Raw genomic sequence first — 220,669 nt, forward strand, 5'->3', positions numbered from 1 at the left:
GCCGAGCGGCTCGCGAGCGAGGCGATGTCGCTCGCCCAGCGCGACGTGGGCGGCTTCGGCGGCGGCATGGGCGGGTTGGGAGAGCTGGGCGGCTTGGGCGGACTGGGCGGCAGCGCAGCGGGGCGCGGCTCGAGCGGCGGCGACATCTTCGGTGCGGTGCTCGGCGGCATCCTCATCGATTCGGTGCTCGGCGGGGGTGGCGGCGGCCGCCGCGGCGGCGGCGGTTTCGGCGGCGGCGGTTTCGGCGGCGGGGGCCGCAGTTCCGGCCGATCGCCCGGCAGCTTCGGGGGCTCGGGCACGCGCTCCCGTCGCGGAAGCGGAGGCCGATTCTGACCTCCCGCGCCCTCCGGCCGAGCCTGCGATCCGCGCGCGACCACTGAAGACCGGCTACACCCGACACGACGACCACGACGACCACGACGAAAGGAACGACCATGGCAAAGCAGTCCATCTTCGGACGGATCTCGCAGCTCCTGCGAGCCAACATCAACGCCCTCATCGACCAGGCTGAAGACCCGCAGCTCATGCTGGACCAGATGGTGCGCGACTTCACCAACAGCATCGCCGACGCCGAGGCCGCGATCGCCGAGACGATCGGCAACCTGCGCCTCCTCGAAGACGACCATCGCGAAGACATCGAGGCGGCGCGTGAGTGGGGCGACAAGGCCGTCGCGGCGAGCCGCAAGGGCGACGAGCTGCGCAGCTCCGGCGACGCCGCCGGCGCCGACAAGTTCGACAACCTCGCCAAGGTCGCGCTCAGCCGCCAGATCTCGTCGGAGAACGAGGCGAGGGCCGCCGAGCCGCAGATCGCCGCGCAGACCGAGGTCGTCGACAAGCTGAAGTCGGGGCTGAACGGCATGAAGGAGAAGCTCGTTCAACTGCAGAACAAGCGCTCCGAGCTCGTCGCACGGGCGAAGACCGCCCAGGCCCAGCGCCAGGTGCAGGACGCCGTCAAGTCGATCGACATCCTCGACCCCACGAGCGAGATCGGGCGGTTCGAAGACAAGATCCGTCGCGAGGAGGCCGTCGTGCGCGGACAGGCCGAACTCGCCGCCTCGAGCCTCGACGCCCAGTTCAACGAGCTCGACGACCTCGGCGAGCTCACCGAGGTCGATGCCCGGCTGGCCGCCCTGAAGGCCGGCGGCACCGCTCAGGGCGCCATCTCGCACTGAGCGGATCCGGCGACGGCCGCGCAGCGCGATCGACTCGCGCGGCGCGGCCGTTCGCATGCCGGCGCCCCGCGGCATCCGCCGGTCAGAACGGGCGCTGCTTCGAGAGCGTGAACTCGGGGCTCGCGAGCGACCCGCCCATCGGGCCGCTCGTGACGGGCGCGGGCCGGCCCGGAATCTCGTCGCGGTGCCGGGATGCGTCGTCTTCGGGCTCGAACCCGAGGCGCCGCGCGGACTCGAGGTCGAACCAGCCGTCGCGATTGTCGGAGGTGGCGAACGCGGTCTCGAACCCCACCGGCTCGTGGCGCATCGCAGCGAGGAACGCGCGCGCCGCGTCGGCCGGACTCAGCCAGATGCTGAGGTCGCGAGCACCATCGGGCAACTCCTTGAACCCGCCGATGCGGAGCGCGACGACCTCCATGCCGAACTTCTCGGCGTAGAGGCGGCCGATCTGCTCGGCGGCGACCTTCGTCACGGCGTAGAGGCCGTCGGGCCTCGGCGGCATCGTCACGTCGACCTGCTGTCCCGCCTCGTACATGCCGACGACACGGGCGGTGCTCGCGAGCACCACTCGTCGCACGCCGGCCTGCCGAGCCGTCTCGAACACGTGCCACGTGCCGATGACGTTCGCCTCGACGAGGTCGTGGAAATCGGCCTCGTCGGGAACCGCCGCGAGGTGCACGACGCCGTGGACTCCCGCGAGCGCGGACCGCAGCGCCGCCGGATCGGCGAGGTCGACCTCGAATGCGCGCTCGCGCGGGTCGACGCCCTCGGGCGGCACGGCGTCGATGAGCACGAGCCGCGACACCTCGGGCAAGAGGGCCGCGCGCAGGGTCGTGCCGATTCGCCCGGATGCCCCCGTGATCGCCCACACCTCATCGCGGAGCGGCCGCGCGTTCGTCTCCATGGGGCAACGCTAGCGCCGACCCCCGACGACCGGCGTCCGAATTCGCGCGCACTGGCCGACGGGCTCCGCGCGGCGCGATACTTGGAGTCATGCCCGCTACTTTCGTCGTCGTGCCCATGTGGCAAGGTTCCGTGTCCGTCCGCGCCATGAGCCACGCCGACGGCGCCATCGCCATCCTCGGCGACCTTCCCTCCTCTGCGACGGAGCTCGTCGAGGTGCCGATCGAGGCGGGCGAGGCGCTCGGCACGGGCGTGCTCAGGTACAGCACGCTCCTGCGGGTGCGCGAGCTCACCGCGAGGGCACTCGATCAGGTGCGCGACCTCGCGATCACGATCGGCGGCGACTGCGGGTCATCCGTCGCCGCGGTCGCACACGCCTCGGCCCGCACCGGCGGCGATCTCGCGGTGCTCTGGCTCGACGCGCACCCCGATCTCAACACGCCCGAGTCATCCCCCTCGGGCGGCTTCGGCGGCATGACGCTGCGCGCGATCACCGGTGAGGGCGCCGACGGACTCGCCCTCGACGAGTCGACGCGAATCTCCCCCGACCGGCTCGTGCTGGGCGGCATCCGCGCGATCGACGACGAGGAGCGCCGCTTCATCGACGAGCACGGCGTGAGCGTGCTCACCGTCGAAGACCTCTCCGACCCGACCGTGGTGATCGCCGCGCTCGAGGCGACCGGCGCGTCGCGCGTCTTCGTCCACGTCGATCTCGACGTGCTCGACCCCTCCGCGCTCGCCGGTCTCTCGTATCCGATGCCGTTCGGCATCGCCGCCCCCGAGCTCGCCGCGCTCCTGCGCGCGGTGGTGGCGCGATTCCCGCTCGCCGGCGCCGCGATCGCCGGGTTCGCACCGAGCTCGCTCGACGCGGCCGCCGACGACCTGCCGACGATCCTCCGCCTCGTCGCTGCGCTCACGTCGGGAGCCACCGCCGACGTCGCGTGAATCGCGGATGCCCCGAGCCCAGCATCTGCCTAGGCTTGAACCCAGGCGTGCTCGGCGTGGGCCGGCCAGCCGGAAGGAGTCGGGATGGAGCGGGAGGTGGACGTCGTCGTCATCGGCGGCGGACCGGTCGGAGAGAACGTCGCCGATCGGGCGAAGGCCGCGGGGCTGGAGGTCGTGCTCGTCGAACATGAGCTGCTCGGCGGTGAGTGCACGAACTGGGCGTGCGTGCCGTCGAAGACGCTGCTCCGCAGCCCCGCTGCGCTCCGCGCCGCGAAGCGCGTCCCGGGGGCCGCAGAGGCGATCACCGGCGAGCTCGATGTGGCCGCCGTGCTGCGCCGGCGCGACTACTGGGTGTCGGATTGGAAGGATGACGGCGACGTCGAGTGGCTGGCGGGCATCGGCGCCGACCTCGAACGCGGCCACGGCCGCCTCGACGGGCCGCGCCGCGTCATCGTGGAACGGCCCGACGGCACCGAGCTCACGCTCGTCGCCCGTCACGCGGTCGCGGTGGCGCCCGGCTCCGACCCGGTCGTGCCGCCGATCGACGGGCTCGCCGACTCCCGGCCGTGGACGAGCCGGGACGCCACGAGCGTGAAGCACGTGCCCGCGCGGCTCGCGATCATCGGCGGCGGGGTCGTCGCGGTCGAGATGGCGACCGCCTACTCAGGGCTCGGCGCCGAGGTCGCCGTGCTCGCCCGCAGCGGCCTGCTCGGCGCGATGGAGCCGTTCGCCGGGGATGCGGTGGCGCACGGGCTCGAGGGGCTCGGGGCATCCGTGCGTCTCGGGGTCGAACCGGTGAAGGTCGAACGGAACGACGCCGACGAGGTCGTCGTGACGCTCGGCGACGGCTCAACGGTCACGGCCGACGAGGTGCTCGTCGCGACCGGCAGGAAGCCGCGCACCGGCACGCTCGGCATCGAGACGGTGGGGCTCGAGCCCGGCGCCTGGCTCGAGGTCGACGACACGATGCTCGTGCAGGGCCTGAGCGACGGCGACGGGGACGACTGGCTCTACGCCGTGGGCGACGTCAACCACCGCGCGCTCCTCACCCATCAGGGCAAGTACCAGGCGCGCGCCACCGGCGACGTGATCGCGGCACGCGCCCTCGGCCGCCCCGTCGACGCCGCACCGTGGGGCGCGCACGTCGCGACGGCCGATCACTCCGCGGTGCCGTGCGTCGTGTTCTCGGAACCCGAGTGTATCTCGGTCGGACTCACCGCCAAGGGCGCGGAGCGAGCCGGCCGATCGGTGCGCGTCGCCGACGTCGATCTCGGTGCCGTGAGCGGTGCCGGCATTCTCGCCGACGGATACGAGGGGCACGCCCGTCTCGTCGTCGACACCGAGCTCGGCACGGTGGTGGGCGCCACCTTCGTCGGCCAGGATGTCGCGGAGCTGCTGCAGGCCGCGACCATCGCGATCGTCGGCGAGGTGTCCGTCGACCGGCTCTGGCACGCGGTGCCCGCCTTCCCCACCGTGAGCGAGGTGTGGCTGCGACTGCTCGAGGCACTCGGCCGGCCCGGCGCCGTGAAGCCGGCCGAGTCCGAAGAGCACGAAGAGCCTGCTGAGACCGAAGAGACCGCGGCGTGAGCGGCCGGGTGCTGCGCGTGCGGCTCACCGACTCCCCCATCAGCCGCGCCGGCTACTGGTACGCGACGCTCGTCGGCTTCACCTGGGGGTTCCTCTGGAGCACGGGGCCCGTCGAGGTGCGTGACGGCCTCCTCATCTTCACCGGCATGCCGAAGTGGACGTTCGGCCGGGGCGGTTCGTGCGTCGGCGGCTGCTACCTCACCGATCGCAACACGGGCGTTCACGTGCTCGGCCATGAGGCCGTGCACAAGCAGCAATGGCAGCGCTACGGCATGCTCTTCCCGTTCCTCTACCTCATCGCCGGCCGCAACCCCCTGAAGAACCGGTTCGAGATCGAGGCCGGGCTCGAAGCCGGCGGCTACCTGCCGAGGCGACGCGGGGCGCGGTGAACCGCGAACGGCCCGGACCCTGCCGTGCAGCAGGTCCGGGCCGGGTCGTTGAGCGGTGCGCAGCCCGGTCAGGCCGCGGGCTGCACCGCGGCGGACAGCGACGCGACGAGCTCGTCGAGGCCGTAGGTGAGCGAGAGCGCCGTCGGCGGCGAGACCGCGGCGACGAGCTCGGAACCGATCACCTGGGCGACCTGGCCGCGCGCCACGGCGGGGATCGCCTGGATCGGCGCGGAGGCGAGGAAGGCATCGGCCTCGGCTTGCGTGTCGTGGTAGCTCACGATGACGTCGCTCTCGAGCTTGTCGAGCTCCTCGTAGCTCAGTGTGTAGTAGAACGAGGAGTCGCCGTTCGCGAGCTCGTCGACTGCCGGCGCGTTCACGAGTCCGAACCGGGTGAGGAACTCGGCGCGCGCATCGGCGACACGGTACACGTAGAACGTGCCCGCGACATCCCACACCGCGGCGACGGTCTTGCCCTCGAGCTCGGGGTGCGCTTCGGCTTGCGCGGCGACCTGTGCGTCGAGCTCGTGGAGCACGGCCGCGGCCTCTGCGTCACGGCCGAGGGCGGCGCCCACCGTCGTCACGACGTCTTCCCACGGAGTGGTCCACGCCTCGCCCTCGTAGGCCACGGTCGGCGCGATCTCGCTGAGCAGTTCGTACTGCTCCTCGGTGATGCCCGAGAACGGCGCGAGGATGAGGTCGGGTGCCGCCTCGATGAGCTCCTCGTAGGGCGGCGCCTCGCCGTCGTCGGTGAGCACGACGGGCGTCTCCTCGCCGAGCTCCTCGAGCTTGTCGGCGACCCAGGGCAGCACGCCCTCGTCGTTCGCCGCATACGTCTGCTCGGCGATCGCGACCGGCACGACACCCACGGCGAGCGCCGCCTCGGTGCTGCCCCAGCCCCAAGTCGCCACGCGTTCGGGCTCTGCGGTGATCTCGGTCTCGCCGAAGACGTGCTCGATCGTCACGGGGAAGGCGCCGTCGGATGCCGCGCCCCCCGTGGAGTCGGCTTCACCCGCCGTTGCGCAACCGGTGAGGGCGAGGGCGGCGAGTGCCGTGGCGGTGATGACGGCGAAAGTGCGTCGGAACTGCATGTGTTCCCTTTCTTGGTGGTGGTCAGGGTCGATCGAGTCAGAACTCGCCCCGGTGGAATCGGCCGATGGGCACGACGAGCGGCGAGCCGGCGACCGGATCGAGGGTGACGACGCACTCGAGCCCGAACGCGTCGCCGACGGTCTCCGCGGTCATCACGTCGCCGGGTTCGCCTTGTGCAGCGATGCGTCCGCCATCGACGACGACGAGGTGATCGGCATAGCGCGCCGCGAGGTTGAGCTCGTGCAGCACCATGACGACCGTCGTTCCGTGCTCGCGGTTCGAGTCGGTGAGCAGGTCGAGCAGCTCGAGCTGATGGCTCGCGTCGAGGAAGCTCGTGGGCTCGTCGAGCAGCACGATGTCGGCCCGTTGCGCGAGCGCCATCGCGATCCAGACGCGCTGGCGCTGCCCGCCCGACAACTCGGAGACGGCACGGCCCGCGAGCTCGGCGGTGCCCGTCGCCTCGAGCACCTCGGCGACGATGCGATCGTCGTCGCTCGAGCGGCCGCCGAACCAGCCGCGGTGCGGATGCCGCCCGCGGGCGACGAGCTCGGCGACGAGCACGCCGTCGGGCGACACGGGCTGCTGCGGCAGCACGGCGACCCGGCGGGCGAACTCGCGTGCGCCGTAGGAGCGGATGTCGCGCCCGTCGAGCGTCACGCGCCCCGATTCGGGCCGAATGAGTCGCGCGAGGCCGCGCAGCAGCGTCGACTTGCCGCTCGCGTTCGGACCCACGATCGAGGTGATGCGTCCGTCGGGGATCTCGAGGTCGAGGCCGTCGATCACGACGCGGCCGTCGTAGCCGAGCGTGAGCGACTCAGCGCGCAGTGCGTGCGGTGCGGAGCGGGTCATCCGTCGGATCCTTTCCGGTTTCCCCTCGCGATGAGCCAGAGGAGGTAGGGGGCGCCGATGAGGCCCGTGACGATGCCGACGGGCACGGCGAAGCCCACGAACGCGTGTTGCGCCACGAGGTCGGCGACGAGCACGATCACGGCACCGACGAGAGCTGAGGCGGCGAGCGCAGCCTGCCCGTGGCCGATGAGCGCCCGCGCGACGGGCGCCGCGACGAGCGCGACGAACGCCACCGGGCCCGCGAGGGCCGTGGCGACGGCGACGAGGGCGACACCGAGGAGCACGGCCATCGCCCGTGCCCCGGTGGCATCGAGTCCGAGCGAACGCGCGCTGTCGTCGGAGAGGGCGAGCAGCCGCATCCGCGGAGAGAAGACCACGGTCGCCGCGAGCAGCACGGCGAGCGCCCCGCCCGAGGTGACGAGTTCGCTCCACCCGGTGCTCGCGATGCCGCCGACCATCCAGACGAGCGCCTCGGATGCCTCGCGCACCTCCGCTCGCGTGATGAGCCAGCCGAGGAGCCCCGACGCGATCGAGGCGAGGCCGATGCCGACGAGCACGAAGCGGATGCCGGTGAGGCCGCCGCGCCACGCGAGCGACCACATGAGCCCGGCGACGACGAGTGCACCCGTGAACGCGGCGAGCGCGACCGCGGGCCCCTCGAGACCGAGCAGGAGCATTGAGCCGACGGCGGCGAGGCTCGCTCCGCCCGTGACGCCGAGGATGTCGGGGCTCGCGAGCGGGTTCCGGAGGGTCGACTGGAAGAGCGCGCCGCCGAGGCCGAGCGCGCTGCCGGCGATGACGGCGGCGAGCACCCGCGGCAGCCGCAGGCGCAGCACCACGAACTCGGCTTTCGGCGATCCCTGCCCGACGAGGGCGGCGAACACGTCTGCGATCGTGAGTCCCGCCGCGCCGAGGAGGAGCGACGTGGTGGCGGCGGCGAGCACGAGCATGCCCGCGGCGAGGAGCACGGCCGCCGTGCGACGGCGCCGCCGAGCGCGCACCGCGCCGATCCGGAGCGCGACAGCCTCGACCGACGCGGTGCGCCCGGGTCGGGCGATGCCCGGCTCGGTGCGGCTCCCGAGCGATGTGCCGATGCTCACAGCCCGCCCCCCTTGGTGCGGCGCACGAGCGCGATGAGCACGGGTGCGCCGACGATCGCCGCGACGATGCCGGCCTCGAGCTCGGCGGGCGCGACGACGACGCGGCCGATCACGTCGGCGGCGAGCAGCACGATGGCGCCGAGGACGGCGGCCAGGGGCGTGATCCACCGGTAGTCGCCGCCGACGAGGCCTCGGGCGGCGTGCGCGACGGCGAGTCCGAGCAGCGCGATCGGCCCGGCGAGGGATGTCGCGGTGCCCGCGAGCAGGATGACGGCGATCGCCGTGACGAACCGCGTCGTGCCGAGCCGCACCCCGAGGCCGCGGGCCACGTCGTCGCCGAGGGCGAGGAGGTTCAGCCGGCCCGCGAGCCACGCGGCGAGCACGAGGCCGGCGATGAGGAACGGCCACAGCACGGCGGCGCTCTCAAGGCCGCGGCCCGAGAGGGAGCCCACCGACCAGAACCGGAACTGCAGGAGGGTGCCGTCGTCCCTGATGAGCAGGAGCGTCACGAGCGGCGTCGTCGCCGCCGTGACGGCGGCGCCCGTGAGCGCGAGCTTCGCAGGGCTCGCGCCGCTCACCCCGGTGGAGCCGATCGCGAACACGATGGCTGCCGCGAGGGCTGCGCCGCCGAAGGCGAACCAGATGAAGCCGAACGGCGAGGCGACGCCGACGAACGCGATCGCGGCGACGACCGCGAGCGATGCGCCGGCGTTGATGCCCAGCAGGCCGGGGTCGGCGAGCGGATTGCGCGTCGCCCCCTGCAGGAGAGCGGCGACGACACCGAGCGCCGCGCCCGCCATGATGCCGATGACCGCGCGAGGCAGCCGCAGCTCTCGCACGACGAGCTGGTCGGCATCGCCCGGCACGGGTGAGGTGAACGCGCTCACGACGAGGTCGAGCGGCATCTGTCTGGTGCCGATCGCGAGACTCGCCACGGCGACGCCGGCGAGCACTCCGACGGCGAGCGTGAGCGTCGTCGCGGCGGGCAGCCGCCGGCCGGTTCGGGCGCGGCTCATGGGCGCAGCAGGGCGCTGCGAATCCGTCGCGATGCGCGACATCCGTTCGGTCACCGGCTCAGTCGAGCTCGGCGCGGCCGTGCCGCCAGTAGCCCATGAACGCCACCTGGCGACGATCGAGGCCGGCCTCACGCACGAGGAACCGGCGGAGGGTCGTGATGGCGGATGCCTCACCGGCGAGCCATGCGTAGCAGGCGCCGTCGAGGCTGTGCCCCTCCGGCACATCCCACAACGGCGCGTCGTGGGCGTCGGCGCGTTCGGCGGCCTCGAGTGCCGCAGCGGCATCCTCGCTCGGCACGAGGGCCGCACGGCTCACGAGGTGGCGCACGACCCAGTCGCGCACGGCCGGGATGAGCTCTGCGCCGTGGCCGGCGTCGGCGATCGCGCGGGGCAGCCAGCGCACCTCGACCCCTGCGGGATGGCGCAGTTCGAGCACGTCGTCGGCGCTCGGCACCTCGATGAGCGCGACGCCGGATGCATCCGCCGGCAGCGTCTCGAGGATCGACGCGATCGCCGGGGCCGCCGTCTCGTCGCCCGCGAGCAGCACGGTGTCGACGACGCCGGGGCGCCAGTCGATGCCGGTGGCACGGCCCTCGCTCAGCTCGTCGGGTCCGATGAGCACGATCTCGTCGCCGGGCGCGGCGTTCATCGCAAACGCCGAGGCCGGGCCGCCGTCGCCATGGCCGACGAAGTCGATGTCGACCTCGCGAAGCTCGGGGCGCACGGCGCGCGCCGTGTAGGTGCGGAACGGGTTGCGCGACTCGGCCGGCAGCTCGCGCCAGGCGCCGTACCAGTCATCGACCTCGGGGAACGCGGCGAAGCCCACCTCGGGCAGCGGCAGTACGATCTTGATGCGCTGGTCGAGCCCGGCGGTGCCGAATCCGGCGAGCTCGTCGCCTGCGAACGTCACTCGCGTGAAGTGCGGCGTCAGGCGTTCGACCCGCGACACGTTCGCCCGGTAGGCGCGGTAGGCGGGACGAGGGCGCGACTCGACATCGGCAAGTGAGGTTAGCATTACCTAAGTCTGGCACACGCGTCGCGCGGTCGTGAACCACCACGGGCACCCGGAGATCGGATGCCGCGGCTCGCGCCGGGCGGCATCCGATCCACTCGCCGCCTCACGCCGTTCGCCGCGAACGCCAGAGCAGCCACACGAAGTACGGAGCGCCGACCACCGCGGTGAGCAGGCCCGCCGGCAACTGCGCGGGGGCGATGATCGTGCGGCCGAGCGTGTCGGCGACGCACACGAGGAGCGCGCCGAGGAGCGCAGCGAGCGGCAGCACACGGGCGTGCCGGGACCCGACGAGGGCCCGTGCTGCATGCGGTGCCACGAGTCCCACGAACCCGATCACGCCCACGGCGGCGACGGCCGTGGCCGTGAGCGCGACGCTCACGGCCAGGAGGCCGAATCGCGAGCGCCCGAGCGCGACGCCGAGCACTCGCGGGGTGTCGTCGTCGAACGCGAGCAGGTCGAGCTCGCGTCGCGCCGAGAGCAGCACCGGGAGCGCGAGCAGCCCGACGATGAGCAGGGGCACGAGCTGCGGCACCGTGCGACCGTAGGTCGAGCCCGCCATCCACGTGAGCGCCTTGGCGGCGTTGTACGGGTCGGTTGCGATGATCATCATCGCCGTCGTGGCGGCGGTCGCCGCGGAGACGCCGAGGCCGATGAGGATGAGCCGGGTGCTCGCGAGCCCACCGGCCGCGGAGAGCCCGAAGACGATCGCCGCGGCGAGCACCGCGCCGAGCAGTCCGCCTGCCGTGACGCCCAGGAACGTCGCGAGCGGCCAGACGGTGATGACGAGCACGGCGCCCACTCCCGCTCCCCCTGTGACGCCGAGGATCGCCGGTTCGGCGAGCGGGTTGCGGGCGACCGCCTGCACGACGGTGCCCGCGAGCGCGAGTGCGGCCCCGGCGAGGATCGCGGCGGCCACACGTGGGGCACGGGTGTTCATGACGAACTCGACGAGCGGGCCCGCGCGGCCCGTGATCCAGTTGACGAGGTCGCCGCCGAGCAGCTTCGCGTCACCGAGCAGGAGCGAGGCGAACGCGACCGCGACGAGGAGCGCGGCCGCCCCGACGATGACGAGCAGCCGGGCACGCGGCGGGAGCGTCGCGCCGATGACGAAGCCGCTCGCCGCAGCGTCGGACGACGCCTTCGCGCGCAACGCGAGGGCGATGAGGAACACCGCACCGAAGATCGTCGTGACGACGCCGGTCGGCACCGCGACGGCGGCCTGCCCGCCGAAGACGAGCCGTAACAGCACGTCGGCCCCGAGCACGACGATGACGCCCGTGACGGCGGCGGCGGGGATGAGCAGCACGTGCCGCTGCATGCCGGGCACGCGCGCGGCGACGAGTCGCACGATCGCCGCGGCTGCGAGCCCGACGAACCCGATCGGGCCGGCGACGGTCACGGCCGCCGCCGAGAGGAGCACGGCGATCAGGATGCCGCCGAGGCGCGTGCGGCGCACGCGCACGCCGAGCGTCGTCGCCGTGTCGTCGCCGAGCGCGACGAGATCGAGTGGTCGTGCGATCACGAACAGGGCGCCCACAGCCATGAGCACCACGGGGCCGAGCTGGAATATCGGGTCCATGCCCGTCTGTGCGAGGGTGCCGTTGCCCCACGCGTAGAGGCCCGTGGTGCGCTCGGGGAAGAGCAGCAGCAGCATCGTCGTGAGCGCGGCGAGCGCCAGGGCCAGCGCCGAACCGGCGAGCACGAGGCGCACCGTGCCGCCACCTCGCGCACCGGCCGACAGCGCGAGCACGAGGATCGCCGCCGCGAGGCCGCCGACGAACGCCACCACACCTCCGCCGACGGCGGGCAGCACGACGCCGAAGGCCGTGACCGCCACGACCGCGAGGTACGATCCGGCGTTGACCGCGAGCGTGTCGGGCGAGGCGAGGATGTTGCGCGAGACCGTCTGCATGACGAGGCCCGCCACGCCGAGGGCCGCGCCGACGAGCACACCCGCGAGCAGCCGCGGCATCCGCGAGGCGACGAACACGGCAGCGGCCTGGTCGTCGGAGCCGCCGACGAGGAGGCCGAGCAGTTCGGGCAGCCCGACGCTCGACGCGCCCTGCGTCACATGCACGGCGGCGAGGAGGGCCGCCAGCACCGCCCCGAGGGCGGTGAGCGCGACGGCGCCGACGCGTCCGGAGGCGCCGGCGCCGCGCGCCGCCGCCGCGACCGCGCCGGTCGCCTCGTACGTGGGCGCCGACTCAGCCCGCGAGGGTGTCGACGACCGCGTCAATGTAGTCGTTCATCGAGGAGGGACCGCCGAACATCCAGATGCCGTCGGGAAGGCGGTGCACCTTGCCGGACTGCACGAACGGCAGCGACTGCCACACCGCGTTGCCGGCGAGCTCGTCGGTGTACGGATCCTGCTCCACCGAGGCGATGTACAGGAACTCGAGGTCACCGAGCGCGGTCAGACCTTCGACGTCGGTCGACGCAAGGCCGTAGACGGCATCGCCCTCGCCGGTCCAGGCGTTCACGAGGCCGAGCTGCTCGGTCACATCCGAGAGCAGCGAGCCCTTCGCGAAGGGGCGGATCGACACCTGGCCGCCGCTCGCCCACGCGTCGCTCATGGCGAACTCGGCCCCGCCGAGGCTGGCCGCCTCGATTGCGGCGGCGCCATCGGCGACCTTCTGCTCGAAGTCGGTGATGAGCTCGGCCGCCTCGTCTTCACGGCCCGTCGCCGTCGCGATGTTCTCGAGGTTCTTCTCCATCTGGCCGATGCCGTTCGAGGCGTCGGCCCCGAACACGACGAGCACGGGCGCGAACTCCTCGATCTGCGAGATCGCGGACTCGGGCAGGTCGGTCGTCGTGACGACGAGGTCTGGTTCGAGACCGGCGATCGCATCGATCGAGGGCTCCCCGCGCGTCCCGACGTCGGTCACGCTGTCGTCGAGCGTCTCCGACTTGACCCATGTCGTGTAGCCCTCTACATCGGCGACGCCCACGGGCATCACGCCGAGCGCGACGAGGTTCTCTGCCGCGTTCCATTCGAGCGCCACGACATCCTTCGCCGGAGCGGCGAGCTCGATCGTCTCGCCGCGGTCGTCGACGATCGTGATCGCGGCGCCGTCAGCGGCCTCTGCGCCGGCGTTCTCGGTCGTGCCGCATCCGGTGAGCAGCAGCGCGGATGCCGCGGCGACCGCGGTCAGGGCGATGGCGGGTGTTCTCATGGTGTCCTTCGATCGGCACGCGGGCATGGTCGTCCCGCGCGATGAGGGTGGTGGAGGAGCCGCCGCCTAGGCGAGGGCGAGTTCGCCTGCAGACCGCCGGGTGTTGTATCGGCCGATGGGGCAGGTCGTGATGCATCCGCGTTCATCGATGTCGACCTCGACACGGATGCCGTACGCCGAGCTCAGGACGTCGGTCACGAGCACTTCGGCGGGCGTGCCCACGGCACGCACGCGCCCGGCCTCGAGCAGCACGATGCGGTCGGCGATCGCGGCGGCCTGGTCGAGGTCGTGCAGCACGACGCCGATCGTCACGCCGTGCTCGTCGGCGAGCTCGCGGATGAGGTCGAGCAGCTCCACCTGGTAGCGGAGGTCGAGGTAGGTCGTGGGCTCGTCGAGGAGCAGCACCCCGGTGTCCTGCGCGAGGCACGCGGCGAGCCACACCCGCTGCAACTGGCCCCCTGAGAGCCGGTCGACCGGACTGTCGGCCAACGCGTGGACCCCCGTGAGGTGCATGGCGCGCTCGACGATCGCGTGGCCTCCGGCGTCGCCGGCGATCCAGCGGCCGCGGTACGGGTGGCGGCCGAACTCCACGAGCTCGCGCACCGAGAGGCCGCCCGGTGTCGGCCGGCTCTGGGCGAGCAGGGTCACCCGGCGAGCGAAGTCGCGGGCGCTGAGCGACGCGGCGTCGAGCCCGCTTGCGACGAGGTCTGCCGGCTCGCTGCCGACCGAACCTGTGCTCATGGTGTGCGCGCGGCCCTCGGCGTCTGAGGCGAGCAGCACGCGCCCCGCGTCGGGCAGGTGCAAGCGGGCGAGCGCGCGCAGCAGCGTGGACTTGCCGCTGCCGTTCGGGCCGACGAGCGCGGTGACCCGGCCGGGTTGGAGGTGGATCTCCGCTTCGTGAACGACGGTCGTGCCGTGGTACGAGAGCGTGAGATCGTGACCGAGCATGCCCACCACTATAGGTGAGGCTTACCTAATTTCGTCAACTACCAGGCGGGCGGATGACGCCGCGACCGTCGTGCCCTGCGCTCGAGCTGCGCGGCGAGGGCGAACAGCGTCGCCTCGCCGCCCGGCCGCCCGATGAGCTGCACGCCCATGGGCACGCCCGCCTCGGTCTCGTCGACCGGAACGGTGATCGCCGGAAGCCCCGCGACGTTCACGAACGAGGTGAACGGCGTGAACTGCACCTGCTGGGCGAAGTTGCGCTCCCCGTCGCTCGAGTCGTACCAGCCGACCGGCCGAGGAGTCAGCGCGAGCGCGGGCGTGAGCACCGCGTCGAACGGCGCGAAGCGGCGGATCACGCGCTCCTCGAAAGCCGTGAGCCACGCGAGCGCTTCGGCGAGCTGCCTCGCGGGAACCGCGCGCCCGCGTTCGAGCAGCCATCGCGTGAGCGGCTCGAGCAGCGCTTCGGCCTCGCCGTCGACGGGGATGGTGGCCGCGCCCGCCTGCCAGATCGTGCGGAACGCGTCGGGGTACCCGGGCTCGGGAGCGGGCGGCATCGCCTCGATGCCGTGTCCGAGCGCCTCGGCGAATCCGACCGCCCGCTCGAGCGCCGCGCGCGACGGCGCGTCGATGGCGATCTCGTAGGCGTCGTCCCATGGCGAGTCCGTCATCACCCCGAGCTGGAAGCGGCCCTCGCCGCGAATGGCCGCCCCGAGGAAGGGTCCGTCGTCGCCGGGGGCGCGCACCGCGAAGCGATGCGCCGCCGGGTATCCGCCGGGCGCGATGAGCCCGTCGAGCAGGAGTGCCGCGTCGGCGACGGTGCGGGCGATCGGCCCCGCCACGCCGAGGCCGGCGAGGCTCGCGAGTCCGGAGCCGGCCGGCACGCGGCCGCGAGACGGCTTCACGCCGACGAGGCCGCACGACGCCGCGGGGATGCGGATCGAGCCGCCGCCGTCGGAACCGGGCGCGAACGGCAGCATGCCGGCCGCCACCGCCGACGCCGCTCCCCCGCTCGAGCCGCCCGCACCGAGCGACGGGTCCCAGGGATTGCGCGCGGGTGGCCCGCTGAGCGCCTCGGTGTACGAGGGCAACCCGAACTCGGGCGTCGCCGACTTGCCGAGGCTCACCGCGCCCGCCGCGTCGACCGCCTGCACGAGCTCGTCGGAGTCATCGGGAATGAAGTCGGTGAACGCACGGGAGCCGAATTGCGCCGGAACGCCCGCGCGCCGGTGCAGGTCTTTGTCGGCGAGCGGCAGGCCCCAGAGCGGGGCCGCGGTCGGCACATGTTCGGTGACGAACCTGGCGCGCTCGAGCGCAAGCTCGGGAGTCACGGTCGCGATGGCCCCGAGCAGCGGGTTGAGCCGCTCGATGCGGGCGAGATAGTGCTCGGCGAGTTCGACGGGCGAGACATCGCGCCGCTGCAGCAACTGGTGGAGTTCGAGGGCGGTGTGCTCGTGCAGCTCCGTCATGAGGCCGCGGCATCCGTCATTTCAGGGTCTTCTGCATGAGCACCGTGCCGAGCCAGCGCTCGAACTTGAAGCCGACGCGGCCCATGCGCCCGATCTCCACGAAGCCGAACCCCTCGTGCAGGGCGATCGATGACTCGGCGCCCTGGTCGGCGATCACCGCGATGATCTCCTTGAGTCCCGCCGCCTTCGATCGCTCGATGAGCTCGGCGAGCAGCACCCGGCCGAGGCCCTTGCCCGTCGCTGCCGGGCCGAGGTAGATCGAGTTCTCGACCGTGTACCGGTAGGCGCGCTTCTGCTTCCACGGCGAGACGAGCGCATAGCCGAGCAGCTGCCCCGACGGCGACTCGGCGACGACGAACGGCATGCCGAGCTTCGAGAGGTAGGCGAACTTGCTCTTCCACTCCTTCAGCGACATGGCGTCTTCATCGAACGTGACGGTGGAGTTCGCGACGTAGTAGTTGTAGATCTCCCGCACCGCGGGCAGGTCGCTCGGGCGTGCGGCGCGCAGGGAGTAATCGAACGGCGCCTCAGCGGGCGGCGGCTTGCGCAGGTGCGGCGGCAGCACGCGGCGCTGCTGGTATTCCTCCTCGAGCATGACTCAAGGGTACCTCCGCGGTGACGACGGCGGAGGTCACGAGCCGCCCGCGCACGAGCCGTCGCGGGCTCGCGGCTCAGTCGGGCAGCCGCCAGTCGACGGGCGCCGCGCCCTGCTCGGCGAGCAGGGCATTCGCCCGGCTGAACGGCTTCGATCCGAAGAAGCCCCGGCTCGCCGATAACGGGCTCGGATGCGCCGACTCGATCACCGGCGTGGTGCCGAGCAGCGGCCGCAGGTTCTGGGCGTCACGCCCCCAGAGGATCGCCACGAGCGGCGTTCCTTGGGCCACGAGTGCGCGGATGGCGTGGTCGGTCACCTCTTCCCAGCCCTTGCCGCGATGCGAGGCCGGCGCTCCGGGGCGCACGGTGAGCACCCGGTTCAGGAGCATGATGCCGGCGCGGCTCCAGGCGCTCAGGTCGCCGTGGGCCGGCGGTTCGACGCCGAGGTCGTCGCGGAGCTCGCGGTAGATGTTCTGGAGGCTTCGCGGCACGGGACGCACATGCGGGTCGACCGCGAACGAGAGTCCGATCGGATGGCCGGGTGTGGGATACGGGTCCTGCCCGACGATGAGCACGCGCACGGCATGGAGCGGCATCCCGAAGGCGCGCAGCACGCGGTCGCCGGCCGGCAGGTATCCGTGACCGGCGGCCGTCTCGGCGCGGAGGAAGTCGCCGAGATCGGCGATCCGCGGCGCCGTCGGCGCGAGCGCGCTTGCCCACCCGGCGTCGATCAGCCCGTCTGCGGCGAGTTCGTCGAGGGTTTTCGGCACGTCAGGCGCCGATCGTGCCCACGACGACGCCGTTCTCGCCCGGCAGCACCCGCCAGACGCTGCCGTGGCCGGCGACCCGGAGCCCGCCTTCGCCGACGATGAGCGCGGTGCGCTCGTCGATGCCGAGCCCGCCGCTGACGAGTCCGGCCTCGACCGCGGCGACGAGCCTCGAGAGCGTGCCCCACTGGGCGGCGTGCACGTCGATCGACACGTCGACGAGGCCGATGCCGGGCGCGATCGTCAGCTCGTCGAGGCCTTCTGCGGCGTCTTCAGGCGACACGGCGACGCCGCCGATGCGCCAGCCGCCGACGAGCGCCCGCTCGGCGGCGATCGCGGCACCGGCCGAGAAGCCGAGGTAGGGCACGCCGTCCGCGACCTGCCGGCGCAGCTCGCCGAAGTGCGGCTCGAGCAGCTCTCGGTAAATAGGCGTGAGTCCGCCGCCGACGAGAATCCCGTCGACGTCGGCGAAGGCGGTCGACGGCACCACCCCGTCATGGCCGACCGCGGTGACGTGCGGCTCGAACTCGCCGGCAGCACCGGCCGTGGCCACGAGCTTGTCGGCGTGCTCGCGTTCATCGGCCTCGCGCACCGCGATCACCGCGATGCGGGGCAGCGTCCGGCCGGATGCCGCGGCACGTGCCCCGGCCTCGGCGAGGAACTCGGCGTACTCGGCCCCGTCGGGCTCGTCAGACCATCCGCCCCCCACGAGATGCACGCTCACGCGGTGCCCTCCGCGGCAGCGGCGCCGGGGTTCGCGGCGGCGAGTTCGACGGGTGGGAGCGCCGACCAGGGGAAGACGATCCAGTCATCGGTGCGGCGGTAGCTGAAGTCGGGCTCGAGCACCGTGTGCGACTTCGTGTAGAGCGTGGCCGTCTGCACCTCGGCGCCTTCATCGGTGAGGAGCCCGAGCACCTTCGCGAGCGTGCGGCCGGAGTCCGAGACGTCGTCGACGAGGAGCAGGCGCTTGCCGACGAGCGCCGGCGCGTCGAGCATCGGCGGGTGGAGCACGGGTTCGGGCAGCCGCTCGTCGATTCCCGAGTAGAACTCGACGTTGATCGAGCCGCACGCCTTCGTGCCGAGCGCATACGCGATCGCACCCGCGAGGAGGAGTCCGCCGCGAGCGATCGCGATCACCACATCGGGGGTGAACCCTGCCCGGAGCACGTCGCTTGCGAGCGACCGGGCGGCGTCGCCGAACTCGTCCCAGGTGAGGATCTCGCGACGGGTTGCGTCGCTTCCGGTCGCGGCGTCATTCGCATCGAAGGTCATCCACTCAGGGTAGCCCGGGCGGGCACCGCGGAGATCGTCAGTGGTCGTTGCCGGTGCGCACCTCGAGCGCCCCTTTCGCCACGCGGTACGGCGCGGCCTGCGCCACCGGCTTGACGACGATCAGGTCGAGGTCGACGTGGCGCGGCTTCAGCACCGCGTCGACGATCACCGCCGCGATGTCGTCGGCGACGAGCGGGTCGGGCACGTCGTCGTAGACCGCATCGGCTCGCTCGCGGTCGCCGCCGAAGCGCACGAGCGCGAACTCCTCGGTCTTCACCATGCCGGGCGCGACCTCGATCACGCGCAGCGGCTCCCCGTTCAGTTCGAGGCGCAGCACCTCGGTGAGCGCATGCGCCGCGAACTTCGCCGCGTTGTATCCGCCACCGCCGACGTAGGCGACGTGCCCGGCGATCGAGGTGACGTTCACGATGTCGGCGACGCCTCGCCCCGCGACACCGCGACGCAGGAGCGGCAGCAGCGCGCTCGTCACGCGCTTGAGCGCGAGCACGTTGACCTCGAACATCCACGCCCAGTCGTCGAGGTCTGAGTCCTCGACGGAATCGAGGCCCTTCGCGCCACCGGCGTTGTTCACGAGGGCGTGCACGGGCCCGGTCCGCTCGAGGTGGTCGCGCAGGGCGTCGACGTCGGCCTGCTGCGTCAGGTCGGCGACGAAGACGGATGCCCCGGTCTCCTCGGCGAGCGCGCGCAATCGCTCCTCACGGCGGGCGACCCCGACGACCTCCCATCCGGCGGCGCGGAATGCCCGCACCGTCGCCTCCCCGATCCCGGAACTCGCACCGGTCACGACCACCCGCAGCACACTCATGCGCCCATTCTGCCGTGCCCGGTGCAGTCGCGGGGTGCGCCGGCCGCGGCATCCGCACATGCTCGTGCGCTTGAATGGGGTGATGCATTCGAGGCCTCCGACGATCCTGACGAAGCGCCGCCGCGTTCCGCTGTGGGACAACGCACGCTGGATCGCGATCACGCTCGTCGTGGTGGGGCACGGCATCCTGCCGCTCATCGGCGAATCGAACTCGGCCTACAGCGTCTACCTCTTCATCTACTCGTTCCACGTCGCGGTCTTCGTCACGGTGAGCGGATACTTCGCGAAGTCGAGCCCGCCGAACGCGCGAGCCATGCGGCAGATCCTCACCGACATCGTCTTCCCGTACCTCATCTTCGAGACGATCTGGAGCGTCATCCGCTGGGCGCTCGGCGGCGCGTTCGAGCTCGACTTCACCACCGCGTCGTGGACCCTCTGGTTCCTGATCGCCCTCGCCATCTGGCGCATCGTGCTGCCGTTCCTCGTGATGCTGCGCTTCCCGCTGCTCATCGCCATCGCGATCTCGATCGGCGCCGGCTACACCGAGATGATCGACTCGACCCTCGCACTCTCGCGCACGCTCGGGATGCTGCCGTTCTTCGTGTTCGGCTGGAAGCTCCGGCAATGGCAGCTCACGGGCGACTGGCTCGCCCTGCCCGCGTCGGTCGCCTGGCGCTGGCGGGCCGCGGCGATCGCGCTCTTCCTCGGGGTGCTCGCGGTCATGCCCGTCGCGATCGAGACCTGGCGCGAATTGAAGCTGCGCCGCTTCATGCTCTACGACGAGTCGTATGAGGCGATCGGCTACGACGAGCCCTGGTCGGGCGCCATCCGGCTCACGCTGCTGCTCTTCGGGATGGTGCTCGCGGTCGCGTTCCTCGTGCTCATGCCGCGGAAGACGCACTGGTTCACGTCGTTCGGCACGGCGACGATGTACATCTACCTGCTGCACTCCTTCGTGCTGTTCCCGTTCCGCGAGACGGGCCTGCTCGCCGGCGACCAGCCGTTCTGGGTGCTGCCCGCGATGATGGTGTTCTGCGTGGGCATCTCGGTCGTGCTGTCGCTGAAGCCCGTGCGGCGCGTGTTCCGCCCCCTCGTGGAGCCGCGTGCGCGGTGGCTGTTCCGGCCCGAGCCCTCCACCGCCACGGGCACGCTCGTGCTGCCGCCCGAGGCCGGGATCCTGCCGCTGCCGCTGCCGCCGCATCCCGAGCCCGAGCCGGGGCCCGACCAGGGGCCGGGGCTCCGGCAGGCGCCCCCCGGCGACGCGCCGCCTCCCGGCGACGCCGGCGCACCGCCCCGGCACTGACACTCGTCTCCCGAAGGGCGCGCGCCACCGGTTACGCCGTGTGTCTCGTGCCGTTGCCGCAGCCTCGGCGCGCTCGTAACGTGGCTCCCGGTTGCGGCGGGTCCGCACACCCGACCCCGAGAAGGAGATCTCCATGAGCGAGAACGCAGCCGACTGGCGCTTCGAGACCAAGCAGGTGCACTCCGGCGCAGCACCCGACCCGACGACCAAGGCCCGCGCGACGCCGATCTACCAGACCACGTCATACGTGTTCGACAGCGCGCAGCACGCGCAGAACCTCTTCGCGCTCGCCGAGTTCGGCAACATCTACACGCGCATCATGAACCCGACGCAGGCCGTCGTCGAGGAGCGCCTCGCCGCGCTCGAGGGTGGCACCGGTGCCCTCCTCGTCGCGTCGGGCCAGGCGGCCGAGACCATCGCGGTGCTGAACATCGCCCAGGCTGGCGACCACATCGTCTCGTCGTCGTCGATCTACGGCGGCACCTACAACCTCTTCAAGTACACGCTCGCGAAGCTCGGCATCGAGACCACGTTCGTCGAGAACCAGGACGACGCCGACGAGTGGCGCCGCGCGGTGCGTCCGAACACGAAGCTCTTCTTCGCCGAGACGATCGGCAACCCGAAGATCAACATCCTCGACATCGAGCTCGTCGCGCGCGTCGCGCACGACGCCGGCATCCCGCTCATCGTCGACAACACCATCGCCACGCCGTACCTCATCCGCCCGTTCGAGCACGGTGCCGACATCGTGGTCCACTCGGCCACGAAGTTCCTCGGCGGCCACGGCACGGTCATCGGCGGCATCATCGTCGACGGCGGCACGTTCGAGTGGTCGAAGAACGTCGAGAAGTTCCCCGGTCTCACCGAGCCCGACCCGTCGTACCACGGTGCGAGCTACACGGCCGCGGTCGGCGACGCGCTCGCCTACATCATCAAGGCGCGGGTACAGCTGCTCCGCGACCTCGGCGCCTCGATCGCGCCGGCGAGCGCATGGCAGCTCATCCAGGGCATCGAGACCCTCTCCCTCCGCATCGAGCGGCACGTGCAGAACGCGCAGGAGATCGCGGAGTGGCTCGACAACCACCCCGACGTCGCGAGCGTGAACTACTCGGGCCTGCCCTCGAGCCCGTGGTACGCCGCCGCCAACACGTACGCCCCCAAGGGCGTCGGCGCGGTGCTGTCGTTCGAGCTCAAGGGCGGCGTCGACGCCGGCCGCACGCTCGTCGACAACCTCTCGCTGTTCTCGCACCTCGCGAACATCGGCGACGTGCGCTCGCTCGTCATCCACCCGGCCTCGACGACGCACTCGCAGCTCACCCCCGAGCAGCAGCTCACCACGGGCGTCACGCCCGGCCTGGTGCGCCTCTCGGTGGGCATCGAGAACATCGACGACCTGAAGGCCGACCTCGAAGCCGGCCTCGCCGCCGCGCGCGCCGCCACCGAGGCGGCACGGGCGGCCTGAGCGGCCCTGAACGACGACGGATGCCGCGGGCCCACGGGCTCGCGGCATCCGTCGTTCACGATCCGCGGGGCGTAACAAACGGGTGCAGCGCGCGCGGGTTCGGGAGAATCGACACATGGACTGGCAGACGACGGCCGACGCGGTGCCCGCGAGCGTGGTGTCCGAGACGCGCGCGCTCGCGCTCCTCGGCCGCGCACCGGCGACCGGCGCCTGGCGCGAAGGCGACGCTGTCGGCGATCGGCGTTTCGTGCGCATCGGCGACGTGCCGCTCGAGTCCGGCCGTGTCCTGCCCGAAGCGCGCATCGCCTATGAGCAGTGGGGCACGTTGTCGCCGGCGCGCGACAATGCGATCCTCGTGCTGCACGCCCTCACCGGCGACAGCCACGTCGTCGGCCCGGCCGGCCCCGCCCATCCGAGTGCGGGCTGGTGGCCGGGCGTCGTCGGCCCCGGCCTCGCGATCGACACCGACCGCTGGTTCGTGCTCGCGCCGAACGTGCTGGGCGGCTGCCAGGGCTCCACGGGGCCGGCCTCGCTGGCGCCCGATCGTTCCGAATGGGGCGCGCGGTTCCCCTTCCTCACCATCCGCGACCAGGTGCGCGCGCAGCTCGCCTTCGCGCGCGAGCTCGGGATCGAGCGCTTCGCGGCGGTCGTCGGCGGCTCCATGGGCGCCATGCACGTGCTCGAGTGGGCGATCGAAGCACCTGATGCCGTCGAGCGCATTGCGGTGCTCGCCGCGCCCGCCGCCACCACCGCCGACCAGATCGCGCTCAACTCGGTGCAGATCGAGGCCATCCGCGCCGATCCCGCCTTCCTCGGCGGCGAGTACTACGACTCCCCCGAGGGCGAGGGCCCTACGCGTGGTCTCGCGCTCGCCCGGCGCATGGCGATGCTGAACTACCGCACCGCCGCCGAGCTCAACCTGCGATTCGAACGTTCGTGGCAGAGCGACCTCGACCCGCTGGGCGGCGACGGCCGTTTCGCGGTCGAGTCGTACCTCGACTTCCACGGCAACAAGTTCACCCGGCGGTTCGACGCGAACAGCTACCTCGTGCTCACCGAGGCGATGAACTCCCACGACGTGGGCCGGGGGCGCGGCAGTGCGGCGGCGGCGCTCGCTCGAATCGAGGCGAAGAGCCTCGTGCTCGGCATCGACAGCGACCGCTACTTCCCGCTTGCCGGCCAGGTCGAGATCGCCGCTTCGCTCCGGCACAGCATGCACGGCGACGAACCGGTGCTGCTCCACTCGGAGTACGGCCACGACGCGTTCCTCATCGAAGACGACGCCGTCGGCGACGCCCTCGCACGCCTGCTCGCGGCCTGAAGACGGCCGCAATCCGCGGGGTTCCGGCCACGATCCGCTATGTTCGTGAGTGACGGCACCCGCGAGTCGGGTCGTCGACACTGCCGAGGGGGTGTATGAAACGCATCCACAAAGAGCGTGATCGGCTTCTGCGCCGGCTCGGGCGCATCGCCGGCCTGACCGGCGCGGGCGGTGCACTCGCCTGCCTCGTCATGCCGATCCCCGCCGGGAGCCTCGAACTCGCCGTCGCCGCGGTGCTCAGCCTCGCAGTCGGTGCGCTCGTCGGCGTGCACACTGCGCGCGGCGCGATGGGGCCCGCGCTGGGCGTCGTCGGCGGGTCCATCGTGCTCATCCTCTGGCTCGGTTCGGCGTCGGTGCCCGATCCGGCCACCACCACGGCGCTCGAGATCACGGGTGGGGTCACCGCGGCATCCGTCGCCCTCTCGCTCGTCGTGCGACCGGGCGGGCGGCTCGCCGTCGCGGGCCTCGCCACGGCAAGCCTCCTCGCCGTGGCCTTCGTGGACGTCGCGGGTCCCGAGAAGGGGTCGATCGCGATCATCACCGCCGCCGGCTGGGCCGCCGCCGCGGCGCTCGGGCTGTGGCTGGACAAGGCGGTCGGCCGGGCGTCGGAACGCATCGACGAGGTCGGGCGGGCCCACCGCGCCGAGCGTCTCGCGAGCGAATTCGAAGCGCAACAGCGCCAGGACGCGCGAGTGCTGCACGACACGGTGCTCGCCACCCTCAGCCTGCTCGCCCATTCCGGTGTGGGCGTGGGTGCGTCTGCGTTGCGACAGCAGGCAGGCGATGACGCCCGTCTGCTCAAGCAGCTTCGCCTCGGGGCACCGCTCGACAACGGGTCGAATGCCATCTTCTCCCCCGAGTCCGACTCCGACGCCCTCAGCACGACGTTCGAGTCGGTGCGGCAGCGCTTTGCGCGCATGGGGCTCGATGTCAACTGGCACGGGGCGGGCCAGCTCGCCCTTCCGCGCGAGACGCTCGACGCACTCATCGGCGCGCTCGGTGAATGCCTCGAGAACGTGCGTCGGCATTCCGGTGTCAGTGAAGCGGATGTCACGGTCACCGACGACGATCGAACCGTGCGCGCCATGGTGACCGATGCGGGCAGCGGCTTCGAGACCGAGGCGGTAGACCAGGCTCGCCTCGGATACGCGGAGTCGGTCGTGGGCCGGCTCAGCACCGTCGGCGGGCGAGCCCGGATCTTCTCCTCGCCGGGGTCGGGAACGACCGTGATGCTCGAGGTGCCGAAGCCATGATCGGCCAGACTCCGCACCCTCCCGCCGAACGCAGGGAGCACTCCTTCCGCCGTCCGACGCGCTCGGCCCGAGCTGCCGGCGATGTACGGGAGAGCCACGGCGGTCGCAGGCTCGCGACCGGCATCACCATCGGGGCCGGCCTCATCGCGCTCGCCCATCTCGCACTCGCGTTCTCGTTCGCACCGTACTACCTGAAGGGGTGGCCGGGTCCCTGGGCCGCATGGATCGCCCTCGCCATGGTCGTCACGGTCGGCGCCGTCTCCCGTGCGCTGTGGCGGAGCCTGCCCGACTGGCTCTACGTCGCACTCCTCGCCGGCCTCATCGCTCCGGTCTGGCTCGACCTCGTCGCGACGGCCGGGCTGCTCCAGTCCGGCGTGACGCCGACCGCAGGCGCCGCGGCCGGCGCCGTGCTCATGCCGGTCGCGGCCATCCGGGGAACACGGGTCCCGCTCGCAGCCGCCGCGGTCATCGGCGTCGTACTCGCCATCTCGGCGCTCGTCCAGCTCGAGTCGGCCGGCGCCTCGGTCGTCGCCGGCCTGTCGGTCGCTGCCTCGGCGGTGTTCCCCGTCGTGCTCGTGACCCTCGCCGTCAGCGGGTTCCGCCGGCTCGTCGGGCGCGAACTCGACCTCTCGCTCGTGCAGAGCACGGTCGGCACGCCGCACTCGGCCGTGGGCATGCGTGCATCCGAGGAACTCGCGCAACTGGACTTCGATGCTGAGACCCTGCTCGACGACGTCGGATCGGGGCGTATCGCGATCCCGGTGCCGGCCGAGGTCGCCGAGCGCGCCGGGTCGCTCGCCGCTCGGCTGCGGGTACGGCTCATCGAGGGCCGCACGGATACGTGGCTGCGTCACGCCGTGACGGAATCCGCGTACTTGAGCGACCGTGTCACCGTCGACGATCCGAGCGGCGCCGCGGGGCTCCTCTCCAAATCGCAACGCGACGGGTTGCTGCTCGCACTCTGGCTGCTGGTCGGCGAGCGCCCGAAGACGGCGGCGTCGCCCTTCGCGGTGCTCGTCACGTGCCGCGAATCGGTGATCGGAACCGAGTCAGGACGCCCGAGACTCAAGGTCGCCATGGACGTGAAGGGAGTCGCCCGGCGACGCGTCGATCCCGCGGCATGGGAAGCACTCGGTAGTGTCGGAACATACGAGGTCGTCGCGGGCGCCGAAGGGTTCCGCATCGACATCGACTGCAGGGTCGAGACGATCGACTTCGCAGGTTCACCGGTGGCTCGCGCCGCCGTCCGATCGAGGGGGAGCTGAATGGCTGACACCGAGGGGGAGCCACATGGCTGACACCGACACACCTATTCGACTTGCGATCGTCGACGACCATCGCATGCTGCTCGGCGCGCTCTCCGAATGGCTTCGGGGCGCAGCACCCGACATCCACCTCGTCGCAGCGGTGCCGTCGTGGTCGGAGCTGCTCGCCCACCGCGACTTCCCCGTCGACGTCGTGCTCCTCGACCTCGACCTGCGCGACAACATCCCGATCTCGCTGAAGCTCTCGATGCTCAAGTCCGCGGGAGTGCAGACGATGCTCATGAGCACGTACTCCGAGCCCGCCGTCGTGCGCGAGGCGCTCAGCTCGGGGGCGCTCGGCTACCTCGTGAAGTCGGAGCCCGTCGAAACGATCGTCGAGGCCATCCGCGCAGCACGCGGAGGCGAGTCGTATCTCACGCCCGAGCTCGAGGCCGCCCTCATCGACGACGGCACCGTGCCTCGGTTGAGCGCACAGGAGCGCCGGGTGATGGCGCTCTACGGCGCAGGCCAGCCGGTGAAGGCCGTCGCCTTCCAGCTCGGGATCTCCGAGGAGACCGCGAAAAGCTACCTCAAGCGCATCCGCGAGAAGTACCGCGTCGCGGGCTTCGACGTCGGCACGAAGGTGGCATTGCGCAAGCGCGCCATCCTCGACGGCATCCTGCTGCAGTCCGACTGAGCGTCAGTACCCCTCGCCGACCACCTCGACGGCGCCCGTTGCGTAGGGCACGGCGATGCCACGGCGCCCGCGCGCCCGGTCGAGTGCGAACGAGGCGAGGGCGAGCATGATGCCGGCGACCGTGAGCACGAGGCCGATCCAGACGGGCGCGATGTATCCGAGCCCGCCGGCGATCGCGAGCCCGCCGAGCATCGCGCCGAGGCTGTTGCCGATGTTCAGCGCCGAGTGGTTGAGCGCCGCGGCGATCGATTGACTGTCGCGTGCGACATCCATGAGCCGAGCCTGGATCGTCGGTGAGAGCGCCGCGGCCGACCCGCCGACGAGGAACAACCCCGTGCAGAGGCCCACGGGGTTCGAGGCCGTCGACCCCAGCAGCAGGAGCGAAGCGGCGAGCAGCCCGAAGAAGCCGTACATCGAGCGACGCACGCTGCGATCGGCGAGTGCACCGCCCACGAGGTTGCCGACGGTCATGCCGAGCCCGATGACCATGAGCACGACGGGAACGAACGCGGGTTCGAGGCCGGTGACGTCGGTCGCGAGCGGTGCGACGTAGCTGTAGACGGCGAACAGTCCGCCGAAGCCGATGGCACCGATGCCGAGCGCGAACCACACCTGCGCCCGGGCGAACGCGCGGAGTTCGCGTTTCATGGTCGCATGCAGGTCGCCCGGATGCCACGGCACCGCGAGGAGCACCGCCGCGAACGTCAGGGCGAAGATGCCCGCGACGGCGAGGTACGCGACGCGCCAGCCAGCCGCCTGGCCGAGCCAGGTGATCGCCGGCACCCCGATGACGTTGGCGATCGTGAGCCCCGAGAGCACGAGTGCGACGCCACGAGCGCGTTTGCCGGGGCCCATCAGGCTCGCGGCGACGAGCGACGCGATGCCGAAGTAGGCACCGTGCGGCAAGGCGGCGATGAAGCGCGCGACGAGCACGAGTTCGAAGGTCGGAAGCAGGGCCGAGGCGATCGTGCCGAGCGTGAACGCCGTGAGCAGCGCGAGCAGCAGGCGTCGTCGCGGCCAGCGCGCGGCCGCCGCGGCGATCGTGGGCGCCCCCACGACCACGCCGAGCGCATATGCGGAGATGATCCAGCCGGCCGAAGCGTTCGCGTCTTCGGGCGAGCGCGCAGAGACGCCAGGGAGGAGGTCGCGTGCGATGTCGGGCAGCAGGCCCATCGCGACGAACTCGGTGGCGCCGATGCCGAAGCCGCCGAGTGCGAGCGCCAGGAGCGCAAAACGAATACGGGCCGGCGACAACGTCGTCGGCCCGTCGGAAGAGAGGGTCACGCGTCGATTCTCGCATGGATCGAATCGATTCGACACCTGTGCGTCGCTGCGTGGCGTCACGCGGCCCGACGAGCGACCTGGCGCCACCTGGTGGGTGCGTCTTCGGCAACCGCCGGCCGCCCCTCGATCTGGTCGGCCACGAGCTCCGCCGAGCCGAACGCCATGGTCCAGCCGAGGTGCCCGTGACCGGGCGCCCCGGCGCTACCTCGACCTCTACCTCGCGTGCGTCATCTCGACACTCGACGAACTCGATGGCCCAGCGGTCTGAGCGCAGATCCTGGACGCTGCTCACGACGACCCTCTCGGGACGTTCAGCCGCGAGCCTGATCCTCGATCGCGGCTTCCAGTCGCTCCACCTTCGCGTCGATCTCGCCCACACGACCCGGCCGAATGTCTGCCTTCAGCACGAGCGACACCCGCGAGCCGTATTCGCCGACGGCCTCCGTCGCCCGCCGGATCACGTCGAAGACTTCGTCCCACTCGCCTTCGAGTTCGGTGAACATGGATGTCGTCCGGTTCGGGAGTCCCGATTCCCGAACGATGCGCACGGCTGCCGCCACGGCGTCATGGACGGACCCCTCGGGACCCTCCGAACCGCTCGGCGCTACTGAGAATGCAACCAACATGTTCGACTCCTCGCCTTCTGTCACCTATTCTCCAGCCATTGGTGATCATCAGGGTTCGGAGTCGTGCTTCCAGTCCCGCGTGAGGAGCCCGAGCAGCACCTCGTCCATGAACTCGCCCATCACCCAAGCCGAGGAACGCAGCACGCCCTCACGGACGAAGCCGTTGCGCTCGGCGGAGCGCAACATCGCGGCGTTGTCTGACAGCGTCTCGATCTGCAGCCGCTGCAGGCCGCGCACGACGAAACCGTACTGGCACAGCACCGCGACCACGTCGGTGCCATAGCCCTTGCCGCGGGCGGACGGCAGCAGCCCCAGTCCGATGTGCGCGGACCGGTTGTGGTTGTCGATGCCCCACAGCGTCGCGGTGCCGACGAGCGTCCCGCCGTCGAGCTCCACCACGGAGAACGGAACGTGCCCGTGCTCCTTGTCGTCCACCACGAGCCGCGGATCCTTCGAGCCGGGCGTGATCGGCCGCCACGGCCCGCCTTCAGCCCGCGAGGAGTTGACCACGTCGTCGTAGAGCTCGGCCCGCAGGATCGGGATGTCGTCATCGTGCCGGGCCCTGAGCCCGACCTTGCTTCCTCTGAGCATGCGACCTTTCTATCCGGCCGGACCGGCCGGCGGCAAACCGATGGGCAGTCGCCTTCCAACCCGCCACATCGCCGTGATGCCCCACGCGAGCAATGCGATCAGGAGCGCGACCTTGACGGTGAGCAGGAACACGAACGCCGGGTTGGCGACCAGGAGCCACCCGTACCAGTACGGGTAGATGATGTGCGTGAAGAGCGCGACGGCCGCCACGAGGATCGCGGGAACCGAGAAGCGCGCCGGCCGGTAGACGAGTCCGAGCACGACCGGCGCGGCCAGCCACGTGACGAACTGCGGCGAGCCCACCTTGTTGGCGAGCATGAGCACGACCACGAAGGAGAGCGCGAGCGACGGCATGAGCACGCCGAAGGCGGCGCCGCGGCGCGCCGCGCGAATCCCGATGAGCACGACGGCGAGCACTCCGATCGCCATGAGCGGCGTCGTGAGCGCCGCCGCGGCATCCGCCCCCGGCCCCTCGATCTGGAACGTCAGGATCTCGCGGTCGTACTCGATCGTGACCGACTTCACGCCGCCGACGATCTGCCAGAGCCAGCCGACGGCGAGCGGCGCCTCGATCTGCAGCCCGCGACCGGCCTGCTCGGCGATGAAGCCGACGGCGTTGAGCCCGGCCCCCGCAAGCAGGCTCACGCCCAGGATGCCCACGCTGAGCGCCGCCGCGACGCTCACCACGTCGCCGCGCTTGCGAGCGGCGATGACGAGCGCGGCGACGAGCGCGGCCGGCCAGACCTTCACCCACGCGCCGATCGTGAGCAGCACCGCGGCCACGTGCGGCCGGCCCGCCGCCCAGAGCAGCCCGGCGATCGCGATCGGCACCGTGATCGCGTCGATGCGGCCGAGTGCGATGGGCCCGAGCAGGGCGAGGAACCCGAGCCACCACCACGCCGCGAGACGCCGGGGCCGCGAGAGCCGCATCCGCCCGATGAGGAATGCGAAGACGATCGCATCGAGCACGGTGACGATCGCGAGCCAGGTCTCGCCGTAGTAGGCCGAGCCGAATGCCAGTGCGGCCGACATCGGCGCGAATGCGAGGATCGGATAGACCCACGGCATGTCGATGCCCATGCGCAACCAGCCGTTCGCGGCGTTCTCGGCCCACACCCGGTAGACGCCCGTCACGTCGCCGAGCGGATAGCCGGGTGCAGCGAGATTGAGCCACACGAGCGCGAGGTGCACGACGGCGAAGCCCGTCCAGAGGGCGGCACGGCCCGAGAGTGCATGCGTGAAACGGGCGACGGATGCCGCACGCACGTCCACCTCCGCCATCCCTGCAGCCTACCGGGGCGTCACATTCCGCCACGTGCTGCTCGAGCGGCGTCCGGATCCGGAATGCTGGGGGCACACCTGTCACCGGAGGCCCCCATGACCCGACGCTCACTCGCCGCGCTCCTCGCCGCCGCATCCGCGACCCTCGTGCTCGCCGCGTGCTCGGCGGGCGATGCCGGCGCCGCCTCCGGCGACAACGGCGGCGGCTACGTCACCGACGGCAAGCTCACGATCGGCACCGGTGAACCCGCCTACTCGCCGTGGGTGCTCGATGACGCACCCGAGTCGGGCGAGGGCTTCGAGGCGGCGGTCGCCTATGCCGTGGCCGATGAGCTCGGCTTCGCGGCCGACGACGTGGTGTGGGTGCGCACGACCTTCGAGCAGGCGATCGCGCCGGGGCCGAAGGACTTCGACTTCAACCTGCAGCAGTTCTCCATCACCGACGAGCGCGAGCAAGCGGTCGACTTCTCGTCGCCGTACTACGAGACGACACAGGTCGTCATCACGGTCGACGGCTCCCCCGCGGCATCCGCGAGCTCGATCGCCGACCTGCAGGGCCTGCTCATCGGCGCCCAGACCGGCACGACGAGCTTCGACGCGATCGAGTCGATCATTGCGCCCACGGCGGGCGCGCAGGTGTTCAACACCAACGACGACGCGAAGCTCGCCCTGCAGAACGGCACGGTCGACGCGATCGTGGTCGACCTGCCGACGGCGTTCTACCTCACCTCCGCCGAGCTCGACGGCGGCAAGATCGTCGGGCAGTTGCCCGCGACCACCGGCGGCGGCGACGCGTTCGGCCTCGTGCTGGCGAAGGACTCGGCACTCACCGCCGATGTCACCGCTGCGGTCGACGCCCTCCGCGAGAACGGCACGCTCGACGCACTCGCCACGGAATGGCTCGCCGGCGAGGGCGCGGCGCCAGTGCTCGAGTGACGGATGCCGCACCGGCTCGCCGGCCGGGCGCGCACCGCAGGCTGGGTTAGCGTGGGCTCGTGACGGGCATCGGAGTCTCGACGGGCGCAGGCGGCGCGGGCGCGGGCATGCGCGAGCCGGCCTGGATGCCGAGCGACGTGGAGCTCGGACGGCGGGCGTACCGTCGCCGGCAGGCGCGTCGCTCCATCCTCGTCAGCGCACTGAGCACGCTCGTGCTCGCGGCGCTCCTCGCAGTGGCCCTCATCGGGTCACCCGGCTGGGCGAGGGTGCAGCAGACGTTCTTCGACCCCGAGGTCGCGGTCGCGGCGCTGCCGCGCGTGCTCCAAGGTCTCTGGCTGAACGTCCAGGTGCTCGTCGTCGCGAGCGTCGGCGTGCTCCTCTTCGCCCTCCTGCTCGCCACGATCCGCACACTTCGCGGCCCCGTGTTCTTTCCGCTCCGCGCGCTCGCGGCGGGCTACACCGACCTCTTCCGCGGCATCCCGCTCCTCATCGTGCTGTATCTCGTCGGCTACGGCATTCCCGGCCTCGACTTCTTCGGCCGCATGCCGGCCGCGTTCTGGGGCACGATCGCCCTCATTCTCACGTACTCCGCCTACGTGTCGGAGGTGTTCCGGGCGGGCATCGAGGCGGTGCATCCGTCGCAGCGGCTCGCCGCCCGGTCGCTCGGGCTGAGCCACGGCCAGACGATGCGGCGCGTGGTGCTGCCGCAGGCGATGCGCAAGGTGACGCCGGCGCTCATGAACGACTTCGTCGCCATGCAGAAGGACGTCGGCCTCATCTCGGTGCTCGGCGCCGTCGACGCCGTGCGCGCGGCGCAGATCGAGACGTCGCACTTCTACAATTTCACGCCCTATGTCGTCGCCGGCCTCCTGTTCGTGCTGCTCGCGTGGCCCATGATCCGGCTGACCGACTGGCTCTCGGCGCGCACGCGGGCGCGCGAGCAGGCCGGGAGCCTCGTATGAACGCGTCGGCGGTCGGCCTCGAAGCACCGCCGGTGCTCCGCCTCCGCGGCGTCCGGCGCGCATTCGGCGACCACGAGGTGCTCCGCGGCATCGACCTCGATGTCGCCGCACACGAGGTGGTCGCGCTCGTCGGGGCGAGCGGCTCGGGCAAGTCGACGCTGCTGCGCACCGTCAACCTGCTCGAACGCATCGACGACGGCATGATCCTCCTGGCCGGCGAAGACGTGAGCGACCCGCGCACCGACGCCGACCGGGTGCGCGGTCGCATCGGCGTGGTCTTCCAGGCCTACAACCTGTTCCCCCACCTGAGCGTGCTCGACAACGTGACGCTCGCCTCGCGGCTCGTGCACCGCATCCCACGTGCCGAGGCGGAGCGGCGCGCGCTCGAGCTCCTCGGTTCCATCGGCCTCGGCGACTTCGCGCGATCGTTCCCCGACCGCCTGTCGGGCGGGCAGCAGCAGCGTGCCGCGATCGTGCGCGCGATCGCGACCGACCCCGAATTGCTCCTGCTCGATGAGGTGACGAGCGCGCTCGACCCCGAGCTCGTCGGCGAGGTGCTCGAGCTCGTGCGGGCGCTCGCCGCCGGCGGAACCACGATCGTCATGGCGACGCACGAGATGGCGTTCGCCCGCGACGTCGCCGACCGGGTGGTGTTCCTCGACGCCGGTCGCATCATCGAGGATGCCCCGGCTCGCGAGTTCTTCGCCTCGCCGCGCGAGGCTCGCTCGCGCGAGTTCCTCGCCCGGTTCCTGCCCGAGGCGTGAGCCCGAGGCGTCAGGCCGACGCGTGAGCTCGCGGCTCCTCGCCCGTCAGTGGGCGAGCAACGAGCCGATGACGCTCGGTACCGCCGCAGCGATGTCGAGCGCGGTCACCGGTCCCCCGCCGACGTCGCCGCTCGCGCGCCTCGCGGCCTCGCCCTGCACGAACGCCGCCGTCGCAGCGAGTGACGTGAGCGCCTCGGCATCCGTCGCCAGCCGCTCGTGGTGCGTCGCGACGAGGGCGCCCAGGATGCCTCCGAGCACGTCGCCCGTGCCGGCGGTGGCGAGCCAGTGCGTCGGCGCGGTGATCGTGTAGCGATCGCCGTCGGGGTCGCACACGTAGGTGACGGCACCCTTCAGCAACACGGCGACGCGGAGTTCGGTGGCGGCGCGCTGGGCCCAGCCCGCCGGGTCGTCACGCACCTCCTGCTCGCTCGCGTCGATCTCGCGCGAGGTGAGCAGCGCGGCGAGCTCGCGGGCGTGCGGGGTGATGATCGTGGGTGCGGTGTGCGTGCCGACGAGGTCGAGCCCGCCGGCGTCGAGCACGACCGGCACGCGATCGGCGAGGGCGTGCTGCAGGTCGCCCTGCAGGAGGAACGAGCGGCGGCCGGGGTCGATGCCCGAGCCGACGAGCCACGCCTGCACGCGACCGGTCACCGTGACCGTCTCGGGGCGGCGCGCCAGGACCGCCGCGCGGACCGCACGCGGGCCGGTGAACCGCACCATGCCGATGCCGGCGCGATGCGCCGCCTCGACGCCGAGCACGGCGGCGCCGGGATACTCGGGCGAGCCGGTGATGATGCCGAGCACGCCGCGACGGTACTTGTCGTCGCCGGCCACCGGCTCGATGATCCACGCGGCCGCATCATCGGCGGTCCACTCCTGCCATGACGCGTCCATGGTCCAACGATAGGTTGATGGGGATGCCTCCGACAGCCGCCGCACCGATCTGCCTCTCCCCTCGCGTCGTCGTCTTCGACTACGGCGAGGTCATCTCCCGCGAGCCGACCACGGCCGACCGCACCACGCTCCTCGCGCGTGCGGGCGTCGCGCACGAGCCGTTCTGGGTCGCGTACTGGGCCCACCGCGACGGGCTCGATCGTGGCACGACGTCGATCGCCGAGTACTGGGGGGCGGTCGCGCGCGACACCGGCGCCCAATGGAGCCCGGTCGACGTCCACGAACTCTGGGCGATCGACCATCGGGGCTGGCTGAGCGTCGACGTGGGAACGCTCGGCGTGCTGCACGCCCTCGCTGCAGGCGGAACCCGCCTCGCGCTGCTCTCGAACGCGGGCCGCGACTTCGGAGGCTGGTTGCGCCACGGCTCCTTCGGTCCGCTCTTCGAGCGCGTGTTCGTGAGCGGGAAGCTCGGCCTCGTGAAGCCCGACGCGGCGATCTACGAGCACGTGATCGCAGAGCTCGGCATCGAGGCATCCGAGTTCCTCTTCGTCGACAACAAGTCGGAGAACGTCGAGGGCGCGCGCGCCGTCGGAGGTGACGGGCACGTGTTCACGGATGCCGCGGGCCTCGAGTCATGGCTGCGGGCGCTCGCATGAGCGACGACGTCAAGACGGCCCACGCGCCGCATCCGGGGACCATGGACGCCCCGACGCCGCCCGGGCTGTTCACGCCGATCACGATCCGGGGCGTGACGATCCGCAACCGGGTCTGGGTGCCGCCGCTCTGCCAGTACTCGGTGACGGCGCGTGACGGCGTGCCGCACGACTGGCACCTCGTCCACCTCGGTGCGATGGCTGCAGGCGGTGCAGGACTCGTGATCGCCGAGGCGACGGCGGTGAGTCCAGAGGGCCGGATCTCCGATCACGACACCGGAATCTGGAACGACGCGCAGGCCGCCGGGTGGGCTCGCGTCACGCGCTTCCTCCGTTCACAGGGTTCCGCGTCCGGCCTCCAGCTCGCGCACGCCGGACGCAAGGCGTCGATCTGGCCCGAGCCGATGCGCCGGCCCGGCTCACAACCGGTCGACGAGGGCGGCTGGCAGACCGTCTCGGCTTCGGCGATCGCGTTCGACGGCTACCGCGAGCCGGTCGCGCTCGACGAAGCCGGCATCCTCCGCGTCGTCGACGACTTCCGGCTCGCCGCGCGCCGAGCCGTTGCCGCCGGGTTCGACCTCGTCGAGGTGCATGCCGCCCACGGCTATCTCGTGCACCAGTTCCTCTCGCCCCTCTCGAACGTGCGCACCGACCGCTGGGGCGGCAGCCTCGAGAACCGAGCGCGACTCCTACTCGAGATCGTGCGCGCCGTGCGTGCTGAGATCGGCGAGCGGATGCCGCTCTTCGTCCGGTTCTCAGCGACCGACTGGACCCCGGGCGGCTGGGACGAGGCGCAGACGGCGACCGTCGCCGGCTGGACCGAAGACGCCGGCGCCGACTTCTTCGACGTGTCGACCGGAGGGCTCGTGGCATCGGCCGACATCCCCATCGGTCCCGGATATCAGGCGCACTTCGCTGAATACGTGGGCGAACGGTCGGATGCCCCGGTGTCGGCGGTCGGCCGCATCACCAACGCGAAGCATGCCGACGACCTCGTCTCCTCGGGACGCGCCGACGCGATCATGTTCGGCAAGGCCATGATGCGCGACCCCCATTTCGCCATGCGGGCCGCACACGAACTCGGCGCGGACACCTCGATATGGCCGCGCCAGTACCTGCGAGCGCGTCCCGAGGCGAACGACGGCGAGTGGTGAGCCGGGGTCAGCCGCCCGCGGTTGCAGATCTCCCCTTCATCATCACCTGGCGCATCTCGGGCGACAGCTCGCCGATCGCGATGATGTTGCCCTCGCTGTCACTGAACCAGGCGCCTCGTGTGCCGGCGATCTCCGCGACGCCGTCGACCGTCTTCAGCCCCGGCATGTCGTAGTCATGGAACGTGACGCCGTGCGTGCGCAGCGCCGTCATGTCGCGGTCGAGGTTGTCGGTGACGAGGTTCAGCGCGGTGTTCTTCGCCGTGCCGGCGAACTGGGTCTCGTAGACAAATACGATCGTGCCGCCGAAGTCGTACATGTCTCCACCCTCGTCTGACGCGATCGGCTCGTGGCCGAGCACCTCGTGCCAGTAGTTGCGTGCGCGGACGATGTCGGAGGCGGGCAGCACTGCACTCGCCATGAGCTTTTCGAACATGATGTATCCTCGAATTCTTTCGGGTCGGCGTCAGTTTACGCGCGTGCTCGCCGGAGGTCACCACCCCTTTTCGGTCACATCAGTCGCGCTCGTGATCGCGATGAGTCACGCCCGCCGAGTCGCGTCCTGCACCTCTCCCACGAGCTCCTCGATGATGTCCTCGAGGAAGAGCACGCCGGTCGTGCCGCCGTCGCCGTCGAACGCGCGCGCGACATGGATTCCGAGGCGGCGCATCGTGGCGAGCGCGTCCTCGAGGTCGGCGCCGTCGTAGATCGACACCAGCCGGCGCACACGCTTCGCCGGTATCGGGTCGTCGAACTCGTCGTCGTCGAGGTCGATGACGTCTTTCAGGTGCACGTAGCCCACGGGCTCGCCCTGCTCGTCGAGGATCGGATACCGCGAGAAGCCGTGCCGCGCCACGCAGCGCTCCACATCGCCCGGCGATGCCGCGGGCGGCAGGCTCACGAGCCCGGCGAGCGGCAACGCGACATCCTTCACTCGCTTGGTGGTGAACTCGAACGCGGCGGTGAGCGTGCCGCTCGCGTCGACGAGCACGCCCTCACGACGTGACTGGTTGACGATCGTCTGCACCTCCTCGAGCGTGAACGTGCTCGTCGCCTCGGTCTTCGGCTCGACGCCCGAGAGCCGGAGCACCGCGTTCGCCGTCGCGTTCAGCGCGACGATGATCGGGCGGAAGAAGCGCGCGAGCAGCACGAGCGGCGGGGCGAGCAGGAGCACGGCACGATCGGGCACCGAGAACGACAGGTTCTTCGGCACCATCTCGCCGAAGACGACGTGCAGGTACGACACGAGCACCAGGGCGACGATGAACGCGATCGTCGAGACGACCTCCTCCGACCAGCCGGTCAACTGCAGCGGCACTTCGAGCAGATGGTGGATCGCGGGCTCCGAGACGTTCAGGATGAGCAGCGAGCAGACCGTGATGCCGAGCTGGCTCATCGCGAGCATGAGCGTGGCATGCTCCATCGCCCAGAGGGCGGTCTTCGCGCTCCGGCTGCCGGCGTCGGCGAGCGGCTCGATCTGCGAGCGCCGCGCTGAGATGACCGCGAACTCCGCGCCGACGAAGAAGGCGTTGGCCGCGAGCAGCACGACCAGCCAGGCTATTCCGACCCAGTCGCTCATCGCACGCTCTTCCTGTTGATGTCGTCGACCGCGGGCGCCGGGTCGGGCACGAAGCGCAACCGGTCGATCCTTCGCCCGTCGAGGCGCTGCACGATGAGCGTGCCGTCATCGATCGGCACCTCGTCGTCGGCGACGGGCAAGCGGCCGAGCCGGCTCATGACGAAGCCGGCGACGGTCTCGTAGTCGCCGTTCTCGGGAACACGGATGCCGGTGCGCTCGACGAGCTCGTCGGGCCGCAGGATGCCGGGGAAGCTCACGACATCCCCGCGGCGAACGACGCCCGCACGCGTACGGTCGTGCTCGTCGGCGACCTCGCCCACGAGCTCCTCGACGAGGTCCTCGAGCGTGGCGACACCGGCGGTGCCGCCGTATTCGTCGACGACGACCGCCATCTGGAAACCGCGGGCCCTGAGCTCGCCGAGGAGCGTGCCGAGCTTCATCGTCTCGGGCACACGGAGCGCCTCGGACTGGAGCGCCGACGTCGGGACATCCGACCGCTTCTCCCGTGGAACCGCCACCGCTTGCTTGACGTGCACGAGGCCGACGACGTCGTCGAGGTTCTCGTCGTACACGGGGAAGCGCGAGAAGCCGGTCTGCCGTGCAAGCTCGAGCACCGCCTCGGCCGGCTCGAGCCGCTGCACCGCGGCGACGGCCGGACGTGCGGTCATGACGTCGGATGCATCGTGGTCGGCGAAGCGGAGCGTGCGGCCGAGCAGGGTCGCCGTGTCCTGCTCGAGGAGCCCGGCGCTCGCGGACCGCCTGACGAGCGAGGAGAGCTCCTCGGCGGAGCGAGCGCCTGAGAGCTCCTCTTTCGGCTCGATTCCCACCGCGCGCAGCAGCGCGTTCGCGCTGCCGTTCAGGAGCGAGACCGCGGAGCGGAACACCCACGTGAACGCCGCCTGGAACGGCATCACGATGATCGCGGTCTGCCGCGGCAGCGCGAGCGCGAAGTTCTTCGGCACGAGCTCGCCGAGCACCATGGAGAGCAGCGTCGCGACGGTGACCGCGACGACCGCGCCGACCGGCGGAACGAGCCCCGCCGGCATGCCGATCGCCGCGAGCGGGCCCGCGAGCAGTGAGCTGATCGCCGGCTCCATCGTGTAGCCCGTGAGGAGCGTGGTGAGGGTGATGCCGAGCTGGGCGCTCGACAGGTGCGTCGACGTGATCTTCAACGCGGCGATCGTGAGGCCGAGCCTCGTCTCGCCCTTCGCGCGCCGCGCCTCGAGCTCCGCACGGTCGAGATTCACGAGCGCGAACTCGCTGGCGACGAACAAGCCCGTGCCGATCGTGAGGAGGAGTCCGATGCCGAGCAGGATCCACTCAGACATCCGCACCTCCCCAGATAGTCACGGGCGAGGGTCTATGGCCGGGTTCGGTCGCAGAGGGGGGGTCATCCATGGTCTCGCCAGTATATCGGCGGCATCCGCGACCATTCCGAGCTGTAACGCGGCCGTCACACGCGGCCTACCAGCTCACCGGCAGCGCCTTGCCCTCTTCGTAGCCCGCCGCCGATTGCACACCGACGAGCGCACGCTCGTGGAACTCCTCGATCGACCGCGCGCCGGCGTACGTGAAGGAGCTGCGCACTCCCGAGGTGATCATGTCGAGCAGGTCTTCGAGCGACGGGCGCAGCGGGTCGAGATAGATCGACGACGACGAGATGCCCTCGGCGAAGAGCTCCTTGCGGGCGAGCTCGTACGGCGAGAGCCGGTCGAAGCGCTCGCGCACCGCTTTCGTCGACGCCATGCCCCAGCTCTCCTTGAAGAGGCGGCCGGATGCGTCGCGCCGCAGCGTGCCCGGAGCCTCGATCGTGCCCGCGAACCATGAGCCGATCATCACGGATGCCGCACCAGCGGCGAGTGCGAGCGCCACGTCTCGCGGGTACCGCACGCCGCCGTCTGCCCACACGGTGGCGCCGTGCTCGCGCGCCGCCTCGGCGGTCTCGAGCACGGCGGAGAACTGCGGACGGCCGACAGCCGTCATCATGCGGGTCGTGCACATCGCACCCGGGCCGACGCCGACCTTCAGCACGTCGGCGCCGGCCTCGACGAGGTCGGCGACGGCATCGGCGGTCACGATGTTGCCGGCCACGATCGGCACGCCGAGTCCGAGGTCGCGCACGATGCGCACCGCGCGGATCATGCCCTCCTGGTGCCCGTGCGCGGTGTCGATGACGAGCATGTCGACCCCCGCTGCGGCGAGCGCCTTCGCCTTCGCGGCGACATCTCCGTTGATGCCGACCGCGGCGGCGACGCGAAGACGGCCGTCGGCGTCGACGTTCGGCTCGTAGATCGTGCCGCGCAACGCGCTCTTGCGGCTGAGGGTGCCGACGACGCGGCCGTGCTCGAGCACCGGCGCGAAATCGAGGCCGGCGTCGACCATGAGGTCGAATGCGCGCCGCGGCGAGTCGACGTCGTCGGCATCGAGCGAGGCGAGCCCGCCGTGCACCAGGTCGCCGAGCCGCGCGTCGGGCAGGGCGGTCGCGAGCCTCGTCGCGGCGATGCATCCGACGTACTCCCCTCGCGAGTCGTGGAGCACGATGCCATGACCCTCGACGGGCGGCAGTGCGGCGAGCGCGTCGGCGACCGTCGCGTCGGGCGCGAAGTCGTGGGGGATGTCGAATCGCGGCGATTGCGCCTTCACCCAGCGGATGGCCTCATCGAGGTCCTGCAGGTGCAGGTCTTGGGGCAGCACCCCGAGGCCCCCGCGGCGGGCGAGCGTGGCTGCGAGACGGGGCCCCGTGATGGAGTTCATGTTCGCCGAGACGATCGGAACGGATGCTCCTGAGCCGTCCTCGGGCGCGAGCGAGACGTCGAGCCTGCTGGTGACGGCGGAGCGGCTCGGCACGAGGAACACGTCGGAATAGGTGAGGTCGTGACGCGGCGTCGTCCGATAGAACTGCATGCCATCCACGCTACCGCCGCAATGGGGAACCCGACTCCGGCAGAGGGGTTTAGGCTGGTGAAGGTGATCGCGCACGATGCGCCAGGCGTGCATCGTGACGCCGCCAGCAGGTTATCCAGCATCAATGGAGAGAGTGGGCGAGAGGCTGTGTCGAGCCAATTGACCGGGTCAGGATCCGACGAGACGACGTCGGCGGAGTACGGAGCCAACGAGTGGCTCGTCGACGAGATGTACGAGAAGTTCCTCGCCGACCCTGAATCGGTCGACAAGACCTGGTGGCCGGTGCTCGAGCATTACCGCCAGATTCGCACCGGCGCGGGCAACGGTGACGGCACGACCGCAGCGGCACAGGCTCCTTCCGCCGCCGGCGCGACCGAAGCGGCAGCGCCTGCCGCGCCCGCCGCGCCGGATTCCACCGGGCCTGCCCCTGAGGCCCCCACGCCCGTTGAGGCCGCGCCGGCTGAAGCAGCGCCCTCGGAGGCGCCGCCCGCCGCTCAGGCACCTCCCGCTCCGGCATCGGCCGCGCCGGCACCCGTCCCACAGGCGCCCGCCGCACAGGTGCCGGCCGCGCCGGCCGAGCCCGTCGCCCCGGCAGAGCCCGCTCCCGCTGCGGGTGCAGCACCGGCAGAGCCCGCGCCGATCACCGCTGCCATGCCGGTCATCACGCAAACCCCCGAGGCGCGCACCACCTCGGTCGCCCCTCGCACGCAACCCGTGCCGGCCGACGTGCCGATCACGAGCCCGCAGCCCGTCGTCGAGTCGGAACGCGAAGACGAGATCGTGGCCCTGAAGGGCCTGCCGAAGACGCTCGCGGCGAACATGGACCAGAGCCTCTCGGTGCCCACCGCGACGAGCGTGCGCACGATCCCCGCGAAGCTCATGATCGACAACCGCATCGTGATCAACAACCACCTCCGTCGCTCACGCGGCGGCAAGGTGTCGTTCACCCACCTCATCGGCTGGGCGATCATCCAGGCGCTGAAGGAATTCCCCACCCAGAACGTCTACTACGCCGAACCCGATGGCAAGCCGAGCGTCGTCAAGCCCGCCCACATCGGCCTCGGCATCGCGATCGACCTCCCGAAGCCCGACGGCAGCCGCGCCCTGCTCGTGCCTGCCGTCAAGCGCGCCGAGACGATGTCGTTCAACGAGTACCTGGCCGCCTACGAAGACCTCGTGCAGCGCGCACGCCAGAACAAGCTGAAGGCCGACGACTTCTCGGGCGGCACGATCTCGCTCACGAACCCCGGCGGCATCGGCACCGTGCACTCGGTGCCGCGACTCATGAAGGGCCAGGGCTGCATCATCGGCGCCGGCGCGCTCGAGTATCCGGCCGAGTTCCAGGGCTCGTCCGAGAAGACCCTCGCGAACCTCGCCATCGGCAAGACGATCACGCTCACGTCCACGTACGACCACCGTGTCATCCAAGGCGCGGGCTCCGGCGAGTTCCTGAAGAAGGTGCACGAGCTTCTCATCGGGCAGCGCGGCTTCTACGAGAACATCTTCGCCGCGCTCCGTCTCCCCTACGAGCCGATCCGCTGGGCCCCCGACATCTCGGTCGACATCGCGAGTGCGATCGACAAGACGGCCCGAGTGCAGGAGCTCATCAACTCCTTCCGCGTGCGCGGCCACCTCATGGCCGACACCGACCCTCTCGAGTACGTGCAGCGCTCGCACCCCGACCTCGACATCGCGAGCCACGGGCTCACCTTCTGGGACCTCGACCGCGAATTCGTCACGGGCGGGTTCGGCGAGAAGCGCACGGCGCTCCTGCGCGACATCCTCGGAGTGCTCCGCGACTCCTACTGCCGCACGATCGGCATCGAGTACATGCACATCCAAGACCCGGTGCAGCGCAAGTGGATCCAGGGCGAGGTCGAGCGCAGCTACGAGAAGCCCACCCACGACGAGCAGATGCGCATCCTCGGCAAGCTCAACGAGGCAGAGGCGTTCGAGACCTTCCTGCAGACGAAGTACGTCGGCCAGAAGCGGTTCAGCCTCGAGGGCGGCGAGTCCGTCATCCCGCTCCTCGACGAGATCCTGCAGGGCGCCGCGAAGGAGGGCCTCGACGAGGTCGCCATCGGCATGGCGCACCGCGGCCGCCTGAACGTGCTCACGAACATCGCCGGCAAGACCTACGGCCAGGTGTTCCGCGAGTTCGAGGGCACGCAGGAGCAGAAGTCGTTCGCCGGCTCGGGCGACGTGAAGTACCACCTCGGCACGTCGGGCACCTTCACGGCCGACGACGGCCACCAGGTTCCGGTCTCGCTCGCGGCGAACCCCTCGCACCTCGAAGCCGTCGACGGCGTGCTCGAGGGAATCGTGCGCGCCAAGCAAGACAGAAAGCCCATCGGCACCTTCTCCACGCTGCCGATCCTCATCCACGGCGACGCCGCGATGGCCGCGCAGGGCGTCGTGTTCGAGACGATGCAGATGTCGCAGCTGCGGGGCTACCGCACCGGCGGCACGATCCACGTCGTCGTGAACAACCAGGTCGGCTTCACCACCGTGCCGGGCGACGCACGTTCGTCGATCTACTCGACGGATGTCGCGAAGACGATCCAAGCCCCGATCTTCCACGTGAACGGCGACGACCCCGAGTCCGTGGTTCGCGTCGCGGAGCTCGCGTTCCGGTACCGCCAGGAGTTCAAGCGCGACGTCGTCGTCGACCTCGTCTGCTTCCGCCGTCGCGGCCACAACGAGGGCGACGACCCCTCGATGACGCAGCCGCTCATGTACAACCTGATCGAGGCGAAGCGCTCGGTCCGAAAGCTCTACACCGAGGCGCTCGTCGGTCGTGGCGACATCACCGAAGAGGAATACGAGGAAGCGCACCGCGACTTCCAGGACCGCCTCGAACGCGCCTTCGCCGAGACGCACGCAGCGCAGACGGGTGCGATCCCGATCGTCGGCGCGACCGACTCCCGCCACGAACCCGAGGCCCCGCCCACGGGCGAGCTCGAGACCACCGGTGTCTCCACCGATGTCGTCTACGCCGTCGGCGACGCGTTCAACAACAAGCCCGCGGGCTTCACGGTGCACCCGAAGATCCAGCAGCTGCTCACCAAGCGACTCGACATGAGCCGCAACGGCAACATCGACTGGAGCTTCGGCGAACTCCTGGCACTCGGCTCGCTCCTGCTCGAGGGCACGCCGGTGCGCTTCGCCGGTCAAGACGCGCGCCGCGGCACGTTCGTGCAGCGCCACGCCGTGCTCCACGACCGTGCGAACGGGCAGGAGTGGCTGCCGCTGCAGAACCTCTCCGACAACCAGGCCAAGTTCTGGATCTACGACTCGCTGCTCAGCGAGTATGCCGCGATGGGCTTCGAATACGGCTATTCGGTCGAACGCGCCGATGCGCTCGTGCTGTGGGAGGCGCAGTTCGGTGACTTCGCCAATGGCGCGCAGACCATCATCGACGAGTTCATCTCCTCGGCCGAGCAGAAGTGGGGCCAGCGCTCGAGCGTCGTGCTCCTCCTCCCCCACGGCTACGAGGGCCAGGGCCCCGACCACTCGAGCGCCCGCATCGAGCGGTACCTCCAGCTCTGCGCCGAGAACAACATGACGGTCGCGCGGCCCTCGACACCCGCGTCGTACTTCCACCTGCTGCGCCGCCAGGCCTACCAGCGCCCGCGACGTCCGCTGGTGGTCTTCACCCCGAAGGCCATGCTGCGCCTCCGGGGCGCGACGAGCGAGGTCGCCGACTTCACGAGCGGCCGGTTCGAGCCCGTGATCGACGACGCCCGCATCACCGACAAGGCTGCGGTCAAGCGAGTCGTGTTCCTCTCGGGCAAGATCTACTACGACATCGTGGCGGAGCTCGAGAAGAACCCGAACCCCGAGATCGCCGTCGTGCGCCTCGAGCAGCTCTACCCGCTACCCGCAGTCGAGCTGAAGGCCGTCGCCGACGCCTACCCCGACGCCGAGCTCATGTGGGCGCAAGACGAGCCCGAGAACCAGGGCGCGTGGCCGTACTTCATCATCGAGACGAACAAGCTCGGCCCGCGGCCGGTCACGGTCGTCGCCCGTACCGCCGCCGCGTCACCCGCCACGGGATCCGCCAAGCGCCACTCGATCGAGCAGGCCGAGCTCGTGCGCCGCGCGACGACGCTGTAACCCCGAGACGACGAACGAAGGCGAGCGGATGCCACGCGGCATCCGCTCGCCTTCGTCGTTCGCAGAGGAGTGCGGCGAACGCGGTTCGTCAGTCGACGAGTATGCCGTGACCCGACTGGATGTCTCGGATGCGGCTCAGCACGATGGTGCGCAGCTCTTCGGGCGCGCTCTCACGGCACGCCCGCTGCACCACTTCGGTGATCGCGACGCCGACGCGGAGCTCTGCCCGGCAGTCGGCGCAGCTCTCCACGTGCTCACGAATGTCTGCCGCATCCTCGCGACGCAGTTCGTGGTGCAGGTACTCCTCGAGTTCGGCCTTGGCCTTCTCGCAACCGCAGTCGGTCATCGTTTGCTCCTGGTGGGTTGGCGCGCCGGCTGGTCGGCCGCGAATCCCTGTTCGCGGGCGTAGTCGGCGAGGGACTCGCGAAGCAGCCGGCGGCCACGGTGCAGGCGGCTCATCACGGTCCCGATGGGTGTGTTCATCATGTCGGCGATCTCCTGGTAGGAGAAGCCCTCGACGTCGGCGAAGTACACGGCGAGCCGGAAGTCTTCGGGAAGCGCCTGCAGGGCGTCTTTCACCGCACTGTCGGGCAGGTGGTCGATCGCCTCGGCCTCGGCCGAGCGGCTCGCCCTGGCGGTCGTCGACTCGGCGCCGCCGAGCTGCCAGTCCTCGAGCTCGTCGATCGTGCCCTGGTAGGGCTCGCGCTGCTTCTTGCGGTAGCTGTTGATGAAGGTGTTGGTGAGGATGCGGTACAGCCACGCCTTCAGGTTCGTGCCCTGCCGGAACTGCGCGAACGCGGCGAAGGCCTTCACGAACGTCTCCTGCACGAGGTCCTGCGCATCGGCGGGGTTCTTCGTCATGCGCAGCGCCGCAGCGTAGAGCTGGTCGATAAAGGGCAGGGCCTGCTCCTCGAAGAGCTCGCCGAGGGGCCGAGTCTCGTCAGTCGGTGTGGGATCGGTCTTGTCGGCAGTCATCACCGGCAATCCTAGATCGTCGAACAGGGCGACCGTCGGGCGTTCGAGTACTGCAGGCGACACGCGCACCATCTCCTTCCGCGTCGGCTGACGCTACTGTTGATAACCGATGCAGATTTCGAGGTATTCCGCACCCGAGTTCGATCCGTACGGTGAAGCGAGGCAGACCGAGACGGACGACGGATGGCGGGCGCCGGTCGCCGTGCGCCCGGTCTCCGCCGTGCTCGACCTTCCCGGGTCGAAGTCGCTCACGAATCGCGAGCTCGTACTCGCCGCGCTCGCCGATGGGCCGTCGGTGTTGCGTGCTCCGCTCTGGTCCCGCGACAGCGAGCTCATGATCGAGGCGCTGCGGTCGCTCGGCACGGGGTTCGAGCGCCAGCCAGGATCCGGCGCGTTCGGCGACGATCTCCGGGTCATCCCCGCCGATGAGCTCCTCGGCTCGACGACGATCGACTGCGGGCTCGCCGGCACGGTCATGCGGTTCGTGCCCCCCGTCGCGGCACTCGCGCTCGGGCCCACGACCTTCGACGGCGACGAGGGTGCGAGGCGGCGGCCGATGGCGGCCTCCATCCAGGCCCTCCGCGCGCTCGGCGTCGATCTCGACGACGACCGCCGCGGCACCCTGCCGTTCACCGTGCACGGCACCGGCCGCGTCGAGGGCGGAGCGCTCGAGATCGATGCCTCTGCGTCGAGCCAGTTCGTGTCGGGACTGCTGCTCTCGGCGGCCCGGTTCGACCACGGACTCGACCTGCGGCACACGGGTGAGCGCCTGCCGAGCCTGCCGCACATCGAGATGACCATCGAGACGCTGCGCGTCCGCGGCGTCGACGTCTCGAGCCCCGAAACCGGTCGCTGGATCGTCTCTCCCGGCCCCATCGCGGCAGTCGACGTCGACATCGAACCCGACCTCTCGAACGCCGCGCCGTTCCTCGTCGCGGCGCTCGTGGCGGGCGGCTCGGTCACGATCACGGGCTGGCCATCCGAGACCACCCAGGTCGGCGCGCAACTCGTCGATCTCCTGCCCCAGTTCGGCGCGCGAGTCGAGCGCGAGCCCGGCCGCGTGACGGTGCACGCGCCCGAACGCACGGCAGACGGCGGCCGCGGCATCCGTGGGGTCGAGCTCGACCTCAGTGAGGCCGGCGAGCTCGCACCGAACCTCGTCGCCCTCGCGGCGCTGGCCGACGAGCCGAGCACGATCACCGGCATCGGCCACATCCGCCATCACGAGACCGACCGTCTCGCGGCACTCGTAGCCGAGCTGAACGGCCTCGGCGGCAACGTCACCGAACTCGACGACGGGCTGCGCATCGAGCCGGCGGCGCTCCATGCCGGGCCGTGGCGGGCATATGCCGATCACCGCATGGCCACGAGCGGGGCGATCATCGGCCTCGCCGTGCCGGGCGTCGTCGTCGACGACATCGCCTCGACGGGCAAGACCCTCCCCCAGTTCACGGAGCTCTGGGAGCGGATGCTCGCATGAGCTGGTGGAGCTCCGACGACGAGGAAGACGAGCCCGAGTACGACGAGTCCGACATCCGGGTGCGGCCGAGCCGGCGCGGAAGCCGGCCCCGCAGCAAGATGCGTCCCGAGCATGCCAATGCGGTCACCGGGTCGGTGCTGGGCGTCGATCGCGGTCGGTACGCGGTGCTCCTGAACGAGGATGAGTCCGACGAGCGCGAGATCACGGCAGCCCGTGCGAGCGAACTGCGTCGCAAGTCGGTCGTCACGGGCGACCACGTGGATCTCGTCGGCGACACTACGGGCGAAGCCGGCACTCTCGCCCGGATCGTGCGGATCGGCGAGCGCTCGACGCTCCTTCGCCGCAGCGCCGACGACACCGACGAGGTCGAGCGCGTCATCGTCGCGAACGCCGACCAGATGCTCATCGTCGTGGCCGCCGCGAATCCCGAGCCGCGCATCAGGCTCGTCGACCGCTACCTCGTCGCCGCGTTCGACGCCGGCATCCAGCCGCTGCTCTGCATCACCAAGACCGACCTCGCCGACCCGGCCGTCTTCCTCGAGAACTTCGCCGGCCTCGACCTGCCGGTCTTCCTCAGCAGCACCGAGCGAATGCCGCTCGTCGAGATCACCGAAGCGCTCATCGGCCATCGCACGGTCTTCGTGGGGCACTCGGGCGTGGGCAAGTCGACCCTCGTCAACGCCCTCGTGCCGAGCGCCGAACGCGCGATCGGCCGAGTCAACGAGGTGACCGGCCGCGGCCGACACACGTCGTCGTCGACGATCTCGTTCCGCGTCGTCACCGACCACGGTTCGGGGTGGGTGATCGACACTCCGGGCGTGCGCTCGTTCGGGCTCGGCCACGTGAATCCCGAGAACATCCTCGGCGCCTTCACCGACCTCGCGCGCATCGCCGAGCGCTGCCCGCGAGGCTGCACGCATCTCCCCGACGCACCCGACTGCGCGATGAACGAGGCCGTCGAAGCCGGTGAGCTCGGCGAGACCGGGCGGGCACGCCTCGATTCCCTGCAGCGCCTGCTCGGCACCTTCGCCGCGGCCTGAGTCGCCGGGAACCGACCGGTGGCGTCATCCGGAGCCGACTGCCAGCCGGCCGTGCCTAGCATGGTGGGATGACCGATGCACGACTGACCACCGGGGATCTCGCGCCCGATTTCACGCTCGACGACCAGGACGGCCAGCCGGTCACGCTCTCGTCGCTGCGCGGCTCGAAGGTGGTGCTCTACTTCTATCCCGAGGCGATGACGCCCGGCTGCACCACCGAGGCGTGCGACTTCCGAGACAATCTGAACTCGTTCGCGAGCGCCGGTATCCGCGTGCTCGGCGTCTCGAAAGACGACGTCCCGAAGCTCAAGCGCTTCGCCGAGCGTGACCGGCTGAACTTCACGGTGCTCTCCGACAAGGAGCTCGCCGTGCAGCAGCGGTACGGCGTCTGGGGCGAGAAGATGCTCTACGGCAAGATCGTGATCGGCTCCATCCGCTCGACGTTCGTCATCGGCGAAGACGGCCGAATCGAGCGAGCCCTCTACAACGTGAAGGCCACCGGGCACGTGGCGCGGTTGCGCCGTGAGCTCGGCCTCGACGCCTGAGCCTCACGAAGCGGGCAGGTCTTCGGGGCGGGAGTACGCGAGGCGTACGGGCGTCCACAACAGCAGCCCGATGACGGTGATGGCGGGCACGAGCAGCGGCCATCCGATGTCGGGTCGTGCGAACAGACCCTGGAACGCGCCGACGGCGATCGAGAGCTGCAGAATCTGCCAGACGATCGCCGACGCGCGCGACCACGGTGCGCGCCGGAGCGAGGCGATGGCGACCGCACCGACCCAGATCGCGCCGAGCACGACGAGCACGATCAGTGCGATGGCCGTCGCATACGACGACGGCTGCGCGACGATGAGATCGACGAGCAGCCACACGACCACCGCGACGAGCGCAGCCGCCTCGAGCAGCAGCAACGTGCTCACGACGACCAGGGCGGCGCGCACCCCGCTGTCGGGAGGCGTCCCGCTTTCAGATGGTGTTCCGGATGCCGCGGCGGCGGCGTCCTCTCCCTCGTCGTGGTGCCCGTCAGCGCCTTGATTCACAGCGTTATCCCATACACGGCTATTGATTCGATCTCTCCGCTATGCGACCATTTATGAGGCCGAGTTGATGCTCACAGGGACGTGAGCTGATCAGTCATGATCCTACTTCCCGTGATTCGGCCTTTCCCCCCTGCAGCACAGCCGGAGCCCCGGCAGCGCACGCATGCGCGTCTGCAATCGAAGTACGCAAGGAGCATCTCCATGGATTGGCGCGACAAAGCCGCCTGCCTCACGGCTGACCCGGAACTCTTCTTTCCGGTCGGCAACACTGGTCCCGCAGTCGACCAGATCGAGAAGGCGAAGGCTGTCTGCGCGCGGTGCACGGTCACGGAGATCTGCCTGCAATACGCCCTCGAGACCGGTCAGGACTCCGGCGTGTGGGGTGGCCTGAGTGAAGACGAGCGTCGCGCGCTCAAGCGCCGCGCCGCTCGCGCGCGTAGGGCTTCCTGACCCTACTGGGCGCCTGACCCTGCTGGGGCGGCGCCCAATCCCTGCTGGGGCGCCGGCTACGCCGGCGTGATCCACCGCAGCGGCACATCGATCGTCACCTCGGTGCCGCGTCCGACGACCGTGTGCCAGTCGATCGTGCCGCCGAGCTCGCCCTGGATGAGCGTGCGCACGATCTGAGTGCCGAGCCCTTCGCCGACCTTGCCCTCGGGCAGGCCGGAGCCGGTGTCGCGCACCTGCACGGTGAGCGTCGTCGGCGACCGGTCGGCGGTGATCTCGACATCGCCCTCCTGCCCGGCCAGGCCGTGTTCGACCGCGTTGGTGACGAGCTCCGTGAGCGCAAGCGCGAGCGGAGTGGCGTACTCGCTCGGAAGGACGCCGAACGAGCCTGAGCGCTTCGGGTGGGCCGTCGTGTTGTGCGCCGAGGCGACTTCAGCTACGAGGAGCAGCGCCCGGTCGAAGACCGCGTCGAAGTCGACGTTCTGGTTGAGCCCCTCCGAGAGGGTGTCGTGCACCACCGCGATCGCGCCGACTCTCCGCATCGCCTGGGTGAGGGCTTCTCGAGCCTCATCGGAGTGCGTACGGCGGGCCTGGATGCGCAAGAGCGATGCGACGGTCTGCAGGTTGTTCTTGACGCGATGGTGGATCTCGCGGATCGTCGCGTCCTTCGTGATGAGCTCCTGCTCCTGATGGCGCAATTCGGTGACGTCGCGACTCAAGACGATGGCACCGATGCGCTCGCCCCGGTGCCGGATCGGAATCGCCCGCAACGAGACGGTGACCCCGCGGGACTCCACATCGGTGCGCCACGGCGCACGACCCGTGACGACCAGCGGGAGTGACTCGTCGATGACGAGCTTGCCGCTCAGGATCTTGGTGCTGACCTCGGCGAGCGACTCGCCCTCGAGTTCGTCGTCGAAGCCCATGCGGTTGAACGCCGACAGTGCGTTCGGGCTTGCGAAGGTCGTGGTGCCGTCGACGTCGAGGCGGATGAGCCCGTCTGACGCTCGCGGGGCGCCGCGTCGCGGACCGGTCGGGGCGCCGAGATCGGGGAAGTCGCCCGAGGCGATCATCTGGAAGAGCTCCTCGGCGCACTCGTTGAAGGTGAGCTCCTGACGACTCGGCGTACGTGTCGCCCCGAGGTTCGTGTGCCGGGTGATGACGGCGACCGGCTCGTCGGCGAGCTTCGTGCCGGTCGACGTGAGCCGCCGCATGACGGGCACGGCCCGCACTCGAGTGGGCATCTCCTCGTACCAGTCGGGGGCCGACGAGTCGACGATGCGGGCGCTCCCGAATGCCTGTGTGGCGAGATCGTGCCACTGCGGCTTGATCTCCTGGCCGACGAAGTCGCGGTAGAACAGCGTCGCCGCACTCGAAGGTCGCGCATGTGCGACGGCGACGAAGCCATCGGGTCCGGATGGCACCCACAGCACGATGTCGGCGAATGCGAGGTCGGCGAGCAGCTGCAGGTCGCCGACGAGCATGTGCAGCCAATCGACATCGGCCTGACTGCTGCGGCCCTGGGCGAGAACGAGATCACTGAGGGTCGACACAGATCCAGCGTAGTCGTGCTCCGGTGCCCGCCTGCTCAGCCCGCGGCAGGCCGCCGGATTGGCGGGAAGGCGAACCCGCTGCGCCGTGCCGGCTCGGGGACCGGCAACAGCGCGTCGAACGCGTAGTCGCGGATGGCTGCGCGCAGCGGAGAGCGCGGTGCTGCATCGCGCAGGGTGCGAGCGGTGAGGATCGCCGCATCCGCCCCCTTGCCGTCGTGCGGCAGCAGCGTCGCGTCGCCGAGGCCGGCGAAGCGACGGAGCGTCTGCCGCACCTGGCTGTGCGCGTCGATGCCGAGCGCGCTCGTGCGCACCCGGTTGACGATGACGTCGACCCGCTCGGGTTCGACGAGGTCGATGAGCTCCCCATGGCCGCGCAACAGGCGCGACAGTCCCACGGGGTCGGCGAGCCCCACGGCGACGACGCGATCGGCTGCGGCAAGGGTGGCGAAGGTCGCCGCGTTGCGCCTCGGCGCGAACTGGTCGCTCGTGAGCTCCTCGTCGTGCTCGAGGCTGAATCCGGTATCGACGACGACGTACTCGACCCACGCCCGGATGGCGCCGAGCGCCGCCGTCACCCGTTCTCGCGAGAGTTCTGGCCACCGACTCGGCCCGACGAGACCGGTGAAGACGCTGAACGACGCTCGCGGCGCAGAGTAGCGCTGCACGATTCGTTCGAGTTCGGCGCGATCGAGCGCATCGGCCCCCGCGAGCCGGCAGGCGGACGCGAACCCCGGCGCCTCGTCGAGCAACCCGAGCGAGGGCGCGACCGCACCGCCGTAGGGGTCTGCGTCGACGAGCGCGACGGTGTGCCCCGCCGCGGCGATCTCTGCGGCGAGGTTCACGGCGATGGTCGTTCGGCCGGGTGCTCCGGCAGGCCCCCAGACGGCGATGACGGATGCCGCCCTCGAGGGTCGCGCGCTCGTCTCGCCGAGTCGCGACGGCACCGGCACTCCCCCGCTCACGAGCACCTCGACCTCGGGCCAGGCGACCGAGCGGTCGAGCACCTCGTGCAAGCCGAGGTGGGCCGCGTGCGACCGTTCGGCATCGCCGGAGGCGAGCCCGATGAGACGGATGCCGCGTTCGTCGCACGCCTCGAGCAGCTCGGCGCTCAGGGTGCCGCGGCCGGCCCCGACGATGACGACATCGGGCGCGAGCACGTCGAGGCTCTCGAGGAGGTCTCGCCAGCCCACGAGGCGCGCGACGACCGTGTGGCCGTGCTCGACGAGGTCGGCCAGGAGCCGGTCTTCAGTGGCGGCGTCGAGCGCGAGGGCGAGCCTGGCCATCTCAGCGCCCGTTCGCGCGAGCCGGAACGAGGTCGATGGCGTCGCCGGCGGCGAGCGCCTGGAGGAGAGCCGCGACCTTCTCGCGCGGGATGAGCAGTTCTACAGAGACGCTCTCGGATGCCACCATGCCCTCGCTCTCGACGAGGCCCGCGATCTCGGCGCCCGACACGAGGACCGCCGGTGGCTCGTAGGCTCCGCCCTCGAGTTGTCGCGCCGTCCAGACGTCGACGCTCGAGCCTGCTGCCAACTCGGTGGGCAGTGGGCCGCGACTCGGCACGACGATCGTCGCCAGGCCGGTGCGATCCTCCTGGTCGACGGCGGAGCCGGGCACGAGCTCACCCGCCTGCACCGTGCGGGTCACGACAAGGCCGCCCTCCGGCACGTCGCCGGGCGCGAGGTACTGCGACGCACTGGCACCGAGTCGCACCGATTCGGAGGTGAGATCGCCTGCATCGATGCGGGTGCCGGGAGTGAGGGTCTCACGTGCGACGTAGACCTCTGCGGCGTCGTCGAGCCCCGAGATGAGCGCCCACACGCCGAGCGTGGAGCCGGCGATGAGCACCATGCCGATGATGAGACGCGGATCGAGGCGGAGGGACCCCCGTTCACCGCGTTCCTGTCGACGTGCCATCGGCCTGCTCCCTTCACCGGGGCGCGCTCGCGCCGCACCCATCGTCACCCGAAGCAGAGAGGACGCCCAGAAGTTATCCACATTCGCACCGCGCCCGCGGCGACAGGTCGATAATCGAGACATGACCTCTCCAGGCTCGGGCGACGAGATCGGCCGGTTCCTCACCATCGCCGACGCGGCCGAGATCCTCGCCGTCGACGTCGCGACGGTCGACGAGCTGATCCGTTCGGGCGAATTGCCCGCGATCCGCGTCGGCACCTCCGGTCCGTGGCGCATCGAGCGCGTTCAGCTCGAAGTGTGGATCGAGGGGCAATACGAGGAGACGCGTCGGTATTCGCTGTGGAACCAGGGCGAGTTCGCGAACGTCGTCGAGCTCTCAGGCGTTCGCTCCGGTCGCGTGCGCCCCGTCGACTGAGCACGCTCCTTCGCCTGCGGCGCCTCGGCCGCGGCATCCGTCCCACGAACTCGCGGCCCCGGAATCCGTCGGCGGTCTGCGGTCAGCGGAAGGCGACGAGCAGCACTCGCGCGAGCGGCACGACACGATAGCCCTGCACCTCGCGCTCCCGCCGGGGCGCGTCGGCGTCGTGGAGGGCGAGGTCGATGTGATCTCGGGCAACGCGGTCGATGGTGCCGTGCGAGACGCCGTCGACGGTCGTGAGCTGCACGTGCGTGCGCCGCCGGCACAGGTCGCGCAGCACGAACGGGAGGCCGATGCGTTCGGCGAGCCTCGCGGAGGATTCGGGCAGCGGCTCGAGGCTCGGGTCGAGTTGGGCTCGCGTGGGCAGCAGCGCGGCGATCGCACCGAGGGGAACGATGCACTGCGCTCCGCCGCGCCCGGGCTCCCTCAGTTCGGCGCTCATCCAGTCGCGCCCGAATGCGAGCGGACGGAGTGCCAGGATCCGGCCGCCCTGCAACTCCACGCGCACGCTCGCCGTGGGGTCATGGCGGTCGTCGCCGTCGGCGCTCGCGATCGCCGACAGCCGATCTCGCAACGTGAGGCGCCCGAGTCGCAGGCGCTCCTCTTCGATCGCGAGCGCGCGCTCCTCGTCGCGTTGCTCCTGGTCGAGCTGCGACTCGAGATCGTCGAACAGCAGGTCCCAGCGCATGCAGCGACGCTACCGCGCGACCGGGGATCGCCGGTTCGTTTTCCACAGGCGCCGAATTCTCTTGACAGTGCTCGGCGGCGTCAATACGGTTCAGTCAAGGATTTCCGAACGCCCCCCGATCGGGGGTGATCCTGTCCCCTGGCCGAATGCCCCCTCCCCGCTGGAGCAACGATGACCGCACGCCATGCCGCCGCCGCTCGAACGGTGGTGGTTCGAGGATCCACTGCGCGCTTCCTCGACGACGAAGACGAGTACTTCGGCCGCCAACCGGCCCGTCGCGAAGAGCTCCCCGATCCCGAGCCGGTGCTCCGGAATCTCACGCACTGCGTGATCGAGGCGCTCGCGGGCGCTCGCGACCTCGAGCAGCTCGCCCGGTGGGTGAACGACGACGTCTATCGCAACCTGTCCAAGCGCGTCGTGCTCGCCGCGCGCGCCCGCCGTGTGAAGGGGCAGGCGCCGCAGCGCCCGGCGTTCTCGCTCGGCCGGCTCATCGTGTGCGAGCCCGCCGACGGCGTGATCGAAGCGGTCGTCATGGTGCACCAGCGCGCGAGGTCGCGAGCGGTGGCCATCCGCCTCGAGGGCTTCGACCAGCGCTGGCGCGCGAGCGTCATCAGCGTGCTCTGAGTCGCGCGCGACTCAGAGCACCGCCCGCGGTTCACAAACCGCGGTTCACGACCCGCGGTTCACCACCCGCGCGTCAGCGCCCCTTGCGCTCCTGGGCGCGGCGCTCTGCACGATTCTGCGGCGCTTGACCGTTGCCACCATCGTCGGTGCGCTGGCCGAACGCCCCGCGAGCCGGCTCCACCGCAGGCGCCTGGCTCTCTGCCACAGCGCGACGCGCACGCTGTGTGGCCGCTTGCTGCACCTGGCCGCGCTGGTTGCGCACCTCGACGCCGCCTGCATCGCTCGGAGCGGAGTAGCTGAGCTTGTCGTCGGAGGCCCCCTGGCGGCCGAGGCCCTTGGCTTCGATCCTGGCACCGCCCACGCCCGCCTGGGGCGCCACCTCGACCTCGAGGTTGAACAGGAAGCCGACGGTCTCCTCGCGGATCGATCCCATCATCTGCTGGAACATCGCGAAGCCCTCGCGCTGGTACTCGACGAGCGGGTCGCGCTGTGCCATCGCCCGCAGGCCGATGCCGTCTTTCAGGTAGTCCATCTCGTAGAGGTGGTCACGCCAGCGACGGTCGATGACCGAGAGCACGACACGACGTTCGAGCTCGCGCATGGCGGGTGAGCCGAGCTGCTCCTCCCGGCGCTGGTAGGCGAGCTTCGCGTCGGAGAGGATCTCGCGGCGAACGAAGTCGCGGTTGACGCGACCCTTCTCGCCGGCCTCGGCCACGACCTCGTCGATCGTGATGCCGATCGGGTAGAGCGTCTTCAGCTCGGTCCAGAGCGCATCGAAGTCCCACTCGTCGGGGTTGCCCTCGGCGGTGTGCACGTCGAGCACCTCGTCGATGACGTCTTCGAGGAAGCGCTGGGTGCGCTCGTGCAGGTCGTCGCCCTCGAGGATGTGACGGCGGTCGCTGTAGATCGCTTCGCGCTGGCGGTTCAGCACGTCGTCGTACTTCAGCACGTTCTTGCGGATCTCGGCGTTGCGCGCCTCGACCTGGGACTGCGCCGAGCGGATGGCGCGAGTGACGACCTTCGACTCGATGGCGACGTCGTCGGGAACTCCTCGTGCCATCAGACTCTCGGCTGCACCGGCGTTGAAGAGCCGCATGAGATCGTCGGTGAGCGAGAGGTAGAAGCGGCTCTCGCCGGGATCGCCCTGCCGGCCGGAGCGGCCGCGCAACTGGTTGTCGATGCGCCGCGACTCGTGGCGCTCAGTGCCGAGCACGTAGAGTCCGCCGGCCGCGAGCACCTTCTCGGCCTCCACGGCGACCTCGGACTTGACCTTCTCGAAGACCTCGTCCCAAGCGGCCTCGTAGTCGTCGGGCGTGTCGACCGGGCTGAGTCCGCGTTCGTGCATGAGCTGCACCGCGAGGAACTCGGCGTTGCCTCCGAGCATGACGTCGGTTCCGCGGCCGGCCATGTTGGTGGCGACCGTCACGGCGCCGAACCGACCCGCCTGGGCGACGATCGCCGCTTCGCGCGCGTGGTTCTTCGCGTTCAGCACCTCGTGCCGTACGCCCTTCTTCGCGAGCAACCGCGAGAGGTATTCGCTCTTCTCGACGCTCGTCGTTCCGACGAGCACCGGCTGCCCCTTCTGGTGCCGCGCGACGATGTCTTCGACGACCTGCGCGAACTTCGACTCCTCGTTCTTGTAGACGAGGTCGGGCTGGTCCGTGCGCACCATGGGCCGGTTCGTGGGGATGGCCACGACGCCGAGCTTGTAGGTCGACATGAACTCGGCGGCCTCGGTCTCGGCCGTGCCCGTCATGCCCGAGAGCTTCGAGTAGAGGCGGAAGTAGTTCTGCAGCGTGACCGTGGCGAGCGTCTGGTTCTCGGCCTTGACCTGCACGCCCTCCTTCGCCTCGATCGCCTGGTGGATGCCCTCGTTGTAGCGTCGGCCGACGAGGATGCGGCCGGTGTGCTCGTCGACGATGAGCACCTCGCCGTTCATGACGACGTAGTCCTTGTCGCGCTTGAACAGCGCCTTCGCCTTGATCGAGTTGTTGAGGAAGGAGATGAGCGGGGTGTTCGCCGACTCGTAGAGGTTCTCGATGCCGAGGTAGTCCTCGACCTTCTCGATGCCGGACTCGAGCACGCCCACAGTGCGCTTCTTCTCGTCGACCTCGTAGTCCTCGCCGGACACGAGCCGCTTCGCGAGGTTCGCGAACTCCGTGAACCATCGGTTGGCCTCGCCGGATGCCGGTCCGGAGATGATGAGCGGCGTGCGCGCCTCGTCGATGAGGATCGAGTCGACCTCGTCGACGATCGCGAAGAAGTGTCCGCGCTGCACCATGTCGGACGACTGCCATGCCATGTTGTCGCGCAGGTAGTCGAAGCCGAACTCGTTGTTCGTGCCATACGTGATGTCGGCGGCGTACTGCTCGCGGCGCACGGCAGGGGTCTGGCCGGCCACGATGCATCCGGTTGTCATGCCGAGGGCACGGAAGACGCGGCCCATGAGCTCGGACTGGTAGCTCGCGAGGAAGTCATTGACCGTGACGATGTGCACGCCGCGGCTCGTGAGCGCGTTCAGGTAGGCGGCGGTGGTCGCGACGAGGGTCTTGCCCTCACCGGTCTTCATCTCGGCGATGTTGCCGAGGTGGAGCGCCGCGCCGCCCATGAGCTGCACGTCGAAGTGCCGGAGGCCGAGGGTGCGCCGGCTCGCCTCGCGCACTGCGGCGAAGGCCTCGGGCAGCAGGTCGTCGAGCGACTCGCCGTTGGAATAGCGTTCGCGCAGCTCGACGGTCTCATGCTTCAGTTCCTCGTCGCTGAGGGCCTGGAAGTCGTCTTCGAGCGCACTGATCGCTGCAGCGTAGTTCTCCAGCCGCCTGAGCGTGCGACCCTCGCCGACGCGGAGGACCTTTTCCAGAATCGAAGCCACGAATGTTCTCCTGTAATCGTCAGGCGCCACGTTCCTTGGATGGTACGTCGTCGGGTGGAACACCCGGGCACGCCCGATGCCGCCATGCAGACGGTCATCATAGCCATGCTAGCGGGCAGTCGGCTGGGCGTTGCCCGAGGCTGCGCATGAGAGCAGGGGTCATGGGCATGAGTGAGCCCGTCGGTGGTTCGCCGGGTCGGCGGCCCTCCGACGGGCTCGAGCGGAGCGAACGCTCAGGCGTTGGCGCGCTGCAGTTCCATGGGTAACTCTGCGGCCTCGTCATCGGTTCGGTCGTCGAGTCCGATGAGGCCGTAGTCCCAGCCCTTGCGGCGGTAGACCACGCTCGGGCGCCCGCTTTCGGCGTCGACGAACAGGTAGAAGTCGTGACCCACGAGCTCCATGAAGTACAGCGCGTCGTCGACGGTCATCGGGGTCGAGGCGAACACCTTCCTCCGGATGACCACGGGTGAGTACACATCGTCTTCTTCTTTCGCCTGCGTCTCGTCGTCGGCGATCACGGGAATGCTCCCCGTGCGCACCCGCTCGAGCACCTCGGGCGCCGCAGCCTGGACACCGACTCCGGAGAAGCCCGCGTCGGTCGCCTCGCGCAGCGACGTCGGGCGGCGCTGGCCGCGGTGCACCTTCCGGCGATCCTTGGACCGGCGGACTCGCTCGAGCAACCGTCCGAGGGCGACGTCGAACGCCGCGTACTTGTCGGAGCCGTCTGCCTCAGCTCGCACGACCGGGCCCTTGCCCACGAGCGTGAGCTCGATGCGGTCAGGGCCGGGGTTGCCGTTCTTCTCGTTGTGACGCGTGAGCTTCACGTTGAGCGAGATGGCTCGTTCGGCGAGATGGGTGACTTTCTCGGACTTCTCGGCGGCGTATGCCCGGAAACGATCAGTGATTCCCAGGTTCCGTCCGACGATGTTCAGTTCCATGACGACCTCCATCTACCGGCGTGTCACCCGGGTCTGAAGGGTGGATCGACCACGCCTGTCCTGCCACCGTAGCCCCGATGTCAGGCAAAGTCACGGAGTGTTTCCGGTGACTTCGCTGCATGCCCGCCGTGCCGCAGCGGGGTCTCGGCGAGCACCGCGAACGCACCCGTGGAGCCGCCCGCCGCGATGATCGCACGAGCCGCTTCGGCGAGCGTCGATCCGGTCGTGAGCACGTCGTCGACGAGCAGGAAGCGGCGGCCCGCGAGCGCTCGAACGGCCACGAGGCCACCGGCGGAGTTGGCTCGTCGGGCCTCGGCGCCGAGCCCCGCTTGGTCGACGCGGCCGCGTGCGAGGGCGAGCACCTTCGACGAGCGGATGCCGCAACGGGCGAGCAACACCTCGACGGGTGCGTACCCGCGCGTACGGTACGCGCTGGGCGCCGACGGGATCGTACAGACCTCGAGCGCGCGCCCCGGCGGGGCTGCGGCGACCGCGCGGGCGATCGCGGCGCGAAGCGCGAGGGCGAGCGCCGGCGCGGCATCCGTGCGCCCGCCGTCCTTGAACTCGCCGATGGCCGACGCGACGGGGCCCGCGTACTCGAGCGCCGCCCATGCGCTGAGGCCAGGCCGCTCGACGAGCTGAGGCATCGGGGTGAGGGCGACGCGGCACTCGTCGCAGACCGCGCGGTCGGGCTCACCGCAGCCGGCGCACGTGACGGGCAGCACCACGGCGAGCGCATCGAGCACGGCACGCTCCAAGCCCGCGACGGCGGCGCGCGCGCGAGGCAGGAGCGACGGAAGCGACTGGGGCGACGGAAGCTGCGGCATCCGCTCAGCCTGCGCCGCATCCGTCCGCCCGATCGCACGCTGCGACGACGCCGAAGACGGCGGCAGCGCCGGGTCGCATGTCGAGGAGGGGTCGCCGGCTCAGTTCGGTTGCTGAACCGCGGTGAAGCGGATGTTGAGCTCGGGCGCGCGCACCTGCCAGCCGACACCGCTCCGCACGTTCAGTGCACCGGCCGACGTGAGCACTCGCACGTCGGTGATGCTGTTGCCGCCATCGACCAGGACACCGCCGTCGGGGCCCTGCCGATCGCTCGCGAAGCCGCCGATCTCCTGGGTGATGAGCCGGGTGGTTCCGTCGGGCAACGCCGTGAGCGAGGCGACGTTGCTCGCGTCGAGCCACGCGACGTCGAGCGGCGTGCCGGCGGCGGCGTCGAGCCCGAGCGGCACCGCGCCCAGCGCGATGGGGAGACCTTCGGCGTCGCGCTCGATCGACGCGACGACGAAGTTCGTTCGTGCGCCGTCGCCGAGCAGCGCGATCACGCGCGTCGAGTCGCGGGACACCTCGATCGCGGCGATCGAGGATCCGCCCCAGGGAACATCGAGCGGCAGGTCGGTTCCATCGGGTGCGAACACGACGAGCTGGTCGGGCGAACCGCGCGGCACGGACCAGACGTAGCCCGCACCATCCATCGCGGGCACCACGAGGTCGGCGCGCGGATCGAGGAGAACGGGCGCTTCCCCGGCGAGGACGAGCGAGACCCCCGCCGCGGAACGGACTGCTGCCGAATCCGCATCGGGCCCGAGCGCTGCGCCGGTGGGTGCGAGTTCCTCGACCTCGGCCGACAGGCCGGGGATCGTGTCGACGCCCTCGCCCGACGTGGCGAGGTAGCCGAACGAGGCGCCGTCGTAGACCACCGGCCGCTGGGCGACGCGAGGGTTCGCCACCACCTGCCCCGGCAGGTCGGGCACGTCCTGCTCGAGGCCGTTCAACGAGAGCGTGACCCTGGAGACGTTGCGCACCTTGCCGATGAGGCTCTCGTCGAGCTGCTCCTGCATGCGCTGCACCGTGAGGAGGTCGTCGAATGCGGCTCCCGACAGGTCGACGCTCGCGACGGTGCCGTCGATGGGCACCGCGTCGGGATCGAGGCGCACGCCGTCGGGGAACGCCGAGACGACGCCGGGGTCGAGCCACTCCGCCGGGCCCGTGACCAGGGCCTTCACGATGCTCGTCTGCACCGAGTCGCGGCCGGCGAACCAGCGCAGGTCGGGAACGAGGTAGCGGTACTCGGGGTCGAAGAAGTAGAGGGCGTGCTTGCGGAAGACGCTGGCGAAGTTCGCCTCGTCGATCACCACGCCGGGCGGAGCCTCCGAGATGCGCCATTGCCCGTCGACCTGCTCGAGACGGTATGGCAGCGGGATGGCGGCCTGCGACTCGGTCACGGCGTACTGGCCACCGGCCGTGAGCGAGGCCACAGGTGTGACCTCGACGACCATCGACGTGTCGTCGATCGCAGTGAACTCCCGGTCGCCGACGTCGATCGTCGCGGCGGCGTCGGCCTGCCATTCATCGGCGAAGGCCGCGGTGAGGAACTGGCGCGCCACCCGGTAGTTATTGCCGGGGCTGACCGCGGCGTCCATGAAGCCCTGCACGATCTCCTGCGGCGTGCCGTCGACCTTCGGGCCCGGCGCGATGATGTCGAACTCGGGGTTCTCGTCGACGACCGCCGAGTTCCCGGCGTTCACCGCGCCCGAGCTCGGGATCGACACACAGCCCGCGAGCATCGCGGCACACATCACGGCGACGGATGCGGCGAACAGGCGCCTACGCATCGTGCACCTCCTGCGCCGCGCCGTCGGCAGGCTCGATCGCCGGCACCACGCCTGTCGGCGCCGGCCCGGTCGCTTCGATGTCGTCGGGCACGAGCGGAAGCGGCGACTCGACCGCATCGGCATCCGTCGTTCGCGGCAACGTCAGCCGGAAGACGGTGCCATGCCCGGGCTGCGACCACACGTCGAGTGCGCCGCCATGCGCCACCGCGTCTTCGAGCGCGATCGCGAGGCCGAGACCGGTGCCGCCGATCGTGCGCATGCGGCTGGGGTCGGCACGCCAGAACCGGTCGAAGACGCGAGCCTGTGCCTCTTCGCTCATGCCCATGCCGTAGTCGCGCACCGAGAGGGCGATCGCGGACTCGTTGCTGTCGACGGCCACGACGATCGGACGGCCCTCGCCGTGCTCGATGGCATTGCCGAGGAGGTTGCGCACGATGCGCCGGATGCGCCGCGGGTCGACGTCGGCATCGAGGTGTCCGCCGGGCGCGTCGAGACGGAGCTCACTGCCCCGTTCACGGGCGAGCTCGTGCATGGACTGGATCGCATCGCCCGCGAGGTGCACGAGGTTCGTGGGCTCGGTCGCGAGCTCCACCGAGCCGGCGTCGTATCGGCTGATCTCGAGGAGGTCGGCGAGCAGCGTCTCGAACCGATCGGTCTGCGTGTGCAGGAGCTCGACGGTGCGAGCCGTGGGACCGGGGAAGTCGTCGCGCTGACCGTAGAGCACGTCGCCGGCGAGCCGGATCGTCGTGAGCGGCGTGCGCAGCTCGTGCGAGACATCCGAGACGAACCGCTGCTGCATCACCGAGAGCTCGGCGAGCTCCCTGATGCGGGCCTGCAGGCTGTCGGCCATGCCGTTGAACGACCCCGCGAGGGTCGCGAGCTCGTCTTCGCCCTTGGACGGCATGCGCACGCCGAGGTCTCCGGCCGCCAGCCTGCGGCTCGTGGCCGCGACCGTGCGGATCGGCTCGATCACCCAGCGCACCACGAGGAAGGTGACCGAGCTGAGCAGGGCGAGCAGCGCGGCGGCGCCGACGATGCCGGTGAGCTGCATGAAGGCGAGGGTCTCCTGCGCGTCGGCGAAGTTGTAGCCGATGTACAGCTCGTACCTGCCGGCGGCGGGCACGACGAGATCCGAGCCGACGACGACGCCGGGGTCGCTGCTGCCGTCGTCTTCGATGATCGCGACCGACTGCCAGAACTGCTGGTCGGGGTTCTCCTCGACCCGGTCGCGCAGCTCGGGGGTGATGACGCCGCCGAGGCTCGGTGCCACGATGTCGGGCGGGGCGTTCTGGCTGAACGCCTCGCTCGGTTCCCGGTAGACGGCGACCGCCGAACTTCCCGACACCCGGATGACCTGCTCGAGCGCGGAGCTCATCACGCTCTGCAGGGAGGCGCGGTCGACCGCGTCGGACGAGTCGAGGATGCGCTGCGCGGCGGTCGTCGCCTGGTTCGAGCCGTCGAGCACCTGGTCGAGCTGCTGCTTGAACAGGTTGGAGGCGACGCTGAAGGAGATGTAGAGGCCGATCACGAAGATCGCGAGCGACGAGAGCGAGAGCGTGATGATGACGGTGCGGAACTGCAGTGAGCGCCGCCAGAGCGCCGCGAGCTGCCGCGGCAGCGCGCGCCACCTCGCGGCGGAGAAGATCGCCGGGGACTCGCCCGCACCCATCGGTCGGCCTAGGTGGTCGCGCCGGCCCGGTAGCCGACGCCGCGCACGGTCATGACGATGCGCGGGTTGTCGGGATCGTGCTCGACCTTCGCGCGCAGCCGCTGCACGTGCACGTTCACCAGCCGGGTGTCGGCCTTGTAGTGGTAGCCCCACACCTGCTCGAGGAGCATCTCGCGGGTGAACACCTGCTGCGGCTTCGACGCGAGCGTGTGGAGCAGGTCGAACTCGAGCGGCGTGAGGTTGATCTGCTCATCGCCGCGACGCACCTCGTGGCCGGCCGCGTCGATGATGAGGTCGCCGATGCCGAGGGTGTCGGTGACGGGATCGGGCGCCGGACGCAAGCGAGTGCGGATGCGAGCGACGAGCTCTTTCGGGTTGAACGGCTTCACCATGTAGTCGTCGGCGCCCGATTCGAGCCCCTTCACGACGTCGGTCGTGTCGGACTTCGCCGTGAGCATGATGATCGGCGTGCCGGACTCCGCGCGAATGCGACCGCACACCTCGATGCCGTCGATGCCCGGAAGCATGAGGTCGAGCAGCACGAGGTCGGGCTTCGTCTCCCGGAACGCGGCGAGCGCACCCGTGCCGTCGGCGCAGAACGCCGGCTCGAAGCCCTCCGTGCGCAGCACGATGCCGATCATCTCCGCGAGGGCCGTGTCGTCATCGACGACGAGTACGCGTGGGTTCATACGTTCGGTTTCCTTCGGGGCCCGGCGTGTTGCCCGGCCGAGTGCAGTGGCTCAAGCGTAGTCGTTCGAGGCCGGAAGAGAGCCGAACGTCCCGGCTGCGCGCGAATCCCGACGGGCAGACGAAATGTGACAGCATTGGGAGCATCCGCCGGAAGGAGCGCACGCACGTGTCAGATCACGACTGGCAGGCACCCGGTGGGGCGCCAACTGGGGGTTCGGCACCGGATGCCGCGGGCACGCCATATGGGGCTCCGGCGAACATGCCTCCAGCACCCGGCACGCCCCCGCCTCTGCCACCAGCACCCGGCACACCCCCGCCTCTGCCGCCGCTGCCGCCGCTGCCGCCGCTGCCGCCGACCGGAGCGTATGCGCCGCCGCCCGGCATCCCCGGGGGCTGGACACCGCCCCCGAAGCCCGGCCTGCTCCCATTGCGTCCGCTGAGCTTCGGAACCCTGCTGTGGGCGCCGTTCCGCACCCTCCGGCGCAACCCCGCTGCGACGTTCGGCAGCGGCCTCATCGTGCAGCTCGTGTCGGTGATCGCGACCGCGGCGGTCATCGTGCCGTTCATGATGTTCGCGATCGGGCGCGTCGAGAGCGCGTCGGAGACGGATTTCGACACGGTCCTCGCCGGCACCTTCGGCGGATTCTTCCTGCTCATGCTCGTCCCCATCGCGATCACGCTCGTGGCAGGCGCGTTCCTCCAGGGCGTGATGGTGCTCGAGGTCGCAAGCGGCACCCTCGGCGAGCGGCTCGGATTCGGGGCGCTGTGGCGCCGCACCGCCAAGCGCATCTGGCCGCTCATCGGGTGGACCGCGCTCGTCGCGGCGGCGCTGATCGCCGCCATCGCGGTGCTCATCGCGATCATCCTGACGGCCGCGGCGATCTCGCCGACCGCGCTCGTGGTCTCGATCCTCGTCGCCGTGCTGCTGGGCCTCGGCCTCGCCGTGCTCGGTGCGTGGATCGGCGTGAAGCTCTCGCTCGTGCCGAGCGCCATCGTGCTCGAGCACGCCGGTGTCGGCGCCGCGATCCGCCGCTCATGGCGACTCACCGACGGATACTACTGGCGCACCTTCGGCATCCTGCTGCTCGTCAGCGTCATCTTGAACGTCGCATCCCAGGTCGTCGTGCAGCCGATCTCGTTCGTCGGCATGATCCTGGCGATGATCATCGATCCCACGGGCACCGGAACTGCGGTCGTCATCACCATCATCACCTACATCGTGACGATGATCCTCTCGATCCTCATCGGCGCGATCACGGCGGTCGTGCAGGCCGCACTCGTCGCGGTCCTCTACATCGACCTGCGGATGCGCAAGGAGGGGCTCGACCTCGAACTCGAACGCCACGTCGAGCTTCGTGACGCCGGCCAGGAGGTCAACGACCCCTACCGGGCTCCCACGTCATCCGCGACCGCCGGAAGCGAGCCTGCCGCGACGTGGTCCTGACCTCGCTCGGCGCCACCCCACTCGATCCCGACGCGCCCGAGGCGCGCCGGTGGCTCGTGGACGAGCTCGCGAAGGCCGAGTACCGCAACGCCGAGCCGAACGCGTTCGACCGCGCGATGCAGGCGATCGGCGACTGGTTCGCGAGCCTCTTCGAGGGAGCCGGCGGCCTCCCCGCTCCCATCCTGACGCTGCTCCTCGTGCTGTTCGTCGCCGTGCTCCTCGTCGTCGGCGTGCTCGTCTTCGGAGTGCCTCGACTACGGCAGCGCCGGCGCACGCTCGCACCGCTGTTCGACGACTACCGCGACCTCGCGATGCTGCACCGGGCCGCGATCGCGGCCGCAGCGGCGGGCGACTGGCCTCGCGCGATCGAGGAGCGATTCCGCGCCATCGTGCGCGGCATCGTCGAGCGCGATCTCGTTCGGGTGCACCCGGGCACGACGGCACGCGGGTTCACGGACGCCGCGGCACTGCCCTTCCCCGACCACGCCGCAGCGCTCCACTCCGCCGCCGCGGAGTTCGACGGGGTCCGCTACCTCGGCCGTGCGGGATCGCAGGATGCCTACGAGCGGCTCACCGCGCTCGAGCACGACCTCAGCACGTCCGCCCCGGCGGGCTCGTGGGCCGAGGCCGAGGAGGCGTCGCGGTGAGCGGCGGCCCGCCGACCACCGCGGTCCCCGATCGCGCCGGCAGCGCCCGAGCGCCCACCGAACAGGCAGCGGATGCCGCGACCGCCGTCACGCCGACGTTCCGCGCACTCGTGCGACGTCGCCGCATCTGGATCGTGTTCGCCGCAGTGCTCGTGCTCGGCGCCATCGTGGCGCTCGCGATCCAGGGCGGCCTGCGCCCTCCCGGAGTGCCGCTCGGCGCAGACAACCCGGCCCCGCTCGGATCGATGGCCCTCGTCGAGGTGCTCCGCGACCACGGTGTCTCGGTCACGGAGTCGCGATCACTGGAATCCGCCGTCGACGCCGCCGAACGGGGCGCCACCGTGGTGCTCTACGACGAATTCGCCCTGCTCGACGAGTCGCGGCTCGATCGCATCGCGGGGGTCGCAGAACGGCTCGTGGTGGTCGAGCCCGGCTTCTCGGCGCTCGAGGCGCTCGCCCCCGGCGTTCGCCTCGCGGGCGTCGCGAGCGGGCCGATCGACGACGTCGCGTGCGAGCTGCCCGCGGCCGAGCGGGCGGGCAGCCTGGGCGACGGCCAGCGCCTGCTCACGGTCGACGACGACGCCCGAGCCGCTGGCTGGCAGGGCTGCTTCCGCGACGAGGAGTTCGGGTTCGCGCTCGTGTCGGGCGAGGGTGATGACGGCGGGAAGGTCACGCTCGTCGCCGCGACGACGGTGTTCGCGAACGAGTCGATCGACGACGCCGGCAATGCCGCGCTCGCGATCGGCCTCACCGGGGGTTCCGACGAACTCGTCTGGTACCTGCCTGGGCTGGGCGACGTCGACGCGGCCGAGGCGCCGAGCATCGCCGAGCTCACCCCCGGCTGGGTGAGTCCCGTCATGGTGCTGCTCATCGCGGTCGTCGTCGCCGCGGGCATCTGGCGCGGACGGCGCTTCGGCCCGCTCGTCACCGAGAACCTGCCCGTGCACGTGCCGGCCGGTGAGACGAGCGAGGGCCGGGCGAGGCTGTACGCACGAAGCGCCGCGCGCGGCCGCGCCCTCGACCAGTTGCGCATCGGCGCCATCGGCGGCATCGCCGAGGCGCTCAAGCTGCCGCGCGCTGCAGAGCTCGGCGCCGTGACGGATGCCGCGGCGCGGGCGACCGGCCGTGACGAGGCATCCGTGCGCCGACTGCTCGTCGACACCGAGCCGGGCGATGATCACGACCTCATCGAGCTCGCAGCAGAGCTCGACGTGCTCGAGCGCGAGGTGCGCGCCACGCTTCGGCCCCGCTTCACACGCCCCGCAGACCCGGCAGACCCCACAGACCCCGCAGGAAGGCGACCATGACCGATACCACCGCGCTCACCGACGAGGAGCTCCGCGCCGCGCTGAATCGCGTGCGCACCGAGGTCGGCAAGGCCGTCGTCGGGCAGGACGGCGCCGTGACCGGCCTCATCATCGCCCTGCTCACCCGTGGCCACGTGCTGCTCGAGGGCGTGCCGGGCGTCGCCAAGACGCTGCTCGTGCGCACGCTCAGCCGAACGCTGCGCCTCGACACGCGGCGCCTGCAGTTCACCCCCGACCTCATGCCGGGCGATGTCACCGGATCGCTCGCCTACGACCCGCGTTCGGGCGAGTTCGCGTTCCGCGAGGGGCCGGTGTTCACGAACATCCTGCTCGCCGACGAGATCAACCGCACGCCGCCGAAGACGCAGTCCGCGCTGCTCGAAGCGATGGAGGAGCGTCAGGTCTCCGCCGACGGCGTCACCCGGCCGCTCCCTGACACGTTCCTCGTCGCCGCGACGCAGAACCCCATCGAGTACGAGGGCACGTACACGCTCCCCGAGGCGCAGCTCGACCGGTTCCTGCTGAAGCTCGTGCTCGACGTGCCCGAGCGCGACGCCGAGGTGTCGCTCCTGCGCCGTCACGCCGACGGGTTCGACCCGCACGACCTCGCCGCGGCGGGGGTCGAGCCGGTGCTCGGAGCGGCCGAGCTCGCCGCGGCACGGGCTGCGGCATCCGCGGTTCGGGTCTCCGACGACGTGCTCGCCTACGTCGTCGACCTCGCGCGCGCGACCCGCCGGAGCCCGTCGATGCGACTCGGAGTGAGCCCCCGCGGCGCGACGGGCCTGCTAGCTGCGGCGAAGGCGTGGGCCTGGCTCACAGGATACGACTCCGTCACGCCCGATCACGTGCAGGCGATGCTGCTGCCCGTGTGGCGGCACCGAGTGCAGCTGCGCCCCGAGGCGGAACTCGAGGGCGTCTCGGTCGATGCCGTGCTGCGCGGCATCGTGCAGCAGGTGCAGGTGCCGCTCTGAGATGACGATCACCGGTCGGTTCGCGCTCCTCCTCGCGCTCGGCGTCGTACCCGTCGTCGCCGCGGGGCTCGCCGGCGCGGCCGAAGCATGGGTCGCACTCGCCGGATGGCTCACCCTCGCGCTCGGCGCCGGGGTGCTCGACGTCTCGCTCGCAGCGTCACCCCGGCGGGTCGCGCTCGGCCGGGAGCTGCCCGATCGGGTGCGGCTGGGCGAGTCGGTCACCGCGGAACTCACGGTGCGCAATCTCGGAACCCGGATGCTGCGTGCCACCGTGCGTGACGGGTGGGAACCCTCCGCGGGCCTCGCCGGCGCGAATCGCACCCCGCTGCGCGTGCCGCCGGGCGAACGTCGACGGATGACGCTGCAGCTCACCCCGTGGCGCCGCGGCGACCGTCGCGTGGCCCAGGTGACCGTGCGCTCGGCGGGGCCCCTCGGACTGTGGTCGAGGCAGGCGACGCTCGCGGCGCCCGGACGCATCCGGGTGCTGCCGCCGTTCCACTCCCGCGTGCACCTGCCGTCGCGGCTCACGCGGTTGCGCGAGCTCGACGGGCGCACGCCGTTGCTCATCCGCGGCCAGGGCACGGAGTTCGACTCGATCCGCGAGTACGTCCGCGGCGACGACGTGCGCTCGATCGACTGGAGAGCGACCGCGCGCCATGTCGACCCCGAAGTGCCCGGCAGCATGCGGATCATGGTGCGCACCTGGCGGCCCGAACGCGACCGGCGCATCGTGATCGTCGCCGACACCTCGCGCACGGCGGCCGCCCGCATCGCCGACGAACCGCGTCTCGACACGGCGTTCGAGGCATCCCTCCTGCTCGCCGCCCTCGCCTCGCACGCGGGCGACCGGGTCGACTTCCTCGCGTGGGACCGCCGCCTGCGCGGGCGCGTGCACGGCGCGAGCGGCCCCGACCTGCTCGCGCGCATGGTGGACGTTATGGCCGGCATCGACGCCGAGCTCATCGAGGCCGACTGGTCGTCGGTACCGGGCCAGGTGCGGCGGGTGACGAGCCGGCATGCGCTCGTCGTGCTGCTTACCGCGGCGGACTCCCCCGGCAGCTCCCGCGGGCTGCTCTCGATGCTGCCGCAGCTCACCGCCCGGCACACGGTGATCGTCGCGTCCGTGACCGATCCGGCGCTCGTCGAGGCCGGTGCCGCTCGCGGCGATCTCGAGGAGGTCTACCGCGCGGCCGCCGCCGAGCGCGGCCTGATCGACGCTGCCCGCGTTGCCGCCGCGATCCGGCGCCTCGGCGCCCTCACGGTCAGCGCCCCTCCGCACGAGCTCCCGCCGGCGCTCGCCGACCGCTACCTCGACCTGAAGGCCTCAGGCCAGCTCTGACGCGTGCTCAGCCCGAGACGATGCGCGTCGCCCCGGCGTCGAACTCGACGAGGTCGCCGGTCTCGCCTGCGCGCCAGGCGCGGCGACCGAGCACGAGCATATAGGCGAGGAACCCGCCGAGGGCGAGCACGCCGATGCCGATCTTCACGGGCCACGGCCACGGTGCGGGCGTGACGAAGCCCTCGATGAGCCCCGAGACGAAGAGGAAGAACACGAGCCCCATCGCGACGCTGAAGAGCGAGCGCGCGTCTTCGGCGAGTGCGATGCCGCGCGACCTCGGCCCGGGAGCGACCCATGCCCAGAAGATGCGGAGGCCCGCGGCCGCTGCGACGAACACGCACGTGAGCTCGAGGAGCCCGTGCGGCGCGATGTAGAGGAAGAACGTGTCGGCCTCGTCGTAGGCGAACATGATGGCCGCTGTGACCCCGAGGCTTTGCGCGTTCTGCAGCACGACCCACGGCACCCACACGCCGAGGATGCCGAAGGCGACGCACTGCGCGGCGATCCAGGCGTTGTTCGTCCAGACCGCCCCGGCGAACGACGCCGCGGGGTTCTCCGAGTAGTAGGCGACGAAGCCCTCCTCGGCGATCTGGCGCAACTCGGCCTCGGTGCCGAGCGTCGAGAGCACCCGCGGGTCGCTGCCGATCCACCACGCGTAGAGCGCGGCGACGGCGAAGGTCGCGAGGGCCACGGCGACGGTCAGCCACCGCAAGCGATAGAGGGCGGCGGGAAGGCTCAGGAGGGCGAAGCGCGTGAACTGCCGCAGCGGGTTCTCGGGAACCCCGGTGAACTTCAGGCGCGCCCGTGCGAGCGAGATCGACAACCGGTCGCCGAGCGCGGTCGAACCGGCCGTCGTCTGGACGAGCGAGAGGTCGGATGCCGCGGCCTGATACCGCTCGATGAGCTCGTCGGCCTCGGCCCCGCCGAGCCGGCGCGCCTTCGCGAGCGCGTCGAGCCGCTGCCAGTCGTCGTGACGGGCGGAGGCGAGCGCATCGAGGTCCATCTGCTTGAATACTACCCATGGCCGAAGCGACCGTCGCCGACCGCAGGGTCGCCCGATTCGACGACGAGGGCGTGCTCACGGGCGAGGCCGTCACCCTCGACGTGCGGCCGGCGAGCGCCCTCATGCGAGCGGGCGGCACGGCGATCGACGTGCTCGTGTCGGTCGCGCTCTTCGTGGGCCTGCTGCTCGCGCTCGGGCAGCTCTCAGTCGACGAGGACGCGTCACGCGCGATCATGATCGGCGGCATCGTGACGTGCATCGTCGTGATTCCCACCGCCGTCGAGACGGCGACGCGCGGCCGCTCGCTCGGCAAGCTCGCGCTCGGTCTCCGGATCGTTCGCGACGACGGCGGTGCGGCGGGATTCCGGCACGCGTTCATCCGCGCGCTCACGGGTGTCATCGAGATCTACATGACGGTCGGCGGCCTCGCCGTGCTCATCGGCTTCCTGAATCCCTCGTCGAAGCGCCTCGGCGACCTGCTCGCAGGAACGCACGCGCAAGTCGAGCGAGTGCCCGACCTTCCGTCGACGGCGTTCGGCGTTCCCACCGAACTCGCGTCGTGGGCGACGATCGCCGACGTCGCACGCCTGCCCGACCCGCTCGCTCGTCGCGTCGCCGCGTTCTTCCAGAACGCGGAGCACCTCGTGCCCGACAGTCGCGCGCGCATCGCCGCCGGCCTCGCCGCCGAGGTGATGCCCTTCGTGTCGCCGGTGCCGAATGCTCCGGCCGAGCGCTTCCTCGCCGGCGTCGCTGCGCTCCGCCGCGAACGCGACCTCACCGCGCTCGAGCTCGAGCGCGCGCGCATGTCGACGCTCGCGCCGGTACTCGACGCGACGCCGAACGGGTTCCCCGAGCGCTGATCGGCCGTGCACTCGACGCTGTGTGATCCATATCACTGACGCTGCGGATGCCCGTCCATAGCGTCGAAGCATCCGATCGGCCGCCGGGCAGCCGATCGACGCAACCGATCCCCGGCGGCCGCTGGACCAACGGAAGGATCCGAATGATGTCCACCGCTCCCCTGTCTCAACCGAACTCCTTCGTCGCGGTCCTGCCGGCCCGGGTGCTCGCCGGAGTGCTCGGCGGGCTCGCCGGCGGCATCGCGTTCGGCATACTCATGGCGACGATGGGCATGCTCCCCATGGTGGCCGCCCTCGTCGGCTCGAGCGCGCCGTGGATCGGCATCGCCGTTCACCTCGTGATCTCGGTCGGCTTCGGCCTCGCGTTCACCGTGCCGTTCGCCGGCCTCTTCCTGCGCAGTTACGGCATCGCCACGCTCGCCGGTCTCGGCTACGGCGTATTCTGGTGGGTGTTCGGGCCGTTGGTGATCATGCCCGCCATGCTCGGGATGCCGCTGTTCATGGTCGACGTCATGTCGCTGTTCTCACTCATGGGGCACCTCGTCTACGGTGTGCTGCTCGCCCTCGTGGCGGCCCGGGTGCTGAAGGGTCGGCGTGTATGACGAGTGCGGGGTGACAATGGGCGAAGCCTCGGGTGCGCGCCGACCGTGGTCGCCGATCGAGCGCGACGACGACCCGCTCTCGGTGCCGGGCAGCGCGCGCTTCAGCTGCCTCACCGAGGTGGAGTTGTTCGCCGATCTCAGCGCCGCCGAGCGCGCCGAAATGGACGTCGCACTCCCCGCTCGCACAGTTCGGCGCGGCGAACTCATCTACAGCCAGGCCGAGCCGGTCTCGGCGCTGTTCATTCTGAAGGCCGGCCGGGTGCGCATCTTCCGCCTCTCCGAAGACGGCAAGGCGCTCACCATGGCCATCCTCGGCCCGGGTGCGGTGTTCGGCGAGATGCTGCTCGTCGGTCAGCGCATGTACGACAACTACGCCGAGGCGATCGAGGACTCCATCATCTGCCAGCTCGATGCGCAGCAGGTCGAGCAGCGCCTGCTCGCAGATCCCCGCATCGCCGTACGGGTGTCGCGGCTGCTCGGCGATCGCGTCGCGGCGCTCGAGACCCGGCTCTTGGATCTCGCCGTACGGCCGCTCTCGGCCCGAGTCGCGTCGACGCTGCTCGCGCTCGCCGACGGCACCGAGGGCGGCCCGGCCGGCGCAGGTCCCGCCGCGCGACCGCTCACCGCGCGGCTCGGCCCGATCCGGCTGACCCACGAGCAGATCGCAGGCCTGCTCGGCGCCACACGGGAGGCCACGAGCCGGGTACTCGCCGAGCTCGCCGCGAACGGCACGATCAGGCAGAGTCGCGGACGCATCGTCGTGCAAGACGACGACGGCCTGCGCGCGCTCGCCCAGCAGGGCGGGCCAACGGAGGATCGCCGGTGAACGCAGCGGCGCCCGCAGCCCCCGGTGGGCGGCCCGAGCGCCGTTCCGACGGGAAGGGCCTGTCGATCGAAGTGCTGCACATCACCGAGTGCCCCGGCTGGGAGCCGACGCTCGGGCTGCTGCGGCGCGCACTCGACGAGCTCGGGATCACCGAGGCATCCGTGTCGGCGCGCCTGATCTCTTCGCCCGATGAGGCGCGCCGCTGCGGGTTCGCCGGTTCGCCGACAGTGCTCGTCGACGGCATCGACCCATTCCCCTCCTCGGGCCCCGCCGAGGAGCTCGCGTGCCGGGTGTACCGGGGCGCAGACGGGCTGTCGCCGCATCCGTCGCCGCGCGACCTCGTCGCCGCGCTGCGCGAGCGCACCGGCTGACGCCCAGTGCGCTCGCCGGCTCAGTACCGGTAGTGGTCGACCTTGTATGGGCCGTCGACCGGCACGCCGATGTACGACGCCTGCTCGGGCGAGAGCTCGGTGAGCTCCACGCCGAGCGCGTCGAGATGCAGGCGGGCGACCTTCTCGTCGAGGTGCTTCGGCAGCACGTAGACGCCGATCGGGTACGCCTCGGGCCGCGTGTACAGCTCGATCTGCGCGAGCACCTGGTTGGTGAAGGAGTTCGACATCACGAACGACGGATGCCCCGTGGCATTGCCGAGGTTCATGAGCCGCCCCTCGGAGAGCACGAGCACGCTGCGCCCGGTGGGCAGGCGCCACTCGTGCACCTGCGGCTTGATCTCGATGCGCTCGGCGCCCGCGAGGGACTCGAGGCCCGCCATGTCGATCTCGTTGTCGAAGTGCCCGACATTCGCGACGATCGCGAGGTGCTTCAAGCCGAGCAGGTGCTCGACGCGCACGACGTCCTTGTTGCCGGTGCCCGTGACGAGGATGTCGATCTCCCCGATCACCGACTCGAGACGAGAGACCTGGTAGCCGTCCATCGCCGCCTGGAGTGCGCAGATCGGGTCGACCTCGCTCACGATGACGCGCGCACCCTGACCGCGGAGGGCCTCGGCCGCGCCCTTGCCCACGTCGCCGTAGCCGGCCACGAACACGACCTTGCCGCCGATGAGCACGTCGGTTGCCCGGTTGAGCCCGTCGGGCAGCGAGTGACGGATGCCGTACTTGTTGTCGAACTTCGACTTCGTGACCGAGTCGTTGACGTTGATCGCCGGGAAGAGGAGCGCGCCGTTCGCGTGCAGCTCGTAGAGGCGGTGGACGCCCGTCGTGGTCTCCTCGGTGACGCCCTTCAGCTCGGCGGCGATCCGCGTCCAGCGATCGGGCGCGAGCTCGAGCGAGCGGCGCAGGGTATCGAGCACGACGCGGTACTCGTGGCTCGCGTCATCCGTCGTCGCGGGCACGGCGCCGGCCGCCTCGAATTCGCGCCCATGGTGCACGAGCATGGTGGCGTCGCCGCCGTCGTCGAGGATCATGTTGGGGCCGATCCAGTCGGCACCGGATGCCTCGGCCTCGGCGCTCCAGTCGAAGATGCGATCAGTGCACCACCAGTACTCCTCGAGCGACTCGCCCTTCCACGCGAACACGGGCACGCCCGCCGGTTCCTGCCGTGTTCCGGTGGGTCCGACGACGACCGCGGCGGCCGCCTCGTCTTGCGTCGAGAAGATGTTGCAGCTCGCCCAGCGCACCTGAGCGCCCAGCGCGACGAGGGTCTCGATGAGCACCGCGGTCTGCACCGTCATGTGCAGGCTGCCGGCGATGCGCGCGCCCGAGAGCGGCTTCGATGCGCCGAACTCCTCGCGCAGGGCCATCAGGCCCGGCATCTCGTTCTCTGCGAGGCGGAGCTGGTGGCGTCCGGCCTCGGCGAGCGAGAGATCGGCGACCTTGAACGGGAGGGCGGTGGTGACGGCGGCATCCATGCCGATCATTCTCGCAGGCTCCGCCTCTGCCCCGCGCAGAATTCAGGAACCGGCCACTGACTCCCCTCCAGCATTCAGGAACGGATGCCGCGAGCGGGCGTCGTTCCCGCGCGAATCACGGGCCGATCACGGCGCCGACTCACGGTGCTCCTGAATTCTGAACCGGGAGGTCCTGAATTCTGCACAGCGGTGAGGAGGGTGGCACCTGGAAGTCAGCCGCGGATGAGCGCGAGCACCTCGTCGCGGATGGCGGCCATCGTCGCGGCATCCGCACCCTCGACGTTGAGGCGGAGCAGCGGCTCGGTGTTCGACGGACGCACGTTGAACCACCAGAACGGTTCGCTCTCATCGGTGATGCCCTCGACGGTGAGCCCGTCGAACTCGTCGAAGTCGGCCCGGCCAGTGAACGCCTCGACGATGCGGGTGTATGCCGCGGGGACGTCGGTGACGGTCGAGTTGATCTCGCCCGAGAGGGCATAGGGCGTGAAGCGCGCCGCGAGGGTGGAGAGCAGGCCGCCCTGCGCACCGAACTCCGCGAGCACGTGCATCGCAGCGAGCATGCCGTTGTCGGCGCCCCAGAAGTCGCGGAAGTAGTAGTGCGCCGAATGCTCGCCGCCGAAGACCGCGCCGGTGAGCCGCATCTGGTCTTTGATGAGCGAGTGGCCGACGCGCGTGCGCACGGGCGTCGCTCCGGCCTCCTCGATCGTCTCGGGCACGAATCGCGAGGTGATCAGGTTGTGGATGACGCTCACGTCGTCTTCGCCGGCTGCGCGAACCCGCTCGATCTCGCGAAGCGCGACGATGGCGGCCACGGCCGACGGGTTGACGGCGCCGCCGCGCTCGTCGACGACGAAGCACCGGTCGGCGTCGCCGTCGAAGGCGAGCCCGAGATCGGCACCGTGCTCGACGACCGCACGCTGCAGGTCGACGAGGTTCGCCGGCTCGAGCGGGTTCGCCTCGTGGTTCGGGAACGTGCCGTCGAGCTCGAAGTAGAGCGGAACGATCTCGAACGGCAGCGCCGGAAGGCCCGCGGCATCGCCGAGGACGGCGGGCACCGTGAGCCCGCCCATGCCGTTGCCGGCATCGACGACGATCTTCATCGGTCGCACGGCGCTCAGGTTGACGAGCGAGCGCAGGTAGGCGGCGTAGTCGGCGAGTACATCGACGTGGACGATCGAGCCGCTCACCGGGGCATCCGCGATTCCCTGCTCGAGGTAGTCGCCGGCCCGGTCGCGGATCGCGGCGAGACCGGTGTCGAGCGAGATGCCCTGCGCGCCGGCACGCGAGAACTTGATGCCGTTGTAGGCCGCCGGGTTGTGGCTCGCCGTGAACATCGCTGCGGGAGCACCCATCGACCCCGATGCGAAGTAGCTCTGGTCGGTCGAGCACAGGCCGATCGCCACGACGTCGGCGCCGCGCCGCGTGGCGCCGCGCGCGAAGGCCTCGGCGAAGACCGGCGACGAGTCGCGCATGTCGTGCCCGACGACGACACGCTCGCCGGCGGCTTCGACCTCGTCGACGAACGCCGCGCCGAATGCCTCGACCGATTCCTCGGTGAGGCCCTCCCCCACGATTCCTCGCACGTCGTAGGCCTTCACGATCGCGTTGAGGCGCGCTCGTGCATCGGATGGTGCCGGCGGATTCATGCCTTGAAACCTACCTCACCGAGCGAAACGTGTCGCACGACCTGCCAGCCCTTCGGAGCGGAGGTGCGGTCGGCATGGCGGGCGCAGAGGTCGTAGCCGTGCGGTTCGCGCGTGAGCGCCAACGGGCCGAGCACCGCCATCGCGTCGGTGTAGTCGAAGGTGAGCGTCGCGACCGCTTCTGCGGTGCATGCGGTGCGCGAACAACGTCTCATGGCTCCACCAGAGTAGCGAGCGACGCGGACATTACGATGGAGGGTATGCCCCGATCCCGCCGTGTCGCCTCCGTGCCGCGTTCGCCGAGACGACTCGCCCGTGATCGACACGGCCGGGGCATGCGCTCCGCCGTGACCGGTCCGCACCTCGAGCCGATCCGCACCCGACTCGACGAGTTCGATTTCACCATCGCCACGACGGCCGCCTACCTCCGCGGACTGTGGCCCGAGCTCGAGGGCGTCGTGTTCGAGGTCGCACAGGGTCCCGCCGACGCGATCCACGGCGATCACATCGATCGGTGGAAGGTCTTCCACGACGAGCGGCGAATCGTCTTCTTCCGGTTGCCGATCGTGCGCTTCCTGCGGCTCCAAGAGGGCGAGGAGCGAGAGGAGAAGCTCCTCATCGAGAGCTGCGTGTTCCGCGCGATCGCCGAGCTGCTCGGCAAAGACCCGTGGGAGCTCGCCCCGGGGCGCTACCGGCACCTCTGAGGCTCAGCGCGGGGAGACGCGGATCGGCGCATCCTGCGCGCCAGGGGGCTGCACACCGAACGAGGCGAGCGCTGCAGCGCCCGAGAACGACACCGACGCATGGAGGCCTTCGACGCCGGCGAGTCGCACCAGCGCGCCGGGCACGAGCGGGACGGTCGCGGCGCCGCCCGCCGGCACGGTCACCGCGCGCTCGGTGCCGTTGATCGTGATCGTCGCCTCGGTGGCATCCGTGTCCGTGCTCGCGAAGTGCAGCACGGGCGAGGGCCCGGGCGGCACAACGACAACGCCGTCGTCGAGCAGGGGCATGGTCGCGACGGTCCAGGCGAGGTCGACGGATGCCGCGGCATCGGCAGCCCCGGATTCGACGGGCGCGCCCGTCGTCGCCCGCGCCGCCGCCACGACCGGGGCGTCGGCTTCGATGCGAAGCGTGTAGCTGCCGGCGGCGAGCACGCCGAGCGGCACGTCGCTGACTCGTCCGGGCTGCAGCGTCACGTCGATCGTCGACCCGCTCGAACCCGTCTCGGAGACGATGCCGATCGACACCTCGACGGCATCGCCGTCGGGAGCGAAGAGTCGCAGCGCGGGGAAGTCGTCGCCGAGGGCGTGGTCGTCGGCGGGGTCGACTCCGCCGGCTTTCGCGACGACGAAGCCCGGGATCACCTGGCTGGTCGATGGCATCGCCGTGGCGCCCGAGAGCTCGACGCCGCTGGGTGCGAGCCCTTGCACGACGGAGTGCTGGAGGCTCGCGACGATCGCGCCACCCGAGCTCTGGACGTGCACGACCGGTGACTCCAGATTGGGCGCAAGCCCGGCGAGCGAGAGCACACGCTGGTTGCCGGCCGGCACGATGATGCCGAGGGCCGATGCCGCCTCGACCGGGCCGGACTCGCCCGACACGCGCACGTCGACCGTGGCGGCGACATCGGTCGGGTTCGAGAGCATCACGAGGCTCGTGCGACCGAGATTCGTGGCGCCCGCGACGAGCCAGGTGTCGGCGACCGCCTCTGCGCACGCCGCCGCCGCGAAACCTGCGACCGTCTCGGTGGCGGCCGTCTGCGATTGGGCACCCGCGAGCAGGCCCACCGCGACCTCGCCGGGCTCCGTCGCGATCACGGTCGGCGTACCGTCGCGATCGGCGCGGGGGTTCTCCGATGCCGTGACCGGAACCTGCTCCACGGCGGCCGCGGCGGGCTCTGCGCCCGTGACGACCGCCGCCGATCCGATGGATGAGGCGGTGGTGGCCGCCGCCGCATCGTCGGCAAGGGTCATCAGGGGGCCGGGGCAGACGCGCTGCTGCCGGCTCTCGGCCGGCTGCACGACGAGGGACGGGGCGCTCGCACGGTGTTCGGGCCACGGCACGATCGCCGCGGCCGTCAGCGTGGCGGCAGCGAGCCCGGCCGCCACGAGGAATGCGGCGGCTCGGCCGCCGATGCGGGCGATCGTGCGTCTAGCGAGCATCGTCGTCTCCGTCCGGGTCGGCGGGATCGGTGGACTGCGCGGTTCCGGCTGGATCGACGGGGACGGCTTCGCCAGGGGTGGGAGCCTCGACATCGTCGAGCTCTTCGGCTTCGCCGACCCGGTCGGCCGCCGCGTCGGCCCCGGGCTCGCCGGGAGTCGCGTCATCCGTCGGCGGCTCAGTCGCGTCATCCGCAGCCGCGTCGTCGGCAGCCACGTCGCGGGCAGTCACGTCGCCGGCAGTCGCGTCGGCGGCGGCCGTGGCCGCGTCATCCGCAGTCGCGTCATCCGCAGCCGCGACATCCGCAACCGCGTCATCCGCAGCCGCGACGTCGGCAGCCGCGTCATCCGCAGCCGCGACCTGCGCAGCCGCCTGAGGCGGACGCGATCCGCGCCGGCGGCGAACCGGACGGCGATCGGTCTCGCGACCGGCGCCGGTGGGGATCGAGAGCAGCAGCGCGGCACCGATGACGACGAGCTGCACGAGCGTGATGACGCCGGTGAGCCAGCCGCCTGCACCGGCGGGGATGCGTGCCGCCTCGGCGTCGGGTTCGGCCGCGGCGAACCGCCACAGCGTGCCGAAGGCGGTCTCACCCACCGCGACGAGCGCGGCGTTGCCGTCGAGCGCCGTGCGGGCGCGGTCGGCGGTGGCTACAGCCTCTCGGTTCTCGTCGTCGGCGGGAGCCGCGAGGAGCACGAACGACACACCGAACTCGCGGGTCGCGGCCGTCGGGTCGAAGCCGCTCCGGGAGGCCAGGTTTCCCGCGATGGTCGCGAGCTCCTGGTCGTCGGCGCCGAGTTCCTCATTCGTCTGCACGAGCGTCGACTGCTCGTCGAGCGTGGTTCCGGCGCCGTGCTCGAGGGTCGCGCGAAGTCCGCCGTCGGACTCGGGTTCGATACGCAGCGTCGAGACGCGCGGATCGGCCTCGGCTTCTGCTGCGACGAAGGCCGGGAGCGTGCGCTCCGCGGCTGGCGAGATCGCGGCGCCGCCGGTTGCGATCGCGAATGCGGTTGGAAGCACCGCCACGGCGGCGCACACGGTGACGAAGGCGCCGGCGAGGGCGCTGCCACGACGGAGGGCGCCGAGCGCGATGACTGCGGCCAGCGTGAGGCCGAGCCACTCGAGGCTGAGGCCCGCGCCGGTCCAGAGGGGCACGGCTGACGTACCGACGACCGCGACCGCCAGCTGCGCGGCGGCGACTGCGGTGGCGAAGCCGAGCAGGGCGATGCCGAGGGCGAGCAGCGCGGCGCGCGCTCCGGGAGCGACCACGGCAGCGAGCGCTGCGAGGGCGAGCGGCGCGAGCAGCGCCGCGACGACGAGCCGAGGATCGACCGATGCGACCGCGCCGATGAGCTCGTTCCACGCGGCCGACGGCGCACCGGGGAACCCGAGGGCGAGCTGCCATGCCGGCGGAACGGCGCTCACGACGGGCGTGCCGGGATCGGCGAGGAGCGCGAGCGGCGTGCCTCGCGCGAACTGCTCGATGACCAGTGGCGCGGCGAGCACGGCTGCGGGAATCGGGAGGCCGGCGAGTCGCGCGGCGGCGCGTCCGCTGACGGCGAGCCCCACGAGCCACGCGACGAGGAGCGCGGGTGCGAGGCTCGGTGCCGCGGCAACGACCGCGGCGAAGAGCAACGACGCGGCGGCCGCGGCGGCCCACGACGTTGCCGCCCCGAACACCGCGAACGCGAGCCAGCCGAGCAGCACGTGGGCGATGACGGCACCCGGCCGCCCGTCGCCGAGTGCAATGAGGAAGGTGGGCGAGACCGCCCAGATCAGGGCCGCGGCCGCACGGACGGCTCCGCGCTCAGTGAGCCGTGAGGCCGCGAACCAGGCCCCGATCGCCGCCGCCGGCACGGCCACGAGCCACAGCAGCACGAGTGCGAACGAGGGTGCCCAGAACGTGACTGATCCGATGACCGCGAGCAGGCCGGCGAACGGATCGGCCGCGCCGACGAGCCCGGTGCCGAGGTCGCGCCAACCGTAGGCCGCGTTGCGCCAGAGCTCGCCGAATCCGCTCGAGAGCGGGAGCAGCGCACCGCCGCTGATGCCGTTCGCACCCATGAGCCACGAGAACAGTGCCACGGATGCCACGGCCGATGTGAGCAGGACCCACCCGCCGCCGGTGCTGAGGAACTGCAGTTCGTGCTTGCGGCCGCGGGCCCTCGTGCGGCGCGCTTCGGCGGCGAGCTGCCCGCGCCGGCGCATCTCGTCGTGCTGCATGCGCAACGGGGCGACGACCGCCCATCCGCTCGTACGACCCGACTTCAGGGTGCGCCGGGCGCGCGCGACGCGCATACCGGAGAACATCGTGCGAATCGCTGCGGCGAGCTCTCCGGGGATCGCGCCCGGGGTCTTCACGAGCAGCAGCCGAATCGAGCGCAGCACGGCGAGCGGCAGCAGGCTGAGCCAGTGCAGCGGCACCGCTGGGGAGGGAGCGTAGACGAGCCGCCGGTGCAGCTCCGCCGCTCGGGCCACACGCTCGCGGCGGCGCACCGTGCGCGGCCGACGGCCGCCCGGGGGCCCGGCCACTCCCGCGCCCGCGAACGAGACGCGGGCATCGGGCACGACCGCGACGCGATGGCCGGCGAGTCGTGCACGGATCGAGAAGTCGAGCGCGTCGTCGGCGATCGGAAGCCCGGGATCGAACCCGTCGAGGGCACGCCACACGGTGTGCCGCACGAGAATCGCGGCCGGGTCGAGTCCGAGCACGTCGCTGAGCCCGTCGTGCTGGCCCTGGTCGAGCTCATCGGCGACGAGCGGCACGCTTCGCCCGAGACGGGTGACCGAGCGGCCGAAGACGGCGATGCGGTCGGGGGCGTCCCAGTGCATGAGCTTCGGCCCGGCGATGCCGACGGACTTCGCGGTCTCGAGGGTCGCGAGCAGGGTCGCGAGCGCGTCGGGCTGTGGGGCGCTGTCCTCGGAGAGGAGCCACAGGGCATCGGCATCCGTCGACGGCTCCCCGAGCACTCGCTCGCCCGCCCGCACCGCGTCGCCGAACGAGAGATGCTGCGAATGCTCGACGATATGGGTGGCGCCGGCCGCCTCGATGATCTCGCGCGCCCCGGCTTCGGCCTCCGTCAGCACGATGACGAGCGCGTCGGGGGTGCGACTCTGGGCCCGCAGCGCATCGAGCGTGCGCCGCAAGTGGTCGCCGCCGTGCTGCACGACGAGGATGGCGGTGACTCTGGGGAACATCGGGGTCAGCCTAAGCGGCTCACCCCGCGGCATCCGCCACCCGGCCGGGCGTGCCTCGAAACCGATCGGACCAGGCGACCCGCGCCCCGGCCGGAGCCGGAGTACGGGTCGGCCGGATCAGACCGCTCGTTTGCGAAGCTTGCGACGCTCGCGTTCGGACAGCCCGCCCCAGATGCCGAAGCGCTCGTCGTTCGAGAGTGCGTATTCGAGACACTCGGATCGCACCTCGCAGCCCGTGCAGATCTTCTTCGCGTCGCGGGTCGATCCACCCTTCTCAGGGAAGAACGCCTCGGGGTCGGTCTGCGCACACAGCGCATCGCTCTGCCAAGCCAGCGGATTCTCGTCATCGGCTCCCAGACGAACCCCTGGAACGCCGAGCCTTACCGGATCGATGAACCAATCGTCAGGTACTCCAGAACGATATTCAGGATTTCCCATATCGTCTCCCACCCAGTTGTACCGACCACCCAGAGGGTGTGTCATGACTAATTACACCGGTGTAGTTCGTCAGAGTCAAGTCGCGGATCGTAAACCCTCAAGCGGCCGTCGAGGCTTCAGCCACGCCGCGACACGCCGGGGGTGTTCCACAGACGTTACTTTTCGCAACGTCAAAGTGAGGTTCACTCGCCGGATGCCGCGCGCCGGGCTTCCCAGGCGCTCTCGACCATCTCGGCGAGCGAGTGCCGCATGCGCCAGTCGAGGTCGCGGGCGGCGAGGTCTCCCGACGCGACGATGCGCGCAGGATCGCCCGTGCGCCGGGGCCCGATCTCGGGGGTGAACTCGATGCCCGTGACGTCGGCGACCGCGCGCATGATCTCGGCGACCGAGACGCCGGTGCCCGATCCGAGGTTGTAGACGGGCTCGATCGGCTTGCCCGAGTCGAGCCGCTCCGCCGCGACGACGTGCGCCTCGGCGAGGTCGGCGACATGCAGGTAGTCGCGCACGTTCGTGCCGTCAGGCGTCGGATAGTCGTCACCGTTGATGCGGGGGGTACGTCCGTCGAGCAGCGCGTCGAAGACGAGCGGGAACAGGTTGTGCGGGCTCACGTCGAAGATCTGCGGCGTGCCGGAGCCCACGACGTTGAAGTAGCGCAGCGAGGTGTGCCGGAGGCCCGCGGCGACGCCCTGGTCGGCGATCAGCCACTCGCCGATGAGCTTCGACTCGCCGTAGGGCGACTGCGGACGCTTCGGTGTGTCCTCGGTCACGAGGTCGACGTCGGGCGTGCCGTAGACGGCCGCGCTCGAGGAGAACACCAGGCGATCGACGCCGCGCGCCTCCATCGCGGCGAGGAGCGTGATCGTTCCCGTCACGTTCTGCCGGTAGGTGTGCAGCGGACGCTGCATCGATACGCCGGCGTACTTGAATCCGGCCAGGTGCACGACACCGTGCACGTCGAAGCGCTCGAAGGTCATCTCGAGCTGGGAGCCGTCGAGGATCGTGCCCTGCACGAACGCCGTGCCCTCGGGCAGGAAGCTCCGCCGTCCTGAGGAGAGATCGTCGACGACGACCACATCGATGCCTCGGGAGGCGAACGCCCGTACGACGTGCGACCCGATGTATCCGGCTCCCCCGGTGACCAGCCAGCTCATGATCCTGCCTTCCGGCCGCGGACTGTCCGCGCCCCGACCGATCGTATCGGCCCCGGGTGGGAGCAGGCCGCGGCCGGTTGAACGCGCAGTCCCGGCCGGCGGACTCGGCCGAGCGCCGGGAGCCGGCGGTCCGTCAGATGCGGGGTGCGGTCAGGTTCTCGACATGCCGGTTGCGGTCCCGGATCTCGGGCCGACCATAGCCGTCGTTGTCGAGACGCAACAGCGTGGCGAGCGTGCCCCAGATGGCGAGCCCGAGCAGGACAAGGAAGATGATCGTGGTCATGGCAGAAAATGTACTCCTTGCGACATCCTGCCGACAGTGGCAGAGTAGCCACAGAACGATTCATTTCTGCCATTCGGAGGCTCCCGTGCTCCAGTCCATCGCTTGCATCGCCATCCCGCAGATGGCCCCATTCGAATTCGGTGTGATCTGCGAGGTGTTCGGCATCGACCGTGCCGACACGGGCGGCCCCACCTTCGACTTCAAGGTCGTGGCTGCCGAGCCCGGGGCCATCCCCACGAAGCTCGGATTCGACATCGTCGTGCACGAAGACCTCGAGTTCGCGCGGCACGCCGACCTCGTGGCGGTGCCCGCGGCGCTCATCGACGAGCCGGTCGACGAACGCGTCTCGGCCGTGATCCGCGACGCGGTCGAACGCGGAGCCTGGGTGCTCTCGGTCTGCTCCGGCGCCTTCACACTCGGCCGCGCGGGCGTGCTCGACGGCCGCCGTGCCACCACCCACTGGATGTACACCGACCGCATGGCCAAGATGTTCCCCCGCACCGACGTCGATCCCGACGTGCTCTTCGTGCAAGACGGCAAGGTCGTGACCGGGGCGGGCACGGCGGCTGGCATCGATGCGGCGCTGCACATCGTGCGCATGGAGCTCGGCGCCGGCGCGGCCAACAACATCGCCCGGCGCATGGTGGTGCCACCGCAACGCGACGGCGGCCAGTCGCAGTTCATCCAGTCGCCCGTCGCGGAGTGCCGCAGCGACTCCTTCGCCAAGATCACCGAGTGGATGATCGAGCACCTCGACGAAGACCTCACGGTCGACCTGCTCGCCCGCAAGGCGCTCATGTCGCCGCGCACGTTCGCCCGTCGCTTCCGCGCCGAGACCGGCACCACGCCGAACGCGTGGCTCAACCGTCAGCGACTGCTGCGCGCCCAGCAACTGCTCGAAGAGACTTCAGACACGCTCGAGGAGATCGCGCGCGAGACCGGCTTCGGCGCCGCCGCCGTCATGCGGCACCACTTCATCAAGGTGCTGCAGACCACCCCGACCGCCTATCGCCGCCTGTTCGGGGTTCGAGTGGCCAGCTGAGGCTCAGGATGCCGCGGCGACACCCGTCGTCGCGACCCACGCGATCCCGTCGCCGGTGATCTCGAGCTCGCGCTCCTCGGGCGTGACGTACACCGTCTCGCCGCGCTCGAGCTGCACTTCGCCGAGCGCACCGGCGAGCTGCACGGAGCCGCCCTCGGCGAGCACGATCGCGGGCCCGTCGATGGCGACGCGCGCGGCATCCGCGGCGGGTTCGGCACGGTAGAGCACGAAGTCGGGCACATCGGGCTGGAACGCCGTGACGCCGGGCGCCACGTCGAGCGGCGCGAGTCGCGGGGGCGCGATGGGCGTGAAGTCGAGCACGTCGAGCAGCTCCGTCACGTCGATGTGCTTCGGGGTGAGACCGCCGCGGAGCACGTTGTCGCTCGCCGCCATGAGCTCGATGCCGAGCCCGTCGAGGTAGGCGTGGATGTTCCCCGCCGCGAGGTAGAGGGCTTCACCGCGACGCAGGCGCACCCGGTTGAGGAGGAGCGAGATGACCACGCCCGGGTCGCCCGGATACACGCCGGCGAGCGCTCCGACCGTCTCGAACGAGAGCGCGAACGGAGATCGGCGGGCGATCTCGGAGCCCGCGAGGGCCGTCACGCGTTCGATCAGCCAGGTCGCCTCCCCCGTGTCGCCGCCGCGGCCGTCGCGGAGCAGCCACTCGACCGAGTCGCGCAGCGGGTCGTTGCCGGCGAGCCGGTCGCTCAGGAGGTCGAGCGCACCCGGCTCGGGAGTGTCGGATGCCGCATCCGCCTCACGCAGCACCTCGAGGATGCCGTGCACCTCGTCGAGCGGACGGAAGCCCGAGAGCGCATCGAACGTCTCGCTCAGGGCGACGATGAGCTCGGGCTTGTGGAAGGGGTCGCGATAGTTGCGGTCGTAGGCACCGACCGGCACTCCCTCGGCCTCTTCACGGGCGAAGCCAGCTCGGGCCTGCTCGGGCGTCGGATGCGCCTGCAGCGAGAGGGGTTCGGCCGCCGCGAGCAGCTTCAGGAGGAACGGCAGGCGTGCGCCCTCAGCGGCCAGCCGTGGTCCGAGCGCCCGCTCGGGGTCCGCCGCGATCCACGAGGCGAGATCGTCATGGCCGACGGATGCCGCGTCGACGATGCGTGCCGGCGAGCCGGCGTGCGCTCCCAGCCAGAGCTCCGCCTGCGGGCCGCCCGAGCCGGGCCTGCCGAGGAACTCGGCGATCGCTCGATGCGAGCCCCACGCGTAGTCCCGGGGTGTGTTGCCGATCGCCACAAACATCGTCGATGGTTCCTCTCCGCCGTTGGGTCAAAACTACCAACGCCTTCGAGGGCGATTGCGCCCGCCATAGGCTTCACCTCGCCCTTCCCACATCGGCGACGCATTGGAGCAGTCATGACCTTCGAGCCGCTTGCGAGCGACTTCTACGCCTACGAGACCCTCCTCACCGAGCAGGAGCAGGAGGCGCTGGGCAACCTCCGGGCGTGGCTCGACCGCGACGTCCGGCCGATCGTCGGTGAGTACTGGGACCGCGCGGAGTTCCCCGTGCAGGTCGTGAAGCCGCTCGCCGACCTCGGCGCCTTCTCCTTCGCGTGGGATGAGACGCGGCCGTTCGAGAACTCCGCCGTGTTCCGCGGTTTCGTCGCCCTCGAGTGCGCCCGCGTCGACGCCGGCGTCGCGACATTCGTGGGCGTGCAGAACGGTCTCGTGACCGGCACCGTCAGCCTCTGCGGCTCCGCCGAGCAGCGAGCGGAGTGGATCCCCAAGCTCGCGAGCGGCGAGGTCATCGGCGCCTTCGGCCTCACCGAGCCGCTCTCGGGCTCCGACTCCGCGCAGGGCCTGCGCACCACGGCCAGGCGCGACGGCGACAACTGGGTGCTGAACGGCTCGAAGCGCTGGATCGGCAACGCGACGATCTCCGACATCACCATCATCTGGGCGAAGGACATCGAAGACGGCCAGGTCAAGGGCTTCATCGTGCCCACTTCGACGCCCGGCTACACGGCCACGAAGATCGAGGGCAAGATCAGCCTCCGCTCCGTGCAGAACGCCGATATCACGCTCGACCACGTCGTCGTGCCCGAGTCGCACCGGCTCCAGAACGCGAACTCGTTCAGGGACACCGCGAGCGTGCTGCGGCTCACTCGGGCCGAGGTGGCGTGGGCGGCGGTGGGCACCTCCATCGGCGCATACGAGGCCGCCGTGAAGTATGCGGGCGAGCGCGTGCAGTTCGGCAAGACGATCGGCTCCCACCAGCTGATCCAAGACCTGCTCGTCAAGTGCCTCGGCAACATCACCGCCTCGATCGGCATGGTCGTGCGCGTCTCCGAGATGCTCGACCGCGGCGAGCAGCGCGACGAGCACTCGGCCCTCGCGAAGGCGTATACGACGTCGCGCATGCGCGAGACCGTGGCATGGGCTCGCGAATCGGTCGGCGGCAACGGCATCGTGCTCGAGTACGACGTGGCCCGCTTCTTCGCCGACGCCGAGGCGCTCTACTCCTACGAGGGCACCCGAGAGATGAACACGCTCATCGTGGGCCGGAAGATCACCGGCAAGGCCGCGTTCGTCTGAGCACGCGCGCGATAGCCTAGGTCGCATGACCACGCGCCGGCATCGCACGCTCACCGGCGCGTTCGCGACGTTCGCGCTCTTCACCGTGCTCGCGGGCCAGTTCTGGCGCAACCTGCTGGGGTGGTGGGGCTCCGGCATCGTCGAGCTGCTCGTCCTCGCCGGCGCGGTCGTGCTCGTCGTGGCCGTGCGACCCCGCTGGAACTGGCGCCGCATCCCGAAGTCGACGCTCGTCTTCCTGCTCATCGCCGTGCTCTCGATCGCGTGGTCGTACTACCCCGGCGCGTCGGCCCTCGGCGTGCTCATCACGCTCGTCACGACGTTCCTCGCCGTCGCGCTCGCGCTCTGCCTCACCTGGACCCAGCTCGTGCGCGCCCTCGGCGGCGCGATCAAGTGGATCCTGGCCCTCTCACTCGCCTTCGAACTCTGGATCGCCGTGTTCGTGCGCGGGCCGTTGCTGCCGAATTTCCCCGACTTCGATCCGGGCGCAGAGAAACTGCCCATGGCGTTCTACTGGTCGCGCGGCCTGCTGCTCGAAGGCGGGCCGATCGAGGGCATCGTCGGCAATCGCAACCTGCTCGGCATGATCGCCCTCCTCGGGCTCATCGTGTTCGGCGCACTCCTCGCCGCCGGCAGCATGCGCCGGGCGCAGGGCGTGGGCTGGCTCGTCGTCGCGGGGCTCACCGTGCTGCTCACCCGTTCCGCCACCGTCGCGCTCGTCGCGGTCGTCGTGCTCGCGGCGTTCGGCTTCGCGATCTGGGCGAGGCGGGTCGGGCCCGATCGGCGACGCCGAGTGTATGCGGCCGCTGCAGGCGCCCTCGTGGCATCCGTCGTACTGCTCGTCGTGTTCTGGAGCCGGTTGACCGACCTCTTCGGCAAGAGCGAAGACCTCACCGGCCGCTTCGACATCTGGAACGCCGTGGCCGGGCTCGCTGCCGAGCGGCCGTGGTTCGGCTGGGGATGGGTGAGCTACTGGGTGCCCTGGGTCGAGCCCTTCCAAGGGCTCGCCGTGCGCAAGGGCGTCACCTACCTGCAGGCGCACAACGCCTGGCTCGACGTCTGGATGCAGCTCGGCGTGATCGGCGTCATCGCGTTCGCCTCGATCGTCATCGGCGCACTGTGGCGGTCGTGGTTCCTCGCGGTCGACCAGCCGATGGAGGTCACCGGGCGGCCGCTGCCGCACTCCGCCGCCGCACTCGTGCCGCTGCTCGTGCTCGTCGCCCTCATCGGCCAGACCCTCGCCGAGAGCCGCATCCTCATCGAGGGCGGATGGGTGCTGCTCATCGCGATCGCCTGGTCGACGAAACAGCGGCAATGGGCGCCTGAGCCGTTGCCGGCAGAGCCGCCACCCGTTCGAGCATCGCGGATGCCGCCCGCAGAGGCGGCCAAGTGACCGACGTCCGACCGGCAGCAGGGGCGGGCGCACACCGATGAATTCCGCCGTCGGCGGCGCCGCCGCACACTTCTGGCGCGTCACGCGCGGATTCGCCGGGTCCGCGCGCTTCGCGCAGGCCCTCACCCTCGTGGCCGTCGGGCTCGCGTTCAGCAGCCATGCGGTGCGCAGCCTGATCGGCTGGCCCGGCCTGCTCGCCGCGCTCGCGGTGCTCCTCGTGCTGTGCGGGGCATCGCTGGTGGCGCGGTGGCGCGCCGTCGAGTGGTACGGGATCCTCCCGCTGACGATCCTCGTGTTCGTCGGCTGGTGCGCGGCATCCGTGCTTTGGAGCAGTGCACCCGGCTCGAACGCCCCCGCCTGGAGCGCCCTGCGCGTCGCATACCTCATCGCCTTCGCATTCGCCGGCGTCTACGTCGCCCTGATGCGCGACACGATCCAGATCGTGCGCGCCTTCGGCGATGTGATGCGGGTCCTCCTCGGCGTCTCGATCGCCCTCGAGGTGCTGTCGGGCATCCTGCTCGACCTGCCGATCGCCTTCCTCGGCATCCAGGGCGACCTCGCGAGATTCGGCCCGATCCAGGGGATCTTCGGCTCGCGGAACATGCTCGGCTTCGTCGCGCTCATCGCACTGCTCACGTTCATCGTCGAATGGCGCACGCGCAGCGTGCTGCGCGTGCGCGCGATCGCGTCGATGGCGCTCGCCATCGTGTGCCTCGTGCTCTCGGGCTCACCGACGACGTGGGCTGCGCTCGGCTCATCGCTCGTGGCACTCGGCGCGCTCTACGGGCTTCGCCGCACGGCCCCGGCCACCCGCTGGCGCTGGCAGATCGGCCTGCTCGTCGCTGCCATCGCGGTGATCGTGACGGCGTGGATCTTCCGCGTGCGCATCATCGAGTTGCTCGACGCACGCGACGAGTTCGACGTACGGCTCGACGTCTGGCGCGAGCTCTCCCGGTACCTGAACGGCAATCCCCTCCAGGGCTGGGGCTGGGTCGGGAGCTGGCCCGAAACGGCCCCGTACCGGTGGATCGAACTCGCCACCGGGAGACCGCACGCCTCAGCGCTCAGCGCCTACGTCGACGTCTACTTCCAGGTGGGCGTCATCGGCGCGCTCCTCTTCGTGGCACTCGTCGGCGTCGCGCTCGTGCGCGCGTGGCTGCTCGCCTCGTCGCGACGCAGCGTCGTCTACCTCTGGCCGGCGCTCATGCTCGTCGTCATCGCGACGACCTCGTTCGCCGAGAGCTTCGCGCTCCTCGAGGGCGGCTGGATGCTGCTCGTGGTGTGCGCCGTGAAGGCGGCACGGGACATGAGCTGGCGGGATGCGCTCGCAGCAGGGCGACCGCCCGTGCCGGCGATCGAGCGGCTCGGCTGACGATCGCGCGTGCGGGCGTGCGGGCGTGCGGGCGTGCGCTCGCGTGCTCGCGCGCTCGTGAGCGGCCGGTCAGACCGGCTGTACGAGGTCGCGCAGCACGTCTTGTGCCCCAAGTCCGTACCGGCCGTACCGCCCGGTGCGCCATTCGCGCACGACCGGACCCAGCCGCGCTGCGCGGTGCGCCGGCAGGCTGCTGCGCACCCGCTCGTGCGCGAGCTTGTCGAGCACGCGCTCCGCGACCATCGGATCCCGAGTCGCGACGAGGGGCAACCGCTCACCGAGCGCGCTCGCCCGCGCCAACAGGCGCGCATTGCGCTCGGTGCGGGGCGCGCGGAGCCGGCCGAACCTGCCCCCGACCCCGAGCCGCGTGACGCCGATCTGGTTGGCGTCGTGCTGCCGGTAGTCGATGAGCGGTTCGTCGACCACCGCGAGCCCGCCACCGACGGCGGCGACCACTGCGAGCCACTCGTCGTGCACCCACGATTGCGGAAACGGGGTTGCACGCAGCACCAGCTCGCGACGGACCGTCATCGTCGCGCCGGTCAGCACGTTGCGCTTCAGGAGCTCGTCGAACGCGGCATCCGATTCGAGGCGTCGCCGCAGCGGCGCGTCGACACCGAGGGTCTCGAAGAGCGTGGCGCCGAGCGGTGCCCCGTCGTCGTCGACGAGTCGCGCCTCGGCGGCGACGAGCTCGACGCTGGCATGTCCGGCGAAGGCGGCGAGTGCTCGCTCCACCCGGTCCGGGTGCCAGACGTCGTCCTGGTCGGACAGCGCGATGACGTCGCCGGATGCCGCGCGGAGCGCCTGCTCGAAGTTCGCGGTGACGCCGAGCGCAGACTGGTTGCGAAGCACGACGATCGACGGCGTCGCGGCATCCGTCGCCCGATGATCCGCGATCACGCGTTCGGCCAGCTCGACCGTGCCATCGCTCGACGCGTCATCGGAAAGCACGATCTCGTCGACCGGACGCGCCTGGCCGAGGATGCTCTCGAGCTGCTCGCGCAGGTACCTGGCGCCGTTGTGCGTGCCGAGCGCGACGGAGACGCGCAGTGTCGCGGACCCGGGCGTCGGCGTGTCGTCAGGGGTGGGCATGAAGAGGGATCCTGTCGGTACGCGGAGCAGCCACCTCATCGTACAGAATGAGTGCATTGTGAATCTCGGTCTCGTGGTCTCGACGCTCGGCCGCACCGAGCCGCTCGAGCGACTTCTCCGGTCGTTGTCCGCCCAGGTCCGCCCCGATGATCGGCTGGTCCTCGTGGCGCAGGACCACCTCGCCGAGGTCGAGCGTCTCGCCGAGCGTTTCCGCGGCGACGCGTTCGTGATCGAGGTCACGACGTCGCCACGGGGCGCGTCCCGCGGCAGGAACGCGGGCGTCGCGGCCCTTCCTCCGGGAGGCGATCGCCTCCTGCACTTCCCGAACGACACGACCTGGTTCCCCGATGGGAGCCTCGATGCCATCCGTGCGGAGGCATCCGTGCTCGAAGCCGGCGCCCTCACCGTCATCGACGAGCACGGCCCGAAGTTCACGCTGCCCCGCGACAGCTCACCCCTCGATCGCTGGAACGTCTGGACGGTCATCGAGATGGGACTCCTGATCCGCCGGTCGGTGTTCGAGGAGCTCGGCGGATTCGACCCCGACCTCGGCACGGGGGCGCCGTCGCCGTGGCAGGCCGGCGAGGCGACCGACCTGCTGCTCCGGCTGATCGAGCGCAGACCCGACCTCGCCCGGGCATTCGACTGGCTCCCGCCCGACGTCGCGGTCGGCGGCATCGCCGACGCGCGGGGCCTCTCGGCGACGGAGCGACGCCGCAAGCTGCGAGCCTACGGCCGTGGACTCGGCCGGCTCGTGATGCGCCACCGCTACCCGTGGTGGTGGCGACTGGCGTTCGTGTTCGGCGGGATCGCGTTCGGTCTGCGTCACCGCACGACGAACACCGTCGCCGACGGGTGGTGGGTCTTCCTGGGCCGCGCCGAGGGCATGCTCGGGCGCACGATCGGCGGCTCGAGCACGGCGGTGACCCGATGACCGAACCCATGCCGGCTCCGATGCGACTGCGAGGAGCGGCGCTCAGCCTCATCACGCTGCTCGGCGGCGTCTCGCTCGCGGTGATCCCTGCGGCGACCGTCTCGATCTCGTCGCGCCTGTTCACCGTCGACGAGCAGGGCTTCCTCGCCGTCGCGGTGCTCGTTGCCACCTTCGCCGGGCAGCTGACCTTCGCGGTCGTCGTCGAGTCAAGGCTGAGCTCGGCAGCCACCGAGCGCCGCGTCGTCTTCCCCCTCTGGCTCGCCGCGATCTCGGTCGTGACCGCGGTCGTCATCGTGGTCCTCCCTCCCAGTCCCGTCGTGCTGGCCATCGGGCTCCCGATCCTCATCGCGGCGCTCGAGGTGGGCCGTGGAGTGTCGGTCGCCGAACGACTCGACCGCCGCGAGATCGTGGCCTCCATCGCCGTGGGCTCCGGCGCTCTCGTCGGCGTCCTCGCCGGATTCGCCGGGCAGCAGTGGGCCCTCGTCCCCCTCGTCGTCGGCATCGCAGTCGCGACCTGCATCCGCTGCCTGCCGGTCACGCACCGGGCGAGCCGGCCCGAGCCGGCGATCATGGGGTGGGTCATCGCCGACACCGCGATCACGGGCGTCGTCTCCCCGCTGCTGAACGCGATGATCCTCGCGTTCCTCGGTTCCACCGACGCGGTGCTCTTCGCGTCGATCGCGACCGTGTCGGGACTGCTCGCGATCCCACTCAACTTCATGCGGCTCCGCCTCCTCAAGGAGCACTCACTGCTCGACATCGTCGTCTCGGCGGCATCCGTGCTCGCCGCGGTGGTGGCGCTGCTCGTGCTCGAGCTCGCCGGCGCCTTCGGGTTCGTCTTCGGCGAGGCGTGGGCGGGGTCGGCGACGATGGTCCCCCTCCTCTTCGCGTGCGCATGGCGGGCCGCATCCCTCGCGACGACGATCCCGTTCGCGGCCCTCCGGCGCGCGGGCGCCGTGCGACTGCTCACCGGCCTGCGGGCGATCGTGTCCGTCGTCACGTTCGCCCTCGCCGCGGCGGGCCTCGCCCTCGAGAGCCTGCCAGCGGTGTTCCTCGGGCTCCTCGTCGCCGAACTCGTGTCGGCGGTCGTGTACGAGGTCGCACGACGTCGCCGTCTCGTGCGCGGCATCCGTGCGGCCGCCGCCGTCGAGGCCGGAGGTGACGCGTGAAGCGCGTGCTCGTCGACCTGCTCTTCTTCACCGGAACGAAGGGCGGCATGGAGTCCTACGTTCGGGAGGTGTACTCGCGACTCTCCGCCGACGACACCGAGCTCGAGTACATCGCCCTCGCATCGAGCGAGTTGGCTGCCGCCGACGTCTCGTGGTTCCCCGGCAGGGTGATCGACTCGGGCGTGAGCGGCGAGAATCGGGCCGCGTGGGCGCGCGGCGAACTCTTCTCCGTGGCGCGGGCGGCACGGCGGCACGGCGCCGACCTCGTGCACTGCCCGGCGAACTTCGGCCCGATGCGGTCGCGCGTTCCGGTGGTGCTGACGCTGCACGACCTGCTCGCGTTCCGGCACCCCGAGTACGTTCCGGGCGGGCACTCGCGCATCATCCGCACGATGATCCGCCTCGCGGCGCGTGCAGCACGGCGCATCATCACCGCGAGCGAGGCATCGCGGGCCGACATCGTCTCCCTCCTCGGCGTCTCCCCTGAGCATGTGATCCTGACGCCGCTCGCCGGGTCGACGCCCGCCGGCGTCGCCTCCGCGCGTCGGCTCGACGCCCAGCTGCTCGCCGTCGGGAACCGGATGCCGCACAAGGGGTTCGAGACCCTGCTCGAGGCGCTCGCCCGCATCGACCCCGAGCGCCGGCCCTCCCTCGTCATCACCGGCAGCCACGGCGAGGATCCGCTCGCACCCGTGGTCGAGCGGCTCGGACTCGGCGACCACGTCGACCTGCGCGGCTGGCTGAGCGGCGCCGAGCTCGAACGGTTGTACGCGGAGTCGACCGCGCTCGTGTTCCCGACGCGGTTCGAGGGCTTCGGCCTTCCGCCGCTGGAGGCCATGACCCGCGGCTGCCCGGTGATCGTCTCCGACATCCCCGTCATGCACGAGATCGCGGGCGATGCCGCCGTCTACGCCGACCCCGCCGACCCCGACGCGATCGCTCGCGCGATCCGATCCGTACTCGACTCACCGGCGGAACGCAAGCGGATGTCCCGCGCCGGCCTCGCCCGTGCTGCGGCGTACTCATGGGAGAAGACCGCCGCCGCCACGCGTCGGGCCCTGCTCGAGACGATCTCCTCGAGCGTCACCGACCGCTGACGGCGCGCCAGCGGTCGAGGATCTCCTCGACCGACCGCTCGAGTGACTGCTCCCGGCGTTCGCGCTCGAGCCACGACGACGTCGACCGGCGCAGGTCGTCGCCGCCCAGCACCGCCCGTACGATCGCATCGCCGAGCACGCCGGGCGCGACGGATGCCGCGACGAACCCGTTCTCGCCGTCGACGATGAGCTCGGCGGCGGCATTGTCCTCACCGGCGACGACCACCGACGGGGTGCCGTGCGCCGCGGCCTCCGCGACGACGAGGCCGAAGCCCTCCCTCGCCGACGGGTTCACGAGCACGGCCGCGGTCGCGAGCAGGGCTTCGAGCTCGGCGTCGTCGACCCTGCCCACGAACCGCACCACATCGGCGACACCCGCGGCGTCGGCCGCGTGACGAGCCGCTTCGGTCTGGGGGCCGAATCCGGCGACGACCGCCGCGAGATCGGGGATCGACTCGCGCGCCGCCGCGAGCGCCGCCGGCAGCGCCGCGAGTCGCTTGTCGGGGATGTGCCGTCCGACGAAGAGCACCACGGGCGGCGTGGACGGAGCCGCCGAGGCATGCGCCGCGTCGCCGACGAGGTCGACGAGGCCGAGCACGACCGGGTCGGCGCGCCGTCGATGGCGCAGGAGGCGCGACCGCGTGAAGACGCTGTTCACGATCTGGAAGTGACCGATGTTCACGCCGAGCCATTGGAGTGCGAAGGCGGCAGTGCCGACGACGACGCCCGAGTATTCGCGCCACTTCCGCCACGGCCAGATCTCAGGCCAGTCGGTCGCGACCACGGTGCGAGCCCCGAGCAGCGCGAGTCGCACCGCGAAGACGTTGAGGACCGGAAGTGCGGCGACGATGACGAGGTCGTACGCGCTGCGGCGACGAACGAAGTGACGGAACAGCGAAGCGGCGAATGCCACGGCGCTCGAGATGGTGCGCGTTCCGCCGGCATCGGCGATCTCACCACTCCAGACGCCGATCACGGAGAATCCGGCGTCCGCACCCGCGTCGCGTCCCCGGCGCGACACGTAGTCGACCGCGCTCCCCCGTCGGGCGAAGAGCTCCGCCAGGCGGCGATAGACGCGCTCGGCGCCGCCCGTGTCGACTGGGAACACGCAGTCGTATGCGATCGCGATCCGGGGCTCAGCCACGCGCCGATTCCCCTGCCACGGCAACCGGCGTTGCGACCGATGCGTCGATGTGTTGCTCTCGTCGCGCGAGCAGGTGCGAGGCTCCGCCGACGAGGATGACGAGGGCGAGCGAGGCCACCGCGTACGCGGCGACGAGCACCGGCCAACCGAGCGGGGGTTGCCACTGCGGATCGGACAGCATCTGGCCGAGAGGCGATTGCCCACCGATCACGTAGCGGACCAGCACGAGGCCGAAGGCGAGCACCCCGTAGCCCGCGAGCAGAGCAGAGCAGATCCAGGCGGCACGGGGAGCGAGGAAGCCGATGGCCGGGGTATCCCGACTGAGGACCCAGGCCGCGATGATCGTGATGCCGAGGTAGAGGAACAGCCCGTAGCGCCCCTGCCAGATGATGCCGGTCTGGTGCACGCTGTAGCCCTGCACGAGGGCGGGAACGAGCAGCGCGGCGAGCACGACGGCCGCGAGCGTGACGACGCTCCTCCACCGGGTCGTCATGAACGCCAACACGACGAGCACCGCGAACGCCGCGATGAACAGCCAGTAGGTCCACAACGGCAGCGGCGTATCGAGCCAGCCGAAGTACCCGATCGCCTCCTGCACGTAGTCGGGGGTGATCCGGACGACATGCGAGAAGCCCCGGAGGAACGACGCGCCCACGAGCGGGGCGTCGGATGCCTCGGCCTGGCTGGAGAGGCTGCCGCCCCACAGGGTCCAGCCGATCGAGAACACGCCGCCGGCGGCGATGGCGCCGAGCCACCAGTAGCTCGCCGCGGTGGAGAGCAATCGTCTGACTGGCTGCCAGCCGCTCGCCAGAAGACAGAGCGCCACGACCACCACCAACCAGAGAGGCCCGAGCGCCCGCGCCGTGACCAGCACGATCGACGCGATCGTCAGCCCCGCCCAGAGCCGGTTCCTCGAGATGGACGGCCCCTCCGCGGCGTCGCGGAACGTGTCGAGCAGCCGCAGGGTGCCGGCCCACACCGCCACGGCAGCGGCGAGCTCGGCACCGTTCGGGTTGACCGCACCGATGAGGAACATGCACATCGGCGCCGCGGCGAAGGCGATGCCGAGCGGCATCCATCGTGAACGGGCACCCGACGTCGCCACCAGGAACGCCCAGGCGAGCAGGGCAGCGCCGAGCAGGGAGCTCGCGATCCGCATCGCGTAGATGGCCGCGTTTCCGTCGAAGAGCAGGCTCGGCCACCCCACGAGGTAGTAGTACACCGGGTTGTAGGCCCCGACCCACGTGTTGAACCAATCGAGCCCCGAGGCATCGCCCAGCTCGACGCCGCACGACGCGGGCGTGTCGGATTGCGTCGCGAAGCAGTTCATCTGCGGGTCGTATTCGTACCCATGGGGAAGGTCGACCACGATGTGCCTGACCTCGGGAACGGTGTAGCCGACCACTTGGCCACGCACCTGCGCGATGGCCTTGAGGGCATGGGCGTTCTCATCGGGAACGCTGAAGACCGGCGAGGCGAGCGACCAGAGCACTCCGAGCCACGCGAACACGGCGAACGGCGCGAGAAACCACATCGGCCCGTGCCGCTCGGGCCGAATACGACCCGACGACTCTCGATCGGGTACGCCGCGCAGCAGCGTTCGGTCGGAAGGTCGAGTCAACTTGTCTCTCAGGTCGGATGGAGAGGTGTGCGAGGAGTGGCTGCCGTCCGGGGCATCCGACGGTCGCCCCAATTCTATGGGCTCGCCCGAAACGCCTCGTTCGACCCTCCGGCCGAGCTCTCGATCAGCGGCGGCGGACCGGAACGGCCAGAATGCCGAGGAACATGCCGGCCATGATGGTCTGCACACCGAGGATCATGAGCAGCGCTGCCGGCACCGCGAGACGGACCGTGTCGGCGAGGCTCTGCTCGCCGAAGCCCGACGCACCCCACGCGACGAACTGCACGATGCCGATCACGAATCCCACCATGAAGAGGGCGAGCCCGATCAGGGCGCCCGACTCGAGCGTGGCGCGTTCGGCGATCCGCTCGAACGCTCGGCTCCGTGGAATGAAGAAGCCCTCGTGTCGCGCATAGAGCTTGGCGAGGAGCGCGAACAGCACCGCCTGATAGCCCACTGACGTCAGCGCGAGCAGGTACACCTGCGTCGAGACGTTGAACCCGACCGAGCCGACCTCGACCGGACCGAATGCGAGCACGGTGCTCCCGATGAGTCCGAGGAGGAACGCCGCGGCGCCGGGGTACAGGAACAGCCAGCGCGGGCTGAACAGGAGGAGGAAGCGGAGGTGGCGCCATCCGTCACGCCAGCTGCGAAGGTGCGGGGGCCGCGACCGGCCGTCTTTCTTGAGCGTGGTCGGGACCTCGCTGATCTTGAGACCGGCGAGCGTCGACTTCACGACGACCTCGCTTGCGAACTCCATGCCAGTCGTGATGAGGCCGATCGAGAGGATGGACTCGCGGTTGAATCCGCGCAACCCGCAATGGAAGTCGCGGATCTGCGACGGGAAGAACAAGCGGCCGATGAACGTGAGCACCGGGTTGCCGAGGTACTTGTGCAGCGGGGGCATGGCTCCCGGCTCGATCCCGCCGCGGAAGCGGTTGCCCATCACCAGGTCGTCGCCCGCACGAAGCCGTTCGACGAACGGATCGAGATTCGAGAAGTCGTAGCTGTCGTCGGCGTCGCCCATGATGACGTAGCGACCGAGCGAGGCCTCGATGCCGCCCATGAGCGCGCTTCCGTAGCCCTTCGCCACCACGTCGACGACTCGCGCGCCGAGTTCACGGGCGATCTCCTGGGATCCGTCGGTGCTCCCGTTGTCGGCGATGACGACCTCGCCGACGACACCAGACCGCTCGAGATACCCCTGGGCCTTCCGGATGCAGACGGCGAGCGTCTCGGCTTCGTTCAGGCAGGGCATGACGATCGAGAGTTCGACCGTGGCAGTGGTGGTCATGGGGTCCTTCGTGATGGGTGACGAGCCATTCTAACGGAGCTCGCCGACGCGTCCGTCGCCCGGCTCTGAGGGCGATTCCGCCGCCCTCGAAGGCGGGTTCGGCATGCGAAGCGACCATCCGACGGCGATCGCCGCGCTCACCGCGGTGCCGACGATGACGCCGACAGCCGCGCCGCTCGCGCCGCCGAGGCCCGGCGACGCGACGGCCATGGCGAGGATGCCGAGCACCGAACCCGCTCCCGCCGCGATGGTCGCCGGCACCGTACGCCACGACGTGATGAGGAACGAGGAGGCGATCAGGCCGACCGAGAAGAAGAAGACCCCGATGAGCAGTAAGCGCATCAGGGGAACGGCTGCGTCGAAGCCGGGGCCGTAGAGCAGGGGGATGAACCACGGGGCGATCCAGGCCACCGTGCCGAACGCGACCACGAGCACTCCCGTCATGACCGACAGCACCTGAAGGTGATGTCGCCGAGCCTGGACGGGATCCTCTTCGAGCCAATGGGCGTATCGGGGAATCAGCACCTGGCTCACGGCCTGGGCGAGCATCGAGGCGGGAGTGGCGAGCGCGATCGCAGCTGCGAACATCCCCGACTCCTCGGCGCTCGAGGCGGCGAACGCCCACACCATCGAGAACTGGATGAGCCCGTTCGTCGCGATGAGCCCGAGGGAGTTCCACGCGACGAGGTGCCAGATGTCGCCGGGCACGGTGGTCCGGTCGGGCGCCAGCGCTCGCCCGGTCCGTCGCATGGCCGGCACCGCGGCGAGCGCGAACAGGGCATAGCCGATCGTCAACGGCCAGAGCAGCAACGCCGTGGCGCCGAGCGCGATCACGACGGCGAGAAGCCCGATGCTGACCGCTGCGCTCACGGAATCCCACACCGCCGCCGCCGTGACCTGTCCGAGCCCCATCCTGATTCCGCGCGTGAGGATGTAGGCCGACCATGCGAGCGTCAGGGCCACCATGCCGACGGTCTCGGCCGGCTCGGTGCCGATGACGATCACGGCGACGAGCACGCCGATGATCGAGATGCCCAGGCACGCCAGCCCGGTCGACTTCCAGACCAGGCCGAGCACACGCTGCGGAGCGCGGTCGTTGCGCACCGCCCGGGCGAGGAACGTGCCGGCGGCGTTGCCGGCGGCCGTCGGCCAGAGCAGCGAGAGGATGATCGAGAGCGAGATCAGCGTGTTGACGAGCGCGAGCGGTTCGGCTCCGACGAATCTCGCGATGAGAATGGAGTAACCGAATCGGGCGAGGCCCTGGACCGCGACGCCGACGGTCGACAGCACCCCCTGTCGGATGAGGGAGGATTGAGCCACCCGAGAATGGTATCCCCGCACAAGCGGAGCCGAGGAGCGCCCAGACGACATGACATTCGACATCATGATGCCCTTCTATGGTCGTATCGACCATTTCCGCATCGCCGTGGAGAGTGTCCTCGCCCAGACCGACCCCGACTGGCGCCTCGTCGTGATCGACGACCACTATCCCGACGCGAGCGCCGGCGAATGGCTGCTCAGCCTCGGCGATCGCCGGATCGAGTACGTGCGCAACACCGAGAACCTCGGGATCAACGCGAACTTCCAAGAAGCGGTCGACCGGTCGCGCGCCGAGTGGTTCACGATCTTCGGATGCGACGACGCCCTGCATCCCGGCTACGTCGAGCACATGCGGTCGCTCGCCGTGTCCTTCCCCGACGCGGCCATGCTCCACCCCGGGGTGCGGATCATCGATGAGAACGGCGCGGCAGTCCGAACCCTCGTCGACTCGGCGAAGTCCTTCTACCGGCCGAAGGCATCGTCGCCGATCGTGCTGTCAGGCGAGATGCTCGCAACAAGCGTCACCCGCGGCAACTGGATGAACTTCCCCTCGGTCGCCTGGCACGGACCGCGAACCCGGGCCACCGGGTTCCGTGCCGGCTACGAGGTGGTCCAGGATCTCGCGCTCGTGCTCGACCTGTGCGAAGCCGGTGGATCGCTCGTCGTCGACGACACCGTCGAGTTCGACTATCGACGGCACGCCGGAAGCGTCTCGTCGTGGAAGGCGGTCGACGGGAGCCGCTTCCGCGAGGAGGACGAGTTCTTCACCGAGCTCGCCGAGAGATTCGAGGCGCGCCACTGGCACCGCGCCGCTCGGGCTGCTCGTTTCCACCTCTCGAGCCGCGTGAATGCGCTGACCCGCATCCCCTCGGCACTCAAGGCGCGCGATCGATCGGGATTTCGCATCCTCATCGGCCACGCCTTCGGCAGGAGCCGCTGACCGCTGCTCGAGGAGCATGCAACCCGCGCGTCACGGGCGTTGCGGAACCACCTCGAGGATCGTCAACTCGCCGTCGTCTGCGAGGTCGAACTCGTCGACCGGCACGAGGCATGCGCTCTCGACGACACCGGTCTCGTCGGCAAGCACGAAGTCGACATTTCGCTGGGCGAATGCGGAGCACGCATCGAATGTGACCAGGATCTGGTCGGGCGCCGGATTCGTGACCTGCGGCTCACCCACGGCGGGCGTCCATCCGATGCCGGCCAACCGATTCCACTCGAACTCGTACGCTCCGGTCGGGTCGACCAGCCCCCACATCTCCTCCGATGGCGCACCCTGGAATCCGTTGAACGCCTCGACGCCGGACTCGAGCAGCAGCGCACTGGTGAGCCGACCGCCGACGCCGACCCAGGTCGCCCCGTCGGCGCCCTCATCGAGTTCGCGGACGGCGGCCGAGGCATCCGTCTCACGGAGATCCAGCACACCGCGATAGACCGGATTGACGGTCGCACCGCTGATCACGCCGATGACCACGAAGATCGCGACGGCGGCAACCGGCCGGGCACGGGCGATGAGGTAGATCACGGCAGCCGACATGGGGGCGAGGATCCACCAGAACCTCGCCGCAGCCAGTTCACCGGGCGATGCGAACCACACCGCGATGGCGATCGCCGCTTGCGAGGCGAGGTAGAGAGCTGCGAGGAGACCGGCGAAGAGGCGCCCTGGCCGACGATCACGTGTCAGCTCCCTGATCAGGATCACCATGATCACGATCGAGGCGAACCCCACGCCGAGCCGCAGCCGGCCCGGCAAGGTGCGGTCGAGGAAGAGCAGATGCGCCACCGCATCCCAGCCCGGGATGAAGATGAACGCCGCGATCACCAGCACCGACGCCGAAGCGCCGACGAGCATCCATGGGAACGCCAGGGTGCGCCGCCAACGGACCAGCAGCCACACGACGACCGGGATCAGGAGCGCGCCGACGTAGAAGAACGTCGATGCCTCGGACGAATTGAGCCCGATCCATCCTCCCGCCTTGAGCGAGAGGGCGAACGATGACGACAGGATGGAAGCGAGCTCGAGTCCGTTGCCCTGTCCGGTGGCGAAGAGCCGCTCTCCCGGGTACGCGGTGCCGAGGAACGCCTCGACCGTCGCGGACTTCTCGACGAGCCAGGCCAGGGTGATCGCCGAGCCGACCACGCCCGCGACGAGCACGGGAGCAACGCGGAGTGCGATGCGGCGGTATCCGATGCCGTCTCTCCTCGCTTCGATGACCGCTCCGACGACCGTGAGGGCGCACACGAGGACGATCGGGATGATGAACGGCACGTAGATGCCCATCGCCATCACGACGGTGAGGTACGCGAGGATCCCGCTCAAGACGAGCGGGGCGACTCGAGTCGATGCGCGCAGGCACCAGATCACCGTCGTGAGCAGCGCGAATCCCCAGACGACCGGCCAGAGCGTCGTCTGCAGGAACCACCACTGGAAGAACGGACTCAGGAAGAAGCCGCCCGCGATGCCGGCGGCGAGGAACGGCCTCCTCGGCAGGATCGTGACCGCGAAGCAGTACACCGCTGCGATGAGCGCGAGGCCCGGAAGCCACCATTTCAGCGCGATCGCATGATCGACGTCCGAGAACAGGAACCCGAGGAGGTGAGGGCGGAACGCGACCGACCAGTCGGCCCGCGGAAGGTCTTGCGGGATGGTCGAGTCCATGCCGCCGGGGAAGGTGTGGTTCTCGACGGGCAGTCCCTGTTCGGCCTGGGCGATCGCCCACACCGTCTGCACAGCCCACTCGTCACCGCGCACGAGCTGCGGCGTTCCCGCGATGAGGTCGGGGTCGGCGCTCTCGTGCAACTCCGAGTAGAACGCACCCGACGACGAGCCGTTCAGCGAGAGCCCCACGAGGATCGTGCCGATGACGGCGAGCAGCAGGGGAAGCGCGACGAGCACGCGGATGGCCGGAAGTCCGTCGGGGCGCGGCGTCACCCAGCGATCGACCCGGTCGCGCCACGCCTGTCGGTTCCCGATGACCGGTCGCCGCGCCGGCGCCTCGACGGTCACGCGCGATCCCCTCGCTCGGGGCGTTCCGACGTCCATCGGTCGACGGCCGCTTGCAGCTCGGGGTCGGAGATGCCCTCCAGGCTCGCCTCCTCGCCGGCGTAGATCGATCGCAGCGCCGCGACCAGCTCGGCGGCGACGCCCGACCGCTCCATGCCGATGACGTTCGCCCCCCGCACCATCGCCGGGTTCCCGAAGGCCTTCGCGAACGGGGGGACGTCGCGAGTGACGACCGACGACATGCCGATCATCGCGCCTCGTCCGATCGTGCGGAACTGGTGCACCGTGGTGCCGAGGCCGAGGTTCGCCTTCGCCCCGATGTGCACGTGACCGGCGAGCAGGACGCTCGAAGCGAGCGTCACGCCGTCGTCGAGACGGCAATCATGGGCGACATAGGCCTGGTTCATGATGAACGCGTCATCGGCGATCTGCGTCTGGTGCTTCCATCCCTGATGGATCTGCGCGTACTCACGCACCACGTTGCGGTCGCCGATGCGCACCCCGGCCGCGTCGACCGATCCATCGAGATCGGTCGGATGCGCGAACCCGCGCACCTCTGGCGGCGCGCCGATGACGACGCCGGAGCCGAACCAGTTGTCGTCGCCGATCTCGACGGGGCCCGTGATCACGGCGAAGGCACCGATCGTGTTGCCGGAACCGAGCCGGACGTCGCCCGTGAGTTGGGCAGTGGGGTGTATCGAGTTCACGTCGACCTTCCTGAGTCGATCGGCGCGTCTCTCGCGCGAGAAGGTAGGGTATCGGGGGCGGGATTTGCACATGATCGCATCTCGCACATTGCAATCTAACCCACGAGGAACAATGATCCCCATCACACGCGTCCAGTTCGGAATCGAAGAAGAGGAACTGGTTCTCGAGGTGCTGCGATCGGGTTCGATCGCGCAGGGCCCCAAGGTGAAGCAGCTCGAAGACGAGTTCGCGGCAACCTTCGGCCTCGACCACGTGATCGCCGTGAACAACGGCACGACGGCGCTCGTCGGTGCGCTCGAGGTGCTCGACCTCCAGCCGGGCGATGAGGTGCTGACCACGCCGTTCACGTTCGTCGCAACCCTGAACGCGATTCTCGAGGCCGGCGCCACGGCGACGTTCGCCGACATCCGCGAAGAGGACTTCAACCTCGATCCCGACTCGGTGCGAGAGCGCATCACGACCCGCACGAAGGTGCTCGCCCCCGTGCACCTCTACGGTCAGATGGCCGACATGCAGCCGATCGAGGCGCTCGCGGCCGACCGCGGACTGCGCATCCTCGAAGACGCAGCGCAGTCCCACGGCGCGACCTACCAGGGGCGAGCGGCCGGCAGCTACGGCCTGGGCACGTTCTCCCTGTACGCGACGAAGAACCTCACCACCGGCGAGGGCGGCCTCATCGTGACCGACGACGCGGAACTCGCCGATCGACTCCGGGTCCTCCGGAACCAGGGCATGCGGGCTCGATACGAGTACGAGGTGGCCGGACACAACTACCGCCTCACCGATCTCCAGGCGGCCGTCGGCATCCCCCAGCTGGCCCGGTACGCATCGATCGTCGAGACGCGGCGACGCAATGCCGCGCGATTGACCGAGGGACTCGCGGATGCCCCCGGCATCGTGGTGCCCCGAGAGCTTCCGGGTCGCGAGCACGTGTGGCATCAGTACACGATCCGGGTCACCGAAGACGCTCGCGTCGACAGGTCGGAGTTCGTCGAACAGCTGACCGAGCTCGGCATCGGCAGCGGGGCCTACTACCCGCGACTCGTCACCGACTACGACGCGTACCGCCGCCATCCTCGAGTCTCCGTCGCCGACACGCCGGTCGCGGCCCGCATCGCCAACGAGGTGGTGTCACTCCCCGTTCATCACCATCTCGCCGACGACGAGCTCGACGCCGTCATCTCGGCCGTGCGGGAGATCTCCGGAGCTCCCCGATGAGCGGGCCGCTGCGGATCGCGCTCGTCGGCGCCGGAACGATGGGATCGCATCACGCGCGGGTCATCTCGCAGTCGCCACGCGCGGAGCTCACGGTGCTCGTCGATCCTCGCAAGTCGGTCGGGGCCAAGGTCGCAGAGCGATTCGGCACCCGATGGGCACCCGAGCTCCCCGACCTCGGCGAATTCGATGCCGTCGTCATCGCCGCGGCGACGGAGGCCCATCACGAGCTCGCGATGCAGGTGCTGAGCCAAGACACCGCCCTCCTCATCGAGAAGCCGGTCGCCGACAGCCTGCTCAAGACGCGTGAGATCATCGCGCTGGCCGAGCAGCGCGATCTCCCCCTCGTGTGCGGCCTGCTCGAACGGTACAACCCCGCCGTCATGACGGCACGAGCGCTCATCGAGCGTCCGTTGCACATCACCGCGACGCGGCACTCGCCGTACGCGCCGCGAATCCGAACCGGCGTCGCCTGGGATCTCCTCGTTCACGATGTCGACCTCGCCATCAACCTCATCGGCACGGAGCCGACCACCGTCGACGCTCGACTGGGCTTCTTCCATCCCGACTCCGCCGATGGAGCCGAGGATGTCGCCGAAACGCTGCTCGGCTTCGGCGACGGCGCCATCGCGCACGTCTCGGCGAGCCGCATCGGCCAGCGCAAGATCCGCCAGCTCTCGATCCACGAGACGGATCGCCTGATCGAGGTCGACCTGCTACGGCGCGATGTCACGGTCTACCATCACGTGTCCGAGAATGCGGTCGACGAGGGACGCGGATACCGCCAGCAGACCGTCATCGAGATTCCCGAGCTCGTGAGCTCACAAGAGCCGCTCACCACGCAGTTCTCGCACTTCGTCGATCTCGTCGAGGGCATCAGCGACGCCGCGGCCGAGCGCGCCACGATCCTCCCCTCCCACGAGGTCATCGACGCTGCGACCGCGAACAGGGGCAACAACTGACGTGATCAGACGTGTGTTCGACCACAGCGCCGTGAGGTACCTGATCGCGGGCGGCGCGGCGTTCCTCGTCGATCTCGGGCTCCTCGCGCTGTTCAAGAACGTGCTGGGCTGGCCGCTCTGGCTGGCGACCGGTGCGGCGTTCCTGCTCAGCTTCTTCTTCACCTACACGGTGCAGAAGATGTTCGCGTTCACGTCGATGGCACCGCACGGGATCGCCATCCTGAAGTATGCGGCGCTCGTGGCGTTCAACACCGCCGCGAGCGTGCTGATCGTGGCATCCGTCGACTGGACCGGCGCCGGCTGGGTGGCCGGGAAGGTCATCGCCACCGTCGCCATGACGGTATGGAACTATTTCGCGTACCGGTACTGGGTGTTCGCGGAGAATCCGAAAGAGAGCCGAGCATAGATGTACAAGGGTGCAGTAATCGCAGCGGTCGTCCCCGCCTACAAGGAAGAGGCGATGATCGGAACGGTCATCGCGACGATGCCAGACTTCGTCGACCACATCGTGATCGTCGATGATTGCAGTCCCGACGCGACCAGCGAGGTCGTCCGCTCGATCGACTCCAGTCGGGTGACACTGCTCCGGCACGAGGTGAACCAGGGCGTCGGCGGCTCCATCATCACCGGGCACCGTGCCGCGATCGAGCTGGGCGCCGACGTGAACGTCGTGATGGCCGGTGACGCGCAGATGGATCCCGAGCACCTGCCGGGGCTGCTCGACAAGGTGACCGACGGAGGGTTCGGGTTCGCGAAGGCGAACCGCTTCTTCGCTCCCGAGTCCTTCGAGGGCATGCCACGCCACCGTGTGTTCGGGAACATCGTCCTCTCGTTCATGACGAAGCTCGCGTCAGGCTATTGGCACCTGTTCGACCCGCAGAACGGATACACGGCGGTGCGGGCCGACGTGCTCCGCAACATCCCGCTCGACAGCGTGGCGAAGCGGTACTCGTTCGAGAACGACCTGCTGATCCACCTCAACATCCAGCAGGTGTCGGCCGTCGACGTGCCGGTGCCCGCCGTGTACGGCGATGAGGTGTCGAGCATTCGGCTCGGCAAGGTGGTGCCCGAGCTCCTCGACCTGCTCTTCCGCGGCTTCTGGCGGCGCATCTGGTACCGCTACGTGCTCTGGTCGTTCTCCCCCATCGCGCTGTTGCTCTTCATGGGCCTGCTGCTGTTCGTTGCGGGCATCGGCATCGCGATCTGGGTTGCGTTCCAGGTGATCGGGTCAGTCGTCGCGACCGCGGCGACCGTGATGCTCGCAGCACTTCCGCTCATGATCGGATCGCAGATGCTGATCAGCGCCCTGCAGCTCGACATCCAGGCGAGCCCGTCGACGCCGAACCTCAGACCTTTCCGCTGACGACCTCGCGGTCGGCGTGGTCGGAGACCGCGTCGGCCGCATCGTCGGGGGCCGACGCGGCATCGTCGTCGCGGCGTGCCCGCAGTGTCATGAAGAGCAGCGCCGCCGAGGCGCCGACGAGGAGCGGCCACACGTAGACGCCGAGCGGCGGCGACCACTGGGGCTCCTCGAAGTAGCTGAGCCAGTCGACATCCGTTCCGACGGCGTACCGCTTCGTCGCGTGCAACAGCGTGAACGCCTGTGCGAAGGCGACGAGCGAGAGCAGCGTCACGTCGATGCGACGGAGCGCGCGTCGCGGAACGACGCCGCCGAACACGTTCGACTCCGATGCCAGGACTCCGGCGACGATCAGCACACCGACGTATCCGACGAGCGCATAGCGGCCCTGCCAGATGTAGCCGGAAGTCTCGACGGATGCCGCCTGCACGATCGGGGGCACGAGGATGAACGAGACGAGTGCGAACGCAAGCGCAGCCAGCGCGCGACCCCGGATGATGCCGATGGCGGCGATCAACACGGCGAGTGCCAGGAAGGACCAGGTCACATATGCGATCGGCGCCGCTGGGGTGTCGAGCCAGCCGAAGACACCGATGTATCCGGGATCGAGGGTGCGGGCGAACAGCATCTCGATGAACGCCTCGTCGGGGGTCACCTCGTCGGCACCCGGGAAGACGCCCATGCTGCCGAGGGTGTTGGTGCGGAGGATCCAGGCACCTGCCGCGAGCACGCCACCGACCAGCGCTGCCACCGTGAGCCAGACGGAGGGCAGCCGGAGCAGGTGTGCGAGCCGACCTGGGCGAGCCGCGATGATCGCCGCGAGCCCGAACAGGCCGAGCCAGAGCGGGGAGAGACCGCGGCACTGGGCGAGGATCACCCCACTCACGGCGGTGATCAGCAACCATGGCCACTTCGCCGCGAGATCGCCACGTACGAGATGGAGGAGCGATGCCAGGAGCGCAGCGCCCGTGGCGATCTCGAGCCCATTCGGGTTGACGGCACTGTTGAGGAACAGCACCATCGGGGTGATCGCCGCGGCGATGGCGGCGACGAGTATCCGGGAGGAACCGAACTTCAGCATCGCGACGATTGCGAAGGCGAGGAAGAGGGATGTCACGAGCGCATTCATCAGGCGCATCGCCATCACCGCCGCCGAGGCGTCGTCGAGGAGCAGCGACGGCCATCCGACGATCGCGTAGAACGTGGGGTTGTAGAGACCGGCGGTGGTCTTGGCCGACACGTCGTACCAGTCGTCGTTCACGTACGAGAGGCAGTTCGCCTCCTTCGTTCCGTCGAAGGCGTAGCACGGCCAGCGCGCAGAGCTGGCGAGCCCCTTCGGAACGGTGACCGCGCGAACGGCCGGCTGATCGGTCGCCTCTCCGAGGACGTCACCCCGGGCAACCGCTGCAGCCTTGATGATGTGCGCCGGCTCATCCGGACTTCCACCGAGCGGCGTCGCGATCGCCCAGGAAGCGCCTGCGATGAAGAGCAGGAGCCAGATCAGGGCGAATCGAATCGCCGACCGTTCAGCGATCGCCTTCAACGTCCGTTTCACCGGGGCAGCCTCCGCCTTCTGGGCGCCGTCCGGAGCGCCTCAAGCATTGTACGGTCCGGGCACAGTGATGCGACTCACGGAACGACGATGTCTGCGCAGCGGAACTGGACGTGCCCCCCGGGCCCCGTGTTGATTCCGTACACGCAGACCCGGTGTGCGCCGGTGGACGCCGGAATGACGGCCTCGAACCCGTGATACGGCCCGTTCGCCGGGTAGGCGCGTGCCACATCGGGTCGTTCGAGGTCGGCGCGCAGGGCGGTGCCGACGGTGTCGACATACACGTGAACCTGGATCGGCTGGTCGGTATCGGGATCGAGTGCCCATCCGCCGACCGCGACTCCACCGGCGACCGGTTCCAGCACCTCCACGTTCCCGATCGGGACGCGTCCGAGATCGGGAGCCGGAGGTGCAGCCGGAATGACGAGTGTGGTGCAGGAGAGCAGCGTGTGCCCGCCGGCTCCCGTGTTGATCGCATAGAGGCACACCCGGCGCTGTCCGGGCTCCGCCTTGATCGTCGTCGCGAAGCCGTGAGCGCTGCCGTTGCGCGGATAGATGCGGGCGACATCCGCCCGTTCCTTGTCGGCCGCGAAGGCGACGCCCACCGAGTCGACGTACGCGTGGACCTGGATCGACGCGGTCGTGTCGGGATCGAGCGCCCACCCGGACAGCTCGACGGAACCCACACCGGCACGCACGAGCTCGACATTGCCGATCGGTGCGCGGCCCAGATCGGGGAAGGGTGGATTCCCGACCACGACGTCACGACACGCGAACAGGGCGTGACCGCCCGGCCCCGAGTTGATGCCGTAGACGCAGACGCGGTATTCGCCGGGCGACGTGGGGAGGCTGGCGGCGTATCCGTGGTTCGGTCCGTACGCCGCGTACTTGGACGGAATCGTCGCGGCCTTGGAGGCGGTGATCGCGGTGCCGACCGATCCCACGTAGACGTGCACGGGGATCGCGCCGGTGATGTCAGGATCGAGTGCCCATCCGCTGACCTCCACGGTCGTCGCCGTCGTGGTGATCGAGGGTTCACTGCCGACGGGAGGCCCGCTGAGCGGCTCGGTGTCGACGCAGCTGAGGAGCACCGGTGCGCCGGGTCCCACATTCATCGCGTAGACGCACACGCGGCGCTGGTCCGCGCCCTGTGCCGGCACGTTGACGTCGAAGCCGTGTTGGCTGCCGAGGCCCGGATACGCCGCACCGACGTCGTTGCGCGTGAGCTCTGCGCCGTAGGCCGTGCCGACCGTGCCGACGTACACGTGAATCGAGATGGGTGCCGACGAATCGGGATCGAGCGCCCAGCCGACCACACGGAACGATCCCGGCTGCGTCGCGATGAGCTCGACGTTCCCGATCGGGTTCACGTTCGCGCCGGTCGGATCGCCGAACCAATCGTGGAACGTCACCCAGAAGTTCCGGTTGCCGTAGGCGGAGCATCCGTCGCCGATGCCGCGCAGGTTCGCGAGTGCGGCGGCGTTCGGCTGGTACGGCGTGTAGTTGTAGAGGTTCGCCGTCGCCTGGTTCCGGATGTTGACCGCGGACGAACCGCACGCGGCGTTCGGGTTGTAGGCGATGTTCACGACGCCGATGCGATAGGCGCGTTGCGGATAGTTGGTGTATTGCCGGAGCTGCCAGGCCGCGTTGTAGACCTGGTTGTAGAAGCCGTAGTACTTCGTGTCGCACGCCGCCGTGTCGGGGCATCCGTATCCCATCGCGACCCGATACTGCCGTTCCGTCGGTGACGTCGCGGTGACGAGTCCCTGCTCCTTCTGGAGCATCACGATCAGGACCTGAGGGTTGATGCCGCAGGCGCGGGCCGCCTTCACGATGATCCGCGCAGCGGACTCGTTCGCCTCTCCGATGTAGCTCGAACAGTGGCCCGGTTCCACGGCGGCGCGAGTATACGTCGTGGCGCGATAGTCGCGCAGGCACGGCTGACCGTTCGCACCGACGCACGACGGCACCCGTGACACCAGGAACGACTGGACCTGCGCCTCGGTCATGGCGTCGGACTTGAAGAACATCTCGTCCGAGATGATGTAGCCGGCGTTGAAGTCGCTGCCGGTGATCGCCTGCGCCTCTCCTGCCGGCGCGATCGGGGTGAACGGCGCGAGCAGCGATCCCACGAGCGCAGCGGTGAGCACCGCCACCACCCGGAAACGTCGATGTTTCTTCAGCATGCCGCGAGCCCCCCGACAACCTCGTGCGCGGTCAGGAACCGCGCATCGTCGTCAATCTACGGGACTCGGGCAATTCGCGGGCTCGCGACATGCGATCTGCTGCGGATCTGATCGCGCTCGCCGCTCACGCCGTTCTGGTGACGGGTTCCCGGTCTGCATGTTCGGCCATCGGCTCGTCGTCGTGCGGCTCGCGGGGCCTCAGCGTGATGAACAGTCCGACGAACGCCGCGGCGACGAGGGTCGGCCACACGTAGGCACCCAGCGGCGGCAGCCATCGGGGTTCGGTGAAGAACGCGGACCAGCTGTCATCCGTTCCGACGGCATACCGCTTGGTGGCCTGCAGCAACGAGAACGCCTGTGCGAACGACACGATCGACACGACCGCGACGTCGATTCGACGCAGGGCGCGCATCGGGACACCGGTGCGAGGCGACGACGCCCCCCACTCCACCGCGGCGACGCCGGCCACGATCATCACGCCGACATACGCCACCAACGCGTAGCGGCCCTGCCAGATGTACCCGGAGGTCTCGATCGAGGCGGCCTGCACGATCGGTGGCACGAAGAAGAACACGAGCAGCGCGAAGGCCAACGCCGCGAGCAGGCGTCCCCTCGCGAATCCGATGGCCACCAGCACGAGGAGGCAGGCGAGGAATGACCACGTCACGTAGGCGATCGCCGGCGCGGGCGCGTCGAGCCAGCCGAAGAGACCGATATACCCCGGATCGAGTGCCACCTCGAAGAGCATCTGGATGAATGCCTCAGGGGGCTCGACCTCACCTGCACCGGGGAACACCCCCATGCTGCCGAGCGTGCCGGTACGGAGGATCCACGCACCGGCAGCCAGCATGCCGCCGAGCAGTGCCGCGATCGTGATCCAGACACCCGGGCTCCTGAGCAGGCGGCCGAGGCGTTCAGGGCGTGCCGCGATGATCGCCGTCAGCCCCAACAGCCCGAGCCACAGCGGGGAGAGCCCCCGCGACTGCGCGAGGAGGATCCCGCTGACCGCGATGACCACAAGCCATCGCCATCTCGCTTCGGGATCGCGTCGCACGAGGTACAGCAGCGAGGCGAGCAATGCGGCGCCCGCCGCGATCTCCAGGCCGTTGGGGTTCACCGACGCATTGAGGAAGATCACCATCGGCGTCACCGCGGCGGCGATGGTCGCGACGATGATCCGGGACCGGCCGAACTTCAGCAGCGCCGCGACGGCGATGGCGAGGAAGAGGGAGGTCAGCAGCGCATTGACGAGCCGCATGCCCATGGCCACGGCGGAGGTGTCCTGGAGGACGAGGGAGGGCCAACCGACGAGCGCATAGTACGTCGGGTTGTAGAGGCCCGCCGAGGTGGTCGCCGGGGCATCGGACCAGTCGTCGCTGACCGGAGGCATACACGTGGCCTCCACCGTGCCGTCGCGGCGGTAGCAGGTCCAGCCGAGCGAGTCGGCGATTCCCCTCGGCACGATGACCTCGCGCACGGCAGGGGCATCGGTCGGCTCGCCGAGCAGCTCACCGCGCACCACGGCGGCCGCCTTGATGATGTGCGCCGGCTCGTCGGGGCTGGCACCGAGTGGCGTGGCGATCGCCCACGACGCGCCGGCGATGAACAGGAGCAGCCAGGTCAACAGGAATCGAACTGCCGGCCGCTCGCCGAAGACCCCACTCAATCGCCGCACCGGCGCCGCCTCCGCATCCCGGCGCCACCGAAGCGCCTCGGGCATCCTACGCCGGACCAGGGCCGACGGCGTCCCCGAGAGGCTGTGCGGTGCGGCGAATCACCGCGTCGCGAATCTGCAGGAATCGAGCATTTCGTGCGCTTGCGACATGAGATCTGCAGCGGATCTTGGGATACGCTTGCACGGATATTCCGCCCGAGGAGAACCGATATTGTGCGAATTCTGATGACCCTCATGGTCCGCGATGAAGCGGACATCGTGGGGGCGATGCTCACGCATCATCGGGAACAGGGCATCGATCACGTCATCGTCACCGACAACGCCTCGGTCGACGGAACGTTCGACGTCCTCCGCTCATTCGAGCGCGACGGGTTCGTCACGATCTGGCACGACCCCGTGCATCGCAAGCAGCAGGGCGAGTCCGTCACGCGGATGGCGCGGCACGCGTTCACCGATCTCGGGGCCGATTGGGTCATCAACGCCGACGCCGACGAGTTCTGGGTTCCATACGGTACCGCCGACAGCGTCAGGAACGCGCTCGAACGTGTGCCCGGTGACGTGCCGGTGTTCCGCGTCCCCGTCGTCAACCTGACCGGCGCCCCCGCTCGCGATGGCAGCGGCCTGCGCCGTCTCACCCTGCGAGACGAACGCACCCCCGAGACCCTCCGTGAATCGGGCATCCCATTCCACCCCACGCCGAACGCGGTCCACCGGGGCAATGCCCAGGTCGTGGTGGCGCAGGGCAATCATCGGGCCGAAGCGCCCGGGTGGCCCGAAGCGGAGTTCCGAGACGGCATCGAGGTGCTGCACCTCCCCTGGCGCTCCTGGCGGCAGTACTCGTACAAGGTCCGTGTCTCCGGTGAGGCATACCTCGCCAACCCCACGCTCGCACCGAGCCCTCGGCATCACGGCATGCTCGACTTCCGACGACTCGAGGAGGGATGGCTCGAGGCGGCCTACGTCGCGAAGCATCCGAGCGCGCAGGAAATGGAGCAGGGTCTCTCAGACGGATCCTTCGTTCGCGACGAGCGCCTCGTCGCGCTCGACCGCGACGGCGTCCCGGGACTCGTTCCCGATGTCGCATACGACGACGACGCCCTCGAATCGCTGAAGGCGACCGGAACGCAGTTGCGCGTCGTCGAGCTACGGGGCGAGGACGAGGCGGATCGGATCCGTTCCTTCCACGACCTGGCGGTGGACCAGCGCGACGAGGCACGCCGCAACGTCGAGAAGCTCACCGAGACCCTCGATGATCTGCGGAGGCGCGGGTTGGTGCGAGCAGCCTGGCGAGTCGACGAGCGCGCTCGCGTGCTCTTGTACCCCTTCATCCGGCGCTTTCGCAGGGGCCGGGCAATCCCCAGCGAACCATCCGAGTAGACTGATCGCCTATGTCTTCGCCTCATTCCGCCCCCGACATCCGAGCCGCGCGGTTCTCGAGGCTCGACGCCCTTCCACTCGACTCGACCGCACGGTCGAGGGGATACCGCGGTTGGTCCGCGCTCAAGGAGATCTTCGGTCGGCGCGAGATGCTCGACCTGCTGATCCGGCGTGACCTCAAGGCGCGGTACAAGGACTCGTCACTGGGTTTCATGTGGTCGCTCGTGCGCCCGCTCACCCAGTTGGCGATCTACTACGTCGTCCTCGGGCACTTCCTCGGGGCGGCCCGCGGTATCCCCGACTTCGCGATCTATGTCTTCACCGGTCTCACGGCGTACACGCTGTTCAGCGAGATCGTGCTCGGCGGCGCGGGATCGATCGTGAACAACAGCGGCCTGGTGAAGAAGATCTACCTGCCACGCGAGATCTTCCCGCTCGCTTCCGTCGGCGCCTCGCTGTTCAACTTCGGCGTCCAGCTCGCCATCCTCCTCTTGGCCACCCTCGGATTCCGGGTGTTCCCCTGGCACGCCGAGATCCTGTACCTCCTCCCGGGGCTGGCGTTGATCCTCGTCTACGGCGCAGCCCTCGCCCTCCTCCTGTCGGCGGCGAACGTCTTCCTGCGCGACATCCAGTACCTCATCGAGGTGATCGTGATGCTGCTCATGTGGGCATCGCCGATCGTCTACAGCTGGGAGATGGTGAAGCGCGCCGTTCCTGAGTGGGTCCTCGAGATCTACACCAACAATCCGGTGACGCTCGCCGTCATGGGATTCCAGAAGGCGTTCTGGGTCAACGGACCCGAGGCCTCCTATCCGCCTGACCTCCTGCTCCGCATGGGGATCGCACTGCTCGCGGGAATCCTCGCCATCATCGGCGCGCACGTCGTCTTCAACCGCCTGCAGGGCGACTTCGCCCAAGCCCTGTGAGCCACCCAGCGCCGATGGACGGCCCGCGTGTTACGGCGATCGTGGTGCTCTACAACTCGAGCGCCGTGCTCACTCGACTGCTCGAGTCGATTCCCGCCGCCTCGCGGCAGGTGCGCACCGATGTCGTCGTCATCGACAACGCGAGTGCCGACCGCGACGAGAGTCGGCGGATCGCGATCGGCCATGGTGCCGAATTCGTGCAGCTCGAAGAGAATGTCGGCTACGGCGGTGGCGTGAACGCTGCCGTCGCAACGCTCACGATGCCCGGCGAGTACCTGCTCATCTGCAATGCCGACCTCGAGTTCGATGACGGGGCGATCGATGAACTCGTCGCCTATGCGAGCGGGCAGGACCGGATCGGAAGCGTCGGACCGGCCATCCTGAACACCGACGGCTCGGTGTATCCCTCTGCGCGGCGCTCACCCTCGCTGCGAGTCGGCATCGGCCACGCACTGCTGGGTGACATCGCACCCCGGAATCGCTGGTCCCGGCGATACCGCGAAGAGTCAACGGCCGCATCCTCAGCGGTACCGCGCGAGGTGGACTGGCTCTCCGGGGCCTGCCTCATGGTCCCCATCGAACGGTTCCGCTCCGTCGGAGGATTCGATGAGGGGTACTTCATGTACTTCGAGGACGTGGATCTCGGAGATCGGCTGCGTGCCACCGGGGCCCATAACGTCTACGTGCCGGGTGCCCGCGTGATGCACATCGGTGCGCACTCCACGGGTTCCGTGTCATCGCGGATGCTGACCGAGCACCATGCGAGCGCCTACCGCTACCTGGCCCGCCGTTACCGAGGACCGTGGCTTGCGCCCGTGCGACTCGCGCTCCGGGCCGGCCTCGCGCTCAGGCTGGGAGCCGCAATCGCGCGGAGCGCGCGCGAGACCGCCCCCGACCGACGCACAGGGGCCTCCGGCTAGGCTTGCTTGGGCTCACTCCCCCGATTCCCCAGTCACACCCTGCGAATGGAGCACGACCACGATGACGACCGCCGATGCGACCCGGCTTTCGGCCCCGACGCCGGACGGTCCTCCCGTCATCCGACTCGACGGCGTATCGAAGCGGTTCGTGATCCGCAAGGACAACTCGCTGAAGGAACGGCTGGTCACCCTCGGTCGCGCCGGCAAGCGTCACCGTGAGGACTTCTGGGCTCTCCGCGGTCTCAGCGCCGAGCTCCATGCCGGCCAGACCGTCGCGCTCATCGGGCACAACGGCTCCGGCAAGAGCACGCTCCTGAAGATCATCGGAGGCATCCTCGCACCGACCGAGGGCTCGGTCGAACTGCGGGGTCGGCTCGCCGCCCTCCTGGAACTCGGCGCCGGCTTCCACCCCGACCTCACCGGCCGCGAGAACGTCTACCTGAACGCGTCGATCCTCGGCCTCTCGCGGGAGGAGACCGACTCGAGATTCGACGACATCGTGGCGTACTCCGGAATCAGCGAGTTCATCGACACCCAAGTGAAGTTCTACTCCTCCGGCATGTACGTTCGACTCGCCTTCGCAGTCGCCGTACACACCGATCCCGACATCCTGCTCGTCGACGAGGTGCTCGCCGTCGGTGACGAGGCATTCCAGCGGAAGTGCCTCGACACGATCCGCACGTTCCAGACCGAGGGCCGCACCATCGTGCTGGTCACGCACTCGATGGGCCAGGTCGCCGAGCTGGCGGATCGGGCGATCCTGCTTCACCACGGCGAGGTCATCATGGACGGCGAGCCCAACGCTGCCATCGTGGCATTCCGCGATCTGCTCGAGGACCGCCGTCAGGAGGAGATCCACGCGGCGCCACTGAACCCCGTACTCGAGAACGGGCGGGTGCTCTCCGCCTACCTTGCTGGTCACGATGGCGAGCGCAATCCGACGCTGCGCGCCGGCGACGACCTCGAGATCGTCGCCGAGTTCGAGCACACGACCGGAATCGACCGCTGGATCTGCGCCGTTCAGATCGACAACGCGACCGGCCAGAAGGTCTACGGCGCATCCACTGATCGATCGCCGCTCGAGCTCGATCCCCTCCACGGCAGGCGTACCGTGAGTCTGAAGTTGCTGAACCCGATGCTCGGTGGGGGCAAGTACTTCGTCAACGTCTCGTTCATGGACTACGCGGGTCGCCACCTTCACGACCTCACGCAGGCGTTCAGCTTCAACGTCGCCGAGCATTCCGACGCGAGCGGCAGCGTGTATGCGAAGCCGGAGTTCCGGGTGCTACCGGCCTCGCCGACGGTCCCCCGCTGACCCTCGCGACACAAGCCGCAGGGAAAGACGCCGGATCCCGCTGCTCGACGTGACGATCCGGCCCACGTCGGAGACCATCCGCGAAGCCCGGGCATCGAATGAGTGCACCGCCCCCACGCGCGATGCCTCTTGTGCGCGTTCGGCGAGCCCGGGCCGGTCGTCGGCGTGAAGGATGCGGGCGAGATCGTCTCGGGAGCCGAATGTCCGGATCAGCGTGGGACTGATCTCATCGATGCCTGCGACCCGGTCGGAAACGACGACGGCCCCCGACGCGACCGCATCGAACACTCGGTTCGAGATGAACCCTTCTCGAGCCATGTCGGTCCAGTGGTCATTGAGGACGATGTCGGCGGCGGCGTATGCCTTCGGGAGCACTCGGTTCGGCATGTGCGTGGACGCGATCCGCTCAGCAGGAACGTACGGCTCCCATCCATGCCCATGGATTTCGACCTCTGCGCCGGCATCGATCGCCCACAGCACCGCCGGACGCTCGACTCCCCGCGTCGTACCGACGAACAGCACTCCGGCTCGCTGTCGAGTCGCCGGATCCGGCCGGAAGCGGGCGGGATTCGTCGCTTGGAGGAGCGGTGTGATCACCACTCCCGATTCACGCTGTCTCCTCGGCGCCCAAACCATGCTGGCGGCGTAGACGAGGTCGTGCGCTCGAAGCTCATCGTCGGTGACGAGCTCAGGGTGGCTGATCACCCACAGCACGTTGACGGCGCCGTCGATGCGCTCGAGCCCGGCAAGGCCTCGAAGCGTGACGACGACGTCGACGTCGACGACTTCCTCGTCGAGACGGAACACCCGCACGGACTGCACGAACGGTGACAGGGCAGCCGCAAGATCGTCTGCGAATGGAACGTCGCCATAGCGGTCGCCATCGGGCCCGAGCGGCGCCGATACTCGTACAGCCCACCGGGTGCCGGGAAGCCCACCACGAAGCCGGGCGTTCGAATCGGCAACCCTGGCGACGCGAGATCGCAGCATCACCGCGCGCCCGAGACGTGTCATCGCCAATCGGTTCTTCAGCGACGAGAGCACAGGCCGCCTCGATCGTTCAGCGGCCGCCACGTGCTCGGGGATTCATCCGGCACGTTCCGCCGCGAGCAGCTGGCGGATGTACTGGCCGTATCCGCTCTTGACGAGCGGTGCGGCCAGGCGGCCGAGCTGTTCATCGTCGATCCATCCGGCGCGCCAGGCGATCTCCTCGATGCATCCGATCTTGAAGCCCTGGCGATCTTCGATGACCCGCACGTACTCCGACGCCTGCATCATCGATTCGAACGTACCGGTGTCGAGCCAGGCCGTTCCTCGATCGAGCACCTGCACCGAGAGTGCGCCCTCGTTCAGGTAACGCTCGTTGACCGTGCTGATCTCGAGTTCGCCGCGGGCGCTGGGCTCGATCGTCTTGGCGATCTCGACGACGCGGTTGTCATAGAAGTAGAGTCCGGGCACGGCGTAGTTGCTCTTCGGCTCGGCCGGCTTCTCCTCGATCGACAACGCGCGGAAGTCCTCGTCGAACTCGACGACGCCGTAGGCGGTCGGGTCACTCACCTGGTACGCGAAGATCAGCGCGCCGTCGATGTCCTTGTGCTCGCGAAGCGCCGAACCGAGGCCGCTGCCGTGGAAGATGTTGTCGCCGAGCACGAGCGCCACGCTCTCGTCGCCGATGAACTCCTCGCCGATGATGAACGCCTGCGCCAGCCCATCGGGTGACGGCTGCACCGCGTACTCCAGCCGGATGCCGAGATCGCTGCCGTCGCCGAGCAGTGCGCGGAACTGCGCGTTGTACTCGGGAGTCGTGATGATGAGGATCTCCTGGATGCCCGCCATCATGAGCGTCGACAGCGGGTAGTAGATCATCGGCTTGTCGTAGATGGGCATGAGCTGCTTCGAGATGCCCTTGGTGATCGGCCAGAGCCGGCTGCCGGACCCGCCGGCGAGGATGATGCCGCGCATCGGTCAGTTCCCCTTGCTGTTCAGCGTGTCGTAGAAGGCCCGCGCGGCCTCCCATGTCGGAAGCAGGCCGGATGCCGCGGCCTCGGCGAGGCTCGGGGCCTCGGTGTCCTTCGGCGAGAGCAGGAGCTCGCCGGCCGCTTCGGGGAAGACGAGCGCGACCTCGGGGTCGAGCGGGTTGATGCCGTGCTCGCGAGGCGCGTTGAAGGGCGCGGTCACGAGGTAACTGACGGTGGCGTCTTCCGTGAGCGCCACGAAGCAGTGCCCGAGTCCTTCGGCGATGTAGATCGCGCGACGCTCGCTCTCGTCGAGGAGCACCGAGTCCCACTGCCCGAACGTCGGCGAGCCCACTCGGATGTCGATGACGAAGTCGAGCACGGCGCCCCGCGTGGCCGTGACGTACTTGGCCTGGCTCGGCGGGATGTCGGCGAAGTGGATGCCGCGGACGACCCCGCGCTTCGAGACCGACGTGTTCGCCTGCGCGATCGCCAGCGGGTGGCCGATCGCCTCCTCGAGCCGGTCGAGGCGATACCACTCGAGGAAGACTCCGCGGTCGTCGCCGAACTGCTTCGGGGTGATCTCGTAGCTGTCGGGAATCTTCAGTTCGCGGATCTGCACGGTCAGAAGTGTACCAATGGTGACGAGCACCCAGAGGGCACCCAAGTTCGATCCCGGACGGGTCGCTAGGATGTTCGGGTGTCAAGACTTCTCGTGACCGGCGGAGCCGGTTTCATCGGATCCAACTTCGTCCACTACGTGCTCGCGAACACCGACCACACGGTGACCGTGCTCGACAAGCTCACCTACGCCGGCAACCTCGCCTCGCTCGAGGGCCTCCCCGCCGACCGCTTCCGCTTCGTGCAGGGCGACATCTGCGACGCGGCGCTCGTCGACGAGCTCTTCGCCGAGCACGACGCGGTCGTGCACTACGCAGCGGAGAGCCACAACGACAACTCGCTCGACGACCCTCGGCCGTTCCTCGACACCAACATCGTCGGCACGTTCACGCTGCTCGAGGCGGCGCGCAAGCACGACATCCGCTTCCACCACATCTCCACCGACGAGGTGTACGGCGACCTCGAGCTCGACGACCCGGCCAGGTTCACCGAGCAGACGCCGTACAACCCCTCGAGCCCGTACTCGTCGACGAAGGCCGGCAGCGACCTCCTGGTGCGGGCCTGGGTGCGCTCGTTCGGCGTGAAGGCCACGATCTCGAACTGCTCGAACAACTACGGCCCGTTCCAGCACGTCGAGAAGTTCATCCCCCGCCAGATCACGAACGTGCTTCGCGGCGAACGACCCAAGCTCTACGGCAAGGGCGAGAACGTGCGCGACTGGATCCACGCGAACGACCACTCCTCCGCCGTGCTCACGATCCTCGACAAGGGCGAGATCGGCGAGACCTATCTCATCGGTGCCGACGGCGAGAAGAACAACAAAGAGGTCGTCGAGCTGATCCTCACGACGCTCGGCCAGCCCGACGACGCATACGACCACGTCGTCGACCGGCCCGGCCACGACCTCCGGTACGCGATCGACTCGACGCGCCTGCGCACCGAGCTCGGCTGGGAGCCCGAGTTCTCCGACTTCGAGAGCGGCCTCGCCGACACGATCGCGTGGTACCGCGACAACGAGGCATGGTGGGCGCCGCAGAAGGACGCCACCGAGGCCCGTTACCAGGCGCAGGGTCAGTAGCCGCATGAGATACCTGATCACCGGGGCATCCGGCATGCTCGGACGCGACCTTCAGACCGCGCTCGAGGGCCGCCTGGTCACCGCGCTCGGCCGTGCCGACCTCGACGTGACGAATGCCGCGGCGGTGGCGGCTGCAGTCGAGGGCCACGACGTCGTGATCAACTGCGCCGCCTACACGAACGTCGACGAAGCCGAGACGCACGAGGACGCCGCCTATGCGGTCAACGCCGTCGGGCCGGCCAATCTCGCCGCAGCGTGCGCAGATCTCGGTGCGCGGCTCGTGACGATCTCCACCGACTACGTCTTCGACGGCAGCGCAACGACCCCCTACGCCGAAGACCGCCCGCGCGATCCCATCAACGCGTACGGCCGCACCAAGGCCGCCGGCGAGGAGCTCGCACTCGAACGTCATCCCGGAGGTGCCTACGTGGTGCGCACCGCTTGGCTCTACGGCGCCCATGGCCCCAACTTCGCGAAGACGATGCTCGCGCTCGCGGAGTCTCGCGACACGTGGTCGGTCGTCGACGACCAGCTCGGCCAGCCCACCTGGACGGCCGACCTCGCCGCCCAGATCGTCGCCATGCTCGATGCCGACGCTCCGGCGGGCATCTACCACGGCACCAACTCGGGCTCCGCGACGTGGTTCGAGTTCGCCCGCGCGGTGCTCGACGAGTCCGGTGTCGACCCCGAGCGGATCACGCCCACCGATAGCTCCGCCTTCGTGCGCCCGGCGCCGCGCCCGGCGTACTCGGTGCTCGGCCACGACGCGTGGCAGGCAGCCGGACTCTCGCCGATGCGTGACTGGCGTGAGGCGCTGGCCGACGCCACGGCGCGTGGAGTGTTCGCGCGCGACTGATCACCGGCATGACCGACTGATCACACGCAGGTCGGGCCACCGCCCGAGCTCACATCATTCGCGAGTACAGCTCGACTTGCATTCGACGTGACCATCGGCTCTGGAGGGTCGACAGATCGGAGTCGAGGATGCGCGGATCGCGCGACTTCGACTCGAAGTGGTAGAGCCTGGCCCATGGGCTGAACACCGCTGAGCGGCCGGTCGAGCGCACCTTCATGTTGAGGTCGACGTCGTTGTAGTTGCCGGGAAGCTCGAGCGTGAACCCGCCGACCTCGAAGTAGAGATCGCGACTGATGAGCGCGCAGGCGGCCGTGACCCCGGAGACCTCGTGATCGGTGAGCATCGACTTGATCGAGTCGTCGCGGCCGCCCACCCAGCCGAATGCCGCGTGCCCGGCGACGCCGCCCGTGTAGACCTGGCCGGCATGTTGCACGGTGCTGTCCTCGAAGTACAGCTGTGCGCCCACGATGCCGACCCCGCGCTGTTGCGCCAGGCCGAGGAGCGTCTCGATCCAGTCGTCGGTGACGACCTCGACATCGTCGTTGAGCAGGAGGAGGTAGTCGCCGCTGGCGGCCACCGCACCACGGTTCATCTTCGCGCTGAAGTTGAAGGGTGCATCCCAGAGCACGAGTCGCAGCCGATCGCCGCAGAGCTCCTCGAGGCGTGTGACGACCTCGGTCGGCGTCTCGGCGTCGGCGACGACGACGAACTCGAGGTTCTGATAGGTCGACCGTTCCACGATGCCACGGATCGCCTCGACGACCAGCACGCGTTCCTTACCTGCGATCTCCGCCGAACCACCCCTCGTCGGAATCACGATCGAGACCTTGGGATCGTGGGCCGGGCGGTAACGAACGCGACGGATGAACGGCTCGAGCTCTTCGACCGTCGCCTCGACCCCTTCGCGCTCGAGGTGCGCCTCGACGACCCGCCGTTGCGCGTCGGACGTGCCGGCGAAGTCGCTCTGGGTGAGATCTTCGGTCGCGAGCACGCCCGGCAGGAGTGCGACGGTTCGCCCGGCCTGATCGGCTCGCAGCACGAGGTCGAGCACTTGCGCTCGCCGCGCCTCGGGCATGAAGCCTCCGAGACCCAGGATCACATCTCGTCGTGCAACGACGACCGGGCCGAGATAGTCGTTGCTCCTCAGCCTGATCGGCGAGAACAGGGGCCTGAACAGCGGGTGCCCGAGCTCGGTCACGGAGTCCCCGTAGACCACGGACGTGGACGGGAAGCGGTCGAAGAAGCCGACCACATGCTGCAGGAGATTGGGCACGACCTTCCCCCAGCGCACCATGAACAGGAACTCGGCGCCGCTCGCACCGAGGCGGTCGTTCAACGTCCGTGCATCGGCATCGAGGACCTCGACCCCGAGCTCGCGAACCGCGCCGAGCACTTCGGCCGTGTCCTCGTGCGCGATGTGGTCGACGACCACGAAGACGCTGGCCGGGTCGAAGCCCGCGCCGAGCACCTGCTGGGCAGTCCGCGTGACTTCTTCCCCACTGTGTCCGGCCGAGTCGATCCACGCTTCCACTCGCGCCGCCAATGCCGCGTCCGTCACGCTCATCCGAGCACGCGCCGCTTGACGTGCCGCAGCACCCGCACCGGGAGGGTCACCATGCGACCGGCGCGCCACGTGAGCGAGGACTTCAGTCCGACGATGTTCGCCTCGGCGGCGACAGTTTCGCTGGGCGAGAGGCGACTGACCGCCTGGAGCTCCTTGACCTGTTGTTCGAGACCGATGATGCGGTCGGTGAAGGCCAGCCGCTCTTCGGCGAGCAACGCCTCGGGACTCACGAGGGCGTCGGGCCGTCCATCCGGCCATCGCTTGCTCGGTGCGTCACTCACGTGGATCTCGTCCTCTCGTCGGCGGTCCTAAACTAGCCTAATGCCCTCGACGAGACCGCCCCGTGAGAGCTCGCCCGACTCCGCGGCGGCAGTACGTGTGATCGCCGTGGTACCGACGTACCACCCTGATGCGAGCGTCGTGCAACGCCTCCTGGCACTCGCGGATCAGGTTGATCAGGTCGTCGTCGTCGACGACGGCTCTGGCCCGTCAGCCGATGAGCATCTCGAACGCGTCGCAGCCGAGGGCATCGTCGTCGAGCGACTCGAACGCAACTCCGGCATCGCAGCGGCACTCAACACCGGGGTCCGACGCGCTCTCGCCGACGGCGCCGACTACGTGGTGAACGTCGATCAAGACACCGATCTCCCTCCCGGCTATGTCGCCACGGCACTCTCGCTCTTCGCGAAGAGCAACGCCGTCACCCGTCTCGGCATCGTCTGCGTCGATGCGGTGAATGGCGCTCCCGCGCTGCCGACCTGGGTGTCGCCCGAAGGTTTCGGGCTCGTGCCCGAAGCGATCCAGACCGGGTTCGTCATCAGCCGGGAGTGCCTCGAGACGGCAGGGCTCTTCGACGAACGACTCGTCATCGACTGCGTCGACACCGAGTACTGCCTCCGCGTCCGTGACAGCGGCTTCAGGATCGCCGTCGCGAAGGGCACCGACATCCGCCACTCGATCGGGCGTCGCGCCGAGCTCCGGCCCTTCGGAGTCCCACTCCGTCACGCGAGCGGCGGCATCGCGACCTACCAGTACCACTCGCCGTTCCGCCGCTACTACATCGCGCGCAACAACATCGACCTGATGCTGCGCAACGTGCGCAAGCGACCGCGCTGGGTGCTCACCGTTCTGAAGCGCGAGATGGGCGGGATGATCATCTCGATGGTGAGCGGACCGCAGCGGATCGCACAGGTGCTCGCGATCGGCACCGGAACACTGCATGGCCTGGCCCGCCGTCGCGGGATGATCCCCGACTGGCTCAGGCGCCTGGTGACGTGACGCCGCGCTGCTGACGCCGCTCCCACGAGCGGCGTGCGATCACGACCTCGTCACCCGGGTCCGCCCGCCCGCCGTGGTACAGGCCGTTCCAGCGGGCGAGATGGTAGGCGGGATTCACCGCGAGCCATCTCATCCGTTCGCGGAACGAGTAGTCGCCATCGCGCGCGATCCGAGCCGTGTCGATCAGCGCGCCCTTGACCGCTCGCAGCAGCGAGCCGACGCGCGAGTACCGGGGCGGCGCCTGGCCGACGCGACGGAGGCCGAGCGTCTCGTCGAACATGCGCGCCGCGTACTCTCGCACCCCCATGTCGTTCGAGTGCCACACCGCGCCCAGTGGCGCGTACGCCTTGCGGTAGCCGGCCTCGAGCACGTCACGCGCGAATGCGTAGTCCTCGGAGTAGGGCACGTCTCGCAGCGGGATGGTGTCGAGGAGGAAGGCTCGGTGGGCCGCGGAGTTCACGTCGGAGTAGAACGCGAGCTCGTCGAGGTCCGGGCCCGATCGGCCGGCCGCCTCGACGATCGTCGGTGCGTCGAGCGGGCCCTGTGCCGAGAACACGCGGTGGATATCGTACTTCTGCAGGGGGAACGCATGCGGCCGAGGGACTTGGCGTCCGACGACGGCCTCGACCCCTACCTCGTCGAGCGGCGCGATCAGATGCGTGAGCCAGTCGGATGCCGCGGGCGTCGCGTCGTGCGTGAGAAAGACGACGATCCGACCGCGCGCGAGCCGCGCGCCAAGGTTGCGGGTACGTCCGTGCCCGAACTCCTCGTTGGGGATCCGGTGCAGCTGCACCTCGGATCGGGCCCCCACGATCTCGAGCGTGCCATCCGTCGAACCCGAGTCGATGACGAGCGTCTCGATGCTGCCGTCGAAGTCCTGCGCAGCGATCGCATCGAGCACGTCTGCGAGGTATCGCTCGCCGTTCAAGGTCGGGATGACGACCGTGACGTCGACGGATGCCGCCGGCTGCTCGGCGTGCGCAGCGTTCGCGTTGCCGTCGCTCACAGCGCCGATTGCATCGCGCGATCGAACGAGCCGACGAACTGCGCCCCTGGATCCGTCCAATCGGTGTCGGCCACGGCTCGCGCGATCATCGCCGCATGCGAAGCCTGATCCGGCCGATCGAGCACCGCGAGCAGTCGATCAGCGAGGGCGCTTGGTGCCATCGGCGTGAACTCGACGTGCGGGCTGTCGAGCACGCCTCGCGTGTTGGGCGCGTCGTTGACGACCGGCACGACGCCGGCACCCATCACCTCGATCGGCAGCAGTGACATGTTCGTGAGCGAGAGGATGAGCCCCGCGGCGCAACGGTTGTAGATGGCATTGAGCTCCGCGATGTCGACGGCCGAATGATTCACGTAGGGGAACGGCACGTCGAATCCCGACATGTCCCACCCGACGAGGTTGATGGTGACATCCGGGCGACGGCGATGCAACTCGCGGAGCGCGAGGAGGCCGAACTCGGTCGCTCGACGCGGCGTCGGCGGTCGGGCGTAGAAGAGCACCTCATTGCGCGGCGCGGTGTTCACATAGCTGTACCGGCTTCGATCCACCGCGTAGTCGTAGGGGTCGACCGACATGCCGTAGTCGGCGGTGAGCTTCCCGGCGAGCCAGCGACCAGCCGAGAATCCGTGGAATCCGAGCCGGTAGCTGTTCTCGGCCGCCGCGTAATCGCTCCCGGAGGCGAAGAACGCCGGCTCGAAGTCCTGCGTGAAGTAGAACCGTTTCGCGGTGCCCCCGTGGCGGTGGGCGGCGTAGGTCGTCTCCCAGTCGCACGCGATCACGGCGTCGAAGTCGCCGGGCAGGCCGACGGCGGGGTCGTAGATGCGGAATTCGCCCCGGATGTCGGGATACGCGCTGGTCTCGGCCATCATCCGCTTGACCCCGTCGACGCTCACCACCGGGTATTTCGCGGGTGAATACAGGAAGACCGTCGTGGGATTGCCGGCCTGCTCGAGGAAGCTCATGAATCGGAACGCATTCTGGTGCCCGCCGCTCGTTCGCCCCGGCGGTGTGATGAGCCATGCCACACGGTAGCCGGCTGGCGGACGCGGCACCTCCTGCGCGTTGAAGGACACGGGTCGCGACCAGTCGACCGCGGCGAGATCGTCGGCGTGGACGGTCGAGAGCGGGACGACACGGAAGGCGCTCATCCGACCGACGAGCCATTTCGCCCCTCGCCAGGCGGTGGATCTCACGCCACCGTCCCTCAGCGTCGACATCACCTTCGTGGCTCGCCCGATCACGAGACCTCCCTCTTCGGTCGCCATTCGCGTACCGCTTTGATCACTCGGTCGACCTGCGCTTCCGTCATCCCCACCCAGAGTGGCAGCCGAACGAGGCGACGGGAGAATCGCTCACTCTGCTCGAGCGTCCGCAGCGCACGCCCGTATCGTCGTCCGGCAATGCTCGTGTCGAGTGGCACGTAGTGGAACGTGGCCACGATCCCATGCGTGCGGAGGCTCGCGATCAGGTCGGTTTGATCGTCCGCGCCCGGCATCAGCAGGTAGAAGAGATGTGCGGCGTGAGTTCCGCCGGGAGGGTTCATCAGCCTGATCCCGACGTGAGCGGCCCACTCGGCGAGCTCGGCGGCGTACCGGTTCCAGATCGCGTGCCGTGCGAACTGGATCTCATCGAACACGGCGAGCTGGGCGTCGAGGACCGCGGCGTTCAGCTCGCTCGGCAGGTAGCTCGAGCCCCAGTCGACCCAGCTGTACTTGTCGACCATGCCCCTCAGGAATTGGGCGCGGTTGGTGCCCTTCTCCCGCATGATCTCTGCACGCTGGAGGTAACGGTCGTCATTGATGACGAGTGCGCCGCCCTCGCCGGAATGCACGTTCTTCGTGTCGTGGAAGCTCTGCACCCCGAGATCGCCGATCCGGCCGAGCACGCCGAGTTCAGTTCGCACGCCGAGACCGTGGGCGTTGTCCTCGATGACGGCGATGTCACGACCCGCGGTGATCGTCGCGATGGCGGCCATGTCCACGGGAGTCCCGCCGTAGTGCATCACCGAGATCGCGCGGGTGCGGGCGGTCACCGCCTCGGCGGCCTGTTCGGGGTCGATGTTGCCGGTCGCAGGGTCGATGTCGACGAACACGATGCGCGCACCGGTCATCGCGACGGCGGTCGCGGCCGACGAGAACGTGAAGCTCGGCAACACCACCTCGTCGCCCGGCGCGAGGTCGAGCAGCCGGCTTGCCATCTCCAGCGCGTGGGTGCCCGACGTCGTCAGGAACACTCCGCCGCCGCCGAGGATGACCTTGAGCTTCTCGGTTGCCGCGCGAGTGAACGGGCCGTCGCCGTGCGCGTGATCGGAGCTGAGAACGGACCCGAGCCGCTCGAGCGACCCCGGCGCGAGGAACGGGCGCGAGAACGGTATGGTCTCGGCCTGCAGGAACATCACTTCTCCGTCGAAACGTCACCGGCCCCCACGGCAGGCGTTCTCTGCGCAGACTATCCCAGTTCGAGCGCCGAACCCGGCAACGCCGCCGCCCCCTTCCGGGGGACACCCGCGCCGTTGTCGTGGAGCGAACCCGGCTAGGGTTGGCTGGGGGACCCGATGCCCGTCAGACCGCGAAAGGAAGCAGTGTGGCGACCACCACCCTCCGCGTCATCCTCGACCAGATCGTCGCCCCGGTTCCGGGCGCCCTTGGGCGGTACACGCTCGACCTGGGCCGAGCGCTCGTCGAGGCGGCACCCCGGAACTGCGCAGTCGAGGGCATCGTCTCGTCTTCGCCGCCCGACGACTACGACCGCGTGCTGCGCGAGGTACCCGGCCTCGCCGGCCTCTACAAGACCACCCTTGCGCGGCGTGAACTCGCGGGAGCCTGGCAGCTCGGCCTCACGACGTCGCCCGGTGGCGGCATGATCCACGGAATGAGCCTCTTCGCTCCGCTGCGCAAGCACGACCGGGGCGCCCACGGCAACCAGGTGGTGGTCACGGTGCACGACGTGCTCGCATGGACCAATCCCGAAGCCCTGAGCTCGGCATCGGTCGCCTGGCAGAAGGGCACGTTGAAACGCGCGCACAAGCATGCCGATGCGATCGTCGTGCCGACGCACGCGCTCGCGGAGCGACTCGGCATGATCGCCGACTTCGGCGACCGCGTGCGGGTGATCGGCACGGCCCCGCGCTCGGGCCTCACGATCGGGCCCGACGCCGACGAGCGCGCGGCACGCCTCGGGCTGCCGCGCGAGTACCTCGCCGTGCCGGGCACCCTCGAGCCCCGCAAGGGCGTCGTCGACGTGCTCGCCGCGCTCGGGCGATCCGGGGTGCCGGAGGTGCCGGTGGTGGTCATCGGCCCCGAGAACTGGGGCGACCAGCACCTGGCCACCGTCGCCGAGGAGTACGGCGTCGATCCCGCCCGTATCCACCATCTCGACGATCTCGAGCCGGCCGACCTCGCCGTGGTGATCGGCCGGTCCCTCGCGTTCGTCGCCCCCAGCCACGACGAGGGCTCCGGCACCTCGCTCATCGAGGCGTTCAGCCTCGGCGTTCCGGTCATCCACTCGGATGCCGCCGCGTTCCTCGAGGTCTCGGCGGGCGCCGGCCTCGCCGTGCCGGTCGGCGTCGGCGACGGCTACACCGACCGGCTCGCCGCCGCGATCACCTCGGTCATCGGCGACCGATCGTTCGCCGACCGGCTGGCGATCTCGGGCAGTGATCGGAGCCGGGCCTTCAGCTGGCGGGACTCCGCCGAACGGGTCTGGCAGTTGCACGCCGACCTCTGAGCCGTCCGCGCACACGTCGACCGGCAGGTACGCGCGGGTGATACCCGACCGCGCCGTGGGCGGCTACTTCTCGGTCGGCTCTTCCGTCGGCGGGTAGACCGCCTGCTGCACGAGCTGACGGGCGTAGTCGTAGTCGGGATCCTCCGGGTCGATCCCGTTGTCGGGCACGAGCTCGACGTCGGTGACCGGCAGCCCCTTCGTCTTCGACGCGAGATCGACGAAGTATCCGAGCATCGACTGCGGGACGTCGGTCTTGACGACCTGGGATCCGGCCGCGGCGATCTCCTGGAACTTCGAGAGCACGTTCGCGGGGTTGAACTGGGCGAGCACCGCCTCCTGGATCTGGCGCTGCCGCGCCATCCGGTCGTAGTCGCTCGTGCCGTGGCGCGAGCGGGCGTACCAGAGCGCGTGGTAGCCGTCGAGGTGCTGCTCCCCGGCGGGGATCCACTCGGCGACGGTCGTGAACGTCTCGTCGGCGTGGATCGGCACATCCTCGGGCACCGTCACCGTGACGCCGCCGAGTGCGTCGATGAGTTCGAGGAAACCCTGCATGTCGATGAGCACGTAGTACTGGATCTGCAGGCCCGTGATCGCCTCGGCAGCGTCGCGCATCGCCTCGATGCCGGGTTCGCTGCCTTCGTTGACGGCGTTCGGATACATCTCGGGGCTCATGAGCTCGACCTCGGTGTAGATCGAGTTCAGCATGCAGACATCGACCTCGCAGCCGTCGATCGAGCCGTAGCCCTCGGGGTACACGGCGGCGAGGGGCGAGTCCTCGTTGAAGGGCACGTCCTCCATGTTGCGCGGCAGCCCGATGGTGACTGCCTGTCCGGTCTCGGCATCGACGCTCACGACCGTGATGCTGTCGGGCCGAAGGCCGTCGCGGTCGGGACCGGCGTCTCCGCCGAGCAGGAGGAAGTTGTACTTGCCGTCGATCGGCGGCTCGGTCGGGCCGGCCACGAAGACCGAGGACAGGAAGCCGCTCGCGGTGGTGGCGACATACGCACCGTACGCGGCCGTGCCGGAGAGGCCGATCATGACGAGCGTCGTGAATCCGGCGAGCCAGGCACGGGCTGAGGGCGCCGTCTTCACGAGGCGCACGAGGCGCAGCGTGTCGAGTGTCAGGATGACCCACAGCACCGCGTAGAACGCGAGCACGAGCGCGACGACCCACAGTGTGATGGTCGTCGAGAAGACCGTGTAGAGCACGGCGGGCCAGAGCAGCCACACGACGAGTGCCGCGATCCCGAGCAGCCAGAGCGTGATGGTGGCGCCGAGCCCGAACCGGCCGAGCTTGCGGTCGCCCGCGAGCACCTGCGAGGAGCCCGGAATGAGGAGATTGAGCACGACGAGCCACCACGCGCGCCGGGTCATGACCGTGCGCGAGGCGAGGTCGGGAAAGCGAATGGGGCTTGCGGCGAGACTCATCGGGTGGACTTGAGCCGTTCGTTCTTCTCCTCGACCAGGGCGGCGAGGGCGGTGGCGTAGTCGGCGAGCGCGGTGCCGAGCGCTTCATCCGACGTCGCGAGGATCTTCACGGCGAGCAGGCCCGCGTTCTTCGCGCCGCCGATCGAGACGGTCGCGACCGGAACGCCGGCGGGCATCTGCACGATCGAGAGCAACGAGTCGAGTCCGTCGAGGCGGCCGAGCGGCACCGGCACGCCCACGACGGGGAGTGTGGTGACCGAGGCGAGCATGCCGGGTAGGTGGGCCGCTCCCCCGGCGCCCGCGATGATCACCTTGAGCCCGCGCCCGGCGGCCTGCTTGCCGTAGGCGATCATCTTCTCGGGAGTGCGGTGCGCGGAGACGACCTCGACCTCGTGGGCGACGCCGAATTCGTCGAGGAGCTCGGATGCCTCGCGCATCACGTTCCAGTCGGAGTCGGATCCCATCACGACGCCGACGAGCGGGGTGGTGTTGCCTGCAGTCACCCGACGATCCTAAAGCCGCGGACTGTGAGATGGCCGCAGGGCGCGCAGCGCGATCAGTCCTGGAACACGGCGGCCGCCGCGCGGGCCTCGTAGACGGCGTCGTCGAGGTTGGATCCGATCGCGGTCACGTGGCCGACCTTGCGGCCGGGCCTCGGCGCCTTGCCGTAGTTGTGGATCTTCACGGTCGGGTGGCCCTCGAACGCCTCGGCGTAGCGATCGGCGAGCGTGCCCTCGACTGGGCCACCGAGCACGTTGACCATCACGGCCCATTCCTCGTGGCATCCGGTGCCGCCGAGCGGCAGGTCGAGCACCGCTCGCAGGTGCTGCTCGAACTGGCTCGTGGTGGAGCCGTCCATCGACCAGTGCCCGCTGTTGTGCGGGCGCATCGCGAGTTCGTTGACGAGCACGCGGTCGTCGGTCGTCTCGAAGAGCTCGACGGCGAGCACGCCCGTGACGCCGAGCCCCTCGGCGATCGAGATCGCGACGTCGGCCGCGACATCCGCGAGCCTTCCGGCAGATCGCGGAGCCGGAGCGATGACCTCGCTGCAGACGCCGCCGACCTGCACCGTCTCGACGAGGGGCCACGCGGCGACCTCGCCGCTCGGGCGGCGGGCGACGAGCTGGGCGAGCTCCCGGCGGAACTCGACGAGCTCCTCGACGAGGAGCGCGCCGGCGTTCCCGTCTTCGGCGATCGTCGCGAACCACTCGGCCACCTCGGCGGCGCTGTGCACGACGCGCACGCCCTTGCCGTCGTAGCCGCCCCTCGGCGTCTTCACGACGGCAGCCCCGCCGTGATCGGCGATGAACGCGTCGAGCTCGGCCGGCGTCTCGATGCGCGCCCAGTCGGGCACGGGCAGGCCGAGCTGCGACAGCCCCTCGCGCATGAGCAGCTTGTCTTGCGCGTAGCGCAGCGCATCTGGACCCGGGTGCACGGGCACGCCGGCGTCGACGAGGGCGTGCAGCACGTCTTGCGGCACGTGCTCGTGGTCGAAGGTGACGACGTCGACCTCGCGCGCGAAGGCGAGCACGGTCTCGGTGTCGGTGTAGTCGCCGACCCGCTCGGCGGCGATCGCCGCCGACATGCCCTCGGCCTCGGCGAGCACGCGCAGCTCGACGCCCAGTTCGATCGCCGCGGGGATCATCATCCTCGCCAGTTGGCCGCCGCCGATCACTCCGACTCGCACTCCGTGCACTCCATTCGCCGCCGCCGTAGGCCCCCGAAGGGGGCCTCGTCCAGTCTAGGCGGAGCCTCGCGGCATAGGATGTGGCGGTGTCCATCCAGGTCGTGAGCGTCGTCGAGCGGCTCTGGCACGGCCTCCTCGCCTACGCCGTGAAATTCGGCGTCGTCGGCCTCATCGGTCTCGTCATCGACGTGACCCTCTTCAACCTCCTGAGGGTCGGCGTCTTCGGCGACGACCACTGGGCGCAATCGGCGATCGGCGCGAAGACGATCTCGACGAGCGTCGCCATCGTCTTCAACTGGCTCGGCAACCGCTACTGGACGTTCCGGAAGCACCGCCGCCGCAACTACGTGCGCGAGTTCGCCGAGTACCTCGTCGTCTCGCTCGGCGGCATGGCGATCGCCCTCATCTGCCTCTGGGTGAGCCACCACGTGTTCGGCTTCACGAGCCTCGTCGCCGACAACGTCGCAACGAATGTCGTCGGGCTCGCGCTCGGCACGGCGTTCCGGTTCCTGCTGTACCGCTACTGGGTCTACGCGCATCACCGCGCCGACGGGCTCTCCAACCTCGATCGCGTCGAGGAGGCCCAGCGCACCCTGTTCGAGGAGCCCGCGACGAGCGCTATCGAGGCGCCCGCCGCGCCCCGCGAGCGCCCGTAGCCCCGCGAGTCGCTACTCCGCGTCGTCAGGGGTCGGCTGGAACCACGGCGGGTACACCGCGACGCGCGTGCGCAGGCCGGCCGCGGCGAGCGCGGATCGCACGCGATCGCGCACCGGGTCGTTCGCCACCGCGATGAGTGCGACGTTGTCGAGCGGCAGGCACTCGCGCACGAGCAGCTCGGCCGTGTGCAGGCGCGCGCCCTCGTCGTCGCGGTGCAGGCGCTGCAGTGCCCGCTGGGTCTCGGGCCACGCGGATGCCTCGAGCGTGCCGCCGGCCGCGGCATCCGCGTCGGTCACGACGATGGCGCCGGGCAGCTCGGCGTCTCCGATCGCCCCTGCGACGGAGCTCACGAGGATCACGAAGTCGGCGGGAGCGCGGTTCGTCGTCTCTTCGGCCAGTCGCGGGTCGGGCGTCGCCGTGCGCACGGCGTTCCAGACGTGGGCGTCGGTCGTGAGCAGGAACGGCACGTAGTCGGCGACGACGGCGTCGGTGCCGTCGATCGTCGCCGTACGGCGGAACTCACGGGCATCGGGAGCCGAGACGTCGACGACCGGCTTCGCGCCCGCGGCATCCGCGAGCAGGGCCCCCGCGTCGAGGATGGGAGCGAGGTTGTCGAAGTGCGTGACGTGGTAGATGCGCAGCGCCTTCGCGTCGATCTGCGGTGCGTCGGCGAGGAGCGTGGGCCGCGAGGCGCCGGGCACGCGGGCCGGTGGACGGCGCGGTCTCGTTCCCGTGGTGCGCCCGCTCCGCGGCAGCGGCGCCGCCTTCGGGGCCGGCTCGAACTCCGGCGGGGGGAAGCAGATGGCGCACAGGCCGTCGTCGAAACCGTGGATGCATTCGTCGGCCAAGTGGAACCCTTCATCGTGCGGCTCGCGCTCGGGGGGCGCGCGAGACCACCTATCTACGTTACGTCCTCCGGAGACCTCGTGGGGCACTTCGGCGAATCGAGCTCAGCGCCCGCCCCACGCGACGGTGTCGCCGTCGATGATCGACTGGTCGGCGCGACGGCGATCGCCGATGATCGTGTGCGCGTCCTCCATGAGCTCCTGGAGCGCCGCCTGCACGACCTGTGGCCGCGGCACGTCCTTCAGCACTACCGGGCGGTCGTGCCCGGTGTTGATGCGCACGTCGCCCGACCCGAACGCGCTCTGCGCCCAGGTGCGGCGCACGCTCACGTCGTAGCCGCGGCTGTGCAGCAGCTCCTGCCGCACGCGCACGAAGACGCCGCTGCGCAGGATGATGCGTCTCGTCGTGATGGTGGTGCGCCGGGTGAGCCAGACGAGGAACGGCAGGAACGAGAAGGAGGCCACGGCCACGGCCGCGATTCCCGCGATGGCGAGTTGCTGCCAGGGCTCCCGCAGGGCGGCCGCGGCGTAGGTCGCAACGCCCGTGATGGCGATGAAGAGCACCGTCGGCAGGATCAGGATCCGCCCGTGCCGTCGCAGCCGCGCGACGACACGCTCGACCGGCTGTGCCGGCGGCGCGGCCGGGTCGTGGCGCGCGGCGGGGCTCATATGCCCATTAATACCGCAGGTGCGTCACGTCGCCGGCGGCGACAGACTGCGGCTCGCCATTCTCCCGGTCGCGCACCACGAGCCGGCCGTCGCGGTCGATCCGTTCGGCGACGCCGATGAGCTCGCGGTCGCCCGGGAGCTCCACTCGCACCTCGGAGCCGATCGTGCCGCAGAGCGAGCTCACGCGATCGGCGATGCCGCTCGCCGCGGCATCCGCCCCATGCTCGACGAAGGCCCGGAACAGCGCGAGGAATCCGCTGAGGTAGTCGGCGAGCACCACGTCGGCGTCGGGCTGCGTGCCGGTGACGAGCAGGAGCGACGTCGAGGTGAGGGTGGGCAGGTCATGTTCGTCGAGCGTGAGGTTGAGCCCGGCGCCGACGACGACCGCGCCGGACTCGGGCAGCAGCTCGGAGAGGATGCCGCACACCTTGAAGCCCGAGATGAGCACGTCGTTCGGCCACTTGAGCTCGACCACGACCCCGCCGGTGCCGTCGGCATCGAGCGCTTCATCGGCGCCTGTCGGCGAAGCGGATGCCGCGTCGGCGGCCCTGTCGCCCGAGGAGGCCACCGATCGCCCGGCCTCGACGGCCCGTTGCACGGCCTCGGTCATCGCAGCTCCCGCGATGAGCGGGATCCAGCCGTAGCCGTCGGGCGGGAACGGCGCACCGCCCGGCAGCTCGGGCCGCAGCAGCACCGAGATCGCGAGTGTCTTCCCCGTGGGGGCGAGCCACGTGCGGCCGAGGCGCCCACGGCCGCGGGTCTGGTTGTCGGTGACGATGACGGCGCCGGTCGGCCAGGCCGCGGCATCCGGCCCCGTGGCAGCGATGCGCAGCTCGTCGTTCGTCGATCCGGCTTCGGCGAGGAACTCGAAGCGCGGCACCGCCTTTCGGCTCCGCTCCCAATCCATCGGCACCTCCGGTTGCTCGTGTCGAGTTCAGGCTAGTGTCCGAACCGGCGCCGGGCATGGCGATAGCCACGAGCGCTGTCAGGAGATTTGTAGGGTTCCGTCAAGTAATGCGGCCGGATGGGCGCCGGTAGAGTGAACGGCGTGACCGAAGCGACTGACGGCCCCGACCTCTCCACGACTGCGGGCAAGCTCGCCGACCTCAAACTCCGCTACCACGAAGCTGTGACGGCGAGCGGTGAGGCGGCCATCGAGAAGCAGCACGCCAAGGGCAAGATGACCGCCCGCGAGCGCATCGCCGAACTCCTCGACCCGGGCTCGTTCGTCGAGCTCGACGAGTTCGTGCGGCACCGCACGCACGCGTTCGGCATGGAGGCGAAGCGGCCGTACGGCGATGCGGTCGTCACCGGCACGGGAACGATCCACGGCCGGCAGGTCGCCGTCTACTCGCAGGACTTCACGATCTTCGGCGGCTCGCTCGGCGAGGTCGCCGGCGAGAAGATCATCAAGGTCATGGAGCTCGCGCTGAAAACCGGCGTGCCGATCATCGGCATCCTCGACTCGGGCGGCGCCCGCATCCAGGAGGGCGTCGTGGCGCTCGGCAAGTACGGCGAGATCTTCCGGCGCAACACCGCCGCATCGGGCGTGATCCCGCAGATCTCGATCGTGTGCGGTCCGGCCGCCGGCGGCGCTGTCTACTCCCCCGCCCTCACCGACTTCGTGATCATGGTCGACAAGACGAGCCAGATGTTCGTCACCGGCCCCGACGTCATCAAGACGGTGACCGGCGAAGACGTCGGCATGGAGGAACTCGGCGGCGCGCTCACGCACAACACCGTCTCGGGGGTCGCGCACTACCTCGCGAGCGACGAGTCCGACGCGCTCGACTACGCACGCACCCTCATCTCGTTCCTGCCCGACAACAACATGTCGGATGCACCGGTGTATGACGCCGAGGCAGAGCTCGAGATCACCGACGACGACCGGCGCCTGAACTCCGTCATCCCCGACTCGCCGAACCAGCCCTACGACATGCATGCGGTCATCGAGGGCATCGTCGACCATGGCGACTTCCTCGAGGTGCAGCCGCTCTTCGCGCCGAACATCGTGATCGGCTTCGCGCGTGTCGAGGGCCGGTCGGTCGGCATCATCGCCAACCAGCCGAGCCAGATGGCCGGTACCCTGAACATCGCCGCGGGCGAGAAGGCCTCTCGCTTCGTGCGCTTCTGCGATGCGTTCTCCATTCCCATCCTCACCCTCGTCGACGTGCCGGGCTACCTCCCCGGCACCGACCAGGAGTGGACCGGCGTCATCCGCCGCGGCGCCAAGCTCCTCTACGCGTATGCCGAGGCGACGGTGCCGCTCGTCACCGTCATCACCCGCAAGGCCTACGGCGGCGCCTACATCGTCATGGGCTCCAAGCAGCTCGGCGCCGACATCAACCTCGCCTGGCCGACCGCCGAGATCGCGGTCATGGGCGGCCAGGGAGCGGTCAACATCCTCTACCGCCCCGAGATCAGGCGCGCCGAGGAGGCCGGCGAAGACGTCGCCGCGGTGCGCACGAAGCTCGCCAACGAATACACGTACAACGTGGCCAGCCCGTTCCTCGCAGCCGAGCGCGGCGAGCTCGACGGCGTCATCGAGCCGGCAGCCACTCGCGTCTCGGTGGTCAAGGCGCTCCGCGCGCTCCGCACCAAGCGGGCGAGCCTCCCGCCGAAGAAGCACGGGAACATCCCGCTCTAGGGGGCACCAATGACCGACATCACCCCCCACTCCGACGCCGACTCGGCGACCGACATCCGCTTCGTGACGCCCAACGTGAGCGCCGAAGAGGCTGCCGCGGTCACCGCGGTGCTGCTCGCGGCGATCGACGAGGGAGAGGCCGAGGCATCCGTGCCCGAGCCGGTTCGTGACCACTGGGTTCGCAGCGGCGGCGCGCTTCGGACTCCGTTCCAGACGGGGCCCGGTCGCTGGGAGCGCTCGGGGCGATGATTCCGGTCTTGTCCCCCAATCGACGGTCACCGATGGGCGCCAGCCCGCGAATTCGTCGGAGTTGGTGCACCCCGTCGCCTGAGGGGGACACCGGCTGTCCCCCGAAATGACGACTTTGCAGACGCAGGGCCGTGTACCACGATAGGTATCGCAGGCTCCTCAGGAGTCGCCACGGACATCGGTCGGGTAACCGATGACCGTTGGGGGCGAGTCAGGGCGATATTCGGGTTGTCGCCGTGTCTCGGGCTTGATGGGGGGCCGATCTCAGATCGGCCCCCCACTCTCTTGTCCGGCGTCGATCGGCGTGCCGGATGTTGTGCCCCGCCGTCACAGGGCGCGGGGAATCTCCAGCCACAGCTCGACTTCGAGGTCGTCGGTGTCGACTCCGGATGACTCGACACCCGAGTCGCGCAGGCCCACCACGGTGACCGCCACGGGCGAGCCCTCCGCGGCGGTACGCGCGATGATGCGATCGGCGTTCGAGCCGGCCACTGCCTCGGCGAGCCGGGAGAGCACCCGATCGCGCGCCGCCTCGTCGAGATCATCGATGCCGCCCTCGTCGAGCAGGTTGACGGTGATGCCGCGCTCTCGAGCGCGTTGCACCTCGACACGCACGACGTCGGTGAGGAGCATCCGGCCGCGGATCTCATCGCGGATCGCCGCCTCGAGCATGCGGCACTCGCGACGCTGCGCCTCGGTGAGCGCGCCATTGCGATCGGCGATGCGGCGGAGCATCGGCGCGGCGATCCGGTTGGTCTGCGCGAGGCGCATCCGGCCCTCGAAGAGGTGGGCGTCCTGCGCGGCCTGCCAGGCCGCCGCCTCACGCTCGGCCTGCGCGTACCGCCGGGTCTCCCTGGCGGCGTTCGTGAGAGCCGTCGTCAGCATGTGCGCGATGGCGACCCACACGATGCTGCCGATGACACCCAGTCCGCCGAGCGAGAGCGGGCCGGCCCACACCACGCTCTGCACTGCGAGCGCGACGACCCCGATCCATGCGAAGGTCAGCTGGCGCCGCGCAGCGGCGATGGTCATGAGCGTGCCCACGGCGGCGACGTACCACGTGGCGTAGCCGTTCTCGGCCTCGGGGTCGAGTTGGCTGGTCACGAGGAGCGGCAACACGATGCAGACGGCGAGGTCGAAGGCAGCGAGCCAGTCGGGCATCCGCAGGCGCTGGGCCGGCCAGAGGCTCAGCACGGTCGCGATCGAGTAGAGCAGCAGCGCCGCCACCGTCGGCCACGGCGAATTGGGGATGTCGAGCGAGTAGGCGCCGAGCACCACGTGGTACGTCGAGAACATGGCCCCCAGCACGAGGAGCAGCCAGCGGGGAACGGAGATCATGCGCCGTCTCCCTCCACACCCGCGGGCCACGCGACGGTCACGGTCGTGCCGTGCCCGACGCGGGACGCGATCTCGGCCGTGCCGCCGGCGTTCGCCATGCGCTCCTCGATGGAGATGCGAAGTCCGAGCCGTTCGCCAGGCACCTGGGCGAGATCGAAGCCGCTCCCGTTGTCGGAGATCTCGATGACGCATCCCCCCGCCCGGACGCCGCGGATGCGCACCTCCCGACGGGTCGAGCGCCCCGGTTCGTCGGCGTGCTGGAGGCTGTTGACCATGGCCTGCACCGAGGCGGTATAGAGGGCCTCGACGGCCTCGACCGGAAGCTCGACGCCGCCGGTGTTCACGACCCGCACGATGAACGGCGTCGAGAACGTCGTGAGCGCCGCGCGAAGGCGTCGCACCAGGACCGGCAGCCCGATCCGGTCGAGCACCCGCGGCCCGGTCTCCGCCGCCTCGTCGAGGCGTTGCACGGCGTCGCGGGCCATTCGCGCGGCGAGCGCCTGCTCCTGGCTGGACCCCGCCGCCGCCGCGGAGAGCAGCGTCGTGAGCACGCTGTCGTGCACGAGCGCGTCGATCTTCACCCGCTCGCTCTCCGTCGCGTGCTGGCGGGCAGCGAGGTCGTAACGCTGCAGCGCCGCCTCCTGCGCCGAGTCGACAGCCTCGGCGGCCTGGCGGAGCATCGTGACGATGATGAGAACCACGACACCGAGGATCACGGCGTACATCGCATCGAGCACTGCGAGCAGCGGGCCCGCCTCACCGCCGGCCGGCAGGAGGCGGATGCCGCCGTAGATCGCCGGCACGACGACCGTGTACGCCGTGGCCCACACCGCCGGGACGGCGACGACGGCCGCGGTCGTGGCCACGGTGCACACGTAGTAGAGCCAGGGCGCGCTCTCCTCGATGACTTGGGGATCCGCGACGAGGAACGGCCACGCGATGAGCGCCACCACGTAGAGGCCGGCGAAGGCCAGGCACGCGGTGCGCACCGCGACCTTCGTGACGGTCGCCACGGCGAGCGCCACGATGGCGCCGTAGAGCACGGCCATGAGGGCGGGGCCGGCGCCCTCGACGAGCGCTGACGACTGCGGGATCGCGAGCGGCAGGGTCTGCGCCCCGAAGACGAGGCCGAACAGGCCGAGGGCGCGCGACGAGATCGTCTCGACCTGCGCCCTCGTGACGGCTCTGCGGCGCGGCGCGATGCGCGTCACACGCCCTTCAGCGACGGCCATCCCCGCCATCGATATCGAGACCGGGCAGGATGCCGTCTTCGACCGCGCGACGCAAGAGGTCGACCTTCGTCGGCGCCGGCCGGCCGACCTCGACGTACTTCGCGCGAATCCGGTCGAGGTACTCGCGCGCCGTGGAGTGCGCGATGCCCAGCTGCATGGCGACGAGCTTCAGCGGGAGCCCGGAGGCGTAGAGGTGCAGCACGTCGCGCTCGCGGCGGCCGAGCTGCGCCTTCGCGAAGTCACGGTCTGCCTCGATGGCGCTCGCCCACTCGACGTTGTTCAGCACCTCGCCGCGCGCGACGACCGCGATCGCCGCGATGACCGACGACATGGGCGACGCCTTGGGGATGACGCCGGCCGCACCGGCCGCGAGCGACTCCCGCACGGCGGCGACCCGGTCGGCGATGCTGTGCACGAGCACGCCGCTGCCCGTGGTGAGCACGGCGCGAACGTTCTCGGTGACCGACGAACCGTCGCCGAGCGACAGGTCGAGCACCACGACATCGCAGGCCCTGCCGTCGAGGGCATCGAGCAGTTCGGGCACGTTCGCCGTGTCGGCCACGACGTCGTAGCCCGCGTCATGGCAGGCGGCCCTGAGCCCGAGCCGCACCGCCTCATGATCGTCGACGATCGCGACCGTAGCCGTTTCCCCCGGTGTTCGCCCAACTCCGCCCGTCACGCGGCCCCCTTGTCCATGTGTCACACGATAGCGCCCAGTCGCGCGACCGCCTCGATGTGGTGCGTGTTCGGGAACAGATCGAAGGCGCGCAGCGCCATGAGCTCGTATCCCCGTTCACGGAGCAGTCCGACGTCTCGCGCGAGCGCAACGGGGTCGCACGCGACGTAGACGAGCTGACGGGGTCGCAGCTCAGCCAGCCGGTCGATGACCGCTCGCCCCGCTCCCGACCGCGGCGGGTCGAGCACGATCGTCGCGTCGCGGAGCCGCGCCCGTTCCGCGGCAGACGCCGTTTCGACGAGCTCGTCGAGGTAGCGGTCGACCCGGGCCGTGACCGCACGGGCACCGACCCAGTCGGCGAGGTTCGCGCCGGCGTGCTCGGTCGCGCGCGCGTCCGACTCGACGGTGGTGATCCGCACGGTCTCGCCGAATCGATCGCCGACCGCGGCGGCCAGCAGTCCCACGCCGCCATAGAGGTCGTGGTTGGCCGCCCGAGGGTCGAACAGGTCGCCGTCGATGAGCTCCTGCACCGCGCGAGAAAGGATCGCGGCGGCGCCCGTGTGCACCTGCCAGAATCCGTCGCGGTCGAGACGGAAGGCTCGGTCGCCGACACGTTCTTCGATCGTCGGGCGGGCGCCGCGCGGCATCCGCTCATCGCCGACGACCACGAGGGCGGGGTCGCCCACGCTCGGCGCGATGAGGTCGACGGCCCGCGCGCCGGGGAACCGCTCGCCGAGCGGCGCGAGCGCGGCGAGTGCGGGCACGGCGAGCGGCAGCGACGCTACGGGCACCACGGTGTGGCTGCGAGCCGCGTAGGGGCCGACAGTGCCGTCTGAGGACACGTGCAGTCGCACGCGGGTGCGCCAACCCGTTCCCTCGTCGATCGACGCCTCGGGCGCGAGCGCCGGGTCGACCGGCTCGACCTCGACCGCGGGATCGACGCCGCCCATGCGGGCGAGTGCGTCGCGCAGCACCTCGGCCCTGAGCTCGCGCTGCCGCGGCATCCGGATGTGCCCGAACTCGGCACCGCCGGCACGCGCTTCGGGAGCGCGGTCGACGGATGCCTCCGGCCACACGTGCTCACGCCGATGCTCCGATGCCGTCAGCACCTCCACCGTCTCGGCGCGCCAGTACCGGTCGCGCCCCTGGTCGACGATGCGCGCCAGCACCCGCTCGCCGGGGATCGCATCGGCGACGAACACCACCCGGCCCTCGTGGTGCGCCACGAACACCCCGCCGTGCGCGACGCGTTCGACGTCGAGCTCGATGACGGGTCCGTCGGTCACCGGCGCCTTCGGGGCAGGGCGGGCAGACGTGGGCCGGCGACCGCCGGGACGTCGGGAGCGACGAGACTGAGCCATGCTCCGAGCATTCCACAGCGCGCTGGGGACCGGCAGGATGGGAGCATGCGCTTGTATCTCGCCTCGACGTCTCCCGCCCGGCTCCAGACGCTGCGTTCCGCCGGCGTCGAACCCGTCGCGGTGCCGCCCGGCGTCGACGAGGAGGCGCTCGTCGAAGCTCACGAGGCGGCATCCGGCCCGCTCGAGGCGGCCGAGATGGTGCAACTCCTCGCGAGGGCGAAGGCCGAGGCGCTCGTCGGAGCCGAGCCGGGTGGCGAGCCCATCGACGGGCTCATCCTCGGCGGGGACTCGGCGTTCCTGACGGGCGGTCGAATCCATGGGAAGCCGCACCGTCCCGACATCGCCCGGCAGCGCTGGCATGAGCAGAACGGCGGGCACGGCCAGCTCTGGTCGGGGCACTGGCTCATCGACCACCGCGGCGGCGAGGTCCACGGCGCGGTCGGGCGAGCGGATGTCGCGACGGTGCGCTTCGCCGCACTCGACGACACCGAGATCGACGCGTACGTCGCCACGGGCGAGCCGCTCCTCGTCGCCGGCGCGTTCACCATCGACAGTCTCGGCGGGCCATTCATCCGCTCGGTCGAAGGCGACCCGTCGACCGTCGTGGGGCTCTCGCTCTCGACGCTCCGCGACCTCGTGCGAGAGCTCGGCTACGCGTGGCCAGACCTCTGGAACCGCGGTTGAGGCCGATCGCACCCGCAGTGCCGTGAGGCGGGGCTTGTCGACCCCCGCAAGGGTCGATGCCGTTTGTTGTGGAAGACATCCAAGATGCGCCATCTCCCCGAGCAATAGGCTTGGGCATTATGCCGCGTATCACCAAGGTCCTCATCGCCAACCGTGGCGAGATCGCCGTCCGCGTCATCCGAGCCGCTCGTGACGCCGGCATCGGATCGGTCGCCGTCTATGCCGACCAGGATCGCGACGCGCGGCACTCGAAGCTCGCCGACGAGGCGTATGCCCTCGACGGCACGACGAGCGCCGACACCTACCTCGTCATCGACAAGTTGCTCTCGGTCGCGCGTCGGTCGGGCGCCGACGCCGTTCACCCGGGCTACGGCTTCCTCGCCGAGAACTCCGACTTCGCCCGCGCCGTCATCGACGCCGGCCTCATCTGGATCGGCCCGTCGCCCGAGGCGATCGAGCGCCTCGGCGACAAGGTCTCGGCACGGCACGTCGCCGAGAAGGTGGGCGCGCCCCTCGCACCGGGCACGCTGAACCCGGTGGCGGATGCCTCGGAGGTGCTCGACTTCGTCGACGTGCATGGCCTGCCCGTGGCCATCAAGGCGGCGTTCGGCGGCGGCGGCCGCGGCCTCAAGGTCGCCCGCACTCGCGAAGAGGTGCCCGAGCTCTTCGACTCGGCCACTCGCGAGGCCGTCGCTGCCTTCGGTCGCGGCGAGTGCTTCGTCGAGAAGTACCTCGACAAGCCCCGGCACGTCGAGACCCAGTGCCTCGCCGACGCGCACGGCAACGTCGTCGTCGTCTCCACTCGCGACTGCTCGTTGCAGCGCCGCCACCAGAAACTCGTCGAGGAGGCGCCGGCGCCGTTCCTCACCGAGGAGCAGAACCGCGCCCTCTACGAGTCGTCGAAGGCGATCCTCCGCGAGGTCGGCTACGTCGGCGCCGGCACGTGCGAGTTCCTCATCGGGCAAGACGGCACGGTCTCCTTCCTCGAGGTCAACACGCGGCTGCAGGTCGAGCACCCGGTCTCCGAGGAGGTCACGGGCATCGACCTCGTTCGCGAGCAGTTCCGGCTCGCCGAGGGCGGCACGATCGACTACAGCGACCCGGTCCCCTCTGGGCACTCCATCGAGTTCCGCATCAACGGCGAAGACCCGGGGCGCAACTTCCTCCCCTCGCCCGGGCCTGTGCACATGCTGCGTTTCCCCGGCGGCCCCGGCGTGCGCGTCGACTCCGGCGTGACGACCGGCGACGAGATCTCCGGCGCATTCGACTCGCTGCTCGCCAAGCTCATCGTCACGGGCTCGAGCCGCAAGGACGCGCTCGAGCGCGCCCGCCGCGCCCTCGACGAGTTCGAGGTCGCGGGACTGCCGACCGTGCTGCCCTTCCACCGCGACATCGTGCGCCACCCGGCGTTCGCGCCCGAGGGCGACGAGCCCTTCACGGTGTACACGCGCTGGATCGAGACCGAGTACGACAACCGCATCGAGCCGTGGTCGGGCGAACTGAACGAGTCGACCGGCCCCGCTGCACGCACGAGCGTCGTCGTCGAGGTCGGCGGTCGCCGCATCGAGGTCAGCCTGCCGAAGCGGCTCTCGGGCGGGGCATCCGTCGCTCGATCCGCCGGGCCTGCCCCCCGCCGGCACACCGCCTCGCACGCGGTCGCCACTGCAACGGGCAACGCCGTGAAGGCGCCGATGCAGGCGACCATCGTGAAGGTCGCCGTCGCCGAGGGCGACAAGGTCGTCAAGGGCGATCTCGTGCTCGTGCTCGAGGCGATGAAGATGGAGCAGCCGATCCTCGCCCACAAAGACGGCGTCATCGGCGTCGTGAACGCCGAGGCCGGCGCCACCGTCTCGAGCGGCCACCTGCTGCTCGCGATCAACGACGCCTGACCTGCTTCCAGAATTCAGGAACCACGAGCAGCGCCGTGCGACAGAATTCAGGAACAGCAAGCCCTGCTGCTGGGCAGAATTCAGGAATGAAGCGAGCGTGAGCAACAGGGTCGCGGCGAAAACGCGTCCCGACGCACCGCAGGGTGGATCGGCTCCTGAATTCTGACGACGAAGCGGATGCCGCGGACCCGTCGCCCCCTGAGTTCGGAGAGTGGCAGAGCACTCGGATCGTGAGGGACTCGATCACGCACTCGACCGCGTCACCGCGACTCAGGCGGCAGAGCGCTCGTGAAGGGCACGGATCGCGCCCCTGAGCATCTCCGCGGCCAGTTCGGGATGGTGGATCACGACTCGCGCCGGGATCCGAAGGGTCGGGTAGCCGCGATGCGACTCGGCGCCCGAGCCGGATGCTGCACTCAACACCATTGGCGCTTCCTTCGACGGCAGCACCGCATCGAGCCATCGTTGTGCGTCGCTGAACTGGAGCAGCCCCTCGTGTATGGCCGATTCGAACGTCGCCCGCACATCACGCCTCGAGGCGCAACTCGCGACATCCGCCAGCGCAGTAGGGAGATCGACGCGCCACGCGTTGCCCGTTCTACGTCGCCCGACCGGTACGTCACGCCAGTGGAGCACGACGGGCAGGCGGAATCGATCGGGCATCAGCGCGACCTCCCTCCTCCGAAGCGGTACGTTCGTTCGCAGGCGAGCGGCGTTCGCCGGGAGCGTCACGTGCACGCGGTCGTCGTCGCTCCCCGCCCAGAGTCCGTACGTCTTCGTGGCGCTGAGGCAGCCGAGTCGTCCGCCGAGGCGAACAGCGGCCAGCCGCTCGATGGATGCGTTCGGGAGCGCGTAGTGCCCCTGCCGAACTCGCCGGACGGTGCCGGCGCGTACCGCAGCTGTGAGCTGGTGGCCCGTGAAGCCGCGGCGCAACAGATCTCGCCTCGTCGTGATGCCGCCGAGCTCATCAATGGTGTCGAGGAGACGTCGCACCCCGTGATCGTCTGCTCCTACGGCAATCCCGGAGTGGCTGGAAGCCACATCTGTGCACTACGTCCTGGTGTGCGTGCCTGTTGAGGTGGGCTCACTCGTCAGAATTCAGGAGGGCAGGGCCGCAGGATCCGTCGCCCATGTTCACTACTCAGGAAGGATCGGAGCGGCGGCCCTGCTCAGTCACCGTTTTCGCGCCTCTCTCACGACATCTGGACAGGCAGCTCCTGAATTCTGCAAGGTGGTCCGGTCGCTGGTTCCTGAATTCTGACTGAGGGGTCAGCGCACCACGTGCATCGCGCGCGCGGCGTCGGTGAGCGAACCGCTCAGCGACGGGTACACCGGGAACGCCTCGGCGAACTGGTCGACCGTGAGCCGGTGCTCGACGGCGAGCGCGAGCGGGAAGATCAGCTCGGAGGCCTTCGGGGCGACGATGACGCCGCCGATGATCGCCCCTGAGCCGTTCGACGCGAAGAGCTTCACGAAGCCGTCACGGATGCCCATCATCTTCGCGCGCGGGTTCGACGAGAGCGGCAGCTTGTAGACGACGCCGGGCACCACGCCCTCCTCGATGTCGTTCTGGGTCCAGCCGACGGTGGCGATCTCGGGCTGCGTGAAGATGTTCGAGGTGATGTTGCGCTCCTCGGGCGGGTCGACGATGTCGCCCATCGCGTGAAAGACCGCGGTGCGGCCCTGCATCGACGCCACCGAGGCGAGCGGCAGGAACGTCGTGCAGTCGCCCGCTGCGTAGATGTTCGGGATCGACGTGCGAGCGACGCGGTTCACCCGGATGTGGCCGCTGTCGGAGAGCTGCACGCCAGCCGCCTCGAGCCCGATGTCGGGCGTGTTCGGCACCGACCCCACTGCCATGAGGCAGTGGCTGCCGCGCACCTCGCGACCATCGGAGAGTGTCGCGACGACCCCGTCGCCGTCGCGCACGACGGATGCCGCGCGGGTCTTGTTCAGCACCTTCATGCCGTTGCGCTTGAATACCTTCTCGATCACCGTCGCGGCATCGGCATCCGAACCGGGCAGCACCTGGTCGCGGCTCGAGATGAGCGTGACCTTCGCGCCGAGCGCGCGGTAGGCCGAGGCGAACTCGGCGCCCGTGACACCCGACCCCACGACGATGAGGTGCTCGGGAATCCGCTCGAGATCGTAGAGCTGTGTCCAGGTGAGGATGCGCTCCCCATCGGGAACTGCCGTCGGCAGGATTCGCGGCGTCGCGCCCACCGAGAGCACGAGCGTGTCGGCCTCGATGCGGTCGAAGTCGGTGCCGCCCTTCGCCGTCGAGACGATGATCGCGTTCGTGCCGTCGAGCCGCCCCTCGCCCTGCACGAGGCGGACTCCCGCCTCGATGAGGTTCGAGCGCATGTCCTCGGACTGCTGCGCGGCGAGCCCGAGCAGGCGCTTGTTGACGGCCGCGAGGTTGATGGCGACCTCGGGTCGCACTGGCTTGTCGGCGGTGCCCTTTGCGTAGAACTGCACGCCGAGGTCGCCCGCCTCCTTCACCGCGTTCGAGGCCTCGGCGGTCGCGATGAGCGACTTCGAGGGCACGACGTCGGTGAGCACCGCAGAGCCGCCGACGCCCGCCCGCTCGACCAGGGTGACCTCCGCGCCGAGCTGGGCGGCCGCGAGGGCCGCCTCGTATCCGCCGGGTCCGCCACCGAGGACGGCGATTCGTTGTGTGCGCTCGAACTCGTAGGCCATGGTCACATTCTGTCGTAGGGCGCGAAGCGCCAGCAAAACGAGCAGCGCCCCGCTGCGGCATCCGTGCCTCATTAGAGTGGTGGGATGCACGATGCCAACCCGCTTGACGACCCGACCGCAGACCCCTTCGCCATCGCCGCCGAGGCCGCCGCGAGGATCGCCGAACTGACGGGCGTCGAACGCCACGACGTCGCACTCACGCTCGGCAGCGGCTGGGGCGCTGCGGCCGAGCTCATCGGCGAGACGACGCACACGATCGCGGCATCCGAGGTTCCCGGCTTCTCGAAGCCCGCGCTCGAGGGGCACGTGGGCACCTTGCGTTCGGTGCTGCTGCCGAGCGGAAAGCGTGCCCTCGTCATCGGCGCACGCACGCACTACTACGAGGGCCATGGCGTGCGGAGGGTCGTGCACTCCGTGCGCTCCGCCGCGGCGACCGGCGCGACGACGATGATCCTCACGAACGGCGCCGGCGGCATCAAGCCGCACTGGAAGCCCGGCACTCCCGTGCTCATCAGCGACCACATCAACCTCACGGGCGACTCCCCGCTCGAGGGCGCGACCTTCATCGACCTCACCGACCTGTACTCGGCTCGGCTGCGCGACCTCGCACGCACGATCGATCCGAGCCTCGACGAGGGCGTGTACTGCCAGTTCCGCGGCCCCCACTACGAGACGCCCGCCGAGGTGCAGATGGCGAAGGTCATCGGCGGCCACATCGTCGGCATGTCGACCGCACTCGAGGCGATCGCCGCGAGGCAGGCCGGCATGGAGGTGCTCGGCATGTCGCTCATCACGAACCTCGCTGCCGGCATCCAGCTGACGCCCCTGAGCCACGAAGAGGTGCTCGAGGCGGGTCGCAACGCCGAGCCCGTGATCAGCCGGCTGCTCGCGCAGATCGTTGCGGCACTGTAGGTCGAGCGGATGTCGCAGATGAACGCCACCGACACGACGCGCCTCGCCCTCGCCGAAGCGTGGATCGCCCAAGACCCCGACCCCGAGACCCGGGTCGAGCTCGCCGCACTCGTCGAGGGTGCCCGTGCGGGCGACGCCGAGGCATCCGCTGAGCTCGCCGACCGCTTCGACGCAAGGCTCGCGTTCGGCACCGCCGGCCTCCGCGGCGCGATCGCCGCCGGACCCAACCGCATGAACCGGGTGCTCGTGTCGCAAGCCGCCGCGGGGCTGGCCGCATACCTCGTCGAGCACGCCGAACCGGGGGCTTCGCCCTCGGTCGTCATCGGCTACGACGGCCGCAAGAACTCCGACGTCTTCGCGCGCGACTCGGCGGAGATCATGGCGGGCGCGGGCGTGCGCGCCATCCTCCTGCCGAGGCTCCTGCCGACTCCCGTGCTCGCCTTCGCGGTGCGCCATCTGGGCGTCTCGGCGGGCGTCATGGTGACGGCTTCGCACAACCCGCCGAACGACAACGGCTACAAGGTGTACCTCGGCGGCGAGCACCAGGGTTCGCAGATCGTCGCCCCGGCCGACGCCGAGATCGCGGCGCACATCCTCAGCGCCGCGGCCGCTTCGCCCGTCGACACGATGCCGCGCGCCGCGTTCGAGACCGCACCCGAGTCGATTGTCGACGAGTACGTGCGACAGACGGCCGCCGTGGCCGTGCGTCCCACGATGCAGCCGCGCGTCGTGTACACGGCACTTCACGGCGTCGGCTGGGAGACGATGTCGCGAGTGCTCGAGGTCGCCGGTTTCGATGGCCCGGCGCTCGTCGAGGCGCAGATCGACCCCGACGCGACGTTCCCCACCGTCTCGTTCCCGAACCCCGAAGAGCCCGGGGCGATGGACCTCAGCTTCGAGCGCGCCCGCGAGGTCGGCGCCGATCTCATCATCGCGAACGACCCCGACGCGGATCGCCTCGCGATCGCGATTCCCGACGCCGCAGAATCACACGGCTATCGACGCCTCACCGGAAACGAGGTCGGCCTCCTCCTCGGCTGGCAGGCCGCAGAGCGCGCGGCGGCAGTGGCCGGCGACTCCGGCCCGAACGGAGCGCTCGCGTGCTCGATCGTCTCCTCCCCCGGCCTCGAGGCGATCGCTCATGCGTCCGACCTCGACTTCGAGTCGACGCTCACCGGATTCAAGTGGATCTCCCGCGCACCTGGCCTGCTCTTCGGGTTCGAGGAAGCGCTCGGCTACCTCGTGAATCCCGAGACCGTGCGCGACAAAGACGGCATCTCCGCCGCCCTCGCCTTCCTCTCGCTCGCCGCAGAGCTGCAAGCGACCGGCCGCACGGTCGCCGACCACCTCGATGAGTTCATCGAACGGTTCGGATGCTTCGCCTCGTCGCAGCTCTCGATCCGCGTGACCGACCTCGCCCGCATCGGGGAGATCATGGCTCGCCTCCGCGCGGTTCCGCCCGCGTCGGTGGGCGGCATCCGCGTCGAGCGCATCGAAGACCTGAGCGACGGCTTCGGCGACCTGCCGCCCTCCGACGTGCTGCGCATCGTGCTCGAGGGCGGGGCCCGAGTGATGGTGCGACCGAGCGGCACCGAGCCGAAGCTCAAGGTCTACATCGACGCCGTCTCCGTCGAGGGGTCGGTCGCTGATCGGCGCGCCGCGGCATCCGCTGCCGTGACTCGCCTCGAGCGCGGCATGCAGGAGCTCACGGACTGACGGTCGCCGGGCTCGAGAGCTCAGGCGAGCTCGAACTCAACCGAGTGCGAACGGGCTCAGCCGAGCGATTCCTCGAGCTTCGCGCCGATCTCGTCGACGTCGAAGTAGTTCTGCACCTCGATGATCTCGGCGAAGCTCCGGCCGATCGCCTCGCGAACCGCGGCGGCGAGCTCGGTCGACGTCAGGATGACCTGCGCGTCGGCAGCGGCATCGGCGACGCCCGCGAGATCGCTCGCGCTGACGTCGGCCGTGAGCCCGAGCCGGGCGAGGGCGCGTTCGGCGTTCACCTTGAGGATGGCCGACGTGCCGATGCCGACCCCGCAGACCGCGACGATCCTCACGAGCCGGCTCCGGCCTCTTCGTCGAGGCCGAGGATCGAGCGCACGGCTGCCGCCGACGACGCCGCTGCGATGCGCGCGACGATGCCGGTGTCGTTGAAGGCGTTCGCGAGCTTGGCGACGGATGCCACGTGCTCGTCGGCGTTCGAGACGGCAAGCCCCACGACGACCTCGACGGGGTCGTTGTGCGGGTGCCCGAACGGCACCGCCTCGGCGAGCGTCACGACCGCGAGCCCCTCACGACGCACGTCGGGGCCGGGGCGTGCGTGCGCGAGCGCGAGCCCGGGCGCGATGACGACATAGGCACCGAACTCCTCGATGACCGCGATCATGCGGTCGGCATACTCAGCCCGCGTGGCACCCGAGCGGGTGAGGGCTCGGCCGGCCTCGCGCACGGCTGCGCGCCAATCGTCGACACGCGCGCCGAGCACGACGGCCGTGTCGGGAAGCGGCGGGATGGTCATGGTTGATCCGTTCGGAGGCGGCAGGAGGCGGCACGTGCTGGTGTCTCCGCGGGTCAGGCTTCGTCGAACCCGTCTTCGATGCGCTCGATGAGCTCCTCGCGGTCGTCGAGCGGCAGGAACGCGGATGTCGCGGCATTCAGCTGGAACGTCTCGAGGTCGTCGAGGTCGTAGCCGAACGCGTCGCTGAGGAGCGCGAGCTCGCGGCTGAGCGACGTGCCACTCTGCAACCGGTTGTCGGTGTTGACCGTGACGCGGAACCCGAGCTGGTAGAGCAGGTCGAACGGGTGGTCGACGAGTTCGTCGCCCCACGCGGCGATCGCGCCGGTCTGCAGGTTCGAGGACGGGCTCGTCTCGAGCGCGATCTCGCGGTCGCGCACCCATTGCGCGGTCGGGCCGAGCGAGACGTAGGTGTTGTCGTCGTCTTGCCGCTCGATCGTGAGGTCTTCGGCGATGCGCACGCCGTGACCGAGGCGGAGCGCCCGACCGTCGAAGAGCGCGCTACGGATCGACTCGAGGCCGTCTGCCTCGCCTGCGTGCACGGTGACCGGGAATAACTGCGTCGCGAGGTAGTCGAAGGCGGTGCGATGCCGGCTCGGCAGGAATCCGGCCTCGGCGCCCGCGATGTCGAACCCGACGACGCCACGCTCGCGGTGGCGCACCGCGAGCTCGGCGATCTCGAGGCTGCGGTCGGCGTGCCGCATGGCCGTGACGAGCTGGCCGGCCCGGATGGCGTGGCCCTGGTGCTGCGCGTCGTCGATGCCCTGCTCGATGCCCGCCTGCACGGCCTCGACGACCTCGTCGAGGTCGAGGCCGCGCGTGAGGTGCTGCTCGGGCGCCCACCGGATCTCGCCGTAGATCACACCATCGGCAGCAAGGTCTTGCACGAACTCGCGCGCCACGCGGCTGAGGCCGGCGCGCGTCTGCATGACGGCGGTCGTGAGATCGAAGGTCTTCAGGTACTCGACGAGCGAGCCGGAGTTCGACTGTTCGGCGAACCATGTCGCGAGCGACTCGGCGTCGGGGGCCGGCACCTCGAGGCCGAGCTCGTCGGCGAGCTCGAGGAGGGTCTGCGGACGCAGTCCGCCGTCGAGGTGGTCGTGCAGCGAGATCTTCGGCAATGCCTGGATGCTCGTGCCATCGCCTTCGAGGCGGTACTCGGTCGGATTCGTGTTCACGAGTCAACGATAGCGGCGGGCCCGCCGCGAAGTCTCGGCAATCTCGAAGCTCGCCAGCCCTGATCGGCGCACATTCCGGCGCCGTTTCGGCTATGCGAGAGAGGCTGCACGGCGACCATGCTCACCGGCCGATGCGGTCGGCGATGAGCGGTCCGCCGTCGTCGATCGGATCGCCGAGGTCGCCGATCCGCCACGCGCCCTCGACCGCTTCGAGCGCGCGTGCGAAGCGAGCGGGCTCGTCGGCGTGCAGCGTGAACAACGGCGCGCCTGCACGCACCTCGTCGCCGGGCTTCGCGTGCAGGTCGATGCCGGCGGTGTGATGCACGGGATCCTCCTTGCGGGCACGACCAGCGCCGAGGCGCCACGCGGCGATGCCGAACGGCAGGGCCTCCTGGGCGACGAGCACGCCGTCACGGTCGGCGGTCACGACGTGCTGTTCACGAGCGATGGGAAGCGGCGCGTCGGGATCGCCGCCCTGCGCCTGGATCGCCCGGCGCCACGTGTCCATCGCGCGGCCGTCGTCGAGCGCTGCTTCGACGTCGGCATCGGGCCGACCGGCGAGCGCGAGCATCTCGCGCGCGAGCGCGATCGTGAGCTCGCGGACATCCGATGGCCCGCCGCCGGCGAGCACCTCGACCGATTCGCGCACCTCGTTTGCGTTGCCGATCGTGAGTCCGAGCGGCACGTTCATGTTCGTGATCAGGGCGGAGGTCGCGACGCCCGCGTCTTCGCCGAGCTCGACCATCGTGCGCGCGAGCTCGCGCGAACGCTCGATGTCTTGGAGGAAGGCGCCCGAGCCGAACTTCACGTCGAGCACGAGCGCGCCCGTGCCCTCGGCGATCTTCTTCGACATGATCGACGATGCGATGAGCGGGATGGCCTCGACGGTGCCCGTGATGTCGCGCAGTGCATAGAGCTTCTTGTCGGCCGGGGCGAGCCCGGGGCCCGCGGCGCAGATGACGCCGCCCACGTCGCGAAGCTGCGCGAACATCTCGTCGTTGGTGAGCTCGGCCCTCCAGCCGGGGATCGACTCGAGCTTGTCGAGCGTGCCGCCGGTGTGCCCGAGGCCTCGCCCGGAGAGCTGCGGCACGGCGACGCCGAAGGACGCCACGAGCGGCATGAGCGGCAGGGTGATCTTGTCGCCGACCCCGCCCGTCGAGTGCTTGTCGCTCGTGGGCTTTCCGAGGCCGGAGAAGTCCATGCGCTCGCCCGAGGCGATCATGGCCATGGTCATGTCCTTGATCTCACGTCGAGACATGCCGTTCAGGAAGATCGCCATGGTCATCGCCGACATCTGCTCGTCGGCGACGTAACCGCGGGTGTACGCGTCGATGAGCCAGTCGATCTCGACGGTGTCGAGCTCGCCACCGTCGCGCTTCGAGCGGATGAGGTCGACGGCGTCGAACGCCTCGATCGCGCTCACGCGCCAGCCCCGCGGAACTCGGCGAGCTGGCGCGGCCCGAAGGCGTCGGGCAGCACCTCGTCGATCGTCTTGATGCCGGAGACGGTCTCGAGGAGCATCCCCTCGGCCGAGTGCTCGTAGAGCAGCTGACGGCAGCGCCCGCACGGCATGAGCACCGAGCCGTGCCCGTCGACGCACGTGAACGCCACGAGCTTGCCGCCGCCCGACATGACGAGCGCGGAGACGAGCGAGCACTCGGCGCAGAGGGTCACGCCGTAGGACGCGTTCTCGATGTTGCATCCGCTCACGACCCGGCCGTCGTCGGCGATCGCCGCCGCGCCGACCGGGTACTCCGAGTAGGGCGCGTAGGCCTTAGCCATCGCTTCTCGGGCACGCGCGCGCAGCGCGTCCCAATCGATCGGATCCGTGGCGGTCATGGTGCTCCCCAGTTCAGGATGAGTCGATTCGCGTGGGTCAGGACTTGATGTACGGCTTGCCGTCTGCCGCCGGCGGACGGGACTTGCCGACGAGGCCGGCGACGGCGAAGATCGTCACGACGTACGGCAGCATGAGCATGAACTCGCTCGGCACCGGAGACCCGATGACCGAGAGCGTGTTCTGCAGGTTCGACGCGAAGCCGAACAGGAGCGCCGCGAGCGTCGCCTTGATGGGGTCCCACTGTCCGAAGATCACCGCGGCGAGCGCGATGAAGCCGGCGCCAGCGGTCATCTCCTTGTTGAAGGCGATGCCCGACCCGATCGTGAAGAACGTGCCGCCGAGGCCGGCGAGGGAACCGGCGAGCGCGACGTTCCAGAACCTCGTGCGGTTGACGTTGATGCCGACGGTATCGGCCGCCTGAGGGTGCTCGCCGACCGCGCGGACCCGGAGACCCCACTTGGTGTGGAACAGGCCGAAGTACACGACCGCGACGGCGACGTACATGAGGTAGACGACGAGAGTCTGGCGGAAGAACACCGGCCCGATGATCGGGATCTCGCTCAGGACCGGGATCGGCAGGCGCGGGAAGCGGGGCGGCGTATTGAGCAGTGCCGCATTCGGCGTGAGCACCTGCGAATAGATGAAGCTCGTGAGGCCGATGATCAGCACGTTCAGCACGACACCGACGATGATCTGGTCGACGAAGTACTTGATGGAGAAGGCGGCGAGCACCATGCCGACGAGCATTCCGGCCACCATCGCCGCGACGAGCCCGAGCAGCGGCTGGCGGGTCACGGATGCGACGACGGCGGCGGTGAAGGCGCCGGCGAGCAACTGACCCTCGATCGCGATGTTGGTGACGCCCGCTCGCTCGCCGATCACGCCGGTGAGCGCACCGTAGATGAGCGGCACCGCGAGGCTGAGCGATCCGAAGAGCAGGCCGATCATGGGGAGTGATGCACCTGCCGCCGCCCACGTGAGGAAACCGAACATGCTCAGGACGGCGAACACGACGATGAGCCAGAGCGGCACGCGGCGTCTCGTCGACACGAGCATCACCGAGTACGCCGTCGCGAGCACGAGCAGCGCGATGACCACCCACAGCGTCGGCATCGCGGGAACCGTGAGCTCGGGCAGCTGGATGACGTCGCTCGGGGTGGACCAGCGGAACGTGGTGTCGCCATCTCGCGGCGCGAACACCGCGAGCCCGAGGGTGGCGAGGGTGAAGACCGCGAAAGCGATCGGTGCCTTCCAGCTCGTGACCACGGTCGTCGGGAGGACGACGATCTCGGATGCCGGGGCGGGCTGCTGCACGGTGGTGCTCACTTCGCCTTCACCTCCTTCGTGACGATGGGTCGAGGTCTGCGCGGTCCGGACCCGGGAGCGGGCAGGCGGAAGATCGTGCGCACGAGCGGCGGGGCTGCGATGAAGAGCACGATGAGCGCCTGGACGACGAGCACGATCTCGATCGGCACGCCCTCAGCCGCCTGCATCGAGAACCCGCCGGCCTTGAAGGCGCCGAACAGGACGCCCGCGATGAAGATGCCCCACGGTCGTGAACGTCCGAGGAGGGCGACCGTGATGGCCTCGAAGCCGATACCGGCGTCGATGCCGGCGGTGAAGCCCGTCGTGACGGTCCCGAGTACCTGGCTGACGCCGGCCAGGCCGAGGAGTGCGCCCGCGATGAGCATCGCGTACACGTATATCGACTTCACGTTGATGCCGGCGACGCGAGCGGCATTGGGGTTCTCGCCGACCGCGCGGAACTGGAAGCCGAGGCTCGAGCGGTTGAGGATCCACCAGACGACGATCGTCGCGACGATCACGAGGATGAAGCCGAAGTGCAGGTTGTACTGCGGCCCGAGGAGCTCGGGGAAGATCGCCGTCTCCTTCATAGCCGGGGTCTTCGGATTGCTCGACCCCGGCGCCTGGAGCAGGCCGGGGGTGCGCAGCAACCAGGAGACGAGGTAGAACGCGACGTAGTTCAGCATGATCGTGACAATCACCTCGTGGGCGCCGGTGCGGGCTTTCAGCAGCCCGGCGATGCCCGCCCAGAGCGCGCCGCCGACGAGACCGCCGATGAGGGCGACGAGCATGTGGATGCCCCAGGGCATATCGAATCCGAACGCGATCCAGCCGGCGACTGACGCCGCGATCAGGATCTGCCCGCGACCACCGATGTTGAACAAGCCGACGCGGAAGCCGAGCCCGACGCCGAGTCCGCCGGCGATGAGTGGCGTCGCGAACGTAAGCGTCTCGGTGAGCGGTCGGATGCCGGCGAGGAAGTCGTCGCGGCGGAAGTTGTAGATCGACCCCTGGAAGAGCGCCGAATACGCGCCCGAGACCGAGTTCCAGATCGCGAGGAGGGTGTCGGAGGGACGCGAGAAGAAGTAGCCGCTCGTCTCCTGCACGCGCTCGTCGGTGAACGCGATCATGATCGCGCCGACGATGAGGGCGAGCACGACGGCGAGCACGGAGATGATCGCGTTGCCCGTGACGATCTGCTGGAACACCGTATGCCAGCGCGAGGGCGGCGGGACCGAGGCATCCGTGGAGGCAGTGCCTGGCCCGGCTGCGGTCGCGCGGGCGTCGTCGGCGGCGGTGCCGCCGGCAGGCGAGGACGCGGCCGGCTCCTCGATGGCGACGTCGGCGTCGAGGTCGGCGCCGGTGGGCAGGTCGCCCCTGGGCGGCTGCGGGTCGCTCATGCGGCGGCTCCTTCTCCGGGGTGCTCTCCGGCCATCATCAGGCCGAGGACGTCGCGGGGCGTGTCGCCCGGCACGATGCCGACGATGCGGCCGCGGTACATGACCATGATGCGGTCGGCGAGTGCAGTGACCTCGTCGAGCTCGGTGGAGACGACGACGACCGGCACGCCCTCGTCGCGTGCCTCGATGATCCTCTTGTGGATGAACTCGATGGATCCGACATCCACGCCACGAGTGGGCTGGGCGGCCACCAGGAGCCGCAGGTCTCGGCTGAGCTCCCGCGCGAGCACGACCTTCTGCTGGTTGCCGCCCGACAGCTGCCGCGCCTTCGAGTCGATGCCCTGCGTGCGGACGTCGAACTCCCTGATCTTCTCGCGCGCGAAATCGTCGAGCACCCCGCGCTGGATGTTGCCGGCCCGCACGAACGGAGCGCCGCCGCTGCGGTCGAGCATCAGGTTCTCGGCGATGGTGAACTCCCCGACCAAGCCGTCTTCCGTGCGGTCCTCCGGGATGAATCCGACCCCGGCGTCGAGCCGGCGCCTGACGCTCGCAGACGTGAGGTTCTCGCCGTCGAGACTGATCGAGCCCTGCACGCGGGGCTGCAGGCCGAGCAACGCCTCGGTGAGCTCGGTCTGGCCGTTGCCCTGGACGCCCGCGACGGCGAGGATTTCGCCACGCCGCACGGTGAAGCTCACGTCGTTCACGACGAGCTGGCCGATGTGGTCGACGACGGTCAGCCCATCGACGACGAGCGCCGGGTCGCCGAGTTTCGGCTCCTCCTTGTGCACGGTGAGCTCCACCGCACGGCCGACCATCATCGAGGCGAGCTCGGCGTTCGTGGCGGTCGGGGCGGCCTCGCCCACGACCTTGCCGAGCCGGATGACCGTGATGCGGTCGGCGACCTCGCGAACCTCGCGGAGCTTGTGGGTGATGAAGACGATGGAGGTGCCGGCCTCCTTGAGCTGGCGCATCGTGCCCATGAGCTCGTCGGTCTCCTGCGGGGTGAGCACGGCGGTCGGCTCGTCGAAGACCAGCACGTGCGCATCGCGCGACACGGCCTTGATGATCTCGACCCGCTGCTGCACGCCGACGGGCAGGTCTTCGATCAGCGCGTCGGGGTCGACGTGGAAGCCGAACTTCGCGGAGATCTCGTTGACCTTCTCGCGGGCGGTGGCAAGGTCGAGCACGCCGCCCGCCTTGGTGGCCTCGTGACCGAGCATCACGTTCTCGGCGACCGTGAAGACGGGGATGAGCATGAAGTGCTGGTGCACCATGCCGATGCCGGCGGCCATGGCGTCGCCGGGTCCGGCGAAGTGCCGCACCTCACCATCGAGGAGCACCTCGCCCTCGTCGGCCTGGTAGAGGCCGTAGAGCACGTTCATGAGCGTCGACTTGCCTGCGCCGTTCTCGCCGAGGAGGCAGTGGATCTCGCCGGCCTCCACGGTGAGGTCGATGTGGTCGTTGGCGACCAAGCTGCCGAATCGCTTCGTGATGCCGCGAAGTTCGAGCTTCATGTCCCCGATCCTAGTGAGGTGGCTGCATCGGCTGGAGATGCTGCGCGAATATTGAATGGGCCGGATGCCGCGTGCTCACTTGTAGCCCGCCGTGCGCTGCTGCGCATCCGGACGAAGGTCGGGGAGGCCGGCTTCCGCCGACCTCCCCGACCTGTGCGTTCGTCGCTACTCGGCGAGGTAGGACTTGACCTTGACGTCGCCCGCGATGATCGCGGCCTTCAGGTCGTCGAGCTCACCCTGGAGCTCGGCCGGAACCTTCGACTCGTAGTCGTGGAACGGCGCGATGCCGACGCCCTCGTTCTCGAGCGTGCCCACGAAGGGGGCGGTGTCGAAGTCGCCGTTGCCCGCCGCGACGACCGCGTCGTAGGTACCGACGTCGATGCCCTTGAGGATCGAGGTGAGCATGAGGTCGGCGACCGACGGGTCGGTCTCGGTGAAGTCGGCGTCGACGCCGATCATCGCGATCTCTCGGCCCGCCTCCCGGATTGCCGCCGCTCCGGGCTGGTAGATCGCGCCACCGACGGGAAGGAGCACGTCGACGTTCTGGTCGATGAGGCCCTGTGCGGCGTTGCGCGCCGTGTCGTTCGCTTCGAAGCCGCCGGTGAACACGCCGTCGGTGCCGTCCCAGCCGAGGACCTGCACGTTCGTGCCCTTCTCGCTGTTGTGGTAGTCGACGCCCTGCTTGAAGCCGTCCATGAAGATGGAGACCGTCGGGAAGTTCATGCCGCCGAAGGTGCCGACGACGCCGGTCTTCGAGTAGCCCGCCGCCGCGTAGCCCGCGAGGAACGCTGCCTGGGCCGTGTCGAAGAGGATCGGCTTGATGTTGTCGGCATCGGTCGTGCCGTCGAAGTCGTTGTCGGCCGCGTCGTCGATGATGACGTACTGGATGTCTGGGTTGGCGGTCGCGGACTCGACCGTCGCCGCCGAGAGGGCGAAGCCGACCGTCACGATGAGGTTGCAGCCCTGGTCGACGAGGTTGGTCAGGTTGGGCGCGTAGTCGGTCTCGGCGTCGGACTGCACGGTGACCGGCTCGACGCCGAGCTCCTCGGCGGCCTGCGTGAGGCCCTCGAAACCGAGCTGGTTGAAGGACTTGTCGTCGAAGCCGCCCGAGTCGGAGACCATGCAGGGGACGAAGTCGCTCGCCTCTCCCCCATCGCCGCCGTCGGATTCCTCGGGTGCCTGTGCGCAACCGGCGAGCAGCACGGCTGCGCCGAACATGGCGAGGCCGCTGAGCGCGGCCTTCCTGGTCGTGACCTTCACTGTGTCCTCCAAAGACTGCGCCCCGACCGTCGCGGGACTCGTGAAGTCACGTTACCGAATGTTGCAACGGTCTCAGAGGCCGGAGGGCGCCGCGACATCCAATGGTTATGAAGACGCGATGTTCTGCTCATATGAGCAGCCGACGCGTCCCCCGAGCGAGGGTGACCCGACGATTCAGTGCCGATTCTGGGCCGATCCGCGGTCTCAGGTCAGGGTGAGCTCGGCGAATCGACGACGAGTTCGCCCGAGATGATCGCCTGCCGCAGCCCCTCGATCTCGCCGTCGAGCCCTGACGTGACGAGCGGGGCGAGGTCGTGGTATGGCGCGATCTCCACGCCGCCGTTCTCGAGGGTGCCGACGTAGGGCTCGTTCGAGAATGTGTCGTCTTGCACCTCGCCCACGATCTGGACCATGGCGTCCTGCGTGTTCTTCAGCACGCTCGTGAGGATCACGGGACGGAACTCGGGCCGCAGCGTGTCGAAGCCGTCGCTGTCGACCCAGATGACCGAGACGCCGCCGCGTTCGAGCGCGGCGGACGCCGCCCCCTCGCCCACTTGCCCGGCGACCGGAAGGATGACGTCGGCGCCCTGGTCGATGAAGCCCTCGGAGAGCGCCTTGCCCTTGTTGATGTCCTCGAAGTCGCCGGTGAAGGCGCCGTCCTGCTTCGCCTTGTCCCAGCCGAGCGTGCGCACCGCAGTGCCGTGCACCTCGTTGTACTTGGCTACGCCATCGACGAAGCCGTCCATGAAGAGGGTCACGGGCGGCTGGTTGCCGCCGCCGAACGTCGCGACGACGCCCGTCTTCGAGACTCCGGCCGAGAGGTAGCCGGCGAGGAAGGAGGCCTGGGCGGTGTCGAAGACGATCGGCTTCACGTTCTCGGCCTCGACCGTCTCGTCGACGATGGCGAAGTCGAGGTCGGGGTTGTCGTCGGCCTGGGCGAGCGTCGCCTCGGCGAGCTCGAACCCGACCGTGACGATGAGCCCGCACCCGGAGTCGACGGCCTGCTGCACGTTGGGGGCGAGGTCGGTCTCACCGGTGGAGACGATCGCCTCGGCCTCGACGCCGTGCTCCGCCTCGGCCAGCTGCAGGCCCTCCCAGCTCGACTGGTTGAACGAGCGGTCCTCGAGGCCGCCGGAGTTCGTGACCATTCGCACGCACTCCTCGCTCGCCTCACCGCCGTCGCCGGCTTCGGGCGCCGGAGCGCAGGCTGCGAGGGCGACGGATGCCGCGACGAACGCCGCTCCGAGCCCGACCCATCGACGCACCGACATCCTGAACCCCGCTTCTCTCGTGCCTAGAGCACGTCGTTCGACCCGCCGAGCCGAAGTGCGTCGACGACCGCCTTCACCCGCTGCGCGTGTTCGCTCGTGGTGACGAGCAATGCGTCGGGGGTGTCGACCACGACGATATCGCGCACGCCGATCAGGCTGATGACCCGCTTGGAGCGGCTCACGACGATGCCGCTCGACGCATCGGAGAGGACGCGAGCATTCTCGCCGAGAATTGCGAGCTCGCCCGACCGCCCGGCGGTGTTGAGCTTCGCGAGGGAGGCGAAGTCGCCCACGTCGTCCCACTGGAAGTGTCCGCGGATGACGGCGAGGCGCCCGGCCGCGGCGGCCGGCTCGGCGATCGAGTAGTCGATCGCGATCTTCTCGAGCTTCGGCCAGATGCGGTCGACCGCCGGTCCGCGGGTGTCGGGGTCGTCCCAGGCGGCGGCGAGCTCGACGAGCCCCGCGTGCAGCTCGGGCCTCGTGCGGGCGAGCTCCTCGAGCAGGCGGTCGGCTCGGGCGATGTACATGCCCGCGTTCCAGAGGTGCTCGCCGCCGGCGAGGTAGCGCTTGGCCGTCTCGAGGTCGGGCTTCTCGACGAAGCTCGACACGGCGGTCACCCGCTCGGCGCCCGGCACATCGAGGGGATCGCCGCACTCGATGTAGCCGAATCCGACGGCGGGCTCGGTGGGCGTGATGCCGATCGTGGCGATGTAGCCGGCGTCGGCGGCGGCCATCGCATCGGTGACCGCTGCGCGGAAGAGCGCCTCGCCCGAGATGACGTGGTCGGCGGCGAACGACCCGATGATGACGCCCGGCTCGCGGCGCTCGAGGATCGCGGCGGCGAGGCCGACCGCCGCGGTCGAGTCGCGGGGCTCGCTCTCGAGCACGATGTTCGCATCGGTGAGCGCCGGCAGCTGCGACTCGACGGCCGCGCGATGTGCTCGCCCGGTGACGACCATGATCCGCTGCTCGCCCGCGAGCGGCGCGAGCCGATCCCACGTGTCCTTCAAGAGGGTCTGCCCCGAGCCCGTGAGGTCGTGCAGGAACTTCGGCGCATCGGCACGCGAGAGCGGCCACAGGCGGGAGCCGACGCCGCCGGCCGGGATGACCGCGTAGAAGCGGTCGATGGGAAGCGAAGGTCCTGGCATGATTTCGAGAATAGCGGTCGACGTGTCAGACGGGCTGGGTGCGATGCGGTCGCGGAGCAGGCCACGAGCCCCACGGATGCCGCTGCGGCATCCGATCTCTCGACGTCGAGAGAGTTAGGCAGTCCTAAGCGGCACCCTCCCCAGACGCGGGGCTAGACTCGATTTCGGGCGCCAGCGCCCTCGAATGCCGCCTCGTTCGGGGCGACAATACCGCCAGGGAGGGTTGTTCATGCCAGATACCTCGGCAGGAACCCTGACCGCACCCGCGAAGCCGGCGAGACAGAAGCCGGGTGGCACGCTGTACCGCGGCCGAGAGGGAATGTGGTCGTGGGTGCTGCACCGCATCACGGGTGTCGCGATCTTCTTCTTCCTCCTCGTGCACATCCTCGACACGGCGCTCGTGCGCGTGAGCCCCGAGGCGTACAACGCGGTCATCGGCACCTACCAGACGCCCATCATGGGCCTCGGCGAGGTCGCGCTCGTGGGCGCGATCGTGTTCCACGCCTTCAACGGCCTGCGCATCATCCTCGTCGACTTCTGGGCATGGGCGACGAGACACCAGAAGGTGCTGTTCTACGTCGTGGTCGGCCTCTGGGTCGTCACGATGATCGCCTTCGTGCCGCGCCACCTCATGAACGTCTTCAGCCACTAGAACGGGGAGCGAAATGACCACCATCGAATCCCCCCGTGCTCCCGCGCGACCCGCCCAGAGGCGAGGCGTCAACTGGGAGAAGTGGGGCTGGATCTACATGCGCGCGTCGGGTGTCGTGCTCATCGTGCTGATCTTCGGCCACCTGTTCATGAATCTCATGGTCGGCGAGGGCGTGAAGGCGATCGACTTCGGCTTCGTCGGCGGCAAGTGGGCCGAGCCGTTCTGGCAGTGGTGGGACGTGCTGATGCTCTGGCTCGCGCTCATCCACGGCGCCAACGGCATGCGCACCCTCGTGAACGACTACACGAACCCCGGCACTGTCCAGAAGGTGCTGAAGGGCGCCCTCTTCGCGTCGGCGGCGGTGCTCATCATCCTCGGCACCCTCGTCGTCTTCACCTTCGAGCCGTGCCCCGCGGGTGCGCCGGCCGACCTGCTTCCCTCGTTCTGCGCCGCCTAGGAGACCAGTGAATTCCGAGATCGCCGACGCCCCGACCATCATCGACGGCGTGCACTACCACCAGTTCGACATCGTCATCGTGGGCGCGGGCGGCGCCGGCATGCGAGCGGCCATCGAAGCCGGACCGGGTGCGAAGACCGCGGTCATCTCGAAGCTCTATCCCACCCGCTCCCACACGGGAGCAGCGCAGGGCGGCATGGCCGCAGCGCTCGCGAACGTCGAGGAAGACAGCTGGGAGTGGCACACCTTCGACACCATCAAGGGCGGCGACTACCTCGTCGACCAGGATGCCGCCGAGATCCTCGCCCGGGAGGCCATCGACGCGGTCATCGACCTCGAGAACATGGGCCTGCCGTTCAACCGCACGCCCGAGGGCAAGATCGACCAGCGCCGCTTCGGCGGCCACACGCGCGACCACGGCAAGGCTCCCGTGCGACGGGCGTGCTACGCCGCCGACCGCACCGGCCACATGATCCTGCAGACGCTGTTCCAGAACTGCGTGCGGCTCGGCATCAACTTCTTCAACGAGTACTACGTGCTCGACCTCGTGATGACCGACGTCGACGGCGTCGAGCAGCCGTCGGGCGTCGTCGCCTACGACCTCGCCACGGGCGAGCTGCACGTCTTCCAGGCGAAGGCCGTCATCTTCGCCACGGGCGGGTTCGGCAAGATCTACAAGACCACGTCGAACGCGCACACCCTCACGGGCGACGGTGTCGGCATCATCTGGCGCAAGGGCCTGCCGCTCGAAGACATGGAGTTCTTCCAGTTCCACCCCACCGGACTGGCCGGACTCGGCATCCTCCTCACCGAGGGCGCCCGCGGCGAGGGCGCGATCCTCCGCAACGCGAGCGGCGAGCGCTTCATGGAGCGCTACGCGCCCACGATCAAAGACCTCGCCCCGCGTGACATCGTCTCGCGCTGCATGGTGCAGGAGGTCGCCGAGGGCCGCGGCGCCGGGCCACACAAGGACTACGTGCTGCTCGACTGCACCCACCTCGGCGCCGAGGTGCTCGAGACGAAGCTCCCCGACATCACCGAGTTCGCGCGCACCTACCTGGGCGTCGACCCCGTGTACGAGCCCGTGCCCGTGATGCCGACCGCGCACTACGCGATGGGCGGCATCCCCACGAACGTCGCCGCCGAGGTGCTGAGCGACAACGCCACCGTCGTGCCCGGCCTCTACGCCGCAGGCGAGTGCGCGTGCGTCTCGGTGCACGGTTCCAACCGACTCGGCACCAACTCGCTCCTCGACATCAATGTCTTCGGCAAGCGCGCCGGCCGCAACGCGGTCGAATACGTCAAGTCCGTCGACTTCACGCCGCTGCCCGACGACCCGGCCGCGGCGGTGCGCGGCATGCTCGAGCAGTTGCGCGACTCCAACGGCACCGAGCGCATCGCAGCCATCCGCAAGGAGCTGCAAGACGAGATGGACAAGAACGCCCAGGTGTTCCGCACCGACGAGTCGCTCGAGCACGTCACCGACGTCATCGCCGGGCTGCGCGATCGCTACCGCAACGTCGCCGTGCAAGACAAGGGCAAGCGATTCAACACCGACCTGCTCGAGGCCGTCGAGCTCGGATTCCTCCTCGACCTCGCCGAGGTCGTCGTCTTCTCCGCGCGCAATCGCAAGGAGAGCCGCGGCGGCCACATGCGCGACGACTTCCCGAAGCGCGACGACGCGAACTACATGCAGCACACGATGGCCTACCTGTCGGGCGATCCGCACTCGTCCGATGCCGCCGACCACATCCGACTCGATTGGAAACCGGTCACGATCACCCGTTACCAGCCGATGGAGAGGAAGTACTGACGTGAGCACTGCCGCACTCGAGGTCAAGCCGGTGGATACCGCGATCCAGTCGTTCACCGTCACCTTCCTGATCCGGCGCTTCGACCCCGACATCGACACCGAGCCGCGCTGGCAGGACTTCGACGTCGAGATGTACGCGACCGACCGTGTGCTCGACGCGCTGCACAAGATCAAGTGGGAACAAGACGGCTCGCTCACGTTCCGCCGTTCGTGCGCCCACGGCATCTGCGGCTCCGATGCGATGCGCATCAACGGCCGCAACCGCCTCGCATGCAAGACCCTCATCAAAGACCTCGACATCTCCAAGCCCATCTACGTCGAGGCCATCAAGGGCCTGCCGCTCGAGAAGGACCTCATCGTCGACATGGAGCCGTTCTTCGCGAGCTTCCGCGACGTGCAGCCGTTCCTCATCGCGAACTCGAAGGCCGAGCCCGGCAAGGAGCGCGTGCAGTCGGTCGCCGAGCGAGAGCGCTTCGACGACACCACGAAATGCATCCTCTGCGCGGCGTGCACCTCGTCGTGCCCCGTGTTCTGGACCGACGGACAGTACTTCGGGCCGGCCGCGATCGTGAACGCGCACCGCTTCATATTCGACTCGCGTGACGACGCGGCATCCGTTCGCCTCGACATCCTGAACGACAAGGAGGGCGTGTGGCGCTGCCGAACGACCTTCAACTGCACTGAGGCGTGCCCGCGTGGCATCGAAGTGACGAAGGCGATCGCCGAGGTCAAGCAGGCGATCATGCGCGGCAAGCCCTAAGCGCGTACGGAGCCGGCCTCGCTGCGGTCGGAGGCGCCGGATCGGCGGCGATTCGACGTCGGAGGCCTCCCGTAGGATTTGAGGCATGCCCACCGCCAAACCGCTCCGGATCGCCACTGTCAACGTCAACGGAGTGCGCGCCGCGTTCCGCAAGGGCATGGGCGACTGGCTCGCCGGCCGCAACGTCGACATCCTCGCGGTGCAAGAGGTGCGCGCTTCCACCGAAGACCTTGAGGCGCTGCTCGGCGAGGAGTGGGACCTGCTCCACGACCCCGCCACCTCCAAGGGGCGCGCAGGAGTCGCAATCGCGAGTCGCAACCGCGCGAGCATCCACCGCGTCGAGCTCGGCGCCCCCGACTTCGACAGCGCGGGCCGTTGGCTCGAGGCCGACTACGAGGTCGGCGACCGCGTGGTCACCGTCGTGAGCGCCTACGTGCACTCGGGCGTGGCAGACGATAGCCCCAAGATGGTCGAGAAGTACCGCTTCCTCGACGCGATGGAGGCCCGGCTGCCCGAGCTTGCGGCCCACTCCGAACTCGCCCTCGTCGTCGGCGACCTCAACGTCGGCCATCGCACGCTCGACATCCGCAACTGGAAGGGCAACGTGAAGCGTGCCGGCTTCCTGCCCGAGGAGCGCGCCTACTTCGATCGCTTCGTGGGCGCCGAAGGCGACGAGCTCTACAACGCGGGCGCCGGCTTCGGCTGGATCGACGTCGGCCGCCGCGTGGCCGGCGACGTGCCCGGGCCCTACACGTGGTGGTCGCAGCGGGGCAAAGCGTTCGACACCGACACCGGGTGGCGCATCGACTACCACCTCGCCACCAAGTCGCTCGCCGACACGGTCGTCGACTACCAGATCGACCGCGCCGACGCGTGGGACACGCGATGGTCCGACCACGCACCCGTGGTCGTCGACTACGCCATCTGACGTTCCCCGACCGACAGCAAGGATCCGCAGCACATGAGCACGTCCCGTCCGATCATCTTCTCCGGCATGCAGCCGTCGAGCGACTCCCTCCATCTCGGCAACTACCTGGGTGCGCTCGTCAACTGGGTGGCCCTGCAGGATGCATACGATCCCATCTACTGCGTCGTCGACCTGCACGCCATCACGGTGCAGCAAGACCCCGAGGCCCTCAGGCAGAACGTGCGGCGCACCGCCGCGCAATACCTCGCCGCCGGCGTCGATCTCGACCGGTCGACGCTCTTCGTGCAATCGCACGTGCCCGCGCACGCCGAGCTCGCTTGGGTGCTCGGCAGCATGACGGGCTTCGGTGAAGCGAGCCGCATGACGCAGTTCAAAGACAAGTCGGCCCGGCAGGGCTCGGATGCCACGACGGTGGGCCTCTTCACCTACCCGGTGCTCATGGCCGCCGACATCCTGCTCTACGGCACCCATCTCGTGCCCGTCGGCGACGATCAGCGCCAGCACCTCGAGCTCACCCGCGACCTCGCCACTCGCTTCAACGCGCGGTACGGCGAGACGTTCGTCGTGCCCGAGGCGCTCATCGGCAAGGAGTCGGCGCGCATCTACGACCTGCAGGAGCCGACCGCGAAGATGTCGAAGTCGGCCGGCTCAGAGGCGGGTCTCGTGAAGCTGCTCGACGAGCCTTCCGTCACGGCGAAGAAGTTCCGCAGCGCCGTGACCGACACCGAACGCGAGATCCGGTTCGACCCGGCGTCGAAGCCCGGCATCTCGAACCTGCTCGGCATCTGTGCGGCCATCACCGGAAAGTCGATCGACGCCCTCGAGCGCGAGTACGCCGGCCGCGGCTACGGCGACCTCAAGAAGGAGCTCGCCGAGATCGTGGTCGACACCATCACGCCGATCCGTGCGCGCACGCTCGAGCTCATGCAAGACCCTGCCGAGCTCGACCGATTGCTCGCGATCGGCGCCGAGAAGGCGACTGAACGAGCCGAGCGGATGCTGCGCGACGTGTACGACCGCATCGGCTTCGTCCGCCGGGGCTGACGTGATTCCCGTCACGCTCACGACGTCGCGACTCGTGCTCGACCTGCCGACGATCGACGACGCCGACGCCGTGACGCGCTACTGTCAAGACCCGCTGTTCGAGCCGTACCTCACGACGCCCTGGCCGTACACTCGAGCCGACGCCGAGTCATTCCTCGCGGCGCATGTGCCGCAGGCGTGGGCGAGCGGCTATGTGGCCACCTGGGCGGTCCGGCTCGCAACGGGCGGCCCCTTGGCCGGCATGATCTCGGTGCGCGCCGAGACCACCGAGATCGGGTTCTGGCTGGGCAGCGACCACCGCGGTGCCGGCCTCATGAGCGAGGCGGCCATCGCCGTCGCCGAGTGGACGCTCGCCGGCGGCGTGCCCGGTGCCGACACCATGCTGTGGCGCGCAGTGCAGGGCAACGTCGGGTCGGCCAAGGTCGCGCGAGCTGCGGGGTTCCGGCGCATCGAGCCGCCGCGCGCGACGGTTCCCACCCGCGACGGGTCGACGCTGCCCGCGTGGCACGCCGTGCGCGGGGCATCCATCTCCCCCGACGCGGCCGCGAGCTGGGCGACGATCCTGGGGGCGCTCCCGTGACGTCGCGCGCCGCGTCGCCCGTCGTGCTGTTCGATCTCGACGACACGCTCATGGCACACCGCGAAGCGGTGGCGGCGAGCATCGTGCTCCAGATGCAGGAGCGCGCATACGACGGCGATCGCGTAGCTGCACAGCGACTGTGGCACGAGCTCGAGGAGCACCACTACCACGCCTATCTCGCCGGTGAGCTGAGTTTCGCGGGGCAACGCCTGGAACGGGTGACGGCATTCGCGCGCGCCCATGGCGAGGAGCTCGACGAGCCCGCCGCCGGTGCGTGGTTCGCGCACTACTTCGAGCGGTACCGCGAATCGTGGGCCCTGCACGACGATGCAGTCGACGCACTCCACGCGGTCGCGACGGCGCTGCCCGGAGTGCGCTTCGGCGTGATCACGAACGGCGAGCTCGACCAGCAGACCATGAAGCTCGAGCGACTCGGCCTCCTCCCCCGCATGACACACGTCATCGCCTCGAGCGACGTCGGCGTGGTCAAGCCGGGCGTTGAGATCTTCCGCGCGGCCCGAGATCGCTTCGCGTCCGACGCGCCGGTGTCGGCGTGCGCCTACGTCGGCGATCGCTTACGCACCGACGCGATCGGAGCTGCCGCGGCGGGATTGCTCGGGGTGTGGATCAACCGGCGGGGCGAGTCGCCCAGCGCTGACGACGCTGCGGATGCCGCGGCATCCGGCGTCGTCGAGATCCGCTCACTGCGCGAGCTCGCCGGTGCGCTCACCGAGCGAATCGCCTGAGCCCCGTCGGATGGGCGACGTCCCGCAATCAGAGTCGCCATTTTCTCGATCGGCCAGCTAGCGTGACTCTGTCGGTGCACGCCAGTCGCACCCCCAGTGAACAGGACGTCGATGACCGCACCCTCCGATGCACCCCGCGACGACGCTTCGGTGCAGCGCGTGGAACGACGCTGGCTTCGGGGCACGATCATCGCCGCCGCGGCCGCGGCCGCCGTCTTCGGTTCCTACGTCGCGCACGATGCCGCCGCGACCGCGCTCTACGAGAGCGCATATGACAGGTTCGCCGTCGCCGACGAGCTCGCGACGACCTCGGCCGATGAGCTCGAACTCCTCATCGATGCGGCCGGACGAGCGGTCATGCAATCCGACGAGCTCGAGGCGGTGCTCGTCGAGGGCCACGTTCGGCCCGAGGACGTCACGACGCTCGTCGCGGCATCCGATCGGCTCGCCGCGACCCTTGCCGACGCCGACGACGACCCGCTCTCGCACCTCCTGGCCTTCCCGGGCCCCGACGCGCTCGAGACTCCTGCGTGGGTCCGCTATGCCGACGCAGCGCGACTGCTCGAACAGGCCCAGGAGCGCACTGCCGAGACCGTGGCGATCGAGGCCGCGCTCGACGACATCGCCGACGCGCGTGCCCCCGTCACGGGTGCCGTCAAGGCGGTGTTCGAGGGTGCGGGCGCACTCGCCGGGCAGGCGCTCGCCGACAACCCCTCGGCGACATACCAGACGCGCATCGGCGTGCAGCACGCGATCGACCAGGACGGCCCCGGCTGGACGCACCCGCGCGATTCCGCGGCGGCATTCACGGGCCTCGTGCTCGCCGTCGAGGAACTGCGTGCCTCGCACGCCGCCGGGGAGGCGCGCAAGCTCGAGCCCTCCTATCCGGTGCGCGCCGAGATCGAGGCGTTCGCCCGTTCGATCTCGCATGGGGTGAACCTCGATTTCGTGTGGGCGTACGAGGTGTCGGGCCTCACGAGCGACGGGTGGTACTCGGGCACCGCCGAGTTCTGGCCCGACGACGGCGGGTGGGGCATCATCACCCTCACCCACAGCGTCTCCGATCGATGGGGCGAGGATCCTGATGCGACGGCGATCGTCGTGCACGAAGTGGGGCACACCCAGGCGATCCGTCCCGAGTGCGAGCCGTTGTTCACCGGGCCAGAGTTCTCGGGCGACCACGAGATGTGGGCGACCGCGTGGGCGATCTCCATGGGCCACGACGTGCCCGGATCCGGCATCTCCGCATACGGCCGCCCGAGCGACGCGCAGATCGCGACCGCGGGCCAGTGCCGCTGAACAGCCAGTGCCACTGAACAGGCCAGTGCCGCTGAATCACGGGAATAGCCCGCGGCCCCGCGCGTTGACCTAGAATCGACACGACAAACGTGCTCCGGGGTCGGTGTAATTCCGAACCGGCGGTGATAGTCCGCGAGCTGCGAGCGTGAGGCCGAGAGGTCGAACGCGAGCGGTTGAACCGGTGGAACTCCGGTACCGACGGTGAAAGTCCGGATGGGAGGCGGCACGTGTCGGCTGCGCAGTGCGCGGTCGACGATTCGGCCTTGCCGAGCATTCCCCGGAGCCTGACGACAGGACGAGGAATGACGAGTGAGCAATCTGCGGCGGATGCCGCGCAGATGCGTCGTGCGCTCGAACTCGCCGAGCGTGGTCCCGCCCGCGGCATCAATCCTCGCGTCGGATGCGTCATCGTCGCGCCCGACGGCGCCGTGCTCGCGGAGGGCTGGCATCGTGGTGCGGGCACTGCACACGCCGAGGTCGACGCCCTGTCGAGGCTCGAGCCCGGCGCGGCTCGCGGGGCGACGGCGATCGTCACCCTCGAGCCGTGCAACCACATCGGCCGCACCGGGCCGTGCGCCGTCGCGTTGATCGACGCGGGCATCACGCGAGTGGTCTACGCGGTCGCCGACCCGGGCGACCACTCCGCCGGCGGCGCCGAGCGTCTCCGCGAGGCGGGCATCGTCGTCGAGGGCGGCATTCTTGCCGACGAAGTGGAGGCGATCCTCGGCGATTGGCTGTTCGCGGCGCGACACCGGCGCCCCCACGTCACCGTGAAGTGGGCCTCGAGCCTCGACGGCCGCATCGCGGCGGCCGACGGATCGAGCCGCTGGATCACGGGCCACGCCGCACGCTCCGACGTGCATCGCCGTCGCACCGCCGCCGATGCGATCGCCGTCGGCACCGGCACCGTGCTCGCCGACGACCCGTCGCTCACGGCGCGCGATGACACGGGCGCACTCCTGCCCGAGCAGCCGGTTCCGGTCGTGTTCGGCTCACGCGCGATTCCCGCGGATGCCGCGCTGCGCCGCCACCCGCACGAGCCCGTGCTGCTCGCCGGCGCCGACCTCGTCGCCGATCTCGCGGAGCTGCAGCGCCGCGGCATCCGCTCGCTCTTCATCGAAGGCGGCCCCACGCTCGCGAGCGCGTTCGTGGCGGCCGGCCTCGCCGACGAGCTCCTCGTCTACCTCGCTCCCATGCTGCTCGGCGGCCCGCTGCTCGCCCTCGGCGAGCTCGGCGTCGCGTCGATCGACGGGGCCCATCGCTACGAGCTCGCCGAAGTACAGCGGCTCGGCGACGACGTGTTGCTCGTCGCGCATCCCAGACCGACCGAAGGGAACTGACATGTTCACCGGAATCATCGAGGAGCGCGGCACGATCACGCGCATCGAGCGCACCTCGGATGCCGCTCGCCTCACCGTGCGCGGCCCGATCGCCGTCGAGGGCGCGAAGCACGGCGATTCGATCGCCGTCTCGGGCGTGTGCCTCACGGTCGTCGATTTCGACGCCGAGCAGTTCTCGGCCGACGTCATGGCGCAGACCCTCGCCATGTCGACGCTCGACGGAGCGCACGAAGGACTCCCGGTGAACCTCGAGCGCGCGGCGCGCGTCGGCGACCGCATCGGCGGCCACATCGTGCAGGGCCACATCGACGGCACTGCCCGCGTGCTCGAGATCCGGCCGGGCGACGCGTGGCGCGTCATCCGGTTCAGCCTCGATCCGGCGCACGCGCCGCTGGTCGTCGACAAGGGCTCGATCGCCGTCGACGGCGTCTCGCTCACCGTGAGCGCCGTCGGCGACGAGCCCGACGGCTCCTGGTTCGAGGTGTCGCTCATCCCCGAGACGCTCCAGGCGACCACCCTCGGCGAGCGCGAGGTCGGCGATGCGGTGAACATCGAGACCGACATCCTCGCGAGGCAGGTCGAGCGGATGCTGCGCTTCGACGCCGCCCGCACGCTGCCGTCGTCGCTCATCGCTCCCGGCCCGGCATCCGTTCTTCCCCCCGTAACCGAGCCCGCGACGACCGGAGGTCACGCATGAGTCTCACCTCGATCCCTGAAGTGCTCGACGCGCTTCGCGCCGGCAAGCCCGTCATCGTCGCCGATGACGAGGCCCGTGAGAACGAGGGCGACGCGATCATGGCCGCCGAGTTCGCGACCCAGGAATGGATCGCGTGGATGGTGCGGAACACGAGCGGATTCCTCTGTGCTCCCATGCCGAACACGATCGCCGACCGGCTCGAGCTACCGCCGATGACCGAGCGAAATGAAGACGTACGCGGCACGGCCTACACGATCTCGGTCGACGCGGCCGATCGCAACTCCACCGGTATCAGCGCGGCCGAGCGGGCGCACACCCTGCGCGTGCTCGCCGACCCTGCGTCGACGCCCGAGCGGCTGATCCGCCCCGGCCACGTGCTGCCGTTGCGCGCCGTCGACGGCGGCGTTCGCGAGCGGGCCGGTCACACCGAGGCGGCCGTCGACCTCATGCGGCTCGCCGGGCTCTCCCCCGTCGCCGTGATCGCGGAGGTCGTCGAGGACGACGGCGAGATGATGCGACTCCCGGGGCTCATCGAGCTCGGCGAGCGTGAAGGCCTCCCCGTCACGACGGTCGCGGCGCTCATCGACTGGCTGCGCGAGTGGCACGCCGGCCACGACCTCGAGCTCGACGGCTCGGTGCTGTCGGCGGTCGCCGAGTCCTCGCGGGTCGCCTTCGAGGTCGAGACGACGCTCCCCACCGACCACGGCGTCTTCCGGGTGCGCGCCTACCGCGATCGCAGCACGGGCGCCGACCACGTCGCCATCATCGCCGGCGAGCCGCACGCGCAGGGAACCATCGCGCGCGTGCACTCCGAGTGCCTGACCGGCGAGGCGTTCGGCTCCCTGAAGTGCGAGTGCGGACCCCAGCTCGACGCCGCGCTCGAGCGGATCCAGGAGGACGGCGGCGTCGTCGTGTACCTCCGCGGGCACGAGGGCCGCGGCATCGGCCTCATCAACAAGCTGCGCGCCTACCGCCTGCAGGAAGACGGCCTCGACACGCTCGACGCGAACCTCGCGCTCGGGCTGCCGATCGACTCCCGGGATTACGGCGCGGCCACGGCGATCCTCGAAGACCTCGGCATCCGCTCGGTGCGCCTGCTCACGAACAATCCCGAGAAGGTGCGCCAGCTCGAGGCGCACGGCATCGCCGTGAGCGAGCAGCTCCCCCTCGTGGTGGGCGTTGGCGCCGGCAACACCGGCTACCTCGAGACGAAGCGCGATCGCATGGGCCACAACATCGATGACACGCAGCTGGCGGATGCCGCAGCCGAGACCCTCCTGGAAGGACACGCATCATGAGCGGAGCAGGATCCCCTGAGCTCGACGTCGACGGCACGGGCCTCCGGATCGTCATCGTCGCCGGGCGCTGGCACGACGAGATCACGAACGGCCTGATCGTCGGGGCGACGCGCACGCTCGAGGCATCCGGAGCCGAGTTCTCGCTCGTGCGGGTGCCCGGCAGCTTCGAGCTGCCCGTCGTCGCCAAGGCGGCCCTCGACGCCGGCGCCGACGCGGTCGTCGCCCTCGGCGTGATCATCCGCGGCGGCACCCCGCACTTCGAATACGTCTCCGCCGCGGCGACCGACGGACTCACGCGCGTCGCCCTCGATACCGGAAAGCCCGTGGGCTTCGGCGTGCTGACCCTCGACGACGAGCAGCAGGGCCTCGATCGTGCCGGGCTTCCCGGTTCGAAGGAGGACAAGGGGCAGGAGGCGGCTGAGGCGGCACTCGCCACGGCGCGCGTGCTGCGACGCGTCTGGGGCCGGAACGCCTAGGCTCTGGGCATGGAAATCCTCCGCACCATCCTGCTCATCCTTCATTTCATCGGGCTCGCGTCGCTCCTCGGCGGCTTCCTCGTGCAGGTGAAGGCGATCGGCGCGGGCAGGGGAACGGTCGTGCCGGCCATGGTGCACGGTGCCCTCACCCAGCTCGTGACGGGCCTGCTGCTCGTGGCGACGATCCAGATCGGCGACCTCGACGAGCTGAACAACGCGAAGCTCGCGGTGAAGCTCGTCGTCGCGATCGTCATCACGGTGCTCGTGTTCGTGTACCGCAGGAAGGCCCCGGCGCCGTCGTGGGCTCTGTGGTCGATCGGGGCGCTCACCGTCGCGAACATCGCCGTCGCGGTAGCCTGGCGCTGAGCCGATCGGCGCCGTTCCGGTCTGCGCCGTTCCGATCTGCGCCGTTCGTCGCAATTTCACCACCGCTCGTCTCGCCGGAGTCGACCCTCGAATGGGGTACGCCGTAGGGTGTTTCGGTTGCCACAAGTGACGATTCCCTTCCCCCTCGCGGTGATTCCCGTCTGATCGACGCGTCCCGCGGGGCCTGCTTCCCATGTTCGGAGTCCTCGCAGCGATGTCCTCAACCACTTCCGCGTCCACGTCGGCCGCGCCGTCCACCCCCGCCAATCCGCGCAACCGAGTGGTGCTCGCGAGCCTCATCGGCACGACGATCGAGTTCTACGACTTCTACGTCTACGCCACCGCCGCGGTGCTCGTCTTCCCGCACCTCTTCTTCCCGGCCGGCGACCCGACGACCGCGTTGCTGCAGTCCTTCGCGATCTTCGGCGCGGCCATGGTCGCCCGCCCAGTCGGCGCCGTCATCTTCGGCCACCTCGGCGACAAGCACGGTCGCAAGGCCACCCTCGTCGGGGCGCTCCTCACGATGGGCGTCGCGACCTTCCTCATCGGACTCCTGCCGACCTACCTCATGGTCGGCTGGTTCGCGCCGTTGCTCCTCGTGATCCTGCGCATCGCCCAGGGCTTCGCGCTCGGCGGCGAGTGGTCGGGGGCGGCACTCGTCGCGACCGAGAACGCGCCAGAGGGCAAACGCGCCTGGTACGGCACCTTCCCGCAGCTCGGCGCGCCGATCGGGTTCATCATCGCGAACGGCCTGTTCCTCATCATCGCGGCAGTGCTGCCGTCGGATGACCCGAGCTCCTCGCTGCCGTCGGCCGCGTTCCTCGACTGGGGCTGGCGCATCCCGTTCCTGTTCTCGGTCGTGATGGTGATCGTCGGCCTCTGGGTGCGACTGCGGCTCGTCGAGTCGGCGGCGTTCACGAATGCCTCCAACGAGGGCAAGCTGCAGAAACTGCCCCTCGCGAGCGTCTTCAGGAACTACTGGAAGCAGCTCATCCTCGGCACGTTCTTCATGCTGGCGACCTACGTGTTGTTCTACCTGATGACGACGTTCTCGCTCGGATACGGCACGAAGCCCACCGACGTTCCCGTTCCGGGTCTTGGCTACTCGTACACGACGTTCGTGCTCATGCTCATCGGCGGAGTCGTGTTCTTCGGCATCTTCACCCTGCTCTCCGGGCCATGGGCCGATCGCTGGGGCCGGCGCAAGACGCTCATCTGGGTCACGCTCGGCATCATCGTGTTCGGCCTGCTCTGGGTGCCGTTCCTCAGCACGGGATTCCCGGGCGTCATGGCGTGGCTCATCGTCGGGTTCGCGCTCATGGGCATGACGTTCGGGCCGATGGGCGCGCTCCTGCCCGAGCTGTTTCCCACCAACGTGCGCTACACCGGCTCCGGCATCTCCTACAACGTGTCATCGATCCTCGGCGCGGCCGTCGCGCCGTTCATCGGCACTGCGCTCTGGGCTGCCGGCGGCGGCAGCCCGTTCTGGGTCGGCATCTACCTCTCGGTCATGGCCGTGCTCACGCTCATCGCGCTCATCGTCTCGAAGGAGACGAAAGACGTCGACTACGAGTCCGCGGGCCTCGAGTCGTCAGCGGTGCTGTAGCGCAATCGAAGGGAAGGCGGATGCTGCGGCATCCGCCCTTTCTCGTTCACGAGATCGTCACATGACCCTCTTCTGCCCCCGGGACGCCCGGCGTAGCATGGCCTGCGAACAGGGCCGCCGAGTCAACCGCCGGCATCGTCGACGCTCGGCCGCCCGGGATGGCTGGCCGCTGTGATGAACATGACGATGGACATGATGAAGGGCGCCATGTCGTCGTCGGAGATGCCGATGAAGGGCATGGATCCGGCGATGATGCAGGAGTGTATGGAAGCCCTCTCCGCGTGCAGTCAAGCGTGCGTGATGTGCGCCGACGCCGACGCGGGCGAGGGTATGGGGCGCTGCGGATCACTCTGCGCGAACTGCGCCGACATGTGCGACACGATGATGAAGATGATGCTGCGCGTGGGCGGCTGGGACATGCGGGTGATGACGTCGATGATGCAATCGACCATCATGATGGCTCGCGCGTGCTCTTCGGAGTGCATGATGCACGCCGAGATGGCCGAGCACTGCCGCATGTGCGCGATGGCGTGCGATCAGGCCGTCATGGCGATGGAGAAGATGATGGGTTCGATGAGCGAGGCGATGCCGATGGGGTCGTGAGCCCCGAATCAGCCTGAGCCCCGAGCAGGGCCAGAGTCCCGCGCAGGGGCGGCCCGGGTCCCGCGCTCAGGCGAGTGCGACGCTGAGCTGGCGTTCGCCTGCCGCGAGCACCCCGTAGACGGCGTGCAGGGCGACGGGATCGCCCGCCGAGAGCACGTCGCCGAGGGATTCGTGGTGCCAGACGCGAGTGATGTCGCCGCTCGTGAATTCGGCGAGCGTGACGAACCCGTCAGGGTCGTTCGCGACCACGATCGCGTCGATCCACTTGCTCGCCGCGACCGCCGCGAGCTGGTGCTGCATGCGGTGCAGCCCGTGACCGGGCCGTTCGCTCGAGCACTCAGCCGCCGCTTCGCAACCGCGCATGCCCATGACCGCGCCCTGGTGGGGCTCGGCGGCGGCGTGCGGTTCGCGGTACGACATGAGTGCTCCTCGGTGTTCGATTCCGCCACGGTACGCCGCCTGCCGACGGATGTCTCGTGGCGGCGTAATGCGCGGAAACACTCGCTGAACGGCCGATGCCCCGCTGGCGCATGCGACCGGCTGCCGGCGGCTCTGCTAATCGAGGAAGAGCGTGCGGAGCCGCCTCGTCGTGAAGACGACGCCGACGACCGCCATGACGACGTAGTAGAGCACGTGCCAGAGCATGTCCCAGCCGACGTCGCCCGTCGTGAGCCCGCGCACGAGCTCGACGCCGTGCCAGAGCGGGAGCGCCTGGATCACGCCCTGCAACCACTCGGGATACACCGTGAGCGGATAGAACGTGGCTGAGAAGAGGAACATCGGCAGCATGATGAAGTTGATCCAGTCCATCTGCTGGAACGACTTCATATAGCTCGTGACCGCCATTCCGAGGCTCGCGAACCCGAAGGCGATGAGGAGCACCGCGGGCAGCGCGAGGATCGCCCACCACGAGAGATTGAGGCCGAGCGCCTGCATGACCAACTGGAATCCGACCGCGTAGAGTGCGCCGCGGAGAAGTGCGAGAAGAATCTCGCCGAGCGCCACGTCGAGCGGGCCGAGCGAGGTCGAGAGCATCCCCTCGTAGAGCTTCGTGAACTGCATCTTGAAGTAGACGTTCCATGTCGAGTCGTAGATCGCCCCGTTCATCGCGGCGACCGCGAGCAGCGCCGGCGCGATGAACGCGGCGTAGGACACCTCCTGCCCACTCGCCGTAGTGACGGTGCCGACGAGCGTGCCGAGCCCGATGCCCATGGCGAGCAGGTAGAAGATCGGCTCGAAGAAGCCGCTCACGACGACGAGCCAGTTCGTGCTGCGGGTGGCGCGCCAGCCGCGCAGCATCACCGCACGGGCATTGCCGGCGTAGAGGGAACGCACGGGCCGCGGCAGGGTCGCCGAGTTCACGAGATCTCGTTCGGTGACCCCGCTCATCGGCCGAGCCTCCGAACGGAGATGCGCCGCGCCCAGACCCAGCCGACGACGATGAGGGCGACGAGATAGGCCACGTGCACGATCGTGAGCCAGATCGGCTCGGCGTAGCCGTAGGAGAACACGCGGGCGAGCTCGGTGCCGTGCCACAGCGGCGAGATCCAGCCGATCCACTGCAGCCAGATCGGGAAGGTCGAGAGCGGGAAGAACGTGCCGGAGAACAGGGTCATCGGCAGCACGATGAAGCGCATGACCATGGCGAGCTGCCCGGCGTCGTCTTCGAGCGTGGAGGTGTACGCCATCAGCACGGCGCCGAAGGCGAGACCGCCGAGGAGTCCGGCGAAGACCATGAGGAACGCAGCCGGCGAGGGTGCCGCCCCGAAGATGACTATGAGCAGGAAGAACAGCACGAGGTTCACGAGCATTCGGATCGAGACGGAGATGACCACGCCGTCGACGATCTGCGTGGGGCGCAGCGGCGAGGCGCTCATGCCGGTGAAGGTGGGGTTCCACTTGTAGCCGAGCATGATCGGGTACGTGAACTCCTCGCTCGAGACCGTGATGGCCGCGCTCGCGAGCAGCGCTGGTGCCACGAACACGAGGTAACTCACGCCGCCGACGTCCTGATCGCCGGCATTCGCGTCGACGATCGTCGCGAGTCCGACGCCGAGGGCGTAGAGGTAGATGAGCGGATTGCCGATGCCGGCGACGACGACGGTGCCGGTGTAGCTCTTCATCACCCGGAAGCGGTGCAGGGCCACGTACCAGGCGCCCCATCGACGCGGCATGCGCGCTGCAGCGAGGGCCCGTGCAGTGGTCCCGGACGCGGCGTGGGTCGCCGGGGTCTCGAGACGACCCTTCGGGGCCCCTCGACCCGCAGAAGCGATCTCGCTCATTCGATGAGGCTCCTGCCGGTGAGACGGAGGAACACGTCTTCGAGGCTCGAGCGTCGCACGAGGCTCGTGATGGGGTGCAGCCCCGCGTCGGTGATGCGCTCGAGCTCGGCCTCGCCGTTGTCGCTGTAGATGAGGATGCGGTCGGGCAGCACCTCGGCGCGCTCGCCGATGCCCGAGAGGCGCTCGGCCACCTCGACGTTGCGATCGGAGCCGAAGCGCACCTCGAGCACCTCGCGCGACGAGTAGCGGCGGATGAGCTCGGCCGGCGTGCCCTCGGCCATGATGGCGCCCTTGTCGACGACCACGAGCCGGTCGCAGAGCTGCTCTGCCTCATCCATGTAGTGGGTCGTGAGCAGGAGCGTGGTGCCCTCCTCCTTGAGACGGAACAGGCGGTCCCAGAGGATGTGCCGAGCCTGCGGATCGAGGCCGGTCGTGGGCTCGTCGAGGAGGAGCACGCTCGGGTCGTTGATGAGCGCGCGAGCGATGGTGAGCCGTCGCTTCATGCCGCCCGAGAGCGAATCGACCTTCGCCTTGCCCTTCTCCTCGAGCTGGGCGAACGCGAGCAACTCATCGGCCCGCTTCGCGACGAGCTTGCCGGACAGGCCGAAGTAGCGCCCGTAGACGAGGAGGTTCTCGCGAACGCGGAGCTCGGTGTCGAGGTTGTCGGATTGCGGCACGACGCCGAGCTGCGAGCGGATCTCGGGGCCGAAGGCGTCGGGATCGAGGCCGAGGATCGAGAGCTCGCCCGACGTGCGAGTGGACACCGCACCGACCATGCGCATCGTCGTCGACTTGCCCGCGCCGTTCGGACCGAGGAGCCCGAACGACTCCCCCGGCGCCACCTCGAAGGAGATGCCGTCGACGGCGGCGAACTCGCCATAGCGCTTGACGAGGTCGCGGGCGACGATGACTGGTGCTGGCACAGTTCTTCACGATAGCCCCGGGCGCCGACATCCGTCAGGGAGAGCGAGCGGGGTCCCGGATCCGGCCGTCGTGGCTAGGCTCGGGCTCGCGCGGCGATCGCGTCGAGGAGCGCCGCCAGCCCGAACTCGAAGGCGGCATCGACGCGCGCGACGGCGTCGGTCCACGCGCCGGATGCTGCCACGAGCGCCGTTTCGGCGCCATCGACGTGCCAGACGTCCGAAGGCGCTGACTGCTCGAGGCCGACACCGAGCGCGAAGCTGTCGAGCACCTCGAGGTAGACGGCGATCTCGCGTGGCTCGAAGCCCGCCTGTTCGAACGCTCGGGCGAGCCGCTCATAGAGTTCGAGCACGGGTTCCGAGGTGATCGGCGTGCCGACGAGCACCGTGACCAGATGCGGATGGGCGGCATAGCTGCGGCGCTGCGTCCGCACGATCGCCTCGATCTCGTCACGCCAGTCGCCCTCTTTCCGTGCCGGCGGGGGGTCATCGGCGATCAACCGGTCGCGGATGAGGTTCACGAGGTGATCGCGATCGCCGACGTGGTAGTAAAGCGACGGCGCCGCCACTCCGAGCCGCTTTGCGAGGGCACGCATCGCGAATTCGTCTCCGCTGTCGATGAGCGCGAGCGCCTCGCTGACGATGCGATCAATCGAGAGCAGGTTCTTCGATGGCCGGCCCACCTCACCACCTCCGATTCCTGTTCGTCACCACGTGGGTCTTGCGGACGATGTCACTCCGGTACACAATATCTGACACCGTTAGATTTAGCCGATCGACTGGAGTCAAGTATGTCAATGGAGACGTCCACCTCAGCCCCGCCCGACGGCCGGCCCGTCGTCGGTGCACTCAAGAAGAACTCGCTCGGGACCGGGGGAATCACGTTCCTCGTCGTCTCGGCCGCCGCTCCGCTCACCGTCATCGCGGGCACCGTGCCGCTGGCGATCCTGATCGGCGGCCCAGCGGCCCCGCTCGCCTACCTCGTGGTCGGCCTCGCGCTCGCCGTGTTCGCGGTCGGGTTCATGGCGATGACCCGACATGTCACCAAGACGGGTGGGTTCTACACCTACATCACCGAGGCGCTCGGCAGGCATGTCGGCCTCGGCGCGGGGATCCTCGCCCTCGTCTCGTACAACGCGATGCAGATCGGAATCTACGGTCTCTTCGCGGTGAGTGCCCGGGCGATGCTCGCGACCCTCTTCGGCATCGACGTTCCCTGGGCCGTGCTCGCATTCATCGCCATCGTGTTGGTATGGGCGATGGGATTCGCCGGGATCGATCTCGGGGCGAGGGTGCTGGGTGTGCTCCTCATCGTCGAGACACTCGTGCTCGTCGTGCTCGGCATCGCGATCATCGCAAGCGGAGGTGGGCCGGAGGGCTTCGGCGCCGGCGCCTTCGCTCCCGGGAACGTGTTCACTCCGCAGTTCGCGGTGACCCTCGGCCTCGCATTCGGCGCATTCATCGGCTTCGAGTCGACCGCGCTCTACCGTGCGGAGGCACGCTCGGCCGATCGCACCATTCCCCGCGCCACGTACGTGGCCGTCTTCGCCATGACGTTCTTCTACTTCGCGATGGCGTGGCTCCTCATCCAGGCGCATGGTGAATCCCTGGTGCAGGCCTTCATCGGGCAGAACGGGGTCGAGACGTTCATCTTCGCCACGGCCGAGACCCAGCTCGGCCACTGGGCGACCGTGACCCTGCTCCTGCTCATCCTCACGAGCGTCTACGCGGCGCTCCTCGCCTTCCACAATTCCATCAACCGGTACAGCTACGCGCTCGCCCGCGACGACGTGCTCCCGGCGATGCTCGGTCGCACCAGGCAGCGCAACGGCTCGCCCTGGGTGGCCGGCGCGGTACAGACCGGACTCGCCGCCCTGATCGTGGGCGGGTTCGCCATCGCGGGCGCCGATCCCTACCTGCAGCTGCTCATCTGGGTCAACACCCCCGGGGTGATCGGGGTCGTGTGCCTGCAGATCCTGGCGTCGCTCGCCGTCGTGGTCTTCTTCACGAGGAACAGGGGAGCTGAGCGTCACCGCTTCGCGGTTCCCGCCGCCCTCACCGGCGGAATCCTCATGGCGCTGTTCACCGGGCTTATCGTCGCGAACATCGACGTGTTGACCGGCGCGCCCGCCGGAACCAACGTCGTGATCATCAGCGTGGTGCCGATCAGCTTCGCGGTGGGCGTCATCCTCGCCGCGGTCCTCAAGCGCCGCCGGCCGGCCGCCTATGCGCGCATCGGGGGCCAGGGACAGTGACGGTCGACCTCATCGTCCTCGCCACCCGGCTGCACGGCGCATCCGGTGGAGCCGTGGCGGTGCAAGGCGGTCGCATCGTGGCGATCGGAGATCGCCGAGACGCCAGGGCATGGACGGGACCGTCGACGCGCGTGCTCGACCTCGGCGATGCGACCGTGCTGCCGGGACTCACGGACGCGCATTCGCATCCGATGCTCGGCGCGAGCGTCGCGCGCGGCCTCGACTTGCGCGGCGCCGACTCGCTCGACGACGTGCGCGAGGCCGTCGCGTCCGAGCGCGCGCGGCTGCGTCGCGGCGAGTGGTTGATCGGCTGGGGACTCGACCACAACGTCTGGCGCGGAGAGGAGGTCGGGGCGGCGGCAATCGAAGCGGCATCCGGTGACGTTCCCACCTTCCTGCGCATGTTCGATGCGCACTCGGCCGTCGTCAATCGGGCGGCGCTCGAGCGCGCTGCCGTACGGGGAGGGCGCCGCTTCGACACCGGTTCCGAGATCGTGGTCGATGCCTCGGGAACTCCGACCGGTCTGCTGCTCGAGAGCGAGGCGCTCGCCGTCGTCGAGCGAGTCATCCCGCCCGACAGCCGCGCCGACCTGCGCCGGCGCCTCGCGTCATCGCTCCGCGCGATGGCCGCGAGCGGCCTCACCGGGGCGCACGTGCTCGACTTCAAGGACGACCCCGCCGATCTCTACCGTGCGCTCGACGACAGCGGCGAGCTTCCCCTCCGACTCAAGATCCACCCGTGGGTGTCTCCGTCATCCGGCCCCGACGACTGGGGCGCACTGTGTGCGCAGGTCGGGGAAGGCGGCCGGCTCTGGCGGATGCATGGAGTCAAGCTCTTCCTCGACGGAACGATCGACAACGGCACCGCGTGGCTTCGCAGCCCGGACAGCCACGGACTGTCGGTCCGAAGCACCTGGGACGACCCGGAACGCTATCGCTCGGCGATCGCGCACTTCGGCGCCGCAGGGGTCGGTACCGCAACGCACGCCATCGGGGATCGGGCCGTGATGCACGCGGCAGAGAGCATCCGACTCGCGCTCCAACGTCATCCGGGCGCGCGACACCGCATCGAGCACCTGGAGCTCACGGGCGACGACATCGTGCAGGCCGTCGCCGCCAGCGGCGCGATCGCGAGCATGCAGCCGACGCATTGCACCCACTTCGTCACGGATGCCGGGACCGACAACTGGAGCGGCCGGGTAGGAGCGCGCCGGGCCCGGCATGCCTGGCGCACGCGTTCCCTCGTCGACGCGGGGACAACACTCGCGCTCGGCTCGGACTGGCCGATCGCTCCGTTCGAACCACTGCAGATCATGGCGGATGCCCGGTTGCGGCGGCGTGTCGACCGGCCGGATCTTCCACCGGTCCTGCGCTCGGAGGGGTTGACGGCGGCGCAGGCCCTCGACGGGTACACGAGGGCCGCAGCGATCGCGGCCGGGGTGGAGCACGAGGAGGGGGCCATCCGGCCAGGCGCACTCGCCGACCTCACGGTGCTCGCGGCCGACCCCCTCGCCGTCTCGCCCGAGGAGTTCGCCGAGCTTCCTGTTCTGGCGACCATCGTCGGCGGCGAAGTACGACACTCCCTCTGACGGACGGCGACACGACGGACGGTCGGGCTCCCGATCCGGCCACGTCTGAGGCATTCGTCGTCGGTCGCTCCTACGATGGCGGAATGCAGACTCCCCCGTCCGGCCTCCGCATCGGCGACGAGGTGCGGCGCGCACTCGACGCCGGCGCCCCCGTGCTCGCCCTCGAATCCACGATCCTCAGTCACGGCCTGCCGTCGCCCCGAAACCTCGAGGTCGGGCTCGCCTCGGAGGCGCTCGTGCGGGAGGAAGGGGTCGTGCCCGCCACGATCGGGGTGATCGACGGGGTCGCGGTCGTGGGTCTCTCCCCCGCCGAGATCGAGCGGCTCTGCAGCACCGAGCGCGTCGTCAAGGTGAGTGTTCGCGATCTGCCGATCGCCAGGGCGCAGCACCTCGACGGCGGTACGACCGTCGCCGCGACGGCGTGGCTCGCGCATCGCGCTGGCATCCGGGTCATGTCGACTGGCGGCCTGGGCGGCGTGCACCGCGGGGCGAGCGAGACCTTCGACGAGTCCGCCGACCTCGGCACCCTCGCGACAACGCCGATCACGCTCGTGAGCGCGGGGGTGAAATCGATCCTCGACATCGGCGCCACGCTCGAGCGGCTCGAGACGCTGAACATCCCAGTCGTCGGCTACCGCACGAATCGGTACCCCGGCTTCTACATCGCCGACTCGGGCTTCTCGCTCGACTATCGCATCGAGAGCCCGGCGGATGCCGCGGCGCTCGCACACGCCCGTGACGAGCTCGGGCTGGCGTCCGCCGTGCTCGTGGCGAACCCGGTCGACGCGGCGAAGCAGTTCGACCCCGAGTTCCACGACCGGGTGCTGGCCGAAGCGCTGGCCGCGGCATCCGACGCCGGCGTGACCGGCCACGACACGACCCCGTTCCTCCTCGACTACGTGCAACGCGCCACGGGTGGTCGGAGCCTCGAGGTGAACCTCGAGGTGTACCGCGGCAATGTCGCGCTCGGGGCGGAGATCGCGCGTGCCGTCGCCGGCTGAGCGGCCGGGCGGCGTGCTCGCGGTGGTCGGCGACCTCGTCGAGGACATCGTCGTGTGGGCGGGCGAGCCGGTGCGTACGGCGACCGACACGGCCGCGCAGGTCTTCCGGGCACGGGGCGGCAGTGCCGCGAACGTCGCAGCCCTCGCCGCCGCACACGTGGCGACGCGGTTCATCGGCAGGGTCGGCACGGATGCCGCGGGCGAGGCACTCGTCGCCGAGCTCACGGCACGGAGCGTCGACGTACGCGTGCAGCGGCAGGGGCGCACCGGCACGGTCGTGCTCCTCGTCGACGCCGACGGCGAGCGCACGATGTTCCCCGACCGCGGAGCGTCGGCGGTGCTCGAGCAGGTCGACGACCGATGGCTCGACGGCGTCACCTGGTTGCACGTGCCGGCCTACGGCTTCGAGCGTGAGCCGATGCGCAGCGAGGTCATGCGCCTCGCCGCCCTGGCGCGCACGGCGGGGGCCCGGATCTCGGTCGACGCCTCCTCGACCGGGCTGCTCGCCGGCATCGGTGTCGACGTCGCACTCGACCTCATCCGCGAGGCCGCGCCCGAAGTGCTGTTCGCGAACGAGTCCGAGGCCGAGCTGCTCGGGCTGGCAGGTGGCGGAGCACTCGCGGCATCCGTCGCGCAGACCGCCGTCGTGAAGCACGGCCCGTTGCCGACCGACGTGATCGAGGCGGGCCGGCTCGTTGCGCGGGTCGACGTGGCCCCGGTCTCCGGAATCCGCGACCTCACGGGCGCGGGCGACGCCTTCGCCGCGGGATTCCTCGCCGCGACCCTGCAGGGAGCGGATGCCGCGGCGGCCTGCGTCGCTGGGCATGCGGCCGCGGCATCCGTGCTCACGAACCCGGGCGCGCACGCCACCCGTTCGTCAACCTGAATTGACAGATCACGGGCGCGTCAATTACGGTTGACGCCATGGACGACCGCACCCTCCGCACTGCCATCGCCGCCGCCGACGGCGACGACCCGTACCGGGCGCTGCGCGACCTGCGTCACGCCCGCATGGAGCTCAACCGCGAGCTCGACCGTGCCGAGGCGCTCGCCGTGCGGCGGGCCCGTGCCGCCGGCTCGAGCTGGCAGCTCATCGCCCTCGCCCTCGAGGTGTCGAAGCAGGCGGTGCACAAGAAGTACGGACGCAGCTAGGACACGTATGCTGCATGGCGGCGACGGCGCGGCATCCGAGCGGGCGTGGCATCCGCTCACCGCACAGACCAGGAAGAGACCATGAGCGACAGCACCACCACAGCCGAGACCAGGCGCAGCCCCCTCGCCCGACGGGCCACGCCGCCCGGCCCCCGCGCGACCTTCCGGCAGCTGCTGCCGTTCATCTTCGAGCACCGGCCGGTGCTCATCTGGGTCGCCGTGCTCTCGGTCATCGGAGCGCTCGCCAGCCTCGCCCAGCCGCTCCTCGTGAGCCAGGTGATCGGGGTCGTCGAGGCCGGCCAACCGCTCGGCTGGCTCGTCTGGGGGCTCATCGCGCTCGTCATCGTGAGCGGCGTCATCTCCGGGTACCAGCACTACCTGCTGCAGCGCACCGGTGAGGGCGTCGTGCTCTCGGCTCGCAAGCGCCTCGTGGCCAAGCTCCTTCGACTGCCCATCGCCGAGTTCGACACACGCCGCACCGGCGACCTCGTCTCCCGTGTGGGCAGCGATACGACCATGCTCCGTGCGGTGCTCACCCAAGGCCTCGTCGAGGCGATCGGCGGCACCGTCACGTTCGTCGGCGCGCTCATCGCGATGCTCATCATCGATCCGGTGCTGCTCGGCCTGACCGTCCTCGTGGTGGCGATCGCGATCACCACCGTCACCCTGCTCTCCCGGCGCGTGCGTGAGGCGTCGCGCCGCGCCCAGGAGAAGATCGGCGACGTCGCGGCATCCGTCGAGCGTGCGATCAGCTCGGTACGCACGATCCGGGCCGCCGGAGCAACCGAGCGTGAGATCCGCTCGGTCGAGGGCGAGGCCGAGGGCGCTTGGAGCATGGGCGTGCAGGTCGCGAAGATCTCCGCGCTCATCGTGCCGATCGCGGGCATCGCGATGCAGGTGTCGTTCCTCGTGGTGCTCGGCGTGGGCGGCTTCCGCGTCGCCTCGGGCGCCCTCACGGTCGCCAACCTCGTCGCGTTCATCCTCTTCCTCTTCATGATGATCCTGCCGCTCGGCCAGGCGTTCGGCGCGATCACCTCGGTCAACCAGGCGCTCGGCGCGCTCGGCCGCATCCAGGAGATCCTCGACCTGCCTGACGAGAACGCGCACGACCGCGAGCTCGCTCCGCTTGCCGTCATGGTCGGCGAGGCCAATGCGGGCATGCTGCCGGATGTCGCGGCGATCGACTTCGACGACGTGCACTTCGCGTATGCGGCGACGCGTTCCGACCCGGCCGACCCGGCGAACGAGTCGCCCGACGAGCACCTGCCCGAGCCGAACGTCACGGATCGGCAGCCCGTGCTCCGCGGGGTCTCGTTCGAGGTGCCGCGCGGGCAGCGCATCGCCCTCGTCGGGCCGTCGGGTGCCGGCAAGTCGACGATCCTCGCGCTCATCGAGCGCTTCTACGACCCGAGCATCGGCAGCGTGCGCATGGGCGGCCTCGACCTCCGTTCGCTCGATCGTGCCCAGCTCCGCGCGCAGATCGGATACGTCGAGCAGGATGCGCCCGTGCTCGCCGGATCCCTCCGCGACAACCTGAAGCTCGGCAGCCCCGATGCCACCGACGCCGAGTGCGAGCACGTACTGCGCGCCGTGAACCTCGGCTCGGTGCTCGACCGCGACCCCGCAGGTCTCGACGCGGCGGTCGGCGAGGACGGCATCATGCTCTCGGGCGGCGAGCGCCAGCGCCTCGCGATCGCCCGAGCGCTGCTTGCCGCGCCGCCGATCCTCCTGCTCGACGAGTCGACGTCGTCGCTCGACGGCCTGAACGAGCGGATGATGCGCGAGGCCATCGACGCGGTCTCGGCCGGACGCACGCTCATCGTCATCGCGCACCGGCTCTCGACGGTCATCGACTCCGACCGCATCATCGTGCTCGACGGCGGCCGGGTGATCGGCGAAGGCACGCACTCCGAGCTCGTGGAGTCGGTTCCGCTGTATCGCGAGCTCGCCGAACACCAGTTGCTCGTGTGACGCGTTAGGGGTAAACCTGAGAGAGGCTCAGTGCTGACTCGGATGGGGCGGCACGGCGGTCTCCATAACGTGGGCGATGCATCCAGACGACGGATGCCACGTCCGCCGACGCCTGACCGAAGGACCATCATGACCATCGCGACCGTTCCCCGCGAGCAGCAGCTCTCCCCCGTCCGCCCGGGCGAGTTGCCCCTCGACCTCATCGAGAACCTCCCGAGCGGCAACGCCGCCGACGGACCCGACGCTTCGGATGCCGAGCTCCTCGGCCCCGGCTTCGCCGAGGTCCAGGCGAACCTCCAGGCGTGGCTCCGCCACTGGTCGCCGCAGCGCATCCCCGCGTTCACCTCGGTGCGCGACGTCGCGCCCTCGGGCTCGCGCGGTCGCAGCGCCCTGCAGTCCGCACCGACCCAGCCCGACGGCGCCGTGCGGATCACCGCGAGCGTCTACGACCCGCCGAACCGCGACGGCGCACCGCTCAGCTGGTCGCGCAACTGGGCGAGCCTCGCCGTGCTGCCGCCGGCTCCGGAGACCGGACGCCTCTACTACCGGTTCCGCGTGTCGAGCCGGCTCGTGCTCGACGGCGCCGCCGCACTCAGCCTCGTCTCGACGAGCCTCAACTTCGGCATCGTCGCCGATGCAGCGACCGCGAGCCCGTTCGCGGTGCCGGGCTTCGCGACTCCGCTCGTGCGCCCGCACGTGGGCGTGCAGTGCCGGCCCGACACCGAGACGGATGCCTCGCAGCTCATCGAGGGCTCGATCGCGGTTCGCAAGGGTGAGACCCCGGCGATGGCCTTCGTGATCGGCACCGACGTGCTCTTCAGCGACGGCTGGATCCGTGTGCACGAAGGAAGCAGCACGTGGATCGGCCCCGCCGACCCCGGCGCGAGCGGTATCGTCGAGTACCGCTTCGCTCCGGCCGCGATGCTGCGGCTCTTCGACGGCGTCCGCAGCTGAGACGGCCGGCGAGATGACGTCAGGCTGCCGTCAGGCGCTGACCTGATCGACCGAGCGCGCCCCCGTTAGACTCACGGGATGGCGCGCTTCGTCGTCGTTCTGCCGCTCGTGCCGCTCGCCGCCGGTGCCGAGTTCACCGTTGCCGAGTGGCCCCTGCACGTCACCCTCATCGAGCCGTTCTCGACCGAACTGCCTGCATCCGCCGTCGCCACGGTCATCGGCCGCATCGCCCATCAGGCCGATACCGTCCACGCGAGCGGCGGCGAGGAGGCGATGTTCGGCCGGCGGCGCGACGTTCCGGTCACGCTCGTGCGCGACGGCGGTGAGCTCGAAGCGCTGCGATCGCGTGCGCTCGACGCGCTGCGCGAGGAGGGCGTCGACTTCGGTCATGTCCGCGAAGAGTACCGGCCGCATGTCAGCCGCAAGCAGGACCGGCGCCTCCGATGGGGCGAGCGCGTCGAGCTCGGAACCATCGCCCTCATCGACATGCGCCCGAGCGCCGGCTCCCACCACCGCAATGTCATCGCGACCTGGCAGCTCGGAGCTGCGGCATCCGTCGCCCCCGACTGACCACGAGACGATGCGCGGCGCGCTTCAGGCCACGTCGGCGGTCGCCGGCTCCTCGATCGGCTCCTCGCGCTTGTGCCACGGCCAGCGCCCCGAGATCTCGAGCTCGAGCGACCAGCTGAGGAACGTTCGGATCAGCACGATGACCGCGAGCACGGCCACCGATTCGAGGGTCGGCGTGACGGCGACGGTCTTGATGATGTCGGCCGCGACGAGCAACTCGAGGCCGAGGAGGATCGCGCGCCCCAGCACGCGGCGGAACCGCGTGTAGACGGGACTCACACGACGGATGCCCCGCAGTGCGGCGTCGAGGATCGCGTAGAGCACGCCGACGACGATCGCGACCACGCCGAGCACGTCGACGGCTTCGCCCACCATTTCGATGATCGAGCCGAGTTCCATGCCGCCTCCCTCACTCTGCGGCACACGCTAGCGCCCGCGACACGCCCGAATGAGCGCGACGCACCGCCGATGGCGCGACGCGTGCTGATTCGCGGCCTCCTGATCGAGGTGGAGCTCGCGCCTGATTGGTCGAGTGCGCGCTCGCCTACCGCGCCGAGGCCTCCCACGCCGCAAGACCGCCGGCGAGGGTGCGCACGGGCCCGTGCCCGGCGCGCCGCAGGAACTCCGCAGCCGGGCCGGAACGGATACCGCGAGCGCAGTACACGACGAGCTCGCCGTCGAGCGCGGGCACGCTGCCGGCCTGCAGCGCCGACAACGGCGCGCGCACGGCTCCCGCGATGCCACCCGGCTCACCGGATTCCCGCACGTCGACGAGGATCGGGCCGCCATCGGCACCGGCGAGTTCCTGCCGGAGCGCCGATGCCGTGACGATGCCGATCGAGCGGGCCCCCGCCGCTGCTCCCCGCTCTCCCTCGAGCGCGAAGCCGCGCCACTCGCCGTGCAGCGCGTCGAACACCGCGACGCGGCCGAGGAGCACCCTTCCCGTGCCCGTGATGAGCTTGATCGCCTCGGCCGCCAACTGCGCGCCGATGATGGCGCAGAGCGGCCCGAACACGCCGGCCGTCCCGCAGCTCGGCCCATCGGTGGGTGCGTCGGGATAGAGGTCCCGGTAGCGGACCCCGCGAGCGCCCCAGAACACGCTGAGCTGCCCCTCGAAACGCAGCACCGAGCCCCAGACGCTCGGCAGGCCGAGCTGTTCGGCGGTGTCGGCGATCAGGTGACGGGTGGCGAAGTTGTCGGATCCGTCGACGACGAGGTCGTACTCGGCGAAGATTCCGGACGCGTTCGCCGCGGTCAGCCTCACGGGGTGCTCGCGCACGCTGACGCCCGGGTTCAGCGCCCGGATGGCGCGGCTCGCCGAGCGGGTCTTGCGCCGCCCGACATCCCGGAGGCGATGTGCGAACTGCCGTTGCAGGTTGCCGAGTTCGACCCGATCGGCGTCGACGATGCCGAGCACGCCGACGCCGGCGCTCGCGAGGCCGAGCAGCGCCGGCGCGCCGAGTCCGCCTGCGCCGATGACGAGCACGCGCGCGTTCCGCAGACGCCGCTGCGCGTCCGCGCCGAAGCCCGGCAGGGTCAGCTGCCGGGCGTACCGCTCGATCGCCTCGTCGTCGAGTTCCCCGCCGGGCTCGACGAGGGGCGGCAGCACGCCGCTCACAGCGCCGGCCGCCCTTCGGCGGGTGAGGAGGCGAGCGCATGCCGACGGCGCGGGATGCGACCCGAGACCGCCGCGAGTCGCCCCGCGATCACGGCGTGCCGGAACGCGGCGGCCATGCCGACGGGGTCCTGCGCCCGGGTCACCGCGGTCGCGAGCAGCACGCCATCGCAGCCGAGCTCCATCGCGAACGCGGCATCCGAGGCGGTGCCGATGCCTGCGTCGAGCACGATCGGAACCGAGGCGCGCGCGACGATGAGCTCGATGTTGTGCGGGTTGAGGACGCCGAGCCCGGTGCCGATCGGCGAGCCGAGCGGCATCACGACGGCGGCGCCGAGCTCCTCGAGGCGCAGCGCGAGCGCCGGGTCGTCGTTCGTGTACGCGAACACCCGGAACCCGCGCGCGACGAGCTGCTCGGTCGCATCGACGAGCTCGAGGGCGTCGGGCAGGAGCGTGCGGTCGTCGGCGACGACCTCGAGCTTCACCCAGTCGGTCTCGAAGGCCTCGCGCGCGAGCTCTGCGGTCGTCACGGCCTCCCGGGCGGTCAGGCACCCGGCGGTGTTCGGCAGGAGACGGATGCCGCGCTGGCGCAGCAGCCCGAAGAGCGAGCCCTCTGCTCCCGCGCCCGAGGCCGCGCCGTCGGCGTACCGGCGGACCGCGACGGTCGTCAGCGAGGTCCCGGAGGCGTCGAGCGCGACGCCGAGCGCGTGCAGGCTGGGCGCCCCGCCCGTGCCCATGATGAGGCGGGACGCGAGCGGGACTCCGGCGATGACGAGCTCGTCCATCTCAGCCGCCCTGCGCGGCCGTGAGCACCTCGACGCGGTCGCCGACGACGAGCCCGCGCGCCGACCAGCGGCCACGCGGCACCACTGCCTCGTTGACGGCGACGGCGATGCCGAGCGGCTCGCCGTCGAGGGCGGCGCCGTGCTCGTCGAGCGCGCGCCCCGTGAGGAGCGCGACGAGCGCTCCCACAGTCGTCGGCTCCGGCAGCATCATCGCGCTGCCGTTCACGTGGACGTCGATCATGCGTGCTCCTCGATGCGTGTCGGGTGGGATGCGATGGGGACCGGGCCGGACGCGTCGTGGGCGGCGTCGGAATCCGCTGCGAAGCGGTCGGGCCGGAGCATCGGCCACGCAGACAGCTCGGCTCCCTCGACGAGCTGCAGGCAGAGCTCGGCGATGAGCGGTGCAAGCAGCACACCGTTGCGGTAGGTGCCGGTCGCGACGAGGAGTCCCGGCGCCACCCTCCCGACGAGGGGCACGTGATCGGGCGTCGCGGGGCGGGCCCTGGCGACGGCGTCGATGAGCTCGAGCTCGTCGACGGCGGGCACGAGTTCGCGCGCGTCGCGCAGCAGTGCGTGCACGCCGCCGGCCGAGATCGCGGAGCCGCCGTGCTCGCGCTGCGTCGCGCCGAGCACGACCGAGCCATCCCGGCGCGGCACGAGGTAGACGGGAGTGCCCCGCACGAGGCCGCGCACGGTCGCGGTCAGCAGCGGCCGAAGCACCTCTGGTGCGCGCAGCCGCAGGATGTCGCCGTGGACGGGCCGCAGGACGTGCTCCGGCAGGGCGGCGAGCCGTGCTGCGCCCTGCGCGTTCGCCACGACGACCTCGGATGCCGCGATCCGGCTGCCGTCCGAAAGCTCGACGCCGACCGCCGTGCCGCGGGCGTCCCTGAGGACCCGTCGCGCCGACGCCGCGACGAACGCGTCGGGCCGCTCCCGGTGGATCGCGCGCCTGAGCACGCCGGCGAGCGCGCGCGGGTCGATCCGATGATCGCGGTCGATCAGGTACGCGGCGCCGACCCGGGGCCCGAGCAGCGGTTCGAGCCGCCGTGCTTCGCGCGTTCCGATCGGGGCCGCGTCGAGGCCGAGTTGCGCCTGCGCCGCGGCGAGGTCTGCGAGCGCCGCACGGTCGGCGTCGTCGACGCCGACGACGAGGGTCGGCGCCCGTTCGTAGCCGGCGGCATCCGATTCGGGCAGCGCGTCGATGAAGGCGGGATACCGCTCCGCGGCCGCGAGCCCGAGCGTGAACGCGTCCTCCTCGCCATAGTGGAACTCGCTCGCCGGTGCGAGCATGCCCGCCGCAGCATACGTGGCGCCGGACGCCGGGTGCGGGTCGATCACGCGCACGCTGCTCCCAGCGCGGACGAGCTCCCACGCGATCGCGAGGCCGACGATCCCGGCGCCGACGATCGCGACGTGGGCTCGGTCGTCGGCCCGGGCCTCCACCCGGTTGGCGGCTCGAACCTCGGCCGCGGCATCCGCTCTCCCGCCCTCGGACGCAGCGGCACCGTGCCCGGCCGCCCGCGCCCATGCGGCTACACTCGCGTCGTGCCCCTCGAAACCGCTCGCCTGTACCTCTGCACCGACGCCCGCGAACGGCAGGGCGACTTCGCCGAGTTCGTCGACGCCGCGTTCGCGGGCGGCGTCGACATCGTCCAGCTGCGCGACAAGCGGCTCGAGGCGGCCGCCGAGCTGGAGCTGCTCGCCGTGCTCCGCGATGCGGCCGAGCGCCACGGCGCCCTGTGGGCGGTCAACGACCGCGCCGACATCGCCGCGCTCGCCGGTGCACCCGTCTTGCACCTCGGCCAGGGTGACCTGCCCGTGGCACGTGCCCGCCGGCTCCTCGCCGGCGACACCTCCATCGGACGAAGCACGCATGGAGCGGCCCAGCTCGAGGCCGCGAGCGTCGACCCCGACGTCGACTACTTCTGCGTCGGGCCAGTCTGGGCGACTCCGACCAAGCCCGGCCGCTCCGGCATCGGATTCGAGCCGGTGCGCCGGGCCGCCGCCCTCGACACCGACCGACCGTGGTTCGCGATCGGCGGCATCGACCATGAGAACGTCGACGCCGTCGTCGAGGCGGGCGCACGGCGAATCGTCGTGGTGCGGGCGATCACCGAGGCCGACGACCCCGCCGACGCGGCCCGGCGACTCCGCGCTGCGCTCCCTCCCCTCGACTGACCCGCCCGCGTCAGCGGCGGACACCGGGCTCGCCGAGGTAGACGCTGCCGCCGGCGGCGAGGAAGTCGGCCGACTTCTCCTGCATCCCGGCGATCGCGGCCTGTTCGGCCTGACCGCCGAAGGCGTCGCGGATGTCCTGCGAGATCCGCATCGAGCAGAACTTCGGGCCGCACATGGAGCAGAAGTGGGCGGTCTTCGCGGGCTCTGCAGGGAGCGTCTCGTCGTGGAACGCCTCGGCGGTGTCCGGATCGAGCGCGAGCGCGAACTGGTCGCGCCAGCGGAACTCGAACCGCGCCTTCGAGAGCGCGTCGTCGCGCGTGCGTGCGCCTGGATGCCCTTTCGCGAGGTCGGCCGCGTGCGCCGCGATCTTGTACGTGATGACGCCGGTCTTCACGTCGTCGCGGTCGGGCAGCCCGAGGTGCTCCTTGGGCGTGACGTAGCAGAGCATCGCGGTGCCGTACCGGGCGATCTCGGTCGCACCGATCGCCGAGGTGATGTGGTCGTAGCCGGGCGCGACATCGGTGACGAGCGGGCCGAGCGTGTAGAAGGGCGCGCCATCGCAGAGCTCCTGCTGGCGCTCGACGTTCTCCCGCACGAGGTGGAACGGCACATGGCCCGGGCCCTCGACCATGACCTGCACGTCGTGCTCCCAAGCCCGCGCGGTGAGCTCGGCCAGCGTGTCGAGCTCGGCGAACTGCGCCGCGTCGTTCGCGTCAGCGGTCGAACCCGGGCGCAGGCCGTCGCCGAGCGAGAAGGCGACGTCGTAGCGGGCGAAGATCTCGCAGAGCTCGTCGAAGTGCGTGTAGAGGAAGTTCTCCCGGTGGTGCGCGAGGCACCAGCCGGCCATGATCGACCCGCCGCGCGAGACGATGCCCGTGACGCGCTCGGCGGTCAGCGGCACGTAGCGCAGGAGCACCCCGGCATGGATCGTCATGTAGTCCACGCCCTGCTCGCACTGCTCGATGACCGTGTCGCGGAACACCTCCCAGCTCAGCCGGTGCGCCTGGCCGTCGACCTTCTCGAGCGCCTGGTAGATCGGCACGGTCCCGATCGGCACGGGAGCGTTGCGGATGATCCACTCGCGCGTGGTGTGGATGTCGTCGCCGGTGGAGAGGTCCATGACGGTGTCGGCACCCCACTTGGTCGCCCACTGCAGCTTGTCGACCTCCTCGGCGATCGAGCTCGTGACGGCGGAGTTGCCGATGTTCGCGTTGATCTTCACGAGGAACGCCTTGCCGATGATCATCGGCTCGGCCTCAGGATGGTTGATGTTCGCGGGGATGATCGCGCGGCCCGCGGCGAGCTCGGCGCGGACGAGCTCGACATCGCAGTGCTCGCGTAGCGCGACGAATCGCATCTCGGGCGTGATCTCGCCCCGGCGGGCGTAGTGCATCTGGGTGACGGTGCGACCCGGAGCGGCGCGACGTGGCATCCGTGCTTCGCCCTGCCATTCGGCGGATGCCGCACCGCGGCGCGCCGCCCCACGGCCGTCGTCGTGCAGGTTGCGCGGCCGCCCCGCATACGCCTCGGTGTCGCCGCGCGCCTCGATCCACCGCTCGCGCAGCGGCGGCAGTCCGCGCACGGCGTCACTTCCCTGACCTTCGGTCCGGTAGGCGATGAAGGCCTCGTTGGGCTCGCCGTTCGGCGAGTCGCCGAGGGCGATGCGGGTGACCGGCACCCGGATGTCGTGCTCCGCATCGTGCAGATACGACAGCGAATGGGACGATTCGAGCGCGCTCATCAGATTCCTACTTCCTACGCCGGCATGACCCGAACAGGTTCGACGGTCGCGGGCAGCGTCAGCCCGATCTCAGCCCCTGCTGGGACTCCCGTGTGGATGTCGGTAGCGTAGCAGCACGGAAGGGCGGGCGGATGCCGCAGCATCCGCCCGCCCTCGCTCGCACCGCCTATTCGGACTGCTCCAGGTGGTAGCGCAGGCTCGCGAGCTCGGCCCGAAGCGCGGCGGGCACGCGGTCGCCGAACTGCGTGAAGTACTCCTCGGTGAGGTCGCACTCGGCGAGCCACGAGTCGCGATCGACGTCGAAGAGCTGCTCCACCGCGTCATCCGTGATGCCCAAGCCGCCGAGGTCGAGGGACCCGGCCGCCGGGAGCAGGCCGATCGGCGTCTCGACGACATCGGCGGTGTCCTCGATGCGGCCCACGATCCATTCGAGCACGCGCGAGTTCTCGCCGAAGCCCGGCCAGAGGTACGACCCGTCGGCCCCCTTGCGGAACCAGTTGACCTGGAAGATCTTCGGCGCCTTCGTGCCGAGGATGCGACCCATCTTCACCCAGTGGCCCCAGTAGTCGGCCATGTTGTACCCGCAGAACGGGAGCATCGCGAACGGGTCGCGACGAAGCTCGCCGACGGTGCCCTCGGCGGCCGCGGTCTGCTCGGACGAGATGGTCGCCCCCATGAACACCCCGTGCTTCCACGAGCGCGCCTCGGCGACGAGCGGCACGTTCGTGGCCCGGCGCCCGCCGAACAGGATCGCGTCGATCGGCACGCCGTCGTGGGCGTCCCAGTCGTCGGAGATCTGCGGGCACTGCGCGGCACCGACCGTGAAGCGCGAGTTGGGGTGGGCCGCCGGAGTGTCGGATGCCGGGGTCCAGTCGTTGCCCTCCCAGTCGATGAGGTGGGCGGGCGGCGTGTCGGTGAGGCCCTCCCACCACACGTCGCCGTCGTCGCGGAGCGCCACGTTCGTGAAAATCGTGTTGCCCCAGAGCGTCTGCACGGCCGTGGGATTGGTGGACTCGCCGGTGCCCGGCGCGACGCCGAAGAAGCCCGACTCGGGGTTGATCGCGTAGAGGCGGCCGTCGTCACCCGGACGCATCCAGGCGATGTCGTCGCCGATCGTCTCGACCTTCCAGCCGGGGATCGTCGGCCGCAGCATCGCGAGGTTGGTCTTGCCGCACGCCGACGGGAACGCCGCGGCGACGTGGTACGCCTTGCCCTGGGGCGAGGTGATCTTGATGAGCAGCATGTGCTCGGCGAGCCAGCCCTCGTCGCGCGCCATCACCGAGGCGATGCGCAGCGCGAAGCACTTCTTCGCGAGCAGGGCGTTGCCGCCGTAGCCCGACCCGTACGACCAGATCTCGCGGGAGTCGGGGAACTGCACGATGTACTTGGTGTCGTTGCATGGCCAGTCGACCTCGGCGCGGCCGTGCCCGACGCCGTCGACGAGGGGGTAGCCCACGGAGTGCACGGTGCGCACCCAGGGCTCGCCGGCCTCGATGAGCCGGTAGACCGCGTGGCCCATGCGCGTCATGATCCCCATCGAGAGCACGACGTAGGGCGAGTCGGTGATCTCGACGCCGAGCTGCGAGATGGGGCCGCCGAGCGGTCCCATCGAGAACGGCACGACGTACATCGTGCGCCCCTTCATCGAGCCGTCGAAGACATGCGTGAGCTCCTCGCGCATCTCGCGGGGGTCGCGCCAGTTGTTCGTGGGGCCGGCGTCCTCCTCGTAGGTGGAGCAGATGAAGGTGCGGTCCTCGACGCGCGCGACGTCGCCGGGGGAGGTGCGCGCGAGGTAGCTGTTGGGTCGCCATTCGGGGTTCAGCTTGATGAGCTTGCCCTCGGCGACGAGTTGCTTGGTCAGGAGGTCGGCCTCGTGGAGAGAGCCGTCGCACCAGACGATCTCGTCGGGTTTGGTGAGCGCGGCGATCTCGTCGACCCATGCGCGAAGGGCCGTGTCGCTCGTGCCGCCCTGGGGGCGGCCGGTTGTCTCGGTGCCGACCGAGAACTCGGAGATCGTCATCGTCGTCCCTTTCCAGTGGTTCCAGTGGTGCCCGGCCGTGGCGCCGGAAGCAGTTCGTACTTCAAGAATGCGCCTCATTCCCGCATCTGAACTTAGAGAAATGGTCTTAAGAACCGCACATCTTTCGTTATCCTTAAGCGATGAAGGCAGGATCCCCAGACCTCGCAACGCTCGGCCACCGCATCCGCCACTTCCGGGGTGAGCGCGGGCTGACACTCGACCAACTCGGTGCGGCGGTGGGGCTCGCGGGCAGCCAGCTCTCGCTCATCGAGAACGGCAAGCGCGAACCGAAGCTCTCCACGCTCGACGCCCTCGCCGCGGCGCTCGAGGTCGATCTCGCCGCCCTGCTCGCCCGCGAGGCACCGAGTCGGCGAGCCGCGCTCGAGCTCGAACTCGGCCGTGCGCAATCGAGTCCGCTCTATGCGAGCCTCGGGATCCCGACGATCAAGCCGGGCCGCGGTGTCACCGACGAGACGCTCGAGGCGATCGTCGGCCTCCACCGCGAACTGCAGCGTCGTGCGAGCGAGGCGATCGCCACTCCCGAAGAGGCACGCCGCGCGAACACCGAGCTGCGCGAGCTCATGCGCGACCGCGACAATTCGCTTCCCGATATCGAGCAGCTCGCCGAAGACCAGGTGCGCGCCTCCGGCCACCGCACCGGCGCGCTCACCCACCGCGAGGTGAGCGTCATGGCCGAGCAGCTCGGCTTCCAGCTCATCTACGTGAACGACCTGCCCGATTCCACCCGATCGATCACCGACATCGCGAACGGACGCATCTACCTGCCACCGGCCTCGATCCCCGGCGGCCACGGCCTCCGCTCGATGGCGCTCCAGGCGATGGCGCACCGGTTGCTCGGGCACGAACGGCCGAACAGCTACGCCGAGTTCCTGTGGCAGCGGCTCGAGATCAACTACTTCGCCGCCGCGTGCCTGATGCCGCGCGAGGCATCCGTCACCTTCCTCTCCGCCGCGAAGAAGGAGAAGCGACTCGCGATCGAGGACTTCCGCGACGCGTTCGGCGTGACCCACGAAGCCGCTGCACTGCGCTTCACGAACCTCGCCACCACGCATCTCGACATGACGCTGCACTTCCTGCGGGTCGCGGGCGACGGAGCGCTGCTCAAGGGCTACGAGAACGACGGCCTGCCGCTGCCCACCGACGTCACCGGGTCGATCGAGGGCCAGTGGGTGTGCAAGAAGTGGAGCGCGCGCACGTCGTTCGAGCACACCAACCGCACCACCGAGAACTACCAGTACACCGACACGCCGGCCGGCACCTTCTGGTGCGCGACGCAGACCGGGCGCACGGATGCCTCGGAGTTCTCGATCACGGTCGGCGTGCCGTTCAACCAGGCCAAGTGGTTCCGCGGGCGCGAGACCACGGTGCGCGCGGTGTCGACGTGCCCCGACGACGCGTGCTGCCGGCGGGCGCCCGATGGGCTCGCCGAGCGCTGGGCCGGCCGCGCCTGGCCGAGCGCGCGGTTGCACGCGCACGTGCTCTCGCCGCTGCCCTCCGGCACGTTCCCGGGCGTCGACGACGCCGAGGTGTACGAGTTCCTCGAGACGCACGCCGACCAGTAGGCGGCCCACGGCCGCCGGCGCAGTGACGCCGCGCCCACCCTTCCGACCGTTCGTAACTCCGGATCCCAGAAGCGACACCCCGAGGTGCGCCGACGGCGCCCCGGCGTGTCGGCGACGCATCCGGAATTGTGAACGGGGGCGGCGCCCACGAGGAGCTGCACGCTCCGACGCTCAGCGACGCGACCTGGTGTGACGCGCCTCGCCGCGAGCCGACGGATGCCCCGCGCCCGGGGCATCCGCTCGCCTACTTCGGCTGCATCCGGATGCCGCCGTCGAGCCGGATGGTCTCGCCGTTCAGCATCGGGTTCGCGATGATCGACAGCACGAGCGCCGCGTACTCGCTCGGGTGCCCGAGCCGCGACGGATGCGGCACCTGGGCCTCGAGCGAGTCGCGCACCTCGGCGGACATGCCCGCCATCATGGGCGTCTCGAAGATGCCGGGAGCGATCGTCATGACCCGGATGAGGAGCCTCGAGAGGTCGCGGGCGAGCGGCAGCGTCATCGCGGCGACGCCGCCCTTCGAAGCGGAGTAGGCGGCTTGGCCGATCTGCCCGTCGAACGCCGCGACTGAGGAGGTGTTCACGATGACGCCGCGCTCGGCCGTATCGGGGCCGCCGGTCGCCCGCCCCGTCGCAGGTTCGTTCGCGGCCATCGACGCGGCGGCGAGACGTGTGACGTTGAACGTGCCGATGAGGTTCACCCGGATGGTGCGCTCGAAGACGTCGAGGGGCGCCGGCCCATCGCGTCCGACGGTGCGGTTGGCGCTCACGATGCCGGCGCAGTTCACGGCGACGCGCAGCGGAGCGAGGCCTGCGGCCACCTCGATCGCGGCCTGCACCTCGGTTTCACTCGTGACATCCGCCGCCACGAAGCGGGCACGATCGCCGAGCTCGGCCGCGACCTCGTCGCCGCGCGGGCCCGGAAGGTCGATGAGCACGACGGATGCCCCGCCGTCGACGAGTGCCTTCGCGGTCGCCCGCCCGAGGCCGGATGCGCCGCCCGTGACGATCGCCGATGCGCCCTCGAGTTCCATGTGTGGTGTCCTTTCGGTGGCGCGGTGTGGAGCGGGAACCCGTCAGACGCGCTCGATGATCGTGGCGTTGGCCATGCCGCCACCCTCGCACATCGTCTGCAGTCCATAGCGTCCGCCGCTCGCCTCGAGCTGGTTGACGAGGGTCGTGAGCAGTCGCGTTCCCGAGGAACCGAGCGCGTGGCCGAGGGCGATCGCGCCGCCGCGCGGGTTGAGCTTCGCGGCATCCGCACCGGTCTCGCGCAGCCAGGCGAGCGGCACGGAGGCGAACGCCTCGTTCACCTCGTAGACGTCGATGTCATCGTGCGTGAGGCGGGCGCGCTCGAGCACGCGAGCGGTCGCGGGGATCACGCCGGTGAGCATGAGCACCGGATCGCTGCCGACGACGGAGAACGAACGGAACCTCGCCCGGGGCGTGAACCCAAGCTGCTCGGCGCGCTCGGTGCTCATGATGAGCGCGCCCGAGGCGCCATCGGTGAGCGGAGAGGAGTTGCCGGCAGTTATGCGCCATTCGAGGTCGGGGAATCGCTCGGCGAGCTCGTCGGTGCGGAACGCGGGCTTGAGCCCGGCGAGCGAGTCGACGGAGGTGTCGGGCCGCACCGTCTCGTCGGTGAGCGTGTCGACTCCGGCGACCGGCACGACTTCGCTCACGAAGGCGCCCGAGGACTGCGCGACGGCGGCGAGCGTGTGCGATCGTGCCGCGAAGTCGTCGAGCTCGGCTCGCGAGAACTCCCACTTCGCCGCGATGAGCTCGGCCGAGACGCCCTGGTTCACGAGTCCGTCGGGATAGCGGGCGCGGATGCGGTCGCCGTACGGATCGGCCCCCGCGGTGCTCGAGCCGAGGCGAACGCGGCTCATCGACTCGACACCGCACGCGATGACGATGTCGGCCTGGCCGGAGAGCACTGCCTGCGCGGCGAACGCCGCGGCCTGCTGGCTCGAGCCGCACTGCCGGTCGATCGTGGTACCCGGCACGGTGTCGGGGAAGCCCGCGGCGAGCAGCGCGTTGCGGGCGATGTTGTAGCTCTGCTCGCCGATCTGGCTGACGCATCCGCCGATCACATCGTCGACGAGGGCGGGATCGAGGTCGTTGCGCGAAATGAGGGCGTCGAGCACGTCGGCGAGGAGGTCGACGGGGTGGATGCCCGAGAGGATGCCTCCGGGCTTGCCACGCCCCACTGGCGTGCGAACGACGTCGACGATGACGGCTTCGGTGCTCATGCGTCAAGACTACGTCGGGTCGCGGAATCGACGGATTCCCCGGAGCGAGGCGCGCCCCCGAGGCTGCGTTCAGGCCGCGGTGTCGGGCACGTCGTCGACGAAGCTGATGTTGTAGACCGCGACTCGCTGCGGGAGCCCGTCGAAGATCGCGGCACGCGGCTCCGACGCCAGGTACTCCGCTTCGATGCGCAGGAATTCGTCGCGATCGCCCGGAGTGCTGACCGCCCAGACGAATTCGTTCGACTCGCGGATGCCGTAGGCGAACTCGATCGCGAATCCGGCGGCCGGCCGCACGATGGGCATCGACCCCTGCCACCACTCGACGAAGTCGTCGTACTCTCCATCGACGAGCGTGTACCGGCGCAACTGGATCGTCTTCACCCGATCCATTCTGCCGTGCGCCGGCGGCGGGCGGCGACGAGCGAGGCGACCTTCACGTCGACGACGACGGCGAAGTGGTCGGAGGCCCACACGCCATCGACCGGCCGATCGCCGATCTGTCGTGAGGTGACGCCGGTTCATCACGGCGGCGGCTCCGAATCGAGACCGGCGCTACCCGCGTGGGCGGCCCGTGCTCATACGAAGGTTCCAACTGCGAGGACAACGAGGACCGATGTCAGGAATGCCAACAGCAGCCCGCCGGCCGCTCGATCGGTGAGCTGGTCTGCAAGACGCACCGGGCGAGATTCAGTTCGTTCGTTCATCGTCCTCCTCCTCCTGCAGCGGCATCTTGAACCCCAGATGTCCCGCTCACGGTACGCGGCAATCGGCGGAAGTGGAGCAGGGTTGACGTTGCTGGAATCACTTCGTTATAGGACGGGGGGACGGAAATGCAGGAGCTCTTCGATCATGAACCGGCATACTCGGCGATAGTGCCGAATCTCCTGCGGCGCGCGCGCAACGCTCCACGCGGTCGGCGCACCGCGAGCGCCCGCTGGTAGGCGAGAGGGTCTCGGGGCGGACCGTCGCCTGCTATGCTCCCCGTCACCGGATCGTATACAACGCCGTCGCGTTCCGAGCATCTCCGAGGTGAACCCGTGCACAGCTCCCCTGCAATCCCCCTGACCAGCCCCGGCCCGGTCTCGACCATCCTCGCCCGCGACTTCTCGACGTTCCGCACTGCGGTGTCGGAGTCGTTCGTGCCGCTGCAGGTGACGAGCGATCATCCCGAGCCGTTTCGGGGCGTCATCCGCTCCGCCGGAGTCGACGAGGTGCACGTGAACGAAGTGCGCGCCACCGACCACGTCGTCGAGCGCACCCCCGAGCTCATCGCTCGCGGCGACCGGTCGTACTTCAAGCTGAGCCTCATGCTCGCGGGCACCGGCCTGCTGATCCAGGACGACCGTGAAGCACTGCTCCAGCCCGGCGATCTCGCCGTGTACGACACCAACCGACCGTATTCGCTCGTCTTCGACGAGGAGTTCCGCACGATGGTCGTCATGTTCCCGAAGCACCTCCTCGACCTTCCCCCCGACGTCGTCGGCCAGCTCACCGCCGTGCGGATGTCGGGCTCCGAAGGCGTCGGCGCGCTCATCGTGCCGTACCTCACCCAGCTCGCGGGCAACCTCGAGCAACTGCGCGGATCGACCGGCGTGCGGCTCACGCACAGCGCGCTCGACCTCGTCACGACGCTCTTCGCGCGCGAGCTCGACCTCGACCGCACGGGGACCGACCCGCATCAGGCCCTCATGCAGCGCATCCGTGCCTACATCGACGAGCACCTCGCGTCGATTGAGCTCGGTCCAGGAACGATCGCGGCCGCGCACTTCATCTCGACCCGGCACCTGCACGGCCTGTTCCAGTCGCAGGGCACCACGGTCTCGACGTGGATCCGCACCCGGCGGCTCGAGCGCTGCCGCCGCGACCTGATGAACCCCCTGTATGCCGATCGGCCGGTCGCGGCCATCGCGGCACGCTGGGGCTTCGTCGACGCGGCGCACTTCAGCCGCGCGTTCAAGACCGCCTACGGCCAGGCCCCCAGCGAGCTTCGCGCCCGCTGACGTACCCGGCGACGACACGAGCTTGTTCCCCGCGGCACGGGGATTGACCGGCGGCGCACGATCGCTCCCGGCGCATTGAGCGCCCGACCCTATCGGCCCGAGCATGGTCGTGGGACGGCACCCCGCCGCTCCCGCACATCGCCGAAGGAGCCGGATGCCGGGCCTCCCCACTCTCACGTCGAGTCGACAGGTCGTCTTCGAGGCGCCCGACGAGATCGCCCTCGTGCACCAGCCGGTGCCGCCGGTCGGCATCGACGACCTCCTCCTGCGGGTCGTGCGCGTCGGAATCTGCGCGACCGACCTGCACCTGCTCGCCGGCCACATCGGCGACCCGTTCCCGCTCGTGCCCGGCCACGAGTTCGTCGGAGAGGTCGCCGCGATCGGCGCCGACGCCGCACGGCGCCGGGGCCTGGAACCCGGAGACCGCATCGCCGTGGAGATGCTGCTGCCGTGCCGCTCGTGCGGACGATGCCGCGAGGGCCGGTACAACCTGTGCGAGGCCGACGACCCGGCCGCGGGACTCGGTCGCGGCCGGCAGTACGGCGTCAACATCCCGCGCACCGTCGAACCCGGCCTCTGGGGAGGCTACGCAGACATGCTCCTCGTGCCCGCCGAGGCCATCACGCACCGGCTGCCGGCGACCCTGCCCTGGGACGACGCGGTGCTCGTCGAGCCCCTCGCCGTCGCATTCCGCGCGGTCCACCGCTCCCGGCTCGCCCCGGGCGAGACCGTGGTGGTCATCGGACCCGGGCCGGTCGGCATCCTCACCGCGGCCGCGGCGCGCTCCGCGGGCGCGGGCCGGATCGTGGTGATCGGCACGCGCGACGAGCGCCTCGCGCTCGCCCGTCTCTTCGGCGCCGACTCCGTCGTCAACTCGCGTTCGGAGGACGTCGAGGCCGCCGTCCGAGCTGCACTCGGCGGTCGCCTCGCCGACGTCGTCGTCGAGATCGCCGGTGTGCCCGAGGCCCAGCAGCAGGCGGTCGCGCTCGCTCGGCGCGGTGGTCGCGTGGTGCTCGCCGGCGCGTGCGGTGCGGGCGTCCCGGTCACGTTCCTCGCCGACGAGCAGTTGCTCACCCGCGAGATCGACGTGCTCCCATCGTTCCTCTCCGCCGGCGGGTTCGAACCGGCCGTCGCGATGCTCGGTCGCGGCGAGTTCCCATTCTCGTCGCTCGTGACCCATCGATTCGCGCTCGAAGAAGTGGCCGAGGCGTACCGGGTCGTCGCGTCACGCGACGGCGGCGTCGTCAAGGCCGTGCTCGACCCGACCCGAGGCGATGTCGTATGACGCCGCGCACTCGCGATCGGTTCGCCGGGCGGGTGGCAGCCGACGACGCCGGCTCCTGTCACGGAACCGATCTGCTGATCGACGGCGGCTACAGCCTGCGCTGAGCCGCAACCCAGCCCCGACGCCACGGAACACCTCGGAAGGAACCACCATGACCGACATCGCAACGCCGCCCGTCGAGGGCGAGGAGGAGTGGCACACGTACGACGAGTTCGCAGCAGGGATCGACACCTATCGCCTGCCGAGCGTCTCGCTCGCGGGCCGCAGACTCGCACTCACCCTCGACGATGGCACCCGGCTCACGCTCGAATTCGGCGACGAGACCGTCGCCTGGTCGGCCTCGGGCGCGATCGTGCAGGCCCCAGGCACGACCGAGCCGTTCGACGCCGTCGCCGTGCGCGACGACGTCTTCTTCGTGACCGTCGCCTTCGAGAGCCGCGAGCGCGAGTCTCTCACCGTCGTGTTCTCGACGACCACGCATCGCGCGATCGCGGTGCTCAGCCACATCGACGAGGAGGAGACCCCGGAAACGCCGCTCGTGCGGCAGACGTTCTGGGCGGGCACCACCGACGGCGGCGACCCCACGGGAATCGTCCCGGCCCCGAGCCGCGACCTCATCGGCAAGCGCAATGTCTACCGATACAGCCCTGAGCACCTCTACGAGCACGTCTACGTCTCGAGCCTCCGCTACGCCTGGCAATGCCTCGAGGGCGTGCAGCGCGGTCACGGCGACATGGACCTCTCGACAGTGTGGAAGTTCGACGACGGACTCTACCTGTTCTGCTTCCGCGAGTTCCGCATCGCGGTCGCGAGCGTGTGGCTGCACGACCTCGGCTACCAGCTCATGACCACCGGGAACTTCCTCGGGCTCACGGGCGACGGGCGATCCGAGCACTCGCGGGCCGGCGGCCACATCTACCCCCTCGGCTCGGTGTCGTATCCCGACGCCCAGCCCGTCTGAACGGAGCCGTCATGAACCACAATGCGCAGATCATCGCCGACCACTACGCGGCCTCCGGCCGAGGCGACCTCACGGGCATGATCGCCCCCTTCGCCGCCGACATCCGCTGGACCGAGGCCGCCGGGTTCCCCTACGCGGGAACGTACGTCGGACCGCAGTCGGTCGCCGAGCACGTCTTCAAGCGCATCCACGACGAGTGGGACGACTACACCGTCGCGATCGACGAGCTCATCGACGGCGGCGACACCGTCGTGGGAATCGGCACCTACTCGGGCACGAACAAGTTCACGGGGCGCTCCTTCGCGGCCCGCGTCGCGCACGTCTGGCGGCTCGCCGGCGGCGAGGTGGTCGCCTTCGAGCAGTTCACGGACACCGAGCTCGTCAACCGGGCGATCGGCGACGACTGAGCCGCCCGACGCGGTGCCCGGAGAAGCAAGCGTCGTGCGCTGCACGGCATTCAATCGCCCCCGTCGCCGCACGAGACTGCAATCACACAGCACCAACGTCGGTCCGTCCCGGTCCGACGACGGATGCCGCGGGCCCGCCCTGCGGCGATCGAGAGGCAGGGATTCAATGAAGAGACACCTGATCGGCACCGCGGTCCTCACGGCGGCCGCGCTCATGCTCAGCGGCTGCGCCGGCGACGCGACCGGCGAGGGCTCCCCCATCGTGGTGGGCTCCGTCAACACCAAGAGCGGCCCGGCGACGTTCCCCGAGGCATCCCTCGCGGCCGCGGCCGTGTTCGACGCGTACAACAAGGCCGGCGGGCTCGACGGACGCACGATCGACTACCGGTCGCTCGACGACAAGGGCGACCCGGCGAGCGCGTCGGCGGCGGCGCGAGAGCTCGTCGGCAGCGACGAGGCCGTGGCGATGGTGGGATCCGCGAGCCTCATCGAGTGCGAGATCAACGCCCCCTACTACGAGCAGGAGCAGATCCTCTCGATCCCGGGGGTCGGCGTCGACACCGGATGCTTCGACACGCCCAACATCTCTCCCGCCAACGTAGGCCCCTTCAACGACATGACGCTCACCCTGTACCACGGGTCCGAGGTGCTCGGCCTCGACGACATCTGCGTGCTCCTCGAGATCGCCGGATCGACGCGTCCGACCTACCAGGCCGCGATCGACCGCTGGACTGAGATCACCGGCAAGAAGCCCCTCTATATCGACGACACGGTGCCATACGGGGCATCCGACTACACGCCCTACATCGTGAAGGCGAAGGACGCCGGGTGCGGCGCCCTCGCGGTCAACCCGGTCGAGCCCGACGCGATCGGCCAGGTCAAGGCCGCCGCGGCCCAGGGCTGGGACGACGTCACCTGGCTCTACCTCACGAGCGTCTACAGCGAGAACTTCGCGGCGGCCGTCGACGACGCCGGCGCGGGCATCTACGTGCCTGCCGAGTTCTACCCCTTCACCGACGCGGAGAGCGACATCAACTCGGAGTGGCGCGACCTCATGAACGCCAGTGACATCCCGCTCACCTCGTTCAGCCAGGGCGGATTCCTCGCCGCGAAGTACTTCATCGAGGTGCTCGAGGGCATCGACGGCGACATCACGCGCGAGTCGGTGACCAAGGCGCTGCACGACATGAAGCCGATCGAGAACCCGATGGTGGGCACGCCGTACGTCTTCGGCACCGCCGACACCCACGCCGACAACACCGCGGGCTGGCCGATCAAGCTCACGTCGGGCACGAACGCCTGGGAGTCCGACGGCGAGGACTGGATCGTCCTCCCCGAGTGACGCAACGGTCGGGCCGGCACGGATGCGGCCGGCCCGACCGCTCACCAGCCGCGGGTCTCCACGGCCCCACACCTCCAGGAAGGACCCCGCAATGCTGCAGGGCGCACTCGCCGGACTCGCCGCCGGCGGACTCTACGCGGTGCTCGCCGTGTGCCTCACCCTCATGTCGCGTCTCGTGCGCGTCGTGAACTTCTCACAGGCCGCGACCGGCATGTTCGGCGGGTTCGTCGCCGTCTGGCTGGTGGAGGAGGCCGGGTTGCCGATCTGGCTCGGCTCCATGCTCGGCGTACTGCTCGCCGGCGTGCTCGCGGCGGTCATCGGCTGGATCGCCGCGACCTGGCTCTCCGAGGCCGACACCACCACCCGTTCGGCGATGACCGTCGGTCCGCTCCTCATGCTGATCTCCCTCTCGTTCATCCTCTTCGGCAACAAGCCGCAGCCGTTCAGCCCGATCATCGCCGGACCGGCGTTCGAGGTGGGCGGCGTCGTCATCAGCCAGGTCACCGTGGCCACCGTGTCGCTCGCGATCGTCGTCGCCGTCGCGATGCGGCTGGTCCTGACCCGTACCGCCGTCGGCACGATGCTGCGGGCGCTCTCCGAACGGCCCACGACCGCCGAACTGCTCGGCATCCCGTCGAAGCCGCTCTCGATCGCGGTGTGGTTCGTCACCGGCGTGATCAGCGCGATCGCCATCGTGATCGTCGCCCCCTCGCAGTCGAACGACGCGACGAGCCTGTCGATGCTCATCGTGCCGGCCGCGGCAGCGGCGCTCCTCGGCGGGTTCCGGCGCCTCGACCTCGCCGTGGTCGGCGGCCTCCTGCTCGGCCTGCTCTCGGGCCTCGTCGCACAGATCGACGAGGTCTCGCTCATCCGCAACTTCCTGCCGTTCCTGTTCATCGTCGTGCTGCTGCTGTGGACGCAGCGGAAGGAGGTGTGGGATGCCGCGCGCTGACTCCCGCCTCGTGCGCACCGGCCTGCCGGTGGTCGTGGCGATCGTCGGCATCCTCGCCGGCTACCTCCTGAGCATCGGGCTTTCGGGCTACTTCGTGTTCCTCGCGGTCTCCGCGGTGACGGCGGCCATCGCGATCCTCGGTCTGGGCATCGTCACGGGCTCCGCGGGCATGATCGCGCTCTGCCAGCTCACGTTCGCCGCGGTGGGCGCCTGGGTGGTGTCCCTGCTGAACGTGCTGGAGGCGCCGGGCGGATTCGTGCTCTGGCTGCTGGCCGGCGGCGCCGCGGCCGGCGGTGTCGGCATCCTCGTCGGACTCCCCGCCCTCCGCTTGCGCGGCGTGAATCTCGCCGTCGTCACGCTCGGCTTCGCGGCGGCGGCCGACGTGACCCTCGTGCAGATCCAGTTCCCCGGCTCGAAGGACGGCGTGCCGGTCATGCGGCCCGAAACCTTCTCGAGCGACCGGTCGTACTTCTTCTTCAGCATCATCGTGCTCGCGGTCTGCGGGCTCGTGGTGTACTTCCTGCAGCGGGGGCGATGGGGCTCGAGCTGGAAGGCCGTCGCCTTCTCCGAGCGCGGCACGGCGTCCGTCGGGCAGAGCGTTCAGGCGGCGAAGCTCACCGCCTTCGCGGTCTCCGCGGCCCTCGGCGGTATCTCCGGCGGCATCATCGCCGGACAGGTGCAGCTCCCGTTCGCATCCAGCTTCACGCCGATCCAGTCGCTCGCGTTGTATGTGCTCGCGGTGATGAGCGGGGCATACCTCATCGACATGGCGATCTTCGGCGGCTTCTTGTGGGTGCTCGTGCCCGAGCTCCTCAAGCGCTGGGGCATCCCGCAGGACTGGGGCTTCGTGATCTTCGGCGCCCTCGGGGTGCAGGCGCTGACCAGCGGCACGAACCTCGGACAGGGCATCCGCAACATGTGGTGGCGACGCGACGACGCTCGAGCGGCGGCTGCCGCGCGAGCACGCGCATCGTCTCCCGCCCCGGCCTCTGCTTCCACCGCCGCAACGACTTCCGCAGCCGCGCCCGCCTCTCGGTCGGCCGCCTCCGGCCATGCCCTCTCGGTCGAGCACCTCACCGTCGAGTTCGGCGCGCTGAAGGCCCTCGACAACGTGAGCCTCGACGTGCCGGCCGGGTCGATCATGGGCCTCATCGGCCCGAACGGCGCCGGCAAGTCGACCTTCGTCGACGCGATCTCGGGCTTCCTGCCGAACGCAGGGGGCACGGTGCGCCTCGACGGAGTGTCGCTCGGCCGGATGTCGCCGACCCGTCGCGCGAGGCTCGGCCTGCGTCGCACGTTCCAGCAGGATCGCGTACCGCCGTCGCTCACCATCGACGCGTATGTTCGCTTCGTCGCGCGACGCCGCGTGAGCTCCGCTGAAGTCGCCGAGGTGCTCGAGCATTTCGGCTGCCCGCCCGCGCGCACGCGGCTCGCGGGCGTCGACGTCGGCACCCGCCGCCTGGTCGAGGTCGCAGCCAACGTGCTCGCGCGGCCGGCCGTGTTGCTGCTCGATGAGCCGGCGGCGGGTCTCTCGCGCGCAGAGCACCTCGCGCTGGGTGAGCGCCTCGGGACGGTGCCCGGGCGCTTCGGCACGACGATCGTCCTCATCGAGCACGACCTCGACCTCGTGCGCACGGTCTGCTCGACACTCACCGTGCTCGACTTCGGCAAGGTGCTCGCGAGCGGCCCGCAGGACGAGGTCCTCGCGGATCGTGCCGTGATCAAGGCCTACATGGGTGAAACGGAGATGCTGTGAGCACGCTGGTCCTCGACGACGTCACGGTGAGCCGCGGAGCCGGCCCTGTCATCTCGAACGTCTCGCTCACCCTCGAGCAGGGTCGCGTCACTGCCCTGGTCGGACCCAACGGGGCCGGCAAGACGAGCCTCCTCGACGGCATCTCGGGCATCGTCCCGATTTCCGGGGGCCGGATCCTGGTTGACGGGGAGTCCATCGAGAGGCTCACGCGGGTCGCCCGCGCCCGCCGGGGAATCGTGCACATCGAGCAGGGCCGGGCGGTTTTCCCCTCGCTCACGGTGCGCGAGAACCTCTCGCTCACGGCGCGTACCCCGCTGGCCATGGAGGCAGCGCTCACCCGCTTCCCCGAGCTCGAGAAGCGCGTGGACTCCCCGACCGCCCTGCTCTCAGGTGGCGAGCAGCAGATGGTCGTGCTCGCCCGCGCCTTCGCGGCGACCCCCCGGTTCCTGCTCATCGACGAGATGTCGCTCGGCCTCGCACCCGTCGTCTTCATGCGACTCCTGCCCATCGTCGAGGAGATCGCCGCGAGCGGCGTCGGCGTGCTGCTCGTGGAGCAGTTCACGCACCTCGCGCTCAGCCTCGCTGAGGAGGCACTCGTCGTCGCCAGCGGCCACGTGAGCTACCGCGGCACCTCGGCCGGCCTCCGCGACGACCCCGGCCTCCTGCACCGCGCGTACCTCGGTGGCGCGGCCTCGGTCATCGAGTAGCGATCATAGATCGGGCGTCGGGGAACACCACCGCGGTGGTTGCTCCCCGACGCCCGATTGCCGGATCCTGTCACTCCCCCGCGAGCGCCGTCGCCGCCGGCATGCGAGTCACGTCGGGGGCGAGGATGAACCGTGCCGCCTGCTCGCCGATGAGCACGGCAGGTGCGTTGGTGTTTCCGGTCGTGATCCGCGGCATGATCGAGGCGTCGGCGACGCGCAGCCTGTCGACGCCGTGCACCCGCAACTGCGGGTCGACGACCGCCTCAGGGCCGATCCCCATCGCGCAGGTGCCCACCTGGTGGTGGTACGTGATCGCCGTCGATCGCACGTACTGCTCGACGTCGTCGTCAGCCACGTTCGGGCCCGGGTAGAGCTCGACTGCGCCCCACTCCCCGGCGAGCGCCGGCTGCCTGCCGATCCGGCGGCACTGGAGCACGGATGCCACGAGCGAGCGCATGTCATCGTCGTGCTCGAGCGCACCGAGGTCGATGAGGAGCGGGTCGTGCGGGCCTGCGCCCGAGAGGCGGATGCTGCCGCGACTCTTCGGCGAGACGATGCCGGCCAGCAGCGAGAAGCCGTCAGCCGGCCCGGTCTGGTCCTCGACGTACATCGGCACGCTGAAGTGGATCGGCTGGGTGTCGGGCACGTCGAGCCCTGGATAGCTTCTCCAGAACAGGTGCGACTGGGTGACCGAGACCCCCGCCCGCGGCGGGCCGACCTCGCGATCCGTCGTGAAGATCACCGGCGCGAGCAGGTGATCGTGGAGGTTCCTGCCGACGCCGGGAAGGTCGACGATGGCATCGATCCCCACGGCGGCCAGCTCGTCCGCGGGACCGATGCCGCTGCGCAGCAGGATACGGGGCGAGTCGATGGCGCCGGCGGCGAGCACGACCTCGTCGGCACGGAGCTCGTGCAGCTCTCCGCCCTGCTCGAACACGACGCCCGTCGCGCGTGGGCCGTTCGGCCCGTCGTCGAGGAGGAGCCGGTGCACGTGGCATCCGACGCGCACGTCGACGCGATCGCGCACGGGCTTCAGGTAGGCGAGGTAGGTGTTCAGGCGGGCGCCACCGCGGATCGTGACCTGCTCCTGGGAGACGCCGTCGAGGTGGTCGCCGTTGTAGTCGGGGTTATGCTCGAGTCCCTCTTCGACGGCGGCGGCGATGATCGAGTTCTGGATCGGGTCGAGCGGGTAGTCGTCGCCGACGTCGAGGAGGCCCGAGTCGCCGCGGAGTTCGGATGCCCCGCCCGAGTACCGCTCGATCGCGCGATAGATCGGCAGCACATCCCGCCACGCCCAGCCCTCGTTGCCGAGCGCGGCCCAGTGGTCGAAGTCGGCCGGTGCGCAGCGCACCCAGATCATCGCGTTCAGCGCGTGCGATCCGCCGAGCACCTTGCCGCGCGGCAGATGCAGGCGGCGATCTCCCGCCCCCGGTTGCGGCACGGTGAAGTAGTCCCAATCGTCGGCGCCGTGCCAGAGCTCGCCCATGCGGCTCGGGTCGTGGATCGCGGGGTTCGCATCCTCGCCGCCCGCCTCCAGCACGGTCACGGCGATCCCCTCGTCGGCGAGCCGACGGGCGATGACCGAGCCCGCAGATCCTGCTCCGACGACAATGACGCTGCGGGGATGTTCGCGCGGGGTCGCGGCCATGGTTGGTGTCCTCTCCATCGGGGTTGTTCCGAGACTTCCACTCGCCGAAAGCCCTGACGAGTGCCGCCGACACACCATTCGCCCACGGTCAACGCTCGTGCTCGGCCGGTCAACTCGCGGCCCGACACGACTTCTAGCGTGAGACGACCGGACTCACAGTGGAGGACCCATGGAAACCTACGACAGCCTGCTCGCCGCGATCACTCCGACGGCGGGACCGACGCGGGACGTGCACGACCCGGCCACGGGCGAACTCGTCGGCACCGTTCCCGTACAGACCGCCGACGACGTCGATCGTGCCGTCACGGCCGCAGAGGCGGCGCAGCCGGCGTGGGCTGCGCTCGGCCACGGCGAGCGCAGCGCCATCATGCTGCGGGCCGCCGACGCGATCGACCGCTCGACCGAGGCGCTGGCCGAGCTGCTCTCACGCGAGCAGGGCAAACCGCTGAACGGACCCAATGCCCGCTTCGAGGTCGGCGCCAGCTCCGCTTGGCTCCGGGCGGCCGCGACGACCGAGCTGGAGGCGGAGGTGATCGTCGACGACGGCCAGTCGCGAGCCGAGCTGCACTACCGCCCGATCGGTGTCGTCGCCGCCATCGGGCCGTGGAACTGGCCGATGATGATCAGCATCTGGCAGATCGCGCCCGCGCTGCGCATGGGCAACACCGTGGTGGTCAAGCCCTCCGAATACACTCCGCTCAGCGTGCTCGCACTCGTCGCCGTGCTGAACGAGGTGCTGCCCGAGGGCGTGGTCACCGCGGTCGCCGGTGACCGCGACACCGGCGCCCGTCTCTCGTCGCACCCAGCGGTCGGCAAGGTGATGTTCACGGGTTCGACCGCGACGGGCAAGGCGATCATCAGGAGCTCGGCCGACACGGTCAAGCGCCTCACGCTCGAGCTCGGCGGCAACGACGCCGGCATCGTGCTGCCCGACGCCGACCCCGAAGCGATCGCCGAAGGCCTCTTCTGGGGCGCGTTCATAAACACCGGCCAGACGTGCGCGGCGCTGAAACGCCTCTACGTGCACGACGACATCTACGACGCCGTCTGCGACTCGCTCGCCGGCTTCGCGGCCTCCATGCCGATGGGCATCGGTCTCGACGAGCAGAACGTGCTCGGTCCCCTGCAGAACAAGGCGCAATTCGACATCGTCTCGCGACTCGTGGAGTCGGCGAAGGCGGCGGGCGCGCGCGTCATCCTCGGCGGCGACCCCGCCCACGATCAGCCGGGGTACTTCTACCCGACCACGCTCGTGGCCGACATCCACGACGACAGCCCGCTCGTCACCGAGGAGCAGTTCGGTCCGGCATTGCCGATCATCCGGTACCACGACGTCGAGGATGCCGTCGCGAAGGCCAACGCCCTCGACGTAGGCCTCGGCGCCTCCGTGTGGTCGGCCGACCCGGACAGAGCGCGCGAGGTGGCAACGCGTCTGGAGGCGGGCACGGTGTGGATCAACTCGCACGGAGGACTCAACCCGATGGTGCCGTTCGGCGGCGCGAAGCAATCGGGGTACGGGCTCGAGTTCGGCGTCGAGGGCCTCAAGGCGCTCGGCGTTCCCCAGGTCATCAGCGGCTGAGGCCCGCGATCGCGATCGCAAGCGCAGGGCCGCATCGTATACGATGTCGAACACTCAGGCCCTTCCGCTGTTCCTGCACGATCGGCCTGAGTCCTCGACAACGAAGTGGAGCATCCGTGCTTGACCCCCCACAGATCGCGGCGATCGCCGACGAGCTCCTCGCCGCCGATCGAGATCGCACGACCGTGCCGCTCCTGACAGCCCGCAACCCCGGCATGACGGTCGACGACGCGTATGCCGTGCAGCATCTCTGGGCCGAGCGCCGCGTCGCCGCCGGTCGACGCCTCGTGGGGCGAAAGATCGGCCTGACGTCGAAGGTCATGCAAGTGGCGACCGGCATCACCGAGCCCGACTACGGGGTGATCTTCGACGACATGGTGATCGAGTCCGGGGCATCCGTCGAGTTCGACCGCTTCTCGAACGTGCGCATCGAGGTCGAGCTCGCGTTCGTGCTCTCGAAGCGGCTGGAGGGGCCGAACACGACCCTCTTCGACGTGCTCGACGCCACGGCCTACGTCGTGCCGGCGCTCGAGATCCTGAACTCGCACATCGAGATGCAAGGCCGCACGATCGTCGACACGATCTCCGACAATGCCGCGATGGGCGCGATGGTCGTCGGAGGTCGGCCCGTGAAGGTCGACGAGGTCGACTTGCGCTGGGTCTCGGCGCTGCTCTCCCGCAACGAGACGATCGAGGAGTCGGGCGTCGCAGCAGCGGTGCTCGGGCATCCGGCGATGGGCGTCGCCTGGCTCGCGAACAAACTCGCGCAGCACGGGCAGTCGCTCGGCGAGAGCGAGATCATCCTCGCGGGTTCCTTCACGCGGCCGATGTGGGTCGAGCGCGGCGACACGGTCCACGCCGACTACCGAGAGCTTGGAGCAGTGACATGCCGGTTCGAATGACGCTTCCGCCGACGCTCGCGGCGCGCCTCGCAGCATCCGACCGCCCGCAGTTCGGCGTGTGGGTGTGCTCGGCGAGCGCGGTGAACGCCGAGATCGCCGCGGGCAGCGGGCTCGACGTCGTGCTCATCGACGCCGAGCACTCGCCGAACAGCCTCGAGTCGATTCTTGCGCAGCTGCAGGCGGTCTCCGCCTACCCCGTGACCCCGCTCGTGCGCCCGCCGTTCGGCGACCCGGTCGCCATCAAGCAGTACCTCGACATCGGCGTGCAGAACCTGCTCATCCCGATGGTCGACTCCGTCGAGCAGGCCGAGGCCATGGTGCGCGCGGTGCGGTATCCCCCGCACGGCATTCGGGGCGTCGGCAGCGCTCTCGCTCGCGCCTCGCGCTGGAACCGCGTCGAGGGCTACCTCGCGGATGCCGCGTCGACGATCTCGCTCTTCGTGCAGATCGAGTCGGCGGCGGCGGTCGAGCGCGTCGAGGAGATCGCGGCTGTCGAGGGGGTCGACGGCATCCTGGTCGGCCCCGCCGACCTCGCGGCGTCGATGGGACTCATCGGCCAGCAGGAGCACCCCGACGTCGTCGCGGGCGTGATGCGGTCGATCGCGGCGGCCAAGACCGCCGGCAAGCCGGCGGGCGTCAACGCCTTCGCCCCAGCGGTCGCCGACCGGTACGCCGAGGCAGGCGCCGCGCTCGTGCTGGTCGGCGCCGACGTCTCGCTGCTCGCCCGCTCGACGGAGGCACTCGCCGATCGCTTCATCGGATCACCACGCCCCTGACCCGCACCCTCGATCTGGACGAGCTCCGCCAGATCGTATATTATTTCAGATATCGACAGACGAGGACGTCCATGACCATCGATGGCATCGCCACTCCCGGCAAGATCATCGCCGTGCACCTCAACTACCCGTCGAGGGCGGCGCAGCGAGGCCGCACGCCCTCCACGCCGAGCTACTTCCTGAAGCCGGCCTCCTCGCTCGCGCCGACCGGCGGCACCCTCGAGCGCCCCGTCGGCACCGAGCTCCTCGCCTTCGAGGGCGAGATCGCGCTCGTGATCGGCGAGCCCGCACGCCGGGTCTCCCCCGCCGACGGGTGGAGCCACGTCGCATCCGTCACCGCGGCGAACGACTTCGGCATCTACGACCTACGCGCTGCCGACAAGGGCTCGAACGTGCGCTCGAAGGGCGGCGACGGCTTCACGCCGCTCGGCCCAGCGCTCATTCCCGCGGCATCCGTCGACCCGGCGGGCCTCCGCGTGCGCACGTGGGTGAACGGCGCGCTCGTGCAGGAGGACTCGAGCAGCACGCTGCTCTTCCCGTTCGGGCAGCTCGTCGCCGACCTCTCCCAGCTCATGACCCTCGAGACGGGCGACGTCATCCTCACGGGCACGCCTGCCGGTTCGTCGGTCGTCGTGCCGGGCGACGTCGTCGAGGTCGAGGTGGATGCCCCGGATGCCGCGGGCGCCCCCACCTCAGGCCGCCTCGTGACGACGATCACCGAGGGCACGGCGCCCTTCGGGGACTTCGGCACGAAGCCCGCGACCGACGATCTGCAGCGCATCGAGGCGTGGGGCGATCGCGAGCGCGCCGGCCTGGCCGAGCCCGCGCCTGATCCCGAGCCTGATCCCGAGCCTGCGCCCGAGCCCGCGGCCGAGCCCGCGCCCGAGCCCGCGCCCGATCCCGCCTTCGAACTGACCCCTGAACTCCGCGAGCGCCTCTCGAGCGTCGGCGTGGCGACCCTCTCGGTGGCGCTCCGCAAGCGCGGCTACCACGACGTCTTCATCGAGGGAGTGCACGCGAACCGTCCGGGCCGCCGCCTCGTCGGGCGCGCGAAGACCCTGCGGTTCATCGCCTTCCGGCCCGACCTCTTCGAGCGCCACGGCGGCGGCTTCAACGCGCAGAAGCAGGCGTTCGACACGGTCGAGCCCGGCGAGGTGCTCGTGATCGAAGCCCGCGGCGAGCGCGGCACCGGCACCGTGGGCGACGTGCTCGCCCTGCGCGCCCAGGTGCGCGGCGCCGCCGGCATCGTCACCGACGGCGGCGTGCGCGACGCCGAGGTCGTCGCCGGATTCGAGATCCCGGTGTTCTCGCAAGGCCCGCACCCGTCGGTGCTGGGGCGCAAGCACGTGCCATGGGAGACGGATGTCACGATCACGTGCGGCGGCGCGGCCGTGCAGCCCGGCGACGTCATCGTGGGCGACGGCGACGGCGTCATCGTGATCCCACCGCACCTCGTCGAGGAGGTGGTGGCCGAGGCGGTCGCGCAGGAGCGGGAGGACGCGTACGTCGCCGAGCAGGTCGCTGGCGGGGCATCCGTCGATGGACTCTTCCCCATGAACGCCGACTGGAAGGCGCGCTACCGCGCGGAGGTGGAGGACCGATGAGTGCCGAGAGGATGCGTCCCGTCGAGAGCAAATCGCAGCAGGCCTACCGCTTCATCCGCGCGCGCATCGACGACGGCCGATACGTGCCGGGGTTCCGGCTCGTGCTGGGGCAGATCGCGCGCGAGCTCGACGTGAGCGTCGTTCCGGTGCGCGAGGCGATCCGGCTGCTCGAGGCCGAGGGGCTCGTGACGTTCGAGCGCAACGTCGGCGCACAGGTCGCCCTCATCAAGGAGACCGAGTACCTGCACACGATGCAGACGCTCTCGATCGTGGAGGGCGCCGCCACCTCGATGTCGGCGCCGTACCTCACCCCCGGGCATCTGCACCGTGCGCGCGAGATCAACGAGCGGATGCGGCAGACGCTCGACGACTTCGACCCGCACCGCTTCACCGCGCTGAACCTCGAGTTCCACGCCGTGCTCTTCGAGGAGTGCCCGAATCCGCACATCCTCGATCTCGTGCACCGCGGATGGAACCGCATGAAGATGCTGCGCGATTCCTCGTTCAGCTTCGTGCCGGGGCGGGCACGCGACTCGGTCGACGAGCACGAGCGCCTCGTCGCACTCATCGAGTCCGGCGCCCAGCCGCTCGAGATCGAGCTCGCGGCCCGGCAGCATCGCGTCGCGACCCTCGACGCGGTGCTCGCCTACCAGGCCGCGCACAAGCTCCCGGCCGGCCAGACGACCGTCGAGCCCGATCACGCTCTCGCCACGTCGAACGACTAGGACTGAACATGACCCACCACATCCCCGAGGGACTGCCTGACCGCATCCGGCACTACATCGACGGCGAGTTCGTCGACTCGGTCGGCGGCGAGACCTTCGACGTGCTCGACCCCGTCTCGAACGAGACGTACGTGCAGGCCGCCGCCGGCCAGAAGGCCGACATCGACCTCGCCGTCGCCGCCGCTCGCCGGGCGTTCACCGACGGTCCGTGGCCCCGGATGCTGCCGCGCCAGCGCGCGCGTGTGCTGCACCGCATCGCCGACCTCGTCGAGGCGAGCGACGCGCGCCTCGCCGAGTTCGAGACCTTCGACACGGGCCTGCCGATCACGCAGGCGCTCGGGCAGGCGCAGCGCGCCGCCGAGAACTTCCGCTTCTTCGCCGACCTCATCGTCGCCCAGCGCGACGACACCTACAAGGTGCCCGGTCGCCAGGTGAACTACGTGAACCGCAAGCCCATCGGCGTCGCGGGCCTCATCACGCCGTGGAACACGCCGTTCATGCTCGAGTCGTGGAAGCTCGCGCCGGCGCTCGCCACCGGCAACACGGTCGTGCTGAAGCCAGCCGAGTTCACCCCGCTGTCGGCGAGCCTCTGGGCTGAGATCTTCCGCGAGGCGGGGGTGCCGAAGGGAGTGTTCAACCTCGTCAACGGGCTCGGCGAAGAGGCGGGCGACGCGCTCGTGAAGCATCCGGATGTGCCGCTCATCTCCTTCACCGGCGAGAGCCGCACCGGCCAGCTCATCTTCGGCAACGCCGCGCCGTTCCTGAAGGGCCTCTCGATGGAGCTCGGCGGCAAGTCGCCGGCCGTGGTCTTCGCCGACGCCGACCTCGAGGCGGCACTCGACGCGACCGTCTTCGGCGTGTTCTCGCTGAACGGCGAACGCTGCACGGCGGGCTCGCGCATCCTCGTCGAGCGCTCGATCTACGACGACTTCGTGTCGCGGTATGCCGAGCGGGCGCGCAACATCGTTGTCGGCGACCCGCATGATCCGGCGACCGAGGTGGGTGCGCTCGTGCACCCCGAGCACTACGAGAAGGTCATGTCCTACGTCGAGATCGGCAAGGGCGAGGGGCGCCTCGTCGCCGGCGGCGGTCGGCCGCCGGGGCTGGACACGGGCAACTACGTCGCGCCGACCGTGTTCGCGGATGTCGCGCCCGACGCCCGCATCTTCCAGGAGGAGATCTTCGGCCCGGTCGTGGCGATCACGCCGTTCGAGTCCGACGAGGAGGCACTCGCCCTCGCGAACGACACCAAGTACGGCCTCGCCGCCTACATCTGGACCAACGACCTGCAGCGGGCCCACAACTTCTCGCAGTCCGTCGAGGCGGGCATGGTGTGGCTCAACTCCAACAACGTGCGCGACCTCCGCACCCCGTTCGGCGGCGTGAAGGCGTCGGGCCTCGGCCACGAGGGCGGCTACCGCTCGATCGACTTCTACACCGACCAGCAGGCGGTGCACATCACCCTCAACGAAGCGCACTCGCCGCGCTTCGGCACGCGACAGGCCACGGCGCCCTTCGCCACCGCGAACCCCTGAGCGGATGCCGCAGCCCGCGGCATCCGATCCCCTGATCTCACCCCGGAAGCAAGGAAGCTGACATGCAGATCCCCGAGCCCACCGTGACGGGCACCGACCCCATCCCGGCGCCCGCGAACCCGATCCCGACGCCCTCCGCGACACCGCCCGACGTCGTTCGCTGCGCGTACCTCGAGCTCGTCGTGACCGACCTCTCCGCATCGCGCGCGTTCTACGTCGACGTGCTCGGCCTCGTCGTCACTGAGGAGGACGAGCACCACATCTCGCTCCGCTCCTTCGAGGAGTTCATCCACCACAACCTCGTGCTGCGCGAAGGCCCGGTCGCCGCGGCCGCCGCGTTCGCCTATCGCGTGCGCACCCCCGAAGACCTCGACCGTGCGGTCGAGTTCTACACGGAGCTCGGATGCCGCGTCGAACGCCGGCCCGGAGGCTTCACCAAGGGCGTCGGCGACTCGGTGCGCGTCGAGGACCCGCTCGGCTTCCCCTACGAGTTCTTCCACGATGTCGAGCACGTCGAACGCCTCGCGTGGCGCTACGACCTCTACACCCCCGGCGCGATCGTGCGGCTCGACCACTTCAACCAGGTCACCCCCGACGTGCCGCGCGCGGTGAAGTACATGGAGGACCTCGGGTTCCGCGTCACGGAGGACATCCAGGACGAGGCCGGCACGACATACGCGGCGTGGATGCGGCGCAAGGCCACGGTGCACGACACCGCGATGACGGGCGGCGACGGCCCGCGACTGCACCACATCGCGTTCTCGACGCACGAGAAGCACAACATCATCGCGATCTGCGACAAGCTCGGCGCGCTGCGGATGTCGGACGTCATCGAGCGCGGACCGGGCCGTCACGGCGTCTCGAACGCGTTCTACCTGTACCTCCGTGATCCCGACGGGCACCGCGTCGAGATCTACACGCAGGACTACTACACGGGCGACCCCGACAACCCCGTCGTCACGTGGGACGTGCACGACAACCAGCGCCGCGACTGGTGGGGCAACCCCGTCGTGCCGAGCTGGTACACCGAGGCCTCGCTCGTGCTCGACCTCGACGGCAACCCGCAGCCCGTGGTGGCCCGCACTGACGAGTCCGAGATGGAGGTCACGATCGGCGCCGACGGATTCTCGTACACCCGCAAGGACGACGAGCAGCGCGGCTTCAAGCTCGGCAACACCCTGTAGCCCCCCGGTGCCCGCGCCCAGGTCGTAACTCCGGACGCTCGTGCCGACACCCCGAGCGCACGACCTTCGGTTCGGGCGTGTCGTCTGCGGCATCCGGAGTTGTGAACATCGAAGAGGTGCTCATCCGGACTCTCACGGGCCACGCCCGTCACCCCAGAGGTGAACACCGCGCCGCATGAGCATGCGCACCGCATGGTCGATCGACTCCCAATCACCGAGGACCTGGCGGTGGCTGTACGAGATGTGCGCGTAGCCGACGGCCTTCAGCCATCCGATTCGTGCACGGTCCCGATCGAAGGCGCCGGGCGCGGTGTGCGGTTTCTCTCCATCGACGTCGAAGATCAGCCGCTCACCGATCAACAGGTCGGCCCAGTAGCCGCCCGGCATCGGCACTTGCGCGCGCAGCGGGACTCCTGCCGCACGGAATCGCTCCCGCGCGACCGTCTCGCCGACCGCCTGGCTCCCCGTGATCGAGCGTCGGGCGATCAATCGAAGCGACGGCGTCACGCCCTCCAGGAGCCGAGCGAACGCGGCATCGTCGAGCAACTGCGGGCGCTCAGGCATCCAATCGACCCATTCGCGTGCCGAGTCGAGGGCACAGAGTGCGTCGAGCTCCGGGAGGCACGTGAGCATCTGGACGAGACACTCCTCGAGCGACACCCACGCTGCGCCGGTCGAACCGCCGCGCGCCCAATGCAGCCGTACCCCGGCTGACGCCTCACTCGGTCGGAGCCTCCGGCTCGAATCGTCGGGATGCCGCAGTCGCGTGGCATGGGCATCGACAGCGACGTGCAGTTCGTCGGGATCATGGAGCACTCGCAGCCCGTGCAGACGCGCGGCGGAGACGCACGCGAGCCGACCGCCGACATGCACTGCCCGCTTGACCGCAGGCGAGAGGCCCGGATCGGCGAACACGCCACGCCGAAGGCGCTCGATCGCCCCGCGCTCGACGGCGGCGGCGATCCTCGGGCGACTCATGCCGGCCGCGAGCAGATCCGCCGCGGTGCACACGCCGCCGTGTGCGCGTGCCACCTCCTGGGCTCCGGACTTGCCCCGAGCCTCGCAGCCGCGAAGGAGGTATCCGTCGGCACTGCGTGACGTGTGGAGTATCGCCAGCACGGGATGCCTCGGGAGGGGGAGTCGCCGAGCCGGCCGAGCGTGCGGACCTCCGGATGCGCCGGGCGACACCCCGTACGGCCCTCAACGTCGAGCGGCGTGTCGCCCGGCGCATCCGG

The 220,669-nt window shown here is 69.9% G+C and carries 205 protein-coding genes, 1 pseudogene and 2 riboswitches; of the genes and pseudogenes, 101 read left to right on the plus strand and 105 right to left on the minus strand.

Annotated features, from left to right (window positions below; genetic code table 11):
- Nucleotides 1–333 (plus strand): annotated as a pseudogene (locus J7E25_RS14055) (hypothetical protein); the annotation flags it as partial.
- A 101-nt stretch (nt 334–434) separates the two neighbouring features.
- Nucleotides 435–1,172, plus strand: a complete 738-nt coding sequence (locus J7E25_RS14060; RefSeq protein ID WP_214870787.1) for a PspA/IM30 family protein — start codon at nt 435–437, stop codon at nt 1,170–1,172.
- Nucleotides 1,173–1,254: 82 nt separating this feature from the next.
- Here J7E25_RS14060 and J7E25_RS14065 read toward each other — a convergent pair whose 3' ends face one another.
- Nucleotides 1,255–2,076 carry an NAD(P)-dependent oxidoreductase gene (locus J7E25_RS14065; protein ID WP_214870788.1) on the minus strand — a complete coding sequence of 274 codons (822 nt, stop codon included), beginning with the start codon at nt 2,074–2,076 and terminating at the stop codon, nt 1,255–1,257.
- Nucleotides 2,077–2,165: 89 nt separating this feature from the next.
- On the opposite strand from J7E25_RS14065, the gene J7E25_RS14070 reads away from it, so the two are divergent.
- The 3 genes from J7E25_RS14070 (at nt 2,166) to J7E25_RS14080 (ending at nt 4,996) form a co-directional block, all read left to right on the plus strand.
- Nucleotides 2,166–3,020: an arginase family protein gene (locus J7E25_RS14070; RefSeq protein ID WP_214870789.1), complete on the plus strand. Its 855-nt coding sequence runs from the start codon at nt 2,166–2,168 to the stop codon at nt 3,018–3,020.
- An 84-nt stretch (nt 3,021–3,104) separates the two neighbouring features.
- Nucleotides 3,105–4,607 (plus strand): NAD(P)/FAD-dependent oxidoreductase, encoded by a 1,503-nt coding sequence (locus J7E25_RS14075; RefSeq protein WP_214870790.1) that lies wholly within the window; start codon nt 3,105–3,107, stop codon nt 4,605–4,607.
- Entirely contained in the window at nt 4,604–4,996 is a 393-nt protein-coding gene (locus J7E25_RS14080) for a Fe-S oxidoreductase (protein ID WP_214870791.1), read from the plus strand. Before J7E25_RS14075 ends, J7E25_RS14080 begins: the two co-directional genes overlap by 4 nt.
- A 68-nt stretch (nt 4,997–5,064) precedes the next feature.
- Here J7E25_RS14080 and J7E25_RS14085 read toward each other — a convergent pair whose 3' ends face one another.
- The 14 genes from J7E25_RS14085 to J7E25_RS14150 form a co-directional block, all read right to left on the minus strand.
- Nucleotides 5,065–6,084, minus strand: a complete 1,020-nt coding sequence (locus J7E25_RS14085) for an iron-siderophore ABC transporter substrate-binding protein (RefSeq protein ID WP_214870792.1) — start codon at nt 6,082–6,084, stop codon at nt 5,065–5,067.
- Between the two features lie 37 nt (nt 6,085–6,121).
- The gene (locus J7E25_RS14090) at nt 6,122–6,934 is read right to left on the minus strand and encodes an ABC transporter ATP-binding protein (protein WP_214870793.1); all 813 of its coding nucleotides are present in this window, start codon (nt 6,932–6,934) and stop codon (nt 6,122–6,124) included.
- The gene (locus tag J7E25_RS14095; protein WP_308164580.1) at nt 6,931–8,034 is read right to left on the minus strand and encodes an iron chelate uptake ABC transporter family permease subunit; all 1,104 of its coding nucleotides are present in this window, start codon (nt 8,032–8,034) and stop codon (nt 6,931–6,933) included. The genes J7E25_RS14090 and J7E25_RS14095 overlap by 4 nt, the downstream gene beginning before the upstream one ends.
- Nucleotides 8,031–9,104 (minus strand): iron ABC transporter permease, encoded by a 1,074-nt coding sequence (locus tag J7E25_RS14100; protein WP_308164581.1) that lies wholly within the window; start codon nt 9,102–9,104, stop codon nt 8,031–8,033. Before J7E25_RS14100 ends, J7E25_RS14095 begins: the two co-directional genes overlap by 4 nt.
- A gap of 4 nt (nt 9,105–9,108) precedes the next feature.
- A complete protein-coding gene (locus J7E25_RS14105) occupies nt 9,109–10,065 on the minus strand; it encodes a siderophore-interacting protein (RefSeq protein WP_214870794.1) in 957 nt (318 codons plus the stop codon).
- 103 nt (nt 10,066–10,168) lie between these two features.
- The gene (locus tag J7E25_RS14110) at nt 10,169–12,301 is read right to left on the minus strand and encodes an iron ABC transporter permease (RefSeq protein ID WP_214870795.1); all 2,133 of its coding nucleotides are present in this window, start codon (nt 12,299–12,301) and stop codon (nt 10,169–10,171) included.
- On the minus strand, nt 12,270–13,238 hold the full coding sequence (locus J7E25_RS14115; protein WP_214870796.1) for an iron-siderophore ABC transporter substrate-binding protein: 969 nt from the start codon (nt 13,236–13,238) through the stop codon (nt 12,270–12,272). The genes J7E25_RS14110 and J7E25_RS14115 overlap by 32 nt, the downstream gene beginning before the upstream one ends.
- A 66-nt stretch (nt 13,239–13,304) precedes the next feature.
- On the minus strand, nt 13,305–14,186 hold the full coding sequence (locus tag J7E25_RS14120; RefSeq protein ID WP_214870797.1) for an ABC transporter ATP-binding protein: 882 nt from the start codon (nt 14,184–14,186) through the stop codon (nt 13,305–13,307).
- 38 nt (nt 14,187–14,224) lie between these two features.
- On the minus strand, nt 14,225–15,649 hold the full coding sequence (locus tag J7E25_RS14125) for an amidase (RefSeq protein ID WP_214870798.1): 1,425 nt from the start codon (nt 15,647–15,649) through the stop codon (nt 14,225–14,227).
- Between the two features lie 16 nt (nt 15,650–15,665).
- Nucleotides 15,666–16,244, minus strand: a complete 579-nt coding sequence (locus J7E25_RS14130; RefSeq protein WP_214870799.1) for a GNAT family N-acetyltransferase — start codon at nt 16,242–16,244, stop codon at nt 15,666–15,668.
- Between the two features lie 76 nt (nt 16,245–16,320).
- Entirely contained in the window at nt 16,321–17,013 is a 693-nt protein-coding gene (locus J7E25_RS14135; RefSeq protein WP_214870800.1) for a uracil-DNA glycosylase, read from the minus strand.
- A 1-nt stretch (nt 17,014) separates the two neighbouring features.
- Complete coding sequence (locus J7E25_RS17985) at nt 17,015–17,734, minus strand: Type 1 glutamine amidotransferase-like domain-containing protein (protein WP_214870801.1); 720 nt, start codon at nt 17,732–17,734, stop codon at nt 17,015–17,017.
- Nucleotides 17,731–18,282, minus strand: coding sequence for a phosphoribosyltransferase (locus J7E25_RS14145; RefSeq protein WP_214870802.1), 552 nt, complete (start codon nt 18,280–18,282; stop codon nt 17,731–17,733). The genes J7E25_RS17985 and J7E25_RS14145 overlap by 4 nt, the downstream gene beginning before the upstream one ends.
- A gap of 37 nt (nt 18,283–18,319) precedes the next feature.
- The gene (locus tag J7E25_RS14150; RefSeq protein WP_214870803.1) at nt 18,320–19,108 is read right to left on the minus strand and encodes an SDR family NAD(P)-dependent oxidoreductase; all 789 of its coding nucleotides are present in this window, start codon (nt 19,106–19,108) and stop codon (nt 18,320–18,322) included.
- 82 nt (nt 19,109–19,190) lie between these two features.
- Here J7E25_RS14150 and J7E25_RS14155 point away from each other — a divergent pair, with 82 nt between their 5' ends.
- The 6 genes from J7E25_RS14155 (at nt 19,191) to J7E25_RS14180 (ending at nt 26,388) form a co-directional block, all read left to right on the plus strand.
- On the plus strand, nt 19,191–20,411 hold the full coding sequence (locus tag J7E25_RS14155) for an acyltransferase family protein (protein ID WP_214870804.1): 1,221 nt from the start codon (nt 19,191–19,193) through the stop codon (nt 20,409–20,411).
- 127 nt (nt 20,412–20,538) lie between these two features.
- Nucleotides 20,539–21,873, plus strand: coding sequence for a bifunctional o-acetylhomoserine/o-acetylserine sulfhydrylase (locus J7E25_RS14160; protein WP_374196241.1), 1,335 nt, complete (start codon nt 20,539–20,541; stop codon nt 21,871–21,873).
- Nucleotides 21,874–21,988: 115 nt separating this feature from the next.
- Nucleotides 21,989–23,194 (plus strand): homoserine O-acetyltransferase, encoded by a 1,206-nt coding sequence (locus J7E25_RS14165; RefSeq protein ID WP_214870806.1) that lies wholly within the window; start codon nt 21,989–21,991, stop codon nt 23,192–23,194.
- A 95-nt stretch (nt 23,195–23,289) separates the two neighbouring features.
- A complete protein-coding gene (locus tag J7E25_RS14170; RefSeq protein WP_214870807.1) occupies nt 23,290–24,447 on the plus strand; it encodes a sensor histidine kinase in 1,158 nt (385 codons plus the stop codon).
- Nucleotides 24,444–25,712, plus strand: a complete 1,269-nt coding sequence (locus J7E25_RS14175) for a hypothetical protein (protein ID WP_214870808.1) — start codon at nt 24,444–24,446, stop codon at nt 25,710–25,712. Before J7E25_RS14170 ends, J7E25_RS14175 begins: the two co-directional genes overlap by 4 nt.
- A gap of 25 nt (nt 25,713–25,737) precedes the next feature.
- Entirely contained in the window at nt 25,738–26,388 is a 651-nt protein-coding gene (locus J7E25_RS14180; protein WP_214870809.1) for a response regulator transcription factor, read from the plus strand.
- Nucleotides 26,389–26,391: 3 nt separating this feature from the next.
- Here J7E25_RS14180 and J7E25_RS14185 read toward each other — a convergent pair whose 3' ends face one another.
- The 4 genes from J7E25_RS14185 to J7E25_RS14200 form a co-directional block, all read right to left on the minus strand.
- Entirely contained in the window at nt 26,392–27,672 is a 1,281-nt protein-coding gene (locus tag J7E25_RS14185) for an MFS transporter (RefSeq protein WP_214870810.1), read from the minus strand.
- Nucleotides 27,673–27,983: 311 nt separating this feature from the next.
- Nucleotides 27,984–28,298: a thiamine-binding protein gene (locus J7E25_RS14190; RefSeq protein ID WP_214870811.1), complete on the minus strand. Its 315-nt coding sequence runs from the start codon at nt 28,296–28,298 to the stop codon at nt 27,984–27,986.
- A 48-nt stretch (nt 28,299–28,346) separates the two neighbouring features.
- A complete protein-coding gene (locus tag J7E25_RS14195) occupies nt 28,347–28,889 on the minus strand; it encodes a GNAT family N-acetyltransferase (RefSeq protein ID WP_214870812.1) in 543 nt (180 codons plus the stop codon).
- Nucleotides 28,890–28,898: 9 nt separating this feature from the next.
- Nucleotides 28,899–30,170, minus strand: coding sequence for a glycosyltransferase 87 family protein (locus J7E25_RS14200; protein ID WP_214870813.1), 1,272 nt, complete (start codon nt 30,168–30,170; stop codon nt 28,899–28,901).
- A gap of 96 nt (nt 30,171–30,266) precedes the next feature.
- Here J7E25_RS14200 and J7E25_RS14205 point away from each other — a divergent pair, with 96 nt between their 5' ends.
- From J7E25_RS14205 to J7E25_RS14215, 3 genes are all read left to right on the plus strand, one after another.
- Nucleotides 30,267–31,106, plus strand: a complete 840-nt coding sequence (locus J7E25_RS14205; RefSeq protein ID WP_214870814.1) for an ABC transporter substrate-binding protein — start codon at nt 30,267–30,269, stop codon at nt 31,104–31,106.
- Nucleotides 31,107–31,213: 107 nt separating this feature from the next.
- The gene (locus J7E25_RS14210) at nt 31,214–32,068 is read left to right on the plus strand and encodes an amino acid ABC transporter permease (RefSeq protein WP_214870977.1); all 855 of its coding nucleotides are present in this window, start codon (nt 31,214–31,216) and stop codon (nt 32,066–32,068) included.
- Nucleotides 32,065–32,832 (plus strand): amino acid ABC transporter ATP-binding protein, encoded by a 768-nt coding sequence (locus tag J7E25_RS14215; RefSeq protein WP_214870815.1) that lies wholly within the window; start codon nt 32,065–32,067, stop codon nt 32,830–32,832. The genes J7E25_RS14210 and J7E25_RS14215 overlap by 4 nt, the downstream gene beginning before the upstream one ends.
- Nucleotides 32,833–32,877: 45 nt before the next feature.
- On the opposite strand, the gene J7E25_RS14220 is transcribed toward J7E25_RS14215, so the two are convergent.
- On the minus strand, nt 32,878–33,726 hold the full coding sequence (locus J7E25_RS14220) for an ADP/ATP-dependent (S)-NAD(P)H-hydrate dehydratase (RefSeq protein WP_214870816.1): 849 nt from the start codon (nt 33,724–33,726) through the stop codon (nt 32,878–32,880).
- A gap of 23 nt (nt 33,727–33,749) precedes the next feature.
- On the opposite strand from J7E25_RS14220, the gene J7E25_RS14225 reads away from it, so the two are divergent.
- A complete protein-coding gene (locus tag J7E25_RS14225; RefSeq protein WP_214870817.1) occupies nt 33,750–34,382 on the plus strand; it encodes an HAD family phosphatase in 633 nt (210 codons plus the stop codon).
- A 41-nt stretch (nt 34,383–34,423) separates the two neighbouring features.
- Nucleotides 34,424–35,533, plus strand: coding sequence for an NADH:flavin oxidoreductase/NADH oxidase (locus J7E25_RS14230; RefSeq protein ID WP_214870978.1), 1,110 nt, complete (start codon nt 34,424–34,426; stop codon nt 35,531–35,533).
- A 7-nt stretch (nt 35,534–35,540) separates the two neighbouring features.
- Here the strand turns inward: J7E25_RS14230 and J7E25_RS14235 are convergent, their stop codons facing one another.
- From J7E25_RS14235 to J7E25_RS14250, 4 genes are all read right to left on the minus strand, one after another.
- The gene (locus tag J7E25_RS14235; RefSeq protein WP_214870818.1) at nt 35,541–35,966 is read right to left on the minus strand and encodes a VOC family protein; all 426 of its coding nucleotides are present in this window, start codon (nt 35,964–35,966) and stop codon (nt 35,541–35,543) included.
- Between the two features lie 105 nt (nt 35,967–36,071).
- Nucleotides 36,072–37,109: a hemolysin family protein gene (locus J7E25_RS14240; protein ID WP_214870819.1), complete on the minus strand. Its 1,038-nt coding sequence runs from the start codon at nt 37,107–37,109 to the stop codon at nt 36,072–36,074.
- A complete protein-coding gene (locus tag J7E25_RS14245) occupies nt 37,106–38,437 on the minus strand; it encodes a hemolysin family protein (protein WP_214870820.1) in 1,332 nt (443 codons plus the stop codon). The genes J7E25_RS14240 and J7E25_RS14245 overlap by 4 nt, the downstream gene beginning before the upstream one ends.
- 136 nt (nt 38,438–38,573) lie before the next feature.
- Complete coding sequence (locus J7E25_RS14250) at nt 38,574–40,013, minus strand: GuaB1 family IMP dehydrogenase-related protein (protein ID WP_214870821.1); 1,440 nt, start codon at nt 40,011–40,013, stop codon at nt 38,574–38,576.
- A gap of 228 nt (nt 40,014–40,241) precedes the next feature.
- On the opposite strand from J7E25_RS14250, the gene J7E25_RS14255 reads away from it, so the two are divergent.
- On the plus strand, nt 40,242–44,129 hold the full coding sequence (locus J7E25_RS14255) for a multifunctional oxoglutarate decarboxylase/oxoglutarate dehydrogenase thiamine pyrophosphate-binding subunit/dihydrolipoyllysine-residue succinyltransferase subunit (protein ID WP_251039138.1): 3,888 nt from the start codon (nt 40,242–40,244) through the stop codon (nt 44,127–44,129).
- Between the two features lie 88 nt (nt 44,130–44,217).
- Here J7E25_RS14255 and J7E25_RS14260 read toward each other — a convergent pair whose 3' ends face one another.
- A complete protein-coding gene (locus J7E25_RS14260) occupies nt 44,218–44,475 on the minus strand; it encodes a zf-HC2 domain-containing protein (RefSeq protein ID WP_214870823.1) in 258 nt (85 codons plus the stop codon).
- Nucleotides 44,472–45,104: a sigma-70 family RNA polymerase sigma factor gene (locus J7E25_RS14265; RefSeq protein ID WP_214870979.1), complete on the minus strand. Its 633-nt coding sequence runs from the start codon at nt 45,102–45,104 to the stop codon at nt 44,472–44,474. The genes J7E25_RS14260 and J7E25_RS14265 overlap by 4 nt, the downstream gene beginning before the upstream one ends.
- Before the next feature lie 109 nt (nt 45,105–45,213).
- Between J7E25_RS14265 and aroA the strand changes: the two genes are divergently transcribed.
- The 3 genes from aroA to bcp all read left to right on the plus strand — a co-directional run bounded on the left by aroA (nt 45,214) and on the right by bcp (nt 48,169).
- A complete protein-coding gene (gene aroA / locus J7E25_RS14270) occupies nt 45,214–46,584 on the plus strand; it encodes a 3-phosphoshikimate 1-carboxyvinyltransferase (RefSeq protein WP_214870824.1) in 1,371 nt (456 codons plus the stop codon).
- Complete coding sequence (gene rsgA / locus J7E25_RS14275; protein ID WP_214870825.1) at nt 46,581–47,624, plus strand: ribosome small subunit-dependent GTPase A; 1,044 nt, start codon at nt 46,581–46,583, stop codon at nt 47,622–47,624. Before aroA ends, rsgA begins: the two co-directional genes overlap by 4 nt.
- Nucleotides 47,625–47,692: 68 nt before the next feature.
- Nucleotides 47,693–48,169 (plus strand): thioredoxin-dependent thiol peroxidase, encoded by a 477-nt coding sequence (bcp, locus tag J7E25_RS14280; RefSeq protein ID WP_214870826.1) that lies wholly within the window; start codon nt 47,693–47,695, stop codon nt 48,167–48,169.
- A gap of 3 nt (nt 48,170–48,172) precedes the next feature.
- Here the strand turns inward: bcp and J7E25_RS14285 are convergent, their stop codons facing one another.
- Entirely contained in the window at nt 48,173–48,664 is a 492-nt protein-coding gene (locus J7E25_RS14285; protein ID WP_308164582.1) for a hypothetical protein, read from the minus strand.
- Between the two features lie 201 nt (nt 48,665–48,865).
- Between J7E25_RS14285 and J7E25_RS14290 the strand changes: the two genes are divergently transcribed.
- Complete coding sequence (locus J7E25_RS14290) at nt 48,866–49,114, plus strand: WhiB family transcriptional regulator (RefSeq protein WP_056730333.1); 249 nt, start codon at nt 48,866–48,868, stop codon at nt 49,112–49,114.
- A 56-nt stretch (nt 49,115–49,170) separates the two neighbouring features.
- Here J7E25_RS14290 and J7E25_RS14295 read toward each other — a convergent pair whose 3' ends face one another.
- Genes J7E25_RS14295 through J7E25_RS14305 form a run of 3 tightly spaced genes read right to left on the minus strand, consistent with a single transcriptional unit; the run spans nt 49,171 to nt 52,578 of the window.
- Nucleotides 49,171–50,664 (minus strand): sensor histidine kinase, encoded by a 1,494-nt coding sequence (locus tag J7E25_RS14295; RefSeq protein ID WP_214870827.1) that lies wholly within the window; start codon nt 50,662–50,664, stop codon nt 49,171–49,173.
- A gap of 35 nt (nt 50,665–50,699) precedes the next feature.
- Nucleotides 50,700–51,947, minus strand: a complete 1,248-nt coding sequence (locus J7E25_RS14300) for a regulator (protein WP_214870828.1) — start codon at nt 51,945–51,947, stop codon at nt 50,700–50,702.
- 1 nt (nt 51,948) lies between these two features.
- Nucleotides 51,949–52,578 (minus strand): SAF domain-containing protein, encoded by a 630-nt coding sequence (locus J7E25_RS14305; protein ID WP_214870829.1) that lies wholly within the window; start codon nt 52,576–52,578, stop codon nt 51,949–51,951.
- 121 nt (nt 52,579–52,699) lie between these two features.
- Here J7E25_RS14305 and J7E25_RS14310 point away from each other — a divergent pair, with 121 nt between their 5' ends.
- Nucleotides 52,700–52,993 (plus strand): helix-turn-helix domain-containing protein, encoded by a 294-nt coding sequence (locus J7E25_RS14310; protein ID WP_214870830.1) that lies wholly within the window; start codon nt 52,700–52,702, stop codon nt 52,991–52,993.
- 82 nt (nt 52,994–53,075) lie between these two features.
- On the opposite strand, the gene J7E25_RS14315 is transcribed toward J7E25_RS14310, so the two are convergent.
- A complete protein-coding gene (locus J7E25_RS14315) occupies nt 53,076–53,684 on the minus strand; it encodes a hypothetical protein (protein ID WP_214870831.1) in 609 nt (202 codons plus the stop codon).
- 171 nt (nt 53,685–53,855) lie between these two features.
- Here J7E25_RS14315 and J7E25_RS14320 point away from each other — a divergent pair, with 171 nt between their 5' ends.
- The gene (locus J7E25_RS14320; RefSeq protein ID WP_214870832.1) at nt 53,856–54,308 is read left to right on the plus strand and encodes an Rv3235 family protein; all 453 of its coding nucleotides are present in this window, start codon (nt 53,856–53,858) and stop codon (nt 54,306–54,308) included.
- A 73-nt stretch (nt 54,309–54,381) separates the two neighbouring features.
- Here the strand turns inward: J7E25_RS14320 and secA are convergent, their stop codons facing one another.
- The 6 genes from secA to mtrA all read right to left on the minus strand — a co-directional run bounded on the left by secA (nt 54,382) and on the right by mtrA (nt 63,088).
- Nucleotides 54,382–57,177: a preprotein translocase subunit SecA gene (gene secA, locus J7E25_RS14325; protein ID WP_214870833.1), complete on the minus strand. Its 2,796-nt coding sequence runs from the start codon at nt 57,175–57,177 to the stop codon at nt 54,382–54,384.
- 233 nt (nt 57,178–57,410) lie between these two features.
- Nucleotides 57,411–58,115 (minus strand): ribosome hibernation-promoting factor, HPF/YfiA family, encoded by a 705-nt coding sequence (gene hpf, locus J7E25_RS14330; RefSeq protein WP_214870834.1) that lies wholly within the window; start codon nt 58,113–58,115, stop codon nt 57,411–57,413.
- 80 nt (nt 58,116–58,195) lie between these two features.
- Nucleotides 58,196–58,942, minus strand: coding sequence for a ComF family protein (locus tag J7E25_RS14335; protein WP_214870835.1), 747 nt, complete (start codon nt 58,940–58,942; stop codon nt 58,196–58,198).
- 99 nt (nt 58,943–59,041) lie between these two features.
- Nucleotides 59,042–60,730, minus strand: coding sequence for a GerMN domain-containing protein (locus tag J7E25_RS14340; protein WP_214870836.1), 1,689 nt, complete (start codon nt 60,728–60,730; stop codon nt 59,042–59,044).
- On the minus strand, nt 60,723–62,399 hold the full coding sequence (gene mtrB, locus J7E25_RS14345; protein ID WP_214870837.1) for an MtrAB system histidine kinase MtrB: 1,677 nt from the start codon (nt 62,397–62,399) through the stop codon (nt 60,723–60,725). Before mtrB ends, J7E25_RS14340 begins: the two co-directional genes overlap by 8 nt.
- An 8-nt stretch (nt 62,400–62,407) precedes the next feature.
- The gene (mtrA, locus tag J7E25_RS14350) at nt 62,408–63,088 is read right to left on the minus strand and encodes an MtrAB system response regulator MtrA (RefSeq protein WP_214870838.1); all 681 of its coding nucleotides are present in this window, start codon (nt 63,086–63,088) and stop codon (nt 62,408–62,410) included.
- Between the two features lie 260 nt (nt 63,089–63,348).
- Here mtrA and J7E25_RS14355 point away from each other — a divergent pair, with 260 nt between their 5' ends.
- From J7E25_RS14355 to J7E25_RS14375, 5 genes are read left to right on the plus strand one after another with little or no spacing between them, the layout of a single operon-like run.
- Nucleotides 63,349–64,533 carry a glycerophosphoryl diester phosphodiesterase membrane domain-containing protein gene (locus J7E25_RS14355; protein WP_214870839.1) on the plus strand — a complete coding sequence of 395 codons (1,185 nt, stop codon included), beginning with the start codon at nt 63,349–63,351 and terminating at the stop codon, nt 64,531–64,533.
- On the plus strand, nt 64,524–65,180 hold the full coding sequence (locus tag J7E25_RS14360; RefSeq protein WP_214870840.1) for a DUF4129 domain-containing protein: 657 nt from the start codon (nt 64,524–64,526) through the stop codon (nt 65,178–65,180). Before J7E25_RS14355 ends, J7E25_RS14360 begins: the two co-directional genes overlap by 10 nt.
- Nucleotides 65,177–66,487: a DUF4350 domain-containing protein gene (locus tag J7E25_RS14365; protein ID WP_214870841.1), complete on the plus strand. Its 1,311-nt coding sequence runs from the start codon at nt 65,177–65,179 to the stop codon at nt 66,485–66,487. Before J7E25_RS14360 ends, J7E25_RS14365 begins: the two co-directional genes overlap by 4 nt.
- Nucleotides 66,484–67,458, plus strand: coding sequence for a MoxR family ATPase (locus J7E25_RS14370; RefSeq protein WP_214870842.1), 975 nt, complete (start codon nt 66,484–66,486; stop codon nt 67,456–67,458). The genes J7E25_RS14365 and J7E25_RS14370 overlap by 4 nt, the downstream gene beginning before the upstream one ends.
- Before the next feature lies 1 nt (nt 67,459).
- Nucleotides 67,460–68,797 carry a DUF58 domain-containing protein gene (locus tag J7E25_RS14375; RefSeq protein WP_214870843.1) on the plus strand — a complete coding sequence of 446 codons (1,338 nt, stop codon included), beginning with the start codon at nt 67,460–67,462 and terminating at the stop codon, nt 68,795–68,797.
- 7 nt (nt 68,798–68,804) lie between these two features.
- On the opposite strand, the gene J7E25_RS14380 is transcribed toward J7E25_RS14375, so the two are convergent.
- The gene (locus tag J7E25_RS14380; RefSeq protein ID WP_214870844.1) at nt 68,805–69,800 is read right to left on the minus strand and encodes a stage II sporulation protein M; all 996 of its coding nucleotides are present in this window, start codon (nt 69,798–69,800) and stop codon (nt 68,805–68,807) included.
- 17 nt (nt 69,801–69,817) lie between these two features.
- On the opposite strand from J7E25_RS14380, the gene J7E25_RS14385 reads away from it, so the two are divergent.
- From J7E25_RS14385 to J7E25_RS14400, 4 genes are all read left to right on the plus strand, one after another.
- Nucleotides 69,818–70,660 carry an RDD family protein gene (locus J7E25_RS14385; RefSeq protein ID WP_214870845.1) on the plus strand — a complete coding sequence of 281 codons (843 nt, stop codon included), beginning with the start codon at nt 69,818–69,820 and terminating at the stop codon, nt 70,658–70,660.
- A gap of 146 nt (nt 70,661–70,806) precedes the next feature.
- A complete protein-coding gene (locus tag J7E25_RS14390; protein ID WP_214870846.1) occupies nt 70,807–71,262 on the plus strand; it encodes a hypothetical protein in 456 nt (151 codons plus the stop codon).
- A gap of 16 nt (nt 71,263–71,278) precedes the next feature.
- Nucleotides 71,279–72,088, plus strand: a complete 810-nt coding sequence (locus J7E25_RS14395; protein WP_214870981.1) for a Crp/Fnr family transcriptional regulator — start codon at nt 71,279–71,281, stop codon at nt 72,086–72,088.
- A complete protein-coding gene (locus J7E25_RS14400; RefSeq protein WP_214870847.1) occupies nt 72,085–72,459 on the plus strand; it encodes a thioredoxin family protein in 375 nt (124 codons plus the stop codon). Before J7E25_RS14395 ends, J7E25_RS14400 begins: the two co-directional genes overlap by 4 nt.
- 20 nt (nt 72,460–72,479) lie before the next feature.
- Here J7E25_RS14400 and ahcY read toward each other — a convergent pair whose 3' ends face one another.
- The 3 genes from ahcY to J7E25_RS14415 form a co-directional block, all read right to left on the minus strand.
- A complete protein-coding gene (gene ahcY / locus J7E25_RS14405; protein WP_214870848.1) occupies nt 72,480–73,958 on the minus strand; it encodes an adenosylhomocysteinase in 1,479 nt (492 codons plus the stop codon).
- A 212-nt stretch (nt 73,959–74,170) separates the two neighbouring features.
- Complete coding sequence (locus J7E25_RS14410; protein WP_214870849.1) at nt 74,171–75,604, minus strand: phosphomannomutase/phosphoglucomutase; 1,434 nt, start codon at nt 75,602–75,604, stop codon at nt 74,171–74,173.
- Complete coding sequence (locus tag J7E25_RS14415) at nt 75,601–75,816, minus strand: DUF3499 family protein (protein ID WP_214870850.1); 216 nt, start codon at nt 75,814–75,816, stop codon at nt 75,601–75,603. Before J7E25_RS14415 ends, J7E25_RS14410 begins: the two co-directional genes overlap by 4 nt.
- Nucleotides 75,817–75,861: 45 nt before the next feature.
- Here J7E25_RS14415 and J7E25_RS14420 point away from each other — a divergent pair, with 45 nt between their 5' ends.
- Nucleotides 75,862–76,305: a hypothetical protein gene (locus J7E25_RS14420; RefSeq protein WP_214870851.1), complete on the plus strand. Its 444-nt coding sequence runs from the start codon at nt 75,862–75,864 to the stop codon at nt 76,303–76,305.
- 3 nt (nt 76,306–76,308) lie between these two features.
- Here the strand turns inward: J7E25_RS14420 and J7E25_RS14425 are convergent, their stop codons facing one another.
- The 5 genes from J7E25_RS14425 to J7E25_RS14445 all read right to left on the minus strand — a co-directional run bounded on the left by J7E25_RS14425 (nt 76,309) and on the right by J7E25_RS14445 (nt 82,831).
- On the minus strand, nt 76,309–77,763 hold the full coding sequence (locus tag J7E25_RS14425; protein WP_214870852.1) for a DUF5719 family protein: 1,455 nt from the start codon (nt 77,761–77,763) through the stop codon (nt 76,309–76,311).
- Entirely contained in the window at nt 77,753–80,959 is a 3,207-nt protein-coding gene (locus tag J7E25_RS14430; RefSeq protein ID WP_214870853.1) for a glycosyltransferase family 2 protein, read from the minus strand. Before J7E25_RS14430 ends, J7E25_RS14425 begins: the two co-directional genes overlap by 11 nt.
- 117 nt (nt 80,960–81,076) lie before the next feature.
- A complete protein-coding gene (locus J7E25_RS14435) occupies nt 81,077–81,397 on the minus strand; it encodes a WhiB family transcriptional regulator (RefSeq protein ID WP_214870854.1) in 321 nt (106 codons plus the stop codon).
- 182 nt (nt 81,398–81,579) lie between these two features.
- Nucleotides 81,580–82,548 carry a UDP-glucose 4-epimerase GalE gene (galE, locus tag J7E25_RS14440; protein ID WP_214870855.1) on the minus strand — a complete coding sequence of 323 codons (969 nt, stop codon included), beginning with the start codon at nt 82,546–82,548 and terminating at the stop codon, nt 81,580–81,582.
- 133 nt (nt 82,549–82,681) lie between these two features.
- Nucleotides 82,682–82,831 carry a hypothetical protein gene (locus J7E25_RS14445; RefSeq protein WP_214870856.1) on the minus strand — a complete coding sequence of 50 codons (150 nt, stop codon included), beginning with the start codon at nt 82,829–82,831 and terminating at the stop codon, nt 82,682–82,684.
- Nucleotides 82,832–82,916: 85 nt separating this feature from the next.
- On the opposite strand from J7E25_RS14445, the gene J7E25_RS14450 reads away from it, so the two are divergent.
- The gene (locus J7E25_RS14450; protein WP_308164588.1) at nt 82,917–83,873 is read left to right on the plus strand and encodes a helix-turn-helix domain-containing protein; all 957 of its coding nucleotides are present in this window, start codon (nt 82,917–82,919) and stop codon (nt 83,871–83,873) included.
- Between the two features lie 3 nt (nt 83,874–83,876).
- Here the strand turns inward: J7E25_RS14450 and manA are convergent, their stop codons facing one another.
- Nucleotides 83,877–85,124 (minus strand): mannose-6-phosphate isomerase, class I, encoded by a 1,248-nt coding sequence (gene manA / locus J7E25_RS14455; RefSeq protein WP_214870858.1) that lies wholly within the window; start codon nt 85,122–85,124, stop codon nt 83,877–83,879.
- A 114-nt stretch (nt 85,125–85,238) separates the two neighbouring features.
- Here manA and J7E25_RS14460 point away from each other — a divergent pair, with 114 nt between their 5' ends.
- Genes J7E25_RS14460 through J7E25_RS14470 form a run of 3 tightly spaced genes read left to right on the plus strand, consistent with a single transcriptional unit; the run spans nt 85,239 to nt 89,179 of the window.
- A complete protein-coding gene (locus J7E25_RS14460; RefSeq protein ID WP_214870859.1) occupies nt 85,239–86,417 on the plus strand; it encodes an acyl-CoA dehydrogenase family protein in 1,179 nt (392 codons plus the stop codon).
- Between the two features lie 25 nt (nt 86,418–86,442).
- Nucleotides 86,443–87,807 (plus strand): O-antigen ligase, encoded by a 1,365-nt coding sequence (locus J7E25_RS14465; RefSeq protein WP_214870860.1) that lies wholly within the window; start codon nt 86,443–86,445, stop codon nt 87,805–87,807.
- Nucleotides 87,808–87,844: 37 nt separating this feature from the next.
- The gene (locus J7E25_RS14470; protein ID WP_214870861.1) at nt 87,845–89,179 is read left to right on the plus strand and encodes an O-antigen ligase; all 1,335 of its coding nucleotides are present in this window, start codon (nt 87,845–87,847) and stop codon (nt 89,177–89,179) included.
- 69 nt (nt 89,180–89,248) lie between these two features.
- On the opposite strand, the gene J7E25_RS14475 is transcribed toward J7E25_RS14470, so the two are convergent.
- Nucleotides 89,249–90,271: a glycosyltransferase family 2 protein gene (locus J7E25_RS14475; RefSeq protein WP_214870862.1), complete on the minus strand. Its 1,023-nt coding sequence runs from the start codon at nt 90,269–90,271 to the stop codon at nt 89,249–89,251.
- 58 nt (nt 90,272–90,329) lie between these two features.
- Between J7E25_RS14475 and J7E25_RS14480 the strand changes: the two genes are divergently transcribed.
- The 3 genes from J7E25_RS14480 to J7E25_RS14490 are packed head-to-tail and all read left to right on the plus strand — an operon-like array spanning nt 90,330 to nt 93,471.
- Nucleotides 90,330–91,205: a glycosyltransferase family 2 protein gene (locus J7E25_RS14480; protein ID WP_214870863.1), complete on the plus strand. Its 876-nt coding sequence runs from the start codon at nt 90,330–90,332 to the stop codon at nt 91,203–91,205.
- Nucleotides 91,202–92,374 (plus strand): hypothetical protein, encoded by a 1,173-nt coding sequence (locus J7E25_RS14485; RefSeq protein ID WP_214870864.1) that lies wholly within the window; start codon nt 91,202–91,204, stop codon nt 92,372–92,374. Before J7E25_RS14480 ends, J7E25_RS14485 begins: the two co-directional genes overlap by 4 nt.
- Nucleotides 92,371–93,471: a glycosyltransferase family 1 protein gene (locus tag J7E25_RS14490; protein WP_214870865.1), complete on the plus strand. Its 1,101-nt coding sequence runs from the start codon at nt 92,371–92,373 to the stop codon at nt 93,469–93,471. The genes J7E25_RS14485 and J7E25_RS14490 overlap by 4 nt, the downstream gene beginning before the upstream one ends.
- Here J7E25_RS14490 and J7E25_RS14495 read toward each other — a convergent pair.
- From J7E25_RS14495 to J7E25_RS14510, 4 genes are all read right to left on the minus strand, one after another.
- Nucleotides 93,458–94,615 carry a glycosyltransferase family 4 protein gene (locus J7E25_RS14495; RefSeq protein ID WP_214870866.1) on the minus strand — a complete coding sequence of 386 codons (1,158 nt, stop codon included), beginning with the start codon at nt 94,613–94,615 and terminating at the stop codon, nt 93,458–93,460. The two genes, J7E25_RS14490 and J7E25_RS14495, sit on opposite strands and share 14 nt — an antisense overlap.
- Nucleotides 94,608–96,149 carry a DUF2142 domain-containing protein gene (locus J7E25_RS14500; protein WP_214870867.1) on the minus strand — a complete coding sequence of 514 codons (1,542 nt, stop codon included), beginning with the start codon at nt 96,147–96,149 and terminating at the stop codon, nt 94,608–94,610. Before J7E25_RS14500 ends, J7E25_RS14495 begins: the two co-directional genes overlap by 8 nt.
- 211 nt (nt 96,150–96,360) lie before the next feature.
- Nucleotides 96,361–97,530 (minus strand): glycosyltransferase family 2 protein, encoded by a 1,170-nt coding sequence (locus J7E25_RS14505; RefSeq protein WP_214870868.1) that lies wholly within the window; start codon nt 97,528–97,530, stop codon nt 96,361–96,363.
- A gap of 30 nt (nt 97,531–97,560) precedes the next feature.
- On the minus strand, nt 97,561–98,850 hold the full coding sequence (locus J7E25_RS14510) for a lipopolysaccharide biosynthesis protein (RefSeq protein ID WP_214870869.1): 1,290 nt from the start codon (nt 98,848–98,850) through the stop codon (nt 97,561–97,563).
- A 49-nt stretch (nt 98,851–98,899) separates the two neighbouring features.
- Here J7E25_RS14510 and J7E25_RS14515 point away from each other — a divergent pair, with 49 nt between their 5' ends.
- A complete protein-coding gene (locus J7E25_RS14515) occupies nt 98,900–99,790 on the plus strand; it encodes a glycosyltransferase (RefSeq protein WP_214870870.1) in 891 nt (296 codons plus the stop codon).
- Nucleotides 99,791–99,820: 30 nt separating this feature from the next.
- Here J7E25_RS14515 and J7E25_RS14520 read toward each other — a convergent pair whose 3' ends face one another.
- Together J7E25_RS14520 and J7E25_RS14525 are read right to left on the minus strand one after the other, a co-directional pair.
- Complete coding sequence (locus tag J7E25_RS14520; protein ID WP_214870871.1) at nt 99,821–101,857, minus strand: hypothetical protein; 2,037 nt, start codon at nt 101,855–101,857, stop codon at nt 99,821–99,823.
- Nucleotides 101,854–102,561 carry an acyl-ACP--UDP-N- acetylglucosamine O-acyltransferase gene (locus J7E25_RS14525; RefSeq protein WP_214870872.1) on the minus strand — a complete coding sequence of 236 codons (708 nt, stop codon included), beginning with the start codon at nt 102,559–102,561 and terminating at the stop codon, nt 101,854–101,856. Before J7E25_RS14525 ends, J7E25_RS14520 begins: the two co-directional genes overlap by 4 nt.
- Nucleotides 102,562–102,673: 112 nt before the next feature.
- Here J7E25_RS14525 and J7E25_RS14530 point away from each other — a divergent pair, with 112 nt between their 5' ends.
- The 4 genes from J7E25_RS14530 to J7E25_RS14545 are packed head-to-tail and all read left to right on the plus strand — an operon-like array spanning nt 102,674 to nt 106,102.
- Nucleotides 102,674–103,780, plus strand: a complete 1,107-nt coding sequence (locus tag J7E25_RS14530) for a DegT/DnrJ/EryC1/StrS aminotransferase family protein (RefSeq protein ID WP_214870873.1) — start codon at nt 102,674–102,676, stop codon at nt 103,778–103,780.
- Nucleotides 103,777–104,739, plus strand: a complete 963-nt coding sequence (locus J7E25_RS14535; protein WP_214870874.1) for a Gfo/Idh/MocA family protein — start codon at nt 103,777–103,779, stop codon at nt 104,737–104,739. Before J7E25_RS14530 ends, J7E25_RS14535 begins: the two co-directional genes overlap by 4 nt.
- Nucleotides 104,740–104,770: 31 nt before the next feature.
- Complete coding sequence (locus tag J7E25_RS14540) at nt 104,771–105,145, plus strand: GtrA family protein (RefSeq protein WP_214870875.1); 375 nt, start codon at nt 104,771–104,773, stop codon at nt 105,143–105,145.
- Nucleotides 105,146–106,102: a glycosyltransferase family 2 protein gene (locus J7E25_RS14545; protein WP_285289860.1), complete on the plus strand. Its 957-nt coding sequence runs from the start codon at nt 105,146–105,148 to the stop codon at nt 106,100–106,102. It abuts the gene before it with no gap.
- Here J7E25_RS14545 and J7E25_RS14550 read toward each other — a convergent pair.
- The 3 genes from J7E25_RS14550 to J7E25_RS14560 all read right to left on the minus strand — a co-directional run bounded on the left by J7E25_RS14550 (nt 106,086) and on the right by J7E25_RS14560 (nt 111,512).
- Nucleotides 106,086–107,654 (minus strand): DUF2142 domain-containing protein, encoded by a 1,569-nt coding sequence (locus J7E25_RS14550; protein WP_214870877.1) that lies wholly within the window; start codon nt 107,652–107,654, stop codon nt 106,086–106,088. The two genes, J7E25_RS14545 and J7E25_RS14550, sit on opposite strands and share 17 nt — an antisense overlap.
- Before the next feature lie 74 nt (nt 107,655–107,728).
- Nucleotides 107,729–109,837 (minus strand): hypothetical protein, encoded by a 2,109-nt coding sequence (locus tag J7E25_RS14555; RefSeq protein ID WP_214870878.1) that lies wholly within the window; start codon nt 109,835–109,837, stop codon nt 107,729–107,731.
- A 124-nt stretch (nt 109,838–109,961) separates the two neighbouring features.
- Nucleotides 109,962–111,512: a DUF2142 domain-containing protein gene (locus J7E25_RS14560; protein WP_214870879.1), complete on the minus strand. Its 1,551-nt coding sequence runs from the start codon at nt 111,510–111,512 to the stop codon at nt 109,962–109,964.
- Nucleotides 111,513–111,737: 225 nt separating this feature from the next.
- Here J7E25_RS14560 and J7E25_RS14565 point away from each other — a divergent pair, with 225 nt between their 5' ends.
- The 4 genes from J7E25_RS14565 to J7E25_RS14580 all read left to right on the plus strand — a co-directional run bounded on the left by J7E25_RS14565 (nt 111,738) and on the right by J7E25_RS14580 (nt 116,050).
- A complete protein-coding gene (locus tag J7E25_RS14565) occupies nt 111,738–112,889 on the plus strand; it encodes a glycosyltransferase family 2 protein (RefSeq protein ID WP_214870880.1) in 1,152 nt (383 codons plus the stop codon).
- Between the two features lie 11 nt (nt 112,890–112,900).
- Nucleotides 112,901–113,815, plus strand: a complete 915-nt coding sequence (locus J7E25_RS14570) for an ABC transporter permease (protein ID WP_214870881.1) — start codon at nt 112,901–112,903, stop codon at nt 113,813–113,815.
- A gap of 14 nt (nt 113,816–113,829) precedes the next feature.
- Entirely contained in the window at nt 113,830–114,735 is a 906-nt protein-coding gene (locus J7E25_RS14575) for a glycosyltransferase family 2 protein (protein WP_214870882.1), read from the plus strand.
- A gap of 61 nt (nt 114,736–114,796) precedes the next feature.
- On the plus strand, nt 114,797–116,050 hold the full coding sequence (locus tag J7E25_RS14580; protein ID WP_214870883.1) for an ABC transporter ATP-binding protein: 1,254 nt from the start codon (nt 114,797–114,799) through the stop codon (nt 116,048–116,050).
- On the opposite strand, the gene J7E25_RS14585 is transcribed toward J7E25_RS14580, so the two are convergent.
- The 3 genes from J7E25_RS14585 to J7E25_RS14595 all read right to left on the minus strand — a co-directional run bounded on the left by J7E25_RS14585 (nt 116,021) and on the right by J7E25_RS14595 (nt 118,627).
- Nucleotides 116,021–117,064, minus strand: a complete 1,044-nt coding sequence (locus J7E25_RS14585; RefSeq protein ID WP_214870884.1) for a glycosyltransferase — start codon at nt 117,062–117,064, stop codon at nt 116,021–116,023. The genes J7E25_RS14580 and J7E25_RS14585 overlap by 30 nt on opposite strands.
- Before the next feature lie 72 nt (nt 117,065–117,136).
- Complete coding sequence (rfbA, locus tag J7E25_RS14590) at nt 117,137–118,012, minus strand: glucose-1-phosphate thymidylyltransferase RfbA (protein ID WP_214870885.1); 876 nt, start codon at nt 118,010–118,012, stop codon at nt 117,137–117,139.
- Between the two features lie 3 nt (nt 118,013–118,015).
- On the minus strand, nt 118,016–118,627 hold the full coding sequence (locus J7E25_RS14595) for a dTDP-4-dehydrorhamnose 3,5-epimerase family protein (RefSeq protein ID WP_214870886.1): 612 nt from the start codon (nt 118,625–118,627) through the stop codon (nt 118,016–118,018).
- A gap of 78 nt (nt 118,628–118,705) precedes the next feature.
- On the opposite strand from J7E25_RS14595, the gene rfbB reads away from it, so the two are divergent.
- Entirely contained in the window at nt 118,706–119,704 is a 999-nt protein-coding gene (gene rfbB / locus J7E25_RS14600) for a dTDP-glucose 4,6-dehydratase (protein WP_214870887.1), read from the plus strand.
- 4 nt (nt 119,705–119,708) lie between these two features.
- Entirely contained in the window at nt 119,709–120,560 is an 852-nt protein-coding gene (gene rfbD, locus J7E25_RS14605; protein ID WP_214870888.1) for a dTDP-4-dehydrorhamnose reductase, read from the plus strand.
- A gap of 49 nt (nt 120,561–120,609) precedes the next feature.
- Here rfbD and J7E25_RS14610 read toward each other — a convergent pair whose 3' ends face one another.
- Both J7E25_RS14610 and J7E25_RS14615 read right to left on the minus strand, forming a co-directional pair.
- Nucleotides 120,610–122,124, minus strand: coding sequence for a glycosyltransferase (locus J7E25_RS14610; protein WP_214870889.1), 1,515 nt, complete (start codon nt 122,122–122,124; stop codon nt 120,610–120,612).
- Entirely contained in the window at nt 122,121–122,405 is a 285-nt protein-coding gene (locus tag J7E25_RS14615; protein WP_214870890.1) for a hypothetical protein, read from the minus strand. The genes J7E25_RS14610 and J7E25_RS14615 overlap by 4 nt, the downstream gene beginning before the upstream one ends.
- A gap of 40 nt (nt 122,406–122,445) precedes the next feature.
- Between J7E25_RS14615 and J7E25_RS14620 the strand changes: the two genes are divergently transcribed.
- Nucleotides 122,446–123,402, plus strand: coding sequence for a glycosyltransferase (locus J7E25_RS14620; protein ID WP_214870891.1), 957 nt, complete (start codon nt 122,446–122,448; stop codon nt 123,400–123,402).
- Here J7E25_RS14620 and J7E25_RS14625 read toward each other — a convergent pair.
- The 3 genes from J7E25_RS14625 to rffA form a co-directional block, all read right to left on the minus strand.
- Entirely contained in the window at nt 123,383–124,408 is a 1,026-nt protein-coding gene (locus tag J7E25_RS14625) for a glycosyltransferase family 2 protein (RefSeq protein WP_214870892.1), read from the minus strand. The genes J7E25_RS14620 and J7E25_RS14625 overlap by 20 nt on opposite strands.
- Nucleotides 124,405–125,556, minus strand: coding sequence for a glycosyltransferase family 1 protein (locus J7E25_RS14630; RefSeq protein ID WP_214870893.1), 1,152 nt, complete (start codon nt 125,554–125,556; stop codon nt 124,405–124,407). The genes J7E25_RS14625 and J7E25_RS14630 overlap by 4 nt, the downstream gene beginning before the upstream one ends.
- 89 nt (nt 125,557–125,645) lie before the next feature.
- Nucleotides 125,646–126,803 (minus strand): dTDP-4-amino-4,6-dideoxygalactose transaminase, encoded by a 1,158-nt coding sequence (gene rffA, locus J7E25_RS14635; protein ID WP_214870894.1) that lies wholly within the window; start codon nt 126,801–126,803, stop codon nt 125,646–125,648.
- A 188-nt stretch (nt 126,804–126,991) separates the two neighbouring features.
- Between rffA and J7E25_RS14640 the strand changes: the two genes are divergently transcribed.
- The gene (locus J7E25_RS14640; protein ID WP_214870895.1) at nt 126,992–128,134 is read left to right on the plus strand and encodes a glycosyltransferase; all 1,143 of its coding nucleotides are present in this window, start codon (nt 126,992–126,994) and stop codon (nt 128,132–128,134) included.
- A gap of 63 nt (nt 128,135–128,197) precedes the next feature.
- Here J7E25_RS14640 and J7E25_RS14645 read toward each other — a convergent pair whose 3' ends face one another.
- The 3 genes from J7E25_RS14645 to J7E25_RS14655 form a co-directional block, all read right to left on the minus strand.
- Nucleotides 128,198–129,562 carry an LCP family protein gene (locus tag J7E25_RS14645; RefSeq protein ID WP_214870896.1) on the minus strand — a complete coding sequence of 455 codons (1,365 nt, stop codon included), beginning with the start codon at nt 129,560–129,562 and terminating at the stop codon, nt 128,198–128,200.
- Complete coding sequence (gene purE / locus J7E25_RS14650) at nt 129,559–130,026, minus strand: 5-(carboxyamino)imidazole ribonucleotide mutase (RefSeq protein ID WP_214870982.1); 468 nt, start codon at nt 130,024–130,026, stop codon at nt 129,559–129,561. The genes J7E25_RS14645 and purE overlap by 4 nt, the downstream gene beginning before the upstream one ends.
- 92 nt (nt 130,027–130,118) lie before the next feature.
- Entirely contained in the window at nt 130,119–131,249 is a 1,131-nt protein-coding gene (locus J7E25_RS14655; RefSeq protein ID WP_308164590.1) for a 5-(carboxyamino)imidazole ribonucleotide synthase, read from the minus strand.
- Nucleotides 131,250–131,335: 86 nt separating this feature from the next.
- Between J7E25_RS14655 and J7E25_RS14660 the strand changes: the two genes are divergently transcribed.
- Nucleotides 131,336–131,905 (plus strand): GtrA family protein, encoded by a 570-nt coding sequence (locus J7E25_RS14660; protein WP_308164591.1) that lies wholly within the window; start codon nt 131,336–131,338, stop codon nt 131,903–131,905.
- A gap of 12 nt (nt 131,906–131,917) precedes the next feature.
- Here J7E25_RS14660 and J7E25_RS14665 read toward each other — a convergent pair whose 3' ends face one another.
- The 3 genes from J7E25_RS14665 to J7E25_RS14675 form a co-directional block, all read right to left on the minus strand.
- Nucleotides 131,918–132,754, minus strand: coding sequence for a DarT ssDNA thymidine ADP-ribosyltransferase family protein (locus tag J7E25_RS14665; RefSeq protein WP_214870897.1), 837 nt, complete (start codon nt 132,752–132,754; stop codon nt 131,918–131,920).
- A gap of 102 nt (nt 132,755–132,856) precedes the next feature.
- Nucleotides 132,857–133,420, minus strand: coding sequence for a PH domain-containing protein (locus tag J7E25_RS14670; RefSeq protein WP_214870898.1), 564 nt, complete (start codon nt 133,418–133,420; stop codon nt 132,857–132,859).
- A 7-nt stretch (nt 133,421–133,427) separates the two neighbouring features.
- A complete protein-coding gene (locus J7E25_RS14675) occupies nt 133,428–134,327 on the minus strand; it encodes a biotin--[acetyl-CoA-carboxylase] ligase (protein WP_214870899.1) in 900 nt (299 codons plus the stop codon).
- A gap of 141 nt (nt 134,328–134,468) precedes the next feature.
- Between J7E25_RS14675 and J7E25_RS14680 the strand changes: the two genes are divergently transcribed.
- Both J7E25_RS14680 and J7E25_RS14685 read left to right on the plus strand, forming a co-directional pair.
- Nucleotides 134,469–136,067 carry an acyl-CoA carboxylase subunit beta gene (locus tag J7E25_RS14680; protein ID WP_374196238.1) on the plus strand — a complete coding sequence of 533 codons (1,599 nt, stop codon included), beginning with the start codon at nt 134,469–134,471 and terminating at the stop codon, nt 136,065–136,067.
- A 9-nt stretch (nt 136,068–136,076) separates the two neighbouring features.
- Nucleotides 136,077–136,316 carry an acyl-CoA carboxylase epsilon subunit gene (locus J7E25_RS14685; protein WP_214870901.1) on the plus strand — a complete coding sequence of 80 codons (240 nt, stop codon included), beginning with the start codon at nt 136,077–136,079 and terminating at the stop codon, nt 136,314–136,316.
- A 327-nt stretch (nt 136,317–136,643) separates the two neighbouring features.
- Here J7E25_RS14685 and J7E25_RS14690 read toward each other — a convergent pair whose 3' ends face one another.
- From J7E25_RS14690 to J7E25_RS14705, 4 genes are read right to left on the minus strand one after another with little or no spacing between them, the layout of a single operon-like run.
- Nucleotides 136,644–137,654 (minus strand): hypothetical protein, encoded by a 1,011-nt coding sequence (locus tag J7E25_RS14690; protein ID WP_214870902.1) that lies wholly within the window; start codon nt 137,652–137,654, stop codon nt 136,644–136,646.
- Nucleotides 137,651–138,886, minus strand: a complete 1,236-nt coding sequence (locus tag J7E25_RS14695) for a sensor histidine kinase (RefSeq protein ID WP_214870903.1) — start codon at nt 138,884–138,886, stop codon at nt 137,651–137,653. Before J7E25_RS14695 ends, J7E25_RS14690 begins: the two co-directional genes overlap by 4 nt.
- Nucleotides 138,873–139,565, minus strand: coding sequence for a response regulator transcription factor (locus J7E25_RS14700; RefSeq protein ID WP_214870904.1), 693 nt, complete (start codon nt 139,563–139,565; stop codon nt 138,873–138,875). The genes J7E25_RS14695 and J7E25_RS14700 overlap by 14 nt, the downstream gene beginning before the upstream one ends.
- A 20-nt stretch (nt 139,566–139,585) precedes the next feature.
- Nucleotides 139,586–140,848, minus strand: a complete 1,263-nt coding sequence (locus J7E25_RS14705; RefSeq protein ID WP_308164592.1) for a TRAM domain-containing protein — start codon at nt 140,846–140,848, stop codon at nt 139,586–139,588.
- A gap of 120 nt (nt 140,849–140,968) precedes the next feature.
- Here J7E25_RS14705 and J7E25_RS14710 point away from each other — a divergent pair, with 120 nt between their 5' ends.
- Nucleotides 140,969–141,607 carry a nucleoside triphosphate pyrophosphatase gene (locus J7E25_RS14710; protein ID WP_214870906.1) on the plus strand — a complete coding sequence of 213 codons (639 nt, stop codon included), beginning with the start codon at nt 140,969–140,971 and terminating at the stop codon, nt 141,605–141,607.
- Nucleotides 141,608–141,726: 119 nt separating this feature from the next.
- Nucleotides 141,727–143,496, plus strand: coding sequence for a biotin carboxylase N-terminal domain-containing protein (locus J7E25_RS14715; RefSeq protein ID WP_214870907.1), 1,770 nt, complete (start codon nt 141,727–141,729; stop codon nt 143,494–143,496).
- A 270-nt stretch (nt 143,497–143,766) separates the two neighbouring features.
- On the opposite strand, the gene J7E25_RS14720 is transcribed toward J7E25_RS14715, so the two are convergent.
- Both J7E25_RS14720 and J7E25_RS14725 read right to left on the minus strand, forming a co-directional pair.
- On the minus strand, nt 143,767–144,489 hold the full coding sequence (locus tag J7E25_RS14720) for a type IV toxin-antitoxin system AbiEi family antitoxin domain-containing protein (RefSeq protein WP_214870908.1): 723 nt from the start codon (nt 144,487–144,489) through the stop codon (nt 143,767–143,769).
- A gap of 276 nt (nt 144,490–144,765) precedes the next feature.
- Complete coding sequence (locus J7E25_RS14725; protein ID WP_129519916.1) at nt 144,766–146,196, minus strand: NAD(P)H-quinone dehydrogenase; 1,431 nt, start codon at nt 146,194–146,196, stop codon at nt 144,766–144,768.
- A gap of 84 nt (nt 146,197–146,280) precedes the next feature.
- On the opposite strand from J7E25_RS14725, the gene J7E25_RS14730 reads away from it, so the two are divergent.
- Both J7E25_RS14730 and J7E25_RS14735 read left to right on the plus strand, forming a co-directional pair.
- A complete protein-coding gene (locus tag J7E25_RS14730) occupies nt 146,281–147,108 on the plus strand; it encodes a purine-nucleoside phosphorylase (RefSeq protein WP_214870909.1) in 828 nt (275 codons plus the stop codon).
- 18 nt (nt 147,109–147,126) lie between these two features.
- A complete protein-coding gene (locus J7E25_RS14735; protein ID WP_214870910.1) occupies nt 147,127–148,824 on the plus strand; it encodes a phospho-sugar mutase in 1,698 nt (565 codons plus the stop codon).
- Between the two features lie 56 nt (nt 148,825–148,880).
- On the opposite strand, the gene J7E25_RS14740 is transcribed toward J7E25_RS14735, so the two are convergent.
- The 11 genes from J7E25_RS14740 to J7E25_RS14790 all read right to left on the minus strand — a co-directional run bounded on the left by J7E25_RS14740 (nt 148,881) and on the right by J7E25_RS14790 (nt 160,539).
- Complete coding sequence (locus J7E25_RS14740) at nt 148,881–149,165, minus strand: PTS sugar transporter subunit IIB (protein WP_214870911.1); 285 nt, start codon at nt 149,163–149,165, stop codon at nt 148,881–148,883.
- The gene (locus J7E25_RS14745) at nt 149,162–149,626 is read right to left on the minus strand and encodes a PTS sugar transporter subunit IIA (RefSeq protein ID WP_214870912.1); all 465 of its coding nucleotides are present in this window, start codon (nt 149,624–149,626) and stop codon (nt 149,162–149,164) included. The genes J7E25_RS14740 and J7E25_RS14745 overlap by 4 nt, the downstream gene beginning before the upstream one ends.
- A gap of 53 nt (nt 149,627–149,679) precedes the next feature.
- Nucleotides 149,680–150,801 carry an adenosine deaminase gene (locus J7E25_RS14750; protein WP_214870913.1) on the minus strand — a complete coding sequence of 374 codons (1,122 nt, stop codon included), beginning with the start codon at nt 150,799–150,801 and terminating at the stop codon, nt 149,680–149,682.
- Nucleotides 150,802–150,922: 121 nt separating this feature from the next.
- Nucleotides 150,923–152,224: a thymidine phosphorylase gene (locus J7E25_RS14755; RefSeq protein ID WP_214870914.1), complete on the minus strand. Its 1,302-nt coding sequence runs from the start codon at nt 152,222–152,224 to the stop codon at nt 150,923–150,925.
- Entirely contained in the window at nt 152,221–152,640 is a 420-nt protein-coding gene (locus J7E25_RS14760; RefSeq protein WP_214870915.1) for a cytidine deaminase, read from the minus strand. The genes J7E25_RS14755 and J7E25_RS14760 overlap by 4 nt, the downstream gene beginning before the upstream one ends.
- Nucleotides 152,641–152,677: 37 nt before the next feature.
- Nucleotides 152,678–153,967, minus strand: coding sequence for an ABC transporter permease (locus J7E25_RS14765; protein ID WP_308164594.1), 1,290 nt, complete (start codon nt 153,965–153,967; stop codon nt 152,678–152,680).
- Entirely contained in the window at nt 153,964–155,346 is a 1,383-nt protein-coding gene (locus J7E25_RS14770) for an ABC transporter permease (RefSeq protein WP_214870916.1), read from the minus strand. Before J7E25_RS14770 ends, J7E25_RS14765 begins: the two co-directional genes overlap by 4 nt.
- Nucleotides 155,343–156,860: an ABC transporter ATP-binding protein gene (locus tag J7E25_RS14775; RefSeq protein ID WP_214870917.1), complete on the minus strand. Its 1,518-nt coding sequence runs from the start codon at nt 156,858–156,860 to the stop codon at nt 155,343–155,345. The genes J7E25_RS14770 and J7E25_RS14775 overlap by 4 nt, the downstream gene beginning before the upstream one ends.
- 165 nt (nt 156,861–157,025) lie before the next feature.
- Nucleotides 157,026–158,120, minus strand: coding sequence for a BMP family ABC transporter substrate-binding protein (locus tag J7E25_RS14780; protein WP_308164595.1), 1,095 nt, complete (start codon nt 158,118–158,120; stop codon nt 157,026–157,028).
- 209 nt (nt 158,121–158,329) lie between these two features.
- Entirely contained in the window at nt 158,330–159,391 is a 1,062-nt protein-coding gene (locus J7E25_RS14785) for a BMP family protein (RefSeq protein WP_214870918.1), read from the minus strand.
- Between the two features lie 23 nt (nt 159,392–159,414).
- Nucleotides 159,415–160,539: a mannose-1-phosphate guanylyltransferase gene (locus J7E25_RS14790; RefSeq protein ID WP_214870919.1), complete on the minus strand. Its 1,125-nt coding sequence runs from the start codon at nt 160,537–160,539 to the stop codon at nt 159,415–159,417.
- A gap of 229 nt (nt 160,540–160,768) precedes the next feature.
- Here J7E25_RS14790 and sdhC point away from each other — a divergent pair, with 229 nt between their 5' ends.
- The 16 genes from sdhC to J7E25_RS14870 all read left to right on the plus strand — a co-directional run bounded on the left by sdhC (nt 160,769) and on the right by J7E25_RS14870 (nt 175,204).
- Entirely contained in the window at nt 160,769–161,191 is a 423-nt protein-coding gene (gene sdhC / locus J7E25_RS14795; protein WP_214870920.1) for a succinate dehydrogenase, cytochrome b556 subunit, read from the plus strand.
- Nucleotides 161,192–161,204: 13 nt separating this feature from the next.
- On the plus strand, nt 161,205–161,648 hold the full coding sequence (locus J7E25_RS14800) for a succinate dehydrogenase hydrophobic membrane anchor subunit (RefSeq protein WP_214870921.1): 444 nt from the start codon (nt 161,205–161,207) through the stop codon (nt 161,646–161,648).
- 7 nt (nt 161,649–161,655) lie between these two features.
- The gene (gene sdhA, locus J7E25_RS14805; RefSeq protein WP_214870922.1) at nt 161,656–163,461 is read left to right on the plus strand and encodes a succinate dehydrogenase flavoprotein subunit; all 1,806 of its coding nucleotides are present in this window, start codon (nt 161,656–161,658) and stop codon (nt 163,459–163,461) included.
- 1 nt (nt 163,462) lies between these two features.
- Nucleotides 163,463–164,221 (plus strand): succinate dehydrogenase iron-sulfur subunit, encoded by a 759-nt coding sequence (locus J7E25_RS14810; RefSeq protein ID WP_214870923.1) that lies wholly within the window; start codon nt 163,463–163,465, stop codon nt 164,219–164,221.
- A gap of 85 nt (nt 164,222–164,306) precedes the next feature.
- Nucleotides 164,307–165,149 (plus strand): exodeoxyribonuclease III, encoded by an 843-nt coding sequence (locus J7E25_RS14815; RefSeq protein WP_214870924.1) that lies wholly within the window; start codon nt 164,307–164,309, stop codon nt 165,147–165,149.
- Nucleotides 165,150–165,182: 33 nt separating this feature from the next.
- Entirely contained in the window at nt 165,183–166,193 is a 1,011-nt protein-coding gene (gene trpS / locus J7E25_RS14820) for a tryptophan--tRNA ligase (protein ID WP_214870925.1), read from the plus strand.
- A gap of 1 nt (nt 166,194) precedes the next feature.
- Complete coding sequence (locus J7E25_RS14825; protein ID WP_214870926.1) at nt 166,195–166,773, plus strand: GNAT family N-acetyltransferase; 579 nt, start codon at nt 166,195–166,197, stop codon at nt 166,771–166,773.
- On the plus strand, nt 166,770–167,519 hold the full coding sequence (locus J7E25_RS14830) for an HAD family hydrolase (RefSeq protein WP_308164596.1): 750 nt from the start codon (nt 166,770–166,772) through the stop codon (nt 167,517–167,519). Before J7E25_RS14825 ends, J7E25_RS14830 begins: the two co-directional genes overlap by 4 nt.
- Nucleotides 167,520–167,630: 111 nt before the next feature.
- Entirely contained in the window at nt 167,631–168,818 is a 1,188-nt protein-coding gene (locus J7E25_RS14835) for a hypothetical protein (RefSeq protein ID WP_214870927.1), read from the plus strand.
- A gap of 85 nt (nt 168,819–168,903) precedes the next feature.
- A riboswitch (FMN riboswitch) is annotated at nt 168,904–169,049 on the plus strand.
- Nucleotides 169,050–169,120: 71 nt separating this feature from the next.
- A complete protein-coding gene (gene ribD / locus J7E25_RS14840; protein WP_214870928.1) occupies nt 169,121–170,158 on the plus strand; it encodes a bifunctional diaminohydroxyphosphoribosylaminopyrimidine deaminase/5-amino-6-(5-phosphoribosylamino)uracil reductase RibD in 1,038 nt (345 codons plus the stop codon).
- A 1-nt stretch (nt 170,159) separates the two neighbouring features.
- Nucleotides 170,160–170,855: a riboflavin synthase gene (locus J7E25_RS14845; protein WP_214870929.1), complete on the plus strand. Its 696-nt coding sequence runs from the start codon at nt 170,160–170,162 to the stop codon at nt 170,853–170,855.
- Complete coding sequence (gene ribA / locus J7E25_RS14850; protein ID WP_214870930.1) at nt 170,852–172,153, plus strand: GTP cyclohydrolase II; 1,302 nt, start codon at nt 170,852–170,854, stop codon at nt 172,151–172,153. Before J7E25_RS14845 ends, ribA begins: the two co-directional genes overlap by 4 nt.
- Nucleotides 172,150–172,629, plus strand: coding sequence for a 6,7-dimethyl-8-ribityllumazine synthase (gene ribH, locus J7E25_RS14855; RefSeq protein ID WP_214870931.1), 480 nt, complete (start codon nt 172,150–172,152; stop codon nt 172,627–172,629). The genes ribA and ribH overlap by 4 nt, the downstream gene beginning before the upstream one ends.
- Before the next feature lie 9 nt (nt 172,630–172,638).
- Entirely contained in the window at nt 172,639–172,995 is a 357-nt protein-coding gene (locus J7E25_RS14860) for a hypothetical protein (RefSeq protein WP_214870932.1), read from the plus strand.
- Nucleotides 172,996–173,209: 214 nt separating this feature from the next.
- A complete protein-coding gene (locus J7E25_RS14865; protein ID WP_214870933.1) occupies nt 173,210–174,601 on the plus strand; it encodes an MFS transporter in 1,392 nt (463 codons plus the stop codon).
- Between the two features lie 171 nt (nt 174,602–174,772).
- Nucleotides 174,773–175,204, plus strand: a complete 432-nt coding sequence (locus tag J7E25_RS14870) for a hypothetical protein (protein ID WP_214870934.1) — start codon at nt 174,773–174,775, stop codon at nt 175,202–175,204.
- 66 nt (nt 175,205–175,270) lie between these two features.
- Here the strand turns inward: J7E25_RS14870 and J7E25_RS14875 are convergent, their stop codons facing one another.
- The 5 genes from J7E25_RS14875 to J7E25_RS14895 form a co-directional block, all read right to left on the minus strand.
- Nucleotides 175,271–175,624, minus strand: a complete 354-nt coding sequence (locus J7E25_RS14875; RefSeq protein WP_214870935.1) for a hypothetical protein — start codon at nt 175,622–175,624, stop codon at nt 175,271–175,273.
- 135 nt (nt 175,625–175,759) lie between these two features.
- Complete coding sequence (locus J7E25_RS14880; RefSeq protein ID WP_214870936.1) at nt 175,760–176,593, minus strand: ABC transporter permease; 834 nt, start codon at nt 176,591–176,593, stop codon at nt 175,760–175,762.
- On the minus strand, nt 176,590–177,486 hold the full coding sequence (locus J7E25_RS14885) for an ABC transporter permease (protein ID WP_214870937.1): 897 nt from the start codon (nt 177,484–177,486) through the stop codon (nt 176,590–176,592). Before J7E25_RS14885 ends, J7E25_RS14880 begins: the two co-directional genes overlap by 4 nt.
- Nucleotides 177,483–178,409, minus strand: a complete 927-nt coding sequence (locus J7E25_RS14890) for an ABC transporter ATP-binding protein (RefSeq protein WP_214870938.1) — start codon at nt 178,407–178,409, stop codon at nt 177,483–177,485. The genes J7E25_RS14885 and J7E25_RS14890 overlap by 4 nt, the downstream gene beginning before the upstream one ends.
- 74 nt (nt 178,410–178,483) lie before the next feature.
- Entirely contained in the window at nt 178,484–179,089 is a 606-nt protein-coding gene (locus tag J7E25_RS14895) for a TetR/AcrR family transcriptional regulator C-terminal domain-containing protein (protein ID WP_214870939.1), read from the minus strand.
- 114 nt (nt 179,090–179,203) lie between these two features.
- On the opposite strand from J7E25_RS14895, the gene J7E25_RS14900 reads away from it, so the two are divergent.
- The 8 genes from J7E25_RS14900 to J7E25_RS14935 all read left to right on the plus strand — a co-directional run bounded on the left by J7E25_RS14900 (nt 179,204) and on the right by J7E25_RS14935 (nt 187,898).
- The gene (locus J7E25_RS14900; RefSeq protein ID WP_214870940.1) at nt 179,204–180,661 is read left to right on the plus strand and encodes an APC family permease; all 1,458 of its coding nucleotides are present in this window, start codon (nt 179,204–179,206) and stop codon (nt 180,659–180,661) included.
- Nucleotides 180,658–182,250 (plus strand): amidohydrolase, encoded by a 1,593-nt coding sequence (locus J7E25_RS14905; RefSeq protein WP_214870941.1) that lies wholly within the window; start codon nt 180,658–180,660, stop codon nt 182,248–182,250. Before J7E25_RS14900 ends, J7E25_RS14905 begins: the two co-directional genes overlap by 4 nt.
- Before the next feature lie 83 nt (nt 182,251–182,333).
- Nucleotides 182,334–183,251: a pseudouridine-5'-phosphate glycosidase gene (locus J7E25_RS14910; RefSeq protein WP_214870942.1), complete on the plus strand. Its 918-nt coding sequence runs from the start codon at nt 182,334–182,336 to the stop codon at nt 183,249–183,251.
- Nucleotides 183,235–184,137, plus strand: coding sequence for a PfkB family carbohydrate kinase (locus tag J7E25_RS14915; RefSeq protein ID WP_308164597.1), 903 nt, complete (start codon nt 183,235–183,237; stop codon nt 184,135–184,137). The genes J7E25_RS14910 and J7E25_RS14915 overlap by 17 nt, the downstream gene beginning before the upstream one ends.
- 38 nt (nt 184,138–184,175) lie before the next feature.
- Nucleotides 184,176–184,403, plus strand: coding sequence for a hypothetical protein (locus J7E25_RS14920; protein WP_214870943.1), 228 nt, complete (start codon nt 184,176–184,178; stop codon nt 184,401–184,403).
- Nucleotides 184,404–184,484: 81 nt separating this feature from the next.
- On the plus strand, nt 184,485–186,374 hold the full coding sequence (locus tag J7E25_RS14925; RefSeq protein ID WP_214870944.1) for an ABC transporter ATP-binding protein: 1,890 nt from the start codon (nt 184,485–184,487) through the stop codon (nt 186,372–186,374).
- 129 nt (nt 186,375–186,503) lie between these two features.
- Entirely contained in the window at nt 186,504–187,328 is an 825-nt protein-coding gene (locus J7E25_RS14930; protein ID WP_214870945.1) for a hypothetical protein, read from the plus strand.
- A gap of 78 nt (nt 187,329–187,406) precedes the next feature.
- Nucleotides 187,407–187,898 (plus strand): 2'-5' RNA ligase family protein, encoded by a 492-nt coding sequence (locus J7E25_RS14935; protein WP_214870946.1) that lies wholly within the window; start codon nt 187,407–187,409, stop codon nt 187,896–187,898.
- Between the two features lie 24 nt (nt 187,899–187,922).
- Here the strand turns inward: J7E25_RS14935 and J7E25_RS14940 are convergent, their stop codons facing one another.
- From J7E25_RS14940 to thiO, 5 genes are all read right to left on the minus strand, one after another.
- The gene (locus tag J7E25_RS14940; RefSeq protein WP_214870947.1) at nt 187,923–188,297 is read right to left on the minus strand and encodes a DUF1622 domain-containing protein; all 375 of its coding nucleotides are present in this window, start codon (nt 188,295–188,297) and stop codon (nt 187,923–187,925) included.
- Nucleotides 188,298–188,442: 145 nt separating this feature from the next.
- A complete protein-coding gene (locus J7E25_RS14945; RefSeq protein ID WP_214870948.1) occupies nt 188,443–189,516 on the minus strand; it encodes a ThiF family adenylyltransferase in 1,074 nt (357 codons plus the stop codon).
- Nucleotides 189,513–190,298, minus strand: coding sequence for a thiazole synthase (locus J7E25_RS14950; protein ID WP_214870949.1), 786 nt, complete (start codon nt 190,296–190,298; stop codon nt 189,513–189,515). The genes J7E25_RS14945 and J7E25_RS14950 overlap by 4 nt, the downstream gene beginning before the upstream one ends.
- A 1-nt stretch (nt 190,299) precedes the next feature.
- Nucleotides 190,300–190,539, minus strand: a complete 240-nt coding sequence (thiS, locus tag J7E25_RS14955) for a sulfur carrier protein ThiS (RefSeq protein ID WP_214870950.1) — start codon at nt 190,537–190,539, stop codon at nt 190,300–190,302.
- Nucleotides 190,536–191,741, minus strand: a complete 1,206-nt coding sequence (gene thiO / locus J7E25_RS14960; protein ID WP_214870951.1) for a glycine oxidase ThiO — start codon at nt 191,739–191,741, stop codon at nt 190,536–190,538. The genes thiS and thiO overlap by 4 nt, the downstream gene beginning before the upstream one ends.
- Nucleotides 191,742–191,843: 102 nt before the next feature.
- Between thiO and thiE the strand changes: the two genes are divergently transcribed.
- Complete coding sequence (gene thiE / locus J7E25_RS14965; RefSeq protein ID WP_214870952.1) at nt 191,844–192,476, plus strand: thiamine phosphate synthase; 633 nt, start codon at nt 191,844–191,846, stop codon at nt 192,474–192,476.
- 10 nt (nt 192,477–192,486) lie between these two features.
- On the opposite strand, the gene thiC is transcribed toward thiE, so the two are convergent.
- The gene (thiC, locus tag J7E25_RS14970; protein ID WP_214870953.1) at nt 192,487–194,217 is read right to left on the minus strand and encodes a phosphomethylpyrimidine synthase ThiC; all 1,731 of its coding nucleotides are present in this window, start codon (nt 194,215–194,217) and stop codon (nt 192,487–192,489) included.
- Nucleotides 194,212–194,319, minus strand: a riboswitch (TPP riboswitch). Its footprint overlaps the gene before it by 6 nt.
- Nucleotides 194,320–194,383: 64 nt before the next feature.
- Nucleotides 194,384–196,237 carry a phosphoenolpyruvate carboxykinase (GTP) gene (locus tag J7E25_RS14975; protein WP_214870954.1) on the minus strand — a complete coding sequence of 618 codons (1,854 nt, stop codon included), beginning with the start codon at nt 196,235–196,237 and terminating at the stop codon, nt 194,384–194,386.
- 140 nt (nt 196,238–196,377) lie between these two features.
- On the opposite strand from J7E25_RS14975, the gene J7E25_RS14980 reads away from it, so the two are divergent.
- The gene (locus J7E25_RS14980; RefSeq protein ID WP_214870955.1) at nt 196,378–197,820 is read left to right on the plus strand and encodes a helix-turn-helix domain-containing protein; all 1,443 of its coding nucleotides are present in this window, start codon (nt 196,378–196,380) and stop codon (nt 197,818–197,820) included.
- Between the two features lie 244 nt (nt 197,821–198,064).
- On the opposite strand, the gene J7E25_RS14985 is transcribed toward J7E25_RS14980, so the two are convergent.
- The 3 genes from J7E25_RS14985 to J7E25_RS14995 form a co-directional block, all read right to left on the minus strand.
- Complete coding sequence (locus tag J7E25_RS14985; protein WP_214870956.1) at nt 198,065–198,853, minus strand: 3-hydroxyacyl-CoA dehydrogenase; 789 nt, start codon at nt 198,851–198,853, stop codon at nt 198,065–198,067.
- Between the two features lie 42 nt (nt 198,854–198,895).
- Nucleotides 198,896–200,071, minus strand: coding sequence for a thiolase family protein (locus J7E25_RS14990; protein WP_214870957.1), 1,176 nt, complete (start codon nt 200,069–200,071; stop codon nt 198,896–198,898).
- Nucleotides 200,072–200,140: 69 nt separating this feature from the next.
- Nucleotides 200,141–200,452 carry a hypothetical protein gene (locus J7E25_RS14995; RefSeq protein WP_214870958.1) on the minus strand — a complete coding sequence of 104 codons (312 nt, stop codon included), beginning with the start codon at nt 200,450–200,452 and terminating at the stop codon, nt 200,141–200,143.
- Between the two features lie 656 nt (nt 200,453–201,108).
- On the opposite strand from J7E25_RS14995, the gene J7E25_RS15000 reads away from it, so the two are divergent.
- The 8 genes from J7E25_RS15000 to J7E25_RS15035 all read left to right on the plus strand — a co-directional run bounded on the left by J7E25_RS15000 (nt 201,109) and on the right by J7E25_RS15035 (nt 209,481).
- Entirely contained in the window at nt 201,109–202,071 is a 963-nt protein-coding gene (locus J7E25_RS15000; RefSeq protein ID WP_214870959.1) for a helix-turn-helix domain-containing protein, read from the plus strand.
- 154 nt (nt 202,072–202,225) lie between these two features.
- Complete coding sequence (locus tag J7E25_RS15005; RefSeq protein WP_214870960.1) at nt 202,226–203,356, plus strand: zinc-binding dehydrogenase; 1,131 nt, start codon at nt 202,226–202,228, stop codon at nt 203,354–203,356.
- Nucleotides 203,357–203,507: 151 nt separating this feature from the next.
- Nucleotides 203,508–204,317, plus strand: a complete 810-nt coding sequence (locus J7E25_RS15010) for a MoaF C-terminal domain-containing protein (RefSeq protein WP_214870961.1) — start codon at nt 203,508–203,510, stop codon at nt 204,315–204,317.
- Between the two features lie 11 nt (nt 204,318–204,328).
- The gene (locus J7E25_RS15015) at nt 204,329–204,724 is read left to right on the plus strand and encodes a nuclear transport factor 2 family protein (RefSeq protein ID WP_214870962.1); all 396 of its coding nucleotides are present in this window, start codon (nt 204,329–204,331) and stop codon (nt 204,722–204,724) included.
- A gap of 166 nt (nt 204,725–204,890) precedes the next feature.
- On the plus strand, nt 204,891–206,066 hold the full coding sequence (locus J7E25_RS15020) for an ABC transporter substrate-binding protein (protein ID WP_214870963.1): 1,176 nt from the start codon (nt 204,891–204,893) through the stop codon (nt 206,064–206,066).
- Between the two features lie 91 nt (nt 206,067–206,157).
- Nucleotides 206,158–207,018 (plus strand): branched-chain amino acid ABC transporter permease, encoded by an 861-nt coding sequence (locus tag J7E25_RS15025; protein WP_214870964.1) that lies wholly within the window; start codon nt 206,158–206,160, stop codon nt 207,016–207,018.
- The gene (locus J7E25_RS15030) at nt 207,005–208,774 is read left to right on the plus strand and encodes an ATP-binding cassette domain-containing protein (RefSeq protein WP_214870965.1); all 1,770 of its coding nucleotides are present in this window, start codon (nt 207,005–207,007) and stop codon (nt 208,772–208,774) included. The genes J7E25_RS15025 and J7E25_RS15030 overlap by 14 nt, the downstream gene beginning before the upstream one ends.
- Entirely contained in the window at nt 208,771–209,481 is a 711-nt protein-coding gene (locus J7E25_RS15035; protein WP_214870966.1) for an ABC transporter ATP-binding protein, read from the plus strand. The genes J7E25_RS15030 and J7E25_RS15035 overlap by 4 nt, the downstream gene beginning before the upstream one ends.
- Nucleotides 209,482–209,551: 70 nt before the next feature.
- Here the strand turns inward: J7E25_RS15035 and J7E25_RS15040 are convergent, their stop codons facing one another.
- Nucleotides 209,552–211,129, minus strand: a complete 1,578-nt coding sequence (locus tag J7E25_RS15040) for a GMC family oxidoreductase (RefSeq protein WP_214870967.1) — start codon at nt 211,127–211,129, stop codon at nt 209,552–209,554.
- A gap of 169 nt (nt 211,130–211,298) precedes the next feature.
- Between J7E25_RS15040 and J7E25_RS15045 the strand changes: the two genes are divergently transcribed.
- The 7 genes from J7E25_RS15045 (at nt 211,299) to hpaD (ending at nt 219,434) form a co-directional block, all read left to right on the plus strand.
- On the plus strand, nt 211,299–212,708 hold the full coding sequence (locus J7E25_RS15045) for an aldehyde dehydrogenase family protein (protein WP_214870968.1): 1,410 nt from the start codon (nt 211,299–211,301) through the stop codon (nt 212,706–212,708).
- A 116-nt stretch (nt 212,709–212,824) separates the two neighbouring features.
- Nucleotides 212,825–213,610, plus strand: a complete 786-nt coding sequence (gene hpaH, locus J7E25_RS15050) for a 2-oxo-hept-4-ene-1,7-dioate hydratase (protein ID WP_214870969.1) — start codon at nt 212,825–212,827, stop codon at nt 213,608–213,610.
- The gene (locus J7E25_RS15055; protein ID WP_214870970.1) at nt 213,595–214,386 is read left to right on the plus strand and encodes an HpcH/HpaI aldolase/citrate lyase family protein; all 792 of its coding nucleotides are present in this window, start codon (nt 213,595–213,597) and stop codon (nt 214,384–214,386) included. Before hpaH ends, J7E25_RS15055 begins: the two co-directional genes overlap by 16 nt.
- A gap of 71 nt (nt 214,387–214,457) precedes the next feature.
- Nucleotides 214,458–215,990 carry a fumarylacetoacetate hydrolase family protein gene (locus J7E25_RS15060; RefSeq protein ID WP_214870971.1) on the plus strand — a complete coding sequence of 511 codons (1,533 nt, stop codon included), beginning with the start codon at nt 214,458–214,460 and terminating at the stop codon, nt 215,988–215,990.
- A complete protein-coding gene (locus J7E25_RS15065) occupies nt 215,987–216,715 on the plus strand; it encodes a GntR family transcriptional regulator (protein WP_251039131.1) in 729 nt (242 codons plus the stop codon). Before J7E25_RS15060 ends, J7E25_RS15065 begins: the two co-directional genes overlap by 4 nt.
- Nucleotides 216,716–216,723: 8 nt before the next feature.
- The gene (hpaE, locus tag J7E25_RS15070; RefSeq protein ID WP_214870972.1) at nt 216,724–218,250 is read left to right on the plus strand and encodes a 5-carboxymethyl-2-hydroxymuconate semialdehyde dehydrogenase; all 1,527 of its coding nucleotides are present in this window, start codon (nt 216,724–216,726) and stop codon (nt 218,248–218,250) included.
- A gap of 62 nt (nt 218,251–218,312) precedes the next feature.
- Nucleotides 218,313–219,434, plus strand: a complete 1,122-nt coding sequence (gene hpaD / locus J7E25_RS15075) for a 3,4-dihydroxyphenylacetate 2,3-dioxygenase (protein WP_214870973.1) — start codon at nt 218,313–218,315, stop codon at nt 219,432–219,434.
- Between the two features lie 132 nt (nt 219,435–219,566).
- Here hpaD and J7E25_RS17990 read toward each other — a convergent pair whose 3' ends face one another.
- Entirely contained in the window at nt 219,567–219,998 is a 432-nt protein-coding gene (locus tag J7E25_RS17990) for a DUF559 domain-containing protein (RefSeq protein WP_251039132.1), read from the minus strand.
- Between the last annotated feature and the right edge of the window lie 671 nt (nt 219,999–220,669).

This window comes from Agromyces sp. ISL-38 (assembly GCF_018613935.1).
Lineage (GTDB): Bacteria > Actinomycetota > Actinomycetes > Actinomycetales > Microbacteriaceae > Agromyces.

Bases quoted from the DNA above. Each gene is read 5' to 3' on its own strand.
- J7E25_RS14465 (WP_214870860.1), top strand. From the start codon at position 86,443: ATGACCACGCGCCGGCATCGCACGCTCACCGGCGCGTTCGCGACGTTC.
- J7E25_RS14130 (WP_214870799.1), bottom strand. From the start codon at position 16,244: ATGCTCGAGGAGGAATACCAGCAGCGCCGCGTGCTGCCGCCGCACCTG.
- mtrB (WP_214870837.1), bottom strand. From the start codon at position 62,399: ATGGGTGCGGGCGAGTCCCCGGCGATCTTCTCCGCCGCGAGGTGGCGC.
- J7E25_RS14975 (WP_214870954.1), bottom strand. From the start codon at position 196,237: ATGACGATCTCCGAGTTCTCGGTCGGCACCGAGACAACCGGCCGCCCC.
- J7E25_RS14310 (WP_214870830.1), top strand. From the start codon at position 52,700: ATGACCTCTCCAGGCTCGGGCGACGAGATCGGCCGGTTCCTCACCATC.
- hpf (WP_214870834.1), bottom strand. From the start codon at position 58,115: ATGGAACTGAACATCGTCGGACGGAACCTGGGAATCACTGATCGTTTC.
- J7E25_RS14675 (WP_214870899.1), bottom strand. From the start codon at position 134,327: ATGGATTGGGAGCGGAGCCGAAAGGCGGTGCCGCGCTTCGAGTTCCTC.
- J7E25_RS14085 (WP_214870792.1), bottom strand. From the start codon at position 6,084: ATGCAGTTCCGACGCACTTTCGCCGTCATCACCGCCACGGCACTCGCC.
- J7E25_RS14320 (WP_214870832.1), top strand. From the start codon at position 53,856: ATGACCGCACGCCATGCCGCCGCCGCTCGAACGGTGGTGGTTCGAGGA.
- J7E25_RS14430 (WP_214870853.1), bottom strand. From the start codon at position 80,959: ATGTTCCCCAGAGTCACCGCCATCCTCGTCGTGCAGCACGGCGGCGAC.
- J7E25_RS14610 (WP_214870889.1), bottom strand. From the start codon at position 122,124: ATGAGCGTGACGGACGCGGCATTGGCGGCGCGAGTGGAAGCGTGGATC.
- J7E25_RS14730 (WP_214870909.1), top strand. From the start codon at position 146,281: ATGCACGATGCCAACCCGCTTGACGACCCGACCGCAGACCCCTTCGCC.
- J7E25_RS14685 (WP_214870901.1), top strand. From the start codon at position 136,077: ATGACCGACATCACCCCCCACTCCGACGCCGACTCGGCGACCGACATC.
- sdhC (WP_214870920.1), top strand. From the start codon at position 160,769: ATGCCAGATACCTCGGCAGGAACCCTGACCGCACCCGCGAAGCCGGCG.
- J7E25_RS14910 (WP_214870942.1), top strand. From the start codon at position 182,334: ATGCAGACTCCCCCGTCCGGCCTCCGCATCGGCGACGAGGTGCGGCGC.
- J7E25_RS14865 (WP_214870933.1), top strand. From the start codon at position 173,210: ATGTCCTCAACCACTTCCGCGTCCACGTCGGCCGCGCCGTCCACCCCC.
- J7E25_RS14370 (WP_214870842.1), top strand. From the start codon at position 66,484: ATGACCGATACCACCGCGCTCACCGACGAGGAGCTCCGCGCCGCGCTG.
- J7E25_RS14785 (WP_214870918.1), bottom strand. From the start codon at position 159,391: ATGTCGGTGCGTCGATGGGTCGGGCTCGGAGCGGCGTTCGTCGCGGCA.
- J7E25_RS14775 (WP_214870917.1), bottom strand. From the start codon at position 156,860: ATGAAGCTCGAACTTCGCGGCATCACGAAGCGATTCGGCAGCTTGGTC.
- hpaD (WP_214870973.1), top strand. From the start codon at position 218,313: ATGCAGATCCCCGAGCCCACCGTGACGGGCACCGACCCCATCCCGGCG.
- J7E25_RS14710 (WP_214870906.1), top strand. From the start codon at position 140,969: ATGCGCTTGTATCTCGCCTCGACGTCTCCCGCCCGGCTCCAGACGCTG.
- J7E25_RS14200 (WP_214870813.1), bottom strand. From the start codon at position 30,170: ATGGCGGAGGTGGACGTGCGTGCGGCATCCGTCGCCCGTTTCACGCAT.
- J7E25_RS14580 (WP_214870883.1), top strand. From the start codon at position 114,797: ATGACGACCGCCGATGCGACCCGGCTTTCGGCCCCGACGCCGGACGGT.
- J7E25_RS14630 (WP_214870893.1), bottom strand. From the start codon at position 125,556: ATGAGCGCCTTCCGTGTCGTCCCGCTCTCGACCGTCCACGCCGACGAT.
- J7E25_RS14420 (WP_214870851.1), top strand. From the start codon at position 75,862: ATGCCCCGATCCCGCCGTGTCGCCTCCGTGCCGCGTTCGCCGAGACGA.
- J7E25_RS14835 (WP_214870927.1), top strand. From the start codon at position 167,631: ATGACCGCACCCTCCGATGCACCCCGCGACGACGCTTCGGTGCAGCGC.
- J7E25_RS14075 (WP_214870790.1), top strand. From the start codon at position 3,105: ATGGAGCGGGAGGTGGACGTCGTCGTCATCGGCGGCGGACCGGTCGGA.
- J7E25_RS14950 (WP_214870949.1), bottom strand. From the start codon at position 190,298: ATGGACGAGCTCGTCATCGCCGGAGTCCCGCTCGCGTCCCGCCTCATC.
- J7E25_RS14120 (WP_214870797.1), bottom strand. From the start codon at position 14,186: ATGCTCGGTCACGATCTCACGCTCTCGTACCACGGCACGACCGTCGTT.
- J7E25_RS14175 (WP_214870808.1), top strand. From the start codon at position 24,444: ATGATCGGCCAGACTCCGCACCCTCCCGCCGAACGCAGGGAGCACTCC.
- J7E25_RS15045 (WP_214870968.1), top strand. From the start codon at position 211,299: ATGGAAACCTACGACAGCCTGCTCGCCGCGATCACTCCGACGGCGGGA.
- J7E25_RS14485 (WP_214870864.1), top strand. From the start codon at position 91,202: ATGACCGAACCCATGCCGGCTCCGATGCGACTGCGAGGAGCGGCGCTC.
- J7E25_RS14515 (WP_214870870.1), top strand. From the start codon at position 98,900: ATGACATTCGACATCATGATGCCCTTCTATGGTCGTATCGACCATTTC.
- J7E25_RS14460 (WP_214870859.1), top strand. From the start codon at position 85,239: ATGACCTTCGAGCCGCTTGCGAGCGACTTCTACGCCTACGAGACCCTC.
- rffA (WP_214870894.1), bottom strand. From the start codon at position 126,803: ATGTTCCTGCAGGCCGAGACCATACCGTTCTCGCGCCCGTTCCTCGCG.
- J7E25_RS14435 (WP_214870854.1), bottom strand. From the start codon at position 81,397: ATGGGAAATCCTGAATATCGTTCTGGAGTACCTGACGATTGGTTCATC.
- J7E25_RS14210 (WP_214870977.1), top strand. From the start codon at position 31,214: ATGCGCGAGCCGGCCTGGATGCCGAGCGACGTGGAGCTCGGACGGCGG.
- thiS (WP_214870950.1), bottom strand. From the start codon at position 190,539: ATGATCGACGTCCACGTGAACGGCAGCGCGATGATGCTGCCGGAGCCG.
- J7E25_RS14240 (WP_214870819.1), bottom strand. From the start codon at position 37,109: ATGAGCGACTGGGTCGGAATAGCCTGGCTGGTCGTGCTGCTCGCGGCC.
- trpS (WP_214870925.1), top strand. From the start codon at position 165,183: ATGAGCACGTCCCGTCCGATCATCTTCTCCGGCATGCAGCCGTCGAGC.
- J7E25_RS15005 (WP_214870960.1), top strand. From the start codon at position 202,226: ATGCCGGGCCTCCCCACTCTCACGTCGAGTCGACAGGTCGTCTTCGAG.
- J7E25_RS14690 (WP_214870902.1), bottom strand. From the start codon at position 137,654: ATGATCTCCGTTCCCCGCTGGCTGCTCCTCGTGCTGGGGGCCATGTTC.
- J7E25_RS15025 (WP_214870964.1), top strand. From the start codon at position 206,158: ATGCTGCAGGGCGCACTCGCCGGACTCGCCGCCGGCGGACTCTACGCG.
- J7E25_RS14570 (WP_214870881.1), top strand. From the start codon at position 112,901: ATGTCTTCGCCTCATTCCGCCCCCGACATCCGAGCCGCGCGGTTCTCG.
- J7E25_RS15040 (WP_214870967.1), bottom strand. From the start codon at position 211,129: ATGGCCGCGACCCCGCGCGAACATCCCCGCAGCGTCATTGTCGTCGGA.
- J7E25_RS14880 (WP_214870936.1), bottom strand. From the start codon at position 176,593: ATGAGCGGGGTCACCGAACGAGATCTCGTGAACTCGGCGACCCTGCCG.
- J7E25_RS14760 (WP_214870915.1), bottom strand. From the start codon at position 152,640: ATGACCGCCACGGATCCGATCGATTGGGACGCGCTGCGCGCGCGTGCC.
- J7E25_RS14645 (WP_214870896.1), bottom strand. From the start codon at position 129,562: ATGAGTCTCGCCGCAAGCCCCATTCGCTTTCCCGACCTCGCCTCGCGC.
- J7E25_RS14225 (WP_214870817.1), top strand. From the start codon at position 33,750: ATGCCTCCGACAGCCGCCGCACCGATCTGCCTCTCCCCTCGCGTCGTC.
- J7E25_RS14555 (WP_214870878.1), bottom strand. From the start codon at position 109,837: ATGCTGAAGAAACATCGACGTTTCCGGGTGGTGGCGGTGCTCACCGCT.
- J7E25_RS14585 (WP_214870884.1), bottom strand. From the start codon at position 117,064: ATGACACGTCTCGGGCGCGCGGTGATGCTGCGATCTCGCGTCGCCAGG.
- rsgA (WP_214870825.1), top strand. From the start codon at position 46,581: ATGAGCTGGTGGAGCTCCGACGACGAGGAAGACGAGCCCGAGTACGAC.
- J7E25_RS14475 (WP_214870862.1), bottom strand. From the start codon at position 90,271: ATGCCCACCCCTGACGACACGCCGACGCCCGGGTCCGCGACACTGCGC.
- aroA (WP_214870824.1), top strand. From the start codon at position 45,214: ATGCAGATTTCGAGGTATTCCGCACCCGAGTTCGATCCGTACGGTGAA.
- J7E25_RS14620 (WP_214870891.1), top strand. From the start codon at position 122,446: ATGCCCTCGACGAGACCGCCCCGTGAGAGCTCGCCCGACTCCGCGGCG.
- J7E25_RS14065 (WP_214870788.1), bottom strand. From the start codon at position 2,076: ATGGAGACGAACGCGCGGCCGCTCCGCGATGAGGTGTGGGCGATCACG.
- J7E25_RS14115 (WP_214870796.1), bottom strand. From the start codon at position 13,238: ATGAGAACACCCGCCATCGCCCTGACCGCGGTCGCCGCGGCATCCGCG.
- J7E25_RS14940 (WP_214870947.1), bottom strand. From the start codon at position 188,297: ATGGAACTCGGCTCGATCATCGAAATGGTGGGCGAAGCCGTCGACGTG.
- J7E25_RS14535 (WP_214870874.1), top strand. From the start codon at position 103,777: ATGAGCGGGCCGCTGCGGATCGCGCTCGTCGGCGCCGGAACGATGGGA.
- J7E25_RS15055 (WP_214870970.1), top strand. From the start codon at position 213,595: ATGCCGGTTCGAATGACGCTTCCGCCGACGCTCGCGGCGCGCCTCGCA.
- J7E25_RS15030 (WP_214870965.1), top strand. From the start codon at position 207,005: ATGCCGCGCGCTGACTCCCGCCTCGTGCGCACCGGCCTGCCGGTGGTC.
- J7E25_RS14315 (WP_214870831.1), bottom strand. From the start codon at position 53,684: ATGCGCTGGGACCTGCTGTTCGACGATCTCGAGTCGCAGCTCGACCAG.
- J7E25_RS15020 (WP_214870963.1), top strand. From the start codon at position 204,891: ATGAAGAGACACCTGATCGGCACCGCGGTCCTCACGGCGGCCGCGCTC.
- J7E25_RS14145 (WP_214870802.1), bottom strand. From the start codon at position 18,282: ATGACCTTCGATGCGAATGACGCCGCGACCGGAAGCGACGCAACCCGT.
- J7E25_RS14375 (WP_214870843.1), top strand. From the start codon at position 67,460: ATGACGATCACCGGTCGGTTCGCGCTCCTCCTCGCGCTCGGCGTCGTA.
- J7E25_RS14745 (WP_214870912.1), bottom strand. From the start codon at position 149,626: ATGACCATCCCGCCGCTTCCCGACACGGCCGTCGTGCTCGGCGCGCGT.
- J7E25_RS14190 (WP_214870811.1), bottom strand. From the start codon at position 28,298: ATGTTGGTTGCATTCTCAGTAGCGCCGAGCGGTTCGGAGGGTCCCGAG.
- hpaE (WP_214870972.1), top strand. From the start codon at position 216,724: ATGACCCACCACATCCCCGAGGGACTGCCTGACCGCATCCGGCACTAC.
- J7E25_RS14425 (WP_214870852.1), bottom strand. From the start codon at position 77,763: ATGCTCGCTAGACGCACGATCGCCCGCATCGGCGGCCGAGCCGCCGCA.
- J7E25_RS15065 (WP_251039131.1), top strand. From the start codon at position 215,987: ATGAGTGCCGAGAGGATGCGTCCCGTCGAGAGCAAATCGCAGCAGGCC.
- J7E25_RS14060 (WP_214870787.1), top strand. From the start codon at position 435: ATGGCAAAGCAGTCCATCTTCGGACGGATCTCGCAGCTCCTGCGAGCC.
- J7E25_RS14150 (WP_214870803.1), bottom strand. From the start codon at position 19,108: ATGAGTGTGCTGCGGGTGGTCGTGACCGGTGCGAGTTCCGGGATCGGG.
- J7E25_RS14155 (WP_214870804.1), top strand. From the start codon at position 19,191: ATGCATTCGAGGCCTCCGACGATCCTGACGAAGCGCCGCCGCGTTCCG.
- J7E25_RS14670 (WP_214870898.1), bottom strand. From the start codon at position 133,420: ATGAGCCCCGCCGCGCGCCACGACCCGGCCGCGCCGCCGGCACAGCCG.
- J7E25_RS14800 (WP_214870921.1), top strand. From the start codon at position 161,205: ATGACCACCATCGAATCCCCCCGTGCTCCCGCGCGACCCGCCCAGAGG.
- J7E25_RS14215 (WP_214870815.1), top strand. From the start codon at position 32,065: ATGAACGCGTCGGCGGTCGGCCTCGAAGCACCGCCGGTGCTCCGCCTC.
- manA (WP_214870858.1), bottom strand. From the start codon at position 85,124: ATGTTTGTGGCGATCGGCAACACACCCCGGGACTACGCGTGGGGCTCG.
- J7E25_RS14305 (WP_214870829.1), bottom strand. From the start codon at position 52,578: ATGGCACGTCGACAGGAACGCGGTGAACGGGGGTCCCTCCGCCTCGAT.
- J7E25_RS14470 (WP_214870861.1), top strand. From the start codon at position 87,845: ATGAATTCCGCCGTCGGCGGCGCCGCCGCACACTTCTGGCGCGTCACG.
- J7E25_RS14245 (WP_214870820.1), bottom strand. From the start codon at position 38,437: ATGTCTGAGTGGATCCTGCTCGGCATCGGACTCCTCCTCACGATCGGC.
- J7E25_RS14255 (WP_251039138.1), top strand. From the start codon at position 40,242: ATGTACGAGAAGTTCCTCGCCGACCCTGAATCGGTCGACAAGACCTGG.
- ahcY (WP_214870848.1), bottom strand. From the start codon at position 73,958: ATGGATGCCGCCGTCACCACCGCCCTCCCGTTCAAGGTCGCCGATCTC.
- J7E25_RS14410 (WP_214870849.1), bottom strand. From the start codon at position 75,604: ATGAATCCGCCGGCACCATCCGATGCACGAGCGCGCCTCAACGCGATC.
- bcp (WP_214870826.1), top strand. From the start codon at position 47,693: ATGACCGATGCACGACTGACCACCGGGGATCTCGCGCCCGATTTCACG.
- J7E25_RS14925 (WP_214870944.1), top strand. From the start codon at position 184,485: ATGAGCGACAGCACCACCACAGCCGAGACCAGGCGCAGCCCCCTCGCC.
- J7E25_RS14695 (WP_214870903.1), bottom strand. From the start codon at position 138,886: ATGGCCGTCGCTGAAGGGCGTGTGACGCGCATCGCGCCGCGCCGCAGA.
- J7E25_RS14445 (WP_214870856.1), bottom strand. From the start codon at position 82,831: ATGACCACGATCATCTTCCTTGTCCTGCTCGGGCTCGCCATCTGGGGC.
- J7E25_RS14565 (WP_214870880.1), top strand. From the start codon at position 111,738: ATGACCCTCATGGTCCGCGATGAAGCGGACATCGTGGGGGCGATGCTC.
- J7E25_RS14205 (WP_214870814.1), top strand. From the start codon at position 30,267: ATGACCCGACGCTCACTCGCCGCGCTCCTCGCCGCCGCATCCGCGACC.
- J7E25_RS14395 (WP_214870981.1), top strand. From the start codon at position 71,279: ATGGGCGAAGCCTCGGGTGCGCGCCGACCGTGGTCGCCGATCGAGCGC.
- J7E25_RS14260 (WP_214870823.1), bottom strand. From the start codon at position 44,475: ATGACCGACTGCGGTTGCGAGAAGGCCAAGGCCGAACTCGAGGAGTAC.
- J7E25_RS14845 (WP_214870929.1), top strand. From the start codon at position 170,160: ATGTTCACCGGAATCATCGAGGAGCGCGGCACGATCACGCGCATCGAG.
- rfbA (WP_214870885.1), bottom strand. From the start codon at position 118,012: ATGCGCGGCATCATCCTCGCCGGCGGGTCCGGCAGCCGGCTCTGGCCG.
- J7E25_RS14415 (WP_214870850.1), bottom strand. From the start codon at position 75,816: ATGAGACGTTGTTCGCGCACCGCATGCACCGCAGAAGCGGTCGCGACG.
- J7E25_RS14265 (WP_214870979.1), bottom strand. From the start codon at position 45,104: ATGACTGCCGACAAGACCGATCCCACACCGACTGACGAGACTCGGCCC.
- thiC (WP_214870953.1), bottom strand. From the start codon at position 194,217: ATGAGCGCGCTCGAATCGTCCCATTCGCTGTCGTATCTGCACGATGCG.
- ribA (WP_214870930.1), top strand. From the start codon at position 170,852: ATGAGTCTCACCTCGATCCCTGAAGTGCTCGACGCGCTTCGCGCCGGC.
- J7E25_RS14335 (WP_214870835.1), bottom strand. From the start codon at position 58,942: ATGCCGCAGCTTCCGTCGCCCCAGTCGCTTCCGTCGCTCCTGCCTCGC.
- J7E25_RS14860 (WP_214870932.1), top strand. From the start codon at position 172,639: ATGGAAATCCTCCGCACCATCCTGCTCATCCTTCATTTCATCGGGCTC.
- J7E25_RS15015 (WP_214870962.1), top strand. From the start codon at position 204,329: ATGAACCACAATGCGCAGATCATCGCCGACCACTACGCGGCCTCCGGC.
- J7E25_RS14875 (WP_214870935.1), bottom strand. From the start codon at position 175,624: ATGTCGTACCGCGAACCGCACGCCGCCGCCGAGCCCCACCAGGGCGCG.
- rfbD (WP_214870888.1), top strand. From the start codon at position 119,709: ATGAGATACCTGATCACCGGGGCATCCGGCATGCTCGGACGCGACCTT.
- J7E25_RS17990 (WP_251039132.1), bottom strand. From the start codon at position 219,998: ATGCCTGAGCGCCCGCAGTTGCTCGACGATGCCGCGTTCGCTCGGCTC.
- J7E25_RS14790 (WP_214870919.1), bottom strand. From the start codon at position 160,539: ATGCCAGGACCTTCGCTTCCCATCGACCGCTTCTACGCGGTCATCCCG.
- J7E25_RS14235 (WP_214870818.1), bottom strand. From the start codon at position 35,966: ATGTTCGAAAAGCTCATGGCGAGTGCAGTGCTGCCCGCCTCCGACATC.
- J7E25_RS15060 (WP_214870971.1), top strand. From the start codon at position 214,458: ATGACCATCGATGGCATCGCCACTCCCGGCAAGATCATCGCCGTGCAC.
- J7E25_RS14105 (WP_214870794.1), bottom strand. From the start codon at position 10,065: ATGCTAACCTCACTTGCCGATGTCGAGTCGCGCCCTCGTCCCGCCTAC.
- J7E25_RS14715 (WP_214870907.1), top strand. From the start codon at position 141,727: ATGCCGCGTATCACCAAGGTCCTCATCGCCAACCGTGGCGAGATCGCC.
- J7E25_RS14220 (WP_214870816.1), bottom strand. From the start codon at position 33,726: ATGGACGCGTCATGGCAGGAGTGGACCGCCGATGATGCGGCCGCGTGG.
- J7E25_RS14575 (WP_214870882.1), top strand. From the start codon at position 113,830: ATGGACGGCCCGCGTGTTACGGCGATCGTGGTGCTCTACAACTCGAGC.
- J7E25_RS14735 (WP_214870910.1), top strand. From the start codon at position 147,127: ATGAACGCCACCGACACGACGCGCCTCGCCCTCGCCGAAGCGTGGATC.
- ribH (WP_214870931.1), top strand. From the start codon at position 172,150: ATGAGCGGAGCAGGATCCCCTGAGCTCGACGTCGACGGCACGGGCCTC.
- ribD (WP_214870928.1), top strand. From the start codon at position 169,121: ATGACGAGTGAGCAATCTGCGGCGGATGCCGCGCAGATGCGTCGTGCG.
- J7E25_RS14930 (WP_214870945.1), top strand. From the start codon at position 186,504: ATGACCATCGCGACCGTTCCCCGCGAGCAGCAGCTCTCCCCCGTCCGC.
- J7E25_RS14500 (WP_214870867.1), bottom strand. From the start codon at position 96,149: ATGTGGTTTCTCGCGCCGTTCGCCGTGTTCGCGTGGCTCGGAGTGCTC.
- J7E25_RS14935 (WP_214870946.1), top strand. From the start codon at position 187,407: ATGGCGCGCTTCGTCGTCGTTCTGCCGCTCGTGCCGCTCGCCGCCGGT.
- J7E25_RS14885 (WP_214870937.1), bottom strand. From the start codon at position 177,486: ATGAGCGAGATCGCTTCTGCGGGTCGAGGGGCCCCGAAGGGTCGTCTC.
- J7E25_RS14070 (WP_214870789.1), top strand. From the start codon at position 2,166: ATGCCCGCTACTTTCGTCGTCGTGCCCATGTGGCAAGGTTCCGTGTCC.
- J7E25_RS14195 (WP_214870812.1), bottom strand. From the start codon at position 28,889: ATGCTCAGAGGAAGCAAGGTCGGGCTCAGGGCCCGGCACGATGACGAC.
- J7E25_RS14165 (WP_214870806.1), top strand. From the start codon at position 21,989: ATGGACTGGCAGACGACGGCCGACGCGGTGCCCGCGAGCGTGGTGTCC.
- galE (WP_214870855.1), bottom strand. From the start codon at position 82,548: ATGAGCTGGCTGGTCACCGGGGGAGCCGGATACATCGGGTCGCACGTC.
- J7E25_RS14250 (WP_214870821.1), bottom strand. From the start codon at position 40,013: ATGCAGTTCTATCGGACGACGCCGCGTCACGACCTCACCTATTCCGAC.
- J7E25_RS14545 (WP_285289860.1), top strand. From the start codon at position 105,146: ATGTACAAGGGTGCAGTAATCGCAGCGGTCGTCCCCGCCTACAAGGAA.
- J7E25_RS14505 (WP_214870868.1), bottom strand. From the start codon at position 97,530: ATGACCACCACTGCCACGGTCGAACTCTCGATCGTCATGCCCTGCCTG.
- J7E25_RS14530 (WP_214870873.1), top strand. From the start codon at position 102,674: ATGATCCCCATCACACGCGTCCAGTTCGGAATCGAAGAAGAGGAACTG.
- J7E25_RS14770 (WP_214870916.1), bottom strand. From the start codon at position 155,346: ATGAGCGACCCGCAGCCGCCCAGGGGCGACCTGCCCACCGGCGCCGAC.
- purE (WP_214870982.1), bottom strand. From the start codon at position 130,026: ATGGGATCCGACTCCGACTGGAACGTGATGCGCGAGGCATCCGAGCTC.
- J7E25_RS14385 (WP_214870845.1), top strand. From the start codon at position 69,818: ATGGCCGAAGCGACCGTCGCCGACCGCAGGGTCGCCCGATTCGACGAC.
- J7E25_RS14900 (WP_214870940.1), top strand. From the start codon at position 179,204: ATGGAGACGTCCACCTCAGCCCCGCCCGACGGCCGGCCCGTCGTCGGT.
- J7E25_RS14125 (WP_214870798.1), bottom strand. From the start codon at position 15,649: ATGACGGAGCTGCACGAGCACACCGCCCTCGAACTCCACCAGTTGCTG.
- J7E25_RS14920 (WP_214870943.1), top strand. From the start codon at position 184,176: ATGGACGACCGCACCCTCCGCACTGCCATCGCCGCCGCCGACGGCGAC.
- J7E25_RS15010 (WP_214870961.1), top strand. From the start codon at position 203,508: ATGACCGACATCGCAACGCCGCCCGTCGAGGGCGAGGAGGAGTGGCAC.
- J7E25_RS14170 (WP_214870807.1), top strand. From the start codon at position 23,290: ATGAAACGCATCCACAAAGAGCGTGATCGGCTTCTGCGCCGGCTCGGG.
- J7E25_RS14180 (WP_214870809.1), top strand. From the start codon at position 25,738: ATGGCTGACACCGACACACCTATTCGACTTGCGATCGTCGACGACCAT.
- J7E25_RS14355 (WP_214870839.1), top strand. From the start codon at position 63,349: ATGCCTCCAGCACCCGGCACGCCCCCGCCTCTGCCACCAGCACCCGGC.
- J7E25_RS14300 (WP_214870828.1), bottom strand. From the start codon at position 51,947: ATGGCCAGGCTCGCCCTCGCGCTCGACGCCGCCACTGAAGACCGGCTC.
- J7E25_RS14290 (WP_056730333.1), top strand. From the start codon at position 48,866: ATGGATTGGCGCGACAAAGCCGCCTGCCTCACGGCTGACCCGGAACTC.
- J7E25_RS14340 (WP_214870836.1), bottom strand. From the start codon at position 60,730: ATGCGTAGGCGCCTGTTCGCCGCATCCGTCGCCGTGATGTGTGCCGCG.
- J7E25_RS14230 (WP_214870978.1), top strand. From the start codon at position 34,424: ATGGACGCCCCGACGCCGCCCGGGCTGTTCACGCCGATCACGATCCGG.
- J7E25_RS14380 (WP_214870844.1), bottom strand. From the start codon at position 69,800: ATGGACCTCGATGCGCTCGCCTCCGCCCGTCACGACGACTGGCAGCGG.
- J7E25_RS14725 (WP_129519916.1), bottom strand. From the start codon at position 146,196: ATGGCCTACGAGTTCGAGCGCACACAACGAATCGCCGTCCTCGGTGGC.
- J7E25_RS14980 (WP_214870955.1), top strand. From the start codon at position 196,378: ATGAAGGCAGGATCCCCAGACCTCGCAACGCTCGGCCACCGCATCCGC.
- J7E25_RS14815 (WP_214870924.1), top strand. From the start codon at position 164,307: ATGCCCACCGCCAAACCGCTCCGGATCGCCACTGTCAACGTCAACGGA.
- mtrA (WP_214870838.1), bottom strand. From the start codon at position 63,088: ATGAACCCACGCGTACTCGTCGTCGATGACGACACGGCCCTCGCGGAG.
- J7E25_RS14390 (WP_214870846.1), top strand. From the start codon at position 70,807: ATGTCCACCGCTCCCCTGTCTCAACCGAACTCCTTCGTCGCGGTCCTG.
- J7E25_RS14985 (WP_214870956.1), bottom strand. From the start codon at position 198,853: ATGGAACTCGAGGGCGCATCGGCGATCGTCACGGGCGGCGCATCCGGC.
- J7E25_RS14990 (WP_214870957.1), bottom strand. From the start codon at position 200,071: ATGAGCACCGAAGCCGTCATCGTCGACGTCGTTCGCACGCCAGTGGGG.
- J7E25_RS14090 (WP_214870793.1), bottom strand. From the start codon at position 6,934: ATGACCCGCTCCGCACCGCACGCACTGCGCGCTGAGTCGCTCACGCTC.